At 71.7% G+C, this 230,686-nt stretch carries 185 protein-coding genes, 3 pseudogenes and 1 riboswitch (1 of these 189 only partly in view); of the genes and pseudogenes, 115 read left to right on the top strand and 73 right to left on the bottom strand.

The window, feature by feature from the left end; translation table 11 throughout:
* From ACFYV5_RS08210 to mce, 7 genes are all read right to left on the bottom strand, one after another.
* Positions 1 to 586 carry the 5' portion of an ABC transporter permease subunit gene (locus ACFYV5_RS08210; protein ID WP_389165807.1) on the bottom strand. 233 nt of this gene lie to the left of the window's left edge, so only the first 586 of its 819 coding nucleotides appear in the window; its start codon is at positions 584 to 586; the stop codon falls past the left edge of the window.
* Positions 583 to 1,686, bottom strand: a complete 1,104-nt coding sequence (locus tag ACFYV5_RS08205) for an ABC transporter ATP-binding protein (protein ID WP_355107886.1) — start codon at positions 1,684 to 1,686, stop codon at positions 583 to 585. Before ACFYV5_RS08205 ends, ACFYV5_RS08210 begins: the two co-directional genes overlap by 4 nt.
* Positions 1,687 to 1,847: 161 nt before the next feature.
* Positions 1,848 to 2,627: an ABC transporter permease gene (locus tag ACFYV5_RS08200; protein WP_355107884.1), complete on the bottom strand. Its 780-nt coding sequence runs from the start codon at positions 2,625 to 2,627 to the stop codon at positions 1,848 to 1,850.
* Between the two features lie 3 nt (positions 2,628 to 2,630).
* Positions 2,631 to 3,596 (bottom strand): ABC transporter ATP-binding protein, encoded by a 966-nt coding sequence (locus ACFYV5_RS08195; RefSeq protein ID WP_389165803.1) that lies wholly within the window; start codon positions 3,594 to 3,596, stop codon positions 2,631 to 2,633.
* A 99-nt stretch (positions 3,597 to 3,695) separates the two neighbouring features.
* Positions 3,696 to 4,634, bottom strand: a complete 939-nt coding sequence (locus tag ACFYV5_RS08190; RefSeq protein ID WP_355107880.1) for a cellulose-binding protein — start codon at positions 4,632 to 4,634, stop codon at positions 3,696 to 3,698.
* A 114-nt stretch (positions 4,635 to 4,748) separates the two neighbouring features.
* Positions 4,749 to 9,155 (bottom strand): polarized growth protein Scy, encoded by a 4,407-nt coding sequence (scy, locus tag ACFYV5_RS08185; RefSeq protein ID WP_389165799.1) that lies wholly within the window; start codon positions 9,153 to 9,155, stop codon positions 4,749 to 4,751.
* Positions 9,156 to 9,327: 172 nt separating this feature from the next.
* Positions 9,328 to 9,780, bottom strand: a complete 453-nt coding sequence (gene mce / locus ACFYV5_RS08180) for a methylmalonyl-CoA epimerase (RefSeq protein ID WP_355107876.1) — start codon at positions 9,778 to 9,780, stop codon at positions 9,328 to 9,330.
* A 137-nt stretch (positions 9,781 to 9,917) separates the two neighbouring features.
* Here mce and ACFYV5_RS08175 point away from each other — a divergent pair, with 137 nt between their 5' ends.
* Entirely contained in the window at positions 9,918 to 11,120 is a 1,203-nt protein-coding gene (locus tag ACFYV5_RS08175; RefSeq protein WP_355107875.1) for an acetyl-CoA C-acetyltransferase, read from the top strand.
* 25 nt (positions 11,121 to 11,145) lie between these two features.
* The gene (gene meaB, locus ACFYV5_RS08170; protein WP_215073813.1) at positions 11,146 to 12,102 is read left to right on the top strand and encodes a methylmalonyl Co-A mutase-associated GTPase MeaB; all 957 of its coding nucleotides are present in this window, start codon (positions 11,146 to 11,148) and stop codon (positions 12,100 to 12,102) included.
* A gap of 70 nt (positions 12,103 to 12,172) precedes the next feature.
* On the opposite strand, the gene ACFYV5_RS08165 is transcribed toward meaB, so the two are convergent.
* From ACFYV5_RS08165 to ACFYV5_RS08150, 4 genes are all read right to left on the bottom strand, one after another.
* On the bottom strand, positions 12,173 to 12,649 hold the full coding sequence (locus ACFYV5_RS08165) for a MarR family transcriptional regulator (protein ID WP_355107872.1): 477 nt from the start codon (positions 12,647 to 12,649) through the stop codon (positions 12,173 to 12,175).
* A gap of 140 nt (positions 12,650 to 12,789) precedes the next feature.
* Positions 12,790 to 13,575: an AIM24 family protein gene (locus ACFYV5_RS08160; protein WP_355107870.1), complete on the bottom strand. Its 786-nt coding sequence runs from the start codon at positions 13,573 to 13,575 to the stop codon at positions 12,790 to 12,792.
* Positions 13,572 to 14,222, bottom strand: a complete 651-nt coding sequence (locus ACFYV5_RS08155) for an AIM24 family protein (RefSeq protein ID WP_355107868.1) — start codon at positions 14,220 to 14,222, stop codon at positions 13,572 to 13,574. The genes ACFYV5_RS08160 and ACFYV5_RS08155 overlap by 4 nt, the downstream gene beginning before the upstream one ends.
* A gap of 88 nt (positions 14,223 to 14,310) precedes the next feature.
* A complete protein-coding gene (locus ACFYV5_RS08150; protein WP_355107866.1) occupies positions 14,311 to 14,949 on the bottom strand; it encodes an AIM24 family protein in 639 nt (212 codons plus the stop codon).
* Positions 14,950 to 15,066: 117 nt separating this feature from the next.
* Here ACFYV5_RS08150 and ACFYV5_RS08145 point away from each other — a divergent pair, with 117 nt between their 5' ends.
* The 4 genes from ACFYV5_RS08145 (at position 15,067) to ACFYV5_RS08130 (ending at position 19,773) form a co-directional block, all read left to right on the top strand.
* Positions 15,067 to 15,414, top strand: a complete 348-nt coding sequence (locus ACFYV5_RS08145; protein ID WP_389165793.1) for a DUF3817 domain-containing protein — start codon at positions 15,067 to 15,069, stop codon at positions 15,412 to 15,414.
* Positions 15,411 to 15,704: an MTH1187 family thiamine-binding protein gene (locus ACFYV5_RS08140; protein ID WP_389165790.1), complete on the top strand. Its 294-nt coding sequence runs from the start codon at positions 15,411 to 15,413 to the stop codon at positions 15,702 to 15,704. Before ACFYV5_RS08145 ends, ACFYV5_RS08140 begins: the two co-directional genes overlap by 4 nt.
* A gap of 241 nt (positions 15,705 to 15,945) precedes the next feature.
* A complete protein-coding gene (locus tag ACFYV5_RS08135) occupies positions 15,946 to 17,814 on the top strand; it encodes a glycosyltransferase family 2 protein (protein WP_389165787.1) in 1,869 nt (622 codons plus the stop codon).
* A 3-nt stretch (positions 17,815 to 17,817) separates the two neighbouring features.
* Positions 17,818 to 19,773 carry a galactose oxidase-like domain-containing protein gene (locus ACFYV5_RS08130; RefSeq protein ID WP_389165783.1) on the top strand — a complete coding sequence of 652 codons (1,956 nt, stop codon included), beginning with the start codon at positions 17,818 to 17,820 and terminating at the stop codon, positions 19,771 to 19,773.
* Between the two features lie 18 nt (positions 19,774 to 19,791).
* Here the strand turns inward: ACFYV5_RS08130 and ACFYV5_RS08125 are convergent, their stop codons facing one another.
* Both ACFYV5_RS08125 and ACFYV5_RS08120 read right to left on the bottom strand, forming a co-directional pair.
* On the bottom strand, positions 19,792 to 20,808 hold the full coding sequence (locus tag ACFYV5_RS08125; protein ID WP_389165780.1) for a glycoside hydrolase family 6 protein: 1,017 nt from the start codon (positions 20,806 to 20,808) through the stop codon (positions 19,792 to 19,794).
* A 51-nt stretch (positions 20,809 to 20,859) separates the two neighbouring features.
* Positions 20,860 to 21,147 (bottom strand): annotated as a pseudogene (locus ACFYV5_RS08120) (ArsR/SmtB family transcription factor); the annotation flags it as partial.
* On the opposite strand from ACFYV5_RS08120, the pseudogene ACFYV5_RS08115 reads away from it, so the two are divergent.
* The 4 genes and pseudogenes from ACFYV5_RS08115 to ACFYV5_RS08100 all read left to right on the top strand — a co-directional run.
* A pseudogene (locus ACFYV5_RS08115) lies at positions 21,078 to 21,562 on the top strand (MFS transporter); the annotation flags it as partial. The pseudogenes ACFYV5_RS08120 and ACFYV5_RS08115 sit on opposite strands and share 70 nt — an antisense overlap.
* A 9-nt stretch (positions 21,563 to 21,571) precedes the next feature.
* Complete coding sequence (locus tag ACFYV5_RS08110; RefSeq protein WP_355107852.1) at positions 21,572 to 22,081, top strand: MarR family transcriptional regulator; 510 nt, start codon at positions 21,572 to 21,574, stop codon at positions 22,079 to 22,081.
* Positions 22,082 to 22,214: 133 nt separating this feature from the next.
* A complete protein-coding gene (locus tag ACFYV5_RS08105; protein ID WP_389165777.1) occupies positions 22,215 to 22,547 on the top strand; it encodes a DUF3817 domain-containing protein in 333 nt (110 codons plus the stop codon).
* A gap of 73 nt (positions 22,548 to 22,620) precedes the next feature.
* The gene (locus ACFYV5_RS08100; RefSeq protein ID WP_355107848.1) at positions 22,621 to 24,321 is read left to right on the top strand and encodes a methylmalonyl-CoA mutase family protein; all 1,701 of its coding nucleotides are present in this window, start codon (positions 22,621 to 22,623) and stop codon (positions 24,319 to 24,321) included.
* Between the two features lie 69 nt (positions 24,322 to 24,390).
* Here ACFYV5_RS08100 and ACFYV5_RS08095 read toward each other — a convergent pair whose 3' ends face one another.
* Positions 24,391 to 25,020: a TetR/AcrR family transcriptional regulator gene (locus ACFYV5_RS08095; protein WP_389165773.1), complete on the bottom strand. Its 630-nt coding sequence runs from the start codon at positions 25,018 to 25,020 to the stop codon at positions 24,391 to 24,393.
* A gap of 252 nt (positions 25,021 to 25,272) precedes the next feature.
* Between ACFYV5_RS08095 and ACFYV5_RS08090 the strand changes: the two genes are divergently transcribed.
* The 4 genes from ACFYV5_RS08090 (at position 25,273) to ACFYV5_RS08075 (ending at position 29,520) form a co-directional block, all read left to right on the top strand.
* Entirely contained in the window at positions 25,273 to 26,247 is a 975-nt protein-coding gene (locus ACFYV5_RS08090; protein ID WP_355107844.1) for a tetratricopeptide repeat protein, read from the top strand.
* Positions 26,248 to 26,819: 572 nt separating this feature from the next.
* Positions 26,820 to 27,458, top strand: coding sequence for a DUF6230 family protein (locus ACFYV5_RS08085; RefSeq protein ID WP_355107842.1), 639 nt, complete (start codon positions 26,820 to 26,822; stop codon positions 27,456 to 27,458).
* Positions 27,459 to 27,593: 135 nt separating this feature from the next.
* Entirely contained in the window at positions 27,594 to 28,226 is a 633-nt protein-coding gene (locus tag ACFYV5_RS08080; protein WP_355107840.1) for a DUF6114 domain-containing protein, read from the top strand.
* Positions 28,216 to 29,520, top strand: coding sequence for a hypothetical protein (locus ACFYV5_RS08075; RefSeq protein ID WP_389165767.1), 1,305 nt, complete (start codon positions 28,216 to 28,218; stop codon positions 29,518 to 29,520). Before ACFYV5_RS08080 ends, ACFYV5_RS08075 begins: the two co-directional genes overlap by 11 nt.
* Before the next feature lie 90 nt (positions 29,521 to 29,610).
* Here ACFYV5_RS08075 and pyk read toward each other — a convergent pair whose 3' ends face one another.
* The 3 genes from pyk to pta all read right to left on the bottom strand — a co-directional run bounded on the left by pyk (position 29,611) and on the right by pta (position 34,486).
* Positions 29,611 to 31,041, bottom strand: a complete 1,431-nt coding sequence (gene pyk / locus ACFYV5_RS08070) for a pyruvate kinase (RefSeq protein WP_355107836.1) — start codon at positions 31,039 to 31,041, stop codon at positions 29,611 to 29,613.
* Positions 31,042 to 31,115: 74 nt separating this feature from the next.
* Positions 31,116 to 32,399 (bottom strand): acetate kinase, encoded by a 1,284-nt coding sequence (locus ACFYV5_RS08065; protein ID WP_389165762.1) that lies wholly within the window; start codon positions 32,397 to 32,399, stop codon positions 31,116 to 31,118.
* A complete protein-coding gene (pta, locus tag ACFYV5_RS08060; RefSeq protein WP_389165759.1) occupies positions 32,396 to 34,486 on the bottom strand; it encodes a phosphate acetyltransferase in 2,091 nt (696 codons plus the stop codon). Before pta ends, ACFYV5_RS08065 begins: the two co-directional genes overlap by 4 nt.
* A gap of 258 nt (positions 34,487 to 34,744) precedes the next feature.
* Between pta and ACFYV5_RS08055 the strand changes: the two genes are divergently transcribed.
* Positions 34,745 to 35,770 carry an ATP-dependent 6-phosphofructokinase gene (locus ACFYV5_RS08055; protein WP_355107830.1) on the top strand — a complete coding sequence of 342 codons (1,026 nt, stop codon included), beginning with the start codon at positions 34,745 to 34,747 and terminating at the stop codon, positions 35,768 to 35,770.
* A gap of 297 nt (positions 35,771 to 36,067) precedes the next feature.
* The gene (locus ACFYV5_RS08050) at positions 36,068 to 37,078 is read left to right on the top strand and encodes an RICIN domain-containing protein (protein WP_389165754.1); all 1,011 of its coding nucleotides are present in this window, start codon (positions 36,068 to 36,070) and stop codon (positions 37,076 to 37,078) included.
* A gap of 23 nt (positions 37,079 to 37,101) precedes the next feature.
* Here ACFYV5_RS08050 and ACFYV5_RS08045 read toward each other — a convergent pair whose 3' ends face one another.
* The 4 genes and pseudogenes from ACFYV5_RS08045 to ACFYV5_RS08030 all read right to left on the bottom strand — a co-directional run.
* Complete coding sequence (locus tag ACFYV5_RS08045) at positions 37,102 to 37,833, bottom strand: tyrosine-protein phosphatase (RefSeq protein ID WP_389165751.1); 732 nt, start codon at positions 37,831 to 37,833, stop codon at positions 37,102 to 37,104.
* A 9-nt stretch (positions 37,834 to 37,842) separates the two neighbouring features.
* Positions 37,843 to 38,451, bottom strand: a complete 609-nt coding sequence (locus tag ACFYV5_RS08040; protein ID WP_355108357.1) for a helix-turn-helix domain-containing protein — start codon at positions 38,449 to 38,451, stop codon at positions 37,843 to 37,845.
* Between the two features lie 242 nt (positions 38,452 to 38,693).
* A complete protein-coding gene (locus ACFYV5_RS08035) occupies positions 38,694 to 39,380 on the bottom strand; it encodes a response regulator (RefSeq protein ID WP_355107825.1) in 687 nt (228 codons plus the stop codon).
* Between the two features lie 413 nt (positions 39,381 to 39,793).
* Positions 39,794 to 41,389 (bottom strand): annotated as a pseudogene (locus tag ACFYV5_RS08030) (ATP-binding protein); the annotation flags it as partial.
* A 159-nt stretch (positions 41,390 to 41,548) separates the two neighbouring features.
* Here ACFYV5_RS08030 and ACFYV5_RS08025 point away from each other — a divergent pair.
* On the top strand, positions 41,549 to 42,925 hold the full coding sequence (locus ACFYV5_RS08025) for a cation:dicarboxylate symporter family transporter (protein WP_389165743.1): 1,377 nt from the start codon (positions 41,549 to 41,551) through the stop codon (positions 42,923 to 42,925).
* A gap of 124 nt (positions 42,926 to 43,049) precedes the next feature.
* Here the strand turns inward: ACFYV5_RS08025 and ACFYV5_RS08020 are convergent, their stop codons facing one another.
* The 3 genes from ACFYV5_RS08020 to ACFYV5_RS08010 all read right to left on the bottom strand — a co-directional run bounded on the left by ACFYV5_RS08020 (position 43,050) and on the right by ACFYV5_RS08010 (position 46,401).
* The gene (locus ACFYV5_RS08020; RefSeq protein WP_389165741.1) at positions 43,050 to 44,510 is read right to left on the bottom strand and encodes a glycoside hydrolase family 16 protein; all 1,461 of its coding nucleotides are present in this window, start codon (positions 44,508 to 44,510) and stop codon (positions 43,050 to 43,052) included.
* Between the two features lie 119 nt (positions 44,511 to 44,629).
* A complete protein-coding gene (locus ACFYV5_RS08015; RefSeq protein ID WP_389165739.1) occupies positions 44,630 to 45,508 on the bottom strand; it encodes an aldo/keto reductase in 879 nt (292 codons plus the stop codon).
* A complete protein-coding gene (locus ACFYV5_RS08010; protein ID WP_389165736.1) occupies positions 45,508 to 46,401 on the bottom strand; it encodes an NAD-dependent epimerase/dehydratase family protein in 894 nt (297 codons plus the stop codon). Before ACFYV5_RS08010 ends, ACFYV5_RS08015 begins: the two co-directional genes overlap by 1 nt.
* Before the next feature lie 44 nt (positions 46,402 to 46,445).
* On the opposite strand from ACFYV5_RS08010, the gene ACFYV5_RS08005 reads away from it, so the two are divergent.
* Entirely contained in the window at positions 46,446 to 46,979 is a 534-nt protein-coding gene (locus ACFYV5_RS08005) for an Lrp/AsnC family transcriptional regulator (RefSeq protein ID WP_389165733.1), read from the top strand.
* A 40-nt stretch (positions 46,980 to 47,019) separates the two neighbouring features.
* Here the strand turns inward: ACFYV5_RS08005 and ACFYV5_RS08000 are convergent, their stop codons facing one another.
* Both ACFYV5_RS08000 and ACFYV5_RS07995 read right to left on the bottom strand, forming a co-directional pair.
* Entirely contained in the window at positions 47,020 to 47,448 is a 429-nt protein-coding gene (locus tag ACFYV5_RS08000; protein WP_355107813.1) for a PIN domain-containing protein, read from the bottom strand.
* Positions 47,445 to 47,702 (bottom strand): type II toxin-antitoxin system prevent-host-death family antitoxin, encoded by a 258-nt coding sequence (locus ACFYV5_RS07995; protein ID WP_355107811.1) that lies wholly within the window; start codon positions 47,700 to 47,702, stop codon positions 47,445 to 47,447. Before ACFYV5_RS07995 ends, ACFYV5_RS08000 begins: the two co-directional genes overlap by 4 nt.
* A gap of 88 nt (positions 47,703 to 47,790) precedes the next feature.
* On the opposite strand from ACFYV5_RS07995, the gene ACFYV5_RS07990 reads away from it, so the two are divergent.
* Both ACFYV5_RS07990 and trxA read left to right on the top strand, forming a co-directional pair.
* Positions 47,791 to 48,192, top strand: coding sequence for a MerR family transcriptional regulator (locus ACFYV5_RS07990; protein ID WP_355107809.1), 402 nt, complete (start codon positions 47,791 to 47,793; stop codon positions 48,190 to 48,192).
* Positions 48,189 to 48,524, top strand: a complete 336-nt coding sequence (gene trxA / locus ACFYV5_RS07985) for a thioredoxin (RefSeq protein WP_355107807.1) — start codon at positions 48,189 to 48,191, stop codon at positions 48,522 to 48,524. The genes ACFYV5_RS07990 and trxA overlap by 4 nt, the downstream gene beginning before the upstream one ends.
* A gap of 114 nt (positions 48,525 to 48,638) precedes the next feature.
* Here the strand turns inward: trxA and ACFYV5_RS07980 are convergent, their stop codons facing one another.
* Entirely contained in the window at positions 48,639 to 49,661 is a 1,023-nt protein-coding gene (locus ACFYV5_RS07980; RefSeq protein WP_389165726.1) for a DUF6817 domain-containing protein, read from the bottom strand.
* Positions 49,662 to 49,811: 150 nt separating this feature from the next.
* Here ACFYV5_RS07980 and ACFYV5_RS07975 point away from each other — a divergent pair, with 150 nt between their 5' ends.
* On the top strand, positions 49,812 to 52,055 hold the full coding sequence (locus ACFYV5_RS07975) for a HelD family protein (protein WP_389165724.1): 2,244 nt from the start codon (positions 49,812 to 49,814) through the stop codon (positions 52,053 to 52,055).
* Here ACFYV5_RS07975 and glgB read toward each other — a convergent pair.
* From glgB to ACFYV5_RS07950, 5 genes are all read right to left on the bottom strand, one after another.
* A complete protein-coding gene (gene glgB, locus ACFYV5_RS07970) occupies positions 52,042 to 54,360 on the bottom strand; it encodes a 1,4-alpha-glucan branching enzyme (RefSeq protein ID WP_389165721.1) in 2,319 nt (772 codons plus the stop codon). The genes ACFYV5_RS07975 and glgB overlap by 14 nt on opposite strands.
* 169 nt (positions 54,361 to 54,529) lie before the next feature.
* Positions 54,530 to 55,900: a maltokinase gene (locus tag ACFYV5_RS07965; RefSeq protein ID WP_389165719.1), complete on the bottom strand. Its 1,371-nt coding sequence runs from the start codon at positions 55,898 to 55,900 to the stop codon at positions 54,530 to 54,532.
* Between the two features lie 241 nt (positions 55,901 to 56,141).
* Positions 56,142 to 57,869: a maltose alpha-D-glucosyltransferase gene (treS, locus tag ACFYV5_RS07960; RefSeq protein WP_389165716.1), complete on the bottom strand. Its 1,728-nt coding sequence runs from the start codon at positions 57,867 to 57,869 to the stop codon at positions 56,142 to 56,144.
* A complete protein-coding gene (locus ACFYV5_RS07955; RefSeq protein WP_389165713.1) occupies positions 57,866 to 59,851 on the bottom strand; it encodes an alpha-1,4-glucan--maltose-1-phosphate maltosyltransferase in 1,986 nt (661 codons plus the stop codon). Before ACFYV5_RS07955 ends, treS begins: the two co-directional genes overlap by 4 nt.
* Before the next feature lie 358 nt (positions 59,852 to 60,209).
* Positions 60,210 to 61,223 carry an SDR family oxidoreductase gene (locus ACFYV5_RS07950; RefSeq protein WP_389165710.1) on the bottom strand — a complete coding sequence of 338 codons (1,014 nt, stop codon included), beginning with the start codon at positions 61,221 to 61,223 and terminating at the stop codon, positions 60,210 to 60,212.
* 117 nt (positions 61,224 to 61,340) lie between these two features.
* Between ACFYV5_RS07950 and ACFYV5_RS07945 the strand changes: the two genes are divergently transcribed.
* The 11 genes from ACFYV5_RS07945 (at position 61,341) to ACFYV5_RS07895 (ending at position 84,869) form a co-directional block, all read left to right on the top strand.
* A complete protein-coding gene (locus ACFYV5_RS07945) occupies positions 61,341 to 62,294 on the top strand; it encodes an AraC family transcriptional regulator (protein ID WP_389165707.1) in 954 nt (317 codons plus the stop codon).
* Positions 62,295 to 62,749: 455 nt separating this feature from the next.
* Positions 62,750 to 66,448: a LamG-like jellyroll fold domain-containing protein gene (locus tag ACFYV5_RS07940; protein ID WP_389165705.1), complete on the top strand. Its 3,699-nt coding sequence runs from the start codon at positions 62,750 to 62,752 to the stop codon at positions 66,446 to 66,448.
* Positions 66,449 to 66,597: 149 nt separating this feature from the next.
* The gene (locus ACFYV5_RS07935; protein ID WP_389165702.1) at positions 66,598 to 73,209 is read left to right on the top strand and encodes an RHS repeat domain-containing protein; all 6,612 of its coding nucleotides are present in this window, start codon (positions 66,598 to 66,600) and stop codon (positions 73,207 to 73,209) included.
* An 820-nt stretch (positions 73,210 to 74,029) separates the two neighbouring features.
* The gene (locus ACFYV5_RS07930) at positions 74,030 to 74,491 is read left to right on the top strand and encodes a hypothetical protein (RefSeq protein WP_389165699.1); all 462 of its coding nucleotides are present in this window, start codon (positions 74,030 to 74,032) and stop codon (positions 74,489 to 74,491) included.
* A gap of 96 nt (positions 74,492 to 74,587) precedes the next feature.
* Complete coding sequence (locus ACFYV5_RS07925) at positions 74,588 to 74,836, top strand: GntR family transcriptional regulator (RefSeq protein ID WP_389165696.1); 249 nt, start codon at positions 74,588 to 74,590, stop codon at positions 74,834 to 74,836.
* Positions 74,837 to 75,000: 164 nt separating this feature from the next.
* Positions 75,001 to 76,416, top strand: coding sequence for a 4-hydroxyphenylacetate 3-hydroxylase N-terminal domain-containing protein (locus ACFYV5_RS07920; RefSeq protein WP_355107775.1), 1,416 nt, complete (start codon positions 75,001 to 75,003; stop codon positions 76,414 to 76,416).
* Positions 76,413 to 77,957, top strand: a complete 1,545-nt coding sequence (locus ACFYV5_RS07915) for an MFS transporter (RefSeq protein WP_389165693.1) — start codon at positions 76,413 to 76,415, stop codon at positions 77,955 to 77,957. Before ACFYV5_RS07920 ends, ACFYV5_RS07915 begins: the two co-directional genes overlap by 4 nt.
* 172 nt (positions 77,958 to 78,129) lie before the next feature.
* On the top strand, positions 78,130 to 79,350 hold the full coding sequence (locus tag ACFYV5_RS07910) for a monodechloroaminopyrrolnitrin synthase PrnB family protein (protein WP_355107771.1): 1,221 nt from the start codon (positions 78,130 to 78,132) through the stop codon (positions 79,348 to 79,350).
* Between the two features lie 11 nt (positions 79,351 to 79,361).
* A complete protein-coding gene (locus tag ACFYV5_RS07905; protein WP_389165689.1) occupies positions 79,362 to 80,687 on the top strand; it encodes an FAD-dependent monooxygenase in 1,326 nt (441 codons plus the stop codon).
* Positions 80,688 to 80,902: 215 nt separating this feature from the next.
* Positions 80,903 to 83,536: an alpha-glucan family phosphorylase gene (gene glgP / locus ACFYV5_RS07900; protein ID WP_389165687.1), complete on the top strand. Its 2,634-nt coding sequence runs from the start codon at positions 80,903 to 80,905 to the stop codon at positions 83,534 to 83,536.
* 124 nt (positions 83,537 to 83,660) lie between these two features.
* The gene (locus tag ACFYV5_RS07895) at positions 83,661 to 84,869 is read left to right on the top strand and encodes an alginate lyase family protein (protein WP_389165684.1); all 1,209 of its coding nucleotides are present in this window, start codon (positions 83,661 to 83,663) and stop codon (positions 84,867 to 84,869) included.
* Positions 84,870 to 84,876: 7 nt separating this feature from the next.
* On the opposite strand, the gene ACFYV5_RS07890 is transcribed toward ACFYV5_RS07895, so the two are convergent.
* The 4 genes from ACFYV5_RS07890 to ACFYV5_RS07875 all read right to left on the bottom strand — a co-directional run bounded on the left by ACFYV5_RS07890 (position 84,877) and on the right by ACFYV5_RS07875 (position 90,389).
* Positions 84,877 to 86,466: a sensor histidine kinase gene (locus tag ACFYV5_RS07890; RefSeq protein ID WP_389165681.1), complete on the bottom strand. Its 1,590-nt coding sequence runs from the start codon at positions 86,464 to 86,466 to the stop codon at positions 84,877 to 84,879.
* Positions 86,467 to 86,522: 56 nt separating this feature from the next.
* The gene (locus tag ACFYV5_RS07885; RefSeq protein WP_355107761.1) at positions 86,523 to 87,176 is read right to left on the bottom strand and encodes a response regulator transcription factor; all 654 of its coding nucleotides are present in this window, start codon (positions 87,174 to 87,176) and stop codon (positions 86,523 to 86,525) included.
* Positions 87,177 to 87,267: 91 nt separating this feature from the next.
* Positions 87,268 to 89,307 (bottom strand): M4 family metallopeptidase, encoded by a 2,040-nt coding sequence (locus tag ACFYV5_RS07880; protein ID WP_389165677.1) that lies wholly within the window; start codon positions 89,305 to 89,307, stop codon positions 87,268 to 87,270.
* Positions 89,308 to 89,489: 182 nt separating this feature from the next.
* Entirely contained in the window at positions 89,490 to 90,389 is a 900-nt protein-coding gene (locus ACFYV5_RS07875) for a TetR/AcrR family transcriptional regulator C-terminal domain-containing protein (protein ID WP_389165674.1), read from the bottom strand.
* A gap of 124 nt (positions 90,390 to 90,513) precedes the next feature.
* Here ACFYV5_RS07875 and ACFYV5_RS07870 point away from each other — a divergent pair, with 124 nt between their 5' ends.
* Positions 90,514 to 92,010, top strand: a complete 1,497-nt coding sequence (locus ACFYV5_RS07870; RefSeq protein ID WP_389165671.1) for an MFS transporter — start codon at positions 90,514 to 90,516, stop codon at positions 92,008 to 92,010.
* Positions 92,011 to 92,072: 62 nt separating this feature from the next.
* On the opposite strand, the gene ACFYV5_RS07865 is transcribed toward ACFYV5_RS07870, so the two are convergent.
* Together ACFYV5_RS07865 and ACFYV5_RS07860 are read right to left on the bottom strand one after the other, a co-directional pair.
* On the bottom strand, positions 92,073 to 94,157 hold the full coding sequence (locus tag ACFYV5_RS07865) for an ABC transporter ATP-binding protein (RefSeq protein WP_389165668.1): 2,085 nt from the start codon (positions 94,155 to 94,157) through the stop codon (positions 92,073 to 92,075).
* The gene (locus ACFYV5_RS07860; RefSeq protein WP_389165665.1) at positions 94,154 to 95,926 is read right to left on the bottom strand and encodes an ABC transporter ATP-binding protein; all 1,773 of its coding nucleotides are present in this window, start codon (positions 95,924 to 95,926) and stop codon (positions 94,154 to 94,156) included. Before ACFYV5_RS07860 ends, ACFYV5_RS07865 begins: the two co-directional genes overlap by 4 nt.
* Before the next feature lie 140 nt (positions 95,927 to 96,066).
* Here ACFYV5_RS07860 and ACFYV5_RS07855 point away from each other — a divergent pair, with 140 nt between their 5' ends.
* From ACFYV5_RS07855 to ACFYV5_RS07835, 5 genes are read left to right on the top strand one after another with little or no spacing between them, the layout of a single operon-like run.
* Positions 96,067 to 96,972 carry a hypothetical protein gene (locus ACFYV5_RS07855; protein ID WP_355107749.1) on the top strand — a complete coding sequence of 302 codons (906 nt, stop codon included), beginning with the start codon at positions 96,067 to 96,069 and terminating at the stop codon, positions 96,970 to 96,972.
* 58 nt (positions 96,973 to 97,030) lie between these two features.
* The gene (locus tag ACFYV5_RS07850; protein WP_389165661.1) at positions 97,031 to 97,936 is read left to right on the top strand and encodes an ABC transporter ATP-binding protein; all 906 of its coding nucleotides are present in this window, start codon (positions 97,031 to 97,033) and stop codon (positions 97,934 to 97,936) included.
* Positions 97,933 to 98,676, top strand: coding sequence for an ABC transporter permease (locus ACFYV5_RS07845; protein ID WP_389165657.1), 744 nt, complete (start codon positions 97,933 to 97,935; stop codon positions 98,674 to 98,676). Before ACFYV5_RS07850 ends, ACFYV5_RS07845 begins: the two co-directional genes overlap by 4 nt.
* Before the next feature lie 35 nt (positions 98,677 to 98,711).
* Positions 98,712 to 100,160, top strand: a complete 1,449-nt coding sequence (locus ACFYV5_RS07840; protein ID WP_389165654.1) for a sensor histidine kinase — start codon at positions 98,712 to 98,714, stop codon at positions 100,158 to 100,160.
* A complete protein-coding gene (locus tag ACFYV5_RS07835; protein ID WP_355107741.1) occupies positions 100,153 to 100,794 on the top strand; it encodes a response regulator transcription factor in 642 nt (213 codons plus the stop codon). Before ACFYV5_RS07840 ends, ACFYV5_RS07835 begins: the two co-directional genes overlap by 8 nt.
* 6 nt (positions 100,795 to 100,800) lie before the next feature.
* Here the strand turns inward: ACFYV5_RS07835 and glgX are convergent, their stop codons facing one another.
* Positions 100,801 to 103,017, bottom strand: coding sequence for a glycogen debranching protein GlgX (gene glgX, locus ACFYV5_RS07830; protein ID WP_389165651.1), 2,217 nt, complete (start codon positions 103,015 to 103,017; stop codon positions 100,801 to 100,803).
* 249 nt (positions 103,018 to 103,266) lie between these two features.
* Here glgX and ACFYV5_RS07825 point away from each other — a divergent pair, with 249 nt between their 5' ends.
* The 6 genes from ACFYV5_RS07825 to ACFYV5_RS07800 all read left to right on the top strand — a co-directional run bounded on the left by ACFYV5_RS07825 (position 103,267) and on the right by ACFYV5_RS07800 (position 109,613).
* Complete coding sequence (locus tag ACFYV5_RS07825; protein WP_355108349.1) at positions 103,267 to 104,433, top strand: Ig-like domain-containing protein; 1,167 nt, start codon at positions 103,267 to 103,269, stop codon at positions 104,431 to 104,433.
* Between the two features lie 186 nt (positions 104,434 to 104,619).
* Entirely contained in the window at positions 104,620 to 105,870 is a 1,251-nt protein-coding gene (locus tag ACFYV5_RS07820; protein ID WP_389165649.1) for an Ig-like domain-containing protein, read from the top strand.
* A 76-nt stretch (positions 105,871 to 105,946) separates the two neighbouring features.
* Complete coding sequence (locus ACFYV5_RS07815) at positions 105,947 to 106,714, top strand: enoyl-CoA hydratase-related protein (RefSeq protein ID WP_355107737.1); 768 nt, start codon at positions 105,947 to 105,949, stop codon at positions 106,712 to 106,714.
* Between the two features lie 89 nt (positions 106,715 to 106,803).
* A complete protein-coding gene (locus ACFYV5_RS07810; RefSeq protein ID WP_389165645.1) occupies positions 106,804 to 107,319 on the top strand; it encodes an ATP-binding protein in 516 nt (171 codons plus the stop codon).
* A 354-nt stretch (positions 107,320 to 107,673) separates the two neighbouring features.
* On the top strand, positions 107,674 to 108,426 hold the full coding sequence (locus ACFYV5_RS07805) for a polysaccharide deacetylase family protein (RefSeq protein ID WP_389165643.1): 753 nt from the start codon (positions 107,674 to 107,676) through the stop codon (positions 108,424 to 108,426).
* Complete coding sequence (locus ACFYV5_RS07800; RefSeq protein WP_355107731.1) at positions 108,426 to 109,613, top strand: YncE family protein; 1,188 nt, start codon at positions 108,426 to 108,428, stop codon at positions 109,611 to 109,613. Before ACFYV5_RS07805 ends, ACFYV5_RS07800 begins: the two co-directional genes overlap by 1 nt.
* A 3-nt stretch (positions 109,614 to 109,616) precedes the next feature.
* Here ACFYV5_RS07800 and ACFYV5_RS07795 read toward each other — a convergent pair whose 3' ends face one another.
* Positions 109,617 to 110,255 carry a GNAT family N-acetyltransferase gene (locus tag ACFYV5_RS07795; RefSeq protein WP_355107729.1) on the bottom strand — a complete coding sequence of 213 codons (639 nt, stop codon included), beginning with the start codon at positions 110,253 to 110,255 and terminating at the stop codon, positions 109,617 to 109,619.
* Positions 110,256 to 110,380: 125 nt separating this feature from the next.
* Here ACFYV5_RS07795 and ACFYV5_RS07790 point away from each other — a divergent pair, with 125 nt between their 5' ends.
* The 10 genes from ACFYV5_RS07790 to ACFYV5_RS07745 all read left to right on the top strand — a co-directional run bounded on the left by ACFYV5_RS07790 (position 110,381) and on the right by ACFYV5_RS07745 (position 121,249).
* On the top strand, positions 110,381 to 110,596 hold the full coding sequence (locus ACFYV5_RS07790; protein WP_355107727.1) for an EF-hand domain-containing protein: 216 nt from the start codon (positions 110,381 to 110,383) through the stop codon (positions 110,594 to 110,596).
* A 120-nt stretch (positions 110,597 to 110,716) separates the two neighbouring features.
* Positions 110,717 to 111,634 (top strand): CopD family protein, encoded by a 918-nt coding sequence (locus tag ACFYV5_RS07785; RefSeq protein WP_389165638.1) that lies wholly within the window; start codon positions 110,717 to 110,719, stop codon positions 111,632 to 111,634.
* A gap of 179 nt (positions 111,635 to 111,813) precedes the next feature.
* Complete coding sequence (gene ribA, locus ACFYV5_RS07780; RefSeq protein WP_389165635.1) at positions 111,814 to 112,482, top strand: GTP cyclohydrolase II; 669 nt, start codon at positions 111,814 to 111,816, stop codon at positions 112,480 to 112,482.
* Positions 112,479 to 114,164 carry a WD40 repeat domain-containing protein gene (locus ACFYV5_RS07775; RefSeq protein WP_389165632.1) on the top strand — a complete coding sequence of 562 codons (1,686 nt, stop codon included), beginning with the start codon at positions 112,479 to 112,481 and terminating at the stop codon, positions 114,162 to 114,164. Before ribA ends, ACFYV5_RS07775 begins: the two co-directional genes overlap by 4 nt.
* 134 nt (positions 114,165 to 114,298) lie before the next feature.
* Positions 114,299 to 115,000 (top strand): SAM-dependent methyltransferase, encoded by a 702-nt coding sequence (locus ACFYV5_RS07770; RefSeq protein ID WP_389165629.1) that lies wholly within the window; start codon positions 114,299 to 114,301, stop codon positions 114,998 to 115,000.
* Positions 114,997 to 116,526, top strand: coding sequence for an SGNH/GDSL hydrolase family protein (locus tag ACFYV5_RS07765; protein WP_389165626.1), 1,530 nt, complete (start codon positions 114,997 to 114,999; stop codon positions 116,524 to 116,526). Before ACFYV5_RS07770 ends, ACFYV5_RS07765 begins: the two co-directional genes overlap by 4 nt.
* The gene (locus ACFYV5_RS07760; protein WP_389165624.1) at positions 116,523 to 117,527 is read left to right on the top strand and encodes a formylglycine-generating enzyme family protein; all 1,005 of its coding nucleotides are present in this window, start codon (positions 116,523 to 116,525) and stop codon (positions 117,525 to 117,527) included. Before ACFYV5_RS07765 ends, ACFYV5_RS07760 begins: the two co-directional genes overlap by 4 nt.
* Before the next feature lie 605 nt (positions 117,528 to 118,132).
* The gene (gene ribD / locus ACFYV5_RS07755; protein WP_389165621.1) at positions 118,133 to 119,206 is read left to right on the top strand and encodes a bifunctional diaminohydroxyphosphoribosylaminopyrimidine deaminase/5-amino-6-(5-phosphoribosylamino)uracil reductase RibD; all 1,074 of its coding nucleotides are present in this window, start codon (positions 118,133 to 118,135) and stop codon (positions 119,204 to 119,206) included.
* On the top strand, positions 119,203 to 120,483 hold the full coding sequence (locus tag ACFYV5_RS07750; RefSeq protein ID WP_389165618.1) for a flavodoxin family protein: 1,281 nt from the start codon (positions 119,203 to 119,205) through the stop codon (positions 120,481 to 120,483). The genes ribD and ACFYV5_RS07750 overlap by 4 nt, the downstream gene beginning before the upstream one ends.
* 16 nt (positions 120,484 to 120,499) lie before the next feature.
* Entirely contained in the window at positions 120,500 to 121,249 is a 750-nt protein-coding gene (locus tag ACFYV5_RS07745) for a class I SAM-dependent methyltransferase (RefSeq protein WP_389165616.1), read from the top strand.
* An 84-nt stretch (positions 121,250 to 121,333) separates the two neighbouring features.
* On the opposite strand, the gene ACFYV5_RS07740 is transcribed toward ACFYV5_RS07745, so the two are convergent.
* Positions 121,334 to 122,830: an MFS transporter gene (locus ACFYV5_RS07740; RefSeq protein WP_389165613.1), complete on the bottom strand. Its 1,497-nt coding sequence runs from the start codon at positions 122,828 to 122,830 to the stop codon at positions 121,334 to 121,336.
* A 71-nt stretch (positions 122,831 to 122,901) separates the two neighbouring features.
* Here ACFYV5_RS07740 and ACFYV5_RS07735 point away from each other — a divergent pair, with 71 nt between their 5' ends.
* Positions 122,902 to 123,561 (top strand): TetR/AcrR family transcriptional regulator, encoded by a 660-nt coding sequence (locus ACFYV5_RS07735; protein ID WP_355107709.1) that lies wholly within the window; start codon positions 122,902 to 122,904, stop codon positions 123,559 to 123,561.
* A 58-nt stretch (positions 123,562 to 123,619) separates the two neighbouring features.
* Positions 123,620 to 126,514, top strand: coding sequence for an AAA family ATPase (locus ACFYV5_RS07730; RefSeq protein ID WP_389165611.1), 2,895 nt, complete (start codon positions 123,620 to 123,622; stop codon positions 126,512 to 126,514).
* Positions 126,515 to 126,775: 261 nt separating this feature from the next.
* Here the strand turns inward: ACFYV5_RS07730 and ACFYV5_RS07725 are convergent, their stop codons facing one another.
* Positions 126,776 to 127,915: an aromatic ring-hydroxylating dioxygenase subunit alpha gene (locus ACFYV5_RS07725; RefSeq protein ID WP_389165609.1), complete on the bottom strand. Its 1,140-nt coding sequence runs from the start codon at positions 127,913 to 127,915 to the stop codon at positions 126,776 to 126,778.
* Positions 127,916 to 128,117: 202 nt separating this feature from the next.
* On the opposite strand from ACFYV5_RS07725, the gene ACFYV5_RS07720 reads away from it, so the two are divergent.
* The 6 genes from ACFYV5_RS07720 (at position 128,118) to ACFYV5_RS07695 (ending at position 134,169) form a co-directional block, all read left to right on the top strand.
* Positions 128,118 to 128,831: a class I SAM-dependent methyltransferase gene (locus ACFYV5_RS07720; protein ID WP_389165607.1), complete on the top strand. Its 714-nt coding sequence runs from the start codon at positions 128,118 to 128,120 to the stop codon at positions 128,829 to 128,831.
* 91 nt (positions 128,832 to 128,922) lie between these two features.
* A complete protein-coding gene (locus tag ACFYV5_RS07715) occupies positions 128,923 to 130,074 on the top strand; it encodes a nucleotide disphospho-sugar-binding domain-containing protein (protein WP_389165604.1) in 1,152 nt (383 codons plus the stop codon).
* Between the two features lie 33 nt (positions 130,075 to 130,107).
* Complete coding sequence (locus ACFYV5_RS07710) at positions 130,108 to 130,917, top strand: phytanoyl-CoA dioxygenase family protein (protein WP_355107697.1); 810 nt, start codon at positions 130,108 to 130,110, stop codon at positions 130,915 to 130,917.
* Complete coding sequence (locus tag ACFYV5_RS07705) at positions 130,914 to 131,918, top strand: hypothetical protein (protein WP_389165601.1); 1,005 nt, start codon at positions 130,914 to 130,916, stop codon at positions 131,916 to 131,918. The genes ACFYV5_RS07710 and ACFYV5_RS07705 overlap by 4 nt, the downstream gene beginning before the upstream one ends.
* Positions 131,915 to 133,204 carry an activator-dependent family glycosyltransferase gene (locus ACFYV5_RS07700; protein WP_389165598.1) on the top strand — a complete coding sequence of 430 codons (1,290 nt, stop codon included), beginning with the start codon at positions 131,915 to 131,917 and terminating at the stop codon, positions 133,202 to 133,204. The genes ACFYV5_RS07705 and ACFYV5_RS07700 overlap by 4 nt, the downstream gene beginning before the upstream one ends.
* Positions 133,201 to 134,169 carry an SRPBCC family protein gene (locus tag ACFYV5_RS07695; protein WP_355107691.1) on the top strand — a complete coding sequence of 323 codons (969 nt, stop codon included), beginning with the start codon at positions 133,201 to 133,203 and terminating at the stop codon, positions 134,167 to 134,169. Before ACFYV5_RS07700 ends, ACFYV5_RS07695 begins: the two co-directional genes overlap by 4 nt.
* 9 nt (positions 134,170 to 134,178) lie before the next feature.
* Here ACFYV5_RS07695 and ACFYV5_RS07690 read toward each other — a convergent pair whose 3' ends face one another.
* Positions 134,179 to 134,481, bottom strand: a complete 303-nt coding sequence (locus ACFYV5_RS07690) for a muconolactone Delta-isomerase family protein (RefSeq protein ID WP_093798937.1) — start codon at positions 134,479 to 134,481, stop codon at positions 134,179 to 134,181.
* A 144-nt stretch (positions 134,482 to 134,625) separates the two neighbouring features.
* On the opposite strand from ACFYV5_RS07690, the gene rfbB reads away from it, so the two are divergent.
* Positions 134,626 to 135,621, top strand: coding sequence for a dTDP-glucose 4,6-dehydratase (rfbB, locus tag ACFYV5_RS07685; protein WP_355107689.1), 996 nt, complete (start codon positions 134,626 to 134,628; stop codon positions 135,619 to 135,621).
* Complete coding sequence (rfbD, locus tag ACFYV5_RS07680; RefSeq protein ID WP_355107687.1) at positions 135,618 to 136,469, top strand: dTDP-4-dehydrorhamnose reductase; 852 nt, start codon at positions 135,618 to 135,620, stop codon at positions 136,467 to 136,469. Before rfbB ends, rfbD begins: the two co-directional genes overlap by 4 nt.
* Before the next feature lie 42 nt (positions 136,470 to 136,511).
* Here rfbD and ACFYV5_RS07675 read toward each other — a convergent pair whose 3' ends face one another.
* From ACFYV5_RS07675 to ACFYV5_RS07645, 7 genes are all read right to left on the bottom strand, one after another.
* On the bottom strand, positions 136,512 to 137,813 hold the full coding sequence (locus ACFYV5_RS07675) for an activator-dependent family glycosyltransferase (protein ID WP_389165593.1): 1,302 nt from the start codon (positions 137,811 to 137,813) through the stop codon (positions 136,512 to 136,514).
* Between the two features lie 76 nt (positions 137,814 to 137,889).
* A complete protein-coding gene (locus ACFYV5_RS07670) occupies positions 137,890 to 138,327 on the bottom strand; it encodes a MarR family winged helix-turn-helix transcriptional regulator (RefSeq protein ID WP_389165591.1) in 438 nt (145 codons plus the stop codon).
* 54 nt (positions 138,328 to 138,381) lie between these two features.
* Positions 138,382 to 139,698, bottom strand: a complete 1,317-nt coding sequence (locus tag ACFYV5_RS07665; RefSeq protein WP_389165589.1) for an activator-dependent family glycosyltransferase — start codon at positions 139,696 to 139,698, stop codon at positions 138,382 to 138,384.
* Between the two features lie 43 nt (positions 139,699 to 139,741).
* Positions 139,742 to 140,542 carry an SDR family oxidoreductase gene (locus ACFYV5_RS07660; protein WP_355107679.1) on the bottom strand — a complete coding sequence of 267 codons (801 nt, stop codon included), beginning with the start codon at positions 140,540 to 140,542 and terminating at the stop codon, positions 139,742 to 139,744.
* A gap of 109 nt (positions 140,543 to 140,651) precedes the next feature.
* Complete coding sequence (locus ACFYV5_RS07655) at positions 140,652 to 141,875, bottom strand: nucleotide disphospho-sugar-binding domain-containing protein (RefSeq protein ID WP_389165585.1); 1,224 nt, start codon at positions 141,873 to 141,875, stop codon at positions 140,652 to 140,654.
* Between the two features lie 32 nt (positions 141,876 to 141,907).
* Positions 141,908 to 143,092 (bottom strand): hypothetical protein, encoded by a 1,185-nt coding sequence (locus ACFYV5_RS07650; protein WP_389165583.1) that lies wholly within the window; start codon positions 143,090 to 143,092, stop codon positions 141,908 to 141,910.
* Between the two features lie 114 nt (positions 143,093 to 143,206).
* Positions 143,207 to 144,025 carry an NAD(P)H-binding protein gene (locus tag ACFYV5_RS07645; RefSeq protein WP_389165580.1) on the bottom strand — a complete coding sequence of 273 codons (819 nt, stop codon included), beginning with the start codon at positions 144,023 to 144,025 and terminating at the stop codon, positions 143,207 to 143,209.
* A 208-nt stretch (positions 144,026 to 144,233) separates the two neighbouring features.
* Between ACFYV5_RS07645 and ACFYV5_RS07640 the strand changes: the two genes are divergently transcribed.
* A complete protein-coding gene (locus ACFYV5_RS07640; protein ID WP_355107671.1) occupies positions 144,234 to 145,019 on the top strand; it encodes an SDR family NAD(P)-dependent oxidoreductase in 786 nt (261 codons plus the stop codon).
* An 88-nt stretch (positions 145,020 to 145,107) separates the two neighbouring features.
* Here the strand turns inward: ACFYV5_RS07640 and ACFYV5_RS07635 are convergent, their stop codons facing one another.
* From ACFYV5_RS07635 to ACFYV5_RS07625, 3 genes are read right to left on the bottom strand one after another with little or no spacing between them, the layout of a single operon-like run.
* A complete protein-coding gene (locus ACFYV5_RS07635; RefSeq protein ID WP_355107669.1) occupies positions 145,108 to 145,800 on the bottom strand; it encodes a disulfide bond formation protein DsbA in 693 nt (230 codons plus the stop codon).
* Between the two features lie 53 nt (positions 145,801 to 145,853).
* Positions 145,854 to 146,624 carry an ABC transporter permease gene (locus ACFYV5_RS07630; RefSeq protein WP_389165576.1) on the bottom strand — a complete coding sequence of 257 codons (771 nt, stop codon included), beginning with the start codon at positions 146,622 to 146,624 and terminating at the stop codon, positions 145,854 to 145,856.
* 2 nt (positions 146,625 to 146,626) lie between these two features.
* Complete coding sequence (locus ACFYV5_RS07625; RefSeq protein ID WP_389165574.1) at positions 146,627 to 147,616, bottom strand: ATP-binding cassette domain-containing protein; 990 nt, start codon at positions 147,614 to 147,616, stop codon at positions 146,627 to 146,629.
* Between the two features lie 344 nt (positions 147,617 to 147,960).
* Here ACFYV5_RS07625 and ACFYV5_RS07620 point away from each other — a divergent pair, with 344 nt between their 5' ends.
* Positions 147,961 to 149,586: an FAD-binding oxidoreductase gene (locus ACFYV5_RS07620; RefSeq protein ID WP_389165571.1), complete on the top strand. Its 1,626-nt coding sequence runs from the start codon at positions 147,961 to 147,963 to the stop codon at positions 149,584 to 149,586.
* Positions 149,587 to 149,701: 115 nt separating this feature from the next.
* The gene (locus tag ACFYV5_RS07615; protein WP_389165568.1) at positions 149,702 to 150,652 is read left to right on the top strand and encodes an aromatase/cyclase; all 951 of its coding nucleotides are present in this window, start codon (positions 149,702 to 149,704) and stop codon (positions 150,650 to 150,652) included.
* Positions 150,653 to 150,738: 86 nt separating this feature from the next.
* On the opposite strand, the gene ACFYV5_RS07610 is transcribed toward ACFYV5_RS07615, so the two are convergent.
* Positions 150,739 to 151,962 (bottom strand): acyl-CoA dehydrogenase family protein, encoded by a 1,224-nt coding sequence (locus ACFYV5_RS07610; protein WP_355107659.1) that lies wholly within the window; start codon positions 151,960 to 151,962, stop codon positions 150,739 to 150,741.
* 118 nt (positions 151,963 to 152,080) lie between these two features.
* Positions 152,081 to 152,824, bottom strand: coding sequence for an NAD-dependent epimerase/dehydratase family protein (locus ACFYV5_RS07605; protein WP_389165564.1), 744 nt, complete (start codon positions 152,822 to 152,824; stop codon positions 152,081 to 152,083).
* Positions 152,825 to 152,943: 119 nt separating this feature from the next.
* On the opposite strand from ACFYV5_RS07605, the gene ACFYV5_RS07600 reads away from it, so the two are divergent.
* The 6 genes from ACFYV5_RS07600 to ACFYV5_RS07575 are packed head-to-tail and all read left to right on the top strand — an operon-like array spanning position 152,944 to position 159,932.
* Positions 152,944 to 154,314, top strand: a complete 1,371-nt coding sequence (locus tag ACFYV5_RS07600; RefSeq protein WP_389165562.1) for a P450-derived glycosyltransferase activator — start codon at positions 152,944 to 152,946, stop codon at positions 154,312 to 154,314.
* Between the two features lie 17 nt (positions 154,315 to 154,331).
* Positions 154,332 to 155,543, top strand: coding sequence for a methyltransferase domain-containing protein (locus tag ACFYV5_RS07595; RefSeq protein ID WP_389165558.1), 1,212 nt, complete (start codon positions 154,332 to 154,334; stop codon positions 155,541 to 155,543).
* A 54-nt stretch (positions 155,544 to 155,597) separates the two neighbouring features.
* Positions 155,598 to 156,212 (top strand): dTDP-4-dehydrorhamnose 3,5-epimerase family protein, encoded by a 615-nt coding sequence (locus ACFYV5_RS07590; protein WP_093798919.1) that lies wholly within the window; start codon positions 155,598 to 155,600, stop codon positions 156,210 to 156,212.
* The gene (locus ACFYV5_RS07585) at positions 156,209 to 157,156 is read left to right on the top strand and encodes an NAD(P)-dependent oxidoreductase (RefSeq protein ID WP_355107650.1); all 948 of its coding nucleotides are present in this window, start codon (positions 156,209 to 156,211) and stop codon (positions 157,154 to 157,156) included. Before ACFYV5_RS07590 ends, ACFYV5_RS07585 begins: the two co-directional genes overlap by 4 nt.
* A complete protein-coding gene (locus tag ACFYV5_RS07580) occupies positions 157,153 to 158,655 on the top strand; it encodes an NDP-hexose 2,3-dehydratase family protein (protein ID WP_389165554.1) in 1,503 nt (500 codons plus the stop codon). Before ACFYV5_RS07585 ends, ACFYV5_RS07580 begins: the two co-directional genes overlap by 4 nt.
* The gene (locus tag ACFYV5_RS07575; RefSeq protein ID WP_389165551.1) at positions 158,652 to 159,932 is read left to right on the top strand and encodes a methyltransferase domain-containing protein; all 1,281 of its coding nucleotides are present in this window, start codon (positions 158,652 to 158,654) and stop codon (positions 159,930 to 159,932) included. The genes ACFYV5_RS07580 and ACFYV5_RS07575 overlap by 4 nt, the downstream gene beginning before the upstream one ends.
* Before the next feature lie 89 nt (positions 159,933 to 160,021).
* Here ACFYV5_RS07575 and ACFYV5_RS07570 read toward each other — a convergent pair whose 3' ends face one another.
* Positions 160,022 to 160,474 carry a nuclear transport factor 2 family protein gene (locus ACFYV5_RS07570; protein WP_389165548.1) on the bottom strand — a complete coding sequence of 151 codons (453 nt, stop codon included), beginning with the start codon at positions 160,472 to 160,474 and terminating at the stop codon, positions 160,022 to 160,024.
* A gap of 180 nt (positions 160,475 to 160,654) precedes the next feature.
* Here ACFYV5_RS07570 and ACFYV5_RS07565 point away from each other — a divergent pair, with 180 nt between their 5' ends.
* The gene (locus ACFYV5_RS07565) at positions 160,655 to 161,434 is read left to right on the top strand and encodes a cyclase family protein (RefSeq protein ID WP_355107642.1); all 780 of its coding nucleotides are present in this window, start codon (positions 160,655 to 160,657) and stop codon (positions 161,432 to 161,434) included.
* Positions 161,435 to 161,504: 70 nt separating this feature from the next.
* Positions 161,505 to 162,215 carry a class I SAM-dependent methyltransferase gene (locus ACFYV5_RS07560; protein ID WP_389165545.1) on the top strand — a complete coding sequence of 237 codons (711 nt, stop codon included), beginning with the start codon at positions 161,505 to 161,507 and terminating at the stop codon, positions 162,213 to 162,215.
* A 62-nt stretch (positions 162,216 to 162,277) separates the two neighbouring features.
* Here ACFYV5_RS07560 and rfbA read toward each other — a convergent pair whose 3' ends face one another.
* Positions 162,278 to 163,159 carry a glucose-1-phosphate thymidylyltransferase RfbA gene (gene rfbA / locus ACFYV5_RS07555; protein WP_355107638.1) on the bottom strand — a complete coding sequence of 294 codons (882 nt, stop codon included), beginning with the start codon at positions 163,157 to 163,159 and terminating at the stop codon, positions 162,278 to 162,280.
* Positions 163,160 to 163,288: 129 nt separating this feature from the next.
* On the opposite strand from rfbA, the gene ACFYV5_RS07550 reads away from it, so the two are divergent.
* Complete coding sequence (locus ACFYV5_RS07550; protein WP_389165542.1) at positions 163,289 to 164,398, top strand: DegT/DnrJ/EryC1/StrS family aminotransferase; 1,110 nt, start codon at positions 163,289 to 163,291, stop codon at positions 164,396 to 164,398.
* A gap of 25 nt (positions 164,399 to 164,423) precedes the next feature.
* Here the strand turns inward: ACFYV5_RS07550 and ACFYV5_RS07545 are convergent, their stop codons facing one another.
* Complete coding sequence (locus tag ACFYV5_RS07545) at positions 164,424 to 164,801, bottom strand: antibiotic biosynthesis monooxygenase family protein (RefSeq protein WP_389165539.1); 378 nt, start codon at positions 164,799 to 164,801, stop codon at positions 164,424 to 164,426.
* Positions 164,802 to 164,913: 112 nt separating this feature from the next.
* Entirely contained in the window at positions 164,914 to 166,929 is a 2,016-nt protein-coding gene (locus ACFYV5_RS07540) for a BTAD domain-containing putative transcriptional regulator (RefSeq protein ID WP_389165537.1), read from the bottom strand.
* Between the two features lie 955 nt (positions 166,930 to 167,884).
* Here ACFYV5_RS07540 and ACFYV5_RS07535 point away from each other — a divergent pair.
* The 3 genes from ACFYV5_RS07535 to ACFYV5_RS07525 are packed head-to-tail and all read left to right on the top strand — an operon-like array spanning position 167,885 to position 170,681.
* On the top strand, positions 167,885 to 169,165 hold the full coding sequence (locus ACFYV5_RS07535) for a beta-ketoacyl-[acyl-carrier-protein] synthase family protein (RefSeq protein WP_355107630.1): 1,281 nt from the start codon (positions 167,885 to 167,887) through the stop codon (positions 169,163 to 169,165).
* Positions 169,162 to 170,406 carry a ketosynthase chain-length factor gene (locus tag ACFYV5_RS07530; RefSeq protein WP_389165534.1) on the top strand — a complete coding sequence of 415 codons (1,245 nt, stop codon included), beginning with the start codon at positions 169,162 to 169,164 and terminating at the stop codon, positions 170,404 to 170,406. Before ACFYV5_RS07535 ends, ACFYV5_RS07530 begins: the two co-directional genes overlap by 4 nt.
* A gap of 17 nt (positions 170,407 to 170,423) precedes the next feature.
* Positions 170,424 to 170,681 (top strand): acyl carrier protein, encoded by a 258-nt coding sequence (locus ACFYV5_RS07525; RefSeq protein WP_355107626.1) that lies wholly within the window; start codon positions 170,424 to 170,426, stop codon positions 170,679 to 170,681.
* Positions 170,682 to 171,025: 344 nt separating this feature from the next.
* Here ACFYV5_RS07525 and ACFYV5_RS07520 read toward each other — a convergent pair whose 3' ends face one another.
* From ACFYV5_RS07520 to gcvT, 4 genes are all read right to left on the bottom strand, one after another.
* Positions 171,026 to 172,396: an L-serine ammonia-lyase gene (locus ACFYV5_RS07520; RefSeq protein ID WP_389165531.1), complete on the bottom strand. Its 1,371-nt coding sequence runs from the start codon at positions 172,394 to 172,396 to the stop codon at positions 171,026 to 171,028.
* A 153-nt stretch (positions 172,397 to 172,549) separates the two neighbouring features.
* Complete coding sequence (gene glyA / locus ACFYV5_RS07515) at positions 172,550 to 173,809, bottom strand: serine hydroxymethyltransferase (protein ID WP_355107622.1); 1,260 nt, start codon at positions 173,807 to 173,809, stop codon at positions 172,550 to 172,552.
* Between the two features lie 24 nt (positions 173,810 to 173,833).
* Complete coding sequence (gcvH, locus tag ACFYV5_RS07510) at positions 173,834 to 174,211, bottom strand: glycine cleavage system protein GcvH (RefSeq protein ID WP_355107620.1); 378 nt, start codon at positions 174,209 to 174,211, stop codon at positions 173,834 to 173,836.
* A gap of 107 nt (positions 174,212 to 174,318) precedes the next feature.
* Complete coding sequence (gcvT, locus tag ACFYV5_RS07505; RefSeq protein ID WP_355107618.1) at positions 174,319 to 175,443, bottom strand: glycine cleavage system aminomethyltransferase GcvT; 1,125 nt, start codon at positions 175,441 to 175,443, stop codon at positions 174,319 to 174,321.
* Between the two features lie 173 nt (positions 175,444 to 175,616).
* A riboswitch (glycine riboswitch) is annotated at positions 175,617 to 175,719 on the bottom strand.
* A gap of 140 nt (positions 175,720 to 175,859) precedes the next feature.
* Here gcvT and ACFYV5_RS07500 point away from each other — a divergent pair.
* The 12 genes from ACFYV5_RS07500 to ACFYV5_RS07445 all read left to right on the top strand — a co-directional run bounded on the left by ACFYV5_RS07500 (position 175,860) and on the right by ACFYV5_RS07445 (position 189,423).
* Positions 175,860 to 176,531, top strand: a complete 672-nt coding sequence (locus tag ACFYV5_RS07500) for an AAA family ATPase (protein ID WP_355107617.1) — start codon at positions 175,860 to 175,862, stop codon at positions 176,529 to 176,531.
* 294 nt (positions 176,532 to 176,825) lie between these two features.
* Entirely contained in the window at positions 176,826 to 177,566 is a 741-nt protein-coding gene (locus tag ACFYV5_RS07495) for an enhanced serine sensitivity protein SseB (protein ID WP_355107615.1), read from the top strand.
* A 40-nt stretch (positions 177,567 to 177,606) separates the two neighbouring features.
* Entirely contained in the window at positions 177,607 to 178,350 is a 744-nt protein-coding gene (locus tag ACFYV5_RS07490) for an enhanced serine sensitivity protein SseB C-terminal domain-containing protein (protein ID WP_355107613.1), read from the top strand.
* 445 nt (positions 178,351 to 178,795) lie between these two features.
* Positions 178,796 to 179,785, top strand: a complete 990-nt coding sequence (locus ACFYV5_RS07485; protein ID WP_355107611.1) for an ABC transporter permease — start codon at positions 178,796 to 178,798, stop codon at positions 179,783 to 179,785.
* Between the two features lie 49 nt (positions 179,786 to 179,834).
* Positions 179,835 to 181,598, top strand: coding sequence for an ABC transporter substrate-binding protein (locus tag ACFYV5_RS07480; protein ID WP_355107609.1), 1,764 nt, complete (start codon positions 179,835 to 179,837; stop codon positions 181,596 to 181,598).
* Between the two features lie 134 nt (positions 181,599 to 181,732).
* Complete coding sequence (locus ACFYV5_RS07475) at positions 181,733 to 182,734, top strand: ABC transporter permease (RefSeq protein WP_355107607.1); 1,002 nt, start codon at positions 181,733 to 181,735, stop codon at positions 182,732 to 182,734.
* Between the two features lie 98 nt (positions 182,735 to 182,832).
* Positions 182,833 to 183,864 carry an ABC transporter ATP-binding protein gene (locus tag ACFYV5_RS07470; protein WP_389166360.1) on the top strand — a complete coding sequence of 344 codons (1,032 nt, stop codon included), beginning with the start codon at positions 182,833 to 182,835 and terminating at the stop codon, positions 183,862 to 183,864.
* Positions 183,865 to 183,872: 8 nt separating this feature from the next.
* The gene (locus ACFYV5_RS07465; protein WP_389165523.1) at positions 183,873 to 184,973 is read left to right on the top strand and encodes an ABC transporter ATP-binding protein; all 1,101 of its coding nucleotides are present in this window, start codon (positions 183,873 to 183,875) and stop codon (positions 184,971 to 184,973) included.
* Positions 184,974 to 185,591: 618 nt separating this feature from the next.
* Entirely contained in the window at positions 185,592 to 186,266 is a 675-nt protein-coding gene (locus ACFYV5_RS07460) for a trimeric intracellular cation channel family protein (protein ID WP_355107603.1), read from the top strand.
* Between the two features lie 26 nt (positions 186,267 to 186,292).
* On the top strand, positions 186,293 to 187,141 hold the full coding sequence (locus ACFYV5_RS07455; protein WP_389165520.1) for a thioesterase family protein: 849 nt from the start codon (positions 186,293 to 186,295) through the stop codon (positions 187,139 to 187,141).
* A gap of 74 nt (positions 187,142 to 187,215) precedes the next feature.
* Entirely contained in the window at positions 187,216 to 188,220 is a 1,005-nt protein-coding gene (locus tag ACFYV5_RS07450) for a helix-turn-helix transcriptional regulator (RefSeq protein WP_389165518.1), read from the top strand.
* Between the two features lie 39 nt (positions 188,221 to 188,259).
* Positions 188,260 to 189,423 (top strand): cysteine desulfurase family protein, encoded by a 1,164-nt coding sequence (locus tag ACFYV5_RS07445; protein ID WP_389165515.1) that lies wholly within the window; start codon positions 188,260 to 188,262, stop codon positions 189,421 to 189,423.
* Here ACFYV5_RS07445 and ACFYV5_RS07440 read toward each other — a convergent pair.
* Entirely contained in the window at positions 189,416 to 190,066 is a 651-nt protein-coding gene (locus tag ACFYV5_RS07440) for an N-acetylmuramoyl-L-alanine amidase (RefSeq protein WP_389166357.1), read from the bottom strand. The two genes, ACFYV5_RS07445 and ACFYV5_RS07440, sit on opposite strands and share 8 nt — an antisense overlap.
* Before the next feature lie 60 nt (positions 190,067 to 190,126).
* On the opposite strand from ACFYV5_RS07440, the gene mnmA reads away from it, so the two are divergent.
* The gene (gene mnmA, locus ACFYV5_RS07435; RefSeq protein ID WP_389165513.1) at positions 190,127 to 191,272 is read left to right on the top strand and encodes a tRNA 2-thiouridine(34) synthase MnmA; all 1,146 of its coding nucleotides are present in this window, start codon (positions 190,127 to 190,129) and stop codon (positions 191,270 to 191,272) included.
* Positions 191,273 to 191,672: 400 nt separating this feature from the next.
* Here the strand turns inward: mnmA and ACFYV5_RS07430 are convergent, their stop codons facing one another.
* A complete protein-coding gene (locus tag ACFYV5_RS07430; RefSeq protein WP_389165510.1) occupies positions 191,673 to 192,482 on the bottom strand; it encodes an alpha/beta fold hydrolase in 810 nt (269 codons plus the stop codon).
* Between the two features lie 96 nt (positions 192,483 to 192,578).
* On the opposite strand from ACFYV5_RS07430, the gene ACFYV5_RS07425 reads away from it, so the two are divergent.
* From ACFYV5_RS07425 to gatB, 9 genes are all read left to right on the top strand, one after another.
* The gene (locus ACFYV5_RS07425; RefSeq protein ID WP_355107591.1) at positions 192,579 to 193,118 is read left to right on the top strand and encodes a TIGR00730 family Rossman fold protein; all 540 of its coding nucleotides are present in this window, start codon (positions 192,579 to 192,581) and stop codon (positions 193,116 to 193,118) included.
* Between the two features lie 7 nt (positions 193,119 to 193,125).
* On the top strand, positions 193,126 to 193,824 hold the full coding sequence (locus ACFYV5_RS07420) for an SDR family oxidoreductase (protein ID WP_389165506.1): 699 nt from the start codon (positions 193,126 to 193,128) through the stop codon (positions 193,822 to 193,824).
* Positions 193,825 to 193,920: 96 nt separating this feature from the next.
* Complete coding sequence (locus ACFYV5_RS07415; protein ID WP_389166355.1) at positions 193,921 to 194,874, top strand: methionine synthase; 954 nt, start codon at positions 193,921 to 193,923, stop codon at positions 194,872 to 194,874.
* A gap of 31 nt (positions 194,875 to 194,905) precedes the next feature.
* The gene (gene ligA, locus ACFYV5_RS07410; protein ID WP_355107585.1) at positions 194,906 to 197,086 is read left to right on the top strand and encodes an NAD-dependent DNA ligase LigA; all 2,181 of its coding nucleotides are present in this window, start codon (positions 194,906 to 194,908) and stop codon (positions 197,084 to 197,086) included.
* Between the two features lie 217 nt (positions 197,087 to 197,303).
* Entirely contained in the window at positions 197,304 to 199,559 is a 2,256-nt protein-coding gene (locus tag ACFYV5_RS07405) for a putative bifunctional diguanylate cyclase/phosphodiesterase (protein WP_389165503.1), read from the top strand.
* 120 nt (positions 199,560 to 199,679) lie between these two features.
* Positions 199,680 to 199,976: an Asp-tRNA(Asn)/Glu-tRNA(Gln) amidotransferase subunit GatC gene (gene gatC, locus ACFYV5_RS07400; protein WP_355107581.1), complete on the top strand. Its 297-nt coding sequence runs from the start codon at positions 199,680 to 199,682 to the stop codon at positions 199,974 to 199,976.
* Positions 199,977 to 199,981: 5 nt separating this feature from the next.
* Positions 199,982 to 201,481: an Asp-tRNA(Asn)/Glu-tRNA(Gln) amidotransferase subunit GatA gene (gatA, locus tag ACFYV5_RS07395; protein WP_389165500.1), complete on the top strand. Its 1,500-nt coding sequence runs from the start codon at positions 199,982 to 199,984 to the stop codon at positions 201,479 to 201,481.
* Positions 201,482 to 201,486: 5 nt separating this feature from the next.
* On the top strand, positions 201,487 to 201,720 hold the full coding sequence (locus ACFYV5_RS07390) for a hypothetical protein (RefSeq protein WP_355108337.1): 234 nt from the start codon (positions 201,487 to 201,489) through the stop codon (positions 201,718 to 201,720).
* Positions 201,721 to 201,736: 16 nt separating this feature from the next.
* Positions 201,737 to 203,248, top strand: a complete 1,512-nt coding sequence (gene gatB, locus ACFYV5_RS07385; protein ID WP_355107579.1) for an Asp-tRNA(Asn)/Glu-tRNA(Gln) amidotransferase subunit GatB — start codon at positions 201,737 to 201,739, stop codon at positions 203,246 to 203,248.
* 42 nt (positions 203,249 to 203,290) lie between these two features.
* Here gatB and ACFYV5_RS07380 read toward each other — a convergent pair whose 3' ends face one another.
* From ACFYV5_RS07380 to ACFYV5_RS07365, 4 genes are read right to left on the bottom strand one after another with little or no spacing between them, the layout of a single operon-like run.
* Positions 203,291 to 206,038 carry a tetratricopeptide repeat protein gene (locus tag ACFYV5_RS07380; RefSeq protein ID WP_389165497.1) on the bottom strand — a complete coding sequence of 916 codons (2,748 nt, stop codon included), beginning with the start codon at positions 206,036 to 206,038 and terminating at the stop codon, positions 203,291 to 203,293.
* Complete coding sequence (locus tag ACFYV5_RS07375; protein WP_389165494.1) at positions 206,035 to 206,418, bottom strand: hypothetical protein; 384 nt, start codon at positions 206,416 to 206,418, stop codon at positions 206,035 to 206,037. The genes ACFYV5_RS07380 and ACFYV5_RS07375 overlap by 4 nt, the downstream gene beginning before the upstream one ends.
* Positions 206,412 to 206,654 (bottom strand): DUF397 domain-containing protein, encoded by a 243-nt coding sequence (locus tag ACFYV5_RS07370; protein WP_389165491.1) that lies wholly within the window; start codon positions 206,652 to 206,654, stop codon positions 206,412 to 206,414. The genes ACFYV5_RS07375 and ACFYV5_RS07370 overlap by 7 nt, the downstream gene beginning before the upstream one ends.
* Positions 206,651 to 207,478, bottom strand: a complete 828-nt coding sequence (locus ACFYV5_RS07365; RefSeq protein ID WP_389165488.1) for a Scr1 family TA system antitoxin-like transcriptional regulator — start codon at positions 207,476 to 207,478, stop codon at positions 206,651 to 206,653. The genes ACFYV5_RS07370 and ACFYV5_RS07365 overlap by 4 nt, the downstream gene beginning before the upstream one ends.
* Positions 207,479 to 207,590: 112 nt before the next feature.
* Here ACFYV5_RS07365 and ACFYV5_RS07360 point away from each other — a divergent pair, with 112 nt between their 5' ends.
* Both ACFYV5_RS07360 and ACFYV5_RS07355 read left to right on the top strand, forming a co-directional pair.
* Entirely contained in the window at positions 207,591 to 208,001 is a 411-nt protein-coding gene (locus ACFYV5_RS07360; RefSeq protein ID WP_389165485.1) for an ATP-binding protein, read from the top strand.
* Positions 207,965 to 208,432, top strand: coding sequence for a DUF1304 domain-containing protein (locus ACFYV5_RS07355; RefSeq protein ID WP_389165482.1), 468 nt, complete (start codon positions 207,965 to 207,967; stop codon positions 208,430 to 208,432). Before ACFYV5_RS07360 ends, ACFYV5_RS07355 begins: the two co-directional genes overlap by 37 nt.
* 38 nt (positions 208,433 to 208,470) lie before the next feature.
* Here the strand turns inward: ACFYV5_RS07355 and ACFYV5_RS07350 are convergent, their stop codons facing one another.
* Positions 208,471 to 208,941, bottom strand: a complete 471-nt coding sequence (locus tag ACFYV5_RS07350) for a DUF4265 domain-containing protein (RefSeq protein ID WP_389165480.1) — start codon at positions 208,939 to 208,941, stop codon at positions 208,471 to 208,473.
* Between the two features lie 238 nt (positions 208,942 to 209,179).
* On the opposite strand from ACFYV5_RS07350, the gene ACFYV5_RS07345 reads away from it, so the two are divergent.
* The 6 genes from ACFYV5_RS07345 to ACFYV5_RS07320 all read left to right on the top strand — a co-directional run bounded on the left by ACFYV5_RS07345 (position 209,180) and on the right by ACFYV5_RS07320 (position 218,238).
* The gene (locus tag ACFYV5_RS07345; RefSeq protein WP_389165477.1) at positions 209,180 to 211,258 is read left to right on the top strand and encodes a phosphocholine-specific phospholipase C; all 2,079 of its coding nucleotides are present in this window, start codon (positions 209,180 to 209,182) and stop codon (positions 211,256 to 211,258) included.
* Positions 211,259 to 211,449: 191 nt separating this feature from the next.
* A complete protein-coding gene (locus ACFYV5_RS07340; protein ID WP_389165474.1) occupies positions 211,450 to 213,696 on the top strand; it encodes an MMPL family transporter in 2,247 nt (748 codons plus the stop codon).
* Entirely contained in the window at positions 213,674 to 214,252 is a 579-nt protein-coding gene (locus ACFYV5_RS07335) for a GNAT family N-acetyltransferase (RefSeq protein WP_389165471.1), read from the top strand. The genes ACFYV5_RS07340 and ACFYV5_RS07335 overlap by 23 nt, the downstream gene beginning before the upstream one ends.
* 50 nt (positions 214,253 to 214,302) lie before the next feature.
* A complete protein-coding gene (locus ACFYV5_RS07330) occupies positions 214,303 to 214,854 on the top strand; it encodes a hypothetical protein (RefSeq protein ID WP_389165467.1) in 552 nt (183 codons plus the stop codon).
* Positions 214,855 to 214,983: 129 nt separating this feature from the next.
* The gene (locus tag ACFYV5_RS07325; protein ID WP_355107555.1) at positions 214,984 to 215,166 is read left to right on the top strand and encodes a hypothetical protein; all 183 of its coding nucleotides are present in this window, start codon (positions 214,984 to 214,986) and stop codon (positions 215,164 to 215,166) included.
* 33 nt (positions 215,167 to 215,199) lie between these two features.
* Positions 215,200 to 218,238 (top strand): AAA family ATPase, encoded by a 3,039-nt coding sequence (locus tag ACFYV5_RS07320; RefSeq protein ID WP_389166352.1) that lies wholly within the window; start codon positions 215,200 to 215,202, stop codon positions 218,236 to 218,238.
* Here the strand turns inward: ACFYV5_RS07320 and ACFYV5_RS07315 are convergent.
* The 3 genes from ACFYV5_RS07315 to ACFYV5_RS07305 all read right to left on the bottom strand — a co-directional run bounded on the left by ACFYV5_RS07315 (position 218,235) and on the right by ACFYV5_RS07305 (position 220,706).
* On the bottom strand, positions 218,235 to 218,483 hold the full coding sequence (locus ACFYV5_RS07315) for a DUF6191 domain-containing protein (protein ID WP_389165464.1): 249 nt from the start codon (positions 218,481 to 218,483) through the stop codon (positions 218,235 to 218,237). The genes ACFYV5_RS07320 and ACFYV5_RS07315 overlap by 4 nt on opposite strands.
* Positions 218,484 to 218,495: 12 nt before the next feature.
* Positions 218,496 to 219,590 carry a PQQ-dependent sugar dehydrogenase gene (locus ACFYV5_RS07310; RefSeq protein WP_389165461.1) on the bottom strand — a complete coding sequence of 365 codons (1,095 nt, stop codon included), beginning with the start codon at positions 219,588 to 219,590 and terminating at the stop codon, positions 218,496 to 218,498.
* A gap of 96 nt (positions 219,591 to 219,686) precedes the next feature.
* Entirely contained in the window at positions 219,687 to 220,706 is a 1,020-nt protein-coding gene (locus tag ACFYV5_RS07305; protein ID WP_389165459.1) for an aldo/keto reductase, read from the bottom strand.
* Positions 220,707 to 220,781: 75 nt separating this feature from the next.
* Between ACFYV5_RS07305 and ACFYV5_RS07300 the strand changes: the two genes are divergently transcribed.
* The 6 genes from ACFYV5_RS07300 (at position 220,782) to serA (ending at position 230,641) form a co-directional block, all read left to right on the top strand.
* Positions 220,782 to 221,744 (top strand): 2-hydroxyacid dehydrogenase, encoded by a 963-nt coding sequence (locus tag ACFYV5_RS07300; RefSeq protein WP_355107547.1) that lies wholly within the window; start codon positions 220,782 to 220,784, stop codon positions 221,742 to 221,744.
* A gap of 491 nt (positions 221,745 to 222,235) precedes the next feature.
* Positions 222,236 to 225,067 (top strand): putative bifunctional diguanylate cyclase/phosphodiesterase, encoded by a 2,832-nt coding sequence (locus ACFYV5_RS07295; RefSeq protein WP_389166350.1) that lies wholly within the window; start codon positions 222,236 to 222,238, stop codon positions 225,065 to 225,067.
* Between the two features lie 220 nt (positions 225,068 to 225,287).
* Complete coding sequence (locus ACFYV5_RS07290; RefSeq protein WP_355107545.1) at positions 225,288 to 227,138, top strand: acetolactate synthase large subunit; 1,851 nt, start codon at positions 225,288 to 225,290, stop codon at positions 227,136 to 227,138.
* A 32-nt stretch (positions 227,139 to 227,170) separates the two neighbouring features.
* Positions 227,171 to 227,695, top strand: coding sequence for an acetolactate synthase small subunit (gene ilvN / locus ACFYV5_RS07285; RefSeq protein WP_355107543.1), 525 nt, complete (start codon positions 227,171 to 227,173; stop codon positions 227,693 to 227,695).
* Between the two features lie 118 nt (positions 227,696 to 227,813).
* On the top strand, positions 227,814 to 228,815 hold the full coding sequence (gene ilvC / locus ACFYV5_RS07280; protein WP_331912563.1) for a ketol-acid reductoisomerase: 1,002 nt from the start codon (positions 227,814 to 227,816) through the stop codon (positions 228,813 to 228,815).
* Between the two features lie 236 nt (positions 228,816 to 229,051).
* Complete coding sequence (serA, locus tag ACFYV5_RS07275; RefSeq protein ID WP_389165455.1) at positions 229,052 to 230,641, top strand: phosphoglycerate dehydrogenase; 1,590 nt, start codon at positions 229,052 to 229,054, stop codon at positions 230,639 to 230,641.
* Positions 230,642 to 230,686: the final 45 nt, after the last annotated feature.

The following is a 230,686-nucleotide window of genomic DNA, read 5'->3' as shown; positions in this document are numbered from 1 at the left end:
CGCCGATCATGATGGTGATGGCGCCCGCCGAGTGGCGGACGACGGCGCCGACGGCGAGCGACAGCAGGCCGAGCTCGGCCATGAAGAGCCCGACGCCGACCGTGGCCCGCAGCCAGTCCCCGGAGGTGGGCTCGGCGGCGTCGTCCAGCATCGCCACCTGCGCCATGGCGACCACGCCGGCGGTGACCGTGGTGATCGTGAACACGAGCAGGAAGAAGACGATCGCCTTGGCCGTCAGCACCCGGGTGCGGCTCGGGCAGGCGGTGAGCGTGGTGCGGATCATGCCCGTGCCGTACTCGGAGGCGATGGTCAGCACGCCGAGCGTGATCACACAGATCGAGCCGAGGAGCACACCGAAGAAGCCGAAGCCGAGCGCCGACTCGCTCTGGTCCGGAATGTCCGACGCCGCCACGATCGCGGCCACGCCGAGACCGACGCCCAGCATCAGGAGCACCATCACACCGAGCGTCCACATCGTGGAGCGCAGGGAGCGGATCTTGGTCCACTCGGAGGCGATCGCGTCACCGAGGTGGGCCCGGCGCACCGGGATGGGGGAGACGTACGAGTAGGGGGCGGGGGCGGTCATCGGGCGTCCTCGGCGTTCTCGGCGGACTCGCTCTTCGGCTGGGTGGCGTAGGGGTTCTGTCCGGGCGGCGGCGGGGCGTACCAGCCCTGCTGCGGCACCTCGGGGACCACCGGCTGCGGCGGCGCGGCGTGGCCCGCTCCGCGCGGCTGCTGCTGCGGCTGCTGGAGATGCGCCAGCTGGTCCTCGGTGGAGCGGTAGTCCACGGCGCCCTGCGTCATCCGCATGTACGCCTCCTCCAGCGACGCCTGGTGCGGGGACAGCTCCCAGAGCCGTACGTCCGCGTCGTGCGCCAGATCGCTGATCCGGGACAGGGGCAGACCGGTCACCCGCAGCGCCCCGTCCGGCTCGGACATGACCCGGCCGCCGGCCTCGGTCAGCGCCGCCGTCAGCTTCTCCCGCTGCTGCGGCTCCGTCTGCGGGGTCCGTACCCGCGCGAAGTCCGCGGAGTTCGCCGAGATGAAGTCCTTGACGCTCATGTCGGCGAGCAGCTGGCCGCGGCCGATCACGATCAGATGGTCGGCGGTCAGCGCCATCTCGCTCATGAGGTGGCTGGAGACGAAGACGGTCCGGCCCTCGGAGGCGAGCTTCTTCATCAGGTTGCGGACCCAGAGGATGCCCTCGGGGTCCAGACCGTTGACCGGCTCGTCGAAGAGCAGCACCTGCGGGTCGCCGAGCAGCGCGGCCGCGATGCCCAGGCGCTGCCCCATGCCGAGCGAGAAGCCCTTGGAGCGGCGCTTGGCGACCTCCTGGAGGCCGACGACCCCGAGGACCTCGTCGACCCGCTGCGCCGGGATCCCGGCGAGCTGGGCGAGCGAGAGCAGATGGCTGCGGGCGCTGCGTCCGCCGTGCACCGCCTTGGCGTCGAGCAGCGCACCGACCTGGCGGGGCGCGTTCGGCAGCTTCCGGAACGGGTGGCCGCCGATCGTGACGTGCCCGGACGTGGGCTCGTCGAGCCCGAGGATCATGCGCATCGTCGTCGACTTGCCGGAGCCGTTGGGTCCCAGGAAGCCGGTGACGGTCCCGGGCCGCACGTGGAAGGAAAGGTTGTACACGGCCGTCTTGGCGCCGTAGCGCTTCGTCAGGCCGACTGCCTCGATCATTCTCCAGAGCCCCATCGACAGGTCAGGTCGTCGTCGGGGCCGTGGCGTCCGCCGGAGCCCCCCGTATGAGCTAGGAGCTTAGCGAGCCGTTGACGGTTCCGGCCAAGCCCGAACCGTGACCTTCCCGGACCTCCCGCCCTGCGGGGCCCTCCCGCGCCCGTCTACGCGTCCCGCTTCTTCAGCACCAGGTAGCCGCCGAGCAGCGCCGCCGCCACCCAGATCAGCATGATGCCGAGCCCGCCCCACGGTCCGTACGGCGCCTTCTCCTGGTTCATCGCGTCCGGGACGACCTGCATGATCTTGGCGCCGGCCTGGTCGGGGAAGTAGCGGGCCACGTCCTTGGCCTTGGGCACGGCCGAGAGGATCTGCGAGACCAGGAAGAAGAACGGGACCAGGATGCCGAGCGAGAGCATCGACGAGCGCAGCATCGCCGCCACGCCCATCGAGAAGATCGCGATCAGGCCCATGTAGAGGCCGCCGCCCACGACCGCCCGCAGCACGTTGTCCGCGCCCAGCGTCGTACGGTGCTCGCCCAGCAGGGCCTGGCCCAGGAAGAACGACAGGAAGCTGGTCGCCAGACCGACTCCCAGCGCGAGCGCCCCGGCCACCGCGATCTTGCTGAAGAGGAAGGTCGCCCGCTGCGGGACCGCCGCCAGGGACGTGCGGATCATGCCCGAGCTGTACTCGGTGCCGACCACCAGGACGCCGAAGACCACCATCGCCAGCTGGCCGAGAATCATCCCGGAGAAGCTGACGAAGGTCGGGTCGAAGGTCGCCCGCTCGGCCTCGCTGAGGTCGGTGAAGGTCGACTCAAGGAGCGCGCAGAGCGCCGCGCTCATCGCCACCGTCACCAGGAGCGCGCTCGCCAGGGTCCAGACCGTCGAGGAGACCGTCCGGATCTTGGTCCACTCCGACTGGAGGACCGCGGATACCGCTGCCATCGTTCAGGCTCCCTTGGTGGTGTCGCCCCACTGGGGGCCGGTCGCGGGGGCGGCATGGACGTCCGTGCCGTGCGCGTGGTACTCCACCGCGCCGGCCGTCATCTGCATGAACGCCTCCTCCAGGGAGGCGCGCTGGGCGCTGAGCTCGTGCAGCACGAGCCGGTTCTCCGCCGCCAGCTCGCCGAGCTTCTCGGTGGTGGACCCGTCCACCTCCAGCGTCCCGTTGCCCGCCTCGACCGGGGCGAAGCCGTTGGCGTGCAGGACGTCGCGCAGCTGCTCCCGCTGCGGCGAGCGGAGCCGTACGTAACTCCGCGAATTCTGCTGGATGAAATCCGCCATCGACGTGTCGGCGAGCAGCCGGCCCTGTCCGATCACGATCAAATGATCGGCCGTCAGGGCCATTTCACTCATCAGATGGCTGGAAACGAAGATCGTCCGGCCCTCGGCCGCGAGCGCCTTCATCAGATTGCGGATCCAGTGAATTCCCTCGGGGTCCAGACCATTGACGGGTTCGTCGAACATCAAGATCTCGGGATCACCGAGCAGCGCCGAGGCGATTCCCAGCCGCTGGCCCATACCGAGCGAGAAGCCCTTCGACTTCTTCTTCGCGACCGCCGTCAGACCGACCAGGTCGAGGACCTCGCCGACCCGGCTCGACGGAATGCGGTTCGACTGCGCGAGGCACAGCAGGTTGTTGTACGCGGACCGGCCGCCGTGCATCGCCTTGGCGTCGAGCAGCGCCCCGATGTACTTCAACGGCTCCTGCAGGTCGCGGTAGTGCCTGCCGTCGATCCGCACCGAGCCGCTGGTCGGGTTGTCCAGATCGAGCATCATGCGCATGGTCGTCGACTTGCCGGCGCCGTTGGGCCCGAGGAAGCCGGTCACCATGCCGGGCCGGACCTGGAAGGTGAGACGGTCGACGGCCGTCTTCGTACCGAACCGTTTCGTCAGGGCCTCGAGCTCGATCATGCGACCACGCTACGGGCGCACAAAACCCTCCGCCACTGGAATGGCGGAGGGTCATGTGCGTGCGTGCACTCCGGTTGCCCGAGGGGTCGCCCCTCCGTGCTAGCGGGACTGCTGGGCCGGGACGCCGCGCGTGGCCGGCTCGTCGTCGATCGGGGAGCCGGCCGCCGCCACCGCGGCACCGGTCAGCGTGGCCAGCATCTCGCGGACGTTGGTCAGCTGGGCGTTGATCGAGTCGCGGCGGTTCGTCAGCGCCGCCAGCTCGCGCTCCGATTCCGAGCGGATGCGGTCGGCCTTGGCGTTCGCGTCGGCCACGATGTCCTCGGCCTGACGCTGCGCCGTCTCCACCGTCTGACGGGCCCGGCGCTCCGCGTCCGTCCGCAGCTTCTCGGCCTCCAGGCGGAGCTGCTCGGCGCGGTGCTCGATCTCCGCCAGGCGCTTCTCGGCCTTGGCCTGACGCGAGGCCAGGTCGCGCTCCGACTGCTCGCGGCGCTTGGCCAGGTTGGTCTCGAAGTCCGCGGCGGCCTGGGCGGCCTTGGCGCGGGTCTCCTCGAAGAGGGCGTCCGCCTCCTCGCGCTTGGACTGCGCGTCCTTCTGCGCCTCGGCACGCAGCGAGTTGGCCTCACCCTGCGCCTTCTCGACGATCCGAACGCCCTCGTCCTCGGCCTTCGCCTTGCGCTCCGCCGCGAACGACTCGGCGTCGTTGCGCACCTGCTGGGCGGCCGACTCGGCCAGCTCACGGTGCTGCTCGGCGGCGCGACGGGCCTCCTCGCGCAGGTCCTTCGCCTCCTCCTCGGCGAGGCGGAGGATCTTCTCGACACGGGCACCGAGACCGGCGTACGACGGCTCGGCGTCGGTGACCTGGGCCTGGGCGTTCTGCGTCTCGAGGTGGAGTTCCTCGATGCGCTTTTCCAGAGAGGTGATTCGGGCCAGAGCACTGTCACGGTCGGCGACGAGCTTGGTAATGCGGTCGTCCACCTGACCGCGGTCGTAACCACGCCGCACGAGCTCGAAGCCGAAGGGGGAGGAAGTGTCGCTCATGGGGTTCCTGTCGAATGAGACCGGTGAGGTGTTAGGGGGAATCCTAGGGGTCGAAGCGGCGTGTCATCGAGCGGATGTCGGTTTGGTCTGGAGAATGTCCAGTCTTTTGAGTGGCTAGCCCTCCGAGGACTTGCCACTCGAACGTGTCGACCCTGCCGACGCACCCGCCTTGACGTCATCTCGCGCGGCGGACTTCGCACCGGCGGTCTTCGTCCCGGCGGACGGTGCCTCGAAAGACTCCAACGCTTCGAGAACGTCCTGGACACGGGAGATCTCGGCATTGATGTCCTCGCGACGGCGCACCAGGACGTCCAGGTCCCGCTTGCCCTCGGAGATCATCCGCTCGGCCTCCGCCTCGGCCTCCGCCTTGATCTTCTCCGCCTCGCCGACGAGCGATGCCTTCTTCTGTTCGGCCTCCTTGAGCAGCGCCTCCGCCTTCCGTACGGCGGCGATCCGGACCTTGCTCGCCTCGGAACTCGCCTCGGAGAGCATCTCCTTCGACTTCTCCTCGGCCTCGGCCCGCTGCTCGGTGGCGGCCTTCACCAGCTTGTCGACGCGCTCCCCCGCGGTCTTCATCTGCTCGGCCGTCTCGCGCCGCGCCCGCTCGTGCAGCTCCTCGATCTCGCCCTCGATCCGGGCCCGCAGCTCCTCGGCCCGCTCCCTTATGGCCGTGGCGTCGCTGCGCGCGCCGACCAGCAGCTCGTCCGCGTCCGTACGCGCCTTCTCCACCAGCGAGTTGCCCTCGACGGTCGCCTCGGCCACGATCCGCTCGGCCTCCTGACGGGCCGCGCCGACCATCGTGTCCGCCTGCGACTCCGCCTCGGTCGTGGCGCGCAGCGCCTCCTCCTGGGCCTTCGCCATCAGCTGGTCGGCCTGCTCGGCCGCGTCCGAGCGGCGCTTGGCACCGGCCTCGCGCGCCTCGTCGAGCGTACGGTCGGCCTCGGCACGCGCCTCGGCACGCATCTGCTCCGCCGCCGCCTCCGCGTCCGCGCGCAGCCGCTCGGCCTCGGCGCGGATCCGCTCGGCGGCCTGCTGTGCCTGGCCCACGTTCTCGGCGGCCTCGGCCCGCAGCCGCTCCGCCTCGTCGGAGGCCTTCGCGAGAGCCTGCTCGGCCTGCCGCGTCGCCTCGCTCGTCAGCCGCTCGGCGAGCTCGCCCGCCTCCCGTGTGACCCGCTCGGCCTCGCTCCTGGCCTTCGCGATGAGCGCGTCGGCCTGCGCGGCCGCGTCGGCGCGCCGCTTGTCGGCGGCCTTGCGGGCCTCGTCCAGGACCTGCTCGCCGTCGGCCCGCGCGGCGGCCCGCAGCTCCTCCGCCTGCGCCTCGCCGTCCGCCTTGACCTGCTCGGCCTCGGCCCGCAGGCGCAGCGCGTCCTGCTCCGTCGACTCCAGGAGCTCGGCCGCCTCGGTGGTGATCCGCTCGGCCTCGCGCGTGGCCTCCGCCATGAGCGCGTCGGCCTGCTCGGCGGCGTCGGTACGCCGCTTGTCGGCGGCCTTGCGGGCCTCGTCCAGGACCTGCTCGCCGTCCGCGAGGGCGGCGACCCGCAGCGCCTGCGCGTGCGCCTCGCCGTCCGTCTTCAGCTGCTCGGCCTCGGCCCGCAGCGCCTCCGCCTCCGCGGTCAGCCGCTCGGCCTCGCCGGTGGCCTCCGCCATGAGCGCGTCGGCCTGCTCGGCGGCGTCGGCGCGCCGCTTGTCGGCGGCCTTGCGGGCCTCGTCGAGGATCTGCTCGCCCTCCGTGCGGGCGACCGTGACCAGCTCCTCCGCCTCGGCGGTGAGCCGTTCGGCCTCCGCCGCCGCCTCGGAGCGGATGCGGTTGGCGTCCTCCCGGGCGTCCGCACGGGTGCGCGCCGCGTCCTGCTCGGCGGCGGCCAGCGCGTCCGTCGCCTCCGTCCGTACCCGCTGCGCGTACTCGGCGGTGTCCGCGCGCAGCTTCTCCGACTCGGAGATCGCGTCCGTGACCGTCCGCTCGGCCAGCGCCTTCGCGGCCTCGGAATCCTCCTGGGCGCGCGTCCGCACCCGGTTGGCGTCCTCGGTGGCCCGCTCCCGCTCCTCGTACGCGTCGGCGCGGACCCGGTCCGCCTCCTCCTGCGCCTCGGACCTGGTGCGCTCCGCCGCGTGCTCGGCGGCGCTCCGCAGACCGGTGATCTCCTCCTCGGCCTGCTCGCGCAGACCCGCGACCGAGTCCCGTACCTCCTGGGCGGTCTGCTCGGCCGCGGACACCATCTCCGTGGCCCGCCGGTCCGCCTCCTCGACCAGGCGCTGCGCCTCGGTCTGCGCCTCCTCCACCCGCTTGCGGGCGGAGGCCAGCAGCTCCTCGGACTGCTCGCGGGCGTGCTCGCGCTCGCGGCCGGCCTCGGAACGGGCCGACTCCAGCGTCTCCTCGGCCTCCCGGCGACGCCGGTTGGCCTCCTCCTGCGCGGCTGCCAGCGCCTCGGCGGCCTCGGTGGCGACCCGCTCGGCGGCGGCCGCCGCCTCGGCCCGTACCCGGTCCGCGGTCTCCTGCGCCTCCGACTTCAGCCGCTCGGCCTCCGTCGACGCCTCCGTCCGCAGCCGCACCGCGACGGCCTCGGCCTCGGCGCGCGCGGTGGACGCGTCCGACGCGGCCTCCGTCCGCAGCCGCTCGGCCTCCTGCTCGGCCTGCGCCTGGAGCGTACGGATCCGCTCGGCGGCCTCCGTGCGCAGCCGCTCGGTCTCCTCGGCGGCCTCGCGCCGGAGGCGCTCGCTCTCGGCGCGGGCGTCGGTGAGCTGCCGCTCGGCGTTCTCGACCTTCGACTCGGCCTCGGTGTGCAGCCGGGTCAGTTCCTCGGCGGCCTCCGCCGTCCGCGCCGCCGCGGCGCGCTCGGCGTCCTCGCGCAGCTCGGCCGCGGCCTTCCCGGCGGCCTCCTTGACGGACTCGGCCTGCTCCTCGGCCTCGGCGCGCATGCGGTCGGCCTCGGCGCGGGTGCGCTCCAGGGTCTCCTCGGCCTGGGTACGCAGCGTCTGGGCGCGCTCCATCGCCTCCGAGCGGACCCGCTCGCCCTCGGCGCCCGCGCTCGCACGCAGGTCGTCGGCGTCGGTACGGGCCTTGGTCAGCAGCTCCTCGGCGGTCCGGGCCGCCTCCTCGATCTGCTGGACGGCCTCGCGCCGGGCCTCGCCGCGGATCTTCTCGCCCTCGGCGATCGCCTCGGCCCGCAGCTGCTCGGCCTCGCCGCGCAGCCGGCGCGCCTCCTCCTGCAGCTCGACGGTCTTGGCGCGGTACTCCTTGGTGTCGTCCTTCGCCGAGCCGAGCAGCTCGTCGGCCTGCTCCTCGGCCTGGTTGCGCAGCCGGTCGGCCTCGGCCTCCGCCTCGCGGCGGATGCGCTCGGCCTCCTCGGAGGCCTTGCGGGTGGTCGCCTGGGCGTCCTCGGACGCCTTGGTGAGGATCTCCTCGGCGGTACGGGCCGCCTTCGCGAGGGCGGCGGCGGAGTCCTCCGCGGCGACCGTCCGCGCCTTCTCGGCCGCCTCCGAGACCAGCTTCTCCGCCTCGGCGCTCGCCTCGCGGAGCTTCTCCTCGGCCTCGGCCTTGAGGTTCTCCGCCTCCTTGGTCGCCTCGGCGACCAGCCGGGCGATCTCCGCCTTGGCCGTACGCGTGCGCTGCTCGTTGACGGACTCCGCGGAGGACAGCTGCCTGGCGGCCGCCTCCTTCGCCTCGGACAGCGCCTTCTCGGCCTCCGCCCGGGCCTCGCGCAGCCGGTCCTCGGCCTGCTGCATCCGCTGCTCGGCGGCGCGGGACAGCTCGGTGGCCTGCTGACGGGCCTGCTCGGTCTCGGCGGTGGTGGAGGAGCGCAGCTGCTCGGCGTGGCTGGTGGCCTCCTGCGCCTGCGTGGACGCGGCGTTCAGAAGACGCTCGGCGTCCCTGCGGGCGCGCAGCAGAATCGCTTCGGCCTCGGCACGGGCCGCCTCCGCCTCCGAGCCGACCCGCTGGCGGGTCTCCTCGGCGAGCCGGGTGGCCTCGGCGCGCGCGGCGGCCAGCGACTGCTCGGCCTCGGCGCGGGACTCCTCAAGCAGGCGGCGGGCCTGGGACTCCGTACGGGCACGCAGCTGCTCGGCCCAGGCAACGTTCTCGTTGACGTGCGCCTCGACGGTCTGGCGGCGCTCGGCCAGCTCCTGGTCCAGACGCTGCCGGCGCTGGACGGCCTCGGCGTGCAGCTCGGCCTGGAGACGGGCCTGGTGCTCGGCGTGCTCCTGCAGGATGCGCTGGGTCTGGGCCCGGGCCTCGCGCAGCTCGCGCTCGGCGTCCTGGCGGAGCTGATCGGCCTGGATCTGCGCGTTCCGCAGGAGCTGTTCGGCCTGGTAGCCGATGTCCGCGCTGTCGTACGCGGGACGGGAGGCGATGGTGCGCCGCGCCTCGTGGAGCTTGGCACGCAAGACCTCGACCTGGTAACCGAGGTCCTCGGCGTGCTGGACAGCCTTCTCCCGCTCGGTCTTCAGCCGGTCCATCTCGGCCTCGAACCGCGAAAGATGGTCGTCTTCAGCTCGGTGGCTCTCCTGGCGTTCGTAGCCCCGCACTGCGCGGTCCCATCCGTCCCCTGGTCGCAACACTCCAATGAGCACCGTTCCCGGAGAACGGCCCCCGGGGATCGTGGCAGATCGGATACCCCGACTTCGACGCCGCATGGCATGCGGCACCGACCGGCCCCGGCCCGGAGCCGCCCACTCTACCGGGCCAGGAATCCGGAGGTCAGTGCTCCGCTGAGGAGTGGTCAGCGGAAGGGCTTGCCGAGGTGACCAGTTCGGTCAGGACGCCGTGGCAGTCCTTGGGGTGGAGGAAGGTGATGCGGGAGCCCATGGAGCCGATCCGGGGCTCGTCGTAGAGGACCCGTACGCCCTTGGAACGGATGTCGGCGGCGTCACCGTCGACATCCGCCGTGCCGAAGGCGATGTGGTGCACCCCCTCACCGTTCTTGGCCAGCCACTTGCCCACCGCGGAGTCCTCGCGGGTGGGCTCGAGGAGCTGGAGGTACGAGGCGCCGCCGTCGTCGGTCGCGTTGATCTTGAGCATGGCCTCGCGGACGCCCTGCTCCTCGTTCACCTCGGAGTGGAACACCTCGAAACCGTAGGTCGCACGGTAGAACTCGACGGTCTTGTCGAGGTCGAAACAGGCGATCCCGATGTGGTCGATTCGCGTCAGCATGGTCCCAGTGCAACGCCAGGGAGATGGTTACGCAACGTGCGCGCCGTCACACCGGCTGCCCGGTGACCGGGCACGGCACCGCTCAGTACATTGGCGGTAAACCCTCGTTCACTCCTCATCTCAAGGGGCTGTGCCTCATGTCTGGAACGACCGGTACCACCTCAGTGATCGTCTCGGGCGCCCGCACGCCCATGGGACGGCTGCTCGGTTCCCTCAAGTCCTTCTCCGGTGCCGACCTGGGCGGCTTCGCCATCAAGGCCGCGCTCGACCGGGCCGGCATCGGCGGCGACCAGGTGCAGTACGTGATCATGGGCCAGGTGCTCCAGGCGGGCGCCGGCCAGATCCCCGCCCGCCAGGCCGCCGTCAAGGCCGGGATCCCGATGAACGTCCCGGCGCTCACCATCAACAAGGTGTGTCTGTCCGGCCTCGACGCCATCGCGCTCGCCGACCAGCTCATCCGCGCGGGTGAGTTCGACGTGGTCGTCGCCGGCGGCCAGGAGTCGATGACCAACGCCCCGCACCTGCTGCCGAAGTCCCGCGAGGGCTACAAGTACGGCGCGATCGAGATGCTCGACGCCATGGCGTACGACGGTCTGACCGACGCCTTCGAGAACATCGCGATGGGCGAGTCGACCGAGAAGCACAACACGCGGCTCGGCATCGCCCGCCCCGAGCAGGACGAGATCGCCGCGCTGTCGCACCAGCGCGCCGCCGCCGCCCAGAAGAACGGCATCTTCGAGGCCGAGATCACCCCGGTCGAGATTCCCCAGCGCAAGGGCGAGCCGGTCGTCTTCTCCCAGGACGAGGGCATCCGCGGCGAGACGACCGCCGAGTCGCTCGGCAAGCTGCGCCCGGCCTTCGCCAAGGACGGCACCATCACCGCCGGCACCTCCTCGCAGATCTCGGACGGCGCCGCCGCCGTCGTCGTGATGAGCAAGGCGAAGGCCGAGGAGCTGGGCCTGGAGTGGATCGCCGAGATCGGCGCCCACGGCAACGTGGCCGGCCCGGACAACTCGCTGCAGTCGCAGCCGTCCAACGCGATCGCCCACGCCCTCAAGAAGGAGGGCCTGGCCGTCGAGGACCTCGACCTCATCGAGATCAACGAGGCCTTCGCGGCGGTCGCCGTCCAGTCAATGAAGGACCTCGGCGTCACCCCGGAAAAGGTGAACGTCAACGGTGGCGCGATCGCGCTGGGGCACCCGATCGGCATGTCCGGCGCCCGTGTGGTGCTGCACCTGGCCCTGGAGCTCAAGCGGCGCGGCGGCGGCATCGGCGCGGCGGCGCTGTGTGGCGGCGGCGGTCAGGGTGACGCTCTGATCGTGCGCGTACCCGGCAAGTAGCACCGGAACCAAGGAGCGGTTGAACATGGTGGACGTCCCCGAACTGGTCGCCCAGGCACGGGAGGGCCGGCCGCGTGCCGTGGCCCGGCTGATCTCGCTCGTGGAGGGGGCGTCCCCGCAGCTGCGCGAGGTGATGGCGGCGCTGGCGCCGCTGACCGGCGGCGCGTACGTGGTGGGCCTGACGGGCTCGCCCGGCGTGGGCAAGTCCACGTCGACGTCGGCGCTGGTCGCGGCGTACCGGCGCGCCGGGAAGCGGGTCGGCGTCCTGGCCGTCGACCCGTCGTCCCCCTTCAGCGGGGGAGCGCTGCTCGGCGACCGGGTCCGGATGTCGGAGCACGCCTCGGACCCGGGCGTCTACATCCGCTCGATGGCGACCCGCGGCCACCTGGGCGGGCTCGCCTGGGCGGCCCCGCAGGCGATCCGCGTCCTGGACGCGGCCGGCTGCGAGGTGATCCTCGTCGAGACGGTGGGCGTCGGGCAGTCGGAGGTGGAGATCGCCTCCCAGGCCGACACGTCGGTGGTGCTCCTCGCGCCGGGCATGGGCGACGGGATCCAGGCCGCGAAGGCGGGCATCCTGGAGATCGGCGATGTGTACGTGGTGAACAAGGCGGACCGGGACGGCGCGGACGCGACGGCCCGCGAGCTGAACCACATGCTCGGCCTCGGCGAGGCGCGCGGGCCGGGCGACTGGCGGCCGCCGATCGTCAAGACGGTCGCGGCGCGGGGCGAGGGGATCGACGAGGTCGTCGAGGCGCTCGAGAAGCACCGCGCGTGGATGGAGGAGCACGGGGTCCTGGCGGAGCGCCGCCGCTCGCGCTCGGCACGCGAGGTCGAGACGATCGCGGTCACGGCGCTGCGGGAGCGCATCGGCGACCTGCACGGCGACCGCCGCCTGGACGCGCTGGCGGAGCGGATCGTGGCGGGCGAGCTCGACCCGTACGCCGCCTCCGACGAACTGATCGCGAGCCTGACGGGCAACTGACCGTCCACGGCACGGCACGGCGTGCGAGAAGGCCCGGTACGCACAGGCGTACCGGGCCTTCTTCTCGTCGTTACGGCTTGCCTCTCCGGCCCCGCAGCTGGTCCGCCACCGGCTTCAGGGACTCGTGGAGGTCACCCAGCGCCTCGGGGCTGAGCTGGTCGATGAAGTGCTTGCGCACCGATTCCACATGGTGCGGCGCCACCTTGCGCATCGTCTCCATGCCGAGGTCCGTCAGGACCGCGTACAGCCCCCGGCGGTCCGACTCGCAGTTCTCGCGGCGCACGAGTCCCGCGTTCTCCATGCGCGTGATCTGGTGCGAGAGCCGGCTCTTGGACTGCAGCGTCGCCGCCGCGAGGTCGCTCATGCGCAGGCGCCGCTCCGCGGACTCCGAGAGATTCACCAGGATCTCGTAGTCGTTCATGGTCAGGCCGAACGGCTGGAGGTCCTTCTCCAGCTGGTACGTCAGCATCCTGTTGACGTCCAGGTACGTGCGCCACGCACACTGCTCGGCGTCGGTGAGCCAGGGGGTGGCCGTCTCGGTCTCCATATATGGATTCTACCTAAGAAGTTGAATGCTGGACGAAATGAGGGAGTGTGACGCCAGGCACCCAGAGCCCCGATGCGCGGGTGCGGACATGCGCGACGTTCGATGGTCGTTCGAGGGCGTCACACTCCGCAGACTACCGGCTACAGCCCGAAGCGACGCTGGAGGTCTCCGAGCTGTCCGGGAAGGCGCGGTGCGGAACCGCCCTGGCCATGGCCGGAACCGAGCGGTCCGTGGCCGCCCGGCACCCCCGCCTGCGCCGGTGTCGTCCCGGTCGCCCGCTCGGCCATCAGCAGCTCCGTCGACTGGAGCAGCACCGTACCGGCGCCCACGAACTCGAACTGGTGCTCCTCGCCCGAGGTGCCCCCGATCCCCGTCAGCGCCCGTACGCCGCCCATCACGCCCGTCATGTAGCCGTGGTCGTAGTGGTGGCACGGCGAGGGGCAGTCCGCCCAGCCCACCAGCGCCTGCGGGTCCACCCGCAGCGGCGGCTCCATGAAGACCACCGGCCCGTTCGAGGCCGCCACGAACTTCCCCGTGCCGATGAGCGTCACGAACCCGGGCACGATCGACTGCTTCAGCGCCAGCGTCGGCTGGTACGCCAGCAGGTTGCCCGACCGGATCGTCAGGTTGCCCTCGTCCAGGTCGTACGAGTTCACGTCGAAGGCCCGGTCGGCGAGCAGCATCTTGCCGCTGCCCTCCGCCACCACCCAGTCGCTCGCGTGCAACGGCGAGTGGAACGACGTACGGACCAGCCGGTCGAGGCGCCCGTGGCCGATGCCGTTGAACTCGATCCGCCCGTAGTAGGCGATCATCTTGCCCTTCTGCAGGAACCACTGGGAGCCCTTGAGCTCCACGCAGAAGGTGTACGGATTGACGTTGTCGTCCGACGGCAGCGTCATCGGGTCGTGGATCACCGGGGCGCTCACAGCTTCTCCTCCGAGGCCTGGACGTACACCGCACCGCTGCCGCTCAGCTCCAGCTGGAACGCCTCGCCCGAGCCGCGCCCCACCATGTCGCGCCAGCCCAGCGCGGTGGAGAGCTTGTTCCGCACGTCGCCGTGGTGGGCGACGTACGCCTGCGGGTCCACATGGACCGCGCGTCCGGGGGTGATCGGCAGCTCGATCACCCCGCCGTGGGCCATGACCGCGACCGCGCCGTGGCCCTTGAGCGTGGTGGTGAACAGGCCCTGGCCCGTCACCTGGCCGCGCACCATGCCCATGACGCCGCCCTGGGAGCCCATGAACATCGTGCCCTGCTCCAGGGTGCCGTCGAAGGCGAGCAGCCGGTCGGCCTCGACGAAGAGGGTGTCGCCGGTCAGCTGGATCACCTGGATGTGGTGACCGCCGTGCCCGAACATCACCGTGCCGTTGCCCTCGACCGTCATCAGCGGGGTCGCCTCGCCCGCCACCCGGCGGCCGATCATCGACATCACACCGCCCTGGCCGCCGGCCATGTTCGGCGTGAAAGTGACGTCGCCGCGGTACGCGAGCATCGCGCCGCGCTGGCTGAACATGCGCTGCCCGGGGACGACGGTCGCCTCGACCATCTTCGAGTTGATCTCACGGAAGGGCATCAGTCCTCCTGGCTCGCTTCTCCGCCCGCGCGGCGCAGAAGTGCGGGCATCGTCGTCGTCTGCGGCCCGGTGGCCGCGCGTGCGACGCTCACACGTCACCGCCGATCGTGTTCCGCTCGCTCGGCTGCACGTACACCAGCCCGTCGCCCTCGAAGCGGATCTGGAAGGCCTCGCCGCCGCCTTCGCCCAGGAAGGTGCGGAAGGTCACACCGGACTGGAAGGACTGCTGGAGGTTGCCCTGGTGGGCGATGTACGCGCCGGGGTCGACGGAGAGCGGGTACTGCGGGGTCACGCGCAGCACCACCGCCGGGCCGTCGGACATGAGCGCCGCCTGGCCGGTGCCCTCGACGGTCGTCGTGAACAGGCCGTTGCCGGTCGCCCCGCCGCGCAAGCCCGTGAAGGTCGTCCCGGTGCGCAGCCCCGCGTCCGTGCAGAGCAGGTTGCTCGCCTCGACATAGAGCTTGTCACCGTGCAGGGAGACGAGGTTGATCTCGGAGGCGCGGTCGGCGAACCAGCAGGTCCCCTGCCCCTTCACCTCCATCATCTCCATCTGCTCGCCGGTGAGCCGGCGGGTGACCATGCCGCGCAGGCCCTCGCCGCCGCCGGACATCTTCTTGAAGGCCATCTGGCCGTCATAGGCGACCATGGAGCCGTTTTTCGCCTTGACGGTGTCGCCTGTCATGTCGACGGCGAGCACTTTGCTGCCTTGGAGTCGGAACGTAGCCACGCAGCGAGGTTACGGTGCCCCCGGATAAAGGGACAGCAAAGTCAGGTGCCACAATGGGTCGCGCTTGTGCATCCATTCACAAGATCACTCGGCCCCTCCCACCGAAGGTGACCCCCCGTGGACATCAAGACCGCCTCCTCCCTCCAGCGACTCCGGCTCGTCTCCGCCCCCGAGGCCGTGTCCTTCCTGCTGCTGCTGGTGTGCTCGGTGCTCAAGCGCACGACCGACTTCAACGCGGTCCCGGTCATGGGAGCGGTCCACGGCGTCCTCTTCATCCTCTACGTGCTCTTCTGGCTGGACGCCTGGAACCGCACCAAGTGGAACCTCAAGACGGCCGCGCTCTACTTCGTGCTCTCCGTGCTGCCCCTCGGCGGCTTCTTCGCCGAGCGCAAGCTCAAGCGCGAGGCCCAGAACGTCATCGACGCAGCCACCGCCGCCCGCGCCGAGGGCACGGTGAACGCGTGATCGTCGCCTTCTCGGTCACCCCGCTCGGTGTCGGCGAGGAGGTCGGCGAGTACGTCGCCGACGCCGTCCGGGTCGTACGGGAGTCGGGGCTGCCGAACCGCACCGACGCGATGTTCACCTCGATCGAAGGTGACTGGGATGAGGTGATGGACGTCGTCAAGCGCGCCGTCGCCGCCGTGGAGGCACGCGCCCCGCGGGTCTCGCTCGTCCTGAAGGCCGACGTCCGGCCCGGCGTGACCGACGGGCTGACCTCGAAGGTCGCCACGGTGGAGCGCCACCTCTCCGCCTGAGCCGGATCCACCCGGCCGAACCATCCGCAGGAAGCCCCCTGGCCCGACGGCCGGGGGGCTTCGTCGTTCGCAGCCGTCCTTGTTCCCGCCCGTCCTTCCGAGAGCCCCCCGAACGGCCGTACGCCGTCACCTGGTCGGGCGTACGCCGCAAAACCCCCCGCTCGGCCGAATCCAGTCGACACGCCACAGCTTGTCCACTTTCGTGTGGTTATCGACTCGTTCGACGACAGCTGGAGGCACCGTGGGGCCGAGAGGCTACGACTACGACACCTACAGCCGACTCGCCGGTCCGCTCACCGAGCCGGACACCGCGGCCTACACGGTGCAGTACCGAAGCCTGCTCGCGAAGGAGCCGCATCGAATACGGGCCGTCCTCCTCATGGGCCTCGCGCCCGTGCTCTCCGCGGTGCTGCTCGCGTACCTCGTCTGGCCCAGCCACTGGACCGTCCGCGAGGGCGGTGACCGATGGCTCATCAGGTTCGACACCGTGATGCTCGTGTCGATCGGGCTCATCTGCTTCTTCATGCTGGTGAACGTCACCTCGATCGCCCACGCCACCATGGTCGCCCGCGACCCGATACCCGTGTATCCGGAGAAGGGCACCCGCGTCGCCTTCCTCACCACGTACGTGCCGGGCAAGGAACCGCTCACCATGCTCCGCGCCACCCTGGAGGGGGCGGTACGGCTCCGGCACGACGGGCCGCTGGACGTCTGGCTCCTGGACGAGGGCGACGACGAGCGGGCCAAGGCCCTCTGCGCCGAGCTGGGCGTCAGGCACTTCACCCGGGCCGGGGTCCCCGCGTGGAACCGCGAGAAGGGCGTCCACAAGGCGAGGACCAAGCACGGCAACTACAACGCCTGGCTCGCGATGCACGGAGACGCGTACGACGTCTTCGCCTCCGTCGACACCGACCACGTACCCCTGCCGAACTTCCTGGAGCGGATGCTCGGCTTCTTCCGCGACCCGGACGTCGCCTTCGTCGTCGGCCCGCAGGTGTACGGCAACTACGACCGTCCCGTCACCAAGGCCGCCGAGTCACAGCAGTTCCTCTTCCACGCGCTGATCCAGCGGGCCGGCAACCGCTACCACGCGCCCATGTTCGTCGGCACCAACAACGCCGTACGGGTGTCCGCCCTCAAGCAGGTCGGCGGACTCTACGACTCGATCACCGAGGACATGGCCACCGGCTTCGAGCTGCACCGCACCAGGAACCCGCGCACCGGCCACTTCTGGCGCTCCGTCTACACCCCCGACGTGCTCGCCGTCGGCGAGGGGCCCGCCTCCTGGACCGACTTCTTCACCCAGCAGCTGCGCTGGTCCCGGGGCACGTACGAGACGCTGATCAAGCAGTTCTGGAAGACCCCCTTCAGGGTCCCGCCCGGCCGCTTCCTCAACTACACGCTGATGCTCGTGTACTACCCGATGACGGCGATCAACTGGTTCCTGGGCATCCTCAGCTGCGTCCTCTTCCTCTGGTTCGGAGCGTCGGGAACGCAGGTGTCCTCCTCGGTCTGGCTGATGATCTACAGCGACGCGGTGGCCCTGCAGATCGGCCTCTACCTCTGGAACCGGCGGCACAACGTCTCGCCCCACGAGCCCGAGGGCTCCGGCGGTCTCGCCGGCATGGCGATGTCCGCGCTCTCCGCCCCGATCTACCTGAAGTCCCTCGGCTCGGCGGTGCTGCGTACCCGTGGCCGCTTCGTCGTCACCCCCAAGGGCGGCGAGGCCAGCCCCGACCGGATCGCCACCTTCCGGATCCATCTCTCCTGGGCGGCGGTGCTGCTCACCTCGCTGCTCGCCTCCGTGTACTTCCGGCACACGCACGCGGCCATGCGCACCTGGGCCGTACTGGCACTGGTCATCGCCCTCTCGCCGGTCGTCGTCTGGGCCTGGACGACCGCCCAGGACCGCGGCCGCCAGACCGCCCGCGCCCGGGTCCGTGCCCGGCTCCGCGCGCGGACCCGCGCCCGTGGCCGCGCCGACGCCCGGGGCGGCGTCGGAACCCCCGAGCCCGAGGCCGCTGCCCTGGTCACCAAGACCACCACCGCCGCGCCCAGCGCCCCCGGGCCCGCCACCACCCCGGCGCCCACGACCACCGGAGGGAACTGAGACATGACCCGTCGGCCGTCGAAGAAGCTCAAGAAGACGCTGCTCGGCAGCGGCGCCGTCGTGGTCCTCGCCGCCCTCAACGCCCCCGCGGCCGTCTCCTTCGTCGGGGAGAAGTACCACGCCTACAAGATCGCCCAGCCCGAGTACAAGCGGAAGTTCGGCTCCTGGGCCCCGGTCGACGTACCGCCCGGGTACAGCGTGAACGCCATCCACGCGGCGCTGCTGCACACCGGCAAGGTGCTGCTCATCGCCGGCTCGGGCAACGACCAGAAGAAGTTCGACTCCGGCACCTTCGACACCGTCCTGTGGGACCCGAAGAAGAACACGTTCAAGAAGATCCCCACCCCCGAGGACTTCTTCTGCTCCGGCCACACCCAGCTGGCCGACGGCCGCCTCCTGGTCGCCGGCGGCACCGCCCGCTACGAGATCCTCGACGGCGAGGTCAAGCGCGCCGGCGGCGGGATGCGCGTCAAGAACGAGAGCCCCGACAAGGCGATCACCCTCAAGAAGGGCACCGTCTTCCGCTCACCCTCGGGCATCGAGTACGTCACCACGTCCGACGTCACGGTTCCCAAGGCCAAGCGCGACTTCGAGATCTCGTACTTCAAGAGCGGCCAGATGAAGCCCTGGCAGACCAAGGTCACCGCCGCCGAGGCGCGGGTCTTCGTCGAGGCGAAGGAGGAGGGCGCGCGGGGGCTCACCACCGAGGCCGCGCAGTACGAGGTGGTCGGCCTCAAGGGCGACGACGCCGACAACGTCTACGGTCTGGCCCAGCGGCTCACCACCGAGAAGCAGGACTTCCAGGGCATCAAGGGGGCGTACGAGTTCGACCCCAAGGCGGAGAAGTACATCCCGGTCGCCCCGATGAAGGACGCCCGCTGGTACCCCACGCTCGTCACCCTCCAGGACGGCAGGGTGCTGGCGGTCTCCGGGCTCAACGACGTCGGCGACGTCGTCCCCGGCGACAACGAGATCTACGACCCCGCGACCAAGACGTGGTCCCAGGGCCCCTTCCGCTACTTCCCCACCTACCCGGCCCTCTTCCTCACCAAGGGCGGCAAGCTGCTCTACACCGGCTCCAACGCGGGGTACGGGCCCGCCGAGAAGGGCCGCGAACCGGGCCTGTGGGACCTGGAGAAGAACTCCTTCACCAAGCTCGGCGGCCTGACCGACCCCGACCAGCTGGAGACCTCCGCCTCCCTGATGCTGCCGCCCGTCCAGAACCAGAAGGTCATGGTGCTGGGCGGCGGCGGCGTGGGCGAGTCCCCGAAGTCCACCGCCCGTACCTCCGTCATCGACCTGTCCCAGGAGAACCCGGTCTTCAGGGACGGACCCGCGCTTCCGCAGGGCACCCGCTACCTCAGCAGCGTGCTCCTGCCGGACGACACCGTCTTCACCACCGGCGGCTCCGAGCAGTACCGGGGCAGCGGCGGGAGCGACATCCTCACATCCCAGGTGTACGACCCCCAGGCCAACGCCTTCACCGCGGCCGCCGATCCGACGGTCGGCCGCAACTACCACTCCGAGGCGCTCCTGCTCCCCGACGGCCGGGTCGCCACCTTCGGCTCCGACCCGCTCTACGCCGACAAGGCCAACACCAAGCTCGGCACGTTCGAGCAGCGGATCGAGATCTTCACCCCGCCCGCGTTGCACCGGGGCGGCGCCAACCGTCCCGTCCTGGGGGAGGGGCCGCAGGAGCTCGATCAGAACGGCCGCGTCACGATCAGGACGAAGGACGCGGCCAGGATCGCCAAGGCGCGGCTCATGCGGCCGAGCGCCGTCACCCACACGACGGACGTCGAACAGCGCTCGGTGGCGCTGGGCCTGACGAAGGCCAAGGACGCGGTGACGGTGGAGGTCCCTCTCGACCGGACGCTGGTTCCGCCGGGCTGGTACATGCTCTTCGTGACGGACGAGGACGGCACCCCGTCCGAGGCGAAGTGGATCCAGGTGCGGTGAGCGCTACGCCGGTGAGCGTCAGGCCTTCGCCCGGCGCGCCAGGCCCAGGGCGTACTCCGGCCACCACGTGCCGGCGGCCGGGCCGCCACGGCAGGGGCCGTCCGAGTCGCCGGGGCGCTTGATCCACAGGTAGGCGTCGATCAGTTCGTCGCCGGTCCGGTCGGTCGGGGGCACGCCGAGCGCCCGGCCCGGTGGGTTGCACCAGGTCTCCTCCCCGTTCCCCGGGAAGGGGCCGTCGCCGTTGCGGCTGGTGTCCACGATGAAGTGGGCTCCGCCGAGCATCCTGGAGAGCCGGGTGCCGAAGCCCTTCACGGTGTCGTCGGTCTGGAAGTTGGCGACGTTGAGCGAGAAACCGTCGGCCCGGGCGACGCCGGCCCACCGGAGGGGTTCCACCAGCTTGCCCGGATCCTTGATCCACGCCGGGTTGCCCGCGTCCAGGTAGACCCGGGTGTGCGGCTGCCGCTTCAGCCGGTCGACCGCCTCGGAGAGCAACTGGTAACGCTCGGCGTGGTACTGGGGGGGCGTGCAGCCGTCCAGGACGTGCGGCACGGCGTCCGGCTCCAGGACCACGATCGCGGGCGCGTCTCCGATGGCGGAGGCGAAGGAGTCGACCCAGGCCCGGTACGCCTGCCCGTCCTTCGAGCCGCCCGCCGAGTACAACCCGCAGTCGCGGTGCGGGATGTTGTACGCGACGAGCACGACGGTCCGCCTGTCGGCCGCGGCCCCGCGCACGGCCTCGCGGATGTCCGGTGCGGGATCGTCGCCGGAGGGCCAGCCGGCGACCGGCCGGTCGGCGATCCGCTTGAGGAGCCGCGCGTCCTCGGTCCGGCCCTCCGCCTCGTACTTCCGCACCTGACGGGCCGCGTCGCTGTCCGGGTCGACCCAGAAGGGGGAGCCGCCGGTCGGGGCGGCGGACGTGCCGCGGTCGGAGGGCGGGCCGGTCGGGGACCGGGCGGGACCGTCCGTACCGCCGCATCCGGCGAGGAGGAAGGCACAGGCCAGAGCCAGGGTGACGGAGAGGGTGCGGCGTGACATCCAGCCCCCGGGGTCGGGTGTGGGACAGACCGGGTCATCCTCACATACCGGTCAGTCCGTGACAGGCTGCGACACCGCGTCCGCCGCCAGTGCGATGCCGATGGGAGTGCGCTCGTAGAGCACCTGATGCCCGTAGCGGCGGGAGGTCAGCAGCCCGGCCTCCCTCAGGACGGACAGATGCGCCGACACGGAGGAGGGGGCGAGCCCGAGCCGGCGCGCGAGCACGGTCGTCCCGGCCGGCTCGTCCAGCGCGCACAGCTCACCGTCGTGCCTCCACCGCCGCCCTCGGCCTGCTGATGTGCGCGATGCCCGTCGGCACCATCGCGGGTGAGCTCCTCGCCGGCCTCGGTGCCCGGGCGCGGGAGCGGATCGTCGTCCCGCTCGTGACCGTGGGACTGCTGCCCTTCCTCCTCTACGCCGTCGAGCCCGGCGTCGCCCTCGCCGCCGTCGCCCTGCTCCTGGCCGGCGCCACCGGTGCGTACACCCTCGGCCTCGACGTCTGGTTCGTCGCCGCCGTCCCCGAGGAACAGCGCGGCCGGGCCATGACCCTGATGACCGCGGGCATGATGACGATCCAGGGCGTCGGTATGGCCGGGGCCGGTCTCGCCGCCGAGTTCGTGCCGGTCCACCTCGTGGTCGTCGGCGCGGGAGTGCTCGGCACCGTCTGTGTCCTCGCGCTCGTCGTCGAGGTCCGTGCGACCGAAGCGCGACCGAAGTACGAGACGGGGCTGACCAGCATGTGACCAGTGGGTAAGGTCGACGCGTGCCGAAGCCGCTCAGTCTCCCGTTCGACCCCATCGCCCGCGCCGACGAGCTCTGGCAGAACCGCTGGGGGCCCGTCCCCTCGATGGCCGCGATCACCTCGATCATGCGGGCCCACCAGATCCTCCTCGCGGAGGTCGACGCCGTGGTCAAGCCGTACGGGCTGACCTTCGCGCGCTACGAGGCGCTGGTGCTGCTCACCTTCTCCAAGGCCGGTGAGCTGCCGATGTCCAAGATCGGCGAGCGGCTGATGGTCCACCCCACGTCCGTGACGAACACGGTGGACCGTCTGGTGAGGTCCGGCCTGGTCGCCAAGCGGCCCAACCCCAACGACGGCCGCGGAACCCTCGCCTCCATCACCGAGAAGGGCCGCGAGGTGGTCGAGGCGGCCACCCGTGACCTCATGGCGATGGACTTCGGGCTCGGGGTCTACGACGCCGAGGAGTGCGCGGAGATCTTCGCGATGCTGCGCCCGCTGAGGGTCGCGGCGGAGGACTTCGAGGAGGGCTAGGCTCGGAGACGGGCCCAGCGCGCTGTGGTCCCCGTCGCCGCGGGGATGATCCGGGAATGGTGCCGGACAGCAGCACGCACAGGAGTCGCTCCCCGCGTCAGCGGGGATTTTTCGGGCGGTTACGCTCGTAGCCATGAAATCCAGCGTGCTGACCCGCTACCGCGTCATGGCGTACGTGACCGCGGTCATGCTCCTCATTCTCTGTGCATGCATGGTCGCCAAGTACGGCTTCGACACCGGCGAGGACCTGACCTTCGCGGTCTCCCAGACTCATGGCGTCCTGTACATCATCTATCTCGTCTTCGCCTTCGATCTGGGCTCCAAGGCGAAGTGGCCCTTCGGCCGGCTCCTGTGGATCTTGCTGAGCGGGACGATTCCTTTCGTCGCCTTCTTCGTCGAGCGTAAGGTCACTCGCGAGACACTTCCGCTGGTCAGCGGCGCGCAGCCGGCCCCAGCCCAGGTCTGATCCGAACCCCCGCGCGATCCGTGCGGGGGTTTGCCATCGACATTTACTAGGACGTCCTAGTAAATTCGAAGGTATGGACGCTGACGCGATCGAGGAAGGCCGCCGACGCTGGCAGGCCCGCTACGACAAGGCCCGCAAGCGCGACGCCGACTTCACCACGCTCTCCGGGGACCCGGTCGAGCCGGTCTACGGGCCCCGGCCCGGGGACACCTACGAGGGCTTCGAGCGCATCGGCTGGCCCGGGGAGTACCCCTTCACTCGGGGCCTGCACCCGACCGGCTACCGCGGCCGGACCTGGACCATCCGCCAGTTCGCCGGCTTCGGCAACGCCGAGCAGACCAACGAGCGGTACAAGATGATCCTGGCCGCCGGCGGTGGCGGGCTCTCGGTCGCCTTCGACATGCCCACCCTCATGGGCCGCGACTCCGACGACCCGCGCTCGCTCGGTGAGGTCGGCCACTGCGGTGTCGCCATCGACTCCGCCGCCGACATGGAGGTCCTCTTCAAGGACATCCCGCTCGGCGATGTGACGACGTCGATGACGATCTCCGGCCCGGCCGTCCCGGTCTTCTGCATGTACCTGGTCGCCGCCGAGCGCCAGGGTGTCGACCCGGGCGTCCTCAACGGCACGCTCCAGACCGACATCTTCAAGGAGTACATCGCGCAGAAGGAGTGGCTCTTCCAGCCCGAGCCGCACCTGCGCCTCATCGGCGACCTGATGGAGCACTGCGCGCAGGGCATCCCCGCGTACAAGCCGCTCTCCGTCTCCGGCTACCACATCCGCGAGGCCGGGGCGACGGCCGCGCAGGAGCTCGCGTACACCCTCGCCGACGGCTTCGGATACGTCGAGCTCGGCCTCTCCCGCGGCCTGGACGTCGACCTCTTCGCGCCCGGCCTCTCCTTCTTCTTCGACGCCCACCTCGACTTCTTCGAGGAGATCGCCAAGTTCCGCGCGGCCCGCCGGATCTGGGCGCGCTGGATGAAGGAGGTCTACGGAGCGAAGACCGACAAGGCCCAGTGGCTCCGCTTCCACACCCAGACCGCCGGTGTCTCCCTCACCGCCCAGCAGCCGTACAACAACGTCGTACGGACCGCGGTCGAGGCGCTCTCCGCGGTCCTCGGCGGCACCAACTCGCTGCACACCAACGCGCTCGACGAGACCCTCGCGCTCCCCAGCGAGCAGGCCGCCGAGATCGCGCTGCGCACGCAGCAGGTGCTGATGGAGGAGACGGGTGTGGCCAACGTGGCCGACCCGCTGGGCGGTTCCTGGTACGTCGAGCAGCTCACCGACCGCATCGAGGCCGACGCCGAGAAGATCTTCGACCAGATCAAGGAGCGCGGCCGCCGCGCCCACCCGGACGGGCAGCACCCGATCGGTCCGATCACCTCCGGCATCCTGCGTGGCATCGAGGACGGCTGGTTCACCGGCGAGATCGCCGAGTCCGCCTTCCAGTACCAGCAGTCCCTGGAGAAGGGGGACAAGCGGGTCGTCGGCGTCAACTGCCACCACGGCTCGGTCACCGGCGACCTGGAGATCCTCCGCGTCAGCCACGAGGTCGAGCGGGAGCAGGTCCGCGCGCTCGGCGAGCGCAAGGCCCACCGCGACGACGCCCGGGTCCGCGCCGCCCTGGACTCGATGCTGGCGGCGGCCCGGGACGGCTCGAACATGATCGGTCCGATGCTCGACGCGGTACGGGCGGAGGCCACGCTCGGCGAGATCTGCGACGTGCTCCGTGAGGAGTGGGGCGTCTACACGGAGCCCCCGGGCTTCTAGCCGCACGCCGCCTCGGGCGATGTCACGCGAGAGGGCGGCACCGGACATCCGGTGCCGCCCTCTCCGTGTTCAGGTCCGGGCCGCCGCCGCGCCGAGACCACCGAGCAGCAGGGCGGTGAACCGCCGCACCCACGCCTCGTCGACGGGTTCCGCGCTCACCAGGGCCCGATGGACCACCGCGCCCGCGATGACGTCGAAGATCAGGTCGTCGGTGTCGTCGATCGACGCCGGGTCCCGGTCGGCGGGCAGTTCGCCGCGCTCCTGGGCGCGCTGGCGACCCTCCAGGACCAGCCGCTTCTGCCGGTCGACGATGGAGCCGCGGATGCGCTCGCGCAGCGGCTCGTCGCGGGTGGACTCCGCCACCACCGCCATCAGGGCCGTCTTCGTCTCCGGCCGCTGGAGCAGCGCGGCGAACTGCAGCACCACATGCTCGATATCGGCCTGGAGGGAACCGAGGTCGGGGAGTTCGAGTTCGTCGAAGAGGACGGCGACGGCGTCCACGACCAGTTCGTTCTTGCTCGCCCAGCGTCGGTAGAGGGTGGTCTTGGCGACCCCGGCCCGGCCGGCGACGTCGCCCATCGTCAGCTTGGACCAGCCCAGTTCGACCAGGGCGGCACGGGTCGCCTCAAGGATCGCGGCATCGGCCGCGACGCTTCGGGGGCGCCCGGTACGGCTGGGGGAACTGGTACGGCTACACATGGGCATCGACCATACCCGCCGGTAGGTATTGCGCCAGAGGCGTGTGATGTGAGCCAGTTCACCGGAGGGATCTGTCCGCGAGCCGGGTGGGGGAGTTACGCTACGACCCGTAGCGAAAGGCTTGATCGGCCCGAGCGACAACCACACGCGCCAGGTGGGGACCCGGCGCACACAGAACACGAACCGTGCGCTTCGGGGTGCGGTTCAGCCATGACGTACCGGTCACGCGCGCGGAAGGGGGAGGATGTACTCATGCAGCCCAGAAACATGTCCATGAGCGGCGTCGTCGACCTCGCCGCGGTGAAGGCGGCCGGAGAGGCCAAGGCGAAGGCGGAGCAGGCGCGTGCCGAGGCCGCCCGGCAGGGTGGGGTGACGGCGGTCTCCCCCTCTGCCCTGGTGATCGATGTCGACGAGGCCGGCTTCGAGCGCGATGTCCTGCAGCGCTCCGCCGAGGTTCCGGTCGTCATCGACTTCTGGGCCGAGTGGTGCGAGCCGTGCAAGCAGCTCGGCCCCCTCCTCGAGCGGCTGGCCGTCGAGTACAACGGCCGCTTCCTGCTCGCGAAGATCGACGTCGACGCCAACCAGATGCTGATGCAGCAGTTCGGCATCCAGGGAATTCCGGCCGTTTTCGCGGTGGTCGCCGGCCAGGCGCTGCCGCTCTTCCAGGGCGCGGCGCCCGAGGCCCAGATCCGCCAGACCCTGGACCAGCTGATCCAGGTCGGCGAGGAGCGCTTCGGCCTCACGGGCATCGCCGTGGACACGGAGGCCGACGCCTCCGGCGCGGCAGCCCCGGCCCCGATGCCGGCCGGCCCGTACGACGCTCTGCTCGAGGCGGCCATGTCGGCGCTGGACGCCGGCGACCTGGCCGGCGCCGTCCAGGCGTACAAGAACGTGCTCGCCGACGACCCCGGCCACCCGGAGGCCAAGCTGGGCCTGGCCCAGGCCGAGCTGCTCGCCCGGGTGCAGGACATGGACCCGCAGGCGGTGCGCAAGAGCGCGGCCGACGACCCGGCCGACGTCACCGCGCAGATCGCGGCCGCGGATCTCGATCTCGTGGGCGGTCACGTCGAGGACGCCTTCGGCCGGCTCGTGGACGCCGTGCGGCGTACGGCCGGCGAGGACCGGGACGCGGCACGGCTGCGGCTCCTGGAGCTTTTCGAGGTCATCGGCCCCGAGGACCCGCGGGTCACGGCGGCCCGTCAGGCCCTCGCACGCGTGCTGTTCTAGGCCCTCCGAACCACGCCGATTTGGCGACACAGTGACAAAACGCGGCCGCGCTTTACCAAAACTTGGTAATCGCGGCCGCTGTTACTTGCAGTAAATCGAACCCGGATTTCTGTCCGGATTTCACCGCACTCATCCTCCTATGTCGCCTTGCTCGACGGCACCCTGTGTGGCCGGGTGACATCGCCCTGTCGTGGCGTGGTTATCCACCCGTTACTAGTCAGTAACGAGCCCCTTGTGCCCCGGCCCGGAATGGACCACGATCGGCGACGCTCGGTCCGATACCGCACCAGCCCGGCAACCAACCGGGTTCGCGGCGAGGGTCCCCACCGAGCGGGCCGGCGGCAGTGGCGCCGGCCGTGGACAGGGGGGTTCCTGCTTTCACCGGCAGGGCCTGTCCAAGCAGGTTGCGCGCAAGGCGTGGCCAGTGGTTGTCGCTCGGGGGTGATCGCCGGTGGATCGGACGCGCCTCGCGCCCGGTGTTCGGCGCTCCTTCCCGAGGACGTAGCACTTCTCCCATCCCAGGAAGGGCCCTGGGCCCATCCGGAGATGTACGTCCGAGAAGGAGGATTCTCATGAAGTCCCAGGTTCGTGGCGGGACAAGATGGAAGCGGTTCGCCGTTGTCATGGTGCCGAGTGTGGCCGCGACGGCCGCGATCGGTGTCGGCCTGGCCCAGGGCGCGCTTGCCGCGTCCTTCAGCATCTCCGGCCAGGAGTTCAAGGTGAAGGCCGACAGTCTTGTCGGTAAGGACTTCGTCCAGTACGGCAGTGTCGCGGCGGGCAAGGACCTGCACGGCAAGCCGTTCGCCGAGCCGGTCGCTGTCTCGGGCTTCTCCGAGGCGTGGATCAGCAACATGTGCCAGTCCGTCGTGACTCCGGACGTGCCGTTCATCGGCAACGTCTCCCTGGAGCTGCGGGCCGGTACCGACCCGAAGAAGCCGGTCTACGCGAAGGACATCTACCTCGATGTCTCCTCGCTGAAGGCGGACGCCGAGTTCGGCAACATCGACATCGGCGTGGCCGCGGGCTCCCTGAAGGACCCGGGCATCCAGCCCGGCACCCAGGCGAACCCGTACGGCTTCTCGCAGCGCGCCAAGACGGCGAAGCTGACCAACGTGGAGCAGAAGGCGTGGGCGACCACCGCCGGAACGTTCAAGCTCAGCAACCTGAGCCTGAAGCTGCACAAGGGCACCAAGGAGTGCTTCACCGAGTAGTCACTCGGCGGCACCCGGCAACAACCGCCCGGCGGGCGCGGGCCGTCGTTCGTTCCGTACGGCCCCGCCCGTTCCCGGCCATCGCGCCACTTTCTCTTCTTCTCAGCAACACCGCTTCCAGGGAGCTGTCTTTCCATGAGCGCCGAGTCCACTGCTTCCCGCGGAGTCCCGAACCAGCGCCGTTTCCACGACTGGCGGGGCAGCCGACCGTTCTGGGCCGGCCTGTTCACCATGATCGGTGGCGTACCGATCGCCTACTTCCCGTACGCCGACCTGCGACTCGGCAACATGACGCTCGCCATGGCGACGACGGGTGGTGCCGGAGCACTGATCATCGGCGTCCTGCTGATGACGCTCGGACTGACGATGTGGTTCCAGCCCATCGTCCGGGTGTTCGCGGGCGTCGCGGCGATCGTGCTGGCGCTCGTCTCCATCCCGGTCTCCAACCTCGGTGGCTTCTTCATCGGGTTCCTGTTCGCCCTCGTCGGCGGCGGGCTCTCCGTCTCCTGGGCCCCTGGTGCCCCGGTGGAGGAGTCCGCGGAGCACACGGCGGAGCAGGCGGCCGAACCGGCCGGAGCCGTCGCGGGCGAGTACAAGTACGACGGTCCGCCGCTGGGCCCGGAAGGCGACGAAGGCGTCGACGCCGTCGAGCCGTTGCCGGTCCCGGAGCAGCGCGCCGGTGAGGAGCCGGACCCGCAGGCGGGTCCCGGTGCGCAGGCGACCGAAACGACGATCGACGCCAACGGCGGGAGGAACAGTGCGGGGTGACGAAACACAGTCGCCGCAGTCGGCGACGGCTGGGGACGGCGCCACTCTGGCAGGCAGGGGTCCGCGGCACGCGGCTCCGCGCAAGTCTCTGCTGAACAAGTTCCAGGGGCCGGCGGGCAAGGCGATGGCCCTGGCGGCCATGCCGACCGCCGTCCTGATGGGCATGGGCATGGCTCCCAAGCTCGCCCTCGCCGACGAGAAGGACATCCCCTTCGCACCCGGTCCGTGCGTGACCCGCTCGGACGAGCCGGTGACCGAGGAGTCGACGAAGCCCGCCACGACCGAGAGCCCGAAGCCGACGGCGAGTGCGAGCGCGACCACCTCGCCGAAGCCGGAGGCCACCAAGGAGCAGGAGTCGCCCGCGCCGACGGCCAGTCCGTCGGTCACGGCGGGTACGGAGCAGGGTCCCCTCACCCAGCAGGCCCCGGCCCCCGCTCCGACGCCCACCGCGACCAAGAGCGTCAACCCGCTCGACCCGCTGGGCGTCGGCGACAAGATCAGGGACTTCTTCGACGGGCCCGGCACCACGCCCACGAGCACGCCGTCGACGACCGTGCCGGCGCCGACCGCCACGGCGAGCGAGAAGCCGGCCACCACGACGCCTCCGAGGACGGACGTGGGGGACACGGCGGACAAGGCCGTGGGCAAGACCGGCACCCCGGCCGATTCCGCGGTGGACAGCGCCAAGTCCGCCATCAAGGACGCGGCCGGCAAGGTCGGCGCCAAGGTCGAGGAACTGCCCGCGGACGCCAAGGGCCTCGACGCCAAGAAGGACGAGGACATACCCGAGGGCGCCAAGCCGCGCTTCCCGTGCCCCGAGGCAGACCCGGAGGCGCTGGCGGCGGCGGAGCTGGAGCAGGGCATCCCGCTGCTCCCGGACGAGCCGTGGATCCTCAACAGCACGAAGCTCACGCTGAAGGGCCTCAAGTACCACGGCATCGTCGAGGTCAAGACGGGCAGCGGGAAGATCAAGAAGGTCCTGAAGTTCACCGCCAAGGACGGCGTGGACATCAAGGACCTGCACCAGCGCACCGTCCACTCGGACGGCTTCACGGGACACGTCCGGTCCGACAAGGGCTCGACGTCGACCATGACCGACGGCACGGTGACCATGTACACGGAGCGGCTGAAGGGGAACCTCTTCGGCCTGATCCCGGTCACCTTCAGCCCCGAGACGCCGCCGCCGCTCGACGTACCGTTCGCGGTCTTCACGGACGTGGAGGTCATCCAGGCGGGCCAGTTCGGCGGCACGCTCACGGTCCCGGGCCTGCGCAACACGATCGAGCCCAGCTGACCCCTGTAGCCCTTTCGGGAGCCGCACACGACGAGGGCCCCCGTCCGAACCGGACGGGGGCCCTCGTCATGCCAGGGGCGGGTGGGGGCGTCAGCCCTTCTCGGCGCCACCGAGGTGGTGCACCCGGACCATGTTCGTGGTGCCCGGGACACCGGGGGGCGAGCCGGCCGTGATGACCATGGTGTCGCCCTCGTTGTAGCGCTGGAGCTTCAGCAGCTCCGCGTCGACCAGGTCGACCATGGCGTCGGTCGTCTCCACGAACGGCGCGAGGAAGGGCTCGACGCCCCAGCTCAGCGTGAGCTGATTGCGGGTGGACTCGTCGGTCGTGAAGGCCAGGATCGGCTGCTGCGCGCGGTAGCGCGAGAGACGGCGGGCGGTGTCACCGGACTGGGTGAAGGCGATCAGCGCCTTGCCGCCCAGGAAGTCGGCGATCTCGGCGGCCGCGCGGGCGACCGAACCGCCCTGCGTACGCGGCTTCTTGCCGGGCACGAGCGGCTGCAGGCCCTTGGAGAGCAGCTCCTCCTCGGCCGCGACGACGATCTTCGACATCGTCTTCACGGTCTCGATCGGGTACGCGCCGACGGAGGACTCCGCCGACAGCATGACCGCGTCCGCGCCGTCCAGGATCGCGTTGGCCACGTCGGAGGCCTCGGCGCGCGTGGGGCGGGAGTTGGTGATCATCGACTCCATCATCTGGGTGGCGACGATGACCGGCTTGGCGTTGCGGCGGCACATCTCCACGAGGCGCTTCTGCACCATCGGGACCTTCTCCAGCGGGTACTCCACGGCCAGGTCACCGCGGGCCACCATGACGGCGTCGAAGGCGGCGACGACGTCCGCCATGTTCTCGACGGCCTGCGGCTTCTCCACCTTGGCGATGACGGGGACCCGGCGGCCCTCCTCGTCCATCACCTTGTGGACGTCCTTGACGTCGTCGGCGTTGCGGACGAAGGAGAGGGCGACCATGTCGCAGCCCATGCGGAGCGCGAAGCGGAGGTCCTCGACGTCCTTCTCGGACAGGGCCGGGACGTTGACCGCCGCGCCGGGCAGGTTGATGCCCTTGTGGTCGGAGATGACACCGCCCTCGATGACCACGGTCTTGACGCGGGTGCCCTCGACCTCGACGACCCGCAGCTCGACGTTGCCGTCGTTGATCAGGACCTGGTCGCCCTTGGAGACATCGCCCGGCAGACCCTTGTACGTGGTGCCGCAGATGGACTTGTCCCCGGGGACGTCCTCGGTGGTGATGGTGAACTCGTCACCGCGCACCAGCTCGACGGGACCCTCCGCGAAGGTCTCCAGACGGATCTTGGGGCCCTGGAGGTCGGCGAGGACGCCCACGGCGCGGCCGGTGTCCGCCACCGCCCTGCGGAGGCGGTCGTACCGCTCCTGGTGCTCGGCCTGGGTCCCGTGGCTCATGTTGAATCGGGCCACGTTCATACCGGCCTCGATGAGAGCCTTCAGCTGCTCATACGAGTCGACGGCGGGGCCCAGCGTGCAGACGATTTTGGAACGGCGCATGAGGCGGATCCTATCGGTTTGTTTCACTGCGGAATATTCCGTCTGGTGGAAAGTACAAATGGGCGCGGGGGCGCTCAGGCGTTCACTTCTCCATGCTCCGGTGCGACCAGGGCGAAGGTCTGGCGGGCGATCTCCAGCTCCTCGTCCGTCGGCACCACCGCGACCGCGACCCGCGCGGAAGCCGGCGAGATGATCCGTGCCTCGCCGGACCGTACGGCGTTCAGTCCGGCGTCCACCGTCAGGCCCAGCTCCTCCAGACCGGCGATGGCAGCTTCCCGCACCGGGGCCGCGTTCTCGCCGACACCCGCCGTGAACGCCACCGCGTCCACCCTCCCGAGTACCGCGTAGTACGCCCCGATGTACTTCTTCAGCCGGTGGATGTAGATGTCGAAGGCCAGGGCGGCCCGCTCGTCGCCCTCGTCGATCCGACGCCGGATCTCCCGCATGTCGTTGTCGCCGCAGAGCCCGACGAGCCCCGACTTCTTGTTGAGCAGGACGTCGACCTCGTCCTCGTCCATCCCGGCGACCCGCTTGAGGTGGAAGGTGACCGCCGGGTCGATGTCGCCCGAGCGGGTGCCCATGACCAGGCCCTCCAGCGGGGTGAGCCCCATCGAGGTGTCCACGCAGCGCCCGCCGCGGACCGCGGAGGCGGAGGCTCCGTTGCCGAGGTGCAGCACGATCACGTTCACCTCCTCCGGCGCCCTGCCCAGCAGCCGCGCCGTCTCGCGTGACACGTAGGCGTGCGAGGTGCCGTGGAAGCCGTACCGCCGGATCCGGTGCGCGTCCGCGGTCTCCACGTCGATCGCATACCGGGCCGCGTACTCCGGCATCGTGGTGTGGAAGGCGGTGTCGAAGACCGCGACCTGCGGCAGATCGGGGCGCAGCTCCATCGCCGTACGGATGCCGGTGAGGTTCGCCGGGTTGTGCAGCGGCGCGACCGGGACGAGCCGTTCGATCTCGGCCAGGACCGCGTCGTCGATCACGGTCGGGGCGGTGAACTTCAGCCCGCCGTGCACCACCCGGTGGCCGATCGCCGCCAGTTCGGGGGAGTCCAGGCCGAGCCCGTCCACGGCCAGCTCCTCGGCCACGGCCTTCAGCGCGGCGGCGTGATCGGTGATCGGACCGGTCCGCTCGCGCTTGGCCCCGACGCCTCCCACGAGCGGCGTGTGGACCAGGCGCGAGCTCTCCTCGCCGATCCGCTCGACCAGCCCGACCGCGAGCCGGCCGCTGTCCCGCATGTCCAGGAGCTGGTACTTCACCGACGAGGAGCCGGAGTTGAGGACGAGAACGCGCGTGGCGTGAGGGGCTGAGCGAAGCTCGTCTGACGGGGTGGTGGTGGGCGACGGGTGGGAAGTCATGCGGTGGGCTCCTGCGGGGACGGGACCTGGGACTGGATCGCCGTGATGGCGACCGTGTTGACGATGTCGCTGACGAGCGCGCCGCGCGAGAGGTCGTTCACCGGCTTGCGCAGCCCCTGCAGCACCGGCCCGACGGCCACGGCGCCGGCCGAACGCTGCACGGCCTTGTACGTGTTGTTGCCGGTGTTGAGGTCCGGGAAGATCAGTACGGTCGCCTGCCCGGCCACCTCGGACCCCGGCAGCTTGGTCGCCGCGACGGACGGCTCGACCGCCGCGTCGTACTGGATCGGGCCCTCGATCCGCAGCCCCGGGCTGGACTCCCGTACCAGCTTGGTCGCCTCGCGCACCTTGTCGACGTCCGCGCCCGACCCCGAGGTGCCGGTGGAGTACGAGAGCATCGCGATCCGCGGCTCGACACCGAAGCGGGCCGCCGTGGCCGCCGACTGGACGGCGATGTCGGCGAGCTGCTCGGCGTTCGGGTCCGGGTTCACCGCGCAGTCGCCGTACACCAGCACCTTGTCCGCCAGGCACATGAAGAAGACGGACGAGACGATCCGCGCGTCCGGCTTCGTCTTGATGATCTCGAAGGCGGGCCGGATGGTGGCGGCGGTGGAGTGCACCGAGCCGGAGACCATGCCGTCGGCAAGACCCTCCTGCACCATCAGCGTGCCGAAGTAGTTCACGTCGGAGACCACGTCGTACGCCAGCTCCACGGTGACGCCCTTGTGGGCGCGCAGCTCGGCGTAGTGCGCGGCGAAGGAGTCGCGCAGCTCCGAGGTCTGCGGATCGATCAGCTGGGTGTCCCCGAGCGCGATGCCCAGATCGGCGGCCTTCTTACGGATGACCTCGACGTCGCCGAGCAGCGTCAGGTCGCAGACGTCCCGGCGCAGCAGCACGTCGGCGGCGCGCAGCACCCGCTCCTCCGTACCCTCGGGCAGGACCACGCGACGGCGGTCGGCGCGTGCCTGCTCAAGCAGCTCGTGCTCGAACATCATCGGCGTGACCCGGCCGCTGCGCGCGAGGGAGATCCGCTTCAGCAGATCGGCGGTGTCCACGTGTCGCTCGAAGAGGCCGAGGGCGGTCTCCGCCTTGCGGGGCGTGGCCGCGTTCAACTTCCCCTCCAGGGAGAAGAGTTCGGCGGCGGTGGGGAAGCTGTTGCCGGAGACCGAGATGACCGGGGTGCCGGGCGCCAGACGGGCGGCCAGGGTCAGGATCTCCTCGCTGGGCCGCTCGTTCAGGGTGAGCAGCACACCGGCGATGGGCGGTGTCCCGGCCGAGTGGGCCGCGAGCGCGCCCACGACGAGGTCGGCGCGGTCCCCGGGGGTGACCACCAGACAGCCCGGGGTCAGCGCGTTGAGGAAGTTCGGCAGCATGGCGCCGCCGAAGACGAAGTCCAGAGCGTCCCTGGCCAGGCCCGCGTCGTCCCCGAGCACGACCTCGGCGCCCAGGTGGTGGGTGATCTGGGCGACCGTGGGGGCGGCGAGCGCGGGCTCGTCGGGCAGGACGTAACAGGGCACGGGCAGCCGGGCCGCGAGCCGCTCGGCGATGGCCGCGCGGTCGTCGGCCGCCACCCGGTTGACGACCATCGCGAGGACGTCGCAGCCGAGACCGTCGTACGCCCGGAAGGCGTTGCGGGCCTCCGCCCGTACCGATTCGGCGGGCTGGTCCTTCCCGCCGACGACGGGTATCACGGAGGCGCCGAACTCGTTGGCGAGGCGCGCGTTGATCGCCAGCTCGTCGGGGAGCTGGGTGGCGGCGAAGTCCGTACCGAGGACCAGCACGACCTCGTAGTCGCGGGCCACCGCGTGGAAGCGGTCGACGAGCCGGGAGACCAGCTCGTCGGTGCCCTGCTCGGCCTGGAGCGCGGAGGCCTCGTGGTAGTCCATGCCGTAGACGGTCGACGCGTCCTGGGAGAGCCGGTAGCGGGCCCGCAGCAGATCGAAGAGCCGGTCGGGGCCGTCGTGGACCAGCGGCCGGAACACCCCCACCCGGTCCACCTGGCGGGTCAGGAGCTCCATGACTCCCAGCTCGACGACCTGCCGGCCGTCCCCGCGGTCGATCCCGGTCACGTACACGCTGCGCGTCACGCCGTGGTCTCCTGTCCAGTCCTGTCCGCCCGGTCTCGTCAACCGAGTGTGTTCAAAAACCCCGATAGGGTGGCAATGCCCTCTTGACAATACCTCTGGGGGTGGCTAGGACGCAGGCCGGACGAAAGGCCTGGAACGGGAGGACTGAAGGCCCCCGAAGCCGGGCACGCGGAGTAGTCAGGAGCGCGGAGGCCGTACCGGGCGTGTGAGAATCGGCAGAGCTCACATGTACCACTACCGAGCAGGAGACACAGCACGATGCGCATCGGAGTTCTCACCGCAGGCGGCGACTGTCCCGGCCTGAACGCAGTGATCCGGTCGGTCGTGCACCGGGCCCTGACCGGCCACGACGATGAAGTCATCGGCTTCGAGGACGGGTTCAAGGGTCTCCTCGACGGGCACGTCCGCCCCCTCGACCTCAACGCGGTCAGCGGCATCCTCGCCCGCGGCGGCACCATCCTCGGCTCCGCCCGGCTCGAGCGCGACCGGCTGGCCGAAGCCGCCGCGTCCGCCCCGGAGATGGCGCGGAAGTACGGCATCGACGTGCTCATCCCGATCGGCGGCGAAGGCACCCTGACCGCCGCCCGGATGCTCTCCGACGCCGGGATGCCCGTGGTGGGCGTCCCGAAGACGATCGACAACGACATCTCCTCCACCGACCGCACCTTCGGCTTCGACACCGCCGTGGGCGTGGCGACCGAGGCCATAGACCGTCTCAAGACCACCGCCGAGTCCCACCAGCGCGTGATGGTCGTCGAGGTGATGGGCCGGCACGCCGGCTGGATCGCCCTGGAGTCCGGCATGGCCGGCGGCGCCCACGGCATCTGCCTGCCCGAACGCCCCTTCCAGATCGACGACCTCGTCAAGATGGTCGAGGAACGCTTCGCACGCGGCAAGAAGTTCGCCGTCATCTGCGTCGCCGAGGGCGCGCACCCGGTCGAGGGCTCGATGGACTACAAGAAGGGCGAGATCGACCAGTACGGCCACGAGCGCTTCCAGGGCATCGGCAACCGGCTCGCGGTCGAACTGGAGCGCCGCCTCGGCAAGGAGGCGCGGCCCGTCATCCTGGGACACGTCCAGCGCGGCGGCACGCCGACGGCGTACGACCGGGTGCTCGCGACCCGCTTCGGCTGGCACGCCGTGGAGGCCGCGCACCAGGGCGAGTTCGGGAGGATGACGGCGCTGCGCGGCACCGACATCCACATGGTGCCGCTGGCCGAGGCCGTCACGCAGCTGAAGACCGTGCCGGAGAGCCGGATGTCCGAGGCCGAGTCGGTCTTCTGACCCCGCCCGCCTCCGGGACGCCTCCGGGACGCCTCCGGGACCTCGGTCCCGGCGGCGTCCCGGCGTTCGAAGGGCCCCGACCGTCCCCCCGTGGACGGCCGGGGCCCTTCGTGCTTCCCCCGTGATCCCCCGTGTTTCCCCCGTGTCTCCCGGCTTTCCCCCGGTTTCTCCCATGGCGTTTCCGGCCGGGACCGGAATTGCCGATTTCCACTCTTGAGTCGAACCGCTCGATCAACAAGGCTTGGGCCTGTCCCGGACATGTCCCAACCCTGTCCGGGGGAGGGGCGGGGAGCGGGTATGACCGAGGGGTACGCCGGCGGGCGCAGCGCGCCGGACCCGCGAGAGGCCACCGACGCCGCCTCGTTCATCGCCCAGCTCCAGGCGCTCAAGGACTGGTCGGGGCTGACCTACCGCGAGCTGTCGGCCCGCGCCGCCGCACTCGGCGACGTCCTGCCCCGCTCGACCGTGGCCAACATGCTCGCGCGCTCGACCGTCCCCCGTGAGGAGCTCCTGACCTCCTTCGTCCGCGCCTGCGGGGTGGAGCCCGGGGCGCTGGAGGACTGGCAGACGGTCCGCAAGGAGCTGGCGGCGCACGGTGGGTACGTGCCCTCCGCCGCCGTCGCCCCCGCCACGGAGGACCCGCCCGCCCTCACCCCCGCCCCATGGCCCACCGCGCCCGCCCCCGACCCCGCGCCCGAGGGCGCGTCCCCCGGCCCCCGCTCGCGCATACGCCGCACACTCGTCGCGCTCGTCGCCCTCGCCGGACTCGTCCTCGCGGGGATCAGCGCGGTCGCCGTCCTCGTCCACGACGGTGGCGGCGACGGCGACACGGCGCCGGAGACCCCGACCGCGCCCGCCGAGGGGGACGTACGGATACGGGTGATCGGCTCGGATCTCTGCCTGAACGAACGGCGGGGCGGCCGCAGCGGCCAGATCCACCAGAGGGACTGCGAGGGCGCCGACGTCCCCCGCTACGCGCTCAAGGCTCTCGGCGCCGGCCTGTGGCGGATCGTCTCCGACCACCCGGACTACGGCCCCGGCTGCTCCGGCATACCCTCCGGGGGCCGCGTCGCGGACGCCGCGTTCGAGGACTCGGAGTGCGGCGACCCGTCCCGCGTCGAACGGTTCCGCCTGCAGCCCTTCGGCAGCCCCGTCACGGGCTACCGCATCGTCCCCGCGGACTCCGCGACGCCCGACTCCTGCGTGACCGTGACCGGTGACCGTACAGCGATGTGGGCGAAGCTGGCCCAGGCACCCTGCCGCCCGGACGCGCAGGGCCAGCTCTTCAGCTTTGACCGCCGAACCTAGCCTTGTCCGGCGGTTCGGACACCCTAGGGGGTGTCCACCAGGCGCTTGCGCAGCGACTCCACCACGGCCGGATCGAGACCCACGTGCCCGGTGACGTACGCGGACACCGAGCCGTACTCCGCGCGCAGGTCCGCCAGGAAGAGCCGCATGATCTCCGCGGGCGCCCGGCCGTAGCCCGGCCAGCGCAGTTCCCGCCCCGGGTGGGCGGCGTGCCAGTCGGCGATCAGCCGCTCGGTGGCCAGCTCGGTCAGGGCGAAGTCGTCCAGGATCTGTTCGTCCGAGACGTCGAGGAGGCTGAGCAGCACGGCGGCGAGCAGGCCCGTGCGGTCCTTCCCCGAGGCGCAGTGGAAGACGAGCGGACCGTCCGTGGCGGCGATCACCTCCAGGGCCTCGCGCAGCTCCGCCGCGCCGTCGGCCGCGACCTCGGCGAAGCGGTCGGCGAGGTAGCGCCACGGGTCGAGGTCCGGGTCGATCTCCGCCTGGTCGTAGGGGCGGTGTTCGATGCTCAGGTTGTGCCAGGCGATACCGTCGGACTCCGGCATCCGGCCCTTCGCGGCGATCTCCCACGGATAGCGCAGGTCGATCACGGTGGCCACGCCCAGCTCCTGGAAGCGGTCCAGGTCGGGGCCGCGCAGCTTGGCGAGGGAGTCGGAACGGTAGAGCACGTCCCAGCGGACGGAGCCGCCGTCGGCGGTCCGATAGCCGCCCAGATCACGGAAGTTGTGGAGGTTCTCGAAGGGTATGTGTCGTCTCACGCCGACACCCTACGAGCCGACCGCCTCCCAGAAGTGCTGGACGATCCCGTCCAGGTACACGCGGCCCGCGTCGCCGCTGTCGCCGGAGGCGCCCCAGCTGCTCGTCGCCGCCATCTTCGCGTGGTATTCCGTGTGCAGCCGCTGGAGCGCGTGCTCCAGGGTCCGCTTCGGCATGGGGAGCAGCTTCACGGCCGGGCGTACGTACGCCTGCCAGCGCGTCGTGGCCGCGTCCCGCAGCAGCTGGGCCAGGTCCTCGTCCCTGCCGGTCACCGTGAGCAGGGCGCGCGGGCCGAGGCCGAGGGTCTCGGCGAGGGCGGCGGTCTGGCGTTCGTTCCCGCGCCAGCGGCCCGATTCCTCCATCCGCTGGTAGGCGGCCGCGTCGAGACCCACCCGCCGCGCCAGGTCGTCCGGGGCGAGGCCGCGGGCCATCCGGTGCTCGCGCAGGGTGGTGGCGGCGGCGATCAGTTCGCCGGGGGCGCACCAGAGGACGCCGGCGAGCGCGGTGAGCTCCTGGGAGGTGGGGGCGAGCCGGCCGCGTTCCCAGGCGACGACGGTGTCGGGATGGACGTCGAGGCCGTACTGGGCGCGGAGACCGTAGGCGACATGGCCGGGGGCCATGCCGAGGCCTTCGCGCAGGCGGCGCGCGGCGAGGGCGTTGAAGGGAGGGGAGGGAGGGGAGTGTTGCACGCGTACCACGGTAGGTGCGGAACGTGACCATTGGCTACGGTGCGTTCACCCAAGGCCAGAAGTCGTAGAAACGTCGGAACCGGTCGGTAGCATTCCGTAATGATCTCTTCCGCTTTCGGTAATCGGCGCGGGGTGTCCGATGACCGGTGTCCGGGGGTCTGCACCCGCCCGGCTCAGCGGGTGATCGTCGTGATCCAGCGGTACTGGAGCTCCGGCCGGCCGATCTGCCCGTACTGCGGGGCCCGCGCGGCCCGTCCGTCCGAGACCAGGTGCTCCAGGTAGCGGCGCGCGGTGATCCGGGAGATCCCGACGGCGACCGCGGCCTCCGCCGCGGTCAGCCCGGCCGGCGCGTCCCGCAGGGTGCGGGTGACGGCCTCCAGGGTCGGAGCGCTGAGCCCCTTGGGGAGCGAGGCGGGCTGCGGGGTGCGCAGGGTGGCCAGCGCCCGGTCCACCTCGTCCTGGCCGGACGCCTCCCCGGCGCTGGCGCGGAACTCGGCGTACCGGGTGAGCCGGTCCCGCAGGGTGGCGAAGGTGAATGGCTTCAGCACGTACTGCACGACCCCGAGGGACACCCCTTCGCGCACGATCGCGAGATCCCGCGCGGAGGTGACGGCGATGACGTCGGCGGAGTGCCCGCCGGCGCGCAGCGACCGCAGCAGTTGCAGTCCGTGGCCGTCGGGCAGGTACAGGTCGAGCAGGATCAGATCGACGGGCACGCGGTCGAGCACGCGCACGGCGGCCGCCCGCGAGTGCGCGACCCCGACGACGGCGAACCCGGGCACCCGCCCGGCGTACAGCGCGTGCGCGTCGGCGGCGACGGGGTCGTCCTCGACGACCAGCACGCGGATGTCCTGGCTCATGCGGGAACCTCCACGTCGGGGGAGCCGGTCGCGGCGTCCGGCTGGGAAAGGCCCGAGACCGGCGCCGGACCGGCGGTCTCCGACGCGGCGGCCGCCGTCCCCGGGCCTGAGGCCGACGGCGCCGCGGACCCAGGCTCCACCGAGCCCGGCGCCGCGGGTCCAGGCTCCACCGAGCCGGCCGCCGCGGGCCCAGGTTCCGACCCTGGCTCCGCGGGTCCAGGCTCCACCGAGCCGGCCGCCGCAGGTGCAGGCCCCGACCCCGGCGTCGCAGGCCCAGCCCCCGCCCCCGCCCCTGCCCCAGGTTCCGCCGAGCCGGCCGCCGCGGGTCCAGGCCCCGACCCCGGCGTCGCGGGTCCAGGCCCCGACCCCGGCGCCGCGGGCCCAGCCCCAGCCCCCGCCCCAGCCCCCGCCCCCGACCCCGGCTCCGCCGTCAGCGGCAGGCGTACGGTGAACTCCGCGCCGCCCTCCGGCGCGCGGGAGAGGGTCACCGTGCCGCAGGCGCGGGTCGTCGCCTGGCGGACCAGGGCGAGGCCGAGACCGCGGCCCGGGCCGCGGGTGGACCAGCCGCGGTCGAAGGCGGCCTCCCCGTCGCCCGCGTCGATCCCCGGGCCCGAGTCGGCGACCCGGAGGAGGAGCTCGCCGTCGTGGGTGCGGGCCGTGACCGTGACCCGGGCGTGCGGCGTACCGCTCGCCGCCTCCACCGCGTTGTCGATCAGGTTGCCGAGGATCGTGACGAGGTCGCGGGACGGGAGCCCGGGCGGCAGCAGGCCGTCGTCGAGGCGACTGTCCTCGGTCAGGACCAGCTCCACCCCCGACTCGTTGGCCTGCGCCGCCTTGCCGAGAAGCAGCGCCGCCAGGACCGGCTCGCCGACCGCGTCGACCACCCGGTCGGTCAGCGCCTGGGCCAGCTCCAGCTCGGCCGTCGCGAAGCCGACGGCCTCCTCCACCCGTCCCAGCTCGATCAGCGAGACGACCGTGTGCAAGCGATTCGCCGCCTCGTGGGCCTGCGAGCGGAGCGCCTGGGTGAACCCCCGCTCGGAGGTCAACTCGCCTGACAGCGCCTGCAGTTCCGTACGGTCCCGGAGAGTGACGACCGTCCCCCGGCGCTCCCCGCCCACCACCGGACGCGTGTTGACCACGAGCACCCGTTCCGCCGTCAGGTGGAGCTCGTCCACCCGGGGCTCGGAGGCGAGCAGCGCACTGGTGAGCGAGACGGGCAATCCCAGATCCGCCGCCGACCTGCCCACCACCTCCGCGTCCAGACCGAGCAGCTCCCGCGCCCCGTCGTTGATGAGCGCGATCCGTCGCTGTCCGTCCAGCATCACGAGCCCCTCGCTCACCGCGTGCAGCGCGGCTTCGTGGTAGTCGTGCATCCGGCTCAGCTCGCCCGCGTTCATGCCGTGCGTGTGCCGCCGCAGCCGGGCGTTGATGACGTACGTGCCGACGCCGCCGAGCGCCAGCGCCGCCCCCGCCATGCCCAGGAGGGCCGCCACCTGCTCCCGTACCTGCTCGCTGATCCTCTCGATCGTGATGCCCGCGCTGACCAGCGCGACGACCCGGCCGCCGTCGTCGTACACCGGCGTGATCGTCCGGACCGAGGGCCCGAGCACGCCGAGGTGTGTCTCGGAGAAGGTCCGCCCCTGGACGGCCGGCTCGATGTGACCGAGGTACGTACGCCCTATCTGCTCCGGCTCCGGATGCGTCCAGCGCCTGCCGTCCGGGGCCATGATCACCACGAACGTGACCCCGGTCCGCTGCCGCACCGTCTCGGCGTACGGCTGGAGCCGCGCCGTCGGGTCCGCCGAGCCGAGGGCCTCCACCACCGAGGGGGAGCCGGCGACGGCCGTCGCGGTCGCCGTGGACTGGCGGCGCGCGGTCTCCTCGGCCTGGGAGCGGTCCGTGACGTACGCGAAGACGGCGCATCCGGCCACGATCGCGGCCACCAGCACGACCTGCATCGCGAAGAGCTGGCCGGCGAGGCTGCGGGGCCGGGGGAACGGGAGGCGCATGCCGGTAAGTGTGCCTGGCCGGATTTGCGCCGGGGAATCGGCGTTCCCGAATCGTTCTCCGTGAACGAAACGAACGTAAGGGTGACCCCGGTCACAGGCTGATGGATAGTCGCGGAGATCCACCGGGACGTGGACATCCATCAGTACGAGGAGGACCCCGTGGCCGCACAACGGGACCGTACCCATTACCTGTATCTCGCAGTCATCGCCGCCGTGGTGCTGGGCATCACCGTCGGCTTCGTGGCGCCGGGGGTCGCCGTCGAGCTCAAGCCGCTGGGCACCGGCTTCGTGAACCTGATCAAGATGATGATCTCGCCGATCATCTTCTGCACGATCGTTCTCGGCGTCGGGTCGGTCCGCAAGGCCGCGAAGGTGGGGGCCGTCGGCGGACTCGCGCTCGGGTACTTCCTCGTGATGTCGACCGTCGCCCTCGCCATCGGCCTGCTCGTCGGCAACCTGCTGGAGCCCGGCTCCAGCCTCCACCTGACCAAGGAGGTCGCCGAGGCCGGCGCGAAGCAGGCCGACGGGGCGAGCGAGTCCACGGTGGACTTCCTCCTGGGAATCATCCCCAAGACGCTGGTCTCCGCCTTCACCGAGGGCGAGGTCCTGCAGACCCTGCTCGTCGCCCTCCTCGCGGGCTTCGCGCTCCAGGCGATGGGCAAGGCCGGGGAGCCGGTCCTGCGCGGCATCGGGCACATCCAGCGGCTGGTCTTCCGCATCCTCGGCATGATCATGTGGGTCGCCCCGATCGGCGCCTTCGGTGCCATCGCGGCGGTCGTCGGCGCGACCGGCGTCGACGCGCTGAAGTCGCTCGCGGTCATCATGATCGGCTTCTACGTCACCTGCGCGCTCTTCGTCTTCGTGGTGCTCGGCGCGCTGCTGTGGCTGGTCGCCAAGGTCAACATCCTCACGCTGCTGAAGTACCTGGGCCGCGAGTTCCTGCTGATCCTGTCCACCTCCTCCTCCGAGTCGGCGCTGCCGCGGCTGATCGCGAAGATGGAGCACCTGGGCGTCAGCAAGCCCGTCGTGGGCATCACCGTGCCGACCGGCTACTCCTTCAACCTGGACGGCACGGCGATCTACCTGACGATGGCCTCGCTCTTCGTCGCCGAGGCGATGGGCAACCCGCTCTCGCTCGCCGAGCAGATCAGTCTGCTGGTCTTCATGATCATCGCGTCGAAGGGCGCGGCGGGCGTGACCGGCGCGGGCCTCGCGACCCTCGCGGGCGGCCTTCAGTCGCACCGGCCCGAGCTGGTCGACGGTGTCGGCCTGATCGTCGGCATCGACCGCTTCATGAGCGAGGCCCGCGCCCTGACGAACTTCGCCGGCAACGCGGTCGCGACGGTCCTCGTCGGCACGTGGACCAAGGAGATCGACAAGGCGCGGGTCTCCGAGGTCCTGGCCGGCCGGGTCCCGTTCGACGAGAAGACCCTGGTCGACGACCACGCTCCGGCCGGGGACGAGGAGTCGTCCGTCCCCGACTCGCGGGCCGAGGGTGCCGCGGCGGGCGAGGAGAAGGCACGCGCGGGCGTCTGACGAGACCCTGCGAGAAAGACCGCCCCGGGTCCCGGGCCTTGAGCCGGATCCGGGCACCGGGGAACGGAGACGACCCCGGCCGCGTTCCTCGCGGCCGGGGTCGTCGCGTGGTGTGGCGCCGCGGTCAGGAGAAGGGGATCCTGACGACCGACTGGTTCCCGACGCCGACCGTGCTCGGCCCGTTCCCGATCGCGTTCCACACCTCGATCCGGACCCGGCCGTTCACCAGGTCCCCGTGGCTGCCGGTGGCCGACTTCAGACCTCTCGCCTGGGTGTAGTGCTCGTAGCCCGGTACGGGATCGGTGGCGAAGTACTGGTACGTCTCCACCCGCTCCCAGGTCCCGTCGCCCGTACGGTCGTAACTCACGCGTACCTGCTGCCCGTTGGCGATCACGGATCCGGCGTCCACGAACAGGTCGAACTGCGTCGAGCCGCCGTTGAAACTCCGGGTGACCGGGCCCGAGGTGAAGACCTGCGCGCCGGCCGGGCTGCCGTCGTGGTTGGCGCCGCCCGCCGAGGCCAGTGTGACCGCGGAGGCCGCCGACTGTGCGTCACCGGCGCCGCCGCCCGTCCGCAGGTACAGCTGCGAGGAGCCCGACGGCGGGGGAGTGGTCGGCGGCGGAGTGGTCGGCGGGGTCGTCGAGCCGCCGCCCTTCGTCCACACGGCCACATAGTCGACGAGCATCGGCCGTCCGGACACCGTCGCGGCCGTCGGCGTCTTCCCGGCCAGCGCGTCGGGGAAGGCCCCGCCCATCGCCACATTGAGCAGGAGGAAGTAGCCCGCGTGGCTGGTCATGTCGGCCCAGGCCTGCGCGCCGATCCTGGTCTCGTTCACGCTGTGGAAGAGCTGGTCGTCCACGTACCAGCGCAGTTCGTTGGGGGAGACCGAGCGGTCCCACTCGAAGCGGTACGTGTGGAAGGCCGACTGGCAGCTCGCGCCGGGGCAGGTGCGGCTGGCGCCGATGCCGGTGGTCTCGCCGCAGGGGCCGCCCGGGTTCACCCCGCAGTGCAGCACGCCCCACACCGAGTTGACGCCGTTGACGTTCTCCATGATGTCGAACTCGCCGATGGCGGGCCAGTTCCAGTAGTTGCCCCGGTAGGGCGCGCCGAGCGCCCAGAAGGCGGGCCAGTAGCCGAGGGCCGCGTCACCCGTCACGTTCGGCATCTGGATCCGGCCCTCGATGCGCAGGGTCCCGCCCGCCGGGGCCTTGAAGTCGGCGCGCTTGGTCTCGATCCGGGCCGAGGTCCAGTTGCCCGCACCGTCCTTGAGCGGGGTGATCCGCAGGTTGCCGGTGCCGTCGAGGCGCAGGTTGTCGGGGCTGGAGGTGTAGTTCTGTATCTCTCCGGTGCCCCAGTTGGCGGGGCCGCCCGGGTAGCCGTGGCCGGTGTCGATCTGCCACTCGGCGGCGTTCGGCAGGGCGCGGTCGGGGCCGTTGAAGTCGTCGCTCCACTGGAGCGACCAGCCGGGCGCCGGAGGTACGGCGCCGCTGGCGGTGCCGGCTCCGCCGAGGCCGATGAGGGCGCCGGCGGCGAGGGCGGCGGCGAGGAGCGAGGCGAGCAGGGGGGTGCGTCGGACGCGGCTCAAGGGACACCTCCGGTGAGGATGGTGCACGAGGGGGGTCGAGAGCCCGGTTGAGAGCGCTCTCAGGCAGCTTTTGTAGTCGGAGACACGGGCCCCGTCAATGGGGCCCGCGCCTTCGGATGTCACACGCTCAGCTCGGCCAACTCCTGTGCAGTGAGCACGAGTTCGCTCGCGGCCGCCGAGTCCCGTACGGTCTCCGGCCGGCTCGCCCCGGGGATCGGGAGCACCGTCTCCGCGCGCGAGAGCAGCCACGCGAGGGCCACCCGCTGCGGACTGACGCCCCGCGCCCGCGCCACCCGGTGAAACCCCCCGAACTCCGGGTCCGCCTCCAGGGCGGACGCCCCGTCCAGCGAGCTGCGCGAGATCCCGCCCAGCGGGCTCCAGGGCATGAAGGCGAGACCCAGTTCCGCGCAGAGCCTCAGCTCCGCCTCGGCGGTCCGTACGGCGGGGGAGTACCGGTTCTGCACGGAGACCAGCCGGTCGCCCAGGATCTCCCGCGCGAGCCGGATCTGCGCCGCGTCCACATTGGAGATCCCGGCCAGCCGGATCGTGCCCGCGTCCAGCAACTCCCGTAGGGCTCCCAGCGATTCGGCGTACGGAACGGCCGGGTCCGGCTTGTGCAGCTGGTAGAGCCCGATCTGTCCGCCCCCGAGCCGGCGCGCCGACGCCTCCGCCGCCCGCCGCAGGTGGGCGGGCCGGCCGTCCACGGTCCAGCCGCCGTCGGCCGTCCGCCCGCGCCCGCCCTTCGTCGCCACCAGCACATCGTCCGTCCGGCCGCCGTACGCGGCCAGTGCCCGCGCCACCAGCAGCTCGCCCTCGCCCGGCTCGCCGCCCGGTGGATGGTAGGAGTCCGCCGTGTCGAGCAGGGTCACCCCCGCGTCGAGCGCCGCGTGGACCGTGGCCAGGGCGCGGGCCTCGTCGGGGCGGCCCTCGATGGAGAGCGGCATGGCCCCGAGGCCGATCGCCCCGACCCGTACGTCCCCCAGCATCCGGTACCGCATCAGCGCGCCCCCAGCGTCTCGGCGAGGGCGGGCGCGAGCCACTGCGCGGAATTCCCGAAGGAGAATCCGAGCGCCGTCGCACGGGAGTTGTCCATCGCGTACGAGCGGGTGAAGGAGAACGGAGAGACCTCGCCGACCTCGACCTCCTGGAAAACGGTCCTGCCGCCCACCTGTCGCTCGATCTCCGCGCAGATCTCCGCGGTGGTGAGCGGACCATGGGAATGGGCGTTGACCGGTCCGGTGAATTCGGCCTCCACCGCCCAGGCGAGGAATTCCGCGATCTCCTCGACATACACATAGGTCGCCGGACGGTTCACCACCGGAACGGCGATCGGCTCGCCCTCCCGGATGCGGCGCGCGTAGTGGTCGACCCGGCCCGTGAAGTCGTCCCCACCGCCCAGCACATGCGCGACCCGCACCGCCGTGTACGGGAACGGCGGCTCAGCCGCGAAGACGGCCTCCGCCTGCCGCTTTCCCTCCCCGTAGTGCGCGTCGAGGAACTCCGGTTCGTCCCACGGGAGATCGAGGTCGACGGTGACCTCGCGGGCGTCCACGGCCTCCTCCCGTACCGGCGCGGCCGAATCCTCGTACTCGTACACCTCCACCGTCGAGGTCATCACATAACGCCTCGTGCGCGGCCCGAACACCCGCCGTGCGACGGCCGCCTGGCGCGGGGTGTAACAGACCTGGTCGACCACGACATCGAAAGTCCGCTCCCCGAGCGCGCTTTCCAGAGCCGCCCCGTCGTTCCGGTCGGCGACCAGATGGGTCACCCCCTCCGGAACACCGGAAGAACCCCGGTTGAGCATCGTCACGGCATGTCCGGATTCCAGGAGACGGGACGTCAGCCGCTTTCCGAAATAGCGGTTCCCGCCGATGATCAGAATGTCCATACGACAAGTGTTACGTTGGGCGCTCGCTGTCTGAAGGGGGAAACATGGGAGTCCAGGCCGCCGCACCGAAGGAACCACGGCATCTGCGGTCCGCCACCGAAGAAACCTCGGCGGGTGCCTTCGACCCCATCGACCGGCAGATCCTGGAGCTCGTCCAGACCGACGGCCGGATCAAGCTCAGCGAACTCGGCCGGCGCGTCCGGCTCAGCCCCGCGGCCGTCACCGAGCGGGTGCGCCGCCTGGAGGCGTGCGGCGCGATCACCGGATACGGAGCCCATGTCTCCGCGGCCAGGCTCGGCTACGGCATCCAGGCCTTCATCCGGGTCGACCCGCACGGCGGCTACACCCTCAAGCACCCGCGGACGCTCGAACTCACCGCCCGGCCCGAGATCCGCGAGGTCCACCACGTGGTGGGCGAGGACTGCTGGATCCTCAAGGTCGCCGTCACGGACACCATCCATCTCGAGGAGATCCTGGAACAGACCTCGGCGCTCGGCCGGACGACCACCTCGATCGTGCTGTCCACCCCGGTGGAGCGCAAACCCCTGCTCCCTCCCGACGCCTCGATCCGGTCCTGACAACAGGCCGTCTTTCCGGATGAGTCGGTGAACCCACGGATCAGAGATCGTCGGGCCAGAGGGCGAAGGCCGTGTGTCCGGTGAGCGGTCGCACCATGCGGAAGTGCCGGCGGTCCAGGGTGAGCAGCGCGTCCGTGTGGTACTCGGCTGCCATCACGATGTTCATCGTGTCGGTCAGTCCGATCTGTGGATAGCGCCGCATCGTGACCAGAGCAGTGGACAGATGCGGCTCGACCTCTGGTACGGCGTATCTGCGCTCCGCCACCCGGTCGCGGATATGTGCCAGCGCGGTCTGGGCCGCCGACGCGCTGATACGAGCGGTCAGCAGGTAATCGAGCTCAGCCAGGACAAGAGGCGTGATCACCAGATGGGAAGCTCGAGCGAGAGCCTCGCGGCAGGCGCCGTGTGCCGGATCGTCCCCGTCGTAGAAGGCGTACAGCCCCGAGGTGTCAGCGACAAGAACGGTCATGCGCCGAATCCGTCGAGGTAGTCGCCACGTCCGGCCGACCAGTCCAGGGCCTGACGATGTCCGCTGTGCAGGACGGGCGCCGACTCATCCTCACCCATCGGATCGACCGGGTGCAGTGGGACGGTTTCGTCGCCGACGGGGGACAGTATCGCCACGGGCCGCCCGTTCTTGGTCACGACGATGCGCTCGCCCCGTTCCGCGGCGGCGAGGATCTTCGAGGCGTTCTGGTTGAACTCTCGCGCAGTGGTCTCCATGTACTACACGGTACTACCCCAGGGGTCGTGGGTGCACTGCCCCACGCTCCTTGCCTTGACGTCGGCGTCAAGGCCTACGTTCGTCGGTATGCGAATCGGCGAGCTGGCCGAGCGGGCCGGAACGACCACGCGGACTCTGCGCTACTACGAGTCCCGTGGCCTTCTGGCCGCCCGGCGGACGGAGAACGGGTACCGCACGTACGACGAGGACGACCTGCGCCTGCTCCAGCAGATCAGGACCCTGCAGGACTTCGGGTTCGAGCTGGAGGAGACCCGGCCGTTCGTCGACTGCCTGCGGGCGGGGCACCCGGCGGGGGACGCCTGTCCCGCCTCGCTCGACGTGTACCGGCGCAAGCTCGACGAGCTGGACGGACTCGTCGAACAGCTCCAGGCGGTGCGCGCCCAGGTCGCCGCACAGCTGCTGCGGGCCGAGGCGGAGCTGCCCGGTGGCCCGGAGCCCACATGCGAACTCGGAGGAGGACGGACATGATGCGGGTCGCGGGTGTCACCGAGGTGACGGACGCCGACTTCGACGCCGAGGTACTGGGCGCGGAGCTGCCGGTCCTGGTGAAGTTCACGGCGGACTGGTGCGGTCCGTGCCGCCAGCTGGCGCCGGTGCTCGGTGCGATCGCCGCGGAGGAGGCGGACCGGCTGAGGATCGTCCGGCTGGACGTGGACAGGAACCCGGAGATCACGCTCCGGTACGGCGTGATGGCGACGCCGACGCTGATGGTGTTCCGGGCGGGCGAACCCGTGACGTCGATGGTGGGCGCCCGCCCGAAGCGCCGGCTCCTCCAGGAACTGGAGGACGTACTCGCCTGACCGGCCCCCGCCCCCAGCTCGGTGCTGTGCGCCCCGACGAGGGCCTCGACGCGGTCGAGGACCCCGCCCGCACGGTGGTCTCCTCGCGGACAGCGGGCGAGCGACCGCACAGGATCATTCGCGCAGAACCAGCCGCACGCGGCGGGTGACCACGTTGACCGCGGTGACCTCGAAGGTCAGCTCGTCCCCCGCGCGCGGCGAGCGGCCGTCGAGGTCGTCGCGGTCGACCAGGGCCTCGACGCCGTCGTCGACGAGGAGGAGGGCGCCGGAGGGGACCGTCCTCGTGACGCGCCCCGTCCGGACACCGCCGAAGCCGGCGCGTGCGAAGGCGCGCAGCGGGTCGGGCTCCAGGCTCTTGAGGGAGAGGGAGATCCGCTCCCGGCCCAGGTCGACGCCCAGGACCTCGAAGGTCAGCTCCTGGCCCTCCCGGATGACGTCACCGGGGACGTCGTACACCCCCCAGGAGACCTCCGGGATGTTCATCATCCCCTCCACCCCGCCCAGTTCCACGAAGGTCACGTGGAAGCTCGCGAGGTGCGAGACGACACCCGTGACGACGTCGCCCCGCTCCAGGCCGTGCAGGAACGCCGCACGCTCCTCGCCCTTCAGGCTCAGGGTCTCCCGAGCCTCCGTGAACGCCGCCTCGCTCAGCAGCGGCCGCCACCGGGTGAACAGCTTCAGCAGACCGCCGCCGTACCGGGACCGCAGCGCGCGGTTCTCCCGCAGCACGTCCAGTTCGTTCGCGGCCGTCAGTTCCGCGAAGTCCTTCCGCTGTCGCGCGGTCGGCGCGAAGGTCTCGCCCGTGAATCGGTCCCGGAACGGACCGCCGTCCTGCCCGATGCCCGCGTACGAGAAATCCCGGTCGCAGCTCGCGTAGACGTACACGAGTTCCTCCGCCTCCGCGCCGATCGCCGCCTTCAGCACATCCCGGCTTTCCAGCGGCAGCAGGTGCTCGGCGAATCCGTCCGTGCCGTAGAAGGCGTGGCACAGGCCGGCGAGCCGCAGCTCCTCCCGTGCGCCCCAGGCGGCCAGCCGGGCCTCGACCCGGTCCAGGTGGGCGAGCAGAGTGCCGCCGGGGTGGGCCAGCGTGTCCGCTCCCCGCGTGATCAACAGCTCGCGTGCCGTGTCTCTCCCCATGATCCCCATGAGACACAAAAATACCCCGACTAAAATTGAAGTCGGGGCTGTTTCTCGCGTATATTCAGGGATTCCGTGTCCATGCACAGTCCAGGCACAACAAAAACACGGGAAAGTCAATAAACGCACTGTATCGCGCCGGGAGTCGAATTGTCAACCGAGGAATTTCGGAACGAGCAGCAATTCATCACAGAGCTCTACGCACGACTCGACGACCTCAGGGACCGCGCCGAGGCCGCCGTCGGCAGCGCCCTCAAGGCGCCGTGGGTCGGCAACCAGGGCCGTCTCGAGCGGGATGTGATGGTGGCCGAACAGTCCGGGCTGCTCGCCGCCTTCAACGCGGGGGAGACCGGACTCTGTTTCGGCCGGCTCGTCTTCCGGGACGGACGCGACCACCACATCGGCCGGATCGGCATCCGCGAGGACGACCCGAACCGCACCCCGCTCGTCGTCGACTGGCGCGCCGAGGCCGCCCGGCCCTTCTACCTCGCCACCGGGTACGAGCCGATGGGGCTCAGCCGCCGCCGGCACATCACCACCCACGGCCGTGAGGTGACCGCGCTCCACGACGAGGTGCTCGACCTCGCCGACGAGACCCGCACCGGGCACGAGAACCGGGACGCCGACGAGGTGCTGCTCGCCGCGCTCGACGCCGCCCGCACCGGCCGGATGCACGACATCGTGCAGACCATCCAGGCCGAGCAGGACCGCATCATCCGCTCCCCACACCGGGGCGTCCTCGTCGTCGAGGGCGGCCCCGGCACCGGCAAGACCGCCGTGGCGCTGCATCGGGCCGCGTACCTCCTCTACGCCCACCGCGAGCAGCTCGCCCGGCGCGCCGTCCTCATCGTCGGCCCCAACCCCGCCTTCCTCGGCTACATCGGCAACGTCCTGCCCTCCCTCGGCGAGACCGGCGTCCTCCTCGCCACCCCCGGCGAACTCTTCCCCGGCGTCCGCGCCACCGGTACGGACACCCCGCGCGCCGCCGCGGTCAAGGGCGCAGCCGCCATGGCCGAGGCGCTCGCCCAGGCGGTACGGGACCGGCAGCAGGTCCCCGAGCGCGGGACGCCGCTGATCGTGCCGCACGAGGACGGCGATCTGGTCATCGACTGGGACATGGCTCTCGAAGCCCGCCACAAGGCCCGCGAGACGCACCTGCCGCACAACCTCGCCCGCCCCTACTTCGTCTTCAACCTCCTCGACGCGCTCGCCGAACAGCTCGCCGACCGCATCGGCGCCGACCCGTACGGCGGCCCCAACTTCCTCGGCCCCGACGACATCGCCCTGCTCGCCAAGGGCATCGCCGCCAACCCCGACGTCCACACCGCCATCGACACCCTCTGGCAGCCGCTGACCCCCGAGTCCTTCCTCACCGGCTACCTCGCCGAGCCCAGCCATCTCCCCGACGAGGACGCGGACGCGATCCGGCGCGACGGCGGACCCTGGACCCCCGCCGACGTCCCCCTGCTCGACGAGGCGGCCGAACTCCTCGGCGAGGACGACTCGGCCGCCAGGGCCGCCGAGGAGGCCGAGCGGCAGAAGCAGATCCAGTACGCGCAGGGCGTCCTCGACGTCTCCTACGCCTCGCGCACCTACGAGTTCGAGGACAAGGAGGAGCAGGACAAGGACGCCTCCGAGGTGCTCTCCGCGCACGACATCATCGACGCCGAGCGCTTCGCCGAACGCCACGAGGAGGCCGACCACCGCAGCGCCGCGGAACGCGCCGCCGCGGACCGCACCTGGGCCTTCGGCCACATCATCGTCGACGAGGCGCAGGAGCTGTCCGCGATGACCTGGCGGCTGCTGATGCGCCGCAGCCCGACCCGCTCGATGACCCTGGTCGGCGACCCGGCGCAGACCGGCGACGCGGCGGGCGTCGGCTCATGGGAGAAGATCCTCCAGCCCTACGTGGAGGACCGCTGGGACCTCGTACGGCTCGGGGTCAACTACCGCACCCCTGCCGAGATCATGGCGGTCGCGGCCGACGTCCGGCGCGAGGCCGACCCGGGGTTCGAGCCGCCGCGCTCGGTCCGCTCCACCGGTGTCGAGCCCTGGGAGCGGACCGTCGAGGACCCGGTGAAGGAGACCGCCGACGCGGTCGCCGCCGAACTGCGGCCCGAGGGCCGGCTCGCCGTCATCGCCCCGCCGGCCCTGCACCCGGGTCTCACGGCCGCGCTGCCGGATGCCGCGTACGGCCCGGCGCCCGACCTGACCCGCCCGGTGGTCCTCCTCGACCCCCGCCAGGCCAAGGGCCTGGAGTTCGACAGCGTCCTCGTCGTCGACCCGGACGGCATCCGGGCCGGCGCCACGCACGGCATCAACGACCTGTACGTGGCGCTGACCCGGGCCACTCAGCGGCTGGGGATCATCAAGCGGGCCGTCAGGCGGGCCTGAGCCACACCGTCGCCAGCGGCGGCAGCGTCATCCGGACGCTCGACGAACGCCCGTGGTACGGCACCGACTCGGTCTTCACCGGGTCGGTGTTCACCACGCCGCTGCCCCCGTACCGGGCCCCGTCCGTGTTCAGGACCTCCGCCCAGGCCGCGACCGAGTCCGGGACGCCGAGGCGGTAGTCGTGCCGGACCACCGGGGAGAAGTTGCAGACCGCCAGCAGCGGCGCACCCTCGGCGTCGTGGCGCAGGAACGCGAAGACGTTGTCCTCGGCCGCGTCCCCCACCACCCACTGGAAGCCCTCGGGAGAGGTGTCCCGCTCCCACAGCGCCGGCGTCGCCCCGTACACGGTGTTGAGGTCGCGCACCAGGTCCTGTACGCCCCGGTGGTCACCGGCCGAGTGGTACGTCTCGTCCATCAGCCACCACTCGGGACCGTGCTCGGCGGACCACTCCGCTCCCTGGGCGAACTCCTGGCCCATGAAGAGGAGTTGCTTGCCCGGATGGGCCCACATGAAGCCCAGGTAGGCGCGGTGGTTGGCGCGCCGCTGCCACCAGTCGCCGGGCATCTTCGACACCAGCGCCTGCTTGCCGTGCACGACCTCGTCGTGGGAGATCGGCAGGATGTAGTTCTCGCTGTACGCGTACACCATCGAGAAGGTCATCTCGTTGTGGTGGTACTTCCGGTGCACCGGCTCCTTGGACACGTAGCCGAGCGAGTCGTGCATCCAGCCCATGTTCCACTTCATGCCGAAGCCCAGACCGCCGAAGCCACCGGGCCCGACCTGGTCCGTCGCCCGGGTGACCCCGTCCCAGGCCGTCGACTCCTCGGCGAAGGTGATGACCCCGGGGCAGCGGCGGTACACCGTCGCGTTCATCTCCTGGAGGAAGGCCACCGCGTCCAGGTTCTCCCGCCCGCCGAACTCGTTCGGCAGCCATTCGCCGTTCTCGCGCGAGTAGTCGAGGTAGAGCATCGAGGCGACCGCGTCGACCCGCAGCCCGTCGAGGTGGAACTCCTCGCACCAGTACACCGCGTTGGCAACCAGGAAGTTCCGCACCTCCTTGCGGCCGTAGTCGAACTCCAGCGTGCCCCAGTCCGGATGCGCGGACCGGCGCGGGTCCTCGTGCTCGTAGAGCGGCCGGCCGTCGAACTCAGCGAGCGCCCAGTCGTCGCGCGGGAAGTGCGCGGGGACCCAGTCCATCAGGACGCCGATCCCGGCCCGGTGCAGGGCGTCGACCAGGTACTTGAAGTCGTCGGGCGTACCCATCCGGGAGGTCGGCGCGTAGAACCCGGTGACCTGGTAGCCCCAGGAGCCGCTGAAGGGGTGCTCCGCCACGGCCATGAACTCCACGTGTGTGAAGCCCAGGTCGCTGACGTACGCGGGCAGCTGCTCGGCGAGCTGCCGGTAGGTCAGCCCCGGCCGCCACGACGGCAGGTGCACCTCGTAGACGGAGAGCGGGGCCTCGTGATGCGGGCGGGCACCCCGGCTCGCCATCCACGCCGCGTCGTCCCAGGCGTGGGACGAGTCGGTGACGATCGAGGCGGTGTTCGGCGGGCACTCGGTGCGGCGCGCCATCGGGTCGGCACGCAGCGTGTGGGAGCCGTCGGGGCGGGTGATGTCGAACTTGTAGACCGCGCCCTCGCCGATGCCGGGCACGAACAGCTCCCACACGCCGGTCGCGCCGAGCGAGCGCATCGGCAGGGCGGTGCCGTCCCAGTGGGTGAAGTCGCCCGTGACCCGGACGCCCCGGGCGTTGGGCGCCCAGACCGTGAAGCGGGTGCCGGTCACGCCCTGGTGGGTGATGATCCGCGCGCCGAGCGCCTTCCACAGCTCCTCGTGGCGGCCCTCCCCGATGAGGTGGAGGTCCAGCTCGCCGAGGGAGGGCAGGAAGCGGTACGGATCGTGGAGGGCGAGCTCGTCGCCGTCGTAGCGGACGCGCAGCTCGTACTCGGGGATCTTGCGCAGCAGCGGCAGGAACCCGGAGAAGAAGCCGTCCCCGTCGTCCCGCAGCGGGGTGCGCTTCCCTTTGGCGAGGACGGTGACCTCACGGGCGTACGGGCGCAGGACCCGGATCACGATCCCGCCGCGCACGGGGTGGGCGCCGAGCAGGGAGTGCGGGTCGTGGTGCTCCCCGGCGAGCAGCCGCGCCCGGTCGCCCGCGTCCAGCGGCGGCACCTTCCGTACAGGCTCCTTCCGTACGGGCTCCTTCCGTACGGGCTCCTGAGCCGCCCGGGGCGCGGGGGGCGCGGGGGTCTTCGCCGGGGGGACTGCCGTCTTGCGGGCGGATCGGGCGGATCGGGCGGTCACGGGGATGCCTCCTGCAAGGGGGTCGGAAGGATGAGATGGGGAAGATGCGCCGGTCCCCACGCAACCGCAACGGGCGCCGGACCGCACAGGACACTCGGCCGAACGGGCCCCTCGGGGGTGGTGGCGCTCACCCGAACGTGCTGGGCGGTCACCCGAACGTGCTCGGCGGTCACTCGGAACCCGCCAGACGCTCGATCGCCGCCATCGGGACCGGAAGCCAGTCCGGGCGGTGCCGGGCCTCGTAGACGACCTCGTACACCGCTTTGTCCGTCTCGTAGGCGCGCAGCAGCGCGGGATCCGCGCGGGGGTCCGCGCCCGAGACCTCGGCGTAGCCCGAGCAGTAGGCCGCGCGGCAGCGGGCCGCCCACTCGGCGTTCCACGGACGGTGCGTGCGGGCCGCGTAGTCGAAGGAGCGGAGCATGCCCGCGACGTCGCGGACCGCCGGCTGCGGGCGGCACCGCTCGGCGAGCGGCTTCGCGGGCTCGCCCTCGAAGTCGATCACCGCCCAGCCGTCGTCCTCCGCCCAGCCGTCGTCCTCCGCCGCCCGCAGGGTCTGGCCCAGGTGCAGATCGCCGTGGATCCGCTGGAGCAGACCCGAGCCGACCGCGTCGCCCACCGCCGCGAAGACGGCGCGCAGCCCGGGGACGTACGGCAGCAGCGCGGGCACGGCCTGCGCCGCCGCGTGCAGCCGCTGGTCCATCTCCCCGGCCAGATGCTCCGTCTGCGGCCGGTGGAGCCGCTCGGTCGGCAGCGCGGTCGCGAGGGCGAGGTGCACCTCCGCCGTGGCGCGGCCCAGCGCGTGCGCCTCACTGGTGAACTCCCGGCCCCCGGCCAGCGCGTCGAGGGCGAGCCGCCAGCCGTCCCGCGAGTCCCGCAGATACGGCTGGAGGACGCCGAGCGTGCTGGCGCCGGACTCGAACCAGGCCACCGGGGCCGGCACGCGCGTGCAGCCGGCCCGGGTGAGCGCGAGCGGCAGCTCCAGGTCCGGATTGGCCCCGGGGCTGACCCGCCGGAAGATCTTCAGGATGTACGTATCGCCGTACACCAGCGAGGAGTTGGACTGCTCGGCGTCGAGCACGCGCGGCGCGAGCGCGGGCGGCAGGTCGGCCGCGCCATGAAAGCTGAGCGGGCCGATCCGGCCCGGTGTGCGCAGCCGCTCGTAGAGCAGCCCGGCGAGCCGCGGATCGCGCAGCCCTTCGTAGACCGCCCGGCCGGCCAGCGGCCCCTGCCGGATCCGCCCGATCAGAGCGGGGGCGAGGCGCGGCGGCAGCTGACTCCGTACGCCCAGGAGCAGTTGGTAACAGTCGGCGGGCGCCCCGGCCGGGCGGCCCGGCTGTTCGACCCGTACGAGCAGGTGCAGCAGCCCGGGTCCCGCGCCGTCCAGCGGCAGCAGCTCGGTGGCCGCTTCCAGCGTGAATCCGGTGACCCGGCGCCCCTTGCCCGCGAACCAGCGCTGCCGGGGCAGCCATTCATGGAGCAGGGGAGCGAGTGACGGGAGGAGGGCGGCCGGGGCCCGGGTGGTGGATGCGGTCTCCGGCATGGCATCGCGTCCTTTCCCCGGGGGGCGCAGATTCGAGTTCGCGTGAATCGAGTTCAAATGCGCAGAGTGTCCCGGATGGCAGCATCGACTGTCCGGAAGTGCGGGACGTGTCGGGAGGGGAAGATCCGTATGGGCCCGACAAGAAGGCCCGTATGGACCTGAATCGACCGTGTGTGGGTCACAGTGCCCAGGGTGGCGCGGGGGAAACCCGCTCCACCCCGGGCAGTTGGCCCGACTTCCCTCAGCTCGTGGCCGACCGGGCCTTCTTCAGACGGAACCAGTAGAAGCCGTGACCCGCCAGCGTCAGCAGATACGGCCACTGTCCGATCGCCGGGAACCGCACCTGGCCGATCAGCTCCACCGGACTCATCCCGTCGAACTGCCGCAGGTCCAGCTCCGTCGGCTGGGCGAAGCGCGAGAAGTTGTTCACGCAGAGCACCAGATCGGCGTCGAAACCCTCTTCGGGGGCGGACTCCCGGAGGAAGGCGAGCACCGCCGGATTGGACGAGGGCAGTTCCGTGTACGAGCCGAGCCCGAAGGCGCGGTTCTGCTTCCGGATCTCGATCATCCGCTTCGTCCAGTGGAGCAGCGAGGACGGCGAGGCCATGCCCGACTCGACATTGGTGACCTGGTAGCCGTGGACCGGATCCATGATGGCCGGCAGGGTCAGCCGGCCCGGGTCGCAGGACGAGAAGCCCGCGTTCCGGTCCGGCGTCCACTGCATCGGGGTCCGCACCCCGTCCCGGTCGCCCAGCCAGATGTTGTCGCCCATCCCGATCTCGTCGCCGTAGTACAGCACCGGCGAACCCGGCAGCGAGAAGAGCAGCGCGGTGAACAGCTCCATCTGCTTGCGGTCGTTGTCGAGGAGCGGGGCGAGCCGCCGCCGGATGCCGATGTTGGCCCGCATCCGGGGATCCTTGGCGTACTCCGCGTACATGTAGTCGCGCTCTTCGTCCGTGACCATCTCGAGCGTCAGCTCGTCGTGGTTGCGCAGGAAGATGCCCCACTGGCAGCGGGACGGGATCGCCGGGGTCTTGGCCAGGATCTCGGAGACCGGGGTGCGCGACTCCCGCCGTACCGCCATGAAGATCCGGGGCATCACCGGGAAGTGGAACGCCATGTGGCACTCGTCGCCGCCCGAGGTGAAGTCGCCGAAGTAGTCGACCACGTCCTCCGGCCACTGGTTCGCCTCGGCGAGCAGCACCGTGTCCGGGTAGTGGTCGTCGATCTCCTTGCGGACCCGCTTGAGGAAGGCGTGGGTGGCCGGGAGGTTCTCGCAGTTGGTCCCCTCCTGCTGGTACAGGTACGGCACCGCGTCCAGCCGGAAGCCGTCGATGCCGAGGTCCAGCCAGAACTTCAGGGCCGAGAGGATCTCCTCCTGCACCGCCGGGTTCTCGTAGTTGAGATCGGGCTGGTGCGAGAAGAACCGGTGCCAGTAGTACTGCTTGCGCACCGGGTCGAAGGTCCAGTTCGACGTCTCGGTGTCGACGAAGATGATCCGGGCGTCCTGGAACTGCTTGTCGTCGTCGGCCCAGACGTAGTAGTCCCCGTACGGCCCGTCCGGATCGGTGCGCGACTCCTGGAACCACGGGTGCTGGTCGCTCGTGTGGTTCATGACGAAGTCGATGATCACGCGCATGCCGCGCTGGTGCGCCGCGTCCACGAACTCCACGAAGTCCGCGAGGTCGCCGAACTCCGGGAGGACGGAGGTGTAGTCGGCGACGTCGTAGCCTCCGTCCCGCAGCGGCGACTTGAAGAACGGCGGCAGCCACAGGCAGTCCACGCCCAGCCACTGCAGATAGTCCAGTCTGCTGGTGATGCCCTTGAGGTCGCCTACGCCGTCGCCGTTGCTGTCCTGGAAGGACCTGACGAGCACTTCGTAGAAGACGGCCCTCTTGAACCAGTCCGGGTCACGGTCCTTTGCGGGCGTGTCCTCGAAGGTGTCGGGGACGGGTTCGTTGACAGTCATGAGGTGGGTGACCCTCCGATCGACGGGGACGGTCGCAGAGCGAGGACGTGCGCGGGCCTGACGCCCGGCTCGAGGCGCACATAGTTGGCTCTGCCCCAGTGATAGGTCTCGCCGGTGAGCTCGTCGCGCACCGGTACGGTCTCGTGCCAGTCGAGGCCGAGTTCCGGCATGTTCAACGAGACCGTGGCCTCCTGGGTGTGGTGAGGGTCGAGGTTGGCGACCACCAGAACGGTGTTCGAACCCGACCGCTTGCTGTACGCGATCACCTGGTCGTTGTCGGTCGTGTGGAAGTGCAGGTTCCGCAGCCGGCGCAGGGCCGGGTGACGGCGCCTGATCCGGTTGAGCGTGGTGATCAGCGGGGCGATCGTGGCCCCCGACCGTTCCGCCGACTCCCAGTCGCGCGGCCGGAGTTGGTACTTCTCCGAGTCCAGGTACTCCTCGCTGCCGTCGCGCAGCGCGGTGCCCTCGCAGAGCTCGTAACCGGCGTACATGCCCCAGGACGGCGCCAGCGTGGCGGCCAGCACGGCCCGCACCTCGAAGGCGGGCCGGCCGCCCTTCTGGAGGTACGCGTGCAGGATGTCGGGGGTGTTCACGAAGAGGTTCGGCCGCATCTGCGCCGCCACCTCCCCGGACAGCTCCGTGAGGTACTCCGTCAGCTCGGCCTTCGTGTTGCGCCAGGTGAAGTACGTGTACGACTGCTGGAAGCCGATCGCGCCGAGGGTGCGCATCATCGCGGGCCGGGTGAACGCCTCCGCAAGGAAGATCACGTCCGGGTCCTTCCGGTTGATCTCCCCGATCACCCGCTCCCAGAAGACCACCGGCTTGGTGTGCGGGTTGTCGACGCGGAAGATCCGTACCCCGTGGTCCATCCAGTGCCGCAGGACCCGTACCGTCTCGGCGACGATCCCCTTCATGTCCTTGTCGAAGGCGATCGGATAGATGTCCTGGTATTTCTTCGGCGGGTTCTCGGCGTAGGCGATCGAGCCGTCGGGCCGGTGGTGGAACCACTCGGGGTGCTTCTCCACCCACGGGTGGTCCGGCGAGCACTGCAGCGCGAAGTCCAGCGCGATCTCCAGACGCAGCTCCCGGGCGCGCGCCACGAAGGCGTCGAAGTCCTCGATCGTCCCCAGGTCCGGGTGGACCGCGTCGTGCCCGCCCTCCGGCGAGCCGATCGCCCAGGGCACCCCGACATCGCTCGGGCTCGCCGAGAGCGCGTTGTTGGGGCCCTTGCGGTGGGTGGTGCCGATGGGGTGGATGGGCGGAAGGTAGACCACGTCGAAGCCCATCGCGGCGATCGCCGGCAGCCGCTCGGCGGCGGTCCGGAAGGTCCCCGGCCTGGTCTTGCCGCGGACCTTCTTCACGCCCTCGGAGCGGGGGAAGAACTCGTACCAGGAACCGAACAGCGCCCGCTCGCGCTCCACCTGGAGGGGCAACGCGGGCGAGGCGCTGACCAGTTCGCGCAGCGGGTACCGGTCCAGGGCCCCGGTCACCTGCGGGGCGAGCGCCGCCGCGAGGCGGGCCGCGGGGGATCGGGACTCGTCGCGCAGCGCGTCCGCGGCGGCCAGCACGGCCTCCCGGCCGCCGCCCTTCTTCGGGACGCCCTTCGCGGCGCGCTCGTGCAGCTCGGCGCCCTCGGCGAGGACGAGTTCGGAGTCGATCCCCGCCGGAATCTTGATCTTCGCGGCGTGCCGCCAGGTGGCGAGGGGGTCGCTCCACGCCTCGACCGTGTACGTCCACAGTCCCTCGGCGTCCGGCGTGACCTCGGCGCCCCACCGGTCGGTACCGGGGGCCAGCTCGCGCATCGGGGTCCAGGGGCCGGGTCGCCCTGACGGGCCACGCAGCACGACGTTGGCGGCGACGGCGTCGTGGCCCTCGCGGAAGACGGTGGCGGTCACCTCGAAGGTCTCACCGGCCACGGCCTTGGCGGGACGGCGGCCACAGTCGACCAATGGGCGGACGTCCAGTACGGGAATACGTCCCATGAGCGGATTCACAGCATCACCTGAGGGTTTGCGGGGGTGCGGGTGGTGGTGCGCTCTTTGTAGCTCCGTCGACGGCTGGCGGGTTGCGGGCATGGCCGCTCCTGTCCGCGTTCACTCGGATGGCGGGTCTACGGGGGTGTACCGGAGGAGCCTTCCACCCACTCAGGGTGGCCAATCCGGCGCTTTGTTAACTACTCGGACGTAGCCGCACGGACAAGCACACGGCACCCACAAGAAACCGGCCTCGTCCTTGTGGGACGAGACCGGTTCACGAACGGCCGTACGGTCAGGCCCGCTGCGTGGGCCTGACCGGGTTGGGCCGTTCGGCCCAAGGCGGGGGCCTTCGGGGAGAGGGGGCTCAGCCCTGTGCGGACGGCGACTGATCTTCCGTGCCCGTGCCCGTGCCGGTGTCTGTGGCAGTGGCGGTGTCCGGGTCCGTCTCCGCTTCCGTGCCCGTGTCCGCGTCGCCGGCCCAGACCTGCCACGGCTGACGCGTCACCCACTCCTCCACCGGCGCCGGGCGCACTCCGAGGACCTCCGCCGACACGCCGTCATCGGCCGCCAGGAGCAGCGGGTCCGAGCCCGTCGCCATGTAGTGGTAGATCCCGGCGACCCCGGCCGCCGTCTCCGGCCCGAGGAGCTGGGCCAGCCCGCGCTCGAAGACCGCCGGCGGCAGCTGCACGTACTGCACCGTCCGCCCGAGCCCTCGGCCGAACGCGGCGGCGAGCTCCGCCCCGGTCAGCGAGTGCGACCCGCCGATGTCGAAGGTGCGGCCGTCGAGACCCTCCACGGTCAGCGCGGCGAGCACCGCCTCGGCCAGGTCGCGGTGCGACAGCCAGGCCGTCGGCGCGGACGGGGGCAGCGGATAGGCGAGCACGCCCTCGCCGACCAGGGCCGGGCCGTTCCATGGCGAGAAGAGGTTGTCCAGATACACCGGCGGCCGTACGACGACCAGTGGCACGCCGCTGTCCCGCAGCACCTCCTCGGCGATCCGCCGGGTCTCGAAGGCGGCCACCGAGGTCGGCCCCTGCGGGATGCGGGTGTTGGCGTTGTGGACCAGGCGCACGACGCCGGCCTCCAGGGCCGCGAGCGCGATGTTGCGTGCGTAGAGACGTACCCGCTCCGGCTCGTACACCAGAGGCATCGTCACCACGGCATGGGTCGTGCCCTCGAAGAGCCGCCGGACGTCCGCCCGGCTCGCCAGGTCACCGGCGACGAAGGAGGCGCCGGGCAGCGGCGGCCGGTCGCCGGCCGGGCGGCGGGTGAGCGTGCGCACCCGGTGCTGCCGCTCGACGAGCAGACGCGCCACGGCGCCCCCCTGGAAACCGGTCGCTCCCACGACCGCGACTCTCATCGGAATCTGACTGGACATGTGTGGTTGAGGCCCTTCGATAGGCTGTGGCTACTGCTGCCTGACGGCACTCTCAGGCTGCGGCGGGGGCTTCGTTGGTTCAATTAACAAACCGGGGCGGAAGTTGAAGGATCGTCCATGGAAACCGTGGGAACCGACCGTGACGACCTGCTGAGCGAGCTGCTGCAACCGCTCCGCCTCACCGGCGTCTTCGACAGCCGCTGGCACGTCCGCGCGCCCTGGGCCATCGAGGGGGACGCCGAACAGAGCTGTGCCGTACTGCACTACATCGTCGAGGGCGGCTGCTGGATCACCGGCGACGGCCGAACGCCTCTGGAACTGCGCGCCGGTGACCTGATCGTCTTCCCCACCGGCACGGCCCACCGGCTGGCCGACCGGCCCGACCGCCAGGGCGTCCCGCTCAAGGCGGTGCTGCCCGAACGCAAGCCGGGCACCTCCGGCGAGATCGTCATCGACGGCAGCGGCCCGGAGAGCCGGCTGCTGTGCGCCGGACTCCACTACGACGCCAGCGCGGCCACGGGCCTCTACACCTCACTGCCGTGGGCGCTCGTCCTCGACGGCCCCCAGGTCGACCGCGAACCACTCCTCCGCGACACCCTGCGCCTCCTGGCCTCCCCCGACCGCCCCGTCGGCCCGGGGGACCGCCTCATCACGCTGCGCGCCTTCGAGATGGCCCTCGTCCTTGCCCTGCGCCCCCTCCTGCGCGAACTCGCCGACAACCCGACCTCCCTGCCGATGCTCCGCCACCCCGGCATCAGCCGCGCCCTGGTGGTGATCGCCACCCGCTTCGCGGAACCCTGGACGATCGACTCCCTGTCCCGCGAGGTCGGCATGTCCCGCTCGGCCTTCACGGCCGCTTTCCGGGACTTGGTCGGCGAGTCCCCGGCCCGCCACCTGACGAGCCGCCGCATGCAGGAGGCGGCCCGGCTGCTCGCCGAGACCTCGCTCCCCCAGTCGGCGGTCCCGGCACGGGTGGGCTACCAGAGCGCGGTCGGGTTCCACCTGGCGTTCCGCAAGTGGTTCGGGGTGACCCCGGGGGAGTACCGGGCGGGGGTGGACCACGCGGCGTGAGCCTCAAAGAACCGGCGGCAGCAATCTTTGCGTTCAGCGCCGCGCGGCTCCGCCCTCAGCACCCCACCCGTACACCTGTGGGCCACCATCGCGGTTCTTGGTAGAGGGTTCTCCTTTTCGCCGACAGGCTGTTATCTCCGTCACCCCGACTTGGGGTTATGTGTCGGATTTGCTCGTGGCAGTCGGTGCGAGATGTCTGGTCCGCGCCCGCACGCCTGGCTCATATGCACAGGTCAGATGCGTTGACAGGGCGTCATTGAGGCCATTGGATCGCTGCACAAGAAGGTCACAAAGTACTGATGATCTTCACTTCACATGCATGCGAGTCGCATGTCATGCCGGACCGTGCGTGTCTCGTGTCCGCTGCAGTTACGGGTGGGGGAATGAAAGTGAGACTGAGGCGCGCGAAGCGGGCCCAGGGAAGAGGGCGTGTACTCGCTCTGACGACGGCCTGGGTGGTCTTGACGAGCGTCGCATCGACGCTGACCGCTGGCTCTGCCATGGCGGATGACGCTCCTGCAGTTGCTCTGACGGAGTCGGAGCAGGCGTTGCAGGAAGCCGCCGCATCCGGTGATCGGGTGGAGGTGTTGGGGGAGCGGACCGAGCGCGAGACGGTGTTCGCGAACCCGGATGGCGCGACGTTCACGCTGGAGAAGTCGATCGTTCCGGTCCGGGTGGACACAGAGAACGGCTGGGCAAGGCCGGACGCGACATTGGTGCGGCGCGAGGACGGATCGATCGGTCCGAAGGCCGCCGTCGTAGACCTGTCGTTCTCCGGCGGCGGCGCGGGCGAAGGGCTGGTGACGATCGGGCAGGCCGGGCAGTCGGTATCCATGGGCTGGCCTGGCCGACTGCCTGAGCCCACGCTCGACGGTGAGCGCGCCGTCTACGAGAACGTCCTGCCGGACGTGAATCTGATCATGACTGCGACGGTCGAGGGCTTCCGGCAGGTGTTGGAGGTGGAGACCCCCGAGGCGGCGGCGCTGCCCGGGATGAAGTCCATCGAGTACGGCCTGAAAGCCGACGGGTTGCGACTGCGCGAGGGGGCGGTTGGCAGCGTGGAGGCGCTGGACGGCAACGGCCAGGTGGTCTTCCGCTCGCCGAGCGCTCAGATGTGGAACTCCGCCGGTGACGACGACGTCGCGCCGGTCCAGGCCGCCGGGGTGAACACGCAGAGCGCGGGCAGCAGAGCGCTCTCTGGTTCTCCCACCAGTGGCGCGTCCGCGCAGGAAGAGGCATCCGAGCCGGTGGCACCGCCGGAGGAGGGCGACCCGCTGGCCGGCCCTGGGGCCGGCGACGAGGCTGCGGTGATGGAAGTGGAGCTGGCGACGGACTCGTTGACGGTCGTGCCTGACAGCGACCTGATCGCCGCCACTGAGGCAGAGGACTTTCCGCTCTACATCGACCCGTCGGTGGAGCTGAACGAGTCGGAGCGTACGGTGCTGTCTTCGGACGGCGATGTCTTCTACAACTTCTCCGGCGGCGACAACGGCATGAGCGTCGGCAAGTGCGGCAGCGCAGTGATCAACGGCGTGTCGTACTACTGCGGCTCGGGCTACGTGAACCGCATGTACTTCGAGTTCACGCCCGAAAGACTCAAGGGCAAGCACGTCCTGGACGCCACCTTCGCGGTGACCGAGACCTGGTCGTTCTCCTGCAGCGGACGCTGGGTAGATCTTGAGCGCACCAACCCGATCTCCTCGTCCTCCAAGTGGCCGGGCCCGGCGATCCTGGACCAGCTGGGCGACCGCTATGTCTCAGCCGGCCGGGGAACGGCATGCTCCCCCTCCCAACCGCGCGCGGTGATCGAGTTCAACGACAACCCGCAGGAGACCGACGAGAACCTGACATCCACCGTCCGGTCGTTCGCCGAAGGCAAGCTGAGCCTGCTGACGCTGATGCTGATGGCGAAGGACGAGACGGACACGGTCGCCTGGAAGCGGTTCGATGACGACGCGGTGATCAGGGTGACGTACGTGAGCAAGCCGGCGACGCCGGCCGAGCACGGCTTCCCCTCGGGCTCCACGCAGATCTGCAGCAAGTCCGAGTCTGCTCCGACCACGGTTTCCGATCCCACGCCGATCCTCGTGGCAACGCCTCGCACTGTGTCCGGTGGGGAGAGCGGCGCGATGCTGCGGCTGTATTTCGACGTGGATGGGAAGAACCCGGACGGCACGTGGTTCGATGCGCCGCAGCCGACGACGGGTTCCCTTGCCCCGACCACGGGCCACCTGTCCTACAGCACGACGGTGAAGGACTTCCCGAACCAGGCTAAGGAATGGAATGTAGCTCTCAAGGAGGGCACTCTCTACCGCTTCACCGTTAACACGCAGTCATACCCCAACACCTCCTACACGGCTCCATTGAGCAGCGGCGGTGCCTCCTGGTGCTACTTCAAGGTGGATCCCGAGGCGCCCAAGCCTCCCGTGGTGAAGTTCAACTCGGTGTACTCCGAGTGCGTCTCGGGTGCGTGTGTGCCGGGCGGCGGCCCGGGCCAGGCGGGTTCGCTCACCTTCAGTCCCGTTGCTGGCGACGTGAACACCCATTACCAGTACAAGCTCTCCACGGACGTGACGTGGAGCGGCTGGAAGGCCGCGACCTCCGGGTCGTACACCGCCAGCATCACCCCTCCGGTGTCCGGCAGCTTCATCCTGAACGTTCAGGCCAAGGACTCTCTCGGGCGTTTCGGCGAGTCGGCGGTGAAGTTCCTGGTCAAAGAGGGAGAGGGGCCGGTCGGCCGTTGGGACTTCAACGAGGCGTCCGGCGAAGCGGTGGACCGCTCTCCCACCAACACTGCGCTGCAGAACAATCTGACTCTCACCGCTGCCGGCGCGACCCGGACCGAGCACGGCCGTCGCGGCGAACTGACCGCGGCGGATGGAACCAAGTCACAGGACAAGGCGCTGGCGCTGACCAACACCAGTCAGGGCGCGGCATCGACCACCAAGCAGGTCGTTGAGACCCACGCCTCATACACGCTGACGGCCTGGGCACGGCTCGACGCCGCCGGTTCGGCCTACGCCACCGTCCTCGGGCAGGACAGCGGCAACAGCAGTGCCTTCTACCTGAGCTATTGCCCGGACGTTCGGACCTGGTGCGTCCGGCTGCCCGACAACGCTGAGACCCAGCGTGTCAACGCGCTGAAGCCGCCACAGCCCAAAGCCTGGACTCACCTCGGCGTGGTGGTGGACACCACGCCGACGACCAAGAAGATCTCCTTCTACGTCAATGGGGTTCCGCAGGGAAGCGACGACTTCACCACAGGCATATGGGCGTCGACCGGCGGACTGCAGGTCGGACGCGCCAAGTACGCAGGCTCCTACGTGGACTACTTCCCCGGACAGATCGACGAGCTGGCCATGTGGCAGCGTCCGCTGTCGCCCGAGGAGCTGGCGGTCGAGGCCGGGGCGAAGGACGCGCAGCACTGGGGCTACGTCGAGTTGGTCGCCCAGTACAACCCGGCGGGCGGCTCCGGTTCCTCCCTGCCTGACGGCAGCGGCTACGGCAACACCCTGACCATAGCCTCGGGCGCCTCGCTGAACGGCGAGGACATCGTCCTGGACGGTGTGGACGACTCCGCCTCGACGGCCCGTCCCCCGCTGGACGACACCGGCTCCTTCTCCGTGTCAACGGCGGTGGCCGTGGACACGATGAAGCTCGAGACCATGGCGAACGGGGCCCGAGTGCAGGTCCTGGGCCAGCAGACCGGGACGGGATCCTCGTGGGGCATCTGGTTCGAGAAGACCGGAATGCAGGACGCCGAAGTCGACGCCGGAGATGATCCGGTGATCGACGAGGAGACCGGCAATGTGATCGTCAAGCAGGTTCCGGTCGGACGCTGGCACTTCGGTCGCCTGACGTCCAACGGAACGGGTATCTCGGTGCACAGCGAGGAGCTCCTCACCCCCTCCGACGAAATCCGGCTGACCGGAGTGTTCGACTCCACCTCGCAGACGGTCCGACTCTACGTCGGCGGTGCCCAGCAGGGCGTGCCGCTGGCCTACCAGTCCACGGTCGGATCAGGCTTCACCGTCGGAAAGGGCTGGACCGGCAGTGCCTGGGGCAACTACCTGCCCGGTCGGATCAGCGACATCCGCCTCTGGGCCGGCGCTCTGACCAATGAGCAGCAGGTGGCAGCCGTCGTCGGGCCCTGAACCGGCGGAGACCCCCTCGCACGAACCTCATCGGCGGGGCGGGGCGCGATCGAGCGCCCCGCCCCGTCCACAGCTGGCCGCTTGGCCCCCTGTCCAGGTCCCCCCATCTTCCTCACCTTGATCGAATGATCAGAAGGAGTCGTTTCGTCGTGTCCAGACGTACGCGTCTGCGCGCACGCCAAAGTGCCGTGATCGGCGCACTGGCGTTCGCGTTGTCGATACCCACGCCGCTGGTGCCCTTGGCACAGGCGGCGGAGCTTCCGGGACGTCCGGAAGTCCCCGCGTCCACACCTGTGAAGGTGCACGCTGTCACCGAGCCGGGCGCCAAGAAGGAACGTGCCAAGGTCGCGCAAGAGCGGGCGGCCAACCGTCAGCTGGCGGCCCTGGCCGAGCAGGAGCGTGCCCGCAGCACCTGGCCGAAGGCACAGACGCTCACCGGCAGACTGGACTCCTCTTCTGCGTCCTCGAGCGCCGCGTTGGTGGATGTGCGCGGGGTGGAGGGGGCGGGGGCTGCCCGGCTGGTGCAGCGCCCTGCGTCCGGTACGTCCACGGTGAAGGTGCTTGACCAGAAGGCCGCCCGGGCTGCGGGAGTCACTGGTGTGCTGTTCACCGTGGCAGCCCGAGAGCCGGGGGCAGCTGAGGTAGAGGTCGACTACAGCACCTTCGGTTCCGCGATCGGCGGTGCGTGGGCCACCCGTCTGGGACTCGTGTCGCTGCCGGCGTGCGCGTTGACCACACCGCAGAAGGCCGAGTGTCGCCAGACCGCCCCGATCCCCTCGGAGAACAACGCCGAGAAGCAGACGGTCACCGCGGCTTTGACGCGGGTCGACACCGCTCCGCAGGTGATGGCGTTGGCTGCCACCACGACGGGTGGCTCGGACAAGGGCGCGGGCGACTACAAGGCGACCCCTCTGTCGGCCTCCTCTTCCTGGGAGGCTGGCGGCTCGTCGGGCGCGTTCACCTGGTCGTACCCGATCTCGGTTCCGCCGGTTGCAGCTGGACCGGCGCCCTCATTGTCGATGTCCTACGACTCGGGCAGCATCGACGGGCGCACGGCCAACACCAACAACCAGGGTTCGCTGGTCGGCGAGGGCTTCGACCTGACCTCCTCGTACGTCGAGCGCAAGTACGGCTCGTGCGACGACGACGGCCAGACCGACAAGAACGACCAGTGCTGGAAGTACGAGAACGCTTCCCTCGTCCTCAATGGCAAGGCCACCGAACTGGTCAAGGATGACGCCAGCGGCCAGTGGCGGCTGAAGAACGACGACGCTTCCAAGGTCGTCCACGAGACTGGCGCAGACAACGGCGACGAGGGCGACGCCTCCGTCGACGGCGCCGGCGAGCACTGGAAGGTCATCACCGGTAACGGGACCACCTACACATTCGGCCTGAACAAGCTCGCAGGGGCAGGCAGCGAGCGCACCAACTCGGTGTGGACCGTCCCCGTTTTCGGCGACGATTCCGGGGAGCCCGGCTACTCCGCCGGCACCTCCTTCGCCGGCCGGGCCAAGCAGCAGGCATGGCGCTGGAACCTCGACCTGGTCGAGGACGTGCACGGCAACGCCTCCACCTACTGGTACACGGCCGACACCAACCACTACGCGAAGAACGGCGACAAGACCGCGCTCGCCTCCTACACCCGCGGCGGCCACCTCAACGAGATCCGCTACGGCCAGCGCTCCACCACCCTGTTCACCGGCATCGCCTCCGGCAAGGTGACCTTCGCCTACAAGGAACGCTGCAAGGACAGCGGCAGCGGCTGCGGCACGCTGACCGCGGACACCGCCGACAGATGGCCAGACGTCCCCTTCGACTCGATCTGCACCTCCACAGAGACGGACTGCAAGGCCACAGGCCCGGCGTTCTTCACCCGAAAGATTCTTTCGGCCATCCACACCCATGTGTGGTCCACGGCTGCCGAGCCGGATGCCTACAAGCCGGTCGACTCCTACGCCTTGACCCAGGACATTTACGACGGTCAGGACATCGGCAACAGCTCTGACCAGGTCTGGACCCTGATCGGGCTGAAGCGGACCGGCAAGAACGGCACCGCCATCGACCTCCCGACCATTGGCTTCACCTACCAGCAGCGCGCCAACCGCGTCGACGGGGCCAACGATGATGCCGTGCCGCTGACCCGCCCGCGGATCTCCACCATCAGCTCTGAAACCGGTGCGATCACCACCGTCGCCCTCTCTGAGCCCGAGTGTGTGCGCGGCTCGAAGATGCCCGCGGCCGAGGACAACAACAGCCTGTCCTGCTACCCGGTGTACTGGCCGATCAACGGCGGCGACCCGCAGCTCGACTGGTTCAACAAGTACCGGGTGATCGCGGTCGGCACCGCAGACCCGGCCGGCCGCAATCCGAGCGTGGAGCACGCCTACACTTACGAGGGTCCGGCCTGGCACTACAACGACGACCCCTTCACCAAGGAGAAGGAGCGCACCTGGTCCTCGTGGCGCGGCTACCGGAAGGTGACCGCCTACACCGGATCGGTCGGTGCCACCCGTTCCAAGACTGTCAGCCTGTACATGCAGGGCATGCACGGGGACCGGCTGATGGCGAAGGACGCCAACGGCACGCCGCTGACGCGCAGTGTCACCGTGCCGGGCATCGACGTGGACAACGTCCCCGGCTCCACGGGCGACGAACTGAACGTCAACGACACAACCGACAGCGATCAGTACGCGGGCCAGCTGCGTCAACAGATCACCTACGACGGCGCCCTTGCCGTCGGCAGCACAGTGAACAACCTTTGGTACAAGGAGACCGCCAGCCAGCAGAAGTCGTACGCGAGCGTGAAGGCCGGATTCGTCCGCAACTCACGGACGTACGCCTGGAACTACCTGACCGCCGCCAAGAAGTGGCGTGCCTTGGCCACCACCTATGTCTACGACGGCTATGGCATGGTCATCCGTACGGAGAACCATGGCGACTGGTCGACCGCCGGAGACGAGACCTGCACTCGCACCTGGTACGCACGCAACGACGTCAAGGGCCTGACCAGCCTGGTCTCCCGCACCCGCACCGTGGGCCAGGCATGCTCCCTCACCGACGACCAGCTGAAGATGCCCACCGGCATCACCCACAAGTACACGAGCACCGAGGCTCCGGACCAGCGCGGTGACGTCCTGTCCGACACCGCCGCCGTTTATGACAACACTGGTGCCACCGGCTGGACCGCAGAGCAGACCCCAACTCTGGGCCTGCCCACCTGGACCGGCCGCGCGAAGGGCTACCCGGCTGTGGTCTCCGGGAGCACCGCCGACCGTCATCCCACCGGCTGGCAGACGCTGACCAAGGTCACCTACGACGGAGCGACCGCCAAGCTCGGTCGCCCTCTCACCGTGAGCGACGCCGCCGGCAAGGTCACTACCACGGCCTACTATCCGGCCACAGCAGGTCCGCTCACCGGCGTGATCGTCACCAAGCCGACGCTCGCCAACGGCCAAGCCCATAAGGCGTACACCTATTACGATCCCGCGCGCGGCTCGGTAACGCACACCCTGGACACCAACCTCAAGCGGACCGAGTTCACGTACGACGCGCTGGGCCGTGTCACAGCGACCTGGGCACCCAACCGTTCCAAGTCCGGCGGTGACACCGCGACGGCCACCTTCGGCTACGGCATCAACCAGACCAACGTTCCTTCCTGGACCTCGGTCTCCACCCTCAAGCCGGACGGCCAGACCTACACCACCAGCTACAGCCTGGTGGACTCCCTGCTCCGTCCGCTTCAGTCGCAGTCTCCGGCCCCTAACGGCGGCCGCATCCTGACCGACACCCGCTACAACGACCGGGGCCTCGCCTACGAGACCTACGCGGACATTTTCGACTCCACCACCGCTCCCAACAGCACTTGGACCCGTGCCGAGTACGGTGGCGCACCACAGCAGACGCAGGTGGAGTTCGACGGCCTGGGTCGCCAGGTGAAGTCCACCCTCCTGGTCAAGGGCGTGCAGAAGTTCGCCCCCGTCGTGACCACGTACACCGGTGACTCCGTGGCCACCACCGCCCAGCAAGGCGGCACCGCCACCCGGACCATCACCGACACCCTGGGCCGCACCACCGAGACCCGCACCTACGCAGGCACCCAACCCGACGACACCGCCTACGGCGCGACCCTCGGCACCTCCTACACCTCGGTCAAGTACGGCTTCTTCCGCGACGGCAAGCAGAAGCAGATCACCGGCCCCGACGGCGCCAAGTGGTCGTACACCTACGACCTCTATGGTCGGCAGGACACTGCGACCGACCCCGACAAGGGCACTGGCGTCACGTCCTACACCGACCTCGACCAGATCCAGACCACCACGGACGCCGAAGACAAGGTCCTCGTCCACGGCTATGACGAGATCGGCCGCAAGACCGGCCTGTGGCAGAACAGCAAGAGTGATGCCAACCTCCTCGCGGAGTGGACCTACGACTCGCTCCTCAAGGGCCTGCCCGACGCTTCCATCCGCTACACCGGCGGCAAGGGCCAGACCGGCAGCAAGGCCTACACCAAGGCGGTCACGGCCTACGACTCGATGAGCCGGCCGACGACTACCACCCTGAGTCTCCCGGCAGATGACCCCCTGGTCACCTCTGGATCGGTCACGGCCACCATCACCGCGAAGGTCGACTATCGCCTCGATGGCACGGTCAACAGCCTCACCGAACCGGCAGCCGGCGGCCTCGCCGAGGAAATCGTCAGCACCGCTTACAACAACTACGGTCTGCCCATCGGGCTCTCCGGCGCGTCCGGCTACCTGCTCGGCGCCTCCTACACCGACCTGGGCCAGGTACAGCAGCTCACCCTGGGCACCTCCACCGCCAGCGGCACCAAGAAGGTCTTCCTCACCAACTTCTACGAACTAGGCACCGGCCGCCTGACCGGTGCGGACGTCGACGACCAGACCCGTGGTGCAGTGCGCGACACCGCCTACACCTACGACCCCGCGGGCAACGTCACCTCCATCTCCGACCACGCCAACACTGGCAACGGCGCCGACTTCCAGTGCTTCACCTACGACGGTCAGCGCCGCCTGACCGAAGCGTGGACTCCGAAGACCGCCGACTGCGCCACCGCAGGCCGCACCGTGACAAACCTCGGCGGAGCCGCCCCCTACTGGACCTCCTACACCTACAACGCAGCAGGCCAGCGGGCCACGGAAAGGCAGAACACTGCCACGCCGGTCACCCGCACCTACTGCTACGACACCACCCGCACGCATGCGCTGAAGGCCACCACGACCGACGGCAACTGCACGGACGAGACCGCCCAGTACACCTACGACGACACGGGCAACACCACCGCCCGCGTTGAAACGGCAGGCAGCACCACCCCCCAGGCTCTGACCTGGTCCGCCGAAGGCAAGCTCACCAAGCTCACCGAAGGCACCAGCGCAACGGACTACCTCTACGACGCCGACGGACAGCTCCTCATCCGACGCGCCTCCAGCACCAGCGGTGAGACTGTCCTCTATCTCGGCGCTACCGAAGTCCACCTCAAGGGCACGAAGAAGTGGGCCAACCGCTACTACGCGGCGGCAGGCGCGACCATCGCCCTGCGCACCAACGAAACCGGCACCGAGAAGCTCCACTTCCTCGCCGCCGACCACCACAACACCGGCAACCTCTCCATCACCGGAGACACCGCCCAGGGCCTTACCAAGCGCTACACCACCCCGTTCGGCGCCGCCCGCGGCACCAGCGCTGGTACCTGGCCGGACGACAAGTCCTTCCTCGGTAAGCCCACCGACACCGGAACCAGCCTCACCCACATCGGCGCCCGCGAATACGACCCCACCCTGGGCCAGTTCATCAGCGTCGACCCACTCCTCGTGGCGGACGCGCCCGCATCGCTGAACGGCTACAGCTACGCCGGCAACAATCCCATGACCACCTCAGACCCCACCGGAATGTGTGCCGAGATCGACTGCCCGACCAGGCCCTGTCCCACCTGCCGCAACTCCACCCCGGGTCATCAGCCGAGGCTCGGGGACGACGTCCCCGCGCAGGTAAGTGAAAGGAGCGAGGGGACTGCCAGCGGAAGTACGGGGTGTCCCGCCCTATTTTGTGGTGGCGGTAAACCTGCAAGGGGCCCGCTTGCTGGGCCCGTTCAGACTGCCCTCCCGTACATTCCGCCATACGTTGCGAGCCCCGAGTACGCTAAAGCGCGCGACTGCGGGATGATGCCGATTGACCTGGCATGCAATCCTGAGGATGCTGTTCTTGGTGGAGGTGACGATCCGGCCGTTGAAATCGGCCTCAAATGGTTTCTTGGTAAGGGCCTAGAATGGCATGAGACCTACGGAGAGGACAGTCGCCTTGCTCAGCAAGTCGCGACGTCAGACCTGACTGCGGCCCAGCGGATAGAAATCGCTATGGCGTACGCAAACGAAGGGCGAATGGAAGGCAAGCTGCGACCCTATTCCATATCAAGTGGGGATGAAGGGGGGCAGTTTAAGCGCGATATCAATTCAATGATCGCCGGCGACCATAACTCGGCAACTGCCGTGCTGGGGTCCTATACGACAGAGTATAAGATTCTCAGGGCGACACCTCGCGGAATTCAGGCGCGAATAACCATTAAGAACCCCATGACAGCGTCGTCGTTTGCGCACATTGCAACCGGATACGGGACGCCGTCTGAGCGATTCGTGAAAAGGTGGATCGATTACGACGGGATAATTGCCTCCCGCGCGTTGGGGAGTAACGGAATGATGAGGTCACACGACATGACCATCACGTTCAGGACCGTCGTATACTTCTAAGTCGAGGTTCGACGGGCCAATGAGGGCATGGGGCGGCGCAAGGGTAGATGAGCCCTGCGCCGCTACTGTGCAAGTTCATTTCGAAAGGTGAAGTCGAGTTGATTTCTGGTGCGCGCAGTATGGTTGGCACCGTAGTGGCAGTGCTTGCCATTTCCGGATGTGCGACTCTCGAGGACCCTGCCGCCAAATACCCCGAGGCGTGGATTGAGGATTCAGCTTATATGGCCAAGGGGTGGAAGGGTCTAGATTCGACTCTGCAGTTGAACTCGGATGGAAAATTTGAGGCTAAGGGCCTGAAGGCTCGCTATTATGAGTGCTCGGATGCCGAGGTGGGAGACCGTCTGAAAGGTGGATGGGGTAGCTGGAGGAGTAGAGAGAGTGATGGTGCGAGTGTCGTCTTCTTGAGGTTTTCTGACAATTGCGCGGCGACGTTTTGGCTGGGGAAATATAAGGGCGAAATAGTTCTGTGGACGGATTCTGAAGTGGATGGAAATCTCGTCATGCTGAGGCATTATGGTAGGCCTGAGCGTTAATGCAGATAAATTGAAAATGGAATCAGGCTCGGTGCCCCGCGCGGCGGCGGCTTCCTTCGTCAGTTCAGTAATGATGACTTGGCCCGACTGTCGAGCATCTTTCGCAGCTAAGCGGGATGATCGGATGGCGTGAAGGGCCCCAAGTCACCCCGAGGCTAGGGGTCCCGGGAGCGGTACGACGCCACTCGCCACGTCCCCGTGGCCTCGCCGCGACGATCGGGAAGGGTAGCCCTCTCAGTAGGAAAAGATCGGGGCTCAAGCCTTTTAAGGGAAAGCTTCCGTAAAGGTTGCTGGTCGGCGCGGCGGGGCTGTTGGCCGCGGCGTTGGCCGCCTTCGTCGTTGAGGCGAGCGAGGACTCGAGCCCTCCGGCGCTCGTGGTCGCCGATGTGGAGGGGGTCTGGACAGTCCAAGGCGGCAGCCGTCTGACGGTCCGGGCAGACGGGTCCGCGGAACTGGAGCGGGTGGAGGAGCCCGACGTGAACTGCGGACAGTCCACTGGGCCGGCTCCCCTCACGTACACGGGGCCGGCGACCTGGGTATTCGACTCTTACCCCGACGAGGCGCCGGGAATCAGGTTCGACTACCGGAGCCGCGAGACCGAGAAGCTCTGCGAGATCTACCTCGTGGTTGGCGCTGACGAGCATGCGAGCTACGGTTTCCTCCCGCACGTCGCTGATGTCCAGTACGTGCGCCCGGGGTCGGCGGAGCTGACCGCGCGGCGACCGCCTCGTTCATCAGTTCAACGATGATGGCTCTGTCAAGGATGCCAATCATCGTGATCGAGGTTTGAAAGTAAGCCGGATGACCGGGGTGGCGTCGAAACCGAGGCGTACTCAGATGGCCTCATGTCCATTGATCGAACGCGCGCGATGTGGCCCCAGATCGCGACCGTCATCGTCGAGCGCATCCGCAACGGCACCTATCCGCCCGGTAGCAAGATCCCGAGCGTGGTCCAGGTGGCGAACGAGTTCGGGGTGGTGAACTCCACCGCCCAGCGGGCCATGGAAGCCGTGCGGAAGGAGGGGCTCACGCGCTCCGAGGCCGGCATGGGTACCTACGTGCTGAGGCCGGAGGAGCAGCCGCCCACCCCCTAGTCGCCCCCGAAGTGCACAAATGCCACATGAACGGAAGCTGACTGGCCGGTTCTTAAGGACCGCTGGACGGACGTTCATTGCCCCGTGGGTCCCCCGCCGTGAAGGCTCGGGAACGGCACAGCCGTTCGGCACAGCCGTGACCCACGAGGAGAGGCGATATCACCGTGACGCGGTCAGGGCAGGAGTATCTGGAGGCGCTGCGCGACGGGCGCGAGGTATGGCTCGACGGGGAGCGGGTCAAGGACGTCACCGCGCATCCCGCCTTCCGGGCCACCGCGGGCTCCTTCGCCGGGCTCTACGATCTCGCCCACGACTCGCCGCGCACCCCCGCCCTCGTCGCGGGCGGGGTCCACCGCGCCTACGCCGTGCCCCGTTCGTACGAGGATCTGGTGGCGCGTCGGCGGGCGTACAAGGTGTGGGCCGAGGCCAGTTACGGCTTCCTGGGGAGGACCCCCGACTACATGGCCTCCGGCGCCGCCGGGTTCGCCGCCGTGCCCGAGGTGTTCACCACCGACTGTTTCGACGGCGCCGAGAACGCCCTCGCGTTCCATCGCAGGCTCGCCGAGGGCGATCTGCATTGCGCGTTCACCCTCACGAATCCCCCCGGCGACGAGAGCGTCCGGGTCGTCGAGGACCGCGCCGACGGGATCGTGGTGCGCGGTGCCAAGACCATCGGTACCGGCGCCGTCTTCGCCGACGAGGTCCTCGTCGGGACCATCGAGCCGCTCGCCGCCGAGGATGTCCAGCGTGCGCTCTCCTTCTCCGTACGGATGGACACGCCAGGGCTCAAGCTCATCTCCCGGACCTCCTACGAAGCCCAGGCCCGGTCCGTCTTCGACCAGCCGCTCTCCTCCCGTTACGACGAGAACGACGCGCTGCTCGTGTGCGACGACGTGTTCGTGCCCTGGGAACGCGTGCTGACCTACCGGGACGTGGGCGCCACCGCCGCCATGTGGTGGGAGACACCCGCGTACCTCAACCTCGTGCACCAGTCCGCGACCCGCTTCTGGACCAAGCTCGAGTTCCTCACCGGGCTCGCCATTCTGATCGCCCGGTCCAACGGGACGGACAAGCTGCCCGCGGTCACCCAGGCCATCGGGCGGCTGCTCGGGATGGTCGCCCAGGCCAAGGCGTTCGTCCTCGCCGCCGAGGCGTCGTGGGAGCCGGTCGACGACGGGCGGGGCGGGGTGCGGCCCGGGACGGACATCTCCTTCGCCCAGCGCATCATGGCCGGCGAGCTGTACCCCCGGGCCGTCCAGGACATCAAGCTGCTCGCGGGCGGGGCCATCATCCAGACCCCGGCGAGCGCCCGCGACCTGCTCCACCCCGAGCTGGGGGAGCTCGTACGCCGGTACTTCCGTACGCCCGGACAGCCCGCCGAGGACCGGCTCAAGCTCCTCAAGCTCGCCTGGGACGCGCTCGGCACGGAGTTCGCCGGGCGGCACGAGCAGTACGAGCGCTTCTACCAGGGCGCCCCGCACGTCTACCTGACCATGCAGACCTGGGCCGGCGCGGCCGAGGACTGTACGTCCCTCGCCCAGGCGTGCCTGGACGGGTACGACCTCGGGACGACCCAGTGAGGACCCCCGGACCGAAGACCCCCGGACCGAGGACCCCCGGACCGAGGACGCCCGGGCGCGGCGCGCTCGCGCTGCTCGCCGCCACGCAGTTGCTGCTGATCCTCGACACCGCGATCGTCAACGTGGCCCTGCCCTCCATCGGCGAGGACCTCGGAGCGGGAGCCGCCGGGATCTCCTGGGTGGCGAACGCGTACCTGATCACCTTTGGCGGACTGCTGCTGCTCGGCGGCCGGGCCGCCGATCTGCTCGGGCACCGGCGGGTGTTCCTCGCCGGGCTCGGGCTGCTCGCGGCCGCCTCCGCCGTCGGCGCCCTCGCGGCGGACGCGGGCGTCCTCGTCGCCGCCCGCGCCGCCCAGGGTGTGGGTGCCGCGCTCGCCGCGGCCGCCGCGTTCGCGCTGCTGCTCGTCCTCTTCCCCGACGGGCCCGCCCGGCACAAGGCGCTCGGCGCGTTCGCCGCGATGGGGGGCCTCGGCGGTGTCCTCGGGACCGTACTCGGCGGAGTCCTCACCGATCTCCTGGGGTGGCGGTCCACTCTCTGGCTCAACGTCCTCGCCGCCGTGCTGCTGGGGGCCCTGGTCCTGCGGGTGATCGAAGGCCCCCGCGGCGCCGAAGGCGCCAGCAGCCCCCAAAGCGCCAAGAGCCTCGACCGCCCCTCCACCGGGGGCAGGGGTTTCGATCTCGCCGGCGCCCTCACCGGCACCGGCGGCCTCGGGCTCGTCGCCTACGCGCTCGTCGGCGCCGCCGAGAACGGATGGCTGTCCGCGCCGACCCTCGGCGCGGGCGCCGGCGGGCTCGCCCTCCTCGCCGCCTTCGCCGTCGTCGAGACGCGCACGGCCCAGCCCCTCGTGCCGCCGGCCGTCCTCCGAAGGCCCGCCCTGCGCCGCGCCAACATCCTCAGCGCCCTCGGCCAGATGACGCTCTTTCCGATGTTCTTCCTGGTCAGCGTCTATCTCCAGAGCGTCCTCGGGTACGCGCCCCTCGGCGGCGGGCTCGGCCTGCTGCCGCTCTCCCTCGTCGTCGTCGCCGTCGCCCCGCAGACCGGCCGGCTCATCTTCCGGCTCGGCCTGACGCGGACCATGACCCTCGGCTTCGCCCTGCTGTGCGCCGGCACCCTGTGGCTCGCCCTCGCCCTCACCCCCGACGGCGGCTTCCTCACCACCGTGCTCGCCCCGAGCCTTCTCCTGGGCGTGGCCCTGCCGCTGGTCATGGTCACCACCAACGTCGCCGCCACGGCCGAGGCCGCCCCCGAGGAGACCGGACTCGCCTCCGGACTGGTCAACACCAGCCAGCAGTTCGGCTCCGTCCTCGGCCTCGCCGTCCTCGTGGCCGTCGCCACGACCAGTACCGAATCAGCCACCGCGGCCGCCCGGACCGATGGATTCCGGGCCGCTCTGCTCGTCGGAGCGGTCTTCGCCGCCGTCGCCACGACGATATCCGTACGCTTGCGCATGCCCACGCCCACCCCGGCGCCGACCACGCCGGGGCCGAGTGGCAGAACCACGGTGACCACGCCGCACCACGGTGACCATCCGACACGGTGACCACGCCGACACGGTGACCACGCCGCACCACGGCGACCACGCCGACACGGTGACCACGCCGACCCCGTAGACCCGGCGCATGAGCCGAAGGACGCACTCCCCTGCCCCCCGGCGAGGGGACCCCCAGTGGCGTCCTGAGGCGAGCGCGCCCCAAAACAGAGGGGGCATTCCGTTGGCCCTGTACGACCTTGTCGCGCCCCGGCTCGAAGAGCGCGGAGACCCGCGCTACCGCATAGCCGACATACGCGCCGCCGACCCGCTCGGCGCCGACGCCCTGCTCGCCGCGTTGCCCGCGATGAACGCCGACGCCGACGTGCCCGCGCTCACGGTCGCCCTGCGCACCGTCGTCCCCGACCCGGAGCGGGCCGCCGAATGGAGCGTGGTCGACGCGCTCGCCGCGATGCGCGACCTCGGCATCCTGCTCGGCTCGCTGAAACGTCACGGCATCCAGCCGGTGGCCGCCGTCCCCGAAGTCCTCCCGGTCCTGGAACTCCTGGGCCGCCGGACCGACATGGTGCCCCGCGACACCGTGCACCACTACACCACCTGGAACCCGACCGGCCCCCGCCGGCGGACGTACACCGGCCACCCCATGGAGGCCCATCTCCAGGAAGCCGTCCGGATGGCGTTCCCCGGACTCGTCGCCGCCCTCGACACCTGCTCCCGGCTCGCCCGGCTCGAACCGTACGACCCCGGCTTCGCGGGCGCCCTCGACCGCATCGCGCAGCACGTCCAGTCGATGGTCGACTCCATCGACCACACGGTCACCCATGTCACCCCGGAGTTCTTCGCCACCACCCTGCGCCCCTACTTCGAGGAGATCGAGGTCGCCGGACGCGACTACCTCGGCCCCGCCGCGGCCCAGGTGCCGCTGTGGCTGGTCGATCTGACGCTCTGGCAGTGCGACCGCTCGAACGCCGCCTACGACGCGTTCCTCGCCGACTCCGTCCAGTACAGCCTGCCGTCCTGGCGCGACTTCCACGCCCGCCACGCCGGCCGGGTCTCGGCCGTCAGCAAGCTCTCGGCGGCCCTCAGCTGGGAGAACACCGAGCGGCTGCCCCCGCAACTGTCCGCCTCCGCCCATGCGCTCGGCAGGGTCCTGAAGATCCTCAAGACCTTCCGCGCCCGTCACATCGGCATGGCCCGCAAGGCATACGCGGACGACCTGCGGCTCTACGACGAGGGGAGCGGCGGTGCCCCGATAGCCCTGCTGCGCTCGATCCTCGACCTGACCCGGGACAACGAGACGCTGGTGCGCCGCGCGACCTGCAGTCCCTCGGGGGCCGGGGCGCGGGCCGGTTCCGGTTCCCTGGCGCGGGCCGGGGCCAAGGCGGAAGCCGGGATCGGTGCCGGTTCCACGGCGGGGGCCGGTTCCGGCGCCCCGGTGAACTGAGGGAGGGCCGCATGACCCTCCGTAACCCCTACGAGCCCTCCCCGTCCGACGGCGCGCTTCTCCACGTCGTCGTGGCAGGCGGGGGCATCGCCGGCCTCACCACCGCCCTCGCCCTGCACGCCGTCGGATGCGACCGCGTCACCGTCGTCGAGTCGGCCCGGGAGAACCGCCCCGTCGGCGCGGGGCTCAACCTCATGCCCCCCGCCGTCCGCGAACTCGACGCGCTCGGGCTGCTCCCGCGCCTCGAAGCCGGTGCCCTGCGCACCCGCGAGCTGCGCTACTACCACCGCTCCGGCAGCCTCATCTCCCGCGAGCCACGCGGGCTCGGCGCCGGCTACCGCTGGCCCCAGCTCTCGATCCACCGGGCCCACCTCCAGCACGTCCTCGCCGAGGCGGTACGGGAACGGCTCGGCCCGGCCGCCCTGGTCACCGGCGTCCGGGTCACCGGCGTGGAGCCGCTGCCCGACGGCCGGCCCCGCGTCCGTCTCGAACACCGTGACGGCGCCCGGCGCGGGCGCGCCTCGCTCGAACCCGACGTGCTCGTCGGCGCCGACGGCATCCGCTCCGCCGTCAGGTCCGCGCTCAACCCCGCAGAGGGCAGCCCGCCCTGGAACGGGATGCTGGTGTGGCGCGGCGTCTCGCGGATGCCGGCGCGCGCCGTCGGCTCCTTCATGTTCATCGCGGGCGACGACCGGCAGAAGGCCGTGGTCTACCCGATGCACCGGGCGGGGAGCGACGTCCTGGTGAACTGGGCGCTCGCCCGGCCCGCCGAGTCCGCGGCCGAGGAGTACCGGGGGGACTGGAACCGCCCCGTCCCCGTGGAATCGTTCCTGCACCACTTCGAGGGATGGGAGTTCGGCGGCATCAGCGTCCCCGAGGTGCTGAAGGCCGCCGACACGGCCCACGAGTACCCGATGGTCGACCGCGAGCCCCTCGGCCGGTGGACCCGCGGCCGCACCACCCTGATCGGCGACGCGGCCCACGCGATGTACCCGATCGGCTCCAACGGAGCCACCCAGTCCGTCATCGACGCCCGCGCCCTCGCCCACGCCCTGGCCCTCCACCGCGATCCGGCGGAGGCCCTCGACGCGTACGAGCGCGACCGCAGGCCCACCACCACCGCGCTCCAGCGCGCCAACCGGCGGCTCGGCCCCGAGGTCGTCATCGATCTGGCGCACCAGCGGGCCCCGCACGGGTTCACCGACATCCACCAGGTGATCCCCGCCGCCGAACTGGCCGCGATCGCCGCCCGTTACGCGACCACCGGCGCCTGCGACCCGGCCGCCGCCAACCGCGACTCGCCCTACACCGTGCCGTCGGGGCCCGTCCGGATCTGATCCGCCGGAGCTGATCCGCCGGACCTGATCCGGCGGACAGGCTCGGGCGTTCCCATGCGGCCCCCGACGGTCCGCCACCCGCGCACGCCACGGCGCGCGACCCCCGCGCGCCGTGGCCGGGGGAGGGCGCGGTGGCCTACCGTCGGGGATGCACGACCGGCTGCACAGCGTGGTGCGTCCGCTCCGCTCCGTACTCCCCTGCGAAGGTGGAACACGTGAAGGCAATCCGTCGATTCACCGTGCGTCCCGTCCTCCCCGACACCCTTCGACCGCTCACCGACCTGGCGCGGAACCTGCGCTGGTCCTGGCACGAGCCGACCCGTGAACTCTTCGACTCCCTCGGCCCCGGCCCCGGCCCCGGCCCCGACCCCGACCGTGCGGACCGGCCGGGCGCCCGCCGTGGCGCGGACATCGACCCGGTCCGGCTGCTCGGTTCCGTCTCCGCCGACCGCCTCGCCGCACTCGCCGCCGACCAGGACTTCCTGGCCCGGCTGCGCGCCGCGGCCGAGGACCTCGACCACTATCTCCACGCCCCCCGCTGGTACCAGGAGCAGAAGGGGCACCTGCCCGCGTCCATCGGTTACTTCTCGCCCGAGTTCGGGGTCACCGCCGCCCTTCCGCAGTACTCCGGCGGGCTCGGCATCCTCGCCGGCGACCATCTCAAGGCCGCCAGCGACCTCGGCGTCCCCCTCGTCGGCGTCGGTCTGCTCTACCGGCACGGCTACTTCCGGCAGTCCCTCTCGCGCGAGGGCTGGCAGCAGGAGCACTACCCCGTCCTCGACCCCGGCGAGCTGCCCGTCTGCCTGCTCCGCGAGAACGACGGCACCCCCGCCCGGGTCACCCTCGCCCTGCCCGGCGGCCGCAGTCTGCACGCCCACATCTGGACCGCGCAGGTCGGCCGGGTGCCCCTGCTGATGCTCGACTCCGACGTCGAGGAGAACGCGCCCGCCGAACGCCAGGTCACCGACCGGCTGTACGGCGGCGGCAGCGAACACCGGCTGCTCCAGGAGATGCTCCTCGGCATCGGCGGCGTCCGCGCCGTCCGTACGTACTGCCGGCTCACCGGCACCCCCGCGCCCGAGGTCTTCCACACCAACGAGGGCCATGCCGGCTTCCTCGGCCTCGAACGCATCCGGGAGCTCGCGGGCGACGGGCCGCACGGAAAGGGCCTCGACTTCGACGCGGCCCTGGAGACCGTCCGCGCCGGGACGGTCTTCACCACCCACACGCCCGTGCCGGCCGGGATCGACCGCTTCGAGCGGAGCCTCGTCGCGCGCCACCTCGGCGAGGACGGCGAGCTCCCCGGCGTCGACGTGGGCCGCGTGCTCGCGCTCGGCGACGAGATGCCGCTCGGCGGCGAGCACGGGCTGTTCAACATGGCCGCCATGGGCCTGCGCCTGGCGCAGCGCGCCAACGGCGTCTCCACCCTCCACGGGTCCGTCAGCCGCGGGATGTTCGCCGGTCTGTGGCCCGGCTTCGACCCGGAGGAGGTGCCGATCGACTCGATCACCAACGGGGTCCACGCGCCGACCTGGACCGCGCCCGAGGTCGGCCGCCGCGCCCGAGAGGCCGACGGGGCCGGCGGGGCCGACGACCGGGAGCTGTGGGAGCTGCGCAGGACGCTGCGCGAACAGCTGGTGACGGAGGTACGGGAACGGCTCCGGGCCTCCTGGCGGCAGCGGGGCGCCGCGGACGCCGAACTCGGCTGGACGGACTCCGTCCTCGACCCCGACGTGCTCACCATCGGGTTCGCCCGCCGGGTCCCCTCGTACAAGCGGCTCACGCTGATGCTGCGCGACCCCGAGCGGCTGCGGGCCCTGCTGCTGCACCCCGAGCGGCCGGTGCAGCTCGTCGTCGCGGGCAAGGCGCACCCGGCCGACCAGGGCGGGAAGCGGCTCGTGCAGGAGCTGGTGCGGTTCGCCGACGATCCGCGGGTGCGGCACCGGATCGTCTTCCTGCCCGACTACGGCATGGCCATGGCCCGCAAGCTGTACCCGGGCTGCGACGTCTGGCTCAACAACCCGCTGCGCCCCCTGGAGGCCTGCGGGACCAGTGGGATGAAGGCCGCCCTGAACGGCTGCCTCAACCTCTCGGTCCTCGACGGCTGGTGGGACGAGTGGTTCGACCCCGACTTCGGCTGGGCGATCCCGACGGCCGACGGGGCGGCGGCGACGGACGAGGAGCGCCGCGACGACCTGGAGGCGAACGCGCTCTACGAGCTGATCGAGCGCCGCGTCGCCCCGCGCTTCTACGACCGGGGCGCGGACGGGGTGCCGGCCCGCTGGACCGAGATGGTCCGCAGGACGCTGGCCGACCTCGGCCCGAAAGTGCTCGCCGACCGCATGGTGCGCGAGTACGTCGAGCGGCTGTACGTCCCGGCGGCCCTGGCGCACCGGGCCCTCGCGCCGGACACCGCCCGGAGCCTGGCCGCCTGGAAGGGCCGGGTGCGGGGCGCCTGGCCCAAGATCGCCGTCGACCACGTCGAGGTCGGCGAGGTCGGCGAGGACCTGGCCGACGCGGAGCTGGGTGCGACGACGGCGGTACGGGTGCGGGTGGCGCTCGGCGCACTGGACCCGGACGACGTGGAGGTGCAGGCGGTCACCGGCCGGGTCACCCCCGACGACGCGCTCGTCGACACCCGGGTGTGCGCGCTCAAGCCCGCGGGCGGCCCGGACCTGGAGGGCCGCGTGCCCTACGAGGGTTCGCTGGTCCTGGACCGTACCGGCCCCTTCGGCTGCACGGTCCGGGTGCTGCCCTCGCATCCGCTGCTCGCCTCGGCGGCGGAACTGGGTCTGGTGGCCCTGCCGACGGAGGCGACGGGGGAGGGGGCGGGGGTCCTCATGAGGTGAGGTGCTGAGCGACTGGTCTGGACCAGGGTCTTGACGTGTCCATGGAGTGGTTCTACGTTCCACGCTCGAGGCGGAGTTCACCTGTCCGCCCATCGTTCACGTACAGGAACGAAAGGCCCCCCACATGCGCCTCACAGCCCTGGTCCTCACCCTGGCGGCGGCCGTCGCCGTCACCCTCGCCCCGACGGCCGTCGCCGGACCACCCCCACACACCGTCGCCGGCCCCTCGGCGGCCAACGCCCCCGCGAGCTTCACCCACCCCGGAGTCGTCGTGTCCCGGCCCCAGCTCGACTTCGTACGCTCCAAGGTCCAGGCGGGCGCCCAGCCCTGGAAGAGCGCCTACGACCAGATGATGGCCAGCACCTACGCCTCACTGACCCGGACTCCCAAGCCGCGCGAGATCGTCGAGTGCGGCTCCTCCTCCAACCCCAACCACGGCTGCACGGACGAGCGGCAGGACGCGGTCGCCGCCTACACCCAGGCGCTCGCCTGGTACCTCACCCGGGACGACCGGCACGCGCGCAAGGCGATCGAGATCATGGACGCCTGGTCGGCCGTGATCAACGACCACACCAACTCCAACGCGCCGCTCCAGACCGGCTGGGCCGGCTCCTCCTGGCCCCGGGCCGCCGAGATCATCAAGCACACCTACACCGGGGGCTGGCCGAACTCCGGCCGCTTCGCGACCATGCTGCGTACGGTCTATCTCCCCGAGGTCATCAACGGCGCCGCCACCAAGAACGGCAACTGGGAACTCATCATGACCGAGGCCGCGCTCGGCATCGCCGTCCACCTGGAGGACCGGGCGGCCTACGACAAGGCCGTCGCGACCTATCTCGGCCGGGTCCCCGCGTACATCTACCTGACCACCGACGGATCCCTGCCCAAGCCGCCGCCGAACAGCGGCATCGACACCCGCGACGAGATCGTGAAGTACTGGCAGGGCCAGTCCACCTTCGTCGACGGCCTCACTCAGGAGACCTGCCGGGACTTCGGCCACACCGGCTGGGGTCTCGCCGCCGCCGTCCACACCGCCGAGACCAGCCGCATCCAGGGCGCGGACCTCTACCCCCGGGTCTCCGAACGGCTGCGGCACGCCCTCGGCTTCCACACTCGGTACGAGAACGGCGCGGCGGTCCCGTCGTGGCTCTGCGGTGGCACGGTCGAGCCCGGCCTGGGGAGGGTGACGGAGGTCGGCTACAACGCCCTGCACGGCCGGATGGGGATCTCCATGACGAACACGGCGCTCTACACCGAGGCGCGCCGGCCGTCCGGCACGGACAACTACTTCGTCTCCTGGGAGACCCTCACCCACGCCGGGAACCCGAACTGACCCCGCCTCATCCCACCAGCGCCTTGCCGGCGAGCCGCCCGTCGGCGAGGCAGAGGCGGTAGACCGGGACGGCGGCGAGGAGCGTCGAACGGTAGTAGAGGCACCGGTCCATGCCGGGCGGCTCGGCCGGGGCACCGGCCGGGGGACCGTCCAGCGGGTGCGGCGGGAGCCGTTCGGCATCGGCGGCGAGCGGATCACCGATGCGCAGCGCGACATAGTCGTCCCGGTCCAGGAACGAACGGGACTGCGTCCAGAGCCCGAAGGCGAGCATCACCAGACCGAGCGCGGTCACCAGCGCGAGCGGGATCCAGATCGCCCGCGCCAGGCCCCGCCGCACCTCCCGCCGCGCCCGGTCCCGTTCCCGTACGGAGGTGGGTGCTGTCGTCGGAGCCACGGCCGCCGCGCCCGGCTCCAGCGGCAGCACCGCGCGTACGGCGAACCCGCCCGCGCCGTCCGGGCCGTGGCTCAGCCGGCCTCCGGCGAGCTGCACCCGCTCGTCGAGGCCGACCAGGCCGGTACCGGCGGACGGGCCCGGGGCTGTTGGGGCAGGCTCAGCCACGGGGTTGGACACCGACACCGTCAGGGCGCCGCCCCCGCGCTCCAGCGCGACCCGGACGGGCGCGCCGGGCGCGTGCCTGGCCGCGTTCGTCAGTGACTCCTGCACCACCCGATGGGCGGCCCGGTCGACCATCGGCGGGGTTTCCCCGGCCTGCCCGGTCTGCCCGGCCTCTCCCGTCTCCCCGGCCTGCCCGGCCTGCCCGGCCTCTCCGGTCACCGTCAGCTCCACCCGCATCCCGGAGGCGCGCGCCCGCTCCACCACGTCCTCGACCGTCTCCCCGGCCGGCGTCGTCCGGGTTCCCGGCGCCTCCTCGCCCGCGCGCAGCACGCCGATGATGTCCCGCAGCCGGGCGGTCGCGTCGCCGGCCGCCCGCCGCAGCTCCCCGGCCGCCTCCTGTTGCCGAGCGCCGAGCGCCGGATCGACCTCAAGGGCGGCCGCCCGCAGCGCGATCAGGGCGAGGTCGTGGCCGAGCGAGTCGTGCATGTCGCCCGCGATCCGGGACCGTTCGCGCAGCCGCTCGCGCTCGGCGACCGCCGCCTGCTCGCGCTCCATGCGCTCGGCCAGCTCCCAGCCCGTCCGCACCAGGCGGGCGTACTGGCGCACGTAGCGGCCCGTGAGCCAGGGCGCGACGATCGCCAGGGCGAGGGCGAGGACCAGGGTGAACCACTGGGCGACGGGCACGCCCGACCACAGGACGAGACCGAGTCCGGCCGCCGCCACCGCCCCGAACAGCGCGAGCGCGGCCCGGGTCTGCTCCTGCCGCCGTCCCGCGAGATAGCCGAACACGACCAGGGCCAGGCTGTACGCCGGGGTGTACAGCTCCACCGTCGAGGCGAGGCTGACCGCGACCACGACGGCGAGCGAGACCAGGGGCAGCGACCGCGAGAACGCCACGCACACGCCGAGCACGACGACACCGACGGCGACCTGCCCCCAGGACCCCCCGTCGTTCGGATCGAGCCGCAGCAGGACGGGCACGGAAAGAAGCCCCCACAGCCCCAGGTCGACCAGCGGACCCCGAAGTCGTTCACGACGCATCCCCCCAGCTTGCCGGAGGACCGCCGCGGGGCGCCCCCGACGAAAGTCAGGCCCTGTCAGTCCGCCACCAGACCCGCCTCGTACGCCAGGATCGCGAGCTGTACCCGGTTCTTCAGGCCGAGGCGGGCGAGGACCGCGCTCACGTGGGCCTTGACCGTGCCCTCCACGACGTACAGCCGGGTCGCGATCTCGCCGTTCGACAGGCCGGCGCCGACCAGGGACACGACCTCCCGTTCCCGTGCGGTCAGCGGCTCCAGGCGCTCGCGCGCCTCCCCCGCGCGGGAGAGCCGGCCGGTCGGCAGGTGGGCGATGACCCGGCGGGTGACCTCGGGGGAGAGGAACGCGGCGCCGGCGGCCACGGCCCGTACCCCCGCGAGCAGTTCCCGCGGGTCGCCGGACTTCAGCAGGAAGCCGGCCGCGCCCGAGCCGAGGGCCTGGGCGATGTACTCGTCCTCGGAGAAGGTCGTCAGCATCACGACCGCCGCGTCCGGCACCGCGCGGCGCAGTTCCTCCGCCGCGCCGAGGCCGTCGAGCCGCGGCATCCGGATGTCGAGGAGGACCACGTCGGGCAGGTGGCGGCGGGCGAGTTCGACGGCCTCGCGGCCGTCGGCCGCCTCCGCGACCACCTCGATCCCCGGGTCGGCGGCGAGGATCGCCTTCACCCCGGCCCGGATCATCGTCTCGTCGTCCGCGAGCAGCACCCTGATCATGCGGGCAACCCTATGCACAACGCGCGGCCGCCCGGAGGGGAGAACCCCTCCGGGCGGCCGGTGCTACCACCCCGTGGTCACGGGCCTGCGGTTACGGGAACGTCAGCTTGAAGCTGTTGATGTAGCCGGTGTCCTGCGCGGCCCTGTCCTGGACCCGCAGCTTCCACGCGCCGTTGGCGACCTCGCTGGACGCGTTGACCGTGTAGGTGGCCACGACGTTGTCCGCCGAGTCGGAGGACGAGAACGGCTTCAGGTTGTAGACCGAGCCGTCCGGGGCGACCAGGTCGACGACCAGGTCACCGCGCCAGGTGTGGACGATGTTCACGTCCACCTTGAGGGTGGAGGGCGCGTTGCCGGTGACACCGGTGACGTTGACCGTGGAGGTCACCGCGGCGCCGTTGTCCGGGATCGACACGTCGGCGGTGTTCTCGAAGACCTTGCCGGTGCCGGGGTCGCCGCCACCGGGACGGGCACCCACGTTGACGCCGGCCCAGGCGTGCTCGACGGCCTTCACCTCGGCGCTGCCGGCGCCGTACAGCTCGGTGGCCACCGCGACCGTACCCGTACGGGCACCGGCGTAGTTGGTGTTCGAGCTGAACTTGGTGGTGAGCGCCTTGAACCAGATCAGCGAGGCCTTGTCCCGGCCGATACCGGTGACGGGCAGGCCGTCGGAGGTCGGCGAGTCGTAGCTGACGCCGTTGATCGTCTTGGCGCCGCTGCCCTCGGAGAGCAGGTAGTACCAGTGGTTCGCCGGGCCCGAGGAGTAGTGGACGTCGATCGAGCCGATGCCCGAGTACCAGGCGTCCTTGGACGAGCCGTCCTTGCTCGGCTTGTCCATGTAGCGCAGCGGGGTGCCGTTGCCGCGGATGTCGATCTTCTCGCCGACCAGGTAGTCGCCCGGGTCGGAGGCGTTGTTGGCGTGGAACTCGACGGCCGCCGCGAAGATGTCGGAGGTCGCCTCGTTCAGGCCGCCGGACTCGCCGCTGTACACCAGGCGGGCGGTGTTGGAGGTGAGGCCGTGCGTCATCTCGTGCGCGGCCACGTCGATGGACGTCAGCGGCTTGGCGTTGTTCGCGCCGTCGCCGTACGTCATGCAGAAGCAGGAGTCCTGCCAGAAGGCGTTGACGTACGCGTTGCCGTAGTGGACCCGGGAGTACGGCGCGACACCGTCACCGCGGATGCCGTTCCGCCCGTGCACGTTCTTGTAGTAGTCCCAGGTGAGCGCGGCGCCGTAGTGCGCGTCGGCGCCCGCGGTCTCCAGGTTCTGCGGGGTGCCGTCGCCCCAGACGTCGTCGGAGCCGGAGAAGAGCGTTCCGGTGCCCGACGTACCGCGGTTGAGGTTGTACGTCTTGTGGTTGCCGCGGGCGGCGTCGGTCAGCGTGTACGGACCGGTGCCGCTGGTGCCGAGGGTGACCTGGCCGGCGTACTGCGTGTTGCCGGTGCCGGTCTCGACGGCCTGCCACTCGTACAGCTTCTCGCCGGTCTTCGCGTCGGTGACGACGTGCAGCTCGTTGGGGGTGCCGTCGTGCTGGAGGCCGCCGACGACGGTCTCGTACGCGAGGACGGGCGAACCCTGCGCCATCCAGACGACCTTACGCGGGGCGTGCTCGGTGGCGGCCTTGTCCGCGCCCTCCGCCTTCGCCTCGGCCAGCGCCTGCTTCTCGGCGGCGGCCGGAGCGACGTCGGCGGTCATGTCGATGTGCTTCAGCTCCGCACGGGACGCCTTGGTGACCCCCTCGGTCTTTCCGGCCTTGGTCTCGGCGACGATCAGGTCGCCGCCCAGGACGGGGAGTCCGGCGAAGGTGCGCTCGTAGCGCGTGTGGGTCGTGCCGTCGCGGTCCTGGACGACGTCGCGGACGACGAGCTTCTCCTGGGCGCCGAGGCCGAGCGACTTGGCGGTCGCCGCCTTGTCGGCGTCGGCCGCGCGTATCAGCGCGGTGCGCTGGGCGGGGGAGAGGTCGGCCGGCAGCTTGCCCGGGTTGACCTTGCCCGCGGCCTGGGCCGCGGGCGCGGCGTTCCGAGAGTCGTCCGCGGCGGTCGCGGCTCCGGACTGGACACCGACCGCGAGCATGGCGGCGGCAGCGATCAGAGCGCCGGTCGCGGTGGCGCGACGGCTGGGCGTGGATCTCACGCAGACTCCTTTTGCGAGGGGGGTACCGGAGGCTGGGTGGGCCCTCCGGGCGGAGCAAACAGAGCTGTGGAGCACGAACTCTCATACGAGTCGGGGAGAGAGTGGCAGCCGCGACCAGCCCCTGTCAGGAGCGCGTCAAGAAGTTGGCCGGAAATCGTCCGGTGCCCGAAAGGCCGTGTTCGTTAACCGGACGTTTCGTCGATCATGACCGCGATGCCGTCCAGCGTTCTCCGGAGCCCGAACTCGAAGAGCGTCTCCAGGTCGAGTTCAAAATCCTCGTCCTCGCTCAGACCGCTGAGCAGCGGGTACGCGCCCCCACCCGAGATCGCGTCGTAGTACGGCTCGTTCCGCTCCATCCACTCGCCGTCCGAGATCCCCGAGTCCTGCCGCGCCTGCTCCTCCAACGCGTCGGCCATGGCCACCCCTTGGACATAGGCGAAGAGCACCAGATGCGTGTGGATCTTCTCGAAGGGCGTCAGACGCGTGCCGCGCAGCGCCCCGAGCACCCACTCCGTGTACGCCATCGCGTTCGGCGAGGCGACCGGCCGCGTGAACGAGGCCATCGCCTGCGCCATCCAGCGGTGCCGCGCGTAGACCGCGCGCAACCAGCGGGCCGCGTGCTCCATCCCCGTACGCCAGTCGGCCGGCACCGGACCCAACGGCACCTCGCCGCAGACCGCGTCCGTCATCAGCCGCACCAGCTCGCCCTTGCCCGGCACATGCCGGTACAGCGCCATGGTGGACGTGCCCAGCTGGGTCGCGATCCGGCGCATGGACAGCGCCGAAAGCCCCTCGGCGTCGGCGAGTTCGAGCGCGGCACGGACGATCCGCTCACGGTTCAGGGTCCCCGCGCCCGGGGCGGAGGCCGGTCGGGCCACCACCGTCCCGACCCCCGGCTCGGCCCTGACCAGACCCTCCTGGCGCAGCGCTGACAGGGCCTTGGTGGCCGTCGCCATGGCCACTCCCCACTCGCGGGTGATGGCCCGGGTCGAGGGGACGCGGTCACCGGGCGAGAGCTCCCCGGCCCGGATCCGGCGACGGATCTCGGCGGCGATGACGAGGTAGGGCGGCGGGGTCGTCACGGCGGGCAGTGTACTAGTGCGCCTGACACTCCGTACGCGCTTCCGACCTGGTCGTTCGAGGGTGCGGTGAGGGTGTACTAGGGCGGCGGTGGCACCGTACGCCGACGGCTGCTTCCCTCCCCGCATGACACTCACGACACCACCGGGAACCCTGCGCGCCGGCCGCCGCGAATGGACCGCGCTCGGCGTGCTGATGCTGCCGCTGCTCCTCGTCTCCATGGACGTCTCCGTCCTCTACTTCGCCATCCCCTCCATCAGCGCCGACCTGCGTCCCGGAGCCACCGCGCAGCTGTGGATCCTCGACATGTACGGCTTCGTCCTCGCCGGACTCCTCATCACCATGGGCGCGCTCGGCGACCGCGTCGGCCGCCGCAAGCTGCTCCTCGGCGGCGCGGCGCTCTTCGGACTCGCCTCGGTCGCCGCCGCCTACGCCGACAGCCCGGGTGCGCTGATCGCCGCACGCGCGCTGCTCGGGGTCGGCGGAGCCTGCCTGATGCCGTCCACGCTCGCCCTGATCCGCACCCTCTTCCGCGACGCGGCCCAGCGGGCCACGGCGGTCACCCTGTGGACGACCGTGATGGCGAGCGGGATCTCCCTCGGCCCGGTCGTCAGCGGCGCGCTCGTCGAACACTTCTGGTGGGGCTCGGTGTTCCTCATCAACCTGCCCGCGATGGTCCTGCTCCTGATCCTCGGGCCGCCGCTCCTGCCGGAGTCGAAAGGGACGGCCGCCCCGGGCCGGTTCGACTGGGCCGGCGCCCTGCTCTCCCTCGCCGCGCTGCTGCCGCTGATCCACGGCGTCAAGGAACTCGCCGAGGGCGGCTGGCGGCCGCTGCCGGCGCTCGCGGTCACGACGGGTCTGCTGATCGCCCTGCTGTTCCTGCGCCGTCAGTCCCGGCTCGCGCACCCGATGGTGGACCTCGGGCTGCTGCGCGAGCGGGCGTACGGAGGGTCCGTGCTGGTGAACCTGCTCGCCATGGTCGCCACCGTCGGCTTCGCCGTCTTCCTCACCCAGTACCTCCAGTCCGTCCTCGGCCAGAGCCCACTGGAGGCGGCGCTGTGGAGCCTGGCGCCGTCGCTGGGCGTCGTGATCGCCGCGCCCACCGCCGCCGCGCTCGCCAAGCGGGTCGACCGGGCCGCCGTGATGACCGGTGGATTCCTGCTCTCCGCGGCCGGCTTCACGTCGCTGACCCTCATCGACGGCGACACCCCGCTCTGGGCCGTCCTCGCCGGAGCCACCGTCTACGCCTCCGGCCTCGTCTCCGCCATGACCCTCGCCAACGAGAGCGCCCTCGGCGCGGCCCCGCCCGAGCGGGCGGGCGCCGCGGCGGCCGTCCTCGAATCGGGTACGGAGCTCGGCGGCGCGCTCGGCATGGCGGTCCTCGGCTCGATCGGAGCCGCCGTCTACACCGCCGCGATGCCCGCCACGGCCCCGGCGGCGGCCCGGGAGACCCTCGGCGGCGCGCTCGCCTCGCCGGGCCCCGTCCTGGACGCGGCCCGCGGCGCCTTCACGGACGCCCTGAACGGGGCTGCGGGAGGAGCGGCGGTGGTGATGCTCCTGGCGGCGGCGCTGTCGGCGACGCTGCTGCGAGGGGGCAAGCCGGCTGCGGGCGCCGACCGTTAGCGTCCCCCGCGGACGCCCGGTGACCCAGGGGGCCGCTGCGGCGGTTCGGTGCCGCCCGGCCCTCACCCCACCAGGCTGTCCCGCCACGCGCGGTGGAGGGTCGCGAAGCGGCCCTTCCCGCCCACGAGTTCCGCGGGCAGCCCGTCCTCCACGATCCGGCCGTGCTCCATCACCAGGACCCGGTCCGCGATCTCCACCGTCGACAGGCGGTGGGCGATCACCACCGCGGTCCGCCCCGCGAGCACCGTGTCCATCGCCCGCTGCACCGCCCGTTCCCCCGGTACGTCCAGCGAACTCGTCGCCTCGTCCAGGATCAGGACCGCCGGGTCCGCGAGGAGCGCGCGGGCGAACGCCACCAACTGCCGCTGGCCCGCCGAGATCCGCCCGCCCCGCTTCCGTACGTCCGTGTCGTAGCCGTCCGGCAGCCCCGCGATGAAGTCGTGCGCGCCGATCGCCTTCGCCGCGTGCTCGATCTCCTCGCGGGTGGCGTCCGGCCGCCCGATCGCGATGTTCTCGGCGACCGTCCCGGAGAACAGGAACGCCTCCTGGGTCACCATCACCACCCCGCGCCGCAGTTCGGGCGTCGACAGGTCGCGCACGTCGACCCCGTCGAGGAGCACCCGCCCCTCGGTCGGGTCGTAGAACCGCGCCAGAAGCTTGGCGAGCGTCGACTTGCCGGCGCCCGTCGACCCGACCACCGCGACCGTCTGCCCCGCCGGGATCGTCAGGTCGAAGCGGGGCAGCACCTCGCCGCCGGTCCGGTACGCGAACCGCACGCCCTCGAAGACGACCTCCCGGCCCGGGTGCCCGTCCCGCCGCGCCGGGAGCTCCTTGGGCGCGGCGGTCTCCAGGACCCCCGGCTCCTGGGCGAGCAGGCCCGCGATCTTGGCGAGCGACGCGGCGGCGGACTGGTACGAGTTGAGGAACATGCCGAGCCGGTCGATCGGGTCGTACAGCCGCCGCATGTACAGCACCGCCGCCGCGAGCACACCGAGCGCCAGCGTCCCGTCGGCCACCCGGTACGCGCCCCACAGACACATACCGGCCACCGCCGTGTTCGCCACGAGACGCGAACCGAGGACATAGCGCGCCATCTCCAGGAGCGCGTCGCCGTTGCTGCGCTCGTGCCGGCGGTTGAGCGCGCCGAACTCGGCGTCGTTGGCGCGCTCCCTGCGGAACGCCCGCACCGGCCGGATCCCGTTCATCGTCTCCGCGAACTTCACGATCACGCCCGCGATGGCGGTGGACCGCTCGGCGAAGACGACGGCCGCGCGCCGCTGGTAGATCCGTACGAGCAGATACAGCGGTACGAAGGAGGCGACGGCGACCGCGCCGATGCCCAGGTCCAGCCAGAGCAGCATCGCCGAGATGTAGACGAACGCGAGGACGACACCGATCAGCTCCTGGAGCCCCTCGGAGAGCAGCTCCCGCAGGGACTCCACGTCCGTGGTGGAGCGGGAGATGAGCCGGCCGGAGGTGTACCGCTCGTGGAAGTCCACGCTGAGCGCCTGGGCGTGGCGGAAGATCCGCCCGCGCAGATCGAGCAGCACGTCCTGGTTGACGCGGGCGGCGCCGCGGACGAAGGCGTACTGGAGGAGCCCGGCGACCGCGGCGCACAGGAGGTACCCGAGGGCGACGGCCACGACGGGTCCGTGGTCCCCGCCGCGGAAGGCCGGCACGCCGCGGTCGATGGCGTACGCGACGAGCAGCGGACCGGCCTGCACGGCGGCCTGCTGGAGCAACAACACGAACGCGGCGACGACCACGCGCCCCCGGTGCGCGGCGAGCAGCGACCGCAACAGGGCCCCGGTGGCGCCGTCGGCGGTTGGCAGATCGTCCCGATCGAAGGGGTCCCCGCCTCCGGCTCGCAACCCCGGGGCGCGTTCCCCGTCGGTGCCCGGGCCGCGTTCCCCGTCGGTGCCGGGGGAACGGGAACTGGCGGCTGCGGCAACCACCTCCGGCCCAGGGCGGACGGCTCCACCGTCGCGCGGGCCGGTCCCCGCCCCGGCGGCGCTGCCACCCGAACCCGCGCGGGCCGCGGCGGGCGGGGTGCCGGCACCCGCGCCCGCCTTGCCCGCTTCCCGGTTCGTCCCCGCCGCGCCCGCGCCCGCGTCCGTCCTCGGTGTGGCCGTCGTCGGATCCGTCATCGTGTCTCAGTCCCCTCGCCCGACATCAGCCAGGCGTACTCGGCGTTGCTCCGGAGCAGTTCGTGATGCGTGCCCACCGCCGCGATCCGGCCCTCCGACAGGAGCGCGACCCGGTCCGCGAGCAGGACCGTCGACGGGCGGTGGGCCACCACCAGGGCGGTCGTGTCGCGCAGGACCTCCCGCAGGGCCGCCTCCACCAGCGCCTCGGTGTGCACGTCCAGCGCCGACAGCGGGTCGTCGAGGACCAGGAAGCGCGGACGGCCCACCACCGCGCGCGCCAGCGCGAGGCGCTGGCGCTGGCCGCCCGAGAGGCTCAGCCCCTGCTCGCCGACCTGCGTGGCCGCGCCCTCGGGGAGCGCCGCGACGAAGCCGTCCGCCTGGGCCACGCCCAGCGCGCGGCGCAGCTCGGGCTCCCCGGCCCCGGACGCCGCGCCCATGAGGACGTTCTCGCCGACGCTCGCCGAGAAGAGCGTCGGCTCCTCGAAGGCCACCGACACCAGCTCACGCAGCCGCTCGCGCTCCATGCGCGTGATGTCCTCGCCGTCGAGCAGGATGCGCCCGCCGGTCGCCTCGTGCAGCCGTGGCACGAGCGCGGTCAGCGTCGTCTTGCCGGAGCCGGTCCCACCGACCAGGGCGAGCGTCTCGCCGGGCCGGATGTGCAGGTCGACGCCGTCGAGCACGGGCGGCGCGTCGGCCGCCGCGTCCGGGTAGCGGAACGAGACGTTCTCGAACCGCACCCCGTCCCGCGACCCCGGTCCGTCCGAGGACGGGCCCGGCGTCTCCTCCTCCTCGTCCATCACCTCGAAGTACCGCTCGGTCGCGGTCGCCGCTTCCTGGCTCATCGCGAGCAGGAAGCCGATCGACTCCACCGGCCAGCGCAGCGCGAGCGCCGTCGACAGGAAGGCGACCAGCGTGCCCGCCGACAGGTCGCCGTCGGCGACCTGGACCGTGCCGAGCACGAGCGCCGCGCCGATCGCCAGCTCGGGAATGACGGTGATCAGCGCCCAGATCCCGGCGAGCAGCCGGGCCTTGACCAGCTCGGTGCCCCGCAACCGCTCGGCCAGTTCCCGAAAGGCGAGCGCCTGGCTGCGGTGCCGGCCGAAGCCCTTGACGATCCGGATGCCGAGGACGCTCTCCTCCACCACGGTGGTCAGATCGCCGACCTGGTCCTGGGAGCGGCGGGCGACGACGGCGTACTTCGTCTCGAACAGCGAGCAGAGGATCACCAGCGGCACGACCGGCGTGAGCAGCACCAGGCCGAGCGTCCAGTCCTGGGCCAGGAGCAGGACGTAACCGGCCAGGATCGTCACCCCGTTGACCAGCAGGAAGGTGAGCGGGAAGGCGAGGAACATCCGCAGCAGCATCAGATCGGTCGTGCCGCGCGACAGCAGCTGGCCCGAGGCCCACCGGTCGTGGAAGGCGATCGGCAGTCGCTGCAACCGCCGGTACAGGTCGGCCCGCATGCCCGCCTCGACCCCGGCCAGCGGCCGGGCGACCAGCCACCGCCGGAACCCGAAGAGCACCGCCTCCGTGATCCCGAGCAGCAGCAGGTACAGCGCACCCAGCCACACCCCGCCCGGATCGCCGGCGGCGACGGGCCCGTCCACCATCCACTTCAGGACGAGCGGAATGACGAGCGACAGGCACGAGGCGACGATCGCGACGAGGGCCGCCGTGACCAACCGCCCCTGCACCGGCCGTACATAGGGCCACAGGCGCAGCAGGGTCCGTACGGCCGACTTCTTGGTGACTGCATCTTTTCCGGGCATCACGAGCGAGCCTACGGTTCGCCCCTGACATCCCTCATCCGGTTTTCCTCCCCACGGAGGCCCCTTGACGGCAAAACCCGCAGGCCACAGACTTTCCCGACCCCGGACGGAGGGGGAACGGACACAGGGGTGGGAACCGGATGACGACGACCGAGGCCGAGGCCGCGCGGCACTTCGAGCGCTGCGAGCAGCTCTTCCTCGCGGGCGGGAAGGCCGCCGTCCGGCGCGCGGCCCAGGAGGGCCTCGACGCGCTCGGCCCGACGGCCGATCTGTACTGCTGGCTCGCCGTCGGACACGCCGCCGAGGACGAGGACGACCACGACGACCGCGCGGAGGAGGCGTACCGCGCCGGGCTGAGACTCGACCCCGACCACCTCGGGCTGCTCGCGGGGTACACGGAACTCTGCCTGCGCGCCGACGGGTTCGAGTACCCCGGCCGGGCCGCGCGCGCCGTCGCCCTGACCGCCAGGATCAAGGCGCTGGCCCCCGAGTCCGCCGAGGCCCAGCGGGTCGAGTCCGCCCACCGGTGGCACGACCGGGGGTACTGGGAGGACATCCGCTTCCAGGTCGCCCGGGCCGGCGTGACCAGCCGGGTCGCCGAGGAACAGAGCACCGATCTCGCGCACGTGCTGCGGCGCGGCGGTGAGCGGGACGCCCGCGCGGCTGTGGCGGCGTACGTGGCGGCCGTGCCCGAGGACCGGCGCGCCGCCGTCCTCGCCGCGACGCTCGACACCCTGTCCGGTCCGTGGAACACGCCCGTACGGTTCCTGGCCCGCCACCGGGCCGCGGTCTGGTCCGTCTCGTTCCTGCTGGCCAACGCCACCAACTACCTGCTCAGCGCGACCCGTGTCGTGGACATCAGCCTCTGGGGCTGGCTGTGGATGCTGCCGATGGCCCTCGTCGAGCTGCGCTTCGCGCAGGCCAGGCGCCTCGCGCGGGAGCGGGTGCTGGCCCGGCTCGAAGCCGAGTGGCAGGCGTCGGGACCGGCCGCGGGACCGACTGCGGGACCGACCTCGGGTCGTACCGCCCATCAACCGATCGGCTGATACGGCTTCGAGCGCGATGGCCGATGTCCGGGACGGGCCCCGCGGCCAGTCTTGAGGCATGTCCATGTTCGAAGTTCACGGCCTGCGCAAGGCCTACGGCGACAAGGTGGTCGTCGACGACGTCTCCTTCGAGGTCGCCGAAGGAGAGATCTTCGGGATCCTCGGCCCCAACGGGGCCGGGAAGACCACGACCGTCGAGTGCGTCGAGGGACTGCGGGCGCCCGACGCCGGGACCGTACGGGTCGGCGGGCTCGACCCCGTCGCCCGGCACGCCGACGTCACCCGGGTCCTCGGCGTACAGCTCCAGGAGTCGGAGCTCCAGCCCAAACTCACCGTCCAGGAAGCCCTCGAGCTGTACGCCTCCTTCTACGAGCGGCCCGCCGACTGGCGCGGGCTCGCCGAACGGCTGGGTCTCGAAGGGCAGCTGAAGACCCGGTTCGGGAAGCTGTCCGGCGGACAGAAGCAGCGGCTGTTCATCGCGCTCGCCCTCGTCGGCGACCCACGCGCCGTCGTCCTCGACGAGCTCACCACCGGACTCGACCCGCGCGCCCGGCGCGACACCTGGTCCCTCGTCGAGGACGTCCGGGCGGCCGGCGTGACCGTCCTGCTCGTCACCCACTTCATGGCGGAGGCCCAGCACCTCTGCGACCGGATCGCCGTCATCGACAAGGGCCGCATCGTCGCGCTCGACACCCCCGACGGGCTGATCGGCCGCGCGACCGCCTCCAAGGTCATCTCCTTCGCGGCCGACACCCCGCTGGACCCGGCCGAGCTGCGCGCCCTGCCGCAGGTGGCCGGGGTGGACACCAAGGACGGGCGGACCGTCGTCGAGGGGACGGACGCGACCGTCGACGCCTTCGTCGCCCTCCTCGCCCGCCGGGGCGTCACCGCCCGCCAGCTGCGGGTCACCGACGCCACCCTCGACGACGCCTTCCTCGACCTGACGGGAGCCGACCACCGATGAGCACCGCCACCACCATGGTCCTGAGGACCGAGGCCCGTCTCTTCACCCGCGAACCGGGCTCCCTGTTCTGGATGATGGTCTCGCCGACCGTCCTCCTGGTGATCCTCGGCCTGATCCCGTCCTTCCGCGAGGTGTCCGAGGACCTCGGAGGCCGCCGCGTCATCGACCTCTACGTCCCCGTCGCCGTCCTCTTCGCCCTCATCATGTCCGGGCTCCAGGCCATGCCACCCGTCCTCGCCGGCTACCGCGAACGCGGCATCCTGCGCCGGCTCTCCACCACTCCCGTCCGACCGTCCTCCCTCCTCGGCGCCCAGATCGCCCTGCACGCGGCCGCGGCCCTCGTCTCCTCGGTCCTCGTCATCGCGGTCGGCCGGCTGGCGTTCGGCGTCCGGCTGCCGCAGCACCTCGCCGGCTACGCCCTCGCGCTGCTCCTCGCCGTCACCTGCGGACTCGCCCTCGGCGCAGCCGTCTGCGCCGTCTCCCGTACGCAGAAGATCGCCACCGCGATCGGGTCCGTCGTCTTCTTCCCGACGATGTTCACGGCCGGAGTCTGGGTCCCGGTCCAGGCCATGCCCGATACGCTCCAGCGCATCGTCCAGCTCACGCCGTACGGCGCGGCCTCCCAGGCCCTCGACACGGCGATGGCCGGCGGCCGGCCCGAGTGGACCGCGCTCGGGGTGATGGTTCTGTGGACGGTCGTCCTGACCGCGACGGCGGCCCGCTGGTTCCGCTGGGAGTGAGCGAGTGAGGGAGTGAGGGAGGGGGGCGCGCGGGGATGGCGACGACGGTCGAGGAACGCTGGCAGCAGTTCTTCCGCTGGGGGCCGTACGCCCTGCTGGGCATCGCCACGGCGATCGGCGCGGCGGCGGCGGACCTGATCATGGACGGTACGGAGCTGGTGGCGGGCGCCGCCCTCGTCCTGACGGCCCTGGCGCTGGAACTCGGCTGGGGCACCCACCAGCGCCGCACGCGCGCCGCAGCCGAGCCCGGTACCGCGCTCGGCAGGAGCACGCCTCGCGCGGCCGGTTCCGGTACCGCCGGTGCCGGGACCGGTTCCGGCACCGCCGCCGGGACGGCGGCGGACACTCCCGCCCCCGCCCCCGCCGATCCGCTTGCCCCCGGCGCCTCCGGCCCTGGACGGCCCGGCACCGGTCCCGCTGCCGGGACGGGCGCCCCCGCCCCCGCCCCCGGCCGCGCCTCCGTCGCGTACTTCTGCCTCCGGACCGCGCTTGCGTTCGCGCTCGCCTGGCTCAACCCCTTCTTCGCCATCTACGCCTGCATCGGCTACTTCGACGCCGAACACCTCCTGCCCCGCCGCCTCGCCCGCGTCGGTCTCCTCGTGACCGCCGTCACCATGGCCGGCTCCCAGTCCGGGGGCCTGCCGCCCGCCTCCCTCGTCAACTGGGTGGCCTTCGGCGGCCTGTTCGCGCTCAACGCCTGTCTCGCCGTCGTCTTCTCCCACCTCGGTACGAAGGAGGCCGAGAAGGCCGCCGAGCGCGTCGCCACGATCACCGAACTCGCCCGTACCAACGCCCGCCTGGAACAGGCCCTCGCCGAGAACGCCACCCTGCAGGCCCAACTCCTGCTCCAGGCCCGCGAGGCGGGGGTCGCCGACGAGCGGCGCCGGCTCGCCGCCGAGATCCACGACACCCTCGCGCAGGGGCTGACCGGCATCATCGCCCAGCTCCAGGTCGTCACCGCCACCCCCGACCCCGCCCGCGCCCGCGTACACCTCCAGCGCGCGGCCGACCTCGCCCGCCACAGCCTCGGCGAGGCCCGCCGGTCCGTACAGAACCTCGGCCCGGTCGCCCTGGAGCACGCCACCCTGCCCGAGGCGCTGAAGAAGACCGTCGCCGACTGGTCCGAACGCACCGGCGTCACCGCCCGGTTCACCGTCACCGGCACCGAGGAACCCCTCCACGACGAGGTCGCCGCCACCCTGCTGCGGATCGCGCAGGAGGCGCTCGCCAACGCCGAGCGCCACTCCGGGGCCTCCCGGGCCGGCGTCACCCTCTCGTACATGGGCGACGAGATCACCCTCGACGTACGGGACGACGGGCGCGGCTTCGACCCGGCGGCCGTCCCGGCCCGGTCCGGCGGCGGCTTCGGCCTCGCCGGCATGCGCGCCCGGGCCGAACGCCTCGCCGGCTGCGTCACCCTGGAGACGGCGCCCGGCGAGGGCACGGCGATCTCCGCCCGCGTACCGTTGGTGCACGATGACTGAGATCTCCCTCCTGATCGTCGACGACCATCCCGTCGTACGGGACGGCCTGCGCGGCATGTTCGCCGTCGACCCCGGCTTCGACGTCCTCGGCGAGGCGTCCGGCGGCGTCGAGGCCGTCGAACTCGCCCTGCGCCTCGACCCGGACGTCGTCCTCATGGACCTGCGGATGCCCGGCGGCAACGGCGTCGACGCCATCGCCGAACTGACCCGGCGCGGCGCCCGCTCCCGGGTCCTCGTCCTCACCACCTACGACACCGACACCGACACGCTCCAGGCGATCGAGGCGGGCGCCACCGGCTACCTCCTCAAGGACGCGCCCCGCGACGAGCTGTTCGCCGCGGTCCGGGCCGCCGCCGAGGGCCGCACGGTGCTGTCCCCGGCCGTCGCCTCCCGGCTCGTCTCCCGCGTCCGCGCCCCCGCCGCACCCACGGACCAGAGCCTCTCCGCCCGCGAACGCGACGTCCTCGCACTCGTCGCCAAGGGCACCTCCAACCGCGCCATCGCCGCCGAGCTCTTCATCAGCGAGGCGACCGTGAAGACCCATCTGACGCACATCTACGGCAAGCTGGGCGCCAAGGACCGGGCGGCCGCGGTCGCGGTGGCGTACGACCGGGGCATCCTGGGCCGTACCTGACCCTCGTCACCCCCCGACCCGCAGCAACAGCACCGACCGCGCCCCCACCGTCACCGTCTCCCCGCCCCGGTGCACCGTCCCCGGGGCGTCGGACTGGTTCTCCAGGGCGGTGTCCAGGACCAGTTCGTACGACTCCGCCCAGGGCGGGCCCGGCAGCCGGTAGGCGACCGGCCGGTGGTCCGCGTGCAGGATCGCCAGGAAGCTGTCGTCGGTGACCTGGACACCCCGGGCGTCGCGGCCCGGGATGTCGCGGCCCGAGAGGTAGAGGCCGAGCGTGGCCGCGGGCGCGTACCAGTCCCGCTCGGTCATCTCCGTGCCGTCCGCCGAGAACCAGGCGAGGTCGCGCAGCCCGTCCGCGGCCTGCGGGCGGCCGGAGAAGAACGCGCGGCGGCGCAGCACCGGGTGGGCGTGGCGCAGCGCGAGCAGCCGGCGCGTCAGGGCGAGCAGCTCGCGCCGCCCCGGGTCCTCGGGCAGCGACCAGTCCAGCCAGCTCGTCTCGTTGTCCTGGCAGTAGGCGTTGTTGTTGCCGCCCTGGGTGCGGCCCATCTCGTCGCCCGCGACGAGCATCGGCACCCCGGTCGACAGCAGCAGCGTCGTCAGCAGGTTCCGCAGCTGGCGCAGGCGCAGCGCTCCGATCTCCGGGTCGTCGGTCTCGCCCTCCGCCCCGCAGTTCCAGGCGCGGTTGTCGTGCGTCCCGTCCCGGTTGCCCTCCCCGTTCGCCTCGTTGTGCTTGCGCTCGTACGTGACCAGGTCGCGGAGCGTGAAGCCGTCGTGCGCGGTGATGAAGTTGACCGAGGCGTACGGCCGCCGCCCGCCCCACGCGTACAGGTCGCTGGAGCCCGAGAGGCGGTAGCCGAGGTCGCGTACGTCGGGCAGCGCGCCGCGCCAGAAGTCCCGTACCGCGTCGCGGTAGCGGTCGTTCCACTCCGTCCACAGTGGCGGGAAGGCGCCGACCTGGTAGCCGCCGTTGCCGACGTCCCACGGCTCGGCGATCAGCTTGACCCGGCGCAGCACCGGGTCCTGGGCGATGACGGCCAGAAAGGGCGAGAGCATGTCGACGTCGTGGAAGGACCGGGCCAGCGCCGCCGCGAGGTCGAAGCGGAAGCCGTCGACGCCCATCTCCGTCACCCAGTACCGCAGCGAGTCCGTGATCAGCCGCAGCACCTGCGGCTGGACCACGTGCAGGGTGTTGCCGCAGCCCGTGTAGTCGGCGTACCGGCGGGCGTCGGACTGCAGCCGGTAGTAGCCCCGGTTGTCGATTCCCTTCAGGGAGAGCGTGGGGCCCAGCTCGCCCGCCTCGGCCGTGTGGTTGTAGACCACGTCGAGGATGACCTCGATCCCGGCGGCGTGCAGCGCCCGCACCATCCGTTTGAACTCGCCGACCTGCTGCCCGGTGGTCCCGGAGGAGGAGTAGGCCGCGTGCGGGGCGAAGTAGCCGATGGAGTTGTAACCCCAGTAGTTGCGCAGGTCCCGCCGCAGCAGATGGTCCTCGTGCGCGAACTGGTGCACCGGCAGCAGCTCCACCGCCGTCACCCCGAGCCGTACGAGATGGTCGATCGCCGCGGGGTGCGCGAGCCCGGCGTAGGTGCCCCGCAGCTTCTCGGGGATGCCCGGGTGGAGCTGGGTGAAGCCCTTCACGTGCAGTTCGTAGATGACCGAGTCCGGCCACGGCGTCTTCGGCCTGCGGTCGTCGGACCAGTCGTCGTCGTCATGGACGACGACCCCCTTCGGCACGAACGGCGCCGAGTCCCGGTCGTCCCGCACCGTGTCGGCCACATGCTGCTGCGGCCAGTCCCGCACGTGCCCGTACACCTCGGGCGGCAGCGTGAAGTCGCCGTCGACGGCCCGCGCGTACGGATCCAGGAGCAGCTTGGCCGGATTCCAGCGGGCGCCCGTCCACGGGTCCCAGCGGCCGTGCACCCGGTACCCGTACCGCTGCCCCGCCTCCACGCCCGGCACGAAGCCGTGCCAGATCTCGTGGGTGAGCTCGGTCAGCGGCAGTCGCCTCTCCGCCCCGTCGGCGTCGAAGAGGCACAGCTCGACGGCCTCCGCCCCGCCCGCCCACAGGGCGAAGTTGGTGCCGGTCACCCCGACGGGCCCCACCCGGCACCGTGCGCCCAGGGGTGTGGGCGCACCCGGCCACACCACGGGCCGGAACCGCTCCGGGGCAGGGGGGAGCCCCACTCCGTCCGGTACCGCCTCCTGCTCGGCTGCGCTCGACACCTGTCGGCCTCCTGCGGCTCGTCGGGCCCTCTCCCCAGCCTCCGGCAGGGGAGGTGGCCCCATGGCGCGGAGCGCCCCGGCGTCCCGGCCGCGGCTTCCCGCACGTGGTCCTCCCACCTGTTCTGCCCCCGACGGCCGTCCTCCCAACGTGACCCGCACGCACGTTTCCCCTGGAGGGGGCCTGTCGTTGGGCTGAGCGTGACACTTGTATGGAAGCGGGCGGGGTACGCCCTCGCGGTGGCGGCACTGATGGCGGGCCTGGCCGGCTGCACCGGCGGCGGGGGCGGCGGGGGGATCGACATCTCGCTGCCCGGCAAGGCGCGGGCGCCCGGCGACGTCATCCGGATCAGCCCGGAGGACGGCAGCCGAGCCGTGCCCGCCGAGGGGCCGATCGAGGTACGGGTGGACAGCGGGCGCCTCGAACGGGTCACCGTCGTCCAGGTCGAGGACGCCCAGCGGACGGCGGTCCCCGGCGCGATCAGCGAGGACGGGCTGCGCTGGCGGCCTGCCGCGGACGCACGGCTGGCGCTGGCCGCGAAGTACAGCGTGGACGCCGTCGCGCTCGACGGGCACGGCCGGCGCTCCGCCCGGCACACCACCTTCACGACGGTCGTGCCCGAGCGCCGTTTCATCGGCTACTTCAAGCCGGAGAACCGTTCCACGGTCGGCACCGGCATGATCGTGTCCTTCGGCTTCAACCGTGCCATCGAGAACCGCGAGGCCGTCGAACGGGCCATCAGGATCACCTCGGAGCCCCCGGTCGAGGTCGTCGGCCACTGGTTCGGCAGGGAGCGTCTCGACTTCCGTCCCGCGGAGTACTGGCGGCCCGGCACCAAGGTGACCGTCGAGCTGGCGCTGCGCGATGTCGAGGGAGCGCCGGGCGTGTACGGCATCCAGCGCAAGACGGTCGGCTTCACCGTGGGGCGCTCCCAGGTCTCCGTGGTGGACGCGGCGGCGCACACCATGGAGGTACGCAGGGACGGCGAGGTGCTCGCGACCCTGCCCATCACGGCCGGGGCGCCGAAGACGACCACGTACAACGGGAAGATGGTGGTCACGGAGCTGTACGACGTGACACGGATGGACGGCCGGACCGTCGGTTTCGGCGGCGAGTACGACATCAAGGACGTGCCGCACGCGATGCGGCTGACCGACTCGGGCACCTTCCTGCACGGCAACTACTGGGCCGCGGCCTCCACCTTCGGCTCGGCCAACGTCAGCCACGGCTGCGTCGGCCTGCGGGACGAGAAGGGCGGCAGCCCGGACTCCCCGGCGGGCTGGTTCTTCGACCGGACGCTCATCGGCGACGTGGTGGAAGTGGTCAACTCCCGTGACCGAAAGGTCGCTCCCGACAACGGGCTCGGAGGCTGGAACATGGACTGGAACCAGTGGAAGGCAGGTTCCGCCCTGCGGTGAGCCCCCGTCGTCCCCTCGTCGACCCGCGTCACGTGCACGGTTCCTGGATCAACTGGGACTGAACGGTGACATTCGCGTGGAACTTTCGTGTCCTGCGGTGTGATTATCTAGCGCCGTGTGCGCGGAGGATGCGTGCGGGGGTGCGGGCCGTGGCGAGACCAGGCCGTGCGAGGGGAGTGGGGCATAGTGAACGGGCAGCCGATATCGGCCGGGGCGGGGCGTGGACGGCGGCGCGGGGGCGCGCGGCTGCAGGCCCTGGCTGTGGGGGCGTTGCTCCTGGTGCTGACGGCGTGTGGGGGCGGTGACCCGGCCGGCGGTGGCAAGGGCGGGCAGGACCCGGCCCAGAGCGGCGGGGGCAAGCAGGAGATCGCGGCGTCGCAGGCGGTCGTCACGATCGCCCCGAAGGACGGCGCCGAATCGGTCGCCACCAGCGGCGCGCTGAAGGTGACGGCCGAGCAGGGGAAGCTGACGACGGTCACCGTCGCCGACTCCAAGGGCGTCGAGGTCGAGGGCAAGATCGCCGCGGACGGAGCCAGCTGGCAGCCCGTCGGGCACCTGGCCGCGGGGACGCAGTACAAGGTCCACGCCGTCGCGAAGGACGCCGAGGGCCGCGAGTCGGCGAAGGACACCACCTTCACCACCCTGGTCCCGAAGAACACCTTCATCGGCCACTACACGCCGGAGGACGGTTCGACCGTCGGCGTCGGCATGCCGGTCTCCATCAACTTCACCCGGGGCATCACCAACCCGGAGGCGGTCGAGAAGGCCATCAAGGTGACCGCCGAGCCCGCCGTGCGGATCGAGGGCCACTGGTTCGGCAACGACCGCCTCGACTTCCGGCCGGAGAACTACTGGGCCGCTGGCACCAAGGTGACCGTCGAGCTCAACCTCGACGGTGTCGAGGGCCGGCCCGGTGTCTACGGCAAGCAGAAGAAGAAGGTCTCCTTCACCATCGGCCGCCGTCAGGTCTCCACGGTCGACGCGAGCGCCAAGACGATGAAGGTCGAGCGCGACGGCAAGATCATCAAGACGATCCCGATCACCGCGGGGGCCCCGTCCACGACCACGTACAACGGTCAGATGGTCATCAGCGAGAAGTACAAGGTGACCCGCATGAACGGAGCCACGGTCGGCTTCGGCGGCGAGTACGACATCAAGGACGTGCCGCACGCGATGCGTCTGTCCACCTCGGGCACCTTCGTCCACGGCAACTACTGGGCCTCGCCCGGGACCTTCGGCTCGGCCAACGTCAGCCACGGCTGCGTCGGTCTGCGCGACGCCCGCGGCGCGGGTGACAGCTCCACCCCCGCCGCCTGGTTCTACGACCGCTCGCTCATCGGCGACGTGGTGATCGTGAAGAACTCCAAGGACAAGCAGATCAAGCCGGACAACGGCCTCAACGGCTGGAACATGGACTGGTCGGAGTGGATCAAGTAGACCCTCTGTGAAGAGGCCCGGTGCTGTGACCAACGGCACCGGGTCTCTCTGCGTTAACGGCCACTAACCTGCCCCTATGACTGTGAACCTCGAAGTCGCCGAAGGCGTCGGCACCATCCGTCTCGACCGCCCCCCGATGAACGCCCTCGACATCGCCACCCAGGACCGGCTGCGCGAGCTGGCCCAGGAGGCGACCGACCGCGACGACGTGCGGGCCGTGATCCTGTACGGCGGTGAGAAGGTGTTCGCGGCGGGCGCGGACATCAAGGAGATGCAGGTCATGGACCACGCGGCCATGGTCAAGCGGTCGCGCGCGCTCCAGGACTCCTTCACCGCGGTCGCCCGCATCCCCAAGCCGGTCGTCGCCGCGATCACCGGCTACGCCCTGGGCGGCGGCTGCGAACTGGCCCTGTGCGCCGACTACCGGATCGCCGCCGACAACGCCAAGCTCGGCCAGCCCGAGATCCTGCTCGGTCTGATCCCGGGAGCCGGCGGCACCCAGCGGCTGTCCCGGCTGGTCGGCCCGTCCAAGGCCAAGGACCTCATCTTCACCGGCCGCATGGTCAAGGCCGACGAGGCCCTGACGCTCGGTCTGGTCGACCGGGTCGTCCCGGCGGCCGAGGTGTACGAGCAGGCGCACGCCTGGGCGGCGAAGCTCGCCCAGGGCCCGGCCCTCGCGCTGCGCGCCGCCAAGGAGGCGGTCGACCAGGGCCTGGAGGCCGACATCGACACCGGTCTCGCGATCGAACGGACCTGGTTCGCGGGCCTGTTCGCGACCGAGGACCGCGAGCGCGGGATGCGCAGCTTCGTCGAGGAGGGCCCGGGCAAGGCGAAGTTCGTCTGACCTGACATACACCGAACGGATCCCCCGGAATTGTCGATTCCGGGGGGCCGATTCCGCCGGAACGGCCCCGCGGCCCGTTCCGTCCGGCCATGATGGTGGGCATGGCGGGCCTGGAGGGTGTGGAACAACCGCGGCAGCACGGCGGTGCGACCGCCGCACGGTGGGTACCGGCAGCCGAGGACGAACAGGCTCTCAAGGCTCTGGAGTTGTACGGAAACCCGGCCGAGGAGGATGTCCGGCTGCCCTCCCGCCCCGAGTCCGCCGCCGTCGCCCGCCGACTCACCCAGTCCGTCGTCCTGCGGCAGTGGGCGCTGTCCCCGCAGATCGCCGAGCACGCCGTCCTCCTCGTCTCCGAACTCGTCGGCAACGCCGTACGGCACACCGGTGCCCGGGTCTTCGGACTGCGCATGCTGCGCCGTCGTGGCTGGATCCGGATCGAGGTCAAGGACCCCTCACGCGGGCTGCCGTGCCTGATGCCCGTCCATGAGCTGGACATCAGCGGTCGCGGGCTCTTCCTCGTCGACAAGCTGTCCGACCGCTGGGGCGTGGACCTGCAGCCGCGCGGCAAGACGACCTGGTTCGAGATGCGCGTCTCGGACCGCTGACGCACAAAAGCCCCCGTGCGGGGGCTTTCGTGGGTGGAGCGTCGTGGATGGAGGGGTGTATCCACGGTGCTCGGACGACCTGGCCCGGGTCAATGGGGGTCGTGTCCCCGACTATGGCAGACAAGGGGCCATCCCGCCAAAAGTCCCTACTGGGACAAAAGCGGGCAGATAGGGATCGATCCCCGGTGAATCGTTGGTGATCTGAAGCACTCGCCTTGCAAATGGTGAATAGGTATCGAGTTCACCGATTGTTTCCTCGCTCGGTCCGTATCGTGGACACTGCCTCCCGGCGCGCAAACGTCCTGGATTGGCCCAATCGCTATTTTTCGGTCATCACCTGCCTTAAATGGTCGAGTGACCCTGACCGACCGTCGTGACGCGCTGCGGACGGGCGCGGCAGCCGTCGTCGCCGGCGTCCTCACCACCGCCTGTGGTGCGGAGCGCCGCCCCGCACCACGCGGCCCGGCCGCCGCGCCCGCCGCCCCGGCCCCCCGCCGCTTCCCCGGCCACCCCGTCGAGATCGCGAGCGGGCCCCGCGGCCGCCCACGGGTCGCCCTCACCTTCCACGGCCAGGGCGACCCCGCCCTCGCCCGCTCCGTGCTCGCCGAGGCCGAGAAGGGCGGCGCCCGGGTCACCGTCCTCGCCGTCGGCGACTGGCTCGACGCCTACCCCGAGCTCGCCCGCCGGATCCTCGACGGCGGCCACGACCTGGGCAACCACACCCAGCGCCACCTCGACATCAACGCGATGGACGACGAGCGGGCGTACGCGGAGATCAGCGCCTGCGCCACCCGGCTGCGCCGGCTCACCGGCTCCATCGGCAGCTGGTTCCGGCCCTCCAGGACCCGGCACGCGACCCCGGCCGTCCAGCGGGCCGCCCGCCGCGCCGGCTACCCGCACGTCCTCTCGTACGACGTCGACTCCCTCGACTTCACCTCACCCGGCGCCGCGGCCGTCGTCCGCAACGTCACCGGGCCGATCCGCAACGGATCGGTGGTGAGCCTCCACTTCGGCTACGCGGACACCCTCGCCGCGCTGCCGCCCCTCCTCGCCGACCTCGACCGCCGCGGACTGCGCGCGGTGACGACCACGGAGCTGCTGACCTGATGCTGCCTCTCACCACGCGCACGAAGAGCCTCCTCGCGGCCGCGCTGCTCGCCGCGCTCGCCGGGTGCGGCACCGCGGACGACACGGCCTCGCCGCGCGCCGGTGCCAAGAAGGAGGCCACGCCCGCCGCCGTACCGAAGAAGGCCGCACCGCCGCCCGGACTGCCCGGCATGCCGCCGGTCCTCGACCCCAAGGACGTCTACGCGGCCGACCGGCCGAACAAGCTGTCACCCGTGGTCAAGGACTTCCCCTCCCGGGTCTACGTGCCCAACACCAACTCCAACACCGTCTCCGTCATCGACCCGGCGACGTACCAGGTCATCGAGACCATCCCGGTCGGCATCCAGCCGCAGCACGTCGTCCCGTCGTGGGACATGAAGACGCTCTGGGTCAACAACAACCGCGGCCACACGCTCACTCCGATCGACCCGGCCACCGGGGTCGCGGGCAAGCCCGTCGAGGTCCACGACCCGTACAACCTCTACTTCACGCCCAACGGCAAGTACGCCGTCGTCATGGCCTCCCTGGACCGCGAGCTGGTCTTCCGCGACCCGCACACCATGGAGCGGAAGAAGACCGTCCCGGTCTCCTGCTACGGCGTCAACCACGCGGACTTCTCCGCCGACGGCCGGTACTTCGTCGTCTCCTGCGAGTTCTCCGGCGAACTGCTCAAGGTCGACACGGAGAAGATGGAGGTCATCGGCCAGCAGAGGCTGCCCTTCGAGGGCGCGATGCCGCAGGACGTGAAGATCTCGCCGGACGGCAAGACCTTCTACATCGCCGACATGATGGCCCACGGCATGTGGGTCCTGGACGGCGAGAAGTTCACCACCCCGACGCTGATGCCGACCGGCAAGGGTTGCCACGGCCTCTACATCTCCCGCGACTCCAAGGAGATGTACGTGCCCAACCGAGGCGAGGGCTCCATCTCGGTCTTCGACTTCGCCAAGAACAAGCTGACCAAGAAGTGGTGGCTCCCGGACGGCGGCTCCCCGGACATGGGCGGGGTGTCGGCCGACGGCAAGGTGCTGTGGCTCTCGGGACGCTACGACTCCGAGGTCTACGCGATCGACACGACGACCGGCAAACAACTCGCCCGCATCCCGGTGGGCGGCGGCCCCCACGGCCTGGCGGTCTACCCCCAGCCCGGCCGCTACTCCCTGGGCCACACCGGCATCTTCAGGTGATCGTCACCCGGCTATGAGCAGGGCCTCCGAGGCCACCGGGCGGTAGCCCGCCGCCTGGAAGGTGCGGACGCTGCGGGCGTTGCCGGGGGACTGCTGGGCCCAGACCACGCCGTCCGGCGTCAGATGCCGGGCGGCGAGGGCCAGCGCCCGGCCGAGCCCGCGGTGCCTGACCTCCTCGTCGACCTCGATCGCCGCCTCCCAGCGGCCCGCCACGCCCCGGCCCAGGATCAGCACACCGCCGTCGGCCGCCCACACCCGTACGTCGTCCCGGAACGTCAGCGCCCGCGCCACCCGGGGGTGCTCCGCGTCCTCGATCTCCCGCAGCGGCAGCTCGGGGGCCCCGGGCAGGGCGGGGGCGACCGTCAGCAGATCGACGGTGTTCATGCGCAGCCCCGTGCGGCGCATGAGGGCGATGAGGAACTCCGGGTTCATGGAGGCGGCCAGCGGATCGCTCGACACCGCCGCCAGCTCCGCCCGTACCCACTCCGGGTCCTGGTCGGTGAAGACGACCGAGTGCGCGGTGAAGGCGAGGACTCCGGCGTCCCGGGGGCTGGGCTGCGGGACCACCGTCGTCGAGCCGTCCGGCGGCGGGAACTGCCCGCGCGCGGCCGCCGCCAGGATCCGTGCCACGTCGTCGCTCATGCCTCCATGATCCTCCCCCTACGCCCTGCGGGCGTGGGGGGGACCCCCGGGCCCGGCGCCCCGGCCCGGCGGGCCGCCCGATAATCTGACCCCCGTCATCGAAGCACCAAGAAGGGGCGGAAGCTGTGGCGGACATCGAGTCGGCGCGCAAGGCATTCGATCGGTACGACGTGGACGGGGACGGGTTCATCACCGCCGCCGAGTACAAGAGCGTCATGGCGCAGCTGGGTGACTTCCACGTCACCGAGACGGTCGCGGAGGCCCTGATCGCCCCGCGCGACGGCAACGCCGACGGCAAGCTCTCCTGGGACGAGTTCTGGGCCGGCCTCAACAAGGCCTGACCAAGCCTGACCAGGCCTGACCCCGCCGGGTGAGGACGGGCGGCGCCGTACCCCGTACGGCCCATCACGTGCGTACGTACGTGAGTTGCCGCCCGTCCGGCCCTCGGTGACGATCGACCGGTGACGCTTCCCGGTCCCGCAGGTACCCCGATCCGTCGGACAGCGGTCGCGCTCGTCGCGCTCGGCGCCCTCGCTCTCGCCCTCCTCGGCGCCGGACTGGCGCAGACGGGCACGGGCGAACTCCCCATTCCCGCGGCCGGGACCACCAGCGTCCTCCGGGTCCTCTTCCTGGCCGCGCTCGCCGTCCACCTCGGCGAACTCGCCGGCGTCCGGCTGGCCCGCGCGGGCCCGCTGCCCCGCCGCTGGTCCGTGCCCGCCGCCCTGCTCGGCGCGGCCGCCTCGGCCGGGCTCCTCCTGCTCCTCGCCGCCGTCAGCGGCCTGAGCCTCACCACCGTGTACGCCATGCGGGAAGGCCGCCTGCTCCTCGTGACGGCCAACGCCTTCGCCCTCGCGGCCCTGTGCGCCGCCTCCCGCCGCCCCGTCCTCGCGCTGCTTCCGCTCACCGCGGTGATCGGCGCCGAGGCGCTGCGCGCGCATCCGGAGACGTACAGCCCGGCGGTCGGCGTCACGCTCACGGTCGTCCACCTGACGGCGGCATCCCTCTGGTTCGGCGCCCTGCTGTACGTCCTGCGGACCATGTGGCTGCGCGGGGGCGGCCGGGACGTCCTCGGCCGCTACGCCCGCGTGGCGGCCTGGATCTTCGCCGCGCTCGTGGTCACGGGCACCTGCTCCACCCTGCGCCGCCTCCCCCTGGAGGCCGTCCTCAGCACGGCGTACGGCAGGGCCCTGCTGGCCAAGCTCGCCCTGGTCGGCGTGGCGAGCCTGCTCGCGCTGACCGCCCGGCACCGGATGCTGCGGGGCGCGGACGCCCAGGCGCCCGCCCGGATCGAGCTGGGCGTCCTCGCGGTGATCGTGGTGATCTCGGCCCTGCTGACGGTGGTGCCCGACCCGCACTGGCTCGTGTGGAGCCGCGGCTGAGCCACCGGCCGTCGCCCGGTGGTCGCCCGGTGGCCACCCCCCGGTGTCAGTGGCGTCTTGTGGTTCGGTACTGAACGTCAAATGTCTCGGTGCCGATACCGGTCCACCCCTGCTGTGCGCGGCCGTGCGGTTGCAGATGCTGGGTCCATTGCACAGGATCCAACGGGAGGGACGATCACGTGCGCAACACGTTCAATGGTGCGGAACCGCCGGTGACCTCCGTACTGACGAATCCCACGAGCCGGACCCGGGCCCGTGTCGAAGTCCCCGTGCGGCTGGCCGACGGAGGCTGGCAGACCGCCGAGATGGTCACCTTCTCCGACCTCGGCGACGGGCAGGAGCACATCGCCGTCACGTTCGCGCCGACCACGGACGTTCCGCTGGTGCGGCTCCACTCGGAGTGCCTGACCGGAGACGTCTTCGGGTCCGCCCGCTGCGACTGCGGACCGCAGCTCGCCGAATCGATGCAGCTGCTCGCCGAGTCCGGCGGCATCCTGCTCTATCTGCGCCAGGAAGGCCGGGGCATCGGGCTGTACAACAAGCTCGACGCCTACCGCGTCCAGGACGAGCTCGGCCTCGACACCTTCGCGGCCAACCGCGAGCTGAACTTCTCCGACGACCTCCGCGACTACCGCCCCGCCGCCGAGATGCTCCGCGCGCTCGACGCCACACGGATCAGACTGCACACCAACAACCCCGACAAGGCCGCGCAACTGACCTCGTACGGCATCGCCATCGACGAGGTGGTCCCGACCGGGATCTTCCAGACCGAGCGCAACCGGCACTACCTGCGCGCCAAGGTCGAACGGAGCGGGCACACCATCCGACTCGCGGGGGAGTCCATATGATCCAGCACCGGGGCCCCATCAGCGGCATCGCCGCCTGGCGGGACACGTACGTCGCCACCGCCGGTTACGACAACCAGGTCATCTGCTGGGACCAGCGCACCGGGCGGGCGCTGGCGCGCTCCTTCCACGACCACCTGGCCAACCAGTGCACGTTCTCGCCCGACGGCCGCCACCTGCTCACGTCGTCCAGCGACTACACGGCCCGCCTGTGGACCGTGCCCGACCTGCGCCTGGTCGCGGTCTTCGCCGAGCAGGAGGACGACGTGGAGATGTCCGTCTTCCACCCGTCGAAGGAACTGGTCGCCACCGCCTCCCGCGACCACAGGGTGCGGGTGTACGACTTCACCGGGCGTCTCGTCGCCCTCTTCGCCGGCCACACCGCCGACGTCATCTCCGTGGAATGGAGCCGCGACGCCGACGAGGTGATCTCCTCCAGCGACGACGGCACCATCAAACGCTGGTCCCTGGAGACCGGCGCCGTGATCGCCAACCTCGACATGGGCGGGGTCGAGACGGACACCATCGCCATCTCGTCCGGTGGCACCATCTTCGCCGGCAACGACGAGGGCCGGATCGTGGTCGTCGGACCGACCGGGCAGAAGGACGTGCCCGCCCACGACGCCGGCATCAAGCGCCTCGTGCTCGACGACTCCCGCCACCTCCTGGTCAGCCTCAGCTACGACCGGACCATGCGGCTGTGGGACGTCTCCTCCGGCCGGCCCGAGCTGCGCGACACCAGCGCCCTGCCCGACGACGTCTGGCCCCGCTCCTGCGCGTTCGCCGGAAGCTCACGCCTGGTCTTCGCCACCTTCGGGGCCGGTTACCGGGGCTACGACTACGAGGAACGGGTCTGGGACACCGCCGAGGTACCGCCCACCGGTGGGGTCAACGCCGTACTTCCCGGCCCCGACGGCCCCCTGACGGTCGGTGACGCCGGAGTGGTGCGCCGGGACGGCGCCCCGGTGGCCGAGACCGGCAGCCTGTGCAACTTCCTCACGCCGCTGGGCGGCGTGGTGCTCTCCGGCGGCCAGCTCGGCAAGGTCTTCGACGCGCTCACGGGGCGCGAGCTGTACCAGCACCGCTCACCCCTCAACTGCGGCGCCACCTTCGAGCGCGACGGCGAGCGGTACGCGGTCGTGGGGGCGTACACCGGCGAGGGGCTGCTGCTGAGGCTTCGGGGCACGGACCGCGTGGAGCACGTCGCGGACCTCCCCCTGCACGTGAACGCGGTCAAAGGCGTCGCCGTCTCCGGAGACTTCGTCTTCTCCGTGGCGGCCGACGCCTCGGCCACCTGGTACCGGATCTCCACCCTGGAGAAGGTCGCCACCGTCGAGGACGCCCACGACAAGATCGCCAACGGCTGCGCGGGCCTGGAGGACGGCTGGTTCGCGAGCGTGAGCCGCGACCTGAAGCTGCGGCTGTGGAACCCCGAGCGGCACGCCGAGGTCCTGCCGACGCCGCACACCCACTCCATCAAGTGCGTCGCGGCGTCCGACGACGGCAGGTTCGTGGCGACGGGCAGCTACAACGGCCGGGTCGCGGTCTACGACCGGGTGGAGCGCGGCTGGACCGAGGTGGTCCGGCCCACCACGGCGGGCATCTCGGCGCTCGCGTACGACGCGGGCCGCAAGGTCTTCGCCGCCGCGTCCTACGACGGTCAGGTGTACACGATCGGGGGCTGAGCCGCCGTCGTGCCGTACGGCGCCGGGGGAGGTGGGAGACCCCGCCTCCCCCGGCGGCGTGCCACGGCCCATCGGCCGCACCCTTCCGGGACTTCTCCCTTCTCCCCCTCCTCTACGAGAGGACTCCGCACCCCATGGACAGCCATCCCATAGCCGACCGCTACACGATCACCCCCGCACGGACACCGCAGCTGGACGAGACGGCGTACGCGGCCGTGCTCCACTCCGACTTCCAGGACCACTACGCCACCGGGCGCGACCTGTGGACCGGCGAGCAGGCGATGCGGGAGGCGCCGCGCCTGCTGTCGAGCGCGCTCGGCGCCACCGAGGACGCGCACATCCTCGACATCGGCACCGGCCATGGCCGCGACGCCGAGATCCTGCTGGCCGACGGACACCGGGTCACCGGTATCGACCTCGTCGCCTCCCCCGAGTGGGAGGCCCTCGCGGCTCGCCGGCCCGGCCGGGCCCGCTTCCTCGTGACTCCCCTGACGGAGCTGGAAGGCACGGCGGAGTACCACGCCGTGCTCGACAACGGCTGCCTGCACCACCAGCACCCGGACAGCTACCCCCGCTATCTGCGCCGCGTCCGTGAACTGCTGGTGCCCGGCGGCCTGTTCACCGTCTCCGTCTTCCAGGCCGCGGGCGACGCGGGCGGCCTCTACGTCAACGCCGGCAAGCGTCTCTACCGCGAGTTCACCCCCGACGAGCTCCACCGCCTCGTCACCGCCCACGGGTTCGAGCCGGTGGAGGTGCGCCGGGTGCCGCGTGGCACGGCGGGGCTCACCTATCTGCTGGGCACCTTCCGACGCACGGCGGACGGCGATCCGCGATGAAGCGGTGCGTCGTCGTACTGGCGGCAGCGGTCTGCGCGGCGGGGCTGCTCGCGGTCTCGCCGGCCTCTGCCGTCTCCGCGGTCTCTGCCGCCTCTCCCGCCGCCGTGTCACCTCGGGCCGAGGGGTCCGGCTGGGTCGGATCCTGGGGTACGGCTCCGGCGCCCGCCGCGCGCGACGGCATCTCCCGGGACGGTCTGGACGACCGGACCGTACGCATGGTCGTGCGCACCTCGATCGGCGGCGACCACCTGCGGCTGCGGCTGTCCCACGCGTACGGCACACGGCCGTTGACCCTGGGCCGGACGACCGTCGCGCTGCCGCTGCCGGGTTCCCCGGCGGCGGTCGTACCCGGCAGCGCCCGGGAGGTCACCTACGACGGCGGCGCGGCACGGACGACCCTGCCCGCGGGGGCGGAGACGTTCAGCGACCCGGTCGACTTCGACGTGCCCGCCGGGGCGGACCTGCTGGTCAGCATCCATCTCCCGGAACCGACCGGACCCACCACCTGGCACTGGCTGGCACAGCAGCGCAGCCATGTCTCCGAACCGGGTGACCACACCGCCGACCCGACCGGGACCGCGTTCCGCCGTACCGAGACCTCGTGGTTCTTCCTCACGGGCGTGGACGTGCGCGGGGCGGACGCGCGCGGAACGCGGGCGCGCGGCGCGGTGGTCGCGATCGGCGACTCGCAGACCGACGGTGTGGGTTCCACCATGGACGGCAACGGCCGCTGGACCGACGCCCTGGCGCGCCGCCTCGCCGCCGATCCGGCGACCGGCGGCCTGGGCGTGCTCAACAAGGGCATCGGCGGCAACCGCGTGCTGCGCGACGGCACCGAGACGGACCGGCCGCAGCGGGGCACCAGCGCCCTGGGGCGGCTCGATCGGGACGCGCTCGCCCAGGCGGGGGTGCGGACCGTGGTGCTGTACGAGGGCGTCAACGACCTCCAGTTGGCGCCGTACGCGAGCGCGGACGAGGTCCTGAACGGGCTGCGTACGATGGCGCAGCGCCTGCGTGAACGGGGCATCCGTGTGCTGGTGGGCACCTTGACGCCGTTCAAGGACTCGCCGTTCTGGACCGAGGACGCCGAGCGCGCCCGCGCGGAACTCAACACGGCGCTGCGCACGGCACCGGGCTTCGACGCGGTCGTGGACTTCGACGCGGCGGTCCGCGACCCCGCCGACCCCCGGCGCGTACGGGCCGCGTACGACAGCGGCGACCACATCCACCTCAACGACGCGGGCTACCGCGCCCTGGCCGAGGCGGTGCCCACGGCGGGACTGGCGGGGACCGGTGAGCGCGCCGGGGCCGCGGATTCCGGCCGAGCCGCGGACCGCACTGGCGCCGGGTGCCGCGCCGCGGCCCCTGCCCGGGCGGCGGTTCGTGGCGGGGCCACGCACCGCGCCGCGACCACAGATCCTGCCCGAGCGGCGGTTCCTGGTGGGGCCACTCACCGCGCCGCCCGAGCCGCAGCCCGTGCTGCGATCACGGACCGCGCTCGCACGACCGACCGGAGGCTTCCATGACCAGCAGTACGTCTCCCGCCGCTCCGGCGGCGGTCATGGCCAACCCCAACACCCTCTCCGACCGGGCGGCGATGGGCCTGCCGGACTCCTTCACCGCCCGCACGGGCCCCTGGGCCCTGCAGGCCCATCCCGACCTGCTCGGCGCCCCCGCCGTGACCCTGGTCTCGATCGCGGAGGACCCCGGCCGGCCCTTCTCCCGGCGGTACGCCGCCGGCACCGTCCTCGGCCTCGTCGGGGACCCGCGCATCCGGCCCGACGATCCCCCGATGGCCGCCGTCCCGGGCGCCCGGGTCCGGCTCGGCCTCGATCCGGAGTCCGTCGGGCCGGTCACCGCCCGCTGGCGGCACGCGGGGGTGGAGGAGGAGTGGATCGCCAAGGAGTGCCCCTCGTACGAGACGGACATCGCGGCCTTCCGAATCGCGCTCCACCCGGTGACCAACGCCGAGTACCGCCGCTTCCTGGAGGACACCGGCAGCATGTGGCTGCCCACGTCCTGGCGGTTCGGGGTCTATCCGGAGACGCTCGGCAACCACCCGGTGTGGACCGTTCCGCCCGAGGCCGCCGACGCGTACGCGGCCTGGCTCGCGCACCGTACGGGCCGGGCGTTCCGGCTGCCCACGGAGGCCGAGTGGGAGTACGCGGCCTCCGGCGGCGACGGCCGGGAGTTCCCCTGGGGGGAGGAGCTCGCCGACGACCGCGCCAACACGGTGGAGCACGGCCCGCTGACCACCACCCCGATCGGGGTGTATCCCGGCGGGTGCTCGCCGTTCGGCGTGCACGACATGGCGGGCAACGTGGAGGAGTACACGGCGGACGACTACCGCCCGTACCCCGGCGGTACGGACGTCGCCGACGACCTCGCGCGCACGCGTGGTGCCTATCGCATCGCCCGGGGCGGCAGTTTCACCCGCTTCGGCGACCTCGCCCGCTGCCGCCGGAGGCACGGCTGGTACGAGCGGGACATCTACGCCATGGGCTTCCGGCTCGCGGAGACCCCGTGACGGCGGGCATCCCGGCGGCACCGGGGGCGAAGGAGGCGCCGGACGCGCCGAAGACGCAGCCTGCACCGACCGCGCAGGGGCCGCAGGCCGCACCGGGCGCGCCGGCGGCGCCGGGCGGGCCGAACACACCGACCGCGCCAGGGACGCAGGCTGCACCGGCTGCACCGGCTGCACCGGCTGCACCGGTGGCACCGGCCGCACCGGACATGCCGGCGGCACCGGTCGCCCTGGCCGCACCGGTCGCACCAGGCACGTCGCAGACGCAGGCCACACCGGCTGCACCGGCCGCACTGGCGGCGCCGGGCACGCCGAGCGCACCGACCGTGTCGGGGGTGCAGGCCGCACCGGCAGCGCAGGACGCGCCGGGCACGCCGGCCGCCCTGGCTGCACCGGCCGCACCGGCTGCACCGGCCGCACCGGCGGCGCCAGCCGCGCCGGGCGCGCCGAACGCACCGACCGCGCCGGGGGCGCATGCCGCCCTGACCGCACCGGCCGTGCCAGCCGCGCCGAGCGCGCCAGCCGCGCCGGCGGCGCAGGCCGCGCCGAACCCACCGGCCTCGTCGGCCGCCCCGGCCCCCTCTGTGCGTCCCGTCGAGGAAGTCGCCATGCTTCGGGCGATCGGGCTCGCCGCCGCCGCGTTGGGCCGGACCAGTCCCAACCCCGTCGTCGGGTGCGTCCTGCTCGGGCCGGACGGGTCCCCGGTGGGTGAGGGGTTCCACCGGGGAGCCGGACAGCCGCACGCGGAGGTCGAAGCCCTCGCCGTCGCGGGAGCCCGGGCGCGGGGGGCGACCGCCGTCGTCACGCTGGAGCCCTGCGCGCACCAGGGCCGTACCGGACCGTGCGCGGACGCGCTGCTGCGCGCGGGCGTCGCCCGGGTCGTCTACGCGGTGCCGGATCCGAACCCGCACGCCGCGGGCGGTGCCCGGCGGCTGCGCGAGGCCGGTGTGGAGGTGGTCCCGGAGGTCCTGCGCGCGGAGGCCGAGCGTGGCAACGAGCTGTGGCTCACCGCCGTTCGCGCCGCCCGGCCGTGTGTGACGTGGAAGTTCGGCGGCAGCCTCGACGGCCGGTCGGCGGCGCCCGACGGGACCTCCCGGTGGATCACCGGACAGCGGGCGCGGGAGGACGTGCACGCCCTGCGCGCCGCGCACGACGCCGTACTGGTCGGCTCGGGGACCCTGCGTGCCGATGACCCGCACCTCGGTCTGCGGCACGCGGTGTCCGGCCGGCCACCGCTGCGCGTGGTGCTGGACCGGGCCGGCGCCGTCCCGTCCCACGCGCGCGTGCTCGACGACGCCGCCCCCACGATGGTCGTCATCGGCCGAGGCGCCCCGCGGCCCCGGCTGCCGCGACGGCACGAGGTGCTGGAAGTGCCCGTCGTGGACGGCGATCTCGACATCCGGGCCCTGACCGGCGAACTGTACGAGCGGGGCGTGCGCTCGGTGCTGCTCGAGGGCGGCGCCCGGCTGGCCGCGGCCTTCGCCGCCGCCGGCCTCCTCGACCGGGTCGTCGCCTATGTGGCGCCGCTGCTGCTCGGCGCCGGAGGCCGCCCGGTCCTGGACGACCTCGGGATCCGGACACTCGATGACGCGCTCCGGCTGCGCCTCGACGAGGTGAGCCGAGTCGGTGAGGACGTACGGCTCGTGCTGCGTGCCCGGCCGCTGCCCGGGGAGCCGGTGTGAGGCCCCGGGTCGCGGTCGTCTACCACAGCCGCCGGGGGACGATGCGCGCCCTCGCGCTGGCGGCGGCCGAGGGCGCGCGGGCCGGCGGAGCCCGCGTACGGGTGCTGAGGGTCGCGGACGAGGGCGCGGACGAGGGCGTGAACGAGAACGGCCGGTGGCCGGAGCCCCTCGCGGGGCCCGACGACGTGCTGTGGGCGGACGGCCTGGTCCTCGCGACGCCCACGTACTTCGGCAACGTGTCCGCCTCCTTCAAGCGGTTCCTGGAGACGACCAGCCCGCTGTGGCGGAAGGGACTGCTCGCGGACCGGCTGGTGACCGGGATGACGGCCTCCACCTGCACGCACGGCGGCCGGGAGGCGACGCTGCTGTCGCTCCATCAGACCGCGTACCACTGGGGCTCCTGGGTGGTCGGGGCCGATCCGGCGGACCCGGTGTTCCGCTCGGCCGGCGGCAATCCGTACGGCGTGTCGGTGGAGCCCCGGCCGCGCGGCACCGACGGGGCCGGGACCGGAACCGGCATCGCGACCGCCGTCGGCGCGGCCGAGCAGGAGGCCGCCCGGGCGCTGGGCCACCGGCTCGCCGAGCTGACGGCGCGGGCGCGTCCGGCGCCCGCCGCGCCCACCGTCCCGGGCCCGGTCAAGGTGACCGTCGTGCACTGCGCCGACAGCGGGCCCGCCCGCCTGCTGGCGCAGGAGTGCGCGGCGGGTGCCCGCTCCGTGGGGGCGCGGGTCCGGTTGCGGCGGGTCGTCGGCACCAGCGGGCCGGCGCGTGCGGAAGCGGCCGGGTGGAACGGGCCCCCGGCGGCGCTCGCCACGCCCGCGGACGTGGCCTGGGCGGACGCGGTGGTGTTCGGCGGGCCGGCGCGCGTGGGCGCCATGGCCCCGCCGTTGCTGGAGTTCCTCCAGTCGCTGGAGCCGGCCGCCGGCCCCGGCCCGCTGTCCGGCAAGCCCGCGAGCGGCTTCGTCGCGACCGCGCGCCCGCACGCCGGCAGCGAGTCGGCGCTGCTCGCCTTCCACCATGTCCTGCTCCACAGCGGGGCGGTGGTGGTGCCACCCGGCTACACCGACCCGGCGGTGTTCACGGCGGGCGGGAATCCGTACGGCACCTCGCACCCGCTGACGGCGGGCGACGTGCCGACGCCGGCCGTCCGCGAGGCCGCCCGGCACCAGGGGCGGCGCGCGGCGCTGAGCGGCGACCTGCTGCGCCGTGCCACGGACGCGAGCACCGAAAGCATCCCAAGCACCGAAAGCATCGAGAACACCAGGGTGATCGCATGACGAGGAGGTCGACGAGGTGAGTGCGCAGCGCGATGCACTGCAGTACGACGAGATCGGGGAGACGTACGAGGGGTTCAAGGCGCTGCCCCTGGCGCGCTACCCCGAGCGGGCCAGTTTTCTGCGGCTGCTCGGTGACGTCCGCGGCAGGTCCGTGCTCGACCTGGCGTGCGGCACGGGCTTCTACACCCGGCAGATCAAGCGCCTCGGCGCCGCGGACGTGCTCGGGGTCGACATCTCGGGCGAGATGGTGGCCGCCGCCCGGCGCATCGAGGAGCACAGTCCGCTGGGCGTGCGCTACACCGTCGGTGACGCCGCCGAACTCCCGGTCCCCGAGCGCCCCTTCGACGTGGCGACCGCGGTATACCTGCTCAACTACGCCGATGACGGGGCCGCCATGGAGCGCATGTGCCGTGGCGTGCACCGGAGCCTGGTGCCGGGCGGCGAGTTCCTCGTCCTGACCCAGGCGCCCGACTTCCGGTTCGACGGGCCGTCCACCGGCAAGTACGGCTTCCTCTACGTGCCGGTGGGGGAGGGGGCGACCGGGCCGCGCGTACGCATCACGGCGCTGCTCGACCCGCCGGTCGAGTTCGTCACGAACTACCCGCGCCGCGAGGTGTACGAAGAGAGCCTTCGGGCCGCGGGTTTCGCCGAGGTGACGTGGGTGCCGCTGGAGGTGCCCGCCGAGGGCGCCCGGGCCCTGGGTGAGCCGTACTGGGCGGACTTTCTCGCCAATCCGCCGCTGGTGATGCTGCGTTGCCGCGCCTGACGGACATCGTCGGCCACGCATGAGGGGGCTCCGCGGATCACCGCGGAGCCCCCTTCGTATGGCCGGCGATCAGGTGACCGACGGTCACTTCACCGCGGCCGTGGGGCGAAGCCGCCGGGAGAGGAGGATGCCGAGCAGCGCGAGGGCGGCGGTGAGGGCGAAGACGCCGAACAGCGCGGTACGGGTGGTGGAGTCGTAGTGCTGCGCGATCGCGATCGCCGCACCGCCGAGCCCGGCGATCAGGGCCGTGGCGAGGGTCTGGGCGAGCTGGAGCGCGCTGCTGACCTCGCCCTGCCGCTCGGCCGGCGTCTGCTCCAGGGTGTCGGTGGTGGCGGCGTTGAACGCGACGCCCATGCCGAGGCCGCCGATCGCCCAGCCCAGTACGGCGATCCAGGCGGGGACCGACTCGGTGAGGATGGCGAGGGCCATGACGGCCACGCCGGCCAGCAGCACGGCGAAGCCGAGCGCGACGCCGGTGGTGCGGCCGCCCTGGCTCCGGCCGTCCCGCTTCGCCTGCCACGCGGACCCCAGCACCCAGGTGATCGCACCCGCGGACAGACCGAGACCCGCCTCGGTGGCGCTCGAACCGCGCAGTTCCTGCAGGCCGAGCGGCAGGAACGCCTCGCTGCCGAAGTAGACACCGCAGAGCAGACCGCGGATCACGACGCCCGCACCGAGGCCGGCCCGGGCGCTCAGGGTGCCCTCGGGCGTCACCTGGCGCAGCGCCGGTACGGCGATGGCCACGCCCACCAGGGCGAGGACGACGAGCAGGGCGATGTTCTCGAGCAGCAGCGCCTGCAGCAGCAGGCCGGTGCCCACGGTGAGCAGGACGGCGCCGGTCAGGGGGCTCTTCCACCAGGGCAGGGCCGCGGCGGCGGGGGCCCCAGGGTCCGGCGTGCCCGCCGCGCCCGCCGTGTCGCGGGAGCGGTCCAGCCGGCGCAGGCCGGGGAGGGTCAGGACCGCCGCGATCACGATGAGCGGGAGCATGAGCAGGAAGACCGCGCGCCAGTCGGTGAGGTCCGACAGCGTGCCGGCGACGACGGGGCCGATCAGCGAGGGGATGGTCCACGCGGAGGACAGCAGGGCGAACATGCGCGCCCGCAGATGCTCCGGGTAGGCCAGGCCGATCACCGTGTACGCCATGGCCATGACGGCGCCCACGCCCAGTCCCTGGGTGAACCGGCCGAGGAGGAACAGGGGCCAGGAGGTGGCCGCGCCCGCCACCGCGCAGCCCACGGCGAAGACGGCCAGGCCCACGGCCATCGGCCGCCAGGGGCCGTTCCGGTCGGCGGACCGGCCGCCGAGCACCGTACCGATGATGTTGGCGAGCATGAGCGCGGACAGGCCCCAGCCGTACGCGCCGAGGCCGTCCAGCTTCCGTGCGATGTCGGGCAGCACGGTGGCCACCCCGAGCGATTCGAACGCGACCATGCTGACCGACAGGATCACGCCCAGCGTGAGCGCCCGGTAGGGCCCCGCGAAGACGCTCTCCGCGGGCTCGGCCCGCGTGGCGGCGGCTGGGCCCGGTGACCCGCCCGATCCGCTCGACCCCTCGGCCACTTCGTCGACACCGTGAGACATGGAGTCACTCCTTGAGCCATTTTCGTTTCGTGCCGGAACGGAACGGTGGTGAGCATACCTATACTGGCGCCATGGTGAACACCCCGAACGCCGCCGAGACCGACGTGCGGACCCCTGGCGGGCAGCGCACCGGGCGGCCCCGCGACAGCCGTATCGACGTCGCCGTGCCCAGCGCGGTGATGGAGATCCTCAACGAGGCGGGCTACGGGAAACTGACCCTGGAAGCGGTCGCCGCGCGGGCCGGTACCAGCAAGCCGGCCCTGCGCCGCCGCTGGCGGTCACGGCAGCACCTCGTGGTGGACACGCTCGCCGCGGCGATCGGCACCACCCCCACCCCGGACACCGGTTGCACGCACTGCGACCTCATCGCCGGCATCGGCACGCTCAGCCAGGCGTTCACCCACACCGTCGGACGGCGGGTCCTGCCCGCCCTGGTCGCGGACCTGGCCGACGACCCGGAGCTGGAGTCGGAGTTCCTGGAGAAGTTCTTCCATGTGCGCCGGGCGTCGACGGCCGAGGCGCTGCGGCGCGGGATCCAGCGCGGGGACATCCGCCGGGACGCGGACATCGACCTGCTCCTGGACATGCTGGCCTCCACCACCTACTACCGGGCGCTGTTCGGGCACCTGCCGGTCACCGCGGCCCTGGCCGAGGACGTGGTCGAGGTCGTGCTCTCCGGAGTGGCCACCGACCGGTGGCGAAGCCGGCACCGGGGGCCGGACGGCGTCTGAATCGCACCTTCACGCACCACGAGCGACAACGAAACCCTGGGGCGAAAAGGGAGTTGCTGTGCTCAGTCGAGATGGCGAAGTGTCCGCCCTGGAAGAGGCGCTGGCCGCGGCGGCCGGCGGAATGGGCGCCAGCCTCCTCATGGAGGGTGGCATCGGCAGCGGAAAGTCCTATCTGGCGCGGGCCGCCCTGAGGACGGCCCGGGCCAGGGGTTTCGAGGTGGTGTCGGCCCGGGCCCGGCAGGCGGAACGAACACTTCCGTACGGGGTGTGGCATCAGGTGCGCGACCAGCTCCTGGGCGCCCACGAGGGCCCCGAGAAAAACCGACCGCCCGAGTCGTCCGCGGTGACCTCGGCCGCCACGCCCGAACCCGCCACGCCCGAGCCCGCCACGCCCGAGGCCGCCGCGGCCCGGCTGCACCGCCTCCTCACCGCACACGCCACCCGTAAGCCCCTGCTGCTCGTCGTCGACGACCTGCAGTGGACGGACGCCCGGTCGCTCCACTGGCTCGGTCACCTCATGGCCCGCCTCGAAGGGCTCCCGGTCGCGCTGCTCGGCACCCTGGCGCGGGACCACACGGAACCGGGCGACGAGGAGCCGCAGGGGCCCGACACGACCTCGGTGGCCGGGGTCGCCGCCGAGTTCCACCGTCGCGTGGTGCTGCGCGGACTGAACGTCGACGCCGTCGGCTACCTGCTGTCGTCCTCCTTCGGCGTACCGATGGACACCGGCCTCGCCCGCGCCTGCCACGCGAGCACGGGCGGCAATCCGCTGCTGGTCCAGGCCCTGCTGCGGGAGTTGCAGCGCAGCGGCGTCGGCCCGGGGGAGCTGTCCGCCGAGCGGATCGCCGAACTGGGGTCGGCGGAGGTGGCGGAGACGTTCGTCGCCCGCTTCGAGAGCTGGTTCCCGGGCATCGGCCGGGCCCTCGGCACCGTCGCGATCCTGAGCCGGGCACACTCCGCCGAACTCGTCGCCGAACTGGCCGGTCTCGACCCCGGGGAGACCGCCGACGCCCTCCACACCCTCGTCCGCTCCGGCGTGCTGGAGGCGACCGAGGAAGGCGTCACCTTCAGCCGTCCCATGGTCCGCACCTCGTTCCTCGCCGCCATGCCGCCCAGCGAACGGGCGCGTCTCCACGCGGAGGCGGCCAAGGCGCTCCATGCCGCGGCCGCCCCGCGCGAGGAGATCACCGCCCACCTCCTGCGCTCCGACCCCGTCTGCGCGCCCTGGGCCTGCCAGATCCTCGTCGACGCGGCCGACGCCGCCCTCGCCGCCGGAGCCCTGAAGGAGGCCCGGGCCTGCCTGGAACGCGGCATGGAGGAGTGCGGGGCGGAACGCGAACCGGAGCTGCTGCGGCGGCTCGGCCATGTCGAGCTCGCCGACGACCTCGACGCGGCCGTGCCCCGGCTGCGCTGCACGCTCGACCTCATACCCCAGGTCGGCGACCGGCGGTCCGCCGCGCTCGCCGACCTCGTCCAGGCCGTCGTGCTGACCGGTGACATCCCCGAAGCCCTGCGCATCATGGAGACCGAGGTCGCCGCCCTCGAACGGCAGGACGCGGAGAAGGAGTTACGTACCGGCACGCGTGCCCTGCTGGAGCTCCTGCGCCTGATGGACGGCCGGAGCACCCGGCCCGGGCCGCCGGCGTCCCGGGCGGCGCTCGCCGAGGTCGCCCGTACCCCCTGGGTCCGGCGAGCCGAGGCGGCGGTGCCCGCCCTGCACGCCCAGTGGCGGGGCAGGCGGCGGGAGGAGGCCGTCTCGCTGGCCCGCCTGGCGCTCAGCGAACCGGTCGGGACCGTCAACGAGGACGCCGCGCTGCGGATCGCCCTCCTCCTCGTCCTGGCACGCGCCGGGGAACACGAGGAAGCGCGGGAGACCTGCCGGGCCCTGCTCGCCCAGGCGACGGCCGAGGGCTCGCACACCGTGGCCGCCCTGGCCCGGGCCGCGCTCGCCGAGTGCGCGTTCCGGATGGGCCGCCTCCAGGAGTCCGCCGAGGCGGCGTACGAGGCGCTGGAACACAACCCGGTCGTGCCCGGCCGCGAGTGGCTGGGGTCCGCCCACGCCCGCTGCTGGCTGGGGGCGGCCCTCCTCGAGTCCGGCGACCTCGAACAGGCCCAGCGGGTCCTCCTCGACGACGGGCTCCCGAGCTGCCCGCCCGGGATCACCCTGCCGGGCCTGCTGTTCCAGCGCGGCCGGCTGCACCTCGCGGTGGGACACGCCAGGGCGGGCCTGGCGGACCTGGAGGAGTGCGGCCGCCAGCTGCGGCTGCGCGGCTGGGCGGACTCCGTCGTGTACCCCTGGCGCTCCGAGGCCGCCCTCGCCCACAGCCGCCTCGGCAACGTTGCCACCGCGGACCGCCTCGCCCGCGAGGAGCTGGACCTGGCCCGCGCCTGGGGCGCCCCGCACGCCGTCGGGGCCGCCCTCCGCGCCCTCGGCCTGCTGGCCGGCGGCGACCGACGGGTCACGCTCCTCGCCGAGGCGGCCGGGATCCTCCGGGAGTCCGGCGCGGCGCTCACGGAGGCCCTGACCCTGGGCGACCTCGGCCGCGCCTCCATGCGCACCCGCAAGGTCCGGAAGGCCCGGGAGCAACTGCGCGCGGCCATGGCCCTGGCCGAGAAGTGCGGGGCGACGGCGCTCGTCCGCGAACTGCGTCAGGATCTGATCGAGACGGGCGCCCGGCCGCGCCGGGACCGCGAGACCGGACCCGCCTCGCTCACCCCGGCCGAACGCCGTACCGCCCTGCTCGCCGCCGGTGGACTGACCAACCAGGAGATCGCGAACCGGTTGTACGTCACGCGTCGCACCGTGGAGATCCACCTGAGCAGGGCGTACCGGAAACTGTCGATCTCGGACCGGCGCGAGCTGAACGGAATGATCCAGGACGACACGCCCGCGCCCCCGCCACCCGCCCAGCGCCGCGCACCGGCCACCGCCTCGACCCGGTCCTGTGCCTGAGCCGGGGCCTCAACCTCAGCACTCGATGATGTTCACCGCGAGCCCGCCGCGCGCGGTCTCCTTGTCCTTCACCTTGGGCTGACGACGGACTCCCCGGCCTCCAGCCGCACGCCGGCGTAGGTGTGCCGCAGACGTGGAACATGACCGAGCGGGACAGCTCGAAGACGGGGTACCTGCGGACCCGCCCGCCGTAGTGCCGGACCTTCTCGCCCACGACCTTGAGCACGCCGGCGGCGAGGGCGGGCTTCCAGGTCCGCTCGTTCAGAGTTCGCCGGGCCAGTCGGCGTCGTCGCGGATCAACGCGCGGGCCAGGGAGCGGTAGAAGAGGAGCACACCGGGTTCCTTGGGGGAGAGGTGGCCCCGCTCGGCGAAGCGCGAGCCGGCTCCGCGCTGGACCGCCTGCAGGCCGCGCCGGTCCTCGCCGTTGATCACGGCGGCGTAGGCTTCGGCCTCCTTGCGGACGGCCTCGCGGTCCTGGCCCTCGATCATGGCCGAGGGCATCAACACCCCGCCCCGGACCAGGGTGCGGTCGATCGCCGACGGGATCAGGCTGAGCCAGATCACCATGTCGCCCGAGGCGGCCAGGCTGCCCGAGGGGAAGACGAAGAAGCCGTACAGATGGGCCCGCTCCTCCTCCGTGAGGTCCAGGATCACCGGCTCCAGCGGCGTCGAGTACCGGACCCGCATGCTGTCGGCCCACGGCGAGTCCGCGCGGACGGTCGTCTCCGCACCGCCCGGTGTGGTCGGCTGGAGGGTCTCCGGGTGGAAGCCCATGACGTGGTAGTTCTCGTGCGCGTTCTCGACGGCGATCTTCCAGTTGCAGTGCCATTCCTCGGTCCACCCGGCGACCTGGGTCAGCTCCGGCAGCCGGTAGTTGGCCAGGTCCTCGTCGATCCGCCGCAGGTGCGGCCCCAGTGGCTCGGCCGAGGCGTCGAGGTTCACGAAGACGAACCCCCGCCACTCCTCCACCGCGAACCGGGGCAGCCGGCACGTGGCCGGATCGAAGGCCGGATTCCGCTTCATGTGGGTGGCGCCGACCAGACGGCCGTCCAGGCCGTACCGCCACAGGTGGTACGGACAGGTGAACACGTCCGTGCGACCCGAACCCTCCTCCACCACCGGCATCAACCGGTGCCGGCACACCGGCGACAGCCCGCGCAGCACCCCGTCCTCGCCCCGGACGACCACGACCGGCTCGCCCGCCACCGAGAGCGCCACGTACGCCCCGGACTCCGCGAGCTCGTCCGCGTGGGCCACGAGCACCCAGGAACGCCCGAACACCCGCTCCCGCTCCGCCTCCCACAACTCCGGTGAGGTGAAGGCCGCCGGCGGCAGGCTCAACGCCTCCGCGTCCGGCCCCAGATAGCGCTCCAGCTCCGCCACGATCTCCCCGACGTCCACGTCGGCCCTCCCTTCGTCCGGGTCCCGCGCAGGTCCGGCTCGGTCCCTCTTCGATCCCGTCCGGCCGACGGTGACCGCGATCCCGTCCGGCCGACGGTGACCGCGCGCGCTGGGGAAACGGTCGCCGCCCGATCGAGCAGGCACCGCACCGCCTCCACCCGTCCTGGGCGGTTTCTCCAGCCGGCCTTCCGACGATCCGTCCATGTACGGCGCTGACCTCACCGAGATCCACGATCTGATCCACGAGAGCCGCGGCAAGGACTACGGAGCCGAGGCACGGGAGTTGACCCGTCGCGTGCGTCGGCTGCGGCCGGACGCGAGCTCCCTGCTCGACGTCGCCTGCGGCACCGGAGCACATCTGCGCCACTTCGCCGAACTCTTCGACCGCGTCGCGGGGCTCGAACTGTCCGAGCCGATGGTCCAGGCCGCGCGCCGCGCGCTGCCGGACGTCCCCGTCCACGTCGGCGACATGCGCGCCTTCGACCTCGACGGCCGGTTCGACGTGGTCACCTGCATGTTCGGCTCCATCGGCTACGCGACCACCGAGGACGAACTCCACGCGGTCCTGGCCGCGTTCGCCCGCCACCTGAACGCGAAGGGGGTGGTGGCGGTGGATCCCTGGTGGTTCCCCGAGACCTACCTCGACGGACATGTGTCGGCGGACGTGACGACCGCGGCGGGCCGGACGGTGGCCCGGGTCTCGCACTCTGCCCGCGAGGGGACCGCGTCCCGGATGGAGGTCCACTACGTGGTGGCCGACGCCCGGGACGGCGCCCGGCACTTCACCGAGACCCACCACATCTCCCTGTTCACCCGCGAAGCCTACGAGACCGCGTTCCGCGCGGCCGGCCTCGCCGTCGAGTACGTCCCCGGCCCGCACTCCGGCCGGGGCCTCTTCCTCGGGGTCGCCCCGTGAGACCCGTACCGCAGGGCCACGGGACGGGGCCGTCGCCGCGGCGCTCCGGACCCCTTGACGACCCGTCCGACGACTCTTGGCTGGGGGCAGCATGCGCGTCCTGTTCGTGACCTCTCCGGGCCTCGGCCACCTCTTCCCGACCATCCCCCTCGCTCAGGCCTTCCGCGCGGCCGGCCACCGCGTCCGGTACGCCACGGGTGGGCTCAGCCTGGCCGCTGCCGAGGCGGGCTTCGACGTCGTGGACGTCACCCCCGGCCTGGACTACCTGCCCGTGTACATGCCGCAGGAGCCCGGGGCGGCCGACGGCACGGCCGACCACCCGATGTTCGCCGAGGACCCAGAGGACGCCGAACTGGCCACGCTCTTCGCCAGGGTGTCCGGCGTCATGGTGGACGGTGCGCTGGCGGCGGCCCGCGACTGGGCCCCCGACCTGGTCGTCGCACCGCCCCTCCAGGGCGCCGGCCGGCTCCTCGCCGCCGCGCTGCGCGTCCCGCTGATCGAGCCCCGTCTCGGCTCGTACGACAGCGGTGCCCGCCTGCGCACCTTGCTACGGGCCGGCATGGAACCCCACTGGGCCCGTCACGGTGTCACCGACGAACCCCCGGCCACCCTGCCCCTCACCACCCTCCCGCCGAGCCTCACCGCCCTGCTCCCCGAGGACCGCCGCACCCCCGAGGCCCGGCCGCTGCGCCACGTGCCCTACAACGGCGGGGCCGTCCTGCCCGACTGGCTGAGGGAACCCGCACGCGGGCCGCGCATCGCCGTCACCCTCGGCACCATCGAGGCCCAATGGGGCGGCATCGCGATCCTCGGTCCGCTCATGGAGGCGGCCAGGGGCCTGGACGCCGAGTTCGTCCTGACCCTCGGCGGTGGCGACCCCGAGCTGCTCAAAGATGTCCCGCCCAACGTCCGCCTGGTCGACTGGGCCCCGCTCGACCTCCTCCTGGACGGCTGCGACGCGATCATCCACCACGGCGGCAGCGGAACCATGCTGACGGCCGCCGCCGCCGGCCTCCCGCAGTGCGTCATCCCGCGCGGCTCCTACCAGCAGACCGGCGCGGACCTGCTGCCCGCCCGCGGCATCGGGATCGTGGCGGAGCCCGGGACTCTCGGCGCCGCCGAGTGCCGGACGCTGCTCGACGACGTGCGGCTGCGCGTGAACGCCCGGCAGGTCAAGGAGGAACTGCTCGCGATGCCCACCCCGGCCGAGACGGTCGGCCGACTCGTCGCATCCATCGGGTGAAAGCCCTCCCACACGAGCGAGGAAGACGATCACATGCTGACATCCGCAGATCTGACCGAGAGCGGCCTGCCCACCGAGGAGACCCTCCGCCGCTACCGCGACCAGGGATTCGTCCACCTCCGGTCGGTGCTCTCCGCCGACGAGGTGGCAGGCTTCCGGGCCGCCGCCGAGGAACTCCTGGCCAAGGAGGGCCCCGCGACCTGGGGTGCCTCCGATGACGAGACCCAGGTCCACTACGTCGAGGCGGCCTGGCGCAAGCATCCCGAGCTGCGCCGCCTCGCCCTGCACCCCGTGGTCACCCGGATCGCCGAAGGACTGGCCGGCGGGCCGCTGCGGCTCTACGGCACCGACGTGCTCAAGAAGGACCCCCATGTCCACCTGCCCACCGTCGTCCACGACGACGAACCGGGACTGCCGCTCGCGGGCCTGACCCGGACGCTGACCGCGTGGATCCCCCTGGTCGACGTGCCCGTCGACCGGGGCTGTCTGATCTACGTCCCCGGTTCGCACCGGCGCGCGCCCGAACACCGTCAGGTCCACCTGGCCGACTTCCAGGACTACCGGCCGATGGAGGAGGTCTGGCCCGCGTACCCGTTCAGCCCCCGGGTCTCCGTCCCGATGCGCGCGGGCGACGTGGTCCTCCACGATTTCCGCACCGTGCACATGGCCGGGGTCAACACCGACGGCGAGCGTCGGCTCGCCTTCGCGTCCGTCTACATGGACTCCGACGCCACCTACCGGCCCGGGGTACAGGACCATCCGGTGGCCCACCTGACACCGGGCGCGCCCGTGGACGGGGACGACTTCCCCCTGATCGCCGCCGACCCCGGCACCACCCCGTGACCACGGCCCTCGCGGAGCTGGGGGAGCGGCTGCAGCGGGAGTACGGGACGCTCTGGCTCCACCGGCTCAAGGGCGACCCGTACGCCGCCCTGCTCTGCGACATCGACGACGACCCGGGCCCGCTGCGCGCCCGCGTTCGGGCCGCCGGGCGGCTGTGGCGCTCGGGGCCGGGCCCCTGGGTCACCGCCGACCCGGCCACCGTCGCGGCCCTGCTCGCCCATCCCGCCGTCGCACACGTCCCGGCGCTGCCGGGGGAGGCCGGTGTCACCGCCGTGGACGCCCCGGACGTCGGCCCCCTGTGCGCCCGGCTGCTCGACGCGGCGGGACCGGAGTTCGATCTCGTCGCCGACTTGGCCGAGCCCCTGGCGACGGGCGCGCTCGCCGAGGTGTGCGCGATCCCCGAGCCCGAGCGCGGCCGGTTCGCCGAGGCCGTCGCGGCCTGCGGGACGGTCCAGGACGCGGTGGTGTGCCCGCAGCGCCTCGACACCGCCCGGCGCCTGGCCCCGGCCCTCGACACGCTGCGCTCCCTCCTCGACGTCGCCCCCGGCGCGACGGGCCCGGCGACGGTCGCGATCGCCGCCCGCACCGGCGCCGACCTCGTCGCCCGCACCGCCCTGGCGGCCCGGTCCCCCCTGCCGGTGCACGAGGTCGGGCCGACGGTCGAGGAGGTCCTGCGCGCGGAACCGCCCACGTGGATCGCCGCCCTTGAGGCGAGCGCCGACCTGGAGCTCGCCGGGGCCCGCGTCGCCTCTGGGGAGCGGATCGCGGTCCTGCTCGACGGCGGGACCGGAGCGGAGGCGGTGCCCGCCCACCGCGCCCTGGCCCCGTTCCACCGCGCCCTGGCCGAGGCCGTGCTCGCGGCACTGCGGGACCGGACCGCCGAACTCCGCCCCACCGCCCCCGCGGTGCGCAGGCCCCGGGCACCGCTGACCCGTGGCCCGGCCCGGATCCCCGTACGGGTGACGGCCGCGCCGACGACGAGGAGAGGAGCAGAGCGATGAGGGTCCTGTTCACGTCGCTGGAAGGCAGCCACTTCCAGCTGCTCGCCCCGCTGGCCTGGGCACTGCGGACCGCCGGCCACGAGGTGCGCGCCGCCTGCGTCCCCGGCGTGGTGGAGACCGTCACCCGGACCGGGATCACCGCCGTCCCGATCGAGAGTCCGCCGTGGTACGAGGGTCTCGGGGAGTTCCACCGGGAGGGCATCGCCCACTTCGGCACCGCCGACCAGGACCGGGACCCGGAGCACGAGGAGACCTGGGAGGAGCAGCTCGGCTACGAGAGCGTCATCGTCCCCGCCCTCAACTCCCGCCTGAACTCGGACACGATGATCGACGAGCTGGTGGCCTTCGCCCGCCACTGGCGGCCCGACCTGGTCATCTGGGAGACGCTCTGTCTGGCCGGTCCGATCACGGCGCTCGCCGTCGGCGCGGCCCACGCCCGCCTGGTCTCCGGACCGGAACTGGCCATGCAGCTCGGTACCCGGCGGACCTTCCTGCGGCTCGCCGCCGAGCAGCCGCCCGAACACCGCGAGGACCCCACGGCGGAATGGCTGGACTGGACCCTGGAACGCCTCGGCGCCGGCGTCCGGTTCGACGAATCCGTGCTCACGGGCCAGTGGACCGTCGACACCCGCCCGGCGAGTCTCCGCGAAGTCGTGGGCGTGCCGACCGTCCCCGCCCGCTACATCCCGTACAACGGGCGGTCGGTCGTGCCGGCCTGGCTCCGTGAGCCGCCGGCCCGGCCCCGGGTCTGCCTCACTCTCGGGGTGAGCATCGACAGCGGCTACGACCTGTGGGACCTCGACACGATCCTCGTCGGCATGCTGGACGCCCTCGCCGGGATGGACGTGGAGGTCGTCGCCGCGCTCTCCGAACGGCAGCGCGCCCATCTGCCGCCGCTCCCGGACACCGTGCGCGTGGTGGACCACGTCCCGATGCACGACCTGCTGCCGACCTGCGCGGCGGTCGTGCACCACGGCGGCTACCAGACCAAGGCCACGGCCGAGTTCCACGGCGTGCCCCAGCTCCTCCTCACGGGATGGGAGTGGGTCACCGAGTCGATGGGCGCGGCGTACGAGAAGCAGGGCAACCTCCTCGCGCTCCCGCTGCGCGAGTTCACCCCCGAGCGCTTCCGCGAGAAGGTCGCGCGCGTGCTGGAGGATCCGTCGTTCGCCGAGCACGCGCGGCGGCTGCGGCGGGAGACCGAGGAGATGCCGACACCCAACGAGGCCGTCGCCGAGATCGAGCGGCTGACGGCCCGGTACGGAAAGGAACGGCGAGGAGCATGAGGCTCGCGGAGATCATGGCGGAGCTGGGGCGGTACCTGGACGACGACGCCCCCGAGCTGAGCGTGCCCCCTGCGGCCTTCACCTCGCCGGAGCTGTGGGAGGCGGAACGGGAACGGGTCTTCGGACGGTCGTGGCTCCTTGCCGCCCATGTCGACGATCTCGCCGCGCCGGGCGCGTCCGTGACCCTCGCGCCGGCCGGCCGGCCCGTCACCGTGACCCGGGCCGAGGACGGGACCCTGCGGGGCCGGTCCGCCCTCGGCCCGCACCGGCCGGCCCCGGCGGTGGAGGAGTGGCGGGGGTTCGTCTTCGTCAACCCCGACGCGTCCGCCGAGCCGTTGGCCCCGCACCTGCGGCGGATCGGCGAGGAACTCGACGCGTACCGGCTGCCGGAGATGACGCGGATCGCCGGCTGGACCGAGGAATGGCACTGCAACTGGAAGATCGCGGTCCAGAACGCCCACGAGAACTACCACGCCATGGGCCTCCACCCCACCACCGTGGCACTCATCACCCCACCGGGCGGAGCAATGGAGGTGCGCGCCGAATCCCGCTGGGTGACCCGGCTCCTGAGCCCCTTCCGCGAACCGCTCGCGGCCACGGCGCTGCCGCTCTCCGACGAACAGCGCGCCACCATGTACAACTGCGCGGTCTTCCCCTGCGGCAGCCTCGCGGCCTTCGGCGACTCGGTCGTCTGGATCACCATGATCCCGCTGACCGTCGACCGGATCGAGGTCCGGGGCGGCGTGCTCATGCACCCCTCGGCGCTCGACGGCCAGGACCGCGACGCGCTCCGCGAGCAGAACGAGGAGGGCGCCGCGGTGGTCAACCGGGAGGACCGGCTCGGCATGGAGGCGGTCCAGCGAGTGGTCGGCTCCCGTTTCGCCGAGCGCGGCCATCTCTCCCCGAAGGAACCCGGGGTGATGGCCTTCTACCGCGGCCTCGCCCGGGCGCTGGTGACCGACTGACGAGCTGCCTCAGGCAGCCGGCTTCTCGAAGGCCCTGGGGTCGAAGCCGCCGAGCTCCGCCAGGGGGATCACCTCGAAACGGAGGTGCGGGCTCAGCGGGTTCCCGTACAGCAGGCTGTTCAACTCCTCGTGCGAGTCGACCTCGTAGATCAGCAGGCCGCCGGAGGCGCCGACCCGGATCCAGTTGTGCCGGATCACTCCCTTGTCGACCAGCCCGGTGATGTACGCGAAGCCTTCGGGCAGCCGGCGCCGGAACTCGTCGGCGGGGATTCCGGTCGGGGACTGGGTCGCAAGGACGGCGAACAGCGCCATCGTTCCTCCAACGCTCGGGGTCTCGACGCGCCCGAGTCTCGGTCGAACCGGTCACCGACGCGTCGACGACGGGTGGAGCGGCCGGCCGGCCGTGACCAGGGGCCCTCGTCGGATGCTCGAACGGGGCGGGGCAGCCTTGACCCCGTGAATCTCCTGGTCACCGGAGCGGCCGGCTTCATCGGCTCGGCCTACGTCCGCAAACTGCTGTCCGACGATCCGGCCGTCCGCGTCACCGTGCTGGACCGGCTCACCTACGCGAGCACCCTCGACAACCTCGACGCGTCCCACCCCCGACTGGAGTTCGTCCACGGGGACATCTGCGACCCCGCGCTGGTCGACCGCCTGATGGCCGAGGCCGACCAGGTGGTGCACTTCGCCGCGGAATCGCACGTGGACCGCTCCATCGAGGGAGCGGAGCCCTTCGTCCGTACCAACGTGCTCGGCACCCAGACACTCCTCGACGCGGCCCTCCGCCACGGCGTCGGCCCCTTCGTCCATGTCTCCACCGACGAGGTCTACGGCTCCGTCGACGAGGGCGCCTGGACCGAGGACAGCCCGCTGAGCCCCAACTCCCCCTACGCGGCCTCCAAGGCCGCCTCCGACGTGCTGGCCCTGGCCCAGCACCGCACCCACGGCCTCGACGTCCGCGTCACCCGCTGCTCCAACAACTACGGGCCCCGCCAGTTCCCTGAGAAACTGATCCCGCTCTTCGTCACCAACCTGCTGGACGGCGAGCCGGTCCCGCTCTACGGCGAAGGCACGAACGTACGTGAGTGGGTGCACGTCGAGGACCACTGTGCCGGAGTCGACCTGGTCCGCACCCGTGGCCGCGCGGGCGAGGTCTACCACCTCGGCGGCGGCACCGAACTGACCAACCGTGAACTGACCGGGCTGCTCCTCGACGCCTGCGGGGCCGACTGGAGCCGGGTCCGGCGCGTGCCCGACCGCAAGGGCCACGACCTGCGCTACGCCCTGGACGACGGCAAGGCCCGCGCCGAACTGGGCTACCGTCCCCGGTACGCCTTCGCCGACGGCCTCGCCGCCACCGTCGCCTGGTACCGCGACAACCGGGACTGGTGGGAGCCGCTCAAACGCCGGCTGCGCGGCCCGGCGGCCACCCCGGACCGGACCCCGCGATGAGGTGGCTGGTCACCGGCGCGGGCGGGCTCCTCGGCCACGAGGTCACGAAGGCCCTGGCGGCCGAGGGCGCGGACGCGGTCGGCCTCGACCGGCGCGCGCTGGACATCACCGACCCGGGTGCGGTCGCCGAGGTCTTCGCCCGGCACCGCCCCGACCTCCTGGTCAACTGCGCCGCCTACACGGCCGTGGAGGCCGCCGAGACCGACGAGGACCGGGCCCTCCGCGTCAACGGGGACGGCCCCCGGCACCTGGCCGCCCTCTGCGCCCGCCACGGCACCCGCCTGCTGCACCTCTCCACCGACTACGTCTTCTCCGGCGATGCCAGGTCCCCGTACGCCGAGGACCACCCCACGGCCCCCCGCAACGCCTACGGGCGGAGCAAGCGGGCGGGCGAGCGGGCCGTCCTCGGCCTGCTGCCGGACCGTGGCGCGGTGGTCCGCACCGCCTGGCTCCACGGGGCACACGGACCCAGCTTCGTCCGCGCCATGACCGAGAGGGCGCGGGCCGGCGGCCCCGTGGACGTCGTGGCCGACCAGGTGGGGCAGCCGACGTGGGCGGCGGACGTGGCGCGGCTCCTGCTCGCCCTCGGACACGCCCCGGGGGCGCGCGGGATCTTCCACGCCACCAACGCGGGCCGGGCCACCTGGTACGAGCTGGCGCGCGAGGTGTTCCGGCTCGTCGGTGCCGACCCCGACCGGGTGCGGCCGGTCCCCGGCGCCTCCTTCGGCGGGCGGGCCCCCCGGCCCACGTACACCGTCCTCGGACACGACCGCTGGCGTGAGGCCGGCATCCCGGCGCCGCGACCCTGGCGCGAGGCCCTGGCCGAAGCCCTGGACCGCCACATCTGACCGCCACATCCGACCGGCGCGCCCGACCGGTACGTCGCCGGTTCAGCCGGCCGACCGGTGACGCGCGGTCAGCTCCTCCAGCACCGGAACCAGCTCGGCGGGCGTGGGCATGGCCCGGACCTCCTCCCGCAACCGCGCCGCGTTCCGCGCGAACGACGGCTCGTCCAGCACCCGCGTCACCAGCTCGCGCAGCTCCTCCGGGGTGAGCGGACCGGCCTCCGAAGGCCGCACTCCCGCCCCCGACCGCTCGATCAGCTCCGCCCGAGGGTGGATGTCCCACAGGTCGTTGGGGACGACGACCTGCGGGACGCCGTGCACCAGCGCGTTCTGCGAGGTACCGAACCCGCCCTGGTGCACGATCGCCGAGCACGACGGCAGCAGCGCGTCCAACGGCACGAAGTCCACCGCCCGTACGTTGTCGGGCACGCGGCCGACCTTGGCCAGCTGCCCGCCGTCCAGGGTCGCCACCACCTCCGCGTCCAGCTCGCCCAGCGCCTCCAGGAGGGCCGGCACGGACGCCTGGTCACCGCCCATCACCTCGCGGAAGGAGAGGCCGAGGGTGAGGCAGACCCGGCGCCGGGCGGGCGGCTCGCGCAGCCACTCCGGCAGCACCGCCCGCCCGTTGTACGGGACGTGCCGGACGGGGACCCACGGCAGCTCCGTGGGCGGACGCAGCGAGGCAGGGGTGGGGTCGACGGTCCACTGGCCGGTCACCAGATCCTCGCTGAACCCGCCGCCGTACCGGGCCGCTGTCCACTCCAGCCACTCGGCGAGTGGGTCCTCGCGCAGCTCCTCGGGCCGCGCGGCGAGCGACACCAGGTGCCGCTCCCGCATGGTGCCCACCAGGTCGAGCCCGTAGAGGAGACGCGCGTGCGCCGCCCCGCAGGCCTGGGCGGCGATCGACCCGCCCATCATGAGCGTGTCCCAGACGACCAGGTCGGGCCGCCACCGACGGGTCAGCGCCACCAGGTCGTCCACGGTCTCCTCGGCCGCGAAGTTCTGGAAGATGGCCGAGGTCATCACCGTGAAGAGGCCGTCCAGGAAGTCGGGGGTCAGCCGCTCGGGCCGGTCCTCCGCCATCCGCATCAGCTCCTGGGCGTCGGGCGGCTCCGTCAGCCGCTCGGCCGCCTTCTCCTGCCGACGCCGCAGCTCCTCCACGGACTCGTCCTGGGCCAGCGGGGGCCCCACCGGGGTCGCGGGCAGCCCGGCCGCGGTGATGGCGTCCAGCAGATCGGGCTGACTGGCGACGCGCACCTCGTGGCCGGCGGCGCGCAGGGCCCAGGCCAGCGGCACCTGGACATAGAAGTGGGGACGGGCGGCCAGGGTCACAAACAGCACACGCATGGCGGCGAGGCTAGGGGCCGGGTCTCGACCGGGCCTCGACTCTCGTTGGTGCCCCGTCGGGGGCGTCGAGCCGCTGTCAGCGGGCGGGCAGCCAGGCCTCGTCGTCGGTGGCGTGCGCCAGGACGCGCTGGAGGAGCCGCCGCAGGGTCTCGGCCTCCTCCGGGCTGAGATCGCCGAGCAGCTCCGCCTCCACCCGCTCCAGCGGCCCGTCGATCCGGGTCAGCAGATACTGCGCCGTGTCGGTGATCTCCAGCCGGCGCGAGCGGTCGTCGGCGCCGGGGCGGCGGCGCACATGGCCCGCCTCCACGAGCTCGTTGACCAGTTGGTGCACCGACTGCCGGGCGATGCCGAGCTGGCGGGCCAGTTCCGCCATCGTCAGCTCGGGCTCCAGCGAGAGCTGGGTGAGCAGGCCGTATTGACGCACCGTCAGGTCGTAGTCGGTCAGCCGCTCGTCGACCCGACGCGTCGCCACCGTGCTCGCCACGGCTAAGAGATAGGGGATGTGTGTCCTCACCAGGGATTCACCTCGACCGTGCGGAGACCGTGATCTTCTCCGTCCGACGGTATGTCATGAGGCGCCGTGCCGCCCGGGAGACCGATGCGCGGCAACCAGCCGTTCCAGGGTCGGGACGATCTCCCCGGGCGTCGGCGTCCCGAGCATCTCGGCGCGGACCCGGGCCGCGTTCCGCGCGAACGACCCGTCATCGAGCACCCGCGTCACCATCGCGCGCAGCCGGCCGGCCGTCAGCTCCTCCGGCGGGCAGGTCAGGGCCACCCCGGCCGCCCGGGCCCGCTCCGCTCGCGGGGTGTTGCACCACATGCGGGCCGGGACCACGACCTGGGGTACGCCGTGGGCCAGGGCGGTCAGGAACGTACCGGCCCCGCCGTGGTGGATGATCGCCGAGCAGCTCGGCAACAGCTCGTTCAGCGGTACGAAGTCGACCGCCCGTACGTTCGGTGGCAGCGGGCCCAACGCGGCGAGCTGTTCGGCGTTGAGCGTGGCCACCACCTCGACGTCCAGATCGGCCACCGCCGCCAGCAGCTCGCCGACCGAGGCCTGGTCCTCGCCGACCACCTCGCGGAAGGAGACGCCGAGGGTCAGACAGATCCGGCGCCTGCCGGGAGTCTCGTCCAGCCAACCGGGCACGACCGCGGTGCCGTTGTACGGCACGTACCGCACCGGGACGCGGGGGACGTGGAGGGGCAGGGCGAGGGAGGTGGGGACCGGGTCGACGGTCCACTGGCCCACCACCAGCTCCTCGTCGAACCCCCGGCCGGGGCCCTCCAGACCGTGCCGCTCCAGGACGTGCCCCAGCCACTCCTCCAGCGGATCGTCCCGCAGCTCCGCGGGCAGCCGGTCGAGGACGTCCCGGTAGCGCTCGCGCAACAGGCCCACCAGGTCGAGCCCGAACATCAGCCGGGCGTGCGCGGCGCCGGAGGCGCGGGCGGCGACCGGACCGGCGTAGCTCATGGTGTCCCAGACGATCAGGTCGGGCCGCCAGTCCCGGGCGTACGCGACCAGGTCGTCGATCATGCGGTCCGGCACCGTGTTCCGATGCACCAGCGGCGTCCACGCGGCGAACACCCCGTGCAGATGCTCCGGAGTCAGCCGCTCGGGGCGCAGCTCGCCCGGATCGAGGACTCGCAGCCAGGCGTCGTCGCGCAGCTCGTCCACCAGGTCCGTGTCGTCCGGGTTCATCTTGGCCGCGACGTGCAGGGGATCGCCGACCGGCACCGCCGTCAGACCGGCCCGGGCGATGTCCTCGGCCACGTCCGGCTGGGTCGCGACGCGGACCTCGTGCCCGGCCGCGCGCAGCGCCCACGCGAGCGGGACCTGAGCGGCCACGTGGGTGGCGGCGGCGAACGGCTGGAACAGGACGCGCATCGGTGCTCCCTCTCGGACGTACGGCGTCGGTCGACGGACGGGATCAGGTGAGGGAGAGCCCGCCGTCCACCGGCACCACCGTCCCGTTGGCGTAGGCGGCCTCCGGCCGGGTGAGCTGGACGATCCACCAGGCCATCTCCTCGGGGCGGCCGACCCGGCCGCTCGGGGTCCGGTGGGCGATCTCCTTCAGGAAGGCCGCGTACTCCGGGTCGGCGCCGCTCCGTTCGGGCCCGCCGGGTCCGGCGATGTCGGTCACGCCGGGGGCGAGTCCCACGACCCGGATGCCGCGCGGGGCCAGCTCGACGGCCCAGGTGCGGGTGAGGAAGTCCAGGGCGGCCTTCGCGGCCCCGTACAGGCCGTTGTCCGGCCAGGACCGCAGGCCGATCGCCCCGGAGGAGCCGATGTTCACCACGGTGCCGGACCGCTGCGCCAGGGGCTCCAGCGCGGCCCGGGTGAGCAGGATCGGGGCCAGGAGGTTGGTGTGGAGCTGCCGTTCGGCCTCCGCCCGGTCCAGGGCGGCCAGCGGGCGGTATCCCATCGCGGCCGCGTTGTTCACCAGGACGTCGAGCCGGCCGAGGACGTCCAGGGCCGTCCCGACGATCCGGTCGGGTGCGTCCGGCGCGGTGACGTCGGCGACCAGAGTCGTGATGCCCGGGTGCCCGCCGGCGGTCTCGGCCAGGGTGGCCTCGGTGCGGCCGACGACGAGCACCCGGTCGCCCCGCTCGGCGAAGGCGCGGGCGGTGGCCCGGCCGATGCCGGTGCCGCCGCCGGTGATGACGATCCCGCGCGCGAAGCCGTCCCCGGACGGCTCCGCGCTGTCGATTCCCTCGGTTCGCGTGGTCATGTCCGGCAGCATCGGCAGCGGCCCTCGCAGGCCCCTCGACGCCCGCGCAGCGAAGCGGACCACCGAGGCCCGGCCGCCGTGGCCGGCGCCGGTCGCCCGGTCGCCGGGCTCAGCCGTCCATCGCCGACGCGACCAGTTCCGTGGCGAGCGCCGCCGGTGACGGGGCCTCCGCGACCTCCTCGCGGAGGCGAACGGCCGCCGCCCGGTGGGCGCCGTCCTCGATCAGCCGCTCGACACCGGCCCGTATCGTCGCCTCGTCCGCCAGGTGCCCGGGCGTGTGCAGCGCCGCACCGGTGGCGGCCACCCGCTCCCCGGTCACCTGCTGCTCCGCCGCGAAGGTCGCGACGAACTGCGGCACCCCCGCCCACAGGGCGGTCAGCGCGCTGCCGCTGCCCCCGTGGTGCACGACGGCGTCACACCCCGGCAACACGGCGGCCAGCGGCAGGTTCTCCACCACCCGGACCGAGGCGGGCACGTCGCCGAGCGCGGCCACGTCCCGCGCGGTCGCGGTCAGCACGACCTCGGCGTCCAGGCCGTCGAGGGCGGCGACGATCCGCGGGAGCAGATAGGAGTCGGGCCCGGAGACCGTGGACAGGGCGGTGGACCAGGTCACACAGACCCGGCGACCCTCCGGCGGCCGGGCGGTCCACGCCGGGGCAGGACCTGCGCCGTTGTACGGGACGTAGCGGACGGGCAGCCGTTCGGCCTCGACCGGCACCTTCAGCGACGGCGGGTTGGGGTCCACCACCCGCTCGATCATGGTCACGTCGAACGTGCCCAGACCGTACCGGGGGAACGCGCCGCTGTGATCGGTGGGGACGATCCGCATGTGGTCGGGGTCGTGTGGGCTCGCCGGGCCCCACAGACACAGCGCCGACGGAACCTCCAGCACCTTCGCCACGAGCAGCCCCTCGAGGCTCCCGGGATCGTGCAGGACCAGCCGCGGCCCCCAGTCCCGGGCGTACGCCACGGCCGCGTCGAAGCTCCGGGCGGCCGAGTCCGCCAGCTCCGGCGCGATCTCCCGCTCGAAGCGAGCGGTGTCGAACGCGTCGAGGTGGTCGACGCGTTCACCGGTCAGCGGGTGCGGAGGCAGCCACGGGTACGGCCAGATCCCCGCCACCGCCTCCGCGTGGTACTGCAGGCGCAGCCGCAGGACCTCCTCCATCCCCCCGAGGACCGGGACGGGCACCAGCCCGGCCCGGCCCACGGCGGCAGCCTGCCCGGGTGCGCACAGCACCCGGACCTCGTGGCCCGCCGCCTGGAGGGCCCAGCCCAGGGGCACCATGGCCGCGTACTGGGTGGGCCACGAGGACACGGTGAACAGAACGCGCACGATCGATTCCCTTCGTCTCGCTCGGCGCCGGGTCACTTGGCGCCGAGGGCGGTCCACACGTCGGCGTCCATCCACGCCGGCAGGGTGTCCTCGCCGTTGGTCCCCTTCTCCACGAAGACGATGTTGTGGTACGCGTGCACGCCGGTGACCGTGCTCTGGGTCGGGGTGGGACGGGTGACCGCGGGATCCCGGTGCTCCCGGTGGTGAAGGTCGTCGATCAGCCCCTTGACCAGCCCGAGCGAGGTGTCGGGGCCGGCGACTCCCCCCGCGCTGCCGCCGAAGTCGGTGAAGTAGGCGGTCTGCAGGTCCTCGATCACGTAGAGGCCGCCGGGGCGCACGTACGGGAACAGGGTCCGGAACGAGGTCCGCACGTGCTCGTTCACATGACTGCCGTCGTCGATGACGATGTCGAACGGTCCGTGGTCCCGCGCCAACGCGGTCAGGTACTCCGGGTCGTTCTGGTCGCCGACGAGCGCCGTGAGCCGGGGCTCGGTCAGCGCGGTCTTGTCGTAGATGTCCAGGCCGAAGACGGTGCCCCGGGGGAAGTACCGCTTCCACATCTTCAGCGAGCCGCCGCCGAGGTCGTCGTCGAAGCCGCCGATCCCGATCTCCAGGACACGCACCGGCCGGTCTCGGTACGGGGCGAAGTGGCGCTCGTAGTGGGCGGTGTACCAGTGGAAACTGGCCCACTTGTCCGAGCCGTAGCGGATGGACAGCTCGCCCAGGTCGGGGCAGCGCCCCGTGCAGCCGGCCATCAGCGTGGCCGTGGCCTGGGACGCCGCGCGCAGCACGATGTTCATCTCGGCGAGGAGTTCGCGCACCTGCTCCGGGTCCTCGGGCGTGGGCACGAAGGAGTTGTGGAAGTCCCCGGTGCGCGGGGAGTCCGCCGGCCCGAAGAGCCGGCGGACCAGCCCCGCGGCGGTGAAGGTCACCCGGGAGCGCACCCGCGCGGAGTCGTCCTCGACGACCCGGATCGGCTCGTCGCGCACCATGCGCAGCGCGACGCCGTGCCGTTCCCCGCCGTGCGTGACGTCCAGGGCCACGTCGACGGAGGCGGTGTTGGCCGGCTCCGGGCAGCGGAAGAGCACCTCCTCGACGAGGACGCGCGCCACCTCGGCCAGACCGACGTCCTTGAGCAGGGCGTCGATCTCGTCGTCGGAGCCGGCTCCGGCTCGGATCAGTCGTCGGATCACTGCGTTCTGTGCGGCATCCACCATGACGGCGTTCCCATCGGTCCACGGAGAGGGTCACGGACACCGTCTGCGGGTCTCCTGGAAACCCGCTCAACCGCCACTGAACGCCGCTACCGGCGAGGCGCCTTCGGACGCGGCCTAGAAGTCCGCGCGGTGGTCGGCCACCCACTGGGCGAAGGTACGGGCGGGCCGTCCCGTGACCTGTTCGGCGGTCGGCCCCACCGGCACGTCCACCGGGTCCTGGAGCAGCCAGTCCACGGCCTCCGCCGGCATGCCCTGCCCGAGCCACAGGGCACGGGCCTCGTCCACCGTCAGCTCGTCGAAGCGGATCGGGCGGCCGAGGACCTCGCCGAGGTCGCGCACCTGCTCGTACTTGGTCAGGGACTGGGGCCCGGCGAAGGAGTACGCCTTGCCCACGTGCCCGTCCTCCAGCAGCGCGGCCAGCGCCACGTCGGCGATGTCGGCCTCGTGGACGGGGGCGCTGCGGGTGCCTCCGAACGGTGCGCGGACCACGTTCTCGGCCCGGATCGAAGGGGCCCACCAGCTCAGCACGTTGGCCATGAACTCGCCGGGCCTGACGTGCGTCCACTCCAGGCCGGACGCCTCCACGGCGCGTTCCACCCCGGTGTGGTGGTCGCCGCTGTAGTCGCCGTCGGCGTACTCGGCCGACACCGAGGAGAGCACGACGATCCGCCGCACGCCCGCCTTCGCCGCCCGCGCGGTGAACTCCTCGGCGGTGCCGGGCACGGGGAAGAGGTACACCCGGTCGACGCCGGCGAGGGCCGCGTCCAGGCTCGCCGGATCGGCCAGATCGCCGCGGACCACCTCCACCCCGGCCGGCAGCGCCGCCTTCTCCGGGGCACGGGTCATCGCCCGCACCCGTACGCCCGCCGCCAGCAGCCCCGTCACCACGTGCCGGCCCACGTTCCCCGTGGCACCCGTCACCAGAACGGTCATCTCGCTTCTCCTTCACTTCTCGTCAGGGCACCGAGCCCTTCGGTGCCGCTGTCCTGTCGTGCGGCGGGCACGGACCCGCCGACGTTTCCGGGCCGTCCTGACGGACGGCTCGAACCGCGGTCGACACGGGCCGTCCAGCGCGTGTCGAGCGCCCGTTGCCACCCTCGGGCCGCGTACGCACACTCGATGTCACGATCCGGGAGGGACCATGACCGGCACCGAAGGACGGGTCGCCGTCGTCACCGGGGCGACCAGCGGTATCGGCCTCGCCGTGGCGCGATCGCTGGGCCGGGACGGGCTGCGGATCTTTCTCTGCGCCCGTGACGCCGACGCGGTCGCGCAGACCGTCAAACTGCTGCGCGAGGAAGGCGTGGACGCCGACGGGCAGGCCTGCGACGTGCGCTCCACCGAGCAGGTGAACGCCTTCGTACGCGCCGCGGTCGACCGGTACGGCTCGGTCGACGTCCTCGTCAACAACGCGGGCCGCAGCGGGGGCGGGCCCACCGCCGAGCTCACGGACGAGCTGTGGCTCGACGTCATCGACACCAACCTCCACAGCGTGCTCCGGGTGACCCGGGCCGCCCTGACCGCCGGAGGCATGCTCGAGCGCGGCCGGGGCCGGATCGTCAACATCGCGTCCACCGGCGGCAAGCAGGGTGTGGTGCTCGGCGCCCCCTACTCGGCCTCCAAGCACGGCGTCGTCGGCTTCACCAAGGCGCTGGGCCTCGAACTGGCCAAGACCGGCGTCACCGTCAACGCGGTCTGCCCGGGGTACGTCGAGACGCCCATGGCCGAGCGGGTCCGCGCCGGGTACGCGGCGGCGTGGGACACCACCCCGGAGGCGGTGCTCGAACGCTTCGAGGCGAAGATCCCGTTGGGCCGGTACACCACCCCCGAGGAGGTGGCGGGCCTGGTCGGCTATCTGATCGGCGACACGGCCGCGTCGATCACCGCCCAGGCCCTCAACGTCTGCGGAGGCCTCGGCAACTACTGATCAAGGCCGGTCACGGGCGCAACCGCGCACCTCGGTCTGCCCGTTCACCGCCGACCCGCCGACCCGCCGACCCGCCGACCCGGTCCCGTCACGTCGGATCGTCTCCTCGGCGCACGTCCGGATCCGGGTCGGCGGGCGTCCCCTTGAGCTCGTGGAAGCCGGGGGTGCCCGCCACCAGCAGCGTCCCGTCCCACAGCCGTCCCGCTTCCTCCCCGCGCGGCACGCGGGACAGGACCGGCCCGAAGAAGGCCAGCGGAGGGAGGCCCGGCTCCGCCGGGTCCGTCACCGCGACGACCGGCGTCCCGGGGCGCGGGCCGAGGAGCCGGACGGCCTCGGCGTGCGAGGACCGCAGCTCCCCGTCGTACGCGGTCGAGCCGCCGGCCGCCGCCAGGTCGGCCGGCAGCCCGGCGTCGGCCAGGGCGACGGCCGGATCGTTGATCCATTTCTTGCTCCTCCCGGCGTTCCCGCCGGTGCCCGAGTCTGCCCAGAGGGCGGCGTGGAAGCGGGCCAGCGCCTCCTGCCCGTGGTGGTGCAGGACGGCCGTGCCGATCCGCACCGGCACCATGAGGAACCCCGTGGGATCTCCCTCGGGATCGTCGTCGGACCCCTCGTTGAGGATGGCCAGGCTCATCAGGTGCCGGCGCAGGTGGAGCGGGCGCACCCGGGCCGCCTCCTGCAACCAGCGGGAGGTGAGCCAGGTGTACGGGCAGGCGGGGTCGAGCCACACGTCCACGGTGCGCGGGCCGGGGGGCCGGACGGCCGGAACGGCTTCGGCGGTCACGGGTGGGGTGCTCCTTCCGGTCGTTCGAGAGGGCCGGGTGCGCGGGCGTCGCGTCACACGGTGGCGTTGCGCATGCCGCGGATGCCCGCGACGACCCCCAGGACTGCGATGGCCGCCGCCGCGACGATCCCGTACAGGACGCCCGCCTCGGCGAACCGGCCGTCGAACAGGGTGCGTTCGGCCTCGACCACGTAGGTCACGGGGTTGACCCGGCTGAGGACGTAGAGCCAGGTCGGCGCGGAGGCCTCGGTGATGGGCAGCAGGACCCCGGAGAGCAGCAGCAGCGGGAAGAAGATCACCTGCTGGACTCCGTAGAACAGGGTCTGCTGCTTGCGGGAGTGGAGCGCGAGGGTGAAGGAGAGGGCCCCGATCCCGACGCCGAAGACGGTCAGCAGCGCCAGCCCGGCCAGGGCGCCGAGCGGGTGCAGCCGGAAGTCGGTCGGCAGCAGCAGGACGAGGATCAGCACGGCCTGTGTCAGCAGGACGACGACTTCCTTCAGGGCCCGGCCGACGAGCATCGAGGCCCGGTTGAGCGGGGTGACGAGCATCCGCTCGAAGGCGCCCGAGGACATCTCGTTGAGGAGCGAGGCGCCGGCCCCCGCGGTGGCGGAGAGGCCGAGCAGGACGAGCATGCCGGGCACGAACCACTGCCAGGGGGAGCCCGTGCCCGTGCCCCCGCCGGCGCCCATGGCCGGGAGCAGGGGCGCGAAGAGGGCGAGGAAGAGGAAGGGCAGCATCATCGTGAAGAGGAGCCCCGCGGGCTGCCGCAGCTCGGGCCCCAGTTCGCGGGCGAACGCGGTCCGGGTGTCGGTGATCACCTTCATGGTCAGGCTCCGTCGCGCGTGGTGGTCGGGGCGGTGGCGTCGGTGCTCTCCCGCAGGGTGCGGCCGGTGAGGGAGAGGAAGACGTCGTCGAGGGTGGGGCGGGTGAGCCGGGCGGTGATCGCCCGTACCCCGGCCGTCTCCAGGTTCCGCAGCAGGAGCGGGAGTTGGGTGTCGCCGTGCGGTGCGCGCACCCGCACCTCGGTTCCTTCGGCGGTCACCTCGTGGACGGTGGGCAGGGCGCGGGCGAGTTCGACGGCCCGGTCCGCGTCGGCGCGGTCGGCGGTTCCCACGGTGATGCGGTCTCCGGCCAGGTCGGCCTTGAGCTGCTCCGGGGAGCCGTCGGCGATCACCCGGCCGTGGTCGACGACCATCACCCGTTCGGCCCAGAGGTCGGCCTCCTCCAGGTAGTGGGTGGTGAAGACGACGGTGGTGCCGAGCTCCTTGTGCAGCCGCAGCACGTGTTCCCAGATGTTGGCGCGGCTGTGCGGGTCGAGTCCGGTGGTGGGCTCGTCGAGGAAGAGCAGTTCCGGCTCGTGGACCAGGGCCATGGCGATGTCCAGGCGGCGGCGCTGGCCGCCCGACAGGGTGCCGACCGTCCGCTGGGCCAGGCCCTCCAGTTCGAGGGCGGTGAGCAGGCGCTCGGCCCGCGCGCGGGACTCGGCGCGGCCGAGACCGTAGGCGCGGCCCTGGATGACGAGTTCGTCGGTGACCCGGAAGTTGCTGCCCGCGCTGTTTCCCTGGCCGAGGTAGCCGATGCGGTGGCGTACGGAGGCGGGGTCGGCCACGACGTCGTGGCCGGCGACGACGGCGGTGCCCGAGGACGGCGGGAGCAGGGTGGTCAGCATCCGCAGACTGGTGGTCTTGCCGGCGCCGTTCGGCCCGAGGAAGGCGACCACGGAGCCGGCTTCGATGTCGATGTCGAGGCCGCGCACGGCTTCGACGGTCTCTCCCTTGGCGCGGAAACTGCGGGTGAGCCCGCGGGTGTGGATCATGGGTTCTCCCGTAGAGGGTTCATGGAGGGGTGTCACGGGGTTACGGGCTGCGCGGGGACCGGCCGGCTCGGTCCCGGGCAGGTTGAGGCAAGGTCAGATGCTCTGGGCCCTTGACTTCTTCGAGCTTAGAAGCGTTAATGACGTCTTTGTCAGCTTCCTTGACGGTTTCGATCCGCCCTTCGATCCGCCCTTCGAACGGGGCGCCGCGGCGCGTACCAGCGCCTCTCCACCGACCTGCCAGCGACCTGCCAGGGACCGCCTCCAGGCTGGCCGCCGACGTGGCGAACGGCCGCGGGCCGGACGGGAAGGTCGGTGTCCTCTTGGTACGACTCACACGCAGACGAATGCTGGGGCTCTCGGCTGCCTCCGGGAGCGCCGCGCTCCTCGGTGGCCCGGCCGCCGCCGCGTCCCCGGCCGGCCCACCCGGTGTCCCACCGGCTGGTCCACCCGCCGTCACGGGCCCGCCGGCCCTGGGCCCGGTGGTGCTGGGGCCGGACGATCCCCGGTACGTCGAGCTCACCACGCGTGGGTACAACGGCCGCTTCACGGGCTCCCCGGACGTGGTGCACCTGGTCGGCTCGGCCGGCCAGGTGGTCCGGGCGGTGGAGGAGGCGGCCCGCGCGGGCAGGCGGGTCGCGGTCCGCAGCGGCGGACACTGCTTCGAGAACTTCGTGGACGACCCCGCCGTACGGGCCCTGATCGACGTCTCCGAGATGGCGGCCGTCTCCTACGACCCGGAGCGTCGGGTCTTCGCCGTCGAGTCCGGCGCCACGCTCGGGCGGGTCTACCGGACCCTCTATCTCGGGTGGGGTGTGACCCTGCCCGGCGGCGGCTGTCCGACGGTCGGAGTCGGGGGCCATGTCGCCGGCGGCGGGTACGGGGCGCTCTCCCGGCGGTACGGGCTGGTCGTCGACCACCTGTACGGGGTCGAGGTGGTCGTCGCCGACCGGTCGGGCAGGGCTCGACAGGTCACCGTCACCCGAGACTCGACCGGCGCCGAGCGCGAGCTGTGGTGGGCCCACACCGGCGGTGGCGGAGGCAACTTCGGCGTCGTCACCCGCTATCTGTTCCGCTCGCCCGGCGCCGCCGGAGCCCCGGGCGACCTGCTGCCCAGGCCGCCCGCCGCCGTGCGCTCGGTCTCCGTCGGCTGGCAGTGGCAGGACCTGGACCGGGAGGCCTTCACCCGGCTCCTGCGCGCCCACGGGGAGTGGCACCGACGGCACGCCGGACTCGACTCGCCCTACGCGGAGCTGTCGAGCGGGCTCACTCTGGGCCACCGGACGAACGGGCGGATCACGGTGGACGCCGCGCTCGACGCCGACCGACCGCGGTCGAAGGAACTCCTGGACGCCTTCGTCGCCGAGCTGACGGCTGCGGCCGGAGTCCCGCACACGACGGCCACGGCCACCACACCGTGGCTGAAGTCGGTCCTCGGAGGCGTGCAATGGCCCGGCGGGGCCCGGTTCAAGTCGAAGTCCACGCTGCTGCGGGAACCCTGGAACGACCGTCAGATCGGTGTGCTCCACGACCATCTCGGCCGGGGCGGCGAGGAGTTCGCCACCGCCGCCGTCTACCTCACCTTCCTCGGTGGACGGATCAACGCGGTCGCCCCGGAGGCCACCGCCATGCCCCACCGGGACTGCCTCTTCAGCGCCGTGCACGAGACCCTCTGGGGCGAGGAGGAGCAGACCGAGCGCCAACTGGCATGGGTCCGGGGCCTCTACCGCGAACTCCATGCCGACACCGGCGGAGTCCCGGTGCCGAACGCGGCCAACGGCGGCGCCTACGTCAACTACCCCGACACCGATCTCGCCGACCCGCGGTGGAACACCTCCGGCGTGCCCTGGAGCACCCTCTACCACCGCGGTCAGTACGAGCGGCTGCGCCGGGTCAAGGAACGCTGGGACCCGCTCGACCTGTTCCACCACGCGCTGGGCGTCCGCCCGCCGGCCCGGCCGCCGGCCGGCTGACCGCCCCACCCTCGGCGGACCGGGCACCCCCCGTGCCGAGTTGTCGTCGAGTCTCCGACGAGAGGCGGCACCGAAGCTGGCTCCGCTCACCCCGAGCGGAGCCGGACGGAGGACCATGTCACAGTCCCGAACCCACCACACCGAGCACACGATCGCGGTGGCCGCGCCGGCGCGCCGCGTCTTCGACCTGATCGTCGACGTCGGCCGCTGGCCCGAGACCTTTCCGCCCACCGTGCACGTCGAACACGTCGAGCGGAGCGAGACCGAGGAGCGCATCCGGATCTGGGCCACCGCCAACGACGAGGTCAAGACCTGGACCTCGCGCCGGCTCATCGACCACGACCGGCTCAGCGTCCGCTTCCGGCAGGAGGTCTCCCAGCCGCCCGTGGCCGCCATGGGCGGTGAGTGGATCGTCGAGGAGATCTCCGCCACCGAGAGCCGGGTACGGCTGCTCCACGACTTCCGGGCCGTCGCCGACGACCCCGAGAAGACGGCCTGGATCGAGCGGGCCGTCGACCGCAACAGCGGCGCCGAGCTGGCCGCGCTGCGCACCGCGGCCGAACAGGCCGAGGCCCGCGCCGACCTGGTCCTGACCTTCGAGGACACGGTCGAACTCACCGGCGGCGGCATCAAGGACGCCTACGCCTTCGTCAACGAGGCGGACCTCTGGCCCGAGCGGCTCCCGCACGTGGCCGGCACCGTCATGACGGAGGACGTCCCCGGGGTGCAGACCCTGGAGATGGAGACCCGGTCACCGGACGGATCCACCCACACCACGGGCTCCGTCCGCATCTGCTTCCCCCACGACCGGATCGTCTACAAGCAGCTGCGCACCCCCGCCCTGATGACGGCCCACACGGGGCGGTGGCTGTTCCAGGAGGACGCGCGGGGCGCACGGATCACCTCCGTCCACACCGTGGTCCTCAACGAGGAGGCCGTCCCGACCGTCCTGGGACCGGACGCCTCCCTCGCCGACGCCCGCGCGTTCGTGCGGAACGCCCTGAGCCGTAACAGCACGACCACCATGGAGCACGCCGTCGCCCACGCCCGTGGTCAGGGCGCCTGACGTAGTTCCGCCGGAAGCCACCGGACGACAAGGGAGGGGGAGGACCGGGTCACCCCGGTCTCCCCCTCCCTTCGGCACGCCCCTCCTCACTCCTTCGCGCCGCCGAGCGTCGCGTGGGAGAGCCAGTCCACCGCGTCGGGGTAGGTGAACGGGTGCATGAACGCGCCCGCCCGGACGTCCCGGTAGAGCCGGGCCAGCGGATGGGATCCCGAGTAGGACGCGCCGCCGATCACCGACAGACAGTCGGAGACGATCTCCGGCGCCAGCCGGTTCACCATCAGCTTGGCGCGCTGGAAGTCGAACATCATGCGTCGGCCGCGTTCCACCGGATCGCCGTCGAACTCGTACGCCAGGTGGTCCGCCACCGACAGCGTGCTCCCCACCGTGGTCCGCAGCGCGTACAACCGGGACTCGATCTCCGCCAGCAGGGTGCGCACGCCCGCCGAGGGCGACCCGCCCCGCCGGGTGAGCTCGGACACCACCAGGTCCCGGGCGGCCTGGGCCACACCCACGTAGATCCCCAGCATCGTGATCGAACTGACCGTCTGCCCGGCCAGCGCCGCGTCGTTCACTTCCCCGACCGGCCCGCGCAGGAACACGTCCTCGACCCCGATCGGGCAGTCCTCGAGCAGGATGTCCACGCTGCCCGAGGCCCGCATGCCGAGCCCGTCCCAGTTGTCGAGGACGGTCAGCCCCGGGGTCCGGCGCGGCAGGACGGCGGCGGCCGACCGCGTCACCCCCGCCACGTCCACGCGGGCCGAGATGACGAAGTCGGTCGCGATCGGTGCCATGCTCGCCAGGGTCTTGCGCCCCGACAGCAGCCAGCCGCCGTCCGGCGCCGGCCGCAGGCGGGTGACCACCCGGCCCCCGCCGGCGTCCTTCACCGTCGTGCACACCACCGCCTCGCCCGAGCCCATGCCCCGCAGCAGCCGCTCGGCCAGCGCCCGCGCCCGGTCGTCCGCGTACAGCCACTCGTGGGTGAGGGTCAGCCCCCGGCTGAGCTGCATGTGCAGGGCGAGCGCGGTGGACGCGTCCGCCTCGGCCACCGTCGTCAGGGCCAGAGCGACGTCGTGCAAGGAGGCGACGCCCAGCCCGCCGAGCTCCGTCGGCACAGTGGCCCCGAGTACCCCGCTCGTGCGCAGCCCCTCGAACACCTCGACCGGGAAGGTCCCGTCCCGGTCGTGCTGCCGGGCCCCGTCCCGCATCCGCGGAAGGTGACCGGTCAGCAGATCGAGCAGCGCTCCGCCCGAGGACGTCCTCGGGTCGCGCAGATCCGCCGTGACCGCCCGGTCCCTGTGGTGCGTCGCCATCGCGTTCCCCGCTTCCTTCACTCGACTCCGGTCGCCCGGTGCGATCGGGACGGTCCCGATGATGTCCGCAGCGGTTCGACGACCGTTGGAAAGCCACTGCCCCCTCTCTCGGAACCGGTCAGTCGCCCGTCTCCCGCAGATAGCGGTCCAGGGCGCGCCGGTGATAACCGGGCCCGAAGACCGCAGCGGCCGGCGCCGGCACCAGGCTCCGCAACTTCGCCACCGACGGACAGTGCGAGAAGGCGCTCTCACCGCCACCCACCACCTCCTCCACGGCCTCAAGCCCCAGCCGCAGCTTGAGATGGGCGACGATCTCCCGGACGTCCACACAGTCGCCGGAGGCCACGTTCACCGTCTCGTCACGGACCCCGGAGGCCAGCAGTCCGTCGACCAGATCGACGAAGTCCGACACGTGCAGCAGATCGCGCCGGGCCCCCGGATGGACCCGGACCCGCCCCGCCCGCACCTGCGACACCAGCGCGGGCACCAGCCGGAACCCCGGCCCGTGCGGCCCCAGCACATAGGACAGGCGCAGGATCAGATGGGCCGCGCCCGACTCCCGGACCACGGACTCCAGAGCGAACTTGTGCCGGCCGTAACGGGTGGTCGGGACGAGCGGATCGTCCTCGCGGCCACGGCAGCCGGGGCCGCCGTACATGCTCACCGTGGAGAAGAAGACCAGGAGTTCGCCCCGGCGCCGGCAGCGCGCGACCGTCTCGCGTACGAGTGCCGCCTCCCGCTCGTGCTCGGAGTCCGGCAGATGCTGGCGCGGAACGCCCGCCGCCAGCACCGTCACCCCGGGATGCGCCTCGCGCAACGGCCACAGATGCCGGGCGATGAAACCCTTGCCGATGATGTCCATGACCGCGTCACCCTAGGGCGCGGGTGCCATGCGCCCCTCGTGGCCGGCTCGACGGCCGGTCCGGTCCGAGCCACGGGAAGTCGAGGGGTGGTCGAGGACGCCTGCCTAGCGTCCTTCCCATGGTGGCGAGCATGACCGACGGGGCGTTGGGGCGCGTACTGCTGACCCTGCGCGGCGTCCAATGGATCCTGGGCACTAAAGGCGACCCGTACGCGCTGCTGCTCCGCGCGGCAGGAGACGACCGGGCCGAACTCGGCCGGAGCGTCCGCGCCCGGGGCTCCCTGTACTGGAGCAGCGCCGAGGCATGGGTGACGGCCGACCGCGCGGTGGTCTCCGCCGCGCTGGCCGACCGGCGCCTCACACCGCGGCCCCCCGGCACCGCGCGCGGAGAGCCGCACGGCGATCCGGCCGGCGAACCCGCGCCCTGGGACGTGCCGACCCTGCGGGAGGCGCTTCCGCTGGCCGAACTCCCGGCCGCGCTGGACCGGGAGGAGTACGAGCGGCTGCGGCGATGGGCCGACCCCGTGCTCGGCGAGCGGGCGCTGCGCCCCTGGCACGCGGCGGCCGTACGGGCCTACCGGAGCCGGGCGTCCGCGGTGGGGGAGCGGTTCGACCTGCTGGACGACCTGGTCCGGCCCGCCACCGTGGAGGCCGCGCGCACCTTGCTCGGTCTCCCGGAGCACCGGGCCGCCCGGTTCGCCGAGCTGTCGGCACAGCTCGGCGGCGTCCTGGACGCGACGCTCTGCCCGCCACGTCTGGAGACGGCCCGCCGGTACCGCGCCGCGCTCCCCGAATTCCACGCCCTGCTCGCCGAGACGATCGCGGCGGCGGACACCCCCAGCGCCCTCGGCACGCGCGGCACCCCCGGCGGGCACGCCCTCGCCGGCCGGCTCACGACCCTCCCGGCCCCCGACGGCCGGGCCGCGCCCGCCGACGCCCTGACCGTGTGCGCCCTGCTGGCCCTGGTCGGCGTCGACGTCGCCACCACGCTGATCGCCGACGCGACCGCCCTCCTCCTCGACCACCCCGACCAGTGGAAGGCGCTCCGGAAGGACCCCGACCTCGCACCCGCCGTCGTCGCGGAGACCCTGCGGTACGCGCCCCCCGTCCGCCTGCACCGCCTGTACGCGCGCCAGGACCTGGAACTCGCCGGGACCCCGGTGGCGGCGGGGGAGGAAGTCGTCCTGCTGATCGAGGCGGCCCACCGCGATCCGCGCCACCACCGCGATCCGGACCGCTTCGACATCCACCGGACCGCCCACGACCGGCACCCCCTCCCGGACGACGGCCACCTCGGCGGCCTCGTCGGCCCGGTGGCGCGCCTGGCCGCCGAGGCCGCCCTACGGGCCCTCGCCGCCGACCTGCCCGAACTGGTCCGGACCGGCGAGATGGTCCGCCGGCTCCGATCCCCGATCACCGGCGGCGTACTCCGGTTCCCCGCCGCCCGCCCAGGCAACGTCCGGTCGTCGTCAGCGACCCGGACCCTATGAACCCCGAGGAAGGCCCCATGTGCCGTGTCTGTGGAGGACCCGTCCGTCAGTTCTTCGACTTCGGGCGCCAACCACTCTCCGACGCGTTTGTGGACCCCGCCCGCGTCGACGAGGAGTACTTCTACCGGCTCGCCATCGGCATCTGCGAGTCCTGCGGCATGACCCAGCTCCTGGACGAGGTGGCCCGGGACCGGATGTTCCACGAGGCCTACCCCTACCACTCGTCCGGCTCGGTCCACATGCGCCGCCACTTCGAGCAGACCGCGGGCCGGCTCTCCCGCGAACACCTGCGAGGCCCCGACCCCTTCGTCGTGGAGATCGGCTGCAACGACGGGGTGATGCTGCGGGCCCTGGCCAAGGAGGGCATCCGCCACCTCGGGGTCGAGCCCTCCGGCGGTGTCGCCGAACTCGCCCGCCAGCAGGGGGTACGGGTCCGCACCGAGTTCTTCGAGGAGGCGACGGCCGCCGAGATCGTGGCGGCCGACGGCCCGGCCGACCTCGTCTACTCGGCCAACACCATCTGCCACATCCCCTACCTCGACTCCGTCTTCCGGGGCCTCGACACCCTGCTGGCCCCGGACGGCGCCTTCGTCTTCGAGGACCCCTACCTCGGCGACATCCTCGAACGCACCTCGTTCGACCAGATCTACGACGAGCACTTCTACTTCTTCACCGTGGGCTCGGTCCAGGCCGCCGCCGCCCGCTTCGGCTTCGAGGTCGTCGACGTCGAGCGGCTCCCGGTGCACGGCGGCGAGCTCCGCTACACCCTGAAGCGGGCCGGCCGGGGCACTCCCAGCCCCGCCGTGGCGGCGCTGCTCGCCGAGGAGGACCGCAGGGGGATCGGCACCCCCGAGGTCTTCCACGCCTTCGCCGCGGGGGTCGAACGCATCCGCACCGATCTGACCGGCCTCCTACGGGAGTTGCGCGCCGACGGCAAGCGGATCGTCGGCTACGGCGCCACCGCCAAGAGCGCCACGGTGACCAACTTCTGCGGCATCGGACCCGAGTTGATCGACTGGGTCTGCGACGTGACCCCGGCCAAGCACGGGAAGCTCATGCCCGGCTCGCACATCCCGGTCCGCCCCACCGAGACCCTCGCCGACCCCTACCCGGACTACGCGCTGCTCTTCGCCTGGAACCACGCCGAGGAGATCATGGCCAAGGAGCGGCTTTTCCGCGAGTCCGGGGGGCGCTGGATCGTGTACGTGCCCGAGGTCCGCATTCTCTGACCACAGAACGCCGCCGGCAACGCCGGCACCACCACCAGCAACGAGGACGGTGTCATGCAGTCGCGACAGCTCGCCGTGGACGGCGCGTTCGAGTTCCGCCCGAAGGTCTTCACCGACGAACGGGGGCTCTTCGTCTCCCCCTTCCAGGAGACCGCCGCCCGACAGACCCTCGGCCACCCCCTGTTCCCCGTGGCCCAGACCAACCACAGCCGCTCCCGGCGCGGATCGATCCGGGGCGCCCACTACACCCTCACGCCCCCGGGCATCGCCAAGTACGTCTACTGCGCGCGTGGCCGTGCCCTGGACATCGTCATCGACGTCCGGGTCGGCTCGCCCACCTACGGCCGCTCGGAGGCCGTCCTGCTCGACCAGGAGGACTTCCGGGCGGTCTACTTCCCGGTGGGCGTGGCCCACGCCTTCGTGGCGCTGGAGGACGACACCGTGATGTCGTACATGCTCTCCGGCGAGTACGTACCGGAGAACGAGCTGGCCCTCTCCGTCTTCGACCCGGCCCTCGACCTGCCGCTGCCGACGGACATCGACCCGGTCATGTCCGAACGCGACCGGGCCGCGCCCACCCTGGAGACGGCCGAGAAGTCCGGCACGCTCCCCGAGTACCGCAGGTGCCTGGAGATCGAGCGGGCGTTGTGCGGCGGCCCGGCCCGGTGACCGCCGAACGCGAGCCCGCCGTCGCCGTGTTCGGCGCGACGGGCTGCGTGGGCCGCGCGGTGACCGCCGCGTTCGCCCGGGCCGGCCGGCCGGTCGTCGAGGTGGCGCGCCGCCGGCCCCCCGGCCGGGCCGGCGGCCGGTTCCTCGCCCTCGACGCGGCCGCCGCCGACCCCGCCGTACTCGCCGGCCTGCTCGCCGAGGCGGGTGTGGACACCGTGGTCAACGCGGCCGGCGGCTGGGTCACCGGGGAGACGGAGAACGAGCGCGCCCACGTCCTCCTCGTCGAGAACCTGCTCGCCGCGCTCGCCCGGGCACCGAGGCCGCTCCGCCTGGTGCAGATCGGGTCCGTCCACGAGTACGGCCCGCTCCCCGCCGGCACCGCCGCCGAGGAGACGCGCGTGCCACGCCCCGTCTCCGCCTACGCGCGCACCAAACTCGCCGGCGGCGAGGCCGTGCTCCGGGCCACCCGCGACGGACTCGTGGACGGGGTGGTGCTGCGCGCCGTCAACCTCTGCGGCCCGGACGCGATGGACGTCGGCTTCCTCGGCGCGGCCGTCCGCCGGCTGCGCGCCGCCACGCCCGACCGGCCGGCCGAGCTGACCGTCGCCGACGCCCGCCGTGACTTCCTCGACGTACGGGACCTGGCCGCGGCCGTCCTCGCGGCCGCCACCGCCCCCGTGGCCGGGCAGATCATCAACGTGGGTCGCGGCGAGGCCGTCCCCATGTCCCACCTGCTCGACCTGCTCATCGCGGCGGCCGGCCCGCCGCCCGGAGCGGTCCGGCTGAGCACCGCGCCCGTCGACTCCCGGGGCGGCGACTGGACCCTGGCCGACATCGGCCGCGCGGCCCGGCTGCTGGGCTGGCGACCGACGGTGGACCTGCCCGAATCGATCAAGGACATGTGGGACGCCTCCGGCGCGGACCACTCCGTGGAGCAGCCATGACCGAAGCCACCACGCACCCCGCGCGCCGGCCGCGCGGCTCCGCCCCGCCGCGCGCCGCCACACCCCTCCGCGTCGCCGCCTCGGCGTACGCCCGGGAGGGCGGCCTCACCGCGCACTCCACGTTCCACGACTGGTACGCCGAGGCCGGTGAACGCGCTTTCACCCGGGTGGAACGGGTCCCGCTCGACGAGCTGGACGGCTGGGAGACCGACCCGGGCACCGGCAACCTGCGCCACCACACCGGCGGCTTCTTCACCGTGGAGGGCCTGGAGGTGCGGATGCCGGCCGGGGCCGTCCCGGCCTGGAGCCAGCCCATCATCAACCAGCCCGAGGTCGGCGTCCTGGGCATCCTCGTCAAGGAGTTCGACGGGGTCCTGCACTGCTTGATGCAGGCCAAGGTCGAACCCGGCAACGCCAACGGCGTGCAGATCTCCCCGACCGTGCAGGCCACCCGCAGCAACTACACCCGCGTCCACGGCGGCCGTCCCGTGCCCTACCTGGACCGGTTCCGGGACCCGGGCCCGCGCGGCCCGCTCGTCGACGTACGCCAGTCCGAACAGGGATCGGCCTTCCACCACAAACGCAACCGGAACATGGTCGTCGAGGCCGACGGAGACGTGGAGGTCCACGACGGCTTCCGCTGGCTGACCCTCGGCCAGCTCCACCGCCTCCTCGCCGAGGACGACCTGGTCAACATGGACGCCCGTACGGTCCTGTCCTGCCTGCCGTTCGCCCACGAGGAGCTGGCCCGGGAGTTCGGGCCGCCCGCCGACGCCTTCCGGGCGGCCCTCTTCCGCTCCTGCGACCCGTACGCCGAGGCCCGGCACCCCATGGGCGCCGTCCTCAGCTGGATCACCGAGGCCCGCACCCGCACCGAGGTCCGCGCCCGCCGCGTCCCGCTGGCCGGCCTGCCCGGCTGGCACCGCACCCCGGAGCGGATCTCCCACACCACCGGGGCCTTCTTCGACGTGATCGGCGTACGTGTGGAGGCCGGCGGCCGGGAGGTGGCCCGCTGGTCCCAGCCGATGATCGAACCGCACGGCACCGGCGTCGTCGCCTTCCTGACCCGGTCCATCGACGGGGTCCTGCACGTCCTGATGAACGCCCGGGTCGAGGCGGGCTACATGGACGTCGTCGAACTGGCGCCCACCGTCCAGTGCACCCCCGCCTCCTACGCACACCTGCCGAGGAGCGCCCGGCCGCGTTTCCTCGACGAGGTGGAGCATCCGGACCCCGCGCGGGTCCGGTTCCACTCCGTCCTCTCGGAGGAGGGCGGACGCTTCCACCACGCGCGCAACCGCTATCTGATCGTCGACACCGACCTCGACGTCCCGCCCGACGATCCCGACTACCGGTGGATGACCGCGCACCAGCTCGTCGAGCTGCTGCGCCACAGTCACTACCTCAACATCCAGGCCCGCAGCCTGGTGGCCTGCCTGCAGAGCCTGCTGATGCCGGGAGAACCGGCGCCGACCGCGGAGAGGAAGGTCCGGACATGAACGCCGCCGCCGACCACGAGGAGAACGTACGACCGGTCACCGGCTGCCGGGTGTGCGGCGCCTCCGACTGGCAGGAGATCGTCTCCTTCGGCGAGGTGCCGCTGGCCAACGCCTTCCTGACACCGGCCGCCTCCTACGAGGACGAACCCGCCTACCCGCTGGGCGTGATCTCCTGCCGCTCCTGCCGGCTGATGAGCGTCACCCACGTCGTCGACCCCGAGGTCCTGTACCGGAGTTACAGCTACGTCACCTCGGACTCCGAGACCATCACCCGCCACATGGAGTCCGTCGCCGCCACCTGCCGGGAACGCGGCGGGCTCGCCCCCGGCGACCTCGTGGTGGAGCTCGGCAGCAACACCGGCCAGCAGCTGGCCGCCTTCGCCCGGGAGGGCGCCCGGGTGCTCGGCGTCGACCCCGCCCGGAACCTGGCGGCCGTCGCCAACGAGCGCGGGACACCGACGCTCCCCGAGTTCTTCACTGCCGCCACCGCTGAGATGGTCCGCCGCTCCCACGGCCCCGCGCGCCTCATTCTCGGCCGGCACGTCTTCGCCCACATCGACGACCTGGCCGGGGTGCTCGCCGGCGTGCACGCCCTGCTCGCCCCCGACGGGGTCTTCGCCATCGAAGTCCCCTACGCGGTGGACCTTCTGGAGAAGCTCGCCTTCGACACCATCTACCACGAGCACCTGTCGTACTTCCTGGTGCGCACCCTGGACACGCTCTTCACCCGCCACGGCCTGAGCCTCTTCGACGTGGAACGGCTGCCGGTCCACGGCGGCTCGCTCCTGGTCCTGGTCGGCAGGCCCGAGGCGGGGCGCCCCGTCACCGACGCCGTCTCCACCCTGATCGAGGCGGAGGAGCGGGCCGAGCTCGGGAGCGACGCCGGCTACCGGGAGTTCGCCCGGGGCGTGCGGACCATCCGCGAGGAGCTTCCGGCCCTGGTCCGCTCCCTGGTCGCGGAGGGCAACCGGGTGGCCGGCTACGGAGCCTCGGCCAAGGGCACCACGATCCTCAACATCTGCGGCCTGGGGCCGGCCGAGGTGGCCTACTGCACCGACACCACCTCGCTGAAGCAGGGCAAGGTGCTGCCCGGGACGCACATCCCGGTGCGCAGCCCCGAGGACGCCCAGGCCGATCCGCCCGACGTCTACCTGATGCTGGCGTGGAACTACGCGGAGGAGATCCTCCGCAAGGAGGCGGACTTCCTGCGCGCGGGCGGCCGGTTCGTCCTCCCCTTCCCCAAACCGGTGATCGTCTCGGCCGACTCCGTCCGCTGAACGCTCGGAGCAGGCAGGGGGAGCGGGGACGCTGTACGCGCGAGGCCCGGCGGACGTCACGGAGACGTCCGCCGGGCCTCGCGCCGTCGTCAGGGCCGGTCGTCGCGGGTCACGTACCGCTCGCGCACCCGCCACTCCCCGTCCTCGACGACCAGGACGTCCTCGCACACGCACATGAGCAGCAGCTTCGGCGCCTCGTCCCGGCGCGTCGCCACCACCTGTACGTACGAGCGCACCCGCACCGAGCCGTCCGGCTCCGGGTCGTCCACCGCCGCCGTGGTCAGCAGGTGCCGGCGCGCCTCGCCCTCGGCGGCCAGCGCCTCGTGCGCCTTGCGGACCCCGGCCGCGAGGGCGGCGCGTCCGCGGATCGGCTCGGGCAGGGAGGGCGGCGCGAACAGGCCGTCCTCGGTGAAGGTGGCGGCCCACGCCTCGGCCTCACCCGAGTCCAGCAGCTGCATCTGCCGGGCGTGGAACCGCTGGATGCCGGCGCTGAGCGACGCGTCCGGGCCGAGCGACGCGTACGGGGGGCCGACGGTCTCCATCAGGGATCTCCCTCCTCGCCCGCGGGGTCGCGGGTCGCTGCCGCAGATGCTCGCGTGCCCCCTTGGAGCCGGGCTCGTACCCGAACCGGTCCCCGACTCCAGTACGGCTCCACCGTTGTTCCGGCCCCGGTCGGGAGGATGCCCACCCTGACGGCCGCCCCGAGCCCCTGGAGGTGCGATGTGAGGATCGTCGACCTGTCCTCGCCGGTGGACGCGGCGCTCTGGGAACCCGACCCCGTGGAGCACCACGTCCTCACGCCCCGCGAGGGCGCCCTGCACATGAGCGAGGAGATGCGCACCCACTTCGGCATCGACTTCGACCCCGACGAGCTGCCCGACGGCGAGTTCCTCTCCCTCGACCGCCTCACCCTCACCACCCACACCGGCACCCATGTGGACGCGCCCTCCCACTACGGGTCCCGGGCCGGCTACGGCGACGGCGTGCCACGGCACATCGACGCCATGCCGCTGGACTGGTTCCTGCGCCCCGGCATGGTGCTCGACCTCACCGACGCTCCGACGGGCGTGATCGGCGCGGACCGGCTGGAGAAGGAGTTCGCCCGGGTCGGCCGCACCCCGGACCCGCTGGACATCGTCCTGCTGCACACCGGCGCACAGCGCCACCGGGGCACTCAGCGGTACTTCACCGACTTCGCCGGCCTCGACGGACCCGCCGTCCACCTGCTGCTCGACCTGGGCGTCCGGGTCATCGGCACGGACGCGTTCAGCCTGGACGCCCCCTTCGGCGACATCATCGCCCGCTACCGGGCCACCGGGGACCGCTCGGTGCTCTGGCCCGCGCACATGATCGGCAGGGACCGCGAATACTGCCAGATCGAACGGCTGGCCAACCTGGAGGCGTTGCCCGGCGCGGACGGCTTCCAGGTCTCCTGTTTCCCCGTGAAGATCGCCGGCGCGGGCGCGGGCTGGACCCGCGCGGTCGCACTCGTCGACGCATGAGCCCCACCGGCCCGCGCGTCCGTCGCGGGTCCCTGCCGCCCGATCCCGGGCCCGCACCCGAAGGAGGCCGATGTTCGGTCACGACCTGGCGGACGTCTACGAGTTGGTCTACCGCTCCCGCGGCAAGGACTGGGCCGAGGAAGCCGCCGAGACCAGCCGGCTGATCAGGGAACGCCTGCCCGCTGCGGACTCCCTGCTCGACGTCGCCTGCGGCACCGGCGCCCATCTGGAGACCTTCGACGGTCTCTTCGGGCACACCGAGGGCCTGGAACTCTCCGCGGCGATGCTGGAGCGCGCCACGGGCAGGCTCCCCGGCGTGCCCCTGCACCAGGGCGACATGCGCGCGTTCGACCTCGGGCGGAGCTTCGACGCCGTGGTCTGCCTCTTCACCGCCATCGGCTACCTGCGGAGCCTCGCGGACATGCGGGCGGCGGTCGCCACCATGGCCCGCCATCTGCGGCCCGGCGGGGTGCTCGTCGTCGAACCGTGGTGGTTCCCCGAGCGGTTCCTCGACGGCTACGTGGCCGGCGACCTGGCGAGCGACGAGCACCGGACGGTCGCCCGGATCTCGCACTCGACCCGCGAGGGCCGGACCACGCGCATGGAGGTCCGGTTCGTGATCGGCGAGGCAGGGGGCATCAGGGAGTTCACCGAGGTCGACCTCCTCACCCTCTTCACGCGCGAGGAGTACTTGGCCGCCTTCGCGGACGCCGGCTGCCCGGCGGAGTACCTCAGGCCGGAGTGGACGGCGCGCGGGCTCTTCGTCGCGCGCCGCGGCTGAGACGCCGGGAGCCGCGAGGCTCCGGCCCCGCGGTTCCCGGGCGCACGCCGCCCGGGAACCGCTCACACGGCCGTGGCGAGCTCGTCGGCGATTGTCATCACATAGCGGCCGTACGCCGAGTTGCCCAGCCGCGCGCCCAGCCGGTGACCGTCCTCCGGAGCGATGAACCCCTTCCGCAGCGCCACCTCCTCGACACACGCGATCCGCACCCCCTGCCGCTCCTCCAGGGTCTGGACGTACTGCGCCGCCTGGAGCAGGGACTCGGGGGTCCCGGTGTCCAGCCAGGCGAAGCCCCGGCCGAGTTCCCGCAGCCGGGCCCTTCCGCGCTCCATGTACAGGCGGTTCAGGTCGGTGATCTCCAACTCGCCACGCGCCGAAGGACGCAGTTCAGCGGCCCGCGCGACGACGTCGTTGTCGTAGAAGTAGAGGCCGGTGATCGCGCGGTTGGAGCGGGGCCGCGACGGTTTCTCCTCGATCGAGATCAGCATTCCGTTCGCGTCGGTCTCGCCCACTCCGTACCGTTCGGGATCATGTACCTCGTAACCGAACAGAAGGCAGCCCTGTAAATTCTCCCGCTCCTGCCGGAGCACCTCGGAGAAGGAATGCCCATGAAATATGTTGTCGCCGAGCACCAGCGCCACGGAATCGTCGCCGATGTGGTCGGCGCCGATGACGAAGGCCTCCGCGATCCCGTTCGGCTTGGGCTGCTCCGCGTAGTCGATCCGGAGTCCCAACTGGCTTCCGTCGCCCAGTAGTCGGCGGAACTGAGGGAGGTCGTGCGGGGTGGAGATGATCAGGATGTCCCGGATGTCGGCCAGCATCAGCACCGACAGCGGATAGTAGATCATCGGCTTGTCGCCGACCGGTAAGAGCTGTTTGGAAACGGCCAGCGTGATCGGATACAACCGGCTTCCCGTGCCCCCGGCCAGAATGATTCCTTTCATGGTGGCGATGCTATCCACGTGATATCCGGAGCCACAAGGACGAGAATCCGGCGTCGAGGTGCAATCGAGGTGGATACGAGCGGTATCCGCTGAACTCGGTGCCCATCCGAGCGGAAATGGAGAACGCCTGTGACCATTCGTGTCTGGGGATATCTGGACGAGTACGCGGCAGAACGCGAGGAGATTCTCGACGCGGTCGACACCGTCTTCGGCTCCGGTCGCCTCGTCCTCGCCGACAGCGTCCGGTCGTTCGAGGAGGAGTTCGCCGCCCGGCACGGAGTCCCGCACTGTGTCGGCGTGGACAACGGCACCAACGCCGTCAAACTCGGCCTGGAGGCGCTCGGCGTGGGACCGGGCGACGAGGTGATCACCGTCTCCAACACCGCGGCCCCGACCGTGGTCGCGATCGCCGGCACCGGCGCGACTCCGGTCTTCGTGGACGTCCGCGAGGACTACCTCATGGACGTCTCCCAGGTGGCGGCCGCCATCACCCCGCGCACCCGCTGCCTGCTCCCCGTCCACCTCTACGGCCAGTGCGTCGACATGGCCCCGCTGGAGGAACTGGCCGCGAGGCACGGCCTTGCCGTCCTCGAGGACTGCGCCCAGGCGCACGGCGCCCGCCACCACGGCCGGATCGCCGGGACCATGGGCAAGGCCGCCGCCTTCTCCTTCTACCCGACGAAGGTCCTCGGGGCCTACGGCGACGGCGGCGCCGTCGTCACATCCGACGCGGAGGTGGACGGCGCGCTGCGACGGCTGCGCTACTACGGCATGGAGGAGCGGTACTACGTCACCGCCCTGCCCGGCCACAACAGCCGGCTGGACGAGGTGCAGGCCGAGATCCTCCGCCGCAAACTCCGACGGCTCGACGACTACGTGGCGGCCCGCCGCGAGGTGGCCCGGCGCTACGCCGAGGGGCTCGCCGACACCGACCTGGTCCTCCCCGAGACCGCCCCGGGCAACGAGCACGTCTACTACGTGCATGTCGTGCGCCACCCACGCCGGGACGAGATCATCGAGGCCCTCCGGGAGCGCGACATCGAGCTCAACATCAGCTACCCCTGGCCGATCCACACGATGACCGGCTTCGCGCACCTGGGCTACCGGGAGGGCTCCCTGCCCGTCACCGAACGGCTGGCCCGCGAGATCTTCTCGCTGCCCATGTACCCCTCCCTGACCACGGACGCGCAGGACAGGGTCATCGAGGCTCTGCGCGACGTCCTCAAGACCCTGTCCTGACCGCACGCCCCGGGGCGCGCCGCCGTCAGTGCCCCGCGTCGGCGGCCGTCACCGACAGCCGGGCCGTGAACAGCCCGTTCACGCTCCGGCTGAGGGCCCGCAGCGCGGCGGCGTGCGGGGCGAACTCCGGGTGACGCACGGCCCGTTGGAACGACGCCTGGTCCGTCCACACGGCCAGGTTCACATAGCCGGCCGGATCGTCCACCTCCCGCAAGAGGCTGTGCCGGACGAAGCCGGGCTGCCGCGCCATGAAGGCGGAGGTCCGGGCGAACACCTCCTCGAACTCCTCGGCCGCCCCGTGCACGGTGAACCTGTTCACGAAGGTCACCTCGGGATCGTGCCCGGAGGCGCCGGCCGTACCGGCTTCGTCGACAGCGTCGGAACTCTGTTCCTCGTTCGGCATGGGCAGGACCACCCTCGTCTCGTCGTGTCCGTCCGGCGGCCGCGGACGCGTGGCGGCGAGCCTGTCAGCCGTCCGTGGAGGACGTCTCGACACCGGCTGGGCCGTGCCGCGCTCACCTGGCGCACACCTCCTCGATCACGGGCGCCGGGGCGAGCGTCTCCTCCAGCCGCTCCTTGGCGTACGCCCGGGTCAGGCGGTCGAAGACGTAGCGGCCGACTCCCTCGGCACAACGGTCCGTGGCCAGCAGGTGGTTGTCCGCGAGGACCTCCAGGACGGCCTCCAGTTCCCGCACCGGCCGGCTCAGCAGCTCCGCGGCCTGGGCCGCGGAGAAGGGCGTCTCGCCCATCATGCTGAGCAGCCGGAAGACCCCCTGCTCGGCATGGGTGAGCCCGGCGTAGCTCGCGTCGAACCGGGACCGTACGTCCAGCTCGCCCAGCCGGGCCACGTCGAGGATCCGCGGCGTCGCGTCGAGCCGGTCGGCCAGCGCCGTCAGCGAGAGGCCCGGCCGGGCCGCCAGCCGGCCGCCGACGCAGCGCAGGGCCAGCGGATGGCGGCCCAGCACCTCGACGATCCGCTGCGCGGCCTCCGGTTCCCGCTCAACGCGCTGCCTGCCCGCGAGGACCGCGAGGATCTCCAGGGCCTCCTCCAGGGGCGGCGGGCACAGTTCGACGCGCTCGGCCTCGACCAGCGCGGTCATCCTCCGGCGGCCGGTGACCAGCAGCGCGCAGCGGGGATCGGCGGGCAGCAGGTGCCGAATCTGGGCCGAGTTCGCCACGTCGTCCAGCAGGACCAGCACGCGGCGGCCTGCCGTACGGGACCGGAACAGCGCCCCGCACTCCTCCAGACTCTCCGGCATCCGCGAGGTCGGAACCTCCAGGGCCCGCAGGAAGCCGCGGAGCACCTCGGCGGGGTCGCGCGGATCGGGACAGGAACCGCGCAGGTCCGCGTAGAGCTGGCCGTCGGTGAAGCGCGGGCGGAGCATGTGCGCCAGATGGACGGCCACCGCGCTCTTGCCGACCCCCGGAGGTCCGGTCACCACGCCGATGCGCGCCGCCGTGCCGTCGGCGCCCGGTCCGTCGGGGTCGCGCAGCGCCGCCTCCAGCTCCTTCAGTACGTCGTGCCGGCCGACCAGTCCCGCGAGTCCGGCGGGCAGCTGGGCCGGCGTCCCGATCGACTCCCGGAGTTCGGGGCCGTCGGCGGCGCCGGGAACGGGCGGGGCCCGGTGGGGGGCCAGCGGGCCGGGCCCGAAGGTGAGGGAGGGCATGGGCTCGGGTACGGGGACCGGAACCGGGGGCGGCGGCGGGGAGCCGACCGCCGGGGCCGGGGCCGGGTCCGGGGCCATGTCCGGGACGGGCGAAGGCGCGTGGGCAGGGGCGCGGGAAGGGGCGTGGGACGGGGCGGGTTCGGGCCGTGGCCGCCGCGGGGGCTCCAGGGGTTCGGCGGGGGAGTCGGAGAGCAGGGTGTGCTGCAGGCGCGCGAGTTCCTTGCCCGGTTCCAGGCCCAGCTCGTCGATCATCTTCTGGCGCAGGCTCTGGTACACCTCCAGCGCCTCGTGCCGACGGCCGGACCGGTGCAGGGCCAGCATCAGCAGCCCGTGCAGGTGCTCGTGGAGCGGGTGAGTCAGTACCAACGACTTGAGCTCGCTGATGAGTTCGCGGTGCCGGCCGGTCTCCAGGTCGACCTCGATCCGCAGTTCGAGGATGCGGAAGCGCAGCTCCTCCAGGCGGGTCACGTACGAGAAGAGCCGTCCCCCGGTCTCTACGTCGGCGAGCGCGGGCCCGCGCCAGAGGGCCAGGGCGCGACCGAAGCTCTCCGACGCGCCGGCGGAGTCGCCCTGTTGGAGAAGCTTCTGCCCTTCCTCGGCCTGCTCCTCGAACTTGCTGACGTCCAGGCTCGACGCCGGGATGGTCAGGCTGTACCCACCCGGCTGGGTCTGGAGCAGGCTTCCGAGCCCCTGCTTCAGCAGGAGTTTGCGGAACTTGTAGATGTATGTCTGCAGGGTGGTCACCGCGCTCGGGGGCGGGAGTTCGGGCCATAACTCGTCGATCAGCTCCGAGGCCTGCACCACGGTGTTGTGCCGCAGCATGAGCAGCGAGATGACCTGGCGCGGCTTGGGCGCGGTCGGCATGATGTTGCGACCCTGCCAGAGAATTTCGACGGGACCCAAAAGCCGGAACTCCAAGATGTTTCCTCCCGTTTCAGTAATTCCTGCGTAGCCTGTCGTGCTCTCACGTCTGCCCGCGGTGCTTCGGTCTGGGGCGCGCCGGCGTGGGGATGGGATGGGGATGAAGGGAAGGGGCTCTTAATCGCGTCAATGTGGGTGGGAGGCGCGCGGTAATCGCGCTCCTGCTGTCTCTTTCGCATCGCCTCCCGCAACGGTGCCGTGCTCCGCGTGCGGTAGTGCGCGCACTTCGCCGTCGGCTGTGATCACCTCGACTTCACGGTAGATCCTTGAAATCGACTGGTCAATGTCCTCCTGTGGGCGCCCGGGGCCCGGGAGCATCACCGATATCCCGGCCGGAATGTCCATTTTGCGAAACCCGGACTCGCGGCCTCTGGGAAAAGTTCCCGAAAGCCGTGTTCGTCTCCGAGTGGCGGATACTCGACCCCCCCATCGATCGCGCGTTCGACTGGTATTCACCCTTCCAACTGGCGTGTCGAGGCCCGGGGCGTATGCCGGAGGCCGATGCGCCCGGGTACCTCTTCCCGCCACGCGCCGCGCGTCGTTGCCCCACCCAAGGTGCTCGCGGGCTGGTCGAGGTACGTCCCGTCGCACGCCGGAGCCGGGGCAGAGTGCCCGGTCGGAGGGGTGGCCGAGGCCGGCCGAGTCCTCGGTTCGAGCGTTCCTCCAGCGGGATTCGAACGGAGGCGCGTCGCACCGGCCCCCTCGCCCGGCCCGTCCGACACCCTTCCGGCGCCCGTGTCAAGGCTCTCCGCACCCCTCCACGCGCCATTGAGCTGAATGCGAGGCATTCCGCGCACCCTCGCTCCGTGGACATTTCTGTTGAAGCCGACACGGGGCCGTGCTCCGTCATGTGCGGGGCCAAAGGCTCCGGTGGAGGGGGAGGCGGATGAAAACGGCAATGAATCGCCGTGCGGTCATCACGGGAATAGGGATCGTGGCCCCGGGTGCCATCGGGGTGAAGCCGTTCTGGGACCTTCTGACGTCCGGCCGCACCGCCACCCGCACCATCACCGCGTTCGACGCCACCGCCTACCGTTCCCGAATAGCCGCGGAATGTGATTTCGACCCCTCGGCGGAAGGGCTCACACCCCGGCAGATTCGCCGTATGGACCGCGCCGCGCAATTCGCGGTCGTCGCCGCACGGGAAAGCATCGAGGACAGCGGGATCGACCGCGAGGCCCTGGACGGCTCCCGGATCGGAGTGGTCATCGGCAGTGCCGTCGGCTGCACCACGAGTCTCGAGAACGAGTACGCGGTCGTCAGCGACAGCGGCGGCAACTGGCTGGTCGACCACACCTACGCCGTACCGCACCTCTTCGACTACTTCGTACCCAGCTCCATCGCCGCCGAGGTCGCCCACGACCGCATCGCGGCGGAAGGACCCGTCTCGCTCGTCTCCACGGGGTGCACCTCCGGCCTGGACGCGGTGGGCCGGGCCGCCGATCTGATCGTGGAGGGGGCGGCCGACGTGATGGTGGCCGGCGCCACCGAGGCGCCCATCTCGCCCATCACCGTGGCCTGTTTCGACGCCATCAAGGCCACGAGCCCCGACAACGACCGCCCGGCCGAGGCCTCCCGGCCCTTCGACCGCACCCGCCGGGGCTTCGTCCTCGGCGAGGGGGCCGCGGTCTTCGTCCTGGAGGAAAGGGAGCACGCCCTCCGCCGGGGTGCCGAGGTGTACGCCGAGATCACCGGATTCGCCAGCCGCAGCAACGCCTTCCACATGACCGGTCTGCGGCCCGACGGGCTGGAGATGGCGGAGGCGATCCGGGTCGCGCTCACCGAGGCCCGTACGGAACCGTCCGCGATCGACTACGTCAACGCCCACGGCTCGGGCACCAAGCAGAACGACCGCCACGAGACCGCGGCCTTCAAGCGCAGCCTCGGCGAGCACGCCCGCCGGACCCCGGTCAGCAGCATCAAGTCGATGATCGGCCACTCCCTGGGTGCCATCGGCTCCCTGGAGATCGCCGCCTGCGCCCTCGCGATCCGCCACGACGTGGTCCCGCCGACGGCCAACCTGCGCGAGCCCGACCCGGAGTGCGACCTCGACTACGTACCCCTGGAAGCCCGTCCCCTGCCGGTGGAGAACGTCCTCACGGTCGGCAGCGGATTCGGCGGCTTCCAGAGCGCCATGGTGCTGTCCGGGCCCGACGCGCGCGGACGGTCGGCCGCGTGAGCGCGGACACGGTCGTCACCGGGATGGGGGTGCTGGCCCCGACCGGCCTGGGCCACGCCGAGCACTGGACCAACACCCTGCGCGGCGCCTCGGCGATCGGCCCCGTCACACGCTTCGACGCCGAGCGCTACCCCAGCCGACTGGCCGGCGAGGTGGCGGGCTTCGTCCCGGAGGACCATCTGCCCAGCCGCCTCCTGCCCCAGACCGACGACATGACCCGGATGGCCCTGGTCGCCTCCGACTGGGCCCTGGCCGACGCCGAGGTCGACCCCGCCCGGCTGCCGGAGTTCGGAGCGGGAGTCGTCACCGCGGCCTCGGCGGGCGGCTTCGAATTCGGCCACCGGGAGCTGCAGAAGCTCTGGGGCAGCGGCCCCGAACACGTCAGCGCCTACCAGTCCTTCGCCTGGTTCTACGCCGTCAACACCGGCCAGATCTCCATCCGGCACGGGCTGCGCGGCCCGGCGGGCGCCCTGGTCACCGAACAGGCCGGCGGACTCGACGCCCTCGGGCAGGCCCGCCGCCAGCTCCGCCGGGGACAGCCGATGGTCCTCGCCGGGGCCGTGGACGGATCACCCTGCCCCTGGGGCTGGGTGGCCCACGTCAGCACCGACAGGATGAGCGAGGAGTCCGATCCCACCCGTGCCTACCGTCCCTTCGCCGCCGACGCGGGCGGGTACGTGCCGGGGCAGGGCGGCGCCCTGTTCGTCCTGGAGGACGAGGAGTCCGCCCGGGACCGCGGGGCCGGCCGCCACTACGGGCGGCTGACGGGCTACGCGGCCACCTTCGACCCGCCGCCCGGTTCGGGACGCCCCTCGAACCTGGTGCGGGCGGCGCGGGCCGCCCTCGACGACGCGGAGCTCCGCCCCGAGGAGGTCGACGTCGTCTTCGCCGACGCGGCGGGCACCCCGGAGGAGGACGCCATCGAGGCCGACGCGCTGCGCGAGCTCTTCGGCCCCCACGGGGTCCCGGTGACCGCGCCCAAGACCATGACCGGCCGCCTCAGCGCCGGCGGCCCCGCACTCGACGTGGCCACGGCCCTGCTGGCGCTGCGCGAGGGCGTCATCCCCCCGACCGTCAACGTCGCGCGACCGCTGCCCGCGTACACCCTCGACCTGGTGACGACGGCGCGCCGGGCTCCGCTCGCCACGGCGCTGATCCTCGCCCGAGGCCAGGGCGGATTCAACTCGGCCCTCGTCGTGACGGGCCCGCGCCGGTCCGGCCGGGCCGCCTCCCACAAGTGACAGGAGAACAGGCGATCATGAAGCAGCTGACGACCGACGGGCTCATGGAGATCATCCGGGACTGCGCCGGCGAGGGCGACCCGGTCGAGGCCACCGACCGTCCCGAGGACCTCGAATTCGCCGTCCTGGGCTACGACTCCCTGGCTCTGCTGGAGACGCTGAGCAGGCTGGAGCGCGTGTTCGGGGTGGCCATCGAGGATGACGAGTTCGCCCGGGCCAAGACCCCGGCCCAGCTCACCACTCTGGTCAACCGCCTTCTTGCCGAATCCTCCTGACCTGGACCGAGCGGTTGGCCTGGCGAGATGCTCACCGAAGTCACAGCGACCCGCCATGTCACGCCCTTGCGTGAGGGCGGCTCGCTTCCGGGCATCGTCGAGGCCGATGATCTCGGTACCTACGTCGTGCAGGCCCCGAGTCCGGGGCTCTGAGCTGAGCTGTCGACTCATCGTGTGGCGCTGACCGGCGGCGTTGCCTCTTTCGAGGTCTTTCACGGGCTTTCTGGCTTGCGCGGCCAGAACCTCCCCGGGAACTTCCCGAACGGCCTCGAAACTCCCCAGCGGGGCGGCCTGGGGAGTGGCGTCGCTCAGACCTCAGCCGCACCACGGGGTACGACCTCACCTCAGCACTCGATGATGTTCACCGCGAGCCCGCCGCGCGCGGTCTCCTTGTACTTGACCGACATGTCCGCGCCGGTCTCCTTCATGGTCTTGATGACCTTGTCGAGGGAGACGAGGTGGCTGCCGTCGCCGCGCATCGCCATCTTCGCCGCCGTGACCGCCTTGACCGCCGCCATGCCGTTGCGCTCGATGCACGGGATCTGCACCAGGCCGCCGACCGGGTCGCAGGTCAGGCCCAGGTTGTGCTCCATGCCGATCTCGGCCGCGTTCTCGACCTGCTCCGGGGTGCCGCCCAGGACCTCCGCGAGGGCGCCGGCCGCCATCGAGCAGGCCGAGCCGACCTCGCCCTGGCAGCCGACCTCGGCGCCGGAGATGGAGGCGTTCTCCTTGAAGAGCATGCCGACCGCGCCGGCCGCCAGCATGAAGCGGACCACGCCGTCCTCGTCCGCGCCGGGCACGAAGTTCATGTAGTAGTGCAGCACCGCCGGGATGATGCCGGCCGCGCCGTTCGTCGGGGCGGTGACCACCCGGCCGCCCGCCGCGTTCTCCTCGTTCACGGCCATCGCGTAGAGGGTGATCCACTCCATCGCGAGCGCCTGCGGGTCGCCCTCGGAGCGCAGCTTGCGCGCGGTGTTCGCGGCGCGGCGGCGGACCTTCAGACCGCCCGGCAGGATGCCCTCGCGGGACATGCCGCGCGCGACGCAGGTCTGCATGACCCGCCAGATCTCCAGGAGGCCCTCGCGGATCTCCTCCTCGGTGCGCCAGGCCTTCTCGTTCTCCAGCATCATCGCGGAGATCGACAGGCCGGTCTCCTTCGCCAGACGCAGCAGCTCGTCACCGGTACGGAAGGGGTACTTCAGGACCGTGTCGTCCGGGACGATCGGGTTCTCGCCCTGGACGGCGTCCTCGTCGACGACGAAACCGCCGCCCACCGAGTAGTACGTCTTCTCCAGGACGAGGCCGCCCTCGGCGTCGTACGCGAAGATCGTCATGCCGTTGGCGTGGTACGGGAGCGCCTTGCGGCGGTGCAGGATCAGGTCCTCGTCGAAGTCGAAGGGGATCTCGTGCGCGCCGACCAGGTTGATCCGGCCGCTCGCCTTGATCCGCTCGAACTCCTCGTCCGCCGTCTCGACGTCGACCGTGCGCGGAGAGTTGCCCTCAAGGCCGAGGAGGACGGCCTTCGGGGTGCCATGGCCGTGCCCCGTCGCGCCGAGCGAGCCGTACAGCTCGGCCCGTATCGAGGCGGTGTGGGCCAGCAGGCCCTCGTTCTTCAGCCGGCGGGCGAACATCCGGGCCGCCCGCATGGGGCCCACCGTGTGGGAGCTCGACGGACCGATACCGATCGAGAACAGGTCGAAGACCGAGATGGCCACGGGAGACTCCTTGTGGGGGGTGGTAGACGCCGTTGTCTGCCGGGGTGGAGCAGAAAAGCGCTGGAACACGGGGTGGGGCACCGCGCTCACTGTCCAGTGTGCGCGGTGCCCCGGAGCTTCGTACGAACTAAACCGGAACTAAAGCGTACGAAATTACTTCAGGCCGGGGTACAGCGGGTGCTTGTCGGCCAGCGCGGTCACGCGTGCCTTCAGGGCCTCCGCGTCGAAGCCGGGCTTCAGGGTCTCCGCGATGACGTCGGCGACCTCGGCGAAGTCCTCGGTGGTGAAACCGCGGGTCGCGAGCGCCGGCGTGCCGATGCGCAGACCCGAGGTGACCATCGGCGGACGCGGGTCGTTCGGGATCGCGTTCCGGTTGACCGTGATGCCGACCTCGTGGAGACGGTCCTCGGCCTGCTGGCCGTCCAGCTCGGAGTTGCGCAGGTCGACGAGGACCAGGTGCACGTCCGTGCCGCCGGACAGGACCGAGACACCGTGCGCGGTGACGTCGTCCTGGACCAGGCGCTCGGCGAGGATGCGGGCGCCGTCCAGGGTGCGCTGCTGGCGCTCCTTGAACTCCTCCGAGGCCGCGATCTTGAAGGAGACGGCCTTGGCCGCGATCACGTGCTCCAGCGGGCCGCCCTGGAAACCGGGGAAGACCGAGGAGTTCAGCTTCTTCGCGAACTCCTTCTTGGCGAGGATGATGCCGCCGCGCGGGCCGCCGAGGGTCTTGTGCGTGGTGGAGGTCACCACGTCCGCGTACTCGACCGGGTTCGGGTGCAGACCGGCCGCGACGAGCCCGGCGAAGTGGGCCATGTCGACCCACAGCTTGGCCTCGACCTCGTCGGCGATCCGGCGGAACTCGGCGAAGTCCAGCTGACGCGGGTAGGCGGACCAGCCCGCGATGATCACCTTGGGGCGGTGCTCCTTGGCGAGGCGCTCGACCTCGGCCATGTCGACCAGACCGGCGTCGTCGACGTGGTACGCGACCACGTTGAACTGCTTGCCCGAGAAGTTCAGGCGCATGCCGTGGGTCAGGTGGCCGCCGTGGGCCAGGTCCAGACCGAGGATCGTGTCGCCGGGCTGGGCGATCGCGAACAGCGCGGCCTGGTTCGCGGAGGCGCCGGAGTGCGGCTGGACGTTGGCGTACTCGGCGCCGAACAGGTCCTTGATCCGGTCGATGGCGATCTGCTCGGCCACGTCGACGTGCTCGCAGCCGCCGTAGTAGCGGCGGCCCGGGTAGCCCTCGGCGTACTTGTTGGTGAGGACCGAGCCCTGGGCCTCCATGACCGCGACCGGAGCGAAGTTCTCCGAGGCGATCATCTCGAGGGTGGACTGCTGGCGGTGGAGCTCGGCGTCGACAGCGGCGGCGACGTCGGGGTCCAGCTCGTGGAGAGGGGTGTTCAGAAGCGACATGAATCGATCCCTAGGGGGTCTCGGTTAGCCGGCGGTGAATGCGGTGTACTCGTCGGCGGTGAGCAGGTCCTCCGGCTCGCCCTCGAGGCGCACCTTGAACAGCCAGCCACCCTCGAACGGTGCGGTGTTCACCAGGGAGGGGTCGTCCACGACGTCCTGGTTGGCGGCGACGATCTCGCCGGTCACCGGCGCGTACAGATCGCTGACGGACTTGGTGGACTCCAGCTCGCCACAGGACTCGCCCGCGGTCACCGTGTCACCGACCTCCGGGAGCTGCACGAACACGACGTCGCCGAGGGCGTTCGCCGCGTGCTCCGTGATGCCGACCGTCGCGACGCCGTCGACGACGTCCGACAGCCACTCGTGCTCCTTGCTGTAGCGAAGCTGCTGGGGGTTGCTCATGGCGTGATTCTCCTGGATCGGGGGAGTGCTGGTGTACGCGGGTCTTACGGGATGAGACGAGGGGTGAGACGAAAGGCGGGGCGAGACGTGAGGCGGCGTGAGACGCGTCACTTCTGGCGCTTGTAGAAGGGCAGCGCCACGACCTCGTACGGCTCGTGGGTGCCGCGGATGTCCACACCTACACCCTGCGTGCCGGGCTCGGCGTGCGCCGCGTCCACGTACGCCATGGCGATCGGCTTTCCGAGGGTCGGGGACGGGGCGCCGGAGGTGACCTCGCCGATGACCTGGCCGTCCGCGACGACCGCCATGCCGGCGCGCGGGACCCGGCGGCCCTCGGCGATCAGGCCGACGAGCTTGCGCGGCGGGTTCGAGGCGGCGCGCTCGGCGGCGGCCTCCAGGGCCTTGCGGCCGACGAAGTCGCCGTCGTTCGTCGTCTTCTCGAACTTCACGACCCGGCCGAGGCCCGCGTCGAACGGGGTGAGGGAGGTGGTCAGCTCGTGGCCGTACAGCGGCATGCCCGCCTCCAGGCGGAGCGTGTCACGGCAGGACAGGCCGCACGGGATCAGGCCGACCGGCGCGCCCGCCTCGGTCAGCGCCGTCCAGACGCCCTCGGCGTGCTCGGGCTTCAGGAAGAGCTCGAAGCCGTCCTCACCGGTGTAGCCGGTACGGGCGATCAGCGCGGGGACCCCCGCGACCGTGCCGGGCAGGCCGGCGTAGTACTTCAGCCCGTCCAGATCGGCGTCGGTGAGCGACTTCAGGATGCCGGGGGACTCCGGGCCCTGGACGGCGATCAGGGCGTACGCGTCACGGTCGTCGCGTACCTCGGCGTCGAAGCCGGCCGCGCGCTCGGTCAGCGCGTCGAGGACGATCTGCGCGTTGGAGGCGTTGGCGACCACCATGTACTCGATGTCACCGAGCCGGTACACGATCAGGTCGTCGAGGATGCCGCCGTCCTCCTGGCAGATCATCGTGTAGCGCGCGCGGCCGAGGCCCACCGTGGAGATGTTGCCGACAAGGGCGAAGTCGAGGAGCTCGACGGCCTGCGGACCGGTGACCGTGATCTCGCCCATGTGGGAGAGGTCGAAGAGGCCCGCCTTGGTGCGGACGGCGGTGTGCTCGTCGCGCTCGCTGCCGTAGCGCAGCGGCATGTCCCAGCCGGCGAAGTCGGTCATGGTCGCGCCCAGGGAGCGATGCAGCGCATCGAGGGCAGTCAGACGGGGGGCAGTGCTCATGGGTGTGGCTCCCGGGTCCCAGGGCAGAAAAATCATGACGGACGAGGACGATCCTCCCCATCTGTCATGGAACCTGAGAGGTTCACCGAGAGCATCTCGTCACCGAGAGATCGGCTTGCACCTTGGGTGGAGCCGCGCCGGGCACGCCGGGGCGGTTCACTTTTCAGATCTGCCTCATCCACGCGGTACGGGGCCTGAGAGATTCAAGGGAGGGTCTTGCTCCTTCGGCGCCCGGGGCCCACCGTGGTGGTCCCGGGACTCTCCCGCGCGGATTCGAGCGGCCGGTATGAGGTTGTGTGCGCTTGGCGCGCACATCATTGCATGGCGGGTCTGATCGGCAAATCGCTTGTGCCTTATTACCGCTTCTTTACACTTCATGGGCAAGGGGTCCTCGGAACCCGACTGGGGGAGAAGCGATGACGTTCCAGCACACCGGCGCCTACGCCACGGGCACGGGCATAGCGGCCCAGCGCGCTCGGGCCAGGACCAGGAAGCGCCGCTCCGCGACCCCCCTGCTGCGTGATCTGCGCGAGCGCGGCGGCCGCGGCCCTCGCGCGCTCTCCTTCGCCGCCGGTGACCTCGTCGTCGTCTCCGGGCTGCCCGGCAGCGGCAAGTCCACGCTCATGCGGCGCGCGGCCGCGGGTCTGGGCATCGATTCGCAGGACGCCCGCGAGCGCTGGGAAGCACGTCTGCCCCGCTTCCTGCCGTACGCCGTCTACCGTCCGCTGGCCCGCATCGCCCACTACGCCGGGCTGCGCCGGGCGCTGCGCTCCGGCCGGAGCGTGGTCGTCCACGACTGCGGCACCCAGTCCTGGGTCCGCAACTGGCTCGCCCGCGAGGCCCGCCGCCGGGGCGGCGCCCTGCACCTGATCCTGCTCGACGTATCCCCGGACGCCGCCCGCGAGGGCCAGCGCGAGCGCGGCCGCGGGGTGTCCGGCTACGCCTTCGCCCGGCACCGTCGGGCGGTCGGCCGGTTGCTGCGCTCCGTCGAGTCCGGCCGCCTGCCGCGCGGCTGTGCCTCGGCGACCCTGCTCGACCGGGAGGCGGCCGGCGCCCTGCGGACGATCGGATTCCGTGCACCGGAGTGAACCTGGAGTGACCCGAGCGACCGGAGTGACCCCGAGTGATCCCGAGTGACCGGAGTGACCCCGTGGGACGCGAGGCGACCCAGAGTGACCCCGTGTGACGCGAAGTGACGCGAAGTGACGCCGAGCGGTGACCGGAACGCGTCCGCGTGCCGCCGGACGCTGATGCGGACCGGCATGCTCCGTAGGCTTTTGGCCACGATGGCACCGGGGCGGCGTTAGGGTTCTGCCCCGAGGGCGCCGTGACCAGGGCGTGCAGGACGCGACCAGGGCGCGTGAGAAGGGGAACCGAGAACCGTGGACGTCACATGGCCGGGCAATGAGCTCGAAGAGGTGCTGGCCGCCTCGCTCGGCAACCCCGCCGCCGGGGGCCGGCTCGTCGAGGTGCTCGGACGGAGCTCCGTCTGGGTGCCCCTGCCCAACGGCGGCAGCCCCGAGAGCCGGGACCTCGACCTCCCCACGCTGGAGATCGACGGCCTGCCCTACGTCCCCGTCTTCAGCTCCGAGCAGCAGTTCCTGGCCTGTGTCGGCGCCCATATGTCCTTCACCGTCGCCCCCGCCCGCGACTTCGCCCGCGGTCTGCCCCCGCAGCTCGGCATCGCCGTGAACCCCGGCGGCACGGTCGGCGCCCCGCTGCCCCCGCCCGCCGTCGCCGAGCTGTGCCGGGTCGGCCGCACTCCGCTGGACGGCCCCGCGAGCGGCGGCCGGGTCCGGCTGTTCGAGCCCGACTGGCAGGACGACCCCGTCGACTTCCTCGCCGCCGCGTCCGCCGAGTTCGAGGCCACCGGAGTCGTCGTCAGCGCGCGCCGCGTCCTGGCCAGCGTCGAGGGCACGGAACCCGCGCTCTTCGTCGGCGTCCAGCTCGCCGCCTGGGACGGTGTCGACCGCAACGCGCCGCTCGACGCGCTCGGCCGCGCACTGGGCCGGGTCGAGGTGGCCTGGCCGGTCAATCTCATCCTGCTGGACGTTGCGCAGGACCCGGTCGGCGACTGGATGCTGGAGCAGGTGCGCCCCTTCTATCAACGGGCCTCCGCGTGATGAAGCTGGATCGGTGGACGGAAGAGGGGCGGGACCAAGGGTGAGCGCGTCAGGCACCGCTGCGGCCGGACAGGTCGAGCACATGCTGCGGCAGGTGGCACCCGGACGCTACGACGCGTACGAACAGCTGCTGCACGCCCTCGCCGACGGCACGGTGTGGATGCTGCTCTGGCAGGGCGCACCCGGCTCGCCGGACGCCCAGTACGGGAACATGGAGGTCGACGGCTTCGGGTACGCCCCCTGCGTCACCTCCGCCCAGGAGCTCTCCGCCTCCGGCTGGAACCGTGCCCACGAGGTGGTCACCGGCGGCGACATCGCCCGCACGCTCTACCCCGAACGCTGGGGCATCTGGCTGAACCCGCACGACCCGGGCGGCGGCGTCGGCATCCCCTGGGCCGATCTCCGACGGATCGCCACCGGTCTCGACCGGATGCCCGCCGGGCCCCTGCGGCTGTCCGAACCCGCCCTGGAGATCCCGCAGTTCTACGCGCTGCTGACCCAGAACGCCCATCGGACCCCGGCCGTACGGGCGTTGCGCCGCACCTGGGTGCAACCCGCGCTGGGATCCCCGTACCTCGCCATCGGTCTCGAGCTGTACGACACCTCCGCCGCCTCGGTCGAGGCGGTGCGGGCCATGATGCGTCAGTCCCTCTCCGCGGTCCCCGACGGGCTGCCCGTGTCGACGGTCGCGATGTCCGACGAGTACGACCCGGTGGCGATGTGGCTGCGCGCCAACGCCCGCCCGTTCTACGACCGCGACGCGCACGTCCCGGTCTATCGCTGACACCCGCCGACGAGACCGGGCCGAGATCTGACAGCGCGTCCGCATCGCGAGACGTCTGTCCAAAAGGGCCGCGCCGAGAACCCTCGGCGCGGCCTTCGTCGTCCCCGGCGAATCCGCCCAAAAAGCGGTCGCGAACGCCGGGTTGGCCGTGATGTCCGTTCCGTACCGAACGGACGGTGTTGCTTCGCTCAGCAGATCTCCCGGTCCGGATAACGGAAGGCTTCGGGCCACATCACGGTTGCGCATCACATCCCCGGCAGGTCTGGCGGGTGATCGTGAGCCCGATGAAGACTCCCCCCAACCGAGAGCCGGACGGCCCGCGACCACGGGCTCTTCACGCACACTTCAGACGCTCTTCGCACCATCAGCGACACCGATGTGAGACAAGCCGCTACAGCGGCGGGCATGGGCCGGCCACCGTCGGCCGAGAGGGGTCCCCACCACGATGACGGCACCACTGCACGACACAGCCGCGGACGAGATCGCTGCTGTCGCCGCCAAAGTCCCTGCCAAGGCCATCGAGGGCCGTTCCCCCGGCCGTATCGCATGGACGCGCCTCAAGCGCGACAAGGTCGCACTGACGGGCGCGTTCCTCGTGCTCTTCCTCATCCTCGTCGCGATCTTCGCGCCGCAGATCGTCAGCGTCTTCGGCCACCCGCCGAACGAGTTCCACGAGGACATGCTCGACCCCGACCTGGGCATCCCCAAGGGTGCCTTCGGCGGCATGAGTTCGGACTTCCTGCTGGGCGTGGAGCCGACCAACGGACGCGATGTCTTCAGCCGCATCGTCTACGGCGCGCGCATCTCGCTCCTCGTCGCCTTCCTGGCCGCCTTCGTCTCCGTCGTCATCGGCAGCGTCCTGGGCGCCGTCGCCGGCTTCTTCGGCGGCTGGGTCGACGCGATCATCAGCCGGGTGATGGACCTGCTGCTCGCCTTCCCGCAGCTGCTCTTCACCATCGCGCTGGTCTCCGTGGTCCCCAACTCGCTCTGGGGTCTCACCGGTACCGGCGTCCGCATGGGCGTCCTGATCGTCGTCATCGGCTTCTTCGGCTGGCCGTACATCGGCCGCATCGTCCGCGGCCAGACGATGTCGCTGCGCGAGCGGGAGTACGTGGAGGCCGCCCGGTCCCTGGGCGCCGGCCGCGGCTACATCCTGCGCAAGGAGCTCCTGCCCAACCTGGTCGCCCCGATCCTCGTCTACACGACGCTGATCATCCCGACCAACATCCTGACCGAGGCGGCCCTCAGCTTCCTGGGCGCCGGCGTCAAGCCGCCCACCGCGTCCTGGGGAAAGATGCTCTCCGACGCCGTCCCGATCTACCAGGCGGACCCGACGTTCATGGTGGTCCCCGGTCTCGCGATCTTCATCACCGTCCTGGCGTTCAACCTCTTCGGGGACGGGCTGCGTGACGCACTCGACCCCAAGGGCAGCTGAACCGATTCACCTGATTCACCTGAATCCATTCCTGGGAGGTTGGAACACAGTGATCCGCAGAAAGAAGGCAGCAGCGCTGACCGCGCTGGTCGCCGCTCTCTCCCTGACCGCGGCGTGCGGCGGAGGCGGCAGCGACGACAGCGGCAAGGGCAACGGTGCCGCCGGAGCAGGCTTTAACGCGGCGACCAAGGGCGTCGTCAACGTCTCCGACAAGAAGGGCGGCGAGCTCAAGCTCTGGTCGCCCCAGGACGTCGACTACCTGGACCCGGCGCGCGCCTACTACGGCTTCGTCTGGAACATGCAGCGCCTGTACATCCGTCAGCTGCTCGCGTACGACAGCAAGCCGGGCGAGGCGGGCACCAAGCTGGTCCCGGACCTCGCCGAGGCCCTGCCGGTCCTCAGCAACGGCGGCAAGACGTACACGCTGAAGCTGAAGGACGGCGTCAAGTTCGAGGACGGCACGCCCGTCACCTCCAAGGACATCAAGTACGGCATCGAGCGCGTCTTCGCGCAGGACGTGCTGTCCGGCGGTCCGACGTACCTGATCGACATCCTCGACCAGGGCCAGAAGTACCCCGGCCCGTACAAGGACAAGGCCGCCGACAAGCTCGGCCTGAAGTCGGTCCAGACCCCCGACGACAAGACCATCGTCTTCAACCTGGCGAAGCCGAACTCGGACTTCTCCTACCTGCTGGCGATGCCGTCCTCCTCGCCGGTCCCGATGGCCAAGGACACGGGCGCCAAGTACACCAACAAGCCGCTGGCCACCGGCCCGTACAAGGTCACCAGCTTCACCGCCGGCAAGGGCGCGACCTTCGAGCGCAACCCGCACTGGGACCCGAAGACCGACACGATCCGCAAGGGTCTGCCGGACAAGGTCTCCTTCACGGTGACCACCAACGCCGAAGACATGGACCAGCGTCTGCTGTCGGGTGACATCGACCTCGCGGTCGACGGCACGGGTGTCCAGGACGCCGCGAAGATCAAGATCCTGCAGAACCCGAAGCTGAAGGCCAACGCGGACAACCCGTTCACGGGCTACATCCGCTACATGGTCTTCCCGCAGACGGTGGCGCCGTTCGACAACGTCGAGTGCCGCAAGGCCGTCATCTACGCGGCCGACCCGAAGTCCCTGCAGACCGCCCGTGGCGGCCCGACCTCCGGTGACCTCGGCGCCAACATGCTGCCGCCCGGCATCCCCGGCTCCGACAAGGCGTACGACCCGTACGGCCTGACCGGCGGCAAGCCGCAGGTCGACAAGGCCAAGGCCGCCCTCGCCGCCTGTGGCAAGCCGAACGGCTTCAAGACCACGATCGCGGTCCGCAACAACCGCAAGGCCGAGGTCAAGACCGCCGAGTCCCTGCAGGCCGCGCTGAAGACCGTGGGCATCGAGGCCTCGATCGACCAGTACGACGGCAAGCTCTCCTCCTCCACGATCGGTTCGCCCGAGAACGTGAAGAAGAAGGGCTACGGCATCATCGTCATGGGCTGGGGTGCCGACTACAACTCCGGCGCCGGCTTCCTGCAGCCGCTGGTGGACGGCTCGTTCATCCTGCCGAACGGCAACAACAACTACTCGATGCTGAACGACCCCGAGGTGAACGGCCTGTTCGACAAGGCCGCCGACGCCCCGACGCCGGCCGAGGCCGCGCCGTTCTACACCGAGATCAACAAGAAGATCATGGAGAAGGCGCTCTACCTGCCGATCAACTTCGACAAGGCGCTCGTCTACCACAACCCCCGCCTGACGAACGTCTACTTCAACGACTCGCTGGGCAAGATCGACCTCGCCACCGTGGGCGTCGTCAAGTAGTCACGTAGTCAAGTAACAGCAGGACATGTGCCTTCACCCCACATGCGCTAGTTCGAAGGGCAGGTGAAGGCCGCAGGCGGCGGCTGTCGTCCCCACAAGGGGCGGCAGCCGCCCGCCCCGAGCGGCCGACTGCAGTGCTCGTCTACCTCATCCGGCGGCTTTTCAACGTCGTCGCAACGCTGCTGGTGGTCTCCGCGGTCACCTTCGGCATCTTCTTCGCGGTGCCGAAAATAACCGGCAGCGACCCGGCGCTCATGTACGCGGGCCGCGAGACCAACGAAACCGCTCTTGCGGGCATCCGCGTGAAGATGGGCTTCGACAAGTCCATCCCCGAGCAGTACGGACTGTTCCTCAAGGGCATAGTCGCCGGCCGCGACTACAACCAGGGCACGGAGGTGACGCACTGCCCCGCGCCGTGCTTCGGCTACTCCTTCAAGGCGGAGCAGCCGGTGTGGGAGCTCCTGCTCGACCGCATCCCGGTCACGCTCTCCCTCGCCAGTGGCGCGGTGATCCTCTGGGTGATCGGTGGTGTCCTGACGGGCGTGATCTCGGCCTTGCGCAGAGGCACGATCTGGGACAGGGCGACGATGGTGACGGCTCTGGCCGGCGTCTCGCTGCCCATCTACTTCACCGGAATGCTGGCGGGCGCGGTCTTCGTCTACTCACTGGGGTGGCTGGACGAGAGCAACTACAAACCCCTGGCGGAGGATCCGGGGGAGTGGCTCAACAGCATGATCCTCCCCTGGGTGACGCTGGCGTTCCTCTTCGCCGCCACATATGCCCGCATCACGCGCGCCACCATGCTGGAGGTCCTCGGTGAGGACTACATCCGCACGGCCCGCGCGAAGGGGCTCAAGGAGAACGTGGTCATCGGCAAGCACGCCCTGCGTTCGACGCTGACCCCGGTCATCACCCTCGTCGGTCTCGACCTCGGCGCCCTCATGGGCGGCGCCGTGCTCACCGAGACGACCTTCAACTTCCAGGGCCTCGGCACCGCCGCGGTCGGCGCCATCGGCGCCGGTGACCTGCCCGTCATCATGGGCGTCACCCTCATCGCGGCCTTCTTCGTCGTCATGGCGAACCTGATCGTGGACATCATGTACTCCGTCGTCGACCCGCGCGTGAGGCTGACGTGACCGAGACCCCGCTGAACAACGACAGCCTTGCGGGCGCCACCACCGGTCCGGTCGGCGTCCCCGTCCAGGCCGGCCCGCCGAGCGACGCGTACCTCTCGGTGCGCGACCTCAAGGTCCACTTCCCGACCGACGACGGCCTGGTCAAGTCCGTCGACGGGCTCTCCTTCGACCTGGCCCGCGGCAAGACCCTCGGCATCGTGGGCGAGTCCGGCTCCGGCAAGTCGGTCAGCTCGCTCGCCATCATGGGCCTGCACCGCACCGGCCACAGCCGCAACCGCCCCGTGATCGAGGGTGAGATCTGGCTCGACGGCGAGGAGCTGATCGGCGCGGACGCCGACGACGTACGGCGCCTGCGCGGCCGGAAGATGGCGATGGTCTTCCAGGACCCGCTGTCCGCGATGCACCCGTACTACACGGTCGGCAAGCAGATCGTGGAGGCGTACCGCACCCACAACAGCGTCGACAAGAAGGCCGCCCGCAGGCGCGCGGTCGAGATGCTCGACCGGGTCGGCATCCCTGAGCCCGACAAGCGCTTCGACGCCTACCCGCACGAGTTCTCGGGCGGTATGCGCCAGCGCGCGATGATCGCGATGTCGCTGGTCAACAACCCCGAACTGCTGATCGCGGACGAGCCGACCACCGCGCTCGACGTGACCGTGCAGGCGCAGATCCTGGACCTGATCCGGGACCTGCAGAAGGAGTTCGGCTCCGCCGTCATCATGATCACGCACGACCTCGGCGTCGTCGCCGAGCTCGCCGACGACATCCTCGTGATGTACGGCGGGCGGTGCATCGAGCGCGGTCCGGCCGAGGCGGTCTTCTACGAGCCGCAGCACCCCTACACCTGGGGCCTGCTGGGCTCGATGCCGCGGATCGACCGGGAGCAGACCGACCGGCTCATCCCGGTCAAGGGCTCGCCGCCCAGCCTCATCAACATCCCGAGCGGCTGCGCGTTCCACCCGCGCTGCCCGTACGCGGACGTGCCCAAGGGCGGCATCACGCGCACCGAGCGCCCCGAGCTGCGGCTCGCGCCGAGCGGTGAGGCCCCCGGCCGTCACTACTCCGCCTGCCACATGTCGGCGGAGGAGCGGACCCGGATCTGGACCGAAGAGATTGCGCCGAAGCTGTGAGCGACAACATGGAACCTCTGCTCAAGGTCAGCGGCCTGGTGAAGCACTTCCCGATCAAGAAGGGTCTGCTGCAGCGCCAGGTCGGAGCGGTCAAGGCGGTCGACGGCATCGACTTCGAGGTGCTGCCGGGCGAGACCCTCGGTGTCGTCGGCGAGTCCGGCTGCGGCAAGTCGACGATGGGCCGGCTGATCACCCGGCTCCTCGAACCGACGGGCGGAACCATCGAGTTCGAGGGCGTGGACGTCTCCCACCTGGGTGTGGCGAAGATGCGTCCGCTGCGCCGCGACATCCAGATGATCTTCCAGGACCCGTACGGCTCGCTGAACCCGCGCCACACGGTCGGCTCGATCATCTCCGCGCCGTTCAAGCTCCAGGGCGTGGAGCCCGAGGGCGGCGTCAAGAAGGAGGTCCAGCGCCTGCTGGGCCTGGTCGGCCTGAACCCGGAGCACTACAACCGCTACCCGCACGAGTTCTCCGGCGGTCAGCGCCAGCGCATCGGCATCGCGCGGGCGCTCGCCCTGAAGCCGAAGCTGGTCGTGGCCGACGAGCCGGTCTCCGCGCTGGACGTCTCCATCCAGGCGCAGGTGGTGAACCTCCTGGACGACCTCCAGGAGGAGCTGGGCCTCACGTACGTGATCATCGCCCATGACCTGTCGGTCATCCGGCACGTCTCGGACCGGATCGCGGTGATGTACCTCGGCAAGATCGTGGAGCTGGCGGACCGCACGTCCCTGTACCAGTCGCCGATGCACCCGTACACGAAGGCCCTGATGTCGGCGGTCCCGGTGCCGGACCCGCGGCGCCGGGGCGCGAAGAGCGAGCGGATCCTGCTGCAGGGTGACGTCCCCTCGCCGATCTCGCCGCCGTCGGGCTGCCGCTTCCACACCCGCTGCTGGAAGGCGACGGACGTCTGCAAGACGCAGGAGCCCCCGCTCCTGGAACTCCGCCCGGGCCAGCGGGTGGCCTGCCACCACCCGGAGAACGCGGAGGGGCTGACGGTGCCGTCGGCGCGGGAGTCGGTGGAGGTGTCCATCACGAAGCGGGACGCTCCGGAGTCCCTCTCCGAGAAAACCCCCGAGGCCCCCGAGGGCGACACGCCCAAGGCGTAGCACCCGCATAGGCGAGGCCCCCGCTGCCACACGGCACGGGGGCCTCGCGCTGCGCACGCGCCCCCGGGGCGTCCCGCCCGACCTGCGGCGCGCGGGGTGCCGCCTTCGTGGGTGCGTGCGGCGCGGCGCGCGGGGTGCCGCCTTCGTGGGGTTACGGTTCGGCGCGTGCGGCCCGCGGCGCGCGGGGTGCCGGCTCGTGGGGTTACGGTTCGGCGCGCCCGGCCCGGGCCGCGGCCCCCGGGAACGCGACGGTTCGCCTCGCCCGGCCCGCGGCGCGCGGGGTGCCGGCTCGTGGGGTTACGGTTCGGCGCGCCCGGCCCGGGCCGCGGCCCCCGGGAACGCGACGGTTCGCCGCGCCCGGCCTGCGGCGCGAAGCTGCCGCGTGACCGGGGGTTCGGCGTAGAGCTCCCCGTACGGCACGGGGGTCTCGCGCTCCGCGCGTGAGCCCGGGGGCTGCGCCCGCACGCACTACGGCCCGCCCCGCCCGGCCCGTGGCGCGAAGCCGCCGCGCGCCCCCGGTCCCGTCAGGGTTTCGGGGAGGGGCGGGGTGGGGTGGGGGAGTCCCCTCGCCCACAGCGCGACGCCCCCGCCCCCGCGAGGACCCGGCACAATTGGGCGGTGCTCCACGACCTGTTCAGCCCCTCCGTACAACACGCCCTCGATCTCGTCGGCATCTTCGTCTTCGCCATCTCCGGCGCCCTCCTCGCCGTGCGCAAGAACTTCGACGTCTTCGGCATCGCCGTCCTCGCCGAGGTCACCGCCCTCGGCGGCGGCCTCCTCCGCGACCTGATCATCGGCGCCGTACCCCCCGCCGCCTTCACCGATCTCGGCTACTTCCTCATGCCGCTCGTCGCCACGGTCCTCGTCTTCTTCCTCCACCCCCAGGTGGAGCGCACCCAGACCGCCGTCAACGTCTTCGACGCCGCCGGCCTCGGCCTCTTCTGCGTCACGGGCACCACCAAGGCGTACGACTACGGCCTCGGCCTCACCTCCTCCGCCGCGCTCGGGCTCGCGACCGCCGTCGGCGGCGGTGTCCTGCGCGACGTCCTCGCCAACGAGGTGCCCTCCCTCCTCCGCTGGGACCGGGACCTCTACGCCGTGCCCGCGATGGTGGGCGCCGCGATGGTCGCGCTCTGCATCCGCTTCGACATCCTCAACGCGTACACCAGCGGCGCCGCCGTCGTGACGGCCTTCGTGCTCCGCCTCCTCGCGATGCGTTACCACTGGCGCGCGCCGCGCGCCTGGAACCGGCGCTCGTCCGCGCAGGAGGAGCCCGAAAAAGCTACCGCTTAGTATTTACCTGCGGTACGGTCGTTCCCATGAGCACGAGCATCGAGACGACCGCGGGGACGAGCGAGTTCGACCGCGACACCGCCGTCACCCTCCGCGCCCCCGGTGTCTACGACGCCGAACTCTCCGCGGGCTGGACGATCATCAACGCCGTCAACGGCGGCTATCTCCTCGCCCTGCTCGGGCGTGCCCTGGGGGACCACCTCCCGCACCCGGACCCGTTCACGATCTCGGCGCACTACCTCACGCCCTCCGTGCCCGGTCCCGCCGTGATCCGCACCGAGACGGTCCGCACCGGCCGCACGCTCTCCACCGGCCAGGCCTCCCTCTTCCAGTACGCCGAGGACGGCACCGAGGTCGAGCGCATCCGGGTCCTCGCCTCGTACGGAGACCTCGACGCGCTCCCCGACGACGTCCGCACCTCCGCCACACCCCCGGCCATCGCCCCCATCGATCACTGCTTCGGCGCTTCCGACGGCCCCGCGCCCCCGATCCCCGGGTCCAACGCCATCACCGAGCGGCTCGCCCTCAAGCTCGACCCGGCCACCGTCGGCTGGGCGATCGGCGCGCCCTCGGGACGGGGCGAGATGCGCGGCTGGTTCGGCCTCGCCGACGGCCGTGATCCCGACGCGCTCTCCCTGCTCCTCACCGTCGACGCGCTGCCGCCGACCTCCTTCGAGCTGGGACTGAAGGGCTGGACCCCGACCGTCGAGCTCACCACCCACATCCGTTGCCGCCCGGCCCCCGGCCCGTTGCGCGTCTCCATCACCACCCGTAACCTCGCCGGCGGCTTCCTGGAGGAGGACGCCGAGGTCTGGGACAGCGCGGACCGGCTCGTCGCCCAGTCCCGCCAGCTGGCCCGCGCCCCGCGCGGCTGACACGACGCGGCTGACCCCGCGCCCAGGGCCGATACCGCGCGGTTACGGTGGACCCCCGCGGCTACCGTGAGCCGGTGAAGTCCGACCGGCTCCTCTCCCTCCTCCTGCTCCTCCAGACCCGGGGCCTGGTCCCCGCCACGGAGCTCGCCGAGCGCCTCGAAGTCTCCGTACGCACCATCTACCGGGACGTCGAGGCGCTCTCCGCGTCCGGCGTGCCCGTGTACGCCGAGCGCGGCCGCCACGGCGGCATCACCCTCCTGCCCGGCTTCCGTACGGACGTCACGGGGCTGACGGCCGACGAGTCCCGCGCCCTGTTCGTCCTCGCCGCCCAGGGCGCCCACGCGGCCCTCGGCCTCGACCGGGCCCTCGGCTCCGCCCTGCGCAAGGTGATGGCCGCCCTCCCCGCACCCCACCGGCCCGCCGCCGAACTGACCAGCCGCCGCATCCTCGTCGACCCGGACCGCTGGATGCGCACCCCCCTTCCGGCCGTGGACCTGGACGTCCTCAACCGGGCCGTCTTCGCCGACCGGCGCCTGCGGCTGCGGTACCGGAGCAGCGGGGCACCGGCCCCGAAGACGTACACGGTCGACCCGTACGGGCTCGTCGTGAAGGCGGGCGTCTGGTACCTGGTCGCCGACCATCGGGGCGAGCCGCGGCTCTTCCGCGCCGACCGGGTCCACCGGGCCGAACTCCTCGACGACCCGGTCCGGCGCCGGGCGGGCGTCGAACTGGCCGAGGTGTGGGAGCGCCTGCGCCGCCGCGTCGAAGAGCGCCCCGCCGGCATCCTGGTGCGCGCCCGCGTCCACCGCGACCGCTACGACCGCTTCCTGCGCCTGCACGGCGACCGCCTGACCGCCGCGCCCGAGCGGGGGGAGGAGGAGTGGACCGAGGTCGAACTGGCCCTCGGCGAACCGGGCGAGGCCCGCCCCCTCCTGGCCCTCGGCGGCAGCATCGAGGTCCTGGAACCGGAGGAGGTGCGGACGTTGCTGGCGCAGGCGGCAGCGGAGGTCGTCGCCCTGTATCGAGGCACAACCTCCGGCCTCGGTGCGCGTACCGGTCCGCCCACCCCGGGGGCGTGAACCGGCCACCCCCCTACGCCCTCGTAGAATCAGAACACCATGGCTTACCTCGACCACGCCGCGACCACGCCCATGCTCCCCGAGGCGATCGAGGCGCTGACCGCCCAGCTCGCCGTCACCGGCAACGCCTCCTCGCTCCACGCGGCCGGGCGGTACGCCCGGCGGACCGTCGAGGAGGCGCGCGAGACCCTCGCCGCCGCCCTGGGCGCCCGGCCCAGCGAGGTCGTCTTCACCTCCGGTGGCACCGAGGCCGACAACCTCGCCGTCAAGGGCCTGTACTGGGCCCGCCGCGACGCCGACCCCGCCCGCACCCGCGTCCTGGCCAGCCCCGTCGAGCACCACGCCGTGCTCGACGCCGTGGACTGGCTCGCCACGCACGAGGGCGCCGCCGTCGAGTACCTGCCCGTCGACCGGTACGGCCGCGTGCACCCCGACGCCCTGCGCGAGGCGATCGCGCGCGAGCCGGAGACCGTCGCGCTCGCCACCGTCATGTGGGCGAACAACGAGATCGGCACGATCATGCCGGTACGCGAACTCGCCGACGCCGCCCGCGAGTTCGACATCCCCCTGCACGCCGACGCGGTCCAGGCGTTCGGCCAGATCCCGGTCGACTTCGCCGCCTCCGGCCTCGCCGCTCTCACCGTCTCCGGTCACAAGATCGGCGGCCCCTACGGCATCGGAGCGCTGCTCCTGGGCCGTGAGTACAGCCCCGTACCCGTGCTGCACGGCGGCGGACAGGAGCGCCACGTCCGCTCCGGCACCCTGGACGTCCCCGCCATCGCCGCGTTCGCCGTCGCCGGGCGGCTCGCCGCCGAGCGGCGCGAGGAGTTCGCCCGGGAGATCGGCGCCCTGCGCGACGACCTCGTCGCCGCCGTCCGTACCGCCGTCCCCGACGCCGTCCTCGGCGGCGACCCGGTCGGCCGGCTCCCCGCCAACGCCCACTTCACCTTCCCCGGCTGCGAGGGCGACTCCCTGCTCCTGCTGCTCGACGCCCAGGGCATCGAGTGCTCCACCGGCTCCGCCTGCACCGCAGGCGTCGCCCAGCCCAGCCACGTGCTGCTCGCCACCGGCACCGACCCGGACCTCGCCCGGGGCACCCTGCGCTTCACCCTGGGCCACACCTCCACGGAGGAGGACGTGGCGGCGGTCGCCGGCGCCATCGGCCCGGCCGTCGAGCGGGCGCGGACCGCGGGCCTCATGTGACCTTCCGCGAAGCCTCCCGTACGAGCGTCATGTAGCCGTCCCAGTTCCAGTGCGGCCCGGGGTCCGTGTGGTCGGTCCCGGGCACCTCGACGTGCCCGATGATGTGCTTCCGGTCGACGGGGATGCCGTACCGGGCGCATATCCCGGCGGTCAGCCGCGCCGAGGAGGCGTACATCGCCGGGGTGAAGTCCTGCGGCCGGTCGACGAAGCCCTCGTGCTCGATCCCCACGCTCCGCTCGTTCATGTCCCGGTTCCCGGCGTGGAAGGCCACGTCGAGCTCCCGGATCATCTGCGCGACCTGCCCGTCCTTTCGGACGACGTAGTGGGTGGCGGCGCCGTGCCGGGGGTTCCTGAAGACCTTCAGCGCGGTCGCGTAGCTGCCCTGGACGACATGGATCACCACCCGGTCGATGGTGAAGTCCTCGGGCCGGTCCGCCCGCCGCCAGTTCGCCCGGGACGCGGCGGTCCAGGCGGCACCCTTGTGGTCGAGCTCGCCCTCGACCCTCGCCTTCTCCGTGCCGGGCAGCCGCCACCAGGCGCGCGCCAGCTCGTCGCGGGCCAGCGCCGCCGTACCCAGCACGGCGACGCCGCCGCCCAGCAGGACGGCTCGCCGTCCCACCCCCCGCTTCTTCTCGGTCCCCATGTCAGCGAGAACGCTCACGCACACGACCACGGTTCCCGAGGCCCGTACCCTGGTAGGGCTATGACTCAGACTTCCGAGCCCCGCAGCTCTCACCCCCGCCGCCTCCGGGTGCTTGCCGCCATGTCGGGCGGCGTGGACTCCGCCGTCGCCGCCGCCCGCGCCGCCGAGGCCGGACACGACGTCACCGGCGTGCATCTGGCGCTCTCCGCGAACCCGCAGTCCTTCCGCACCGGCGCGCGCGGCTGCTGCACCATCGAGGACTCCCGCGACGCCCGCCGGGCGGCGGACGTCATCGGCATCCCCTTCTACGTCTGGGACCTCGCCGAGCGCTTCCGCGAGGACGTCGTCGACGACTTCGTCGCGGAGTACGAGGCGGGCCGCACGCCCAACCCGTGCCTGCGCTGCAACGAGAAGATCAAGTTCGCGGCGCTGCTCGACAAGGCGCTCGCGCTCGGCTTCGACGCCGTCTGCACCGGGCACTACGCCACGGTCGTGCTGAAGGAGGACGGCACGCGCGAGCTGCACCGCGCCTCCGACATGGCCAAGGACCAGTCGTACGTGCTCGGTGTCCTGGACGAGAAGCAGCTGGCCCACGCGATGTTCCCGCTGGGCGACACCCTCACCACCAAGGACGAGATCCGGGCGGAGGCGGAGCGGCGCGGGCTCGCGGTGGCGAAGAAGCCCGACAGCCACGACATCTGCTTCATCGCCGACGGCGACACCCAGGGCTTCCTGGCCTCCCGGCTCGGCCGGGCGGAGGGCGACATCGTCGACGAGTCCGGTACGAAGGTGGGCACCCACGAGGGGGCGTTCGGCTTCACCATCGGCCAGCGCAAGGGCCTGCGGATCGGCCACCCGGCACCGGACGGCAAGCCACGCTACGTCCTCGACATCTCACCCGTGAACAACACGGTCACGGTGGGCCCGGCCGAGGCGCTCGACGTCACCGGCCTCACGGCGATCAAGCCCCGCTGGTGCGGCACGGCCCCGGAGGGCTCCGGCCGCTACACCGCCCAGCTGCGCGCCCACGGCGGCGAGACGGAGGTGACGGCCTCGCTGGAGGACGGCGAACTGAAGGTCTCCTTCGACGCCCCGGTCCGCGGCGTCGCGCCCGGCCAGGCGATCGTGCTGTACGACGGCACGCGCGTGGTGGGCTCGGCGACGATCGCGACGACGACCCGGCGCGCGGCGACGGCGACGGTCTGACGACGAGCACGCGGCGCAGACGAGCGTCTGGCAACGGCGCACGGCGGCGGGCGGTCCGGCAACGGCGCGTGGCGCCGGGCGTCCGGCGGTACGGCGTACGGCGGCAGGCGGTCTCGCAGCGACGCGTGACCACGGCGCGCGCGACGGTACGGCGAACGCAGGGGGCGGTCCGACAATGGCGCACGGCGGCGGGCGGTCCGGCAGCGGCGCGTGACGCAGGTGCGCGGCAGTACGGCGCGCGGCGGCGGCGGTCTGACGACGGGCGCGCGGCGGGTCGGCGTACGGCCCTGGTGGCGCCCGGCCGTGACGAGGTCGCGGTCGATGGGCCGCCCGGCGGCCTTGGGCGGCCGGGCCCGCGCGCGGCGGCGGGCGCCTTGCGCTTCGGCCGAGAACGCCCGGCTCACTCCTCCTCGTAGAACTCCTCAAGCACCGGCGCGAGCACGTGCGGCGCCACCATGTGGGTCTGGCCCGTCAGCGTGCGGTGTCGGCCGCGGGGGAGGGCCGTCGACACACCCCGGGCCGCGCGGCGCATCCAGGCGGGGCTCGAACCGCCGTCGACCACCAGTACGCACGCGTGGATCCGCCCCAGGCGCTCGGTCGGCACCCCGCCGTCGCCCAGGACCGCGTGGTCGTACGCCAAGGTGTGCGCCACCGCCTCCAGCCGTGGCCACATCTCCGAGCGCCGCATCCCGGCCAGCGCCTCCGGCGCCATCGCGTCCGCCAGGAACAACTCCAGGGCCGCCGCCCGCCGCCCCCGGTCAAGCAGCCCCGTCAGCCGGCGCCGGTGGTCCCCGAACGTCTCACGGCCTCCGGCCTCGGCCGAGAACGGCGGCTCGTAGACCGACAGCCGGTCGATCGGCAGCCCGGCGGCCGCCGCGGCGAGCGCCAGCGCCCCGCCCGAGGACGTGCCGTGCACCGCCACAGGGCCGCCCACCTCGTCGATCAGCGCCGCCAGATCGTCGATCTCCCGCTCCACGGTGTACGGCCCGGTGTCACCGCTCCCGCCGCGCCCGCGCCGGTCGTAGGTCACGACCGAGAAGCGCGGCGCGAGCAGCTCGGCCAGCGGCCGCTCCGTCTCGCCGGTGCACAGCGCCCCGCCCACCAGGATCACCGGCGCCCCCTCCCCGCGCCGCTCGTACGCGATCGGCGTCCCGTCCCCCGACGTGACCCGCCCCCGGGACCTGCTCAGCGTGCCGTTCATCTCGTCCATGCCAGTGATGACCGAGGGCGCTCCCGGAACTCATCGGCGCGCGACGGGAATTCCCGAAGAAATCTCGAAAGCCGAGGTCATGGATACGGTGGGCCCATGAACATCTGCGTCTTCCTCTCCGCCGCCGATCTCGACGAGCGCTACACCGGCCCCGCCCGCGAGTTCGCCGAACGCCTCGGCAAGGCCGGCCACACCCTCGTCTGGGGCGGCTCCGACGTCGGTCTGATGAAGGTCGTCGCCGACGGCGTGCAGGAGGCGGGAGGTCGGCTCGTCGGCGTCTCCGTCGACTTCCTCGCCGCCAAGGCCCGGCCGGACGCCGACGAGATGGTCTTCGCCAAGGACCTCGCCGAGAGGAAGGCGCTGCTCCTCGCCAAGTCCGACGCGATCGTGATCATGGTCGGCGGCACCGGCACGCTCGACGAGGCCACCGACGTCCTGGAGCTGAGGAAGCACGGCAGGCACACCAAGCCGGTGGTCCTGCTGAACACGGCCGGGTTCTACGACGGTCTGAAGACCCAGTTCCACCGCATGGAGGCCGAGGGCTTCCTCCCCCTGCCGCTGACGGACCTCGTCTTCTTCGCCGACGACGCCGTGTCCGCGCTCGCCTACCTGGAAGAGTCGGCCGGCGCGCGGTGATGCGAGCATGGTGTCCATGCCTACACATGTGATCACCGGGGCGGGTTCCGGCATCGGCGCGGCCGTCGCGCGCCGTCTCCACGCGCGCGGGGACGAACTCGTGCTCCACGCGCGCGACGCGGGCCGGGCCAAGGAGCTCGCCGCCGAGTTCCCCGGCTCCAGGACCCTCGTCGGAGACCTCGACGACCCCGACCGGCTCTCCTGGGCGTTCTCGCACCAGAGCCTCCCCGAGCGGGTCGACACCCTCCTGCACATCGCGGGCGTGGTCGACCTCGGGCCGGTCGGCGAGCTCACCCCGAAGACCTGGCGCCACCAGCTGAACGTCAACCTCGTCTCCCCCGCCGAGCTGACCCGGCACCTCCTGCCCCAGCTGCGGGTCTCCCAGGGCCACGTGGTGTTCGTCAACTCCGGCGCCGGGCTCAACGCCCACGCCGAGTGGGGCGCCTACGCCGCCTCCAAGCACGGCCTGAAGGCGCTCGCCGACTCCCTGCGCCACGAGGAGCACGGCAACGGGGTGCGGGTCACCTCGGTCTACCCGGGCCGGACCGCGAGCCCGATGCAGGCGAAGGTGCACGCGCAGGAGGGCAAGGAGTACGACCCCTCCCGCTGGATCGACCCCGAGTCGGTCGCGACGACGATCATCACGGCCATCGACCTGCCGCGCGACGCCGAGATCAACGACCTGACGGTCCGTCCGGGGCGTTAGCACCGTCGCCACCCGCGAAACCCCGGAGCGAACGGGACGTACGCTTCCGGGGTGACTGACAAGAACCTGTGGGGCCCCGCCACCGGCGTCGGGTCCATGCCCGGCGGGGACGCCCGGGAGGCGGCCAGGACCGTCGCCGGCTCCTTCGAGGACTTCCCCTTCCTGGCGGAGCTCCCGGCCCGTGGCCCCGGCGCCGACATGATCGGGCGGACCATCGGGATGCTCGTCGAGATGTACGCGCACGTGGAGCCGAGCGGATGGCGGGTCAGCGACCGGCCCGGCCGGGACACCCGGCGCGCCCGCTCCTGGCTCGGCGAGGACCTCGACGCCCTGGAGGAGTTCACCCAGGGTTACGAGGGCGCGCTCAAGGTCCAGGCCGTCGGGCCCTGGACGCTCGCCGCCGCCCTGGAACTGCGCGGCGGTGAGGCGGCGCTCGGCGACCTCGGCGCCTGCCGGGACCTCGCGGGCTCCCTCGCCGAGGGGCTCCGCGCGCATCTCGCCGAGCTCCGCAGGCGGGTCCCCGGCGCCCGGCTCGTGCTCCAGCTCGACGAGCCCTCGCTGACGGCCGTGCTGCGCGGTCACGTCCGTACCGCCAGCGGCTACCGCACGTACCGCGCCGTCGACCGCCAGGTCGTCGAGACGGCCCTGCGCGAGGTGATCGCGGTCCACGACGGCCCGGTCGTCGTGCACTCCTGCGCTCCTGACGTCCCGTTCGGACTGCTGCGCCGGGCGGGCGCCGAGGGGGTCTCGTTCGACTTCGGGCTGCTCACCGAACGTGACGAGGAGACGATCGGCGAGGCCGTGGAGTCCGGCACGAAGCTCTTCGCGGGCGTGGTGCCCTCGACCGACGCCCCATTGTCGGACCCGGGCGGTAGCGTCATGGGTGTCAGGACGCTGTGGCGCAGGCTGGGGCTGAATCCGGGGACTCTCGCCGAGTCCGTCGTGCTCACCCCGACATGCGGTCTCGCGGGAGCTTCACCGGCATATGCCAGGGCGGCTCTCGCGCACTGCGCCAAGGCGGCGAGATCGCTCGCGGACAACCCTGAGTGACGGGTCCGATGCAACGGGAGGACGGATAACGGTGGCAGTCGAACAGGGGGCCCTGCCCGCCGAGGCACGGGAGAAGCACGCCGAGCTGGCCGAGCAGGTGGAGGAGCACCGCTTCCGGTACTACGTGAAGGACCAGCCGGTCATCAGCGATGCCGAGTTCGACCGGCTCCTGCGCGCCCTGGAGGCGCTGGAGGAGGAGCATCCCGAGCTGCGCACGCCGGACTCGCCGACCCAGAAGGTCGCGGGTCAGTACGAGACCGAGTTCACCTCCGTCGAGCACCGCGAGCGGATGCTCTCCCTCGACAACGCCTTCGACGACCTGGAACTGGCCGCCTGGGCCGAGCGGGTCGCCCGTGACGTGGGCACGCCCGACCACCACTTCCTCTGCGAGCTCAAGGTCGACGGCCTCGCCGTGAACCTCACGTACGAGCACGGCAGGCTGACCCGGGCCGCCACTCGTGGCGACGGACGCGCGGGTGAGGACATCACGCCCAACGTGCGGACGATCGCGGACATCCCGGACCGGCTGCGCGGGGACCGCATCCCGGACCTCGTCGAGATCCGCGGTGAGGTCTACTTCCCGATGGAGGCCTTCGAGGGCCTCAACGCCCGCCTGGTCGAGGCGGGTGACAAGCCCTTCGCCAATCCGCGCAACGCGGCGGCCGGTTCGCTCCGTCAGAAGGACCCCAAGGTCACCGCCACCCGTCCGCTGCACATGGTCGTGCACGGCATCGGCGCCCGTGAGGGTTTCGACATCTCCCGGCTCTCCGAGGCGTACGAGCTGCTGCGCGAGTGGGGCCTGCCGACCGCCCAGCACAACAAGGTGGTCGGTTCGCTCGACGAGGTACGGGAGTTCATCGCGTACTTCGGCGAGCACCGGCACTCCGTGGAGCACGAGATCGACGGCGTCGTCGTCAAGCTGAACGAGATCCCGCTCCAGGGCCGGCTCGGCTCCACCGCGCGCGCCCCGCGCTGGGCGATCGCCTGGAAGTACGCGCCGGAGGAGGTCAACACCAAGCTCGTCGACATCAAGGTCGGCGTCGGCCGGACCGGCCGCGTCACTCCGTACGCGCAGGTGGAGCCGGTCACGGTCGCGGGCTCCGAGGTCGAGTTCGCCACCCTCCACAACCAGGAGGTGGTGAAGGCCAAGGGCGTGCTGATCGGGGACACGGTCGTGCTGCGCAAGGCCGGTGACGTCATCCCGGAGATCCTTGGGCCGGTCGTCGACCTGCGGGACGGCACCGAGCGGGAGTTCGTGATGCCCGCCGAGTGCCCTGAGTGCGGGACGCCGCTGCGGGCCATGAAGGAGGGCGACATCGATCTGCGCTGCCCCAACGCGCGGACCTGCCCCGCCCAGCTGCGTGAACGTCTCTTCTATCTCGCCGGGCGCGCGTGCCTGGACATCGAGAACTTCGGCTCGGTGGCCGCCGCGGCGCTGACCCGCCCGCTGGAGCCGGCCGAGCCGCCGCTGGTCGACGAGGGCGATCTCTTCGACCTCACCATCGAGCAGCTGCTGCCCATCAAGGCGTACGTCCTGGACCCGGACAGCGGTCTTCCCAAGCGGGACCCGAAGACGGGGGAGGAGAAGGTCGTCACGGTCTTCGCCAACCAGAAGGGCGAGCCGAAGAAGAACGCCCTGGCGATGCTGGCGAACATCGAGGCGGCCAAGGCCCGGCCACTGGACCGGTTTATCAACGGTCTGTCGATCCGCCATGTGGGGCCGGTCGCCGCGCAGGCGCTGGCCCGCGAGTTCCGGTCCCTGGAGCGGATCGAGCAGGCATCCGAGGAGGAGCTGGCGGCCGTCGACGGGGTCGGCGGGATCATCGCGGCCGCGGTGAAGGACTGGTTCTCCGAGGAGTGGCACCGCGAGATCGTGCGCAAGTGGCGCGCGGCCGGCATCCGGTTCGAGGACGAGGGCGCCGGTGAGGAGCGGGGACCGCGTCCGCTGGAGGGGCTGACCGTCGTCGTGACCGGCACCCTGCAGAACTTCACCAGGGATGGCGCAAAAGAGTCGCTCCAGAACCTCGGAGCGAAGGTGACCGGTTCCGTTTCGAAGAAGACCGACTTCGTGGTCGTCGGCGACAACCCAGGTTCCAAGTACGACAAGGCGATGCAGCTGAAGGTTCCGGTTCTGGACGAGGAGGGCTTCGCGGTGCTGCTCGCAGAGGGTCCCGACGCCGCTCGGGAGGCGGCTGTGCCGGCCGAGGGATAGCCGCGGAACGTCACCCGTTCGGCGCATACCAGATCGTTACGGGTGGCCGGGCCGCATTCGGGCAAGACATGGAGAGCGCTGCCCGTCGGAGTCCTCCGCGGCCTAGTGTTGTGACCGTGCGTCTGTCGTGCACGGCCGTGTGAGGGCTCTGCCGGTCGTGCAGGCATGACAACGCCCATCGCGTGACAACGGCACCGCCGGCTGTGAGAGGGACGGAATGAAACCGACCGAGAGTGCCGCCCCGGTCTCACGGCCGCTCGGCCGGGCGGCCTTCGTGGGCATCACCTCCGGGCTGCCCGGAGCCGTGGTGGGCGTCGCCGCCGTCGTGCTCGCCACCGGGCTCTACCGGGCGCTGACCAGCGGCCACGGCCTCTTCCCGGGCGGCACCGCGGGCTGGTCCCTCGCCGTCCTCACCGGCTTCATCGTCGGACACCTGGTCGCCCTCGGCCGCGACCGCTGGTGGGGCGGCACCGGCTCCGGCGCCGCCCTCACCCTCGCGGTCCTGCTCCTGTACGGCTGGGTCCCCGCCGGCCTCGTCTCCATGGCCGTCGTCGTCCTGGTCGGCGCGGCCCGCCGCCACCGCTGGCGCCAGGGGCTGCTGCACGGCGCCGTGGACGTCCTCGGCATCGGCGCGGCCGCCCTGGTCCTCGCCGCGTTCGGAGACGTACCCACCGTCGAGACCCCCTGGCGACCCCTCGACTGGGGGATCGCCGACGTACCGGAAGTGGCGCTCGCCGCGGGCGCCTATCTCGTGGTGACCCGGCTGCTCCTGTGGTACGCCCTCTCGCCCCAGGGCGGCGGCCTGCCGACCGTCGCCCGCACGGCCCTGATCCGGCAGGGACTCGTCGCCGTCGCGCTGCTCGGCATCGCCCCGCTGATCTGCGTCGTCGCCGTCTCCCAGCCGGTGCTGCTGCCGCTCTTCGCCGTCCCGCTCATCGCCCTCGACTCCACCCTCTGGATCGCCCGCGCCCGCGCCGAGGAGCAGCTCAAGGACCCGCTCACCGGGCTGCCGAACCGCCAGTGGCTCCTGGAGCGGGCCTGGACCGCCCTGGAGCAGGCCGAGGGGGAGGGCGCACGCTCCGCCCTCGTCCTGATCGACCTCGACCGTTTCCGATCGGTCAACGACACCCTGGGGCACCTCGCCGGCGACCGGCTGCTGCTCCAGATCGCCGAGCGGCTCAAGCTGGCCCTGCCGCGCGGAGCGGAGGCCGCGCGGCTCGGCGGCGACGAGTTCGCCGTCCTGCTCCCGACGGCCGACTCCACCACCAGCGCCCAGCGGGTCGCCCGCCACCTCGTCGCCGCACTCTCCTCGCCGCTCGACCTCGACGGGCTCACCCTCGTCCTGGAGGCGAGCGCCGGCGTCGCCGTCTTCCCCGACCACGCGCTCGACGCCGAGGGGCTGCTGCGCCGGGCCGACGTCGCGATGTACCAGGCGAAGCGGGACCGTACGGGCGTGGAGGTGTACGAGTCGAAGCGCGACTCCAACACCCCCGACCGGCTCGGCCTCCTCGGCGACCTGCGCCGCGCCCTGGACGCCGGCGAGGTGGAGCTCCACTACCAGCCCAAGGTCCGCTTCGACGGGCAGGTCGCCGGCCTGGAGGCTCTGGTGCGCTGGGTGCACCCGGAGCGCGGCCGGGTCCCCCCGGACGAGTTCATCGCGATCGCCGAGTCCTCGGGCCTGATGCCGCACCTCACCGAATACGTCCTCGAGACCGCGCTCGCGCAGGTCGCCCGGTGGCGCGCGCAGGGCTTGAACGTTCCTGTGGCGGTCAACGTGTCGCCCCGGGACGTCCACACCCCCGGCTTCGCCGGTGCGGTCGCCGCCCGCCTCGCCCGTCACGGGGTGCCGGCCGGCGCGCTCCAGCTGGAGATAACGGAACACGTGCTCCTGGAGGACCCCCAGCGGGCCGCCGACACCATGGCCGGCCTGACCGGCCACGGCGTCAAGATGTCCCTGGACGACTTCGGTACCGGCTACTCCTCCCTGGTGCACCTGCGGCGCCTCCCGGTGAGCGAGCTGAAGATCGACCGCTCCTTCGTGGCCCGGCTCGCCGTCGACGCGGAGGACGCCGAGATCGTCCGCTGCACCCTCGACCTCGCCCACTCGCTCGGCCTGCTCGTGGTCGCGGAGGGCGTCGAGGACGACGAGACCTGGGAGCGCCTGCGCGACCTGGGCTGCGACGCGGTCCAGGGCTGGCTGGTCGCCGCCGCGATGCCGCCCGGTGAGACCACGGCCTGGCTCCTCGCCCGCGGCGAGCACGGCTGGCGCCGCCCGGCGGACCTGGCGGCCGAGCTGCGCAGGGACCAGGCCGCGCTGCACACGAACCAGGTCGCCGCGCCGCACACGAACCAGGCGGCCGCACTGCACACGAACCAGGTCGCGCTGGACACGAACCACGTCGCGATGCATCCGACCCAGGTCCCGCTGGACACGAACCAGGCCGAGCTGAACCCGGACCAGGTGGTGCAGTGAGGGACCGGGAGGCCCGGGGCGAGCCCGCCCCGGGCGCCCCGAGGCAAACCGTTTCACGGGTAGCGGTGCGAGCCCCATAGGATTGGGCCAACACCATCAAACCCACCCCGTGAGGAACGCATGCCTGGCATCACGCGCGAGGAGGTCGCTCACCTCGCACGGCTGGCGCGTCTGGAGCTGAAGGCCGAAGAGCTCGATCACTTCGCCGAACAGCTCGACGACATCATCGGCGCGGTCGCCCGCGTCTCCGAGGTCGCCGACCAAGACGTACCGCCGACCTCCCACCCGCTGCCGCTGACCAACGTCATGCGCGCGGACGAGGTCCGTCCGTCGCTCACCCCCGAGCAGGCGCTCTCCGGCGCCCCGGCCCAGGAGCAGCAGCGTTTCAAGGTGCCGCAGATCCTGGGGGAGGACTAATCACCATGACGGACAGCACCATCATCAAGCTCACGGCCGCCGAGATCGCCGGAAAGATCGCCGCCGGCGAGCTCACCGCGGTCGAGGTGACCGAGGCCCACCTCGCCCGTATCGAGGCCGTCGACGAGAAGGTCCACGCCTTCCTGCACGTCGACCGCGAGGGCGCCCTCGCCCAGGCCCGCGCCGTGGACGAGAAGCACGCCAAGGGCGAGAAGCTCGGCCCCCTGGCCGGCGTCCCCCTCGCGCTGAAGGACATCTTCACCACCCTCGGCGTCCCGACGACCGTCGGTTCGAAGATCCTCGAAGGCTGGATCCCGCCGTACGACGCGACCGTGGTCAAGAAGCTCAAGGCCGCCGACGTCGTCATCCTCGGCAAGACCAACATGGACGAGTTCGCCATGGGGTCCTCCACCGAGAACAGCGCCTACGGCCCCACCGGCAACCCCTGGGACCTCACCCGGATCCCCGGCGGCTCCGGCGGTGGCTCCTCCGCCGCCCTCGCCTCGTACGAGGCCCCGCTCGCCATCGGCACGGACACCGGCGGCTCGATCCGCCAGCCCGCCGCCGTCACCGGCACCGTCGGCGTCAAGCCGACCTACGGCGCGGTCTCCCGCTACGGCATGGTGGCGTTCTCCTCCTCCCTCGACCAGGGCGGCCCCTGCGCCCGTACGGTCCTGGACGCGGCGCTGCTCCACGAGGCCATCGCCGGGCACGACCCGCTGGACTCGACCTCCATCGACGCCCCGGTCCCGCCGGTCGTCGAGGCCGCCCGCAACGGCTCCGTCGCCGGCATGCGCGTCGGTGTCGTCAAGCAGTTCCGCGGCGAGGGCTACCAGGCCGGTGTCGTCCAGCGCTTCGACGAGTCCGTCGAGCTGCTGAAGTCGCTGGGCGCCGAGATCGTCGAGCTGGACTGCCCGACCTTCGACCTCGCCCTCTCGGCGTACTACCTCATCGCGCCGTCCGAGTGCTCCTCGAACCTGGCCCGCTTCGACGCCATGCGCTACGGCCTGCGGGTCGGCGACGACGGCACCAAGTCGGCCGAGGACGTCACCGCCCTCACCCGTGAGGCCGGCTTCGGCCCCGAGGTCAAGCGCCGCATCATCCTGGGCACGTACGCGCTGAGCTCCGGCTACTACGACGCCTGGTTCGGCTCGGCCCAGAAGGTCCGCACCCTCATCACCCGCGAGTTCGAGACGGCCTTCGAGCAGGTGGATGTGATCGTCTCCCCGACGACCCCCACCACCGCCTTCCCGATCGGCGAGCGCGCCGACGACCCGATGGCGATGTACCTCGCGGACCTGTGCACCATCCCGACCAACCTGGCGGGCAACGCCGCCATGTCGCTGCCCTGCGGTCTCGCGCCGGAGGACGGCCTGCCGGTCGGACTGCAGATCATCGCCCCCGCCCTGAAGGACGACCGGCTGTACAAGGTCGGCGCCGCCGTCGAGGCCGCCTTCGTGGAAAAGTGGGGACACCCGCTCCTTGAGGAGGCACCGTCGCTGTGAGCCCCATGCCCATCAAGGCCAAGGGATTCAAGAATTCCAAGGCCGGTACATACCTGTCGATCGGCACCACCGCCTTCGGCGCGATCAGCGTCGTCAAGCAGGCCCGTATGGCCCGCAGGGACAATGACACGCTCCGTCTCGTCGATGCCGCTGTCTCCGCCGCCGCCATCGTCACCGGCCTCGCTCTGCTCTACCGCGAGCTGAAGAAGCTCGGCGACGACGACGTCCTGCTGGGCTGAGAGGGAAAGTCTCACCGTGACCGTCACTGAACTGCTGTCGTACGACGCGGCTCTCGCTGCGTACGACCCCGTCATGGGCCTGGAGGTCCATGTCGAACTCGGTACGAAGACCAAGATGTTCTGCGGCTGTTCGACCGAGCTGGGCGCCGAGCCCAACTCGCAGACCTGCCCCACCTGTCTCGGTCTGCCCGGCTCGCTCCCGGTCGTCAACGCGATCGGCGTCGAGTCGGCCGTGAAGATCGGTCTCGCGCTGAACTGCGAGATCGCCGAGTGGTGCCGTTTCGCCCGGAAGAACTACTTCTATCCGGACATGCCGAAGAACTTCCAGACCTCGCAGTACGACGAGCCGATCGCCTTCAACGGCTATCTGGACGTCCAGCTGGAGGACGGCGAGATCTTCCGCGTGGAGATCGAGCGCGCCCACATGGAGGAGGACACCGGCAAGTCGACGCACATCGGCGGTGCCACGGGCCGTATCCACGGCGCCTCGCACTCGCTGCTCGACTACAACCGTGCCGGTATCCCGCTCATCGAGATCGTCACCAAGCCCATCGAGGGCGCGGGCGAGCGGGCCCCCGAGGTCGCCAAGGCGTACGTCGCCGAGCTGCGCGAGCTGATCCGCGCGCTGGGCGTCTCCGAGGCGCGGATGGACAAGGGCCAGATGCGCTGCGACGTGAACCTGTCGCTGCGCCCGCACGGCACGTCCGTGTTCGGCACCCGCTCGGAGACGAAGAACGTCAACTCGCTCCGTTCGGTGGAGCGGGCGGCGCGCTTCGAGATCCAGCGCCACGCGGCCGTGCTCACCGCCGGCGGCACGATCGTGCAGGAGACCCGTCACTTCCACGAGGACGACGGCTCCACCACCTCCGGCCGGATCAAGGACAACGCCGAGGACTACCGGTACTTCCCGGAGCCCGACCTCGTCCCCGTGGCCCCCGCCCGTGAGTGGGTCGAGGAGCTGCGTGCCGGCCTGCCCGAGCTGCCGCGCGTGCGCCGCAACCGGCTCCGCGAGGAGTGGGGCGTGTCCGAGCACGACATGCAGTCGATCCTCAACGCGGGCGCGGTCGACCTGATCGTCGCGACCACGGACGAGGGTGCTCCGGCGGACCAGGCCCGCAAGTGGTGGATGGGCGAACTGGCCCGCTCCGCCAACGAGTCGGGCGTCACCCTGGACGAGCTCGCCATCACCCCGGCCCAGGTGGCCCGGGTCTCGGCGCTCGTCGCCTCCGGCGACCTGAACGACAAGCTGGCCCGCCAGGTCATCGAGGGCGTCCTCGCCGGCGAGGGCGGCCCGGACGAGGTCGTCGAGAAGCGCGGCCTGAAGGTCGTCTCCGACGAGGGTGCGCTCGGCACGGCCGTCGACGAGGCCATCGCGGGCAACGCGGCCATCGCCGACAAGATCCGCGGCGGCAAGGTCGCGGCGGTCGGCGCCCTGGTCGGCGCGGTCATGAAGGCCACCCGCGGCCAGGCGGACGCGGCGCGTGTGAAGGAACTCATCCTGGAGCGCCTGGGCGTCTCCGAGGGCTGATCCTCTGGATCGTGTGCGTGTACGAGGGCGGTGCCCCGGGTCTCACGACTCGGGGCGCCGCCTTCGTCGTAGCGACGTGAGGCAGTCGGCCCGGGTCCGGCGCAGCTCCCCGAGGAGCGATCCGTAGACGGGCGGATTGGCGCTCACGGACCCCTCCGCGAGCGCGATGGCCTCGTCGAGCGGGCCCAGCGCCTCTTCCGTCCGCCCGCCGAGGGCGAGGAAGTGGCCGAGGTTGTGGAGCGTGCGGGCGAGGTCGAAGGTGTACGCGGCGGGGCTGCCGACAAAGGCCGTACGGTACAGCTCCACGGCGCACAGGGTCGCGGCGAGACCTTCGGGTCGCCGCCCGGTGGCTTCCAGGCACAAGGCGAGGTACGAGAGCGACTGGGCGAGTCCGGCCCGGTGGAGGTCCGGATACTCGCCGTACAGGCGCTCACGGATCGAGACGGACTCGTCGGCGGCGGCGAGGGCCTCGGCCGGGCGGTCGACCCCCAGCAGATGGTTGGCCAGAGTGGACAGCGCCTGCGCGAGGCCGGGGGAGTGGGCGGCGAGGTTGCCCGCCGCGAGTCGGCGGAGGACCGCGACGGCCTCGGCCGACGCGTCCACGGCCTCGGGCAGGCGGCCGACCTGCGCGAGGTCGATGCCCAGATTCGTCAGGGCGTTGCCGAGAGTCGGCTCGTGCGCGGCGGCGTTGACCTCGGCAAGGCCGCGCAGCAGGGTCACCGCCATCGCGGAGAGCATCAGGGCATCGGCCTGCCGCCCCTGAGCGCCCCATTGGTTCGCGAGGTTGATGAGCAAGCCCGCGAGGTCGGGTTCGTGGGCCGCGGGGTCCCGCTCCGCGAGCCGCAGGGAGATCACGAGCGCCTCTTGGGTGGCCTCGGCGGCCTCGGGCCAACGGCCCACCTCGGCAAGGTAATTGCCGAAATTCTGCAGGGCCTGGGCCAGGTGTTCCTCGTGTACGGGATCGGAGGCGACGATCCTGCGCCAGGCGGCCACGGCCCGCTCGCCCACGGCCAGGGCCTCGCGGTGCCGGCCGGTCATGGACAGCCAGATGCCCTGGTCGACGAGGAGTGCGGCGTGGTCTCCCGCCCACCGCGCGTCCTCTTCGGCGAGCCGCTCGAACACGGCGACGCACGTCTCCGTCACCTCCACGGCCTTCGTGGGCTGCCCGGAGAGGGCCAGGCACTTGACGAGGCGCGCGAGAGCGACGGCGGCTGCCGGAATGTCGTCGGGGATTTCCCGCTGTGCGAGGACCGCCCGTTCGGCCGCGACCAGGGCCTCGTCGACCTGGCCGGCGTTGAGGAGACGGGTGCTGAGGTGGTAGTAGCCCGTCGCGCGGGCGGCGGGGGAGTCGTCATGGGCGAGCACCGTGTCGACGGTCCGGCGCATGAGGGCGGCCATCCCGGCGTCGAGATCCGGATGACGGGCGGGCAGACGTTCCTCGATGGCGGCGAGGAGCCGCAGGGGTATGTCGTCGAGGGCGGCGAGCGCGCTCAGGGCGGCGCCTCCGGCGGCGACCGCGAGGCCGGGAGCGCGGGTGAGAAGCGGATAGAGGTGCTCGGGCCCGACGTGCGGCCAGCGCTGGGCGGCGGAGGCGAGAAAGGTGATCGCGCGCCCGGCGTGCGCACCGGCCAGGCTCGCGGCGGTGGGCACGGCCCAGTCCATGGCCGGGTAGTCGGCGTCGTGTCCCGGGAGCGTGAGGGCGAGGAAGTCCTCGGCGAGCCGGTCGGGGTAGAGCGGCTCCAGGACCGTGCCGCGCTCCGGTTCGGCGGCCGGATAGCAGAAGGCGTGGTCGTCGAGGACCCGGCCGGGGGACAGCCCGGTCTCGAGGCCGGCCACGACGGCCGAGCCCGCGGGCCGGTCGAGCGTCCCGGTGAGCGCGGCGGCGAAGACGGCCCGGTTCATGACCGGGGGAGGGGTCGCGTAGCGCCCGCCCCGGGCGTGCAGGGTGGCCCAGTGCAGATGCTCCCGGTCGAGCAGGTAGACGGTGAGCCCGGCGAGATCGGTGGGCGGGCGGCGCCCGTGCGCGTGGGCGTCGACGGAGACGAGGGCGGCCATGTGGAGGGCGAGGGCCAGCCCGTACGCGGGTGGCGGACCGGGCGCGGGCGGGACTCCGTACCGTACGGCGAAGGCGTCGCGGGCGGCCGTGTACATCGCGGAGCCGTCGGGGGGTTCGCTCAGGAGGTGGCTGGAGGTCCCGGCCTGGAGGTTGGCGAGCGAGGCGCGGACGGCGGGCCAGGCGTCGGCGGTACGGGCGAGCAGGAGCACCCGGGCGCGTACCCCCGGCCGGTGGAGCAGGGCGTTGCTGAAGAGCCAGGCGAGATGGGTGAGGGGCCAGCGGTCGGCGTAGTCCACGATCAGGAGGACGCCGTCGCGCTCTTCGAGCGTCAGGTCCTGGCTTCCGGGCGGCGGCTGGACGGATCCGGGGCCGTTCGTCGCGGCGACGACCCGCCAGCCGCCGTCCTGCGTCTCGTCGGCGAACCGGGCCGCGAGACGCGTCTTGCCCTGCCCGCCGGGCGCGTGCATCCAGCGGACGGCGAGCCGGGGCCCCTGGTCGCGCCAGGCGCGCAGGTCGGCGAGCTCGGCCTCCCGCCCGGTGAACGGCACCACTTCGAAGCGGGAGTTGAGCATCCGGCTCGGTAACTCGCGCAGCCACTCTGGGTCGGCTTCGGGCGGGCGGCGCCAGTTCTGGAGCAGATAGACGGGCGAACCGTCGCCGAACACATGGATGTCCGCGCCGATCACGCCGTACGCGTAGCCGGAGTGCGCGGTGACGTGCTGCTCGACGCTCACGGATCGCGGTGGAAGACGATGTTCCCGTGCTGGACTCCGAAGACCCGCGCGTTGTCGTGGGCGGTGTTGTGCTGCTCCGAGTGCGTCCGGGGCGCGGCCCCGATCAGCTGACGCAGTTCGTCCGCGTACTCGGGGTGCTCGGCCAGCAGCGCACCGAGCCGTACCCCCCAGGCGGGCAGGAGTGCCTGGCGCACCCCGTCCGGGTCCTCCGAGCCCTCGACGAGGGCGGCGTCCTCCTCAAGCCGCCCCTCGACTTCCGCCCGCCCCCGGAACAGCCGCACCACCCCGTCCCGGGTGACCTGCCAGGCGTCCGTGGCCATGGCGGCGACGACAGCCCCGCCGCCGGCGGCGGCCAAGGCGGTCAGGGACTCCTCTAACACGCGGCCTCCGCGACGAACGCGCTCCAAGCGGCGGGGGAGACGGTGAAGACGGGGCTGCTGTCGGCGAGCTTGGAGTCGCGAACGTGGACGGCGGCGGGGTGGGCGGCCACCTCGACGCAGTCGCCGCCTTCGTCACCGCTGTAGCTGGACTTGCGCCAGTCGTAGGCGACTTCGAGGCAGTCGCCACCTTCACTGCCGCTGTAGCTGGATTTGAACCACGAAAGTGCTGAGCTCATGTCTCTCCTGCCAGGCGTTCCAGCAGGCCCATGGTCTCCTGAGGTGTCAGGGCCTGTGCTCGCAGCATTCCATATTTCCGCTGGAGGATGCCGACCTCGTCGGGGTCGTCCAGGAGGAAGCTGACGCGCTGCCCTTCGATGTAGGCGAGGTGTGCATGCTCGGGCGTTTCGATGAGCACCATGGGCCCGTCGAGCCCCGCGTGTTCCGTCAGCTTCTTCGGCAGAACCTGGATGGAGAGGAAGGGCAGTTCGGCCATCTCTCGGAGATGACGGATCTGGCCGCGTAAAACGTCGGCCCCTCCGATCGGCTGCTCCAGGATGGACTCGTTCAGGAGGAACGACATCATCGGCGGCCAGGGCTTCTGCTCGAAGATCCGCTGCCGGTCGATCCGCGCGAGGAGCCGCTCCTCGGCCTCCTGATGTGTGATGGGCGGGAAGAGGCAGTCGAAGACGGCGCGGGCGTACTCGGGGGTCTGGAGCAGACCCGGCACGACCTGGTTCTGGTACGAGTACAGGCTGAGCGCCTTCGCCTCCTCCTCGACAAAGTCCTGAACGAACTCCGGATACCGCTCCCGATCCGGCACCTTCCCCACAGCCGCCGTCAACGCCCCCTTCGTATCGAGCAGTTCGTCAAGCTCCGCCGCGAGCTTGAGCCTCAGCGGCCGCCGCCCCTGCTCGATCGAGCCCAGCGTCTCAAGCCCCACGCACACCAGCGAGGCGAGCTGCGGCTGCGTCATCCCCGCGTGTTTCCGGTACAGCCCGACCAGGGCTCCGACGACCTCCCACGAGGGGACCTTCTTCCTTGGCTTCTTTCCCTGCTGCATGAGCGCTGCCTTCCCCGCCCCGCGCGTACCCGACGCATTTCGGAGCCGTACAAAAAATCTGTACGGCTTCCCCACCTGGGGCGTGTGAGGCGCAAGTCGTCATCGTGCCTCCATGACCGATCAACTCACCCTCCTCCACCAGGCGTTCTTCCGTCGCGAGCGTCGATCCGTCCCCCTCGCCAGGGACTTCACGCGCAAGATCCTCGCCGAATGGGGTATGGACACCCGTGCGGACGACGTACTTCTGTGCGTGAGCGAACTCGCCACCAACGCCCTCCTCCACGGCGTCCCACCCGGCCGCGGCTACGCCCTCCACCTCGCCCTGAAGGACCCCGGGCCCCTGCTCCGTATCGAGGTCCACGACAGCGGGGACGGCACCCCGACCCTCCGTGAACCCTCCGACGAGTCCGGCCGCGGTCTCCTCCTCGTCGAGGCGCTGGCCGACCGCTGGGGCGTGGGGGAGCGCAGCCCCGGCAAGATCGTCTGGTGCGAGTTCGCGCGGGTGGCTCCGTCGAGCGGGTGAACCTGGCGGGCGGCGGCTTCCCCGCCGCGACCCCGCCCCCGAGCATGAGCGGCATGCACGCCCTCAGTCAGGTCTTCGCCCTGATCGCCGCCGCCGTCCACCTCTTCGTCTGGCCGCTGGAGAGCTTCCTCTACTCCCGTCACGCCTGGGTACGCGAATTCCTCACCGGCAGTTCCGCCGACGCCCCCGAGGTCCGCCTCTGGCGGTTCAACGTCGGCTTCTACAACCTCTTCCTGGCCCTCGGCATGATCGCCGGCTTCGTCGCCCTCCACCTCGACCACGAGACCGTGGGCAGGACGCTGATCCTCTACCTCTCCGCCTTCATGATCGGCGGCGGCATCATGCTCGCCGTCTCCGACCCCAGGCTCTGGCGGGGCGCCGTGGGCCAGGCGGCGCCGGGCGTGGTCATCCTCCTGACCGAACTCCTCTGACGGCAGAACCCAGGTCCTGTCCGGAAAGTCTCGCCCGGTCAGGCGGCTTCCCACGCCTCTGTGCGGCACCCCGTCTCCCAGTGCCACCACCCCTCCTCCTCGCCTCGGTCGAGCAGCGCCTTGATCTCGGTGAACGGGGCGTCCGCCGGGACGTTCAGGGCCACGAGAGGGAAGTCGTCACTGAAGGACTCGCCGCCGAGGCCGAACGGGGCGAGTCGCCCATGGACCGCTGCCGCGCTGGGGCCCAGCGGGCCGGAAGGGACCGGGAGGACGCGCAGCGTGCAGTTCTCGGACGCCGTCACGCGTTCCGCCGCCCAGTGCCTGCCGTCGGCGTCCGTCGTGTAGCGGACGACATCGCCCTGGGCGACACCGTCCTGAAGGAACGGCACGTTGTCCACGCGCGCCGTGTCGGGGCCGACCGGGGTCGCCCAGAGGCCCTCGGTGTCCTGGGGGAGCCAGCCCTCGCGCGGGACGAAGCGGAACCAGACCTTGATGCGTCCTTCACTCATCCCGCCAGCATCGCCCACCCGCGCACCGCGCACCCGCCCACCGCCCATCGCACACCCGCGCACCCGGCCACCGACTTGGACTCTTCGCACCCAGGTGTTGGACGTTCGCCGCCCGGTCGGCGCGAGGTCTTCTCTCCGTCACCCGGTCTCACTACCGTCCGGTCGAACCACCCAATGGCTCGAAGGCGAACCATTGGCCGTCGACTGGAGGTCGGTCTTGTCACCCGAGAAGTCCCGGATGTCCCGCAGAAGGCTCCTCGCCCTGGGCGGAGGCGCCCTCGGCGCCGCCGCGGCCGGTTCGCTGCTCCCGCCGTCGTTGCAGGCCGCGATGGCCGCCGGGCCGGCGCCCGGCGGGATGTCGGCGGTCAAGCACGTCGTGATCCTGATGCAGGAGAACCGATCCTTCGACCACTACTTCGGCACCCTGCGCGGCGTCCGCGGATTCGGTGACCGCAACGCCATCGAGCTCCCCTCCGGCAAGCCGGTCTTCGAACAACCGGCCGCCCTCGGCCGGACCGTGCTGCCGTTCCCGATCCGGGGCGCCGCCGAGACCCAGAAGAAGGACCTCCAGTACATCGGCGACCTCGACCACTCCTGGAGCGGCGGCGGCAAGGCCTGGCACGACGGCTGGATGGACGGCTGGGTCTCCGCCAAGACCGCGGCGACGATGGCGTACTACGACCGGCAGGACCTGCCGCTCCACTACGAGCTCGCCGACACCTTCACCATCTGCGACGCCTACCACTCCTCCGTCCACACCTCGACGAGCCCGAACCGCAACCACCTGTGGTCCGGCTGGACCGGTTTCGAGGCCGACGGCAGCCGCGCCGTCACCAACGCTGCGTACGCCGAGGGCACCCACCCCGGCTACGGCTGGTCCACCTACGCCGAGCGCCTCGAAGCGGCCGGGCGGAGCTGGAAGACGTACACCGAGTGGGAGAACTTCACCGACAACAACATCGAGTTCTTCACCAGCTTCAAGAAGATCGCCCGCAAGGCGCTCGCCGGCACCGGTGGGCACACCTTCATGGAGTCCTTCTACGCCGCCGTCCGCGACACGGAGGACACCGCCGAGCGGGCCAGACTGCTCGCCGCCCTCGAGGACGGGGTGGCCGGCCTCACCGACGCCGAGCGCTCGCTCTTCGAGCGCGGACTGCGCCGCGTGGAGACCGGGAAGCTCGCCGACGCCTTCCGTGCCGACGTGGCCGCAGGGACGCTGCCGGAGGTCTCGTACCTCGTCCCCTCCGCGATCGACTCCGAGCACCCCGGCTCCTCCTCGCCGATCGCCTCCGCCACCCTCGTCTACAAGGTGCTCGACGCCCTCGGCTCGCACCCCGACGTCTGGCGCCACACCGTCGTGCTGATCAACTACGACGAGAACGACGGCTTCTTCGACCACGTGCCGCCGCCCGTCCCTCCCGCCGACAACACGGACGAGCGGTGGAAGGGCCTGCCCACCGGCCTCGGCATCCGCGTCCCGCTGCTCGTCGTCTCCCCCTGGTCGGTCGGCGGCTACGTCTGCTCCGAGACCTTCGACCACACCTCCGTGGTCCGCTTCCTGGAGACGCTCACCGGCATCCAGGAGCCCAACATCACCCCGTGGCGCCGCGCCGTCACCGGTGACCTGACCTCCGCCTTCGACTTCCGCCGCGGTCACCGGCAGCCCGAGGTCGAGCAGCCCGGCCCGATCCCGCCCTTCAGCGGGCGCTGGCGGCCGCAGCCGCCGCTCGTCCAGCGGATGCCGGTCCAGGAGCCCGGCAGCCGCCCCGCCCGGCCCCTGCCGTACCAGCCGGACGCCGCCGCGCGGGTGGGGGAGAAGGAGATCACCGTCGCCCTGAAGAACAGCGGGAAGGCGAGCGCCCACTTCGCGCTCTATCCGTACGCCGGAGAGTTCGCCGTCCCCCAGCACCAGGACGTCAAGGGCACGGCGCGGTGGACGGTCCCCCTCACGCGTGATCATTACCGGTTCACGATCACCGGTCCGAACGGCTTCCGCCGCGAGTTCGAGGGCCCGGCCGCGGGCGGCGCCGAGGTCGCCTCGCACATCGACCACCACGACCGCGACCTGCACCTCACCGTCCGTAACAGCGGCGACGCCCCGCTGTCCTTCACCGTCCGGCCGCTCGGCTACGTGGACGCCGACGACCTCGACGGCTGGACCCGCTCCGTCACCGTGAAGCCCGGCCGGAGCCGTACCCTCGTCCACTCGGCCGCCGACGCGCACGGCTGGTACGACCTCGAGGTGACAGCCCCCGGTGGCTTCCGCCGACGGCTGATGGGGCACATCGAGAACGGCCGTGCGAGCGTCTCCGGCTGAACCGTCCCGTATCCGGTGCGTGCGCGGGGCTCGGGTCCGATGGCGTGAGCTTCCGCGCACCACTGTGAGTATCACCACGAAAGGGGCAAAGGATCTTTTAAGGCTGCAACAGTGGCCTCACTAGGTCATGCGTTCTTTGCGGGCTGTTCCCCGGTAAAGATCCACGAACCACCCACCAGGGAGCACCTCCTTTGGCAGCAATCGCACGGTGGTGCGTCAAGCACCGCCTCGTCGCCGTTCTGCTCTGGCTCATCGCCCTCGGCGGAGCCGTCGCCGGGGCATCGGTGGCCGGCAACGCCTACTCGAACGACTACGAGGTACCGGGCACCGAGTCCGGCCGTGCCACCGCACTCCTCGACAAGGGCTTCCCCGGCGCCGGCGGCGACAGCGACACCATCGTCTGGCACACCGACACCGGAAGCGTCCGCGCCACCGGCGTCGAGCAGCGCATGACCGAGATGCTCGACGAGGTGGCCGAGCTCCCCGGCATCGCCGCGGTGACCTCCCCGTACGGCGATCACCCGGCCGCCCGGGCACAGATCAGCGAGGACGGGCACACCGCCTACGCCGTGGTCGTCTTCCACGAGCAGGCCGACGACATCCCGAAGGCCCAGGCGCAGGCCCTCGTCGACACGGCCCGCACGGCCGACGGTGACGGCGTCCAGGTCGAGCTCGGCGGCAGCGCCGTCGCCCTGACCGAGGCCCCCGGCGGGCACTTGGCCGAGGCCGTCGGCGTCGTCGTCGCGGCCGTCGTCCTCTTCCTCGCCTTCGGCTCGCTCGCCGCCTCCGCGCTCCCCATCGCCACCGCCCTCGTCAGCGTCGGCATCGCCTACTCCGGGATCGCCCTCCTCGGCCACGTCATGACGGTCGCCGACTTCGCCCCGATGCTGGGCCTGCTCATCGGCCTCGGCGTCGGGATCGACTACGCGCTGTTCATCGTCACGCGCCACCGCAAGGGCCTCAAACGGGGATTGCCGGTCGCCGAATCCGCCGAGATCGCCGTCGCGACCACCGGCCGTGCCGTGGTCTTCGCGGGCGCGACCGTCTGCATCGCGCTGCTCGGCATGCTGATCCTCCGGCTCAGCTTCCTGAACGGTGTCGCCATCGCCGCCTCCCTGACCGTGGTGCTCACCGTCGCCGCCTCCGTCACCCTGCTGCCCGCGCTGCTCTCCCTCATCGGCATGCGGGCGCTCAGCCGGCGCGAGCGGCGGCAGCTCGCCGAGCACGGCCCGCAGCCCGAGCTGCCGACCGGCTTCGCCGCCCGCTGGTCCGCCTTCGTCGAGCGCCACCCCAAGCTGCTCGGCGCGGTGGCCGCCGTCGTCATGCTGGTCCTGGCCCTGCCGACCCTCTCGCTCCACCTCGGCACCTCCGACCAGGGCAACGGCCCGGGCACGGCGACGACACGTCAGGCGTACGACCTCCTCGCCGACGGATTCGGGCCCGGCGTCAACGGGCCGCTCACCCTCGTCGCCCAGATCGACGGCGCCGACGACCGGGTCGCGCTCGGCGAGCTGCCGGCCGAGCTCGCGAACACCCGAGGCGTCGAGTCCGTCTCGCCGATCGCGTACAACGGCGCCGGGGACACGGCCGTCCTGACCGTCGTACCGGACTCCGCACCCCAGTCCAAGGCCACCAGCGAGCTCGTCGACCGGCTGCGCCAGGACGTCCTGCCCGCGGCCGAGCAGGGCACATCGCTGGACGTGCACGTCGGCGGCGTCACCGCCTCGTACGACGACTTCGCCGAGATCATCGTCGGCAAGCTGCCGCTCTTCGTGGGCGTCGTCATCGCGCTCGGCTGTCTGCTGCTCCTGGTCGCCTTCCGGTCGATCGGCATCCCGCTGAAGGCCGCGCTGATGAACGTGGCCGCCGTCGCCTCCTCCTTCGGGATCGTCGTCGCGATCTTCCAGTGGGGCTGGGGGAGCGAGCTGCTCGGGCTCGGCAGCGCCGGCCCCATCGAACCCTTCCTCCCCGTGATCATGGTGTCCGTGCTCTTCGGACTCTCGATGGACTACCAGGTCTTCCTGGTCAGCCGGATGTACGAGGAGTGGCTGGAGACCGGCGACAACCGGCGGGCGGTCCGGGTCGGACTCGCCGAGACCAGCCGGGTGATCAACTCCGCGGCGGTCATCATGATCTCCGTCTTCCTCGCCTTCGTGCTCTCCGGCGACCGGGTGATCGCGATGTTCGGCATCGCGCTCGCGGCCGCCGTGGCGCTCGACGCCTTCGTCCTCCGTACGCTGCTCGTCCCCGCGCTCATGCACATGCTCGGCGGGGCGAACTGGTGGCTGCCGCGCTGGCTCGACCGCCGGATGCCCCGGATCAGCATCGAACCCGCCGAGTGCCGCGCCGCCGCCGACGCCCGTGCGAAGATCCCCACGCAGCGTGTGACGATTTCGACGGCGGAGGACAACGAGGATGTTCGCGATATCGCTGGGTGACGACGGCGCCGAACTGAGGGCGCTGGAGCCCTGGTACGCCGAGGAGTTCCTCACGCACATGGACCGCGGACGGGAGTTCGTCGGCCAGTACATCGCCCTCGCCGACGTCGTGACCGACCTCGCCTCGGCCCGCTCCTTCCTCCAGGCGTACGCCGAGAAGGCCGCGCACGACACCGGCCGCATCTACGGCATCTGGACCGAGGGCACCCTCGTCGGCGGCGTGCTCTTCCGCACCATGGACGTGAACCTCGGCACGGCCGAGGCCGGCTGCTGGCTGGAGCCGTCGGCCGTCGGCAAGGGCCTGATCACCCGGGCCGCGCGGACGGTCATCGACTGGGCGATCGGGGAACGCTCCATCCACCGCGTCGAGTGGCTGGTCTCCTCGAAGAACGAGGCCAGCATCGCGGTGGCGCGGCGGCTCGGTATGACGAAGGACGGCGTGCTGCGGGAGAGCTACCCGTACCGGGGCGAGCGCCACGACATGGAGGTCTGGTCGGTGCTCGCGCCGGAGTGGAAGGCGCTCCGGGCGGCTGGGCAGGCGCGGGCGCAGGCGTAGGCGTAGGCGTCTTAAGGCGACTCTCATGCGGGGCACCTAGCGTGCGGTTCATGACTGCCAAGACTGACGAGACCACGGAACCCGTAAAGACCGCGGAGGCCGTCGACGACGTCGATGCCCTCGACGCCGTCGACGAGCTGGACGAGCCGGACGAGCTGGACGAGCTGGACGAGGCGGTCGGCGACGCGTCGGACGACTCCGTGGAGGTGGCCGGTGAGGCCCCCGCGGTCTCCTCCGGCGTCGGCGCCGGCGCCGCGGCCGTCGTCTCCGCCGCCCTCGGGCTCGCCGCCCTTTCCGGCACCTGGGTCGGAAGGGTCGCGACCGAGCGCGAGACGCTCATCGGCCAGATCAAGGCCCAGGGCGGCACGGCGGCCCAGCAGATCTCCGAGATCTACGCCGACGCCTGGCACACCACCGCACTCGTCAACGGCGTCTTCGCGCTCCTCGCCCTGATCACCGCGGTGGTCGTCCTCACCCGCCCCCAGCGACCCGTGTGGGTCCGCGCCGTGGCCCTCGCCGGCGCCGTCCTGGGCGCCATCGGCCTGTTCCTGTCGGCGGGCATGTACCTCGACCTGTTCCTGAGTCTCCCGACCGCGCCCTAGGTACCCCTCAGGACCCGCCTAAGGCCCCCCGTACCCCGAACATGCGGCACTCTCCCGATGTGGCCGTACCCCCTGGGCGACGAAGGTGGAGGCATCGCAAGGAGCGATACCGACACCAGGGAGAACCAGATGTTCGCGTACGAACTGCACCGCATGCACCACGCCGAGCTCGTCCGGGAGGCCGCCGCCCAGCGCCTGACCCGCCAGGCCGTCAGGGCGCGGCGGGCCGCGAAGGCCGCCGCGCGGTCCGGCGGCCACGACGCCGAAGGGCGGGTGGGATCCGCGCGCGGCCGTTTCGTCCGGGCGGCGTGACCCCGTATGGGCACCACCCCGGACGGCTGTGCGATGCTCGGCGCCGTGGAGACCAGGTCAGTCAGCCCCGTGTTCGTCGGCCGGGCCGGCGAGCTCACCGCCCTCACCGACGCGCTCGCCCGCGCCGGTGAGGGAGAGCCGCAGGCCCTGCTCGTCGGCGGCGAGGCCGGCGTCGGCAAGACCCGCCTCATCGAGGAGTTCGTCGCCGTCGCCTGCGACCGCGGCGCCTATGTCGCGGTCGGCGGCTGCGTCGAAGTCGGCGCGGACGGCCTGCCGTTCGCGCCCTTCTCCACCGCCCTGCGCTCGCTGAGCCGCCGTCTCCCCGGCGAACTGGCGGCGGCCGCCGCCGGGCAGGAGGGCGAGCTCGCCCGGCTCCTCCCCGAACTCGGCGACGTCGGCAGCCACGAGCCCTCCAACGAGGACTCCACCGCCCGCCTCTTCGAACTGACCGTACGGCTCCTGGAACGGCTCGCCGCCGACCGCACGATCGTGCTCGTCCTGGAGGACCTGCACTGGGCCGACGCATCGACCCGGCACCTCCTCGCCTACCTCTTCCGGACGCTGCGCCGCGGCCGGATCGTGGTCGTCGCCACCTACCGCGCCGACGACATCCACCGCCGCCACCCGCTGCGCCCGCTGCTGGCCGAACTGGACCGGCTGCGGACCATCCGGCGCATCGAACTCGCCCGTTTCACCCGCACCGAGGTGCGCCGCCAGCTCACCGGCATCCTCGCCGCCGAACCCGACGCCGCCCTCGTCGACGAGGTCTTCGACCGCTCCGACGGCAACGCCTTCTTCGTCGAGGAACTCGTCGTCTCCCACGAGTCCGGCTGCGCACCCGGCGCCCTCAGCGACTCCCTGCGCGATCTGCTGCTCGTGCGGGTCGAGACGCTTCCCGAGGACGCCCAGCGGGTCGCCCGGATCGTCGCCGAGGGCGGCTCCACCGTCGAGTACGCGCTGCTCGCCGCCGTCGCCCGGCTCTCCGAGGACGACCTCATCGAGGCGCTGCGCGCCGCCGTCGGCGCCAACATCCTGCAAGCCGTCCCGGACGGCGACGGTTACCGGTTCCGTCACTCCCTGGTCCGCGAGGCCGTCAGCGACGACCTGCTGCCCGGCGAGCGTTCCCGCCTCAACCGCCGCTACGCCGAGGCCCTGGAGGCCGACCCCTCGCTCGTCCGGAGCGAGGAACGGGCGACCAGGACCGCCACCTACTGGTACCGCGCGCACGACCCCGCCAGGGCGCTGCCCGCCGTGCTCCGCGCCTCCGTCGAGACCCGTAAGCGCTCCGCGTACGCCGAGCAACTGCGGCTCCTGGAGCGGGCCATGGAACTCTGGGACGAGGTCCCCGCCGAGGTGCGCGGCTCCCTGCGTCCGATGGACTACGCCGAGGCATACCCTCCCTGCGGCTGCGACCCCGAGACCACCCCGCTGGACTATCTCGACCTGCTCGCCGAGGCCGCGTACGCCGCCCGGCTGTGCGGGGAACGCGAACGCGCCCTGAAGATCGGCAAGATGGCGCTGCGGATCCTCGAAGGGGAGGAGGGCGGGAGCCGTGACCCGCTGCGGGCCGCCTGGTTCTGGACCGAACGCTCCCGCATCGTCTCCGGCCTCGGCCGCTCCGACGGCTGGGCCGAGATCGCCACCGCCCAGGAACTCGTCAAGGGCCTGCCCCCGTCGAGCGTGCACGCCCGCATCCTCGCCGTGGCCGCGGGCTGGGGCATGCTCCACAAGCCCGGCCCGGAGAGCCTCGCCGCCGCCGAACGGGCCGTCGAGTACGCCCGGCTCGTCAAGGACGAGTCCGTCGAGCTCAGCGCCCGCCTGACCCTCGGCACCCTCCAGGTCTCCGCAGGCGACCGCGAGGCCGGGCTCGCCGCCATGTACGAGGCCCGCGATCGCACCCGCGCCCTCGGCCTCCACCACGAGTCCTCCCGCGCCCACGTCAACCTCTCCCACGTGCTGGAGAACCTCGGCCGCTCCCAGGAGGCCGTGGCCGTCGCGGAGGACGGCGTACGGCTCACCCGCGACCACGGACTCCTCGACAGCCAGGGCTGGATCCGCGCCAATATGGCGGAGTCGCAGCTCTCCCTCGGGCTCTGGGACGAGGCCCAGCGCAACTGCGAATGGCTCGAGCACACCGGGAACCGCTCCAAGCCGCGCGGTTCCGCGACGCTGCGCCTCGCCCAACTGGCCCTCGCCCGCGGCGAGACGGCCACGGCCGCCGCCCATCTGGCCGCCGCCCGCGAGCACTTCGGCGAGGCCGACCCGATGCCGCAGTACACCGTCCCGATGCGCCAGGTCGAGCTGAGCGTCGCCGCCGCCGGCGGACGGATCCAGGACGTACGGACCGTGCTCGCCGCCGCCGTGGAGACCGGCTTCCCACCCGGCACCCACCGGGAGGGCTGGCCGCTGCTCCTCGCCGCGGCCACCGCCGAGGCCGACGCGTTCGGCCTGCCCGCCGCCGAGGAGGGCCGCGCGGAGGCGATCGCCCTGATCCGTCGCTGCGCACGGGGGATGGCGACCCCGGCGCCGGTCTGGGAGGCGTACTCCCTGCACACCTCGGCGGAGCTGGACCGCGCCGAGGACCGCCGACCCGTCGAGCGCTGGGCCGAGACCGTCGCCGCCTACGAACGGGTGGAGCGCCCCTACCCGCTCGCCCTCGCCCGGCACCGCCTCGCCGACGCCCTCCTCGCCGAGGGCGGCCGGCGCGACGAGGCCGCGGCGCTGCTGCGCGAGGCCCACGCCACCGCCGTCCGCCTCGGCGCGCACCCGCTCCGCGAGGACGTCCAACTCCTGGCCGCCCGCGCCCGCCTCCCGCTCACCACCCCGGACCGCGCCCCCTCGCCGGGACCCGGGCCGGGAGACGACGGCTTCGGCCTGACCCCCCGGGAGCAGGACGTCCTGCGCCTGGTCGCCGCCGGACGCACCAACCGCCAGATCGCCGAGGAGCTCTTCATCTCCCCGAAGACGGCGAGCGTCCACGTCTCCAACATCCTGGCCAAGCTGAGCGTCTCCGGCCGCGGCGAGGCAGCAGCCCTCGCCCACCGCCTCCGCCTCCTGGAACCGACACCCTAGGAGCCGACGTCAGGGGAGTCGGCGTTCTCGGATCGGGTGTCGGGGGCGTCGGCGTCCTCGGGAGCCTCGTCCGCGGTGTCGGGGGTGCCCGGGACGCGTATCGTCACGCGGCCCGAGACGAGGTCTATCGGACCCCGGCCGGGGTCCCCGTCTCCCTGGTCCTCCCTGGTCAGGGCCAGGCGCTGCCGTTCGTCGTCGGTGTGCTTGCGGCCCGGTGCGAAGAGCTCCTCCGCCAGGTTGAACATCGTGTCCGCCCCCTACCTCACCTCCAGCCGGAGGATCTTGTCGTCGCCGGGCCCGGGCGTGCCCCGGGTGTCGGTCTCGCTCGTCGTCAGCCAGAGCCGGCCGTCACCCGCCGCCAGGACCGTGCGCAGACGGCCGTGCTCCTCCACGAGGAACGCCTGGGGGTCCCCCGCGCGTTCCGCCCCCGAGAGCGGGATCCGCCACAGCCGCTCGCCCCTGAGCCCGGCCATCCAGATCGCGCCCTCGGCGTACGCGATGCCGCTCGGCGAGGCCTCGGAGGTCTTCCACTGGGCCACCGGGTTCACGAAGTCGGAGACGTCCGACGAGCCCTCCACCTTCGGCCATCCGTAGTTCTTCCCGGGCTGGATCAGATTCAGCTCGTCCCAGGTGTTCTGGCCGAACTCGGCCGCCCACAGCCGCCCGTCCGCGTCCCAGGCCAGGCCCTGCACATTGCGGTGACCGTACGAGTACACCACCGAGCCCGGGAACGGATTGCCGGGCGCAGGCTTCCCCTCCGGCGTCATCCGCAGGATCTTGCCGCCCAGCGACTCCACACTCTGCGCGAGGCCCGTCTCGCCCCGCTCGCCGGTCCCCGCGTACAGCATCCCGTCCGGGCCGAACGCGATCCGCCCGCCGTTGTGCACATTCCCCTTCGGGATGCCCGAGAGGACCACCTCGGGTGCGCCCAGCCGGTCCGCGTCCCCGCCTCCGTACGCCATCCGGACGATGCGGTTGTCCGACTCCGCCGTGAAATACGCGTACACCCGGCCGTCCCGCACGGCCAGGCCGAGGAGCCCGCCCTCACCGCCGGGAACCACCCCCGGCACCTCTCCGAGCGGCGTCTTCCTCCCCGTCCGCGCGTCGACGCGGGTGATCGTCCGCTCGTCGCGCGAGGCGACGAGGAGATCCCCGCCGGGCAGTGCGGCCAGGCCCCACGGCGATTCCAGATCCTCGGTGAGCGTGCCGGCGACCCGCACGGCGGCCGGTGCGCTCCGCGACGGCGCCGCCGCCGTCCCCGACTCCGTCGCGGGCGGGGACGGCGATCCGCTCCCACCCGACGAGCACCCCGTCACGAGCACCAGCACGACGGCGGCCCACACAGCTCCCACACACGCTCGGCCCACGGTCCCGATCCCTTCCGACGGCGATCACTACCCTTGATACACCGCTCAGCCCGATCAGGTTCCCGCGCTCGCCTCCCGTCCTCAGTCCCACGACCCCCGGGGCGCCGGCAGCCTCCCGATCTCCGCCAGATCCGCGGCCGTCAGCACCAGCTCCGCCGCCCGTGCGTTCTCCACCGCCCAGCACTCCCGCTTCGCCCCCGGGATCGGCACCACGTGCGGCCCCTGCGCCAGCGTCCACGCCAGCGCCACCTGGGCCGGCGTGACCTTCTCGCCGTGGCGCGCCGCCACCCGCCGCAGACCGGCCACCAGCGGCTGGTTGGCCGCCATCATCTCGGCCGTGAAACGGGGATGCCGGGCCCGCGGGTCGTCCGGCTCGAAGCCGCCGCCGGGCGTCAGCGTCCCGGTCAGGAACCCGTTCCCCAGCGGCATCGCGGCCAGGAACCCCACGCCCCGCGCCTCGCACCACGGCAGCAGCCGCTCCAGCGCCTCGGGCGACCACACCGACAATTCGGCCTCGATCGCGCTCACCGGGAAGACCTGCTGGATCCGCTCCAGCTGCCGGATCGTTCCCTCGTACATATGCGCCGCACCGGCCAGGTGGGCCGCCCCGCCGCGCCGGGTCGCCCCGGCCCCCACCGCGCACAGCCCGAGCGCCCGCACCTTCCCCGCGGACACCAGCTCGGCCATCGCGCCCCAGGTCTCCTCGACCGGCACCTCGGGGTCCGCCCGGTGCAGCTGGTAGAGATCGATCACCTCCGTCTGCAGCCGCCGCAGGGAGGCGTCGCAGGCCCGCCGTACGTACCCGGGACGGCCGTTGGCCACCACGTGCTGGTCGCCCACGAGCAGACCGCACTTCGTCGACACGAACGCCTCGGCCCGGCGTTCCTTCAGCGCCCGTCCGACCAGCAGCTCGTTGGTGAAGGGTCCGTACATGTCCGCCGTGTCGAGCAGACTCACCCCGGCGTCGAGCGCCGCGTGCACCGTGCGCACCGACCGGTCGCCGCGCTGCTGCGAGCCGCTGTAGGCCCAGTTCATCGGCATACAGCCCAGGCCGACCGCGCCCACGTCGAGCGCCGCCGCCCCGATAGTCCTGCGCTCCACCTGCCGGTACCCCTCCCTGTGCCGTCCCCCAAACTAACCAATGGCGGGCGGGATTCTTCGCATAGCCTCCCGGTCATGACACTCGATGACACGACCGCCGACGTGTGGCTTCCGATGGCCGCGGACGAGATCGACGGGCTTCCCGAGCCCGGCGCGTCGGGGCTGAACTACCGCTTCTGGGACGGCGGTCCGGACTTCCCCGCCGACCCGGCGCGCTGCGCCTTCTACGTGGTGCCGTACATGAAGGGTTCGGAGATCGCCGTCCGGCCGCTCGCCGCGATGACCTCGGTACGCGCCGTGCAGACGCTCTCGGCGGGTACGGACCATGTGACCCCCGGACTCGGCGCGCTGGGCCCCGGGGTCGAGCTCTGCAACGCCAAGGGCGTCCACGAGGCCAGCACCGCCGAGCTGACGCTCGCCCTGATCCTCGCCTCGCTGCGCGGCATCCCCGGCTTTGTGCGCGGCCAGGACGCGGAGGAGTGGCGGGACGGCTTCTATCCGGCCCTCGCCGACAAGTCCGTGCTGATCGTGGGGTACGGGTCGATCGGCGCCGCCATCGAGGACCGGCTCGCACCCTTCGAGTGCGCGCGGGTGGCGCGCGTCGCGCGCTCGGCACGCACCACGGAGCGCGGGCCGGTGCGGCCCATATCCGATCTGCCCGCCCTGCTGCCGCAGGCGGACGTCGTCGTGCTCTCCACTCCGCTCACGCCCGAGACCCGGCACCTCGTCGACGCGGGCTTTCTCGCGCGGATGCGGGACGGGGCGCTTCTGGTGAACGTCGCCCGCGGCCCCGTGGTGGACACCGCGGCCTTGCTCAAGGAGGTCGAGAGCGGCCGGATCACCGCCGCGCTCGATGTCACCGACCCCGAACCGCTGCCGCCCGGTCACCCGTTGTGGCACGCTCCCGGTGTCCTGGTGAGTCCCCATGTCGGCGGATCCACTTCGGCGTTCATGCCGCGTGCCAAGCGGCTGATCGCCGCCCAGCTGACCCGGTTCGCGGCGGGGGAGCGACTGGCGAACGTGGTCCTGACCACCTGAGTCGCCGGCTCGCGGCGCGCGCCCCCTCGGTGCGCCCGCCGCGAGCCCCCGAGCCGTCACGGAGAGTACAGCACCCCTGTCCCTGAGTGACGGTCCTGGTGTATCGTCCCGGAGCGGGGGGCCGCGTCGAGCACGGGATGGCGCTGGGGAGCAACGTGACGGGTCATCAGTTTCCGAGGGGGGCGACGGGTGGAGTACGACCGACGGACCGGCGATCCGACGTGGCGGGGCAGTCGGCGACGACCCTCGCGCGCCCCATTCCGGCACAGGAGGCGCCCGGCGTCGACGGCGCGCACAGGGGAGCCCCGGTGACCGCCCCCGGAGCGCTCATCGGCCGCAACGCGATCGCCGCCGGTTCCGTACCGGTCGGCACGGCGACAGGCGGCCCGGCATCATCCGCCGCGGCACCGGGCGGTACGGCATCTGCAGCCACCGGACCGGGCGCAACCGCACCGGCCGCCACCACGGCCCCCGGCCAGACGGCGGGCGGCATCCCGGCGAAGGGCCCGGGTGGCGGCGCGGGTGACGGTGCGGGAGGCGCTCGCGGCCCGGACCCGGCGCGGTCCGACGCCGGTCCGGCCCTCGCCCAGGTCGTCCTCGGCCTGATCTGCGCGGGCTACGCGACAGGAGCCGCCCTCGGCTGGGGGTCCGAGCGACTGGCGCTCGTCATGGGCGACTTCGGGCTGAGCGCGGCCGCCCTCGCCGCCGGCGTCTCCTGCTTCCTCTACTCCCGCCTCGGCGGGAGCCGCTTCCGGCCCGCCTGGCTGCTCTTCGCCTTCTCCTCCACCATGGCCGCCGCCGGAAACGGGGTCTGGGGATGGTACGAGGTCGTGCTCGGCCGGGACGTACCCAGCCCCTCCCTCGCCGATCTCTTCTTCCTGCTCTTCGCCCCGCCCGCCATCGTCGGCCTGCTCGTCCTCGCCAAGAAGCCCGTCACACGGGCCGGCTGGGTCTGCCTCGGGCTCGACGCCTGGCTGATCGGCGGCTCGCTGCTCACCCTCTCCTGGAGCCTCGCCCTCGCGCACACCACGCACTTCCAGGGCGAGAGCGTCGCCCAGGCCGCCCTCTCGCTGGCGTACCCGCTGCTCGACATCGTTCTCGTCAGCATGGTCCTGGCGCTCCACTTCCGCCGCTCCCACGCGAACCGCTCGGCGACCAACACCGCCATCGCCGCCCTCGCCCTCACCGTGCTGTGCGACGCCCTGTTCACCTCGCCGCTGCTGCGGGAGAACTACACCTCCGGGCAGCTGCTGGACGCCGGCTGGTTCGCCGGGTCCCTGCTCCTCGCGTACGCCCCCTGGGGAGTGCGCCGGACCCCCGAGGGCATCCCCTCCCCGCGTGGCCAGCGCCTCCCGAGCCGCCCCGTGGCCGGCTCGCTGGCAGCCCTCACCCCGTATCTGGCCGCGGCGGTCTGCACCCTCGGCATCCTGTACAACGTCATCGAGGGACGCAGCGTGGACCGCGTCGTCGTCCTCACCGGCTGTACGGTCGTCCTCGCCCTGGTCGTGCGGCAGGGCATCATGCTCCTCGACAACATCGCCCTCACCCATGAACTGGCCCAGAAGGAGAACCACTTCAGGTCCCTGGTGCAGGGCTCCAGCGATGTCATCATGATCGCCGCGCCCACCGGCATACTCCGTTATGTGAGCCCGGCCGCCTCCGGGGTCTACGGACGCGAGGCCGAGGATCTCATCGGCCAGGAGCTGGCCTCCCTCATCCATCCCGAGGACCTCGGAGGCGTGGTCCACGAGGTGCGCCGGTTCCTGGCCGCCTCTCCCGCGGAGGAGCCGACGACCCGGATCGAGTGCCGCTTCCGCTCCGGCCGCGGCGACTGGCTCAACGTCGAGTCCACCGTCAACCGCCACCAGGGCGGGCTGATCTTCAACAGCCGGGACGTCACCGAACGGGTACGCCTCCAGGCGCAGTTGCAGCACAACGCCGAGCACGACCCGCTCACCGACCTGCCCAACCGGGCCCTGTTCACCCAGCGCGTCCGCAACGCCCTCACCGGCCGGCGCTCCTCCGACCCCGGCACCGCCGTGCTCTTCATCGACCTCGACGGCTTCAAGGGGGTCAACGACCGGCTCGGCCACCAGGCGGGCGACGAGCTCCTCGTCCAGGCCGCCCGCCGCCTCCAGGACTCCGTCCGGGCCGGGGACACCGCCGCCCGCCTCGGCGGCGACGAGTTCGCCGCACTCATCCTCGGCGACGGCTCCCGGGACAGATCGGCCCGCGAGCGCCAGGTCCACGAGATCGCCGACCGGCTGCGCCTCACGCTCTCCCAGCCGTACCGCCTCGAAGGCGGGAACGAGGTACGGGTCGCCGCCTCCATCGGCGTCGCCTTCGCCGAGCCCGGCATCGGCGTGGGGGACCTGCTGCGCAACGCCGACCTGGCCATGTACCGGGCCAAGGCCGCCGGCAAGGACCGCGTGGAGATGTACGCCCCGCAGATGCAGGCCGAGGTCGTCCGCAGGACGGAGCTGGCCAGCCGGCTGCGCAGCGCCCTCGACGACGGTGAGTTCGCCCTCCTCCACCAGCCGGTGGTGGACCTCACCACCGGCCGCATCACCGCCGTCGCCGCCCAGGCCCGCTGGCGCTCCGCCCAGGGCATCCTCTTCACCCCGGCCGAGTTCCTGCGGGTCGGGGACGACAGCGAGCGCGTCGCCGAGCTCGGCCGCTGGCTCCTCGAGCAGGCCGTGGAGCAGGCCGCCGAACGGGCGAGCCTCGGCCACCGCACACCGGTCTCCATCCGGCTCTCCGCCCGCACGCTGCTCGACCGCTCCCTGCCGCTCGGCTCCGTCGAGGCGCTGCTGACCCGCCACGGGCTGCCCTCGGGGTCGCTGATGGTCGAGCTCGCCGACAGCGACCCCCGGGTCTCCTTCGACGACCTGGAGCAGCGCCTGGTCGCCCTGCGCCGCCTCGGCGTACGGATCGCCCTGGACGGCTTCGGCAGCGGCCACGCGGCCATCGACGCGCTGCGGCGCCTCCCCGTCGACGTACTGAAACTGGACAGAGGTCTGGTCGAGGGCGTGGTCGAGTCCGCCCGGCTGCGCAAGATCACCAGCGGGCTGCTCCGTATCGCCTGCGACCTCGGGCTGCAGTCCGTCGCCGACGGCGTGGACGTCCCCGAGCAGGTGCTCGCCCTGCGTGCCATGGGCTGCACACACGGCCAGGGCATGGCCTTCTCGGGCCCGCTCGACGAGTACCGGCTGCGCCGCGCGCTCGTCCGGGACGAGTACCCGGTCCCCGGCGGGGTGGCGGTTCCCGCCGGAAACCGTCCCCCGTTCGGCTCACATACTGAGACGCCTGTCCCACCCACTTGACACTGATAGTGCGTCGGGGGGAGGGTCAGTGCCATGCGCACCCGAATTCTCGTACTTGGAAAGCGCGTCGGCTGAAGCAGGGCCATGAAGGCCCGGCTTGAACGCTCCCGACGCGCTCCCCTCGCTTGCCTCCCGGCACGAGGGGTTTTTTGTTGCACCGGCTCATCCTGAAGTCGTACCAAACCCTCGCAAAAACCTCTGCCTCGAGAAGAGAATGCTGATGACCGAGCAGGCCACCGGGCACCATCCGCAGCCGCGGGCCCGTAGCGGCGGACAGTCCGCCACCACCGTCGAGCACGTCACGGGTGCGCAGTCCCTCATCCGTTCTCTCGAGGAAGTGGGGGCCGACACCGTCTTCGGTATTCCGGGCGGCGCCATCCTCCCCGCGTACGACCCGATGATGGACTCCACGAAGGTCCGCCACATCCTGGTCCGCCACGAGCAGGGCGCGGGCCACGCCGCCACGGGCTACGCCCAGGCCACCGGCAAGGTCGGCGTCTGCATGGCGACCTCCGGGCCCGGCGCCACGAACCTGGTCACCCCGATCGCCGACGCCCACATGGACTCCGTCCCGCTGGTCGCGATCACCGGCCAGGTCGCCTCGAAGGCCATCGGCACGGACGCCTTCCAGGAGGCGGACATCTGCGGCATCACGATGCCGATCACCAAGCACAACTTCCTGGTCACCAAGGCCGAGGACATCCCGCGGACGATCGCCGAGGCCTTCCACATCGCCTCCACCGGCCGCCCCGGCCCGGTCCTGGTCGACATCGCCAAGGACGCCCTGCAGGCGAAGACCACCTTCAGCTGGCCGCCGCAGACCGACCTGCCCGGCTACCGCCCGGTGACCAAGCCGCACGCCAAGCAGATCCGTGAGGCCGCCAAGCTCATCACCGCGGCCAAGCGCCCCGTCCTGTACGTCGGCGGCGGCGTCCTGAAGGCCGGCGCCACCACCGAGCTGAAGGTCCTCGCCGAGCTCACCGGCGCCCCCGTCACCACCACCCTGATGGCGCTGGGCGCGTTCCCCGACAGCCACCCGCTGCACGTGGGAATGCCGGGCATGCACGGTGCGGTCACCGCCGTCACCGCGCTGCAGAAGGCCGACCTGATCGTCGCCCTCGGAGCCCGCTTCGACGACCGCGTCACCGGCAAGCTGGACAGCTTCGCCCCCTTCGCCAAGATCGTCCACGCCGACATCGACCCGGCCGAGATCGGCAAGAACCGCGTCGCAGACGTCCCGATCGTCGGTGACGCCCGCGAGGTCATCGCCGACCTGGTCCAGGCCGTCCAGGCCGAGTACAGCGAGGGCAACAAGGGCGACTACACCGCCTGGTGGAGCGACCTGAACCGCTGGCGCGAGACCTACCCGCTCGGCTACGACCTGCCGGAGGACGGCAGCCTCTCGCCGCAGCAGGTCATCCAGCGCATCGGCCAGCTCGCGCCCGCCGACACCATCTACGCGGCCGGCGTCGGCCAGCACCAGATGTGGGCCGCCCACTTCATCGACTACGAGAAGCCGGCCACCTGGCTGAACTCCGGCGGCGCCGGAACGATGGGCTACGCGGTCCCGGCCGCCATGGGCGCCAAGGCCGGCATGCCGGACCGCCCGGTCTGGGCGATCGACGGCGACGGCTGCTTCCAGATGACGAACCAGGAGCTCGTCACCTGCGCGCTCAACAACATCCCGATCAAGGTCGCCATCATCAACAACGGCGCCCTCGGGATGGTCCGCCAGTGGCAGACCCTCTTCTACAACCAGCGCTACTCCAACACGGTGCTGCACTCCGGCCCGGAGGCCACCGGCCTGGAGCCCTCCAAGGGCACCCGCATCCCGGACTTCGTCAAGCTGTCCGAGGCCATGGGCTGTGTCGCCCTGCGCTGTGAGGACCCGGCCGACCTCGACAAGGTCATCGCCGAGGCCAACGCCATCAACGACCGCCCGGTCGTGATCGACTTCATCGTCCACGAGGACGCCCAGGTCTGGCCCATGGTGGCCGCCGGCACCTCCAACGACGAGGTCATGGCCGCCCGGGGCGTCCGCCCCGACTTCGGCGACAACGAAGACGACTGAGACCGAGAGCCGTAGGAAGAGGAACGACGCACATGACTAGGCACACGCTCTCCGTCCTGGTGGAGAACACCCCCGGCATCCTGGCCCGGATCGCCGCCCTGTTCTCCCGCCGCGGCTTCAACATCGACTCGCTCGCCGTCGGTGTCACCGAGCACCCCGACATCTCCCGCATCACCATCGTGGTCAATGTCGAGGACCTGCCGCTGGAGCAGGTGACCAAGCAGCTCAACAAGCTGGTCAACGTCCTGAAGATCGTCGAACTCGAGCCCAGCGCCGCGATCCAGCGCGAGCTCGTCCTGGTGAAGGTCCGCGCCGACAACGAGACCCGCTCCCAGATCGTCGAGATCGTCCAGCTGTTCCGCGCCAAGACCGTGGACGTCTCGCCCGAGGCGGTCACCATCGAAGCCACCGGTTCGAGTGACAAGCTGGAAGCGATGCTCAAGATGCTGGAGCAGTTCGGCATCAAGGAGCTCGTGCAGTCCGGCACGATCGCCATAGGGCGTGGTGCCCGGTCCATCACGGACCGGTCCCTGCGGGCCCTCGACCGCAGCGCCTGACGTCAAGCACGCGTGACCGCCGGTCCGACCGGCGGTCCGCCTGGCGAGACCCGAAAACTTCCCTCCCGCTCCCCGCCGTACGGTGGGACGCAACACCAGCACATCAAGGAGATTCCCAGTGGCCGAGCTGTTCTACGACGACGACGCCGACCTGTCCATCATCCAGGGCCGCAAGGTCGCGGTGATCGGTTACGGCAGCCAGGGCCACGCCCACGCGCTGTCGCTCCGTGACTCGGGTGTCGACGTCCGCGTCGGTCTGCACGAGGGCTCCAAGTCCAAGGCCAAGGCCGAGGAGCAGGGCCTGCGCGTGGTGACGCCCGCCGAGGCCGCCGCCGAGGCCGACGTCATCATGATCCTCATCCCGGACCCGATCCAGGCCAAGGTCTACGAGGAGTCCATCGCCCCGAACCTGAAGGACGGCAAGGCGCTCTTCTTCGCGCACGGCTTCAACGTCCGCTTCGGGTTCATCAAGCCCCCGGCCGGCGTCGACGTCGCGCTCGTCGCCCCGAAGGGCCCGGGCCACCTGGTCCGCCGTCAGTACGAGGAGGGCCGCGGCGTCCCCGCGATCGCCGCCGTCGAGCAGGACGCGACCGGCAACGCCTTCGCCCTGGCGCTCTCGTACGCCAAGGCCATCGGCGGCACCCGCGCCGGCGTCATCAAGACGACCTTCACCGAGGAGACCGAGACCGACCTGTTCGGTGAGCAGGCCGTCCTCTGCGGTGGCGCGTCCGCGCTGGTGAAGGCGGGCTTCGAGACCCTGGTCGAGGCCGGCTACCAGCCGGAGATCGCCTACTTCGAGTGCCTGCACGAGCTGAAGCTCATCGTCGACCTCATGTACGAGGGTGGCCTGGAGAAGATGCGCTGGTCGGTCTCCGAGACCGCCGAGTGGGGCGACTACGTCACCGGCCCGCGGATCATCACCGACGCCACCAAGGCCGAGATGAAGAAGGTCCTCACGGAGATCCAGGACGGCACCTTCGCCAAGAACTGGATGGACGAGTACCACGGCGGCCTGAAGAAGTACAACGAGTACAAGACCCAGGACGAGAAGCACCTCCTGGAGACCACCGGCAAGGAGCTGCGCAAGCTCATGAGCTGGGTGAACGACGAGGAGGCGTAAGCCTCCGGGGCCGGGCCGGACGGAGTGTCCGGCCCGGCCCCCCATCGTTGGACACGCCGTCCAACCACGGACGGGTGATCCTTCCAACGAGGCGCAGGAAGTGCGCCGACGCACCACTACACTCTCAACAACATTCGCGTTCAGGCCCACAGCGTCGTGCGCTTTCACGCGGCAAGCCCCCTCCACCGCCTGCGGCCGTCGGGACGGCCGTCCGCACTGGATCTGTGAGGACTCACGTGAGCTCGAAACCTGTCGTACTCATCGCTGAAGAGCTGTCGCCCGCCACCGTCGACGCGCTGGGCCCGGACTTCGAGATCCGGCACTGCAACGGCGCCGACCGCGCCGAGCTGCTCCCCGCCATCGCCGATGTGGACGCGATCCTGGTCCGCTCCGCGACCAAGGTCGACGCGGAGGCCATCGCCGCCGCCCGCAAGCTCCGGGTCGTCGCCCGTGCCGGTGTCGGTCTGGACAACGTCGACGTCTCCGCCGCCACCAAGGCCGGCGTGATGGTCGTCAACGCCCCGACCTCCAACATCGTCACCGCCGCCGAGCTCGCGTGCGGTCTGCTCGTCGCCACCGCGCGCAACATCCCGCAGGCCAACACCGCGCTGAAGAACGGCGAGTGGAAGCGCTCGAAGTACACGGGCGTCGAGCTCAGCGAGAAGACCCTCGGCGTCGTCGGCCTCGGCCGCATCGGCGTCCTGGTCGCCCAGCGGATGTCCGCGTTCGGCATGAAGATCGTCGCGTACGACCCCTACGTGCAGCCGGCCCGCGCCGCCCAGATGGGGGTGAAGCTGCTGGCCCTGGACGAGCTCCTGGAGGTCGCCGACTTCATCACCGTCCACCTGCCGAAGACCCCGGAGACCCTCGGTCTCATCGGCGACGAGGCGCTGCACAAGGTCAAGCCGAGCGTCCGCATCGTCAACGCCGCGCGCGGCGGGATCGTCGACGAGGCCGCGCTGTTCTCCGCCCTCAAGGAGGGCCGGGTCGCCGGCGCCGGTCTCGACGTGTACGCGAAGGAGCCCTGCACGGACTCCCCGCTCTTCGAGCTCGACCAGGTCGTCTGCACCCCGCACCTCGGCGCGTCCACGGACGAGGCCCAGGAGAAGGCCGGTGTCGCGGTCGCCCGCTCGGTGCGCCTCGCGCTCGCCGGTGAGCTGGTCCCGGACGCGGTCAACGTCCAGGGCGGTGTCATCGCCGAGGACGTCAAGCCCGGTCTGCCGCTCGCCGAGAAGCTCGGCCGGATCTTCACCGCGCTGGCGGGCGAGGTCGCCGCGCGTCTCGACGTCGAGGTGTACGGCGAGATCACCCAGCACGACGTGAAGGTGCTCGAACTCTCCGCGCTCAAGGGCGTGTTCGAGGACGTGGTCGACGAGACCGTGTCGTTCGTCAACGCCCCGCTGTTCGCGCAGGAGCGCGGTGTCGAGGTCCGTCTCACGACCTCCAGCGAGTCCCCGGACCACCGCAACGTGGTCACCGTGCGCGGCACGCTCTCGAGCGGCGAGGAGGTCGCGGTCTCCGGCACCCTGGCCGGCCCCAAGCACCTCCAGAAGATCGTCGCGGTCGGCGACTACGACGTGGACGTCGCGCTCGCCGACCACATGGTCGTCCTGCGCTACGAGGACCGCCCGGGTGTCGTCGGCACGGTCGGCCGGATCCTCGGCGAGGCCGGTCTGAACATCGCCGGGATGCAGGTGGCGCGCGCGGAGGAGGGCGGCGAGGCGCTCGTCGTGCTCACCGTGGACGACACCGTCCCTGCGGCGGTGCTCGCGGAGATCTCGGCGGAGATCGGCGCGACGTCGGCCCGCTCGGTCAACCTGGTCTGAGCCGTTCAGCACTCGTACCCGGCATCTAGACGTCCGTCTTACACG

It is taken from the genome of Streptomyces sp. NPDC003035 (genome assembly GCF_042888285.1).
Classification (GTDB): Bacteria; Actinomycetota; Actinomycetes; order Streptomycetales; family Streptomycetaceae; genus Streptomyces.
The sequence above is the reverse complement of the archived record's forward strand: the minus strand, read 5'-3'. Positions and strand labels throughout refer to the sequence as shown.

Coding starts and splice junctions, on each gene's coding strand:
- ACFYV5_RS08165 (WP_355107872.1), bottom strand. CDS start 12,649: ATGGAGACCGAGACGGCCACCCCCTGGCTCACCGACGCCGAGCAGTGT.
- ACFYV5_RS08195 (WP_389165803.1), bottom strand. CDS start 3,596: ATGATCGAGCTCGAGGCCCTGACGAAACGGTTCGGTACGAAGACGGCC.
- ACFYV5_RS07835 (WP_355107741.1), top strand. CDS start 100,153: ATGACTGAGATCTCCCTCCTGATCGTCGACGACCATCCCGTCGTACGG.
- ACFYV5_RS07540 (WP_389165537.1), bottom strand. CDS start 166,929: ATGCCGACCGCGCCCAAGCCGCGCCAGGTCATCTCGCTGCTCATGCTG.
- ACFYV5_RS07590 (WP_093798919.1), top strand. CDS start 155,598: ATGCAGTCGCGACAGCTCGCCGTGGACGGCGCGTTCGAGTTCCGCCCG.
- ACFYV5_RS07345 (WP_389165477.1), top strand. CDS start 209,180: ATGTCCCGCAGAAGGCTCCTCGCCCTGGGCGGAGGCGCCCTCGGCGCC.
- ACFYV5_RS07610 (WP_355107659.1), bottom strand. CDS start 151,962: ATGGCGACGCACCACAGGGACCGGGCGGTCACGGCGGATCTGCGCGAC.
- ACFYV5_RS07600 (WP_389165562.1), top strand. CDS start 152,944: ATGGTGGCGAGCATGACCGACGGGGCGTTGGGGCGCGTACTGCTGACC.
- ACFYV5_RS07320 (WP_389166352.1), top strand. CDS start 215,200: ATGCTCGGCGCCGTGGAGACCAGGTCAGTCAGCCCCGTGTTCGTCGGC.
- ACFYV5_RS07365 (WP_389165488.1), bottom strand. CDS start 207,478: ATGCAGCAGGGAAAGAAGCCAAGGAAGAAGGTCCCCTCGTGGGAGGTC.
- ACFYV5_RS07990 (WP_355107809.1), top strand. CDS start 47,791: ATGCGAATCGGCGAGCTGGCCGAGCGGGCCGGAACGACCACGCGGACT.
- ACFYV5_RS07485 (WP_355107611.1), top strand. CDS start 178,796: ATGACGGCACCACTGCACGACACAGCCGCGGACGAGATCGCTGCTGTC.
- ACFYV5_RS07840 (WP_389165654.1), top strand. CDS start 98,712: ATGGCGACGACGGTCGAGGAACGCTGGCAGCAGTTCTTCCGCTGGGGG.
- ACFYV5_RS07905 (WP_389165689.1), top strand. CDS start 79,362: ATGACCCTCCGTAACCCCTACGAGCCCTCCCCGTCCGACGGCGCGCTT.
- ACFYV5_RS08130 (WP_389165783.1), top strand. CDS start 17,818: ATGACCCGTCGGCCGTCGAAGAAGCTCAAGAAGACGCTGCTCGGCAGC.
- ACFYV5_RS07315 (WP_389165464.1), bottom strand. CDS start 218,483: ATGTTCAACCTGGCGGAGGAGCTCTTCGCACCGGGCCGCAAGCACACC.
- ACFYV5_RS07545 (WP_389165539.1), bottom strand. CDS start 164,801: ATGCCGAACGAGGAACAGAGTTCCGACGCTGTCGACGAAGCCGGTACG.
- mce (WP_355107876.1), bottom strand. CDS start 9,780: ATGCTGACGCGAATCGACCACATCGGGATCGCCTGTTTCGACCTCGAC.
- ACFYV5_RS07350 (WP_389165480.1), bottom strand. CDS start 208,941: ATGAGTGAAGGACGCATCAAGGTCTGGTTCCGCTTCGTCCCGCGCGAG.
- meaB (WP_215073813.1), top strand. CDS start 11,146: ATGGTGGACGTCCCCGAACTGGTCGCCCAGGCACGGGAGGGCCGGCCG.
- ACFYV5_RS07595 (WP_389165558.1), top strand. CDS start 154,332: ATGTGCCGTGTCTGTGGAGGACCCGTCCGTCAGTTCTTCGACTTCGGG.
- ACFYV5_RS07615 (WP_389165568.1), top strand. CDS start 149,702: ATGTCACAGTCCCGAACCCACCACACCGAGCACACGATCGCGGTGGCC.
- ACFYV5_RS07715 (WP_389165604.1), top strand. CDS start 128,923: ATGCGCGTCCTGTTCGTGACCTCTCCGGGCCTCGGCCACCTCTTCCCG.
- ACFYV5_RS07795 (WP_355107729.1), bottom strand. CDS start 110,255: ATGAGCGACGACGTGGCACGGATCCTGGCGGCGGCCGCGCGCGGGCAG.
- gatC (WP_355107581.1), top strand. CDS start 199,680: ATGCCTGGCATCACGCGCGAGGAGGTCGCTCACCTCGCACGGCTGGCG.
- ACFYV5_RS08200 (WP_355107884.1), bottom strand. CDS start 2,627: ATGGCAGCGGTATCCGCGGTCCTCCAGTCGGAGTGGACCAAGATCCGG.
- ACFYV5_RS08085 (WP_355107842.1), top strand. CDS start 26,820: ATGAAGTCCCAGGTTCGTGGCGGGACAAGATGGAAGCGGTTCGCCGTT.
- ACFYV5_RS07720 (WP_389165607.1), top strand. CDS start 128,118: ATGTACGGCGCTGACCTCACCGAGATCCACGATCTGATCCACGAGAGC.
- ACFYV5_RS08090 (WP_355107844.1), top strand. CDS start 25,273: ATGCAGCCCAGAAACATGTCCATGAGCGGCGTCGTCGACCTCGCCGCG.
- ACFYV5_RS08190 (WP_355107880.1), bottom strand. CDS start 4,634: ATGAGCGACACTTCCTCCCCCTTCGGCTTCGAGCTCGTGCGGCGTGGT.
- ACFYV5_RS07465 (WP_389165523.1), top strand. CDS start 183,873: ATGGAACCTCTGCTCAAGGTCAGCGGCCTGGTGAAGCACTTCCCGATC.
- ACFYV5_RS07445 (WP_389165515.1), top strand. CDS start 188,260: ATGGCTTACCTCGACCACGCCGCGACCACGCCCATGCTCCCCGAGGCG.
- ACFYV5_RS07430 (WP_389165510.1), bottom strand. CDS start 192,482: ATGGACGAGATGAACGGCACGCTGAGCAGGTCCCGGGGGCGGGTCACG.
- gatA (WP_389165500.1), top strand. CDS start 199,982: ATGACGGACAGCACCATCATCAAGCTCACGGCCGCCGAGATCGCCGGA.
- ACFYV5_RS07770 (WP_389165629.1), top strand. CDS start 114,299: ATGGACAGCCATCCCATAGCCGACCGCTACACGATCACCCCCGCACGG.
- ACFYV5_RS08040 (WP_355108357.1), bottom strand. CDS start 38,451: ATGGCCCCCGGCCATGTCGCCTACGGTCTCCGCGCCCAGTACGGCCTC.
- ACFYV5_RS07980 (WP_389165726.1), bottom strand. CDS start 49,661: ATGGGGAGAGACACGGCACGCGAGCTGTTGATCACGCGGGGAGCGGAC.
- ACFYV5_RS07895 (WP_389165684.1), top strand. CDS start 83,661: ATGCGCCTCACAGCCCTGGTCCTCACCCTGGCGGCGGCCGTCGCCGTC.
- ACFYV5_RS07865 (WP_389165668.1), bottom strand. CDS start 94,157: ATGACGGATCCGACGACGGCCACACCGAGGACGGACGCGGGCGCGGGC.
- ACFYV5_RS07890 (WP_389165681.1), bottom strand. CDS start 86,466: ATGCGTCGTGAACGACTTCGGGGTCCGCTGGTCGACCTGGGGCTGTGG.
- ACFYV5_RS07335 (WP_389165471.1), top strand. CDS start 213,674: ATGTTCGCGATATCGCTGGGTGACGACGGCGCCGAACTGAGGGCGCTG.
- ACFYV5_RS07710 (WP_355107697.1), top strand. CDS start 130,108: ATGCTGACATCCGCAGATCTGACCGAGAGCGGCCTGCCCACCGAGGAG.
- ACFYV5_RS07325 (WP_355107555.1), top strand. CDS start 214,984: ATGTTCGCGTACGAACTGCACCGCATGCACCACGCCGAGCTCGTCCGG.
- ACFYV5_RS07800 (WP_355107731.1), top strand. CDS start 108,426: ATGCTGCCTCTCACCACGCGCACGAAGAGCCTCCTCGCGGCCGCGCTG.
- ACFYV5_RS07965 (WP_389165719.1), bottom strand. CDS start 55,900: ATGCCGGAGACCGCATCCACCACCCGGGCCCCGGCCGCCCTCCTCCCG.
- ACFYV5_RS07645 (WP_389165580.1), bottom strand. CDS start 144,025: ATGACCGTTCTGGTGACGGGTGCCACGGGGAACGTGGGCCGGCACGTG.
- treS (WP_389165716.1), bottom strand. CDS start 57,869: ATGACTGTCAACGAACCCGTCCCCGACACCTTCGAGGACACGCCCGCA.
- ACFYV5_RS08050 (WP_389165754.1), top strand. CDS start 36,068: ATGACCGAGGGGTACGCCGGCGGGCGCAGCGCGCCGGACCCGCGAGAG.
- ACFYV5_RS07650 (WP_389165583.1), bottom strand. CDS start 143,092: ATGGTGGATGCCGCACAGAACGCAGTGATCCGACGACTGATCCGAGCC.
- ACFYV5_RS07885 (WP_355107761.1), bottom strand. CDS start 87,176: ATGATCAGGGTGCTGCTCGCGGACGACGAGACGATGATCCGGGCCGGG.
- ACFYV5_RS07925 (WP_389165696.1), top strand. CDS start 74,588: ATGTCCATTGATCGAACGCGCGCGATGTGGCCCCAGATCGCGACCGTC.
- ACFYV5_RS07330 (WP_389165467.1), top strand. CDS start 214,303: ATGACTGCCAAGACTGACGAGACCACGGAACCCGTAAAGACCGCGGAG.
- ACFYV5_RS07605 (WP_389165564.1), bottom strand. CDS start 152,824: ATGGACATCATCGGCAAGGGTTTCATCGCCCGGCATCTGTGGCCGTTG.
- ACFYV5_RS07625 (WP_389165574.1), bottom strand. CDS start 147,616: ATGATCCACACCCGCGGGCTCACCCGCAGTTTCCGCGCCAAGGGAGAG.
- ACFYV5_RS08005 (WP_389165733.1), top strand. CDS start 46,446: ATGGGAGTCCAGGCCGCCGCACCGAAGGAACCACGGCATCTGCGGTCC.
- ACFYV5_RS07760 (WP_389165624.1), top strand. CDS start 116,523: ATGACCAGCAGTACGTCTCCCGCCGCTCCGGCGGCGGTCATGGCCAAC.
- ACFYV5_RS08000 (WP_355107813.1), bottom strand. CDS start 47,448: ATGACCGTTCTTGTCGCTGACACCTCGGGGCTGTACGCCTTCTACGAC.
- trxA (WP_355107807.1), top strand. CDS start 48,189: ATGATGCGGGTCGCGGGTGTCACCGAGGTGACGGACGCCGACTTCGAC.
- ACFYV5_RS08065 (WP_389165762.1), bottom strand. CDS start 32,399: ATGACTTCCCACCCGTCGCCCACCACCACCCCGTCAGACGAGCTTCGC.
- ACFYV5_RS08015 (WP_389165739.1), bottom strand. CDS start 45,508: ATGCGGTACCGGATGCTGGGGGACGTACGGGTCGGGGCGATCGGCCTC.
- ACFYV5_RS07640 (WP_355107671.1), top strand. CDS start 144,234: ATGACCGGCACCGAAGGACGGGTCGCCGTCGTCACCGGGGCGACCAGC.
- ACFYV5_RS07420 (WP_389165506.1), top strand. CDS start 193,126: ATGGTGTCCATGCCTACACATGTGATCACCGGGGCGGGTTCCGGCATC.
- gcvT (WP_355107618.1), bottom strand. CDS start 175,443: ATGAGCACTGCCCCCCGTCTGACTGCCCTCGATGCGCTGCATCGCTCC.
- ACFYV5_RS08010 (WP_389165736.1), bottom strand. CDS start 46,401: ATGGACATTCTGATCATCGGCGGGAACCGCTATTTCGGAAAGCGGCTG.
- ACFYV5_RS07665 (WP_389165589.1), bottom strand. CDS start 139,698: ATGCGCGTCCTGTTCCAGCCGTTCGCCGCCGCCACCCACGTGGCCGCT.
- ACFYV5_RS07630 (WP_389165576.1), bottom strand. CDS start 146,624: ATGAAGGTGATCACCGACACCCGGACCGCGTTCGCCCGCGAACTGGGG.
- gcvH (WP_355107620.1), bottom strand. CDS start 174,211: ATGAGCAACCCCCAGCAGCTTCGCTACAGCAAGGAGCACGAGTGGCTG.
- ACFYV5_RS08055 (WP_355107830.1), top strand. CDS start 34,745: ATGCGCATCGGAGTTCTCACCGCAGGCGGCGACTGTCCCGGCCTGAAC.
- rfbD (WP_355107687.1), top strand. CDS start 135,618: ATGAGGTGGCTGGTCACCGGCGCGGGCGGGCTCCTCGGCCACGAGGTC.
- glyA (WP_355107622.1), bottom strand. CDS start 173,809: ATGTCGCTTCTGAACACCCCTCTCCACGAGCTGGACCCCGACGTCGCC.
- ACFYV5_RS07360 (WP_389165485.1), top strand. CDS start 207,591: ATGACCGATCAACTCACCCTCCTCCACCAGGCGTTCTTCCGTCGCGAG.
- ACFYV5_RS07735 (WP_355107709.1), top strand. CDS start 122,902: ATGGTGAACACCCCGAACGCCGCCGAGACCGACGTGCGGACCCCTGGC.
- ACFYV5_RS07695 (WP_355107691.1), top strand. CDS start 133,201: ATGAGGCTCGCGGAGATCATGGCGGAGCTGGGGCGGTACCTGGACGAC.
- ACFYV5_RS07535 (WP_355107630.1), top strand. CDS start 167,885: ATGAATCGCCGTGCGGTCATCACGGGAATAGGGATCGTGGCCCCGGGT.
- ACFYV5_RS07440 (WP_389166357.1), bottom strand. CDS start 190,066: ATGGGGACCGAGAAGAAGCGGGGGGTGGGACGGCGAGCCGTCCTGCTG.
- ACFYV5_RS07580 (WP_389165554.1), top strand. CDS start 157,153: ATGACCGAAGCCACCACGCACCCCGCGCGCCGGCCGCGCGGCTCCGCC.
- ACFYV5_RS08095 (WP_389165773.1), bottom strand. CDS start 25,020: ATGTGTAGCCGTACCAGTTCCCCCAGCCGTACCGGGCGCCCCCGAAGC.
- ACFYV5_RS07765 (WP_389165626.1), top strand. CDS start 114,997: ATGAAGCGGTGCGTCGTCGTACTGGCGGCAGCGGTCTGCGCGGCGGGG.
- ACFYV5_RS07675 (WP_389165593.1), bottom strand. CDS start 137,813: ATGCGTGTGCTGTTTGTGACCCTGGCCGCCCGTCCCCACTTCTATGTC.
- ACFYV5_RS07525 (WP_355107626.1), top strand. CDS start 170,424: ATGAAGCAGCTGACGACCGACGGGCTCATGGAGATCATCCGGGACTGC.
- ACFYV5_RS08080 (WP_355107840.1), top strand. CDS start 27,594: ATGAGCGCCGAGTCCACTGCTTCCCGCGGAGTCCCGAACCAGCGCCGT.
- ACFYV5_RS08105 (WP_389165777.1), top strand. CDS start 22,215: ATGAAATCCAGCGTGCTGACCCGCTACCGCGTCATGGCGTACGTGACC.
- ACFYV5_RS08155 (WP_355107868.1), bottom strand. CDS start 14,222: ATGCCCTTCCGTGAGATCAACTCGAAGATGGTCGAGGCGACCGTCGTC.
- ACFYV5_RS07290 (WP_355107545.1), top strand. CDS start 225,288: ATGACCGAGCAGGCCACCGGGCACCATCCGCAGCCGCGGGCCCGTAGC.
- ACFYV5_RS07995 (WP_355107811.1), bottom strand. CDS start 47,702: ATGGAGACCACTGCGCGAGAGTTCAACCAGAACGCCTCGAAGATCCTC.
- ACFYV5_RS07660 (WP_355107679.1), bottom strand. CDS start 140,542: ATGACCACGCGAACCGAGGGAATCGACAGCGCGGAGCCGTCCGGGGAC.
- ribD (WP_389165621.1), top strand. CDS start 118,133: ATGCTTCGGGCGATCGGGCTCGCCGCCGCCGCGTTGGGCCGGACCAGT.
- ACFYV5_RS07300 (WP_355107547.1), top strand. CDS start 220,782: ATGACACTCGATGACACGACCGCCGACGTGTGGCTTCCGATGGCCGCG.
- ACFYV5_RS07855 (WP_355107749.1), top strand. CDS start 96,067: ATGACGACGACCGAGGCCGAGGCCGCGCGGCACTTCGAGCGCTGCGAG.
- ACFYV5_RS07570 (WP_389165548.1), bottom strand. CDS start 160,474: ATGGAGACCGTCGGCCCCCCGTACGCGTCGCTCGGCCCGGACGCGTCG.
- ACFYV5_RS07810 (WP_389165645.1), top strand. CDS start 106,804: ATGATGGTGGGCATGGCGGGCCTGGAGGGTGTGGAACAACCGCGGCAG.
- ACFYV5_RS07455 (WP_389165520.1), top strand. CDS start 186,293: ATGAGCACGAGCATCGAGACGACCGCGGGGACGAGCGAGTTCGACCGC.
- ACFYV5_RS07740 (WP_389165613.1), bottom strand. CDS start 122,830: ATGTCTCACGGTGTCGACGAAGTGGCCGAGGGGTCGAGCGGATCGGGC.
- ACFYV5_RS07815 (WP_355107737.1), top strand. CDS start 105,947: ATGACTGTGAACCTCGAAGTCGCCGAAGGCGTCGGCACCATCCGTCTC.
- ACFYV5_RS07850 (WP_389165661.1), top strand. CDS start 97,031: ATGTCCATGTTCGAAGTTCACGGCCTGCGCAAGGCCTACGGCGACAAG.
- ACFYV5_RS08035 (WP_355107825.1), bottom strand. CDS start 39,380: ATGAGCCAGGACATCCGCGTGCTGGTCGTCGAGGACGACCCCGTCGCC.
- ACFYV5_RS07825 (WP_355108349.1), top strand. CDS start 103,267: ATGGCGGGCCTGGCCGGCTGCACCGGCGGCGGGGGCGGCGGGGGGATC.
- ACFYV5_RS07690 (WP_093798937.1), bottom strand. CDS start 134,481: ATGGCGCTGTTCGCCGTCCTTGCGACCCAGTCCCCGACCGGAATCCCC.
- ACFYV5_RS07860 (WP_389165665.1), bottom strand. CDS start 95,926: ATGCCCGGAAAAGATGCAGTCACCAAGAAGTCGGCCGTACGGACCCTG.
- ACFYV5_RS07950 (WP_389165710.1), bottom strand. CDS start 61,223: ATGTCCAGTCAGATTCCGATGAGAGTCGCGGTCGTGGGAGCGACCGGT.
- ACFYV5_RS07425 (WP_355107591.1), top strand. CDS start 192,579: ATGAACATCTGCGTCTTCCTCTCCGCCGCCGATCTCGACGAGCGCTAC.
- ACFYV5_RS07415 (WP_389166355.1), top strand. CDS start 193,921: ATGCCCGGCGGGGACGCCCGGGAGGCGGCCAGGACCGTCGCCGGCTCC.
- ACFYV5_RS07870 (WP_389165671.1), top strand. CDS start 90,514: ATGACACTCACGACACCACCGGGAACCCTGCGCGCCGGCCGCCGCGAA.
- ACFYV5_RS08205 (WP_355107886.1), bottom strand. CDS start 1,686: ATGATCGAGGCAGTCGGCCTGACGAAGCGCTACGGCGCCAAGACGGCC.
- pyk (WP_355107836.1), bottom strand. CDS start 31,041: ATGCGCCGTTCCAAAATCGTCTGCACGCTGGGCCCCGCCGTCGACTCG.
- ACFYV5_RS08100 (WP_355107848.1), top strand. CDS start 22,621: ATGGACGCTGACGCGATCGAGGAAGGCCGCCGACGCTGGCAGGCCCGC.
- ACFYV5_RS08125 (WP_389165780.1), bottom strand. CDS start 20,808: ATGTCACGCCGCACCCTCTCCGTCACCCTGGCTCTGGCCTGTGCCTTC.
- ACFYV5_RS07560 (WP_389165545.1), top strand. CDS start 161,505: ATGTTCGGTCACGACCTGGCGGACGTCTACGAGTTGGTCTACCGCTCC.
- ACFYV5_RS07945 (WP_389165707.1), top strand. CDS start 61,341: ATGGAAACCGTGGGAACCGACCGTGACGACCTGCTGAGCGAGCTGCTG.
- ACFYV5_RS07390 (WP_355108337.1), top strand. CDS start 201,487: ATGCCCATCAAGGCCAAGGGATTCAAGAATTCCAAGGCCGGTACATAC.
- ACFYV5_RS07955 (WP_389165713.1), bottom strand. CDS start 59,851: ATGGGACGTATTCCCGTACTGGACGTCCGCCCATTGGTCGACTGTGGC.
- ACFYV5_RS07775 (WP_389165632.1), top strand. CDS start 112,479: ATGATCCAGCACCGGGGCCCCATCAGCGGCATCGCCGCCTGGCGGGAC.
- rfbA (WP_355107638.1), bottom strand. CDS start 163,159: ATGAAAGGAATCATTCTGGCCGGGGGCACGGGAAGCCGGTTGTATCCG.
- ACFYV5_RS07500 (WP_355107617.1), top strand. CDS start 175,860: ATGACGTTCCAGCACACCGGCGCCTACGCCACGGGCACGGGCATAGCG.
- ACFYV5_RS07405 (WP_389165503.1), top strand. CDS start 197,304: ATGAAACCGACCGAGAGTGCCGCCCCGGTCTCACGGCCGCTCGGCCGG.
- ACFYV5_RS07575 (WP_389165551.1), top strand. CDS start 158,652: ATGAACGCCGCCGCCGACCACGAGGAGAACGTACGACCGGTCACCGGC.
- ACFYV5_RS07700 (WP_389165598.1), top strand. CDS start 131,915: ATGAGGGTCCTGTTCACGTCGCTGGAAGGCAGCCACTTCCAGCTGCTC.
- ilvN (WP_355107543.1), top strand. CDS start 227,171: ATGACTAGGCACACGCTCTCCGTCCTGGTGGAGAACACCCCCGGCATC.
- ACFYV5_RS07370 (WP_389165491.1), bottom strand. CDS start 206,654: ATGAGCTCAGCACTTTCGTGGTTCAAATCCAGCTACAGCGGCAGTGAA.
- mnmA (WP_389165513.1), top strand. CDS start 190,127: ATGACTCAGACTTCCGAGCCCCGCAGCTCTCACCCCCGCCGCCTCCGG.
- ACFYV5_RS07845 (WP_389165657.1), top strand. CDS start 97,933: ATGAGCACCGCCACCACCATGGTCCTGAGGACCGAGGCCCGTCTCTTC.
- ACFYV5_RS07620 (WP_389165571.1), top strand. CDS start 147,961: ATGCTGGGGCTCTCGGCTGCCTCCGGGAGCGCCGCGCTCCTCGGTGGC.
- ACFYV5_RS08175 (WP_355107875.1), top strand. CDS start 9,918: ATGTCTGGAACGACCGGTACCACCTCAGTGATCGTCTCGGGCGCCCGC.